Origin of the sequence: Mycobacterium gordonae, from assembly GCF_017086405.1 — a bacterium.
Lineage (GTDB): Bacteria > Actinomycetota > Actinomycetes > Mycobacteriales > Mycobacteriaceae > Mycobacterium > Mycobacterium gordonae_D.
In genome coordinates this window covers 2,475,877-2,706,562 of record NZ_CP070973.1, presented here as the reverse complement: position 1 = coordinate 2,706,562, position 230,686 = coordinate 2,475,877, and the positions used below count along the sequence as shown (strand labels likewise).

Sequence of the window (230,686 nt, the reverse complement as noted above, 5' to 3'; positions counted from 1 at the left end):
ACGGTCCGGGAACGCCTCGCCGAACGCCGAGAGCCCGGTTGGTCCGGGCATCGCCGCGGTGATGGCCACGATGTCACGCCGCTTGCGGCCGACGTCGATCAGTGCCTCGGTGAACGTCGACGTCCAACCAGGGCCCGCCACCTTGGTGGCCACCCCGGTGATCGGATCGATCGGCACCGTGGAGTGCATCTGCTCGGCCTTGTCGGCCTCGGCCGGGCCGTACCCCATCCCCTTGCGCGTGACAACGTGCACAATCACCGGCGCGCCGAAGCCGCGGGCGCTGCGCAGCGCCACCTCCACCGCCCGCTCGTCGTGACCGTCGACCGGACCGACGTACTTCAAGCCGAGATCGGTGAACAGAAGCTGGGGCGACAGGGAGTCTTTGATGCCCGCCTTGACGCTATGCATGAATTGGTAGGCAACCTCACCGACCACCGGCACCGCCTGAATCGCGTTCCGGCCCCGCTCCAGAAATCCTTCGTAGCCAGGTTGCAACCGCAGGGCCGCCAGGTGATTGGCCACACCGCCGATCGTCGGGGCGTAGCTACGCCCGTTGTCGTTGACGACGATGATCACCGGCCGCAGGGATCCGGCGATGTTGTTGAGCGCCTCCCAGCACATGCCGCCGGTGAGCGCACCGTCCCCGACCACCGCGACCACGCGCCGGTTGCGGTGCCCGGTCAACTCGAACGCCTTGGCCAGGCCGTCGGCGTACGAAAGCGCCGCGCTGGCGTGGCTGGATTCGACCCAGTCGTGCTCGCTCTCGGCGCGGGACGGATATCCCGACAGGCCGCCCTTCTTGCGCAACGTCTCGAAGTCATGGGCGCGACCGGTCAGCATCTTGTGCACGTAGGCCTGGTGACCGGTGTCAAAGATGATCGGGTCGTGCGGCGAATCGAACACCCGGTGCAGCGCGAGTGTCAGTTCGACGACACCGAGGTTGGGGCCAAGGTGTCCCCCGGTGGCAGCAACCTTATGGATCAGAAACTCGCGAATCTCTTGCGCGAAGTCGCGAAGTTGCTGTTGCGAGAGGTGCTGCAGATCGGCGGGTCCGCGGAGCTGTTCCAGCATCAGGCTATTCTACGCAGTGAGCGCAAGGGCAACAGTGTGAATGGCTCGGCTACGACGCGCCGAAGAGGTCGGCAAGAGTGTCGTGCAGTTCCGGATCCGCCAGGATGACGACTTCGTCGCCGGCCTGCAGTTCGGTGTCCCCACGCACCGGCACCAGGCCGGTGGTGCGCACCACGATGCTGACCCAGATGTCGCCGACCTGGTCACCAAGCCCCTCGACCGTGCACCCCTGCACAGCAGACCCGGAGGCAACGGTGAAACGGTGCACCCCGTGCGGTTCGTCCGCCAGCCGGACACCGATCTCCCACGGCTGCGTCTCAACGGTCCGCATCGGCAGGCGCAACAGCCTGGCAACTCCGGGCACCGAGCTGCCCTGCACCAGCACGGAGAATATGACGACGACGACAACGATGCCGTACAACCGTTCGGCCTCGGCAATATGGGCGGCACGCAGGAATTCGCCCAGGAGGATCGGCACCGCACCTTTGAGGCCGGCGAACAGGATGAAGCTGCGCTCGTTGCGCTCCAACTGCACGCGAGCCAGACACGCGCTCACCGCCAGCGGCCGGATCAGTGCGGTCAGGCCCACGCCCAGGGCCAGCCCGGGAATCCACACATCGGGGTGGGCAAGGACGCGCAGGTCCACGGTCAGCCCCAGCACGGTGAATGCGACGATCTCCGCCAGTCCCGCCAGGGCGGCGTGGAACCGCTTGATCTCCGGCTTGTACGGCGCGCGCGCGTCGCCGATCACGATGCCGGCGACGAACACCGCCAGATACCCCGATCCGTGTGCCAGCGTGGCAATGCCGTAGAGCATCAGCGCCGATGCCAGTGTGCGCAGCGGATAGAGGCCCTCGCTGGGCAGGGCCACGCGGCGCATGAAGACGAGCAGGATCCGGCCGCCGATTACACCGACCGCTCCCCCGACCGCCATCTGCAGCACGAATTGCGTTCCGACGCCGGTGAAGCCGGCGGCGCTGAGCCCACCGGCGGCGACCAGGCTCGCCATCAAGGAGATGCCGACCGGATCGTTGGCGCCCGACTCGCCCTCCAGAATGGTGCTGCTGCGACCGGAGATCTCGCGCTTGCCCAGCACGGAGAAAACAACGGCCGGATCAGTGGGCGCCACCGCGGTAGCCACCAGAACCGAGGCGTACCAATCGATTCCGCATACGTAGTGCAGTATCAGCGCCGCCCCGGCAGCGGTGAGGGCGGTGCCCAGGACGCCGACCGAGAGGATCGGTCCGGCCGCCGCACGAAACCGCGAAGGCCCGATATGCATGCCCCCGTCGAACAGCACCAACACCAGCGCGATCGTCAGTACCCGTTCCACCGTCCGTTCCGATGGTTGTTGCACCGCGGGAACCGCGTGCACCGCCACGGCGGCACCGACCAACACCAGAAGGGGCACCGGAACTTTCACCCGCTCGGTGAGCCGGTTCGCCAGTACTGCGATCAATCCGACAGCGCTGGAGAACAGGACGATCAAGGCGTAGCGGGCAGTCTCGTTCACCGGGGCCGCCTTTCAAGCGATCGATCGACAAGATATGCCGAACATTGCCGACCAGACTTCCCGGCTCACCGCGATGGAGTCTAGCCTGCCGCGCCGCGGCGACTACCGGGTCAGTAGGGCCACGCACTCCACGTGATGGGTCAGCGGGAAGGCATCGAACACCCTGATGTTCTCGACGGCATAACCGTGCCCCCGGTACAAGCCAATATCGCGGGCGAACGATGCTGCCTCACAACCGATATGGACCACCCGGGGCACGCCCGCCGCGGCCAGCAGATCGATGACCTCACGTCCGGCGCCGGTCCGCGGCGGATCCAGCACCGCAACGTCGGCGCGCCTGTCCTGCGCTGTCAGCGCCCGGCGCACCGAATCGGTGACGACCTCGACCTGCGGCAGATCGGCCAGCGCGGCACGCGCGGCCCCTGACGCCCCCCGCGCGGTGTCGACGGTCAGCACCCGCCCGGAATCACCCACTGCGCCGCCGAGCACCGCGGCAAAGACCCCGGCTCCGCCGTAGAGGTCCCAGGCCGTCGCACCGGAGGAGGGTTGCGCCCAGTCGGCGACCAACTCGCTGTACACGCGTGCCCCATCGCGATGCGACTGCCAGAACGCGGTCACCGGCACTCGCCAGCTGCGAGCGGCGACCCGTTGCAGGGCGTGATAGTCGCCTTCGATCACCTTCGCCACCGTGCGCTTACCTTGGCGCACCGTGCGCAGGACGTGGCGCTGGCCGTCGTCGTCCACGACCACGTGCACGTGGGCACCGGCGGGCCAATCGGGCCCGGCCAACCCGTTCAGCATCCCGCTAGGCAACTGTCCGCAGCGCAGGTCGGTGACCAGTTCCCCGCTGTGGTAGCGGTGGAACCCCGGGCGCCGGTCGGCTCCGACATCGAGCCGAACCCGCGTGCGCCAACCGGTCGAGCCGGCGTCGGAGAGCGTCTCGGCTGTCCCCGTCCAGCTGTGTCCCCCCAGCCGGTCCAACTGGTTGGCCACCACCTGCGCCTTGAGGGCGCGAGCGGCTCCGGGCACCACGAACGCCAGGTCGCAACATCCGGCGCCGTCCACACCGGCGATCGGGCACAACGAATCCGTGCGGTCCTTCGATGCCTCGAGTACCTCGACAACCTCTGCGTGCCAATACGATCCGCGATCCGCCGTCACCCGCACCCGCACCCGTTCTCCGGGTAGCGCGTAGCGGACGAAGACCACCCGGCCCTCGTGATGCGCAATGCAGCTCCCGCCGTTGGCGGGGGCCCCGGTGACCAGAGTCAGTTCCCCGCAGGCGGATTCGTCGTTCAATCGAAGATGCCCCGACGGGCGTCGCCCGGAGCCACGTGCGGCTGCAACGCCTTGACCCGTTCAGACGAAGTCAGCTGCCAGGGAACGGAAGTCACCATCACACCGGGCATGAACAACAGGCGTCCCTTGAGCCGCAGCGCACTCTGGTTGTGCAGCAACTGTTCCCACCAGCGTCCCACCACATACTCCGGGATGAACACCGTCACCACGGTGCGCGGCGATTCCTTACTGACGCGTTTGACGTAATCCAGCACCGGGCGGGTGACTTCCCGGTAGGGGGACGCGATCACCTTCAGCGGAACGCTGACGTCGCTTTCCTCCCACTCATGAACCAACTCGCGAGTTTCGGCGTCATCGACGCTCACCGTGACGGCCTCGAGCACGTCAGGCCGGGTCGCGCGGGCGTACGCCAGGGCGCGCAGGGTGGGCAGGTGCAACTTCGAGACCAGCACCAGCGCGTGGTTGCGGCTGGGCAACACAATCTCGTCACCGTGTTCGGCGGCCTGCTCGGCCAGTTCACGGCTGACGCCGTCGTAGTGCCGACGGATCAACTTCATCAACATGAACAGCAGCGCCATGGCGACGATCGCGATCCACGCGCCGGCCAGAAACTTGGTGACCATCACCACGAGCAGCACCGCACCGGTAGCGATGAAGCCGATGGTGTTGACGATCCGCGAACGCAGCATGCGCCGGCGCGCCGCGGGGTCGGTTTCGGTGCGCAGCAACCTGGTCCAGTGCCGCACCATGCCGATCTGACTCAGGGTGAACGAAATGAACACCCCGACGATGTAGAGCTGGATCAGCGCGCTCAGCTCGGCGCGGAACGCGACGATGGCCAGCAGCGCCGACACCGACAAGAACACGATGCCGTTGGAGAACGCCAAGCGGTCACCGCGGGTGTGCAGTTGCCGGGGCAGGTAGCTGTGCTGGGCCAACACCGAGCCCAGCACCGGGAAGCCGTTGAAGGCGGTGTTGGCGGCCAGCACCAGGATGAGCGCGGTCACCGCCGTGATCAGCACGAAGCCGATATGGAAGTTGCCGAATACGGTCTCGGCGAGCTGCGTGACCAGCGTCTTCTGGTAGTAACCGGCCGGGGCGCCGGATAGTTGCGTCGCCGGGTCGCTGACCAGTTGCACCCCGATCTTCTTGGCCAGCACGATGATGCCCATCAACAGGGTGACCGCGATGCCGCCCAGCATCATCAGCGTGGTGGCCGCGTTCTTCGACTTGGGCTTTTCGAATGCCGGCACCCCGTTGCTGATGGCTTCGACACCGGTGAGCGCGGCGCAGCCCGAGGAGAATGCCCGCGCCATCAGAAAGACCAGCGCGAAACCGGCGATTTTTCCGTGTTCGGAATGCATCTCGAAGCTGGCCGAGTCCGCCTTGAGCGGGTTGCCGAGCACGAAGATACGGAACAGACCCCAGCCGATCATGCCGGTCACTCCAATGATGAAGCCATAAGTCGGAATGGCGAACGCCAACCCGGACTCGCGAACCCCCCGCAGGTTCATCGCCGTCACCAACAGGATCGCGGCCACGCAGAACCACACCTTGTGGTGGGCCACGACCGGCACCGCCGAACCGATGTTGGACATCGCCGAAGCGGTCGAAACGGCAACGGTCAGAACATAATCCACCATCAGCGCGCTGGCCACCGTAAGACCGGCGGTAGGGCCGAGATTGGTGGTGACCACCTCGTAGTCGCCTCCGCCGGAGGGGTAGGCATGCACGTTCTGCCGGTAGCTGGCCACCACCACCAACATGACCGCGGCCACCGCCAGCCCGATCCACGGCGACAGCGCGTAGGCCGCCAGGCCGCCGATCGACAGCATCAGGAAGATCTCTTCGGGGGCGTAGGCCACCGAGGACAAGGCGTCGGAGGCGAACACCGGCAGAGCGATGCGCTTGGGCAGTAGCGTGTGGGCAAGCCGATCGCTGCGAAACGGCCGTCCGATCAGCAGACGGCGCGCAGCGGTTGAAAGTTTGGACACGAGAGCCAAGAGTAAGCCTACTGGGCTTTGGCGGTAGCGTTCCGTACGCGAGAATTCTCACGACCGAAATCGGCCCGCCAAATCAGGGTGCCGATCACAATGACGCGCAGGACACAACCGAAAGGACCTCTGAGTGAAGGTGGTTGTGATGGGGTGCGGCCGGGTCGGTTCCTCGGTGGCAGACGGGCTGTACCGAATCGGCCATGACGTGGCGGTCATCGACCGCGACAGCGCCGCATTCAACAGGCTCAGCCCCGAGTTCGACGGCGACCGGGTGCTCGGTCAGGGCTTCGACCGCGACGTGCTGCTGCGGGCCGGGATCGAAGGCGCCGACGCGTTCGCCGCGGTGTCCTCCGGCGACAACTCCAACATCATCTCGGCACGGCTGGCCCGGGAGACTTTCGGCGTACGGCGCGTGGTCGCGCGCATCTATGACGCCAAGCGCGCCGAGGTGTACGAACGCCTGGGCATCCCAACGATCGCCACGGTGCCCTGGACCACCGATCGTCTGCTCAACGCGCTGACCCAGGAGACCGAAACCGCCAAATGGCGAGATCCGACGGGCACCGTCGCCGTCGCTCAGGTGGTGCTGCACGAAGACTGGGTGGGACACCGTGCCACCGACCTGGAGCAGGCCACCGGTGCGCGCGTGGCGTTCCTGATCCGGTTCGGCACCGGCATCCTGCCCGAACCCAAGACCGTGCTGCAGGCCGGGGATCAGGTCTACGTCGCCGCCATTTCCGGCCGTGCCGCCGAAGCCGTTGCCATCGCGGCGCTGCCGCCGAGCGAGGACCTGGACAAATGAAGCGCGCTGAGAACGGCTGGGGCACAGGATCATGAAGGTAGCTGTCGCCGGCGCGGGCGCAGTCGGGCGCTCGGTCACCCGGGAACTCGTCGCGAACAAACACGACGTAACGCTGATCGAGCGCAACGCCGATCACCTCGACACCGACGCCATCCCCGCCGCGCACTGGCTGCTGGGCGATGCCTGCGAGTTGAGTCTGCTCGAACACATGCACCTGGAAGACTTCGACGTCGTGGTCGCCGCTACCGGCGACGACAAGGTGAACGTGGTGCTCAGCCTGCTGGCCAAGACCGAATTCGCGGTGCCGCGGGTGGTGGCCCGGGTCAATGACCCCCGCAACGAATGGCTGTTCACCGACGCGTGGGGCGTCGACGTCGCGGTGTCGACGCCCCGCATGCTGGCCTCGTTGATCGAGGAGGCCGTGGCCGTGGGCGACCTGGTGCGGCTGATGGAGTTCCGCAAGGGCCAGGCCAATCTGGTCGAGATCACCTTGCCCGACGACACCCCGTGGGGCGGCAAGCCGGTACGCAAACTGCAGTTGCCGCGCAACGTCTCGCTCGTGACCATTCTGCGGGGGTCGCGGGTGATCGTGCCGGAGGGCGACGAGCCGCTCGAAGGCGGCGACGAGTTGCTGTTCGTCGCAGTCACCGAGGCCGAAGAGGAACTGCGCAAACTGCTGTTGCCGACGAGCTGACCGGCAGGGCCGCGCCGGCGTCAGCTGACGTGGTCTCCGTCGACCTCGGCCACTGCCGGGCGCTCGGCCGCCGGTAGCGCCCGTAACACGGCCTTGATCGCGCCGTACGTCACCAGAGCGGCCAGCGCGGTCAGCGGCCAGCCCATGGCGATCCGGGTCACGCCCAGCCAGCCGGTCTTGCCGACCTCGTAGAGATGCCCCTGGACTGCGAAGCGCGCGACGAACACCACCGTCCAGCACAGCGTCGCGATGTCGAACGCATAGACCGCGCGGGGCACCGCGCGCCAGCCGTTGTCGCGGCCGCTGGCCCAGCTCCACAGGTAACCCACCACCGGACGGCGGATGACGATCGACACGGCGAACAGCACCGCCCAGAACAACGACATCCAGATACCCAGCAGGAAATATCCCTTGGACTGCCCGACCAGGTAAGCGATCAGCGCGCACACGGCGACACCGAAAAACCCGGACAGGGCCGGCTGTAACGAGTCCCGACGGACCAGCCGCCACAGCAGCACCAGGGCGGCCGCACCCAGTGCACTGCCGATCGCGGGCAGCAGGCCGGCGACGCTGGACGCGATCACAAACGTCACCACCGGCAACGAGGAGTAGATGAGACCGCTCACCCCACCGGCCTGCGCGAGCACGCGCTCGGCGCTGAAACGGTTATCCCGCACGGGAATTCGGCGCGCTGGTGGTGAAAGTAATCGTCACCGCTGAATTTCGTAGTGCGGGTTGTAGATGGCCTTGGTGCCGTTCTCCATCTTGCCCATCCGGCCCCGCACCCGCAGGGTGCGTCCGGATTCGATACCGGGGATGCGTCGCTGCCCCAGCCACACCAGCGTGACCGTGTCGCTGCCGTCGAACAATTCCGCGCGGACCCCTCCGGAGCATCCCTTGCCGTTCGTTTCGACGCTGCGCAGCGTGCCGACCATCGTGACCTCCTGGCCGCGCTGGCAATCGATGGCGCGCTGCGCGCCGGTACTGAGGACTTCGTCGGACAATTCTTCGACGTCGCGTTGTTCCGGGTCCTCCGTCAACCGACGGGTGAGCCGGCGTAGATACCCTTGGGCCCCCATGGCCACTCCTGACACTTCGACGTCGTTATGAAAGCTTTTGTATCAATTAAGCATTTCAGTATGCCAACGGTCACCGTAGACCTGTTGGTTCCCTGATGCCATACGGATGAAACCACTGATATTCGGGTGTTCCACACCACCGGGCACTATGAAGAGGTGGTTGTCGAGTTGCGCGGTGTCACGACGGTGTTAATGGCAGGTACCGGATCCGACGAAAACTACGTCTACCGGGCATTTTCGGCGCCGCTGCAGGCACTTGGTGCGGTGTTGGTCACACCCGCGCCCCAACCGCATCGATTGCTCGACGGTTATGTGGCCGCGCTGGACGACGCGGCGCGCGGCGGACCGATAGCGGTCGGTGGTGTGTCAATAGGTGCCGCCGTGGCCGTGACCTGGGCACTGGCCCACCCGGAGCGCACCGTCGCCGTCCTGGCGGCCCTACCGGCCTGGGCCGGGGATCCCGGCGCAGCGCCGGCGGCGCTGGCCGCGCGCTACACGGCCTCGCAGTTGCGCCGGGACGGCCTGGAGGCCACCACGGCACAGATGCGGGCGTCGAGCCCACCCTGGCTGGCCGACGAGCTGGCGCGGTCATGGGCGGTGCAGTGGCCGCTGCTGCCGGATGCCATGGAGGAGGCGGCGTCCTACGTCGCACCGAGCTGTGTCGAGCTGACACGGCTGGCCGCGCCGCTGGGCGTGGCGGCCGCGGTCGACGACCCGATCCACCCTCTGCAGGTCGGCGTCGACTGGGTGACCGCGGCGCCCCGGGCCGCCCTGCGCACCGTGACGCTGGACGAGTTCGGGGCGCACCCGGCCGCTCTGGGTGCGGCGTGCCTGGGCGCCCTGGGTGATGCGAGCTGATCTGCGCTCACTGTCGCCGAGCCTGCGGTGGCGGCAACGGGACTGCATGAACGGCGCGATTGGCGGCTTTTCGTAGGCCGTGAGCTCAGTCTCGATCGCTGACCCGCGCCGGTGCTAGGGCGCTAACCGCCAGTCGAGGTGCTGCGCAACTGCTGCATCGCCGACCCCTCGCTGCTGCGACGCGCGGCCGGCTGGTCCGAGGGTGGCGGCGCTTGGGTCTCGTCGGCGCCCTGTTGTGCGGCCGCGGCCGCGGCCTCGCGCAGCTGCTGCACCATCGGCTCCGGCAGCTGCACCGGCAGCGGGGTGCGTACCGGCAGCGGCGTGTCTCCTCGTCGAACGACCGTGTCCGCCAACGCCTCGCGAGCCTCGTCGGTCAGCGCTTCAACGGTCTCGTGCGGTCCGTTGACCACGCACCGGATCATCCAGCGATAGCCGTCGACGCCGATGAAGCGCACCGCGCCGGAAGCCGAGCCGATCACTTCGCGCCCCCACGGCCCGTCCTTGATGGACACCTTGGCCGAGTCCTTGCGCAGCGAATCGGCGAGTTCACTGGCCACCTCGCGCCACAGGCCCGCCGTCTTGGGGGCTGCATAGGCGGCGATGGTGAATCGCCCGTTGGGCGTGACGACCCACACCGCGCTGGGCACGCCGGTCTCGGTCAGCTCGACCTGCACCTGGCCCGCCGCCGGCATGGGAATGAGCACCGACCCCAGATCGAGCCGGGCCGTCTCGGCGTCCGCCGGGTCGTCGAAGTCCTCGATGTCGAACGGACCCTCGAGCGACTCGTCGTCGGCGGAGCCTTCCTCGATCGGCGGATCAGCCGGCCGCGGCTCCGAAGCGCTGTCGTCCTTGCGTGTGCGTCTACCGAATGCTGGCATCAGCGCCGCTCCTTCTCATCGCTTCATTTCCGGCGGTCACAGACTCGCGTGCCCGCCCGAGGAACCGTGGCCACCTTCGCCACGGGACGTTTCTGCCAGCCCTGCTTCGTCGAATGACGCAACCTCCACCAATTCGACCAATTCGACCCGCTGGATCACCAGCTGGGCAATGCGGTCGCCGCGATGCACCACGATCGCGGTGCTGGGGTCGAGGTTGATCAGCGCGACCTTGATTTCGCCACGATATCCCGCATCGATGGTCCCGGGACTGTTGACGATGGACAGCCCCACCCGGGACGCGAGCCCGGAACGGGGATGTATCAGACCGACCATGCCGAACGGCACCGCGACCGCTATCCCGGTACCCACGAGAGCGCGGTGACCGGGTGCCAGCTCGACGTCTTCGGCACTGAACAGGTCTACGCCCGCGTCACCGTCGTGGGCGCGGCTGGGCATCGGGAGGCCAGGGTCGAGACGGACGATGGCCAGACTGGTCGACACGGGGGCACAGACTACCCTTGACCGCGTGTCCGATACGCGCGTCGCGCCGCAAAGCGTGCGATATCGCGAGCGGCTGTGGGTGCCCTGGTGGTGGTGGCCACTTGCTTTCACGCTCGCCGCAATCATCGCGTTCGAGGTCAACCTGGCTGTACGCGCCCTACCCGGCTGGCTGCCATTCGCAGCGTTGTTCACCGTCGCGTCCGCCGTGTTGCTGTGGCTGGGCCGAGTCGAGGTTCGGGTCACTGCCGACGACGCCGGGGTCGAACTCTGGGCCGGTGATGCGCATCTGCCGGTCACCGTGGTCTCCCGGTCAGCGGAGATAGCGCGCAGCGCCAAATCGGCCGCGTTGGGCCGTCAGCTCGACCCGGCGGCCTACGTCGTGCACCGGGCCTGGATCGGCCCGATGGTGTTGCTGGTGCTCGATGATCCCGATGACCCGACGCCGTACTGGCTCGTGAGCTGCCGTCACCCCGAGCGGGTGCTATCGGCGCTGCGAAGCTGAGCGCAGCGCTCAGGCCGCGCAGTCGGTACAGATCATCACGCCGTTCTTCTCGCTGGCCAGCCGGCTGCGATGTTGCACCAGAAAGCAACTCGAGCAGGTGAATTCGTCTGCCTGCTTCGGAATCACGCGCACCGACAGTTCTTCACCCGAAAGATCGGCGCCAGGTAGTTCGAAAGACTCGGCAGACTCGGATTCGTCGACGTCGACCACGGCCGACGCCGCCTCGTTCCGTCGTGCTTTGAGCTCCTCCAGCGAGTCCTCCGAAACATCGTCAGTCTCGGTACGCCGCGGAGCGTCATAGTCGGTAGGCATCTTCTTCCCCGTCCTTATCCCCTCAGGGCCCTCATAAGCTCAAGGAACGCTTTGTACCAGCGTCGAACGCTTGCACCAAACTATTCGTGCCCGTATTGCGGGTGGATTGGATGTGATTTGCGTCACACCGATGGAATGGCCCAGCAATTGGCCTTAAACGGTGCGCTTACGGTGCCATTAGAGTGCATGTGTGGTTGCACACATCACCGAGGGTACCGCCTTCGACAAGCACGGTCGGCCCTTCCGGCGACGCAATCCTCGGCCCGCCATCATCGTCGTCATTTTCCTCGTGGTGGTGACCGGTGTGGTCTGGACGGTGGCACTCACCCGGCCGGCGGACGTCCGCGAGGTCGCGGTGTGCAACCCTCCCCCACCGGCCGCAGGATCCGACACGCCGGCCAAGCTCGGCGAACAGGTGTCGCGTACGGAAATGATCGACGTCGCTCCCGCCAAGCTCAGCGACACCAAGGTCCGGGTGCTCAACGCCAGCGGCCGCGGCGGCCAGGCCGGTGACATCGCCGGCGCGCTACAGGATTTGGGCTTTGCCCAACCGACGTCCGCCAACGACCCGATCTACGCCGGCACCAGGTTGAACTGCCAGGGACAGATTCGTTTCGGCACCGCGGGGCAAGCCACCGCGGCGGCGCTGTGGCTGGTGGCGCCGTGCACCGAGCTGTTCCATGACAGCCGTGGTGACGATTCCGTCGATCTCGCCCTGGGCACCGACTTCAACTCCCTGGCACACAGCGACGACATCGACGCCGTACTGGCGACCCTGCGTCCGGGGGCCACCGAGCCCGCGGATCACGCGCTGCTGGCGAAGATCCACGCCAACAGCTGCTGATCGTTCAGTCGATCGGATCCGAACCTCCGACGCGCTGCAGTGCTGCCAGCAACGCCTCGGCGATACCCGGCGCCGCGGCGACCACCAGGCCGGCCCCGTGCGCGCCCGGGGGCGGCAACACCACGCGCGCGCCGGCCTCCGCGGCGATCAACGCGCCCGCCGCGCAATCCCACACCTGCAGACCGTGCTCGTAGTACGCGTCCAGGTGGCCGGCCGCAACCATGCACAGATCCAGGGCCGCCGAACCGATCCGCCGCACGTCCCGTACCACCGGCAACATCTGTGCCACCAACTCGGCCTGGCGGACCCGGCGCGTCGGCGAGTATCCGAATCCGGTTCCCAGCAACGCCATTGACAACTCGTCCACGTCATTGCACCGCAGCTGGTGGGTTCGGTGCCCGTCGGTGACGTGCGCTCCCAGCCCGCTGGCCGCCGAATACACCCGGCCGGCAACGACATCGGCTACCGCACCGGCCACCGACACACCGTCGATCTGCGCGCCGACTGACACCGCGTAGGCGGGAATGCCGTAGACGAAGTTCACCGTCCCGTCGATGGGGTCGAGGACCCAGGTGACCGCGCCGGCGGCATCGGCGGCCGAATCGCGCGGCCCACCACCCTCCTCACCGAGGATGGGGTCGCCCGGCCGAAGCGCCGCCAGTCGGTCCCGCAGCAGCTGTTCGGTCTCGGTGTCGACCACCGTCACCGGATCGGTGGGGGTGGTCTTAGCGCGCACCGCTTCCGCACCGGCGCCACGTTCGGCGCTCGGGCCGAACACCTCGGCGCGCCGGCGCCGCACGAAGGCAGCCGCCTCAGTGGCGACCGTCACGGCCACCTCACGCAGCCGCGCGGGCTGCACACCGGGTTTGTCGGGGCGTGTCACCGATCTATCCGACCACAGGCGCCATCGGCTCGACGGACGCAACCCGCCTCATCCCGTTTGCGCTACCGGGTCGATAAGGTGGGCGAACCACAAAAGTCTCGCCGAGGAGATTTCGATGACCAGCACCGCCTCCGGAATTGACCCCGTCGGTTCCCCGTCGCAGCGCCGAGGCTTCGGAATCGATGTCGGCGGTAGCGGCATCAAGGGCGCGATCGTCGATCTGGATACCGGTCAATTGATCGGCGACCGGATCAAATTGCTGACACCACAGCCGGCCACCCCGGATGCCGTCGCCAAGACCATCGCCGAAGTGGTCAACGGATTCGGCTGGACCGGACCGCTCGGGGTCACCTACCCGGGTGTGGTCACGCACGGCATCGTGCAGACGGCGGCCAACGTGGACAAAGCCTGGATCGGGACCAACGCCCGCGACATCATCAGCGCCGAACTCTCCGGCCAGGAGGTCACCATCCTCAACGACGCCGACGCCGCGGGCCTGGCGGAGGAACGCTACGGCGCCGGCAAGGGCCATGAAGGGCTGGTCGTGCTGCTCACCTTCGGCACCGGCATCGGTTCGGCCCTCATTCACAACGGCAAACTGATTCCCAACACCGAGTTCGGTCACCTCGAGGTCGGCGGAAAGGAAGCCGAGGAGCGGGCGGCGTCGTCGGTGAAAGAACGGAACGGGTGGAGCTACGAAAAGTGGACAAAACAGGTGACCAGGGTGCTGGTCGCGATCGAGAACGCGATCTGGCCCGACCTGTTCATCGCCGGCGGCGGGATCAGCCGTAAGGCCGACAAGTGGGTGCACTTGCTGGAAAACCGCACCCCGGTCGTCCCGGCGACCCTGCAGAACGCGGCCGGCATCGTCGGAGCTGCCATGGCGTCAGTCGGCGACGTGACGCACTGAATTTTGTCCGCTCGGCCAGTACGAGGGCAGTGTGAAGTTACAATGGTCGTCGGCGGCCGCCCAAACCGATAGCGCGCGATACTCACGCTGATATCAAACGCCGACATTCGACATAACAGACACTTTCGGTCTTCCATGCCCAGACCCACCGGAAGTGCGTCCAACTGAAGGGGTGTACGTGGCACCGACCAAGGCAAGTGCGGCAACCGATGAACCGGTGAAGCGCACCGCCGCAAAGCCTCCCGCCAAGCGCACGGCGACCAAAGCCGTCAGTGGCTCCGCGCCGGCGAAGCGGGCCGCTAAAGCCGCCGGACCTGCGGCGGACGCCGCGCCCGGCGCGGCTCCGAGGAAGACTCGCGCCAAGGCCCCCGCCAAATCCGCGGCAACCGCACCCAAGGACGCCGACGGCGCATCATCCGACGACGTCACCCTCGTGGCCGGCGAAGAACTCGACACCGACCTCGACGTGGAGCCCGGCGACGACCTGGAGATCGATGCCGGCGATCTGAGCCTTGACGACCTGGACGAGGACGTGGCACCCGACGCCGTGGACGCCGACATCGACCCGGCCGAGGCCGAGGACGGTGAGCCGGTGACGAGCGCCGTCGTCACCGCTGCACCCGTCGAGGAAGACGAGGACATCGCCGAGCCCACCGAGAAGGACAAGGCCTCCGGTGATTTCGTCTGGGACGAAGACGAGTCCGAAGCGTTGCGCCAGGCCCGCAAGGACGCCGAACTCACCGCCTCTGCCGACTCGGTGCGCGCGTACCTCAAGCAGATCGGCAAGGTCGCGCTGCTCAACGCCGAGGAAGAAGTCGAGCTGGCCAAGCGCATCGAAGCCGGCCTGTACGCCACCCAGCTGATGGTCGAGCTGACGGATCGAGGCGAGAAGCTGCCCGCCGCCCAGCGCCGCGACATGCTGTGGATCTGCCGCGACGGCGACCGCGCGAAAAACCATCTGCTGGAAGCCAACCTGCGCCTGGTGGTGTCGTTGGCCAAGCGTTACACCGGCCGTGGCATGGCGTTCCTGGACCTCATCCAGGAGGGCAACCTCGGTCTGATCCGCGCGGTGGAGAAGTTCGACTACACCAAGGGCTACAAGTTCTCCACCTACGCGACCTGGTGGATCCGCCAGGCCATCACCCGCGCCATGGCCGACCAGGCCCGCACCATCCGTATCCCGGTGCACATGGTCGAGGTCATCAACAAGCTGGGCCGCATCCAACGCGAGCTGCTGCAGGATCTGGGCCGCGAGCCCACCCCTGAAGAACTCGCGAAGGAAATGGACATCACGCCGGAGAAGGTGCTGGAGATCCAGCAGTACGCCCGGGAGCCCATCTCGCTGGACCAGACCATCGGCGACGAAGGCGACAGCCAGTTGGGCGACTTCATCGAAGACAGCGAAGCTGTGGTGGCCGTGGACGCGGTTTCGTTCACACTGCTGCAGGACCAGCTGCAGTCGGTGCTCGACACTCTGTCCGAACGCGAGGCCGGCGTCGTGCGGCTGCGGTTTGGGCTCACCGACGGCCAGCCGCGCACCCTCGACGAGATCGGGCAGGTGTACGGCGTGACCCGTGAGCGGATCCGTCAGATCGAGTCCAAGACGATGTCCAAGCTGCGCCACCCCAGCCGTTCGCAGGTGCTGCGCGACTACCTGGACTAGGCGACACTCGGTGTTGTGGCTATGAGCAGCGGTTTTGCTGCTCATTTAAGAAATACTAGAAATGTACAGCGCTGCGAGTCAAGATATCAGCCGTGGCACGTCGCAAGCCTCCCGCGCTGGACCTAGCCTTGCTGCTCCCATCTTGGGAGTTGGCGTTGCGCGCCGAGCGTAAGTCACCGCAGACGATCAAGAGCTACGGCGACGGGGTGCGAGCCTTCCTCCGCTGGTGCGGGAACAACAACCACTCCCCCGCCCTAGACCGCGACCTCGTAAAGGGATTCGTCGCGGACTTGCTCGACGGCGGCGCCGAGCCAGCGACAGCCCGGGCACGTCAGCTCGGCATACGCCGGTTTTCGGCCTGGCTGGAAGAGGAGGGCGAACTCGACTCCGACCCGCTGCTGGGACTCAAAGCCCCGAAGCTCGACACCAAAGTCACCGAGTCACTCTCCGAGTCTGAGTTACGGCGCCTGATCAAGGCCTGCGCCGGCAAGGAGTTCCGGGACCGCCGCGACGAGGCCATCGTGCGCCTCATGGCAGAAACGGGCATGCGCGCAGGGGAACTCTGCGGCCTCACCGTCGCCGACGCGGACCTCAACCGCGGGCTCGTGACCGTGCGCCGCGGCAAAGGCGGCAAGGGCCGCGTCGCACCGTTCGGCGACCAGACCGCCCGCGCCATCGACCGCTACCTCCGCGCCCGCCGCACCCACCGTCTGGCGGATACCGACGCACTCTGGCTCGGCGATCGCGGGAAGAACCTTGAGTACTACGGTCTCCACGCCGCCCTGAAGTACCGCGCCCAGTTGGCCGGACTGGTCGGCTTCCACCCCCACCTCTTGCGACACACCGCCGCATCCCGCTGGCTGGCTGCCGGTGGATCTGAGGGTGGCCTCATGGCGGTGGCCGGTTGGTCCACCCGCGACATGATCGACCGCTACACCCGCGCCACCGCAGCCGAGCGCGCGGCCGCCGAAGCACGCGGACTCAATCTTGGGGAACTATGAGCACCCCTGGACAGGGCTACCAGATCACAGTCGTCGCGTCGTCTGGGAAGAAACTGGGCGTCTTCCGATATTCCGCGCCAACCTGGGAGCGGGTCCTGCCCCGCAGTGTCCGCGCGCGGGCCACCAGCGATTACTTCTTCGCCGGCGGTGCGATTTTCGATCCTGCGGCTGGCGAAATGTTGATCGAGGCACTGTTCGCCGATGCGATGAAGAACGCTGAAAAGGAGGCGCAGAAGCTTCCTCCGGCGCAGCGTGTCGCCGACGTCGACCAAGCCTACGAACGCTTGCATGCACCGAACGTGATACCGATCGGCCGCGCCAACATACCCGCGACGATCCTGTACACCATCTTCGAGGTGGTGCGCGCTGAACAGCAACATTCGGTCAAAATCGGCAACATCGAAGCGATCCAAACGCGTCTCGGCTCAAGAATTGTCGCACTCGAAACCCTGACCCCCGAGCAGCGACAACTCGCCGAAGGTGTGGTGTACAACCAAATTCGACAAACGTTGTACTAGAGTCAGCCACGCCAGTTCTTACTGGCCCCGATCCCGGACCAGGGTCTCACGTAGCCGGGACGTGCCCGCGGCCGCGGGGCGGTATTCAGAGCACTCTCCACGGGGAGTTGCTCACCTCAGCATTTCCCGAGGTAGAGAATGCCGCTTACTCCGTCCCAGAAATCCTTACGCGGACAAATCGCCGCCCACGAATCGTGGGCCCGTACTAGTGACCGCCCTGCGCGAACCGCTAACGCGCGCAAGGCAATGCTGGAGAAATTTGAGCGCCAAGTCGACCCCGATATGGAACTCGCCCCGGCAGAGCGGGCTCGACGCGCTGAGCACGCGCGTAAGGCTTACTTCGCTCGACTAGCTCTAAAAAGTGCACAAGCACGCAGACGCCGCTCGGGCGGTGCAGCGTGAGTGGGTCCCTCGAACGAGAAAGCCCCCCAGCGGCCAACCAGGGGGCGTCTCTCGACTCATCGAATGACATGCAGGCTAGCGGCAGCGCCGACGCCGATCCCTACGACAGCACGGACCCGAGCCCGCCGCGGGCATGGGCAGCGCCACTGGACTATTGCCAGCGGCCTGCGTCGCGCTTCCACAGGCGGAACATGGCCTCGGATCGTTCCGTACCGCTCGACTGTGGTTGCCGAGATCCGTTGGGGTGCAACTGCACTCAGCCGCCAATCCGCGGAAAGGTGCTCGATGGCTGGCGAGATGCCGCCCTGCACGTGCTGGCGGTGGGCCAGATACCACTGCTGCCCATCGAAGTCCGACGCGCACTCTGGCGCCGCGGCGGCCCAGACCGTGTCCTGGCCGAGAAACTGCATGAGGCCGTCGGCGGGGCACCCGCATGAACAGCCCAGCTGAAATCCTGGCGGTGTACGGCAAGGCGTTCGATGGGGATCCGGGGCCACCAGAGCCGCCCATCCACGACGAGGCACCTCTCAACGGGTCCCACCACGTGCCGGTGCTCGCCGACAAGCTCCTGACACGCTCGGGGCTCAAAGCGCTACCTGATCCCCAACCGCTCATCTCAGGCACACTCGACTTTGGAACGACTGCCCTGCTCTACGGATACCGCAGCAGCGCAAAGACATTCATAGCTCTGGACTGGGCAGCGAGCGTCGCAACCGGACGTAGCTGGCAAGGCCGCCCCACCGAGCGTCGCCGAGTCCTATACGTGGCCGGCGAAGGCGCGTTCGGATTCAAAGCCCGGGTGGATGCCTGGGAAGTGGCCTGGCAAACCACCATCGACGACCGCAGTCTTTCGCTGCTGCCCGTACCCGTCAATTTGACCCGACCTCTTGATGTCGCCAACCTCGGCGCACTCATCAGCTGGGGCGGCTACGACTTGATCGTCCTGGACACCCTGGCCCGATGCATGGTCGGTGCTGACGAAAACAGCGCCAAGGACTGCGGAATCATCGTCGACGCGATGACGCGGCTATTGGGCCAAACGCCCAATAGCCGCGGCGTCGTGCTCGGCGTCCACCACGCCGGAAAGGACAAAAAGACCCTCCGCGGCTCGTCAGCCTTCGAAGCCGGCGTCGACACCGTGTACTCGACCAGCAGAGACGGTGCAATCATCACCCTCGATCGGGAGAAGCGTAAAGACGGGCCCGAACACGACCGCCACGAACTCAAACTCGACCCCATAGCGGGCACCAAGAGCGTCGCGATTTCTATCCACCGGGGGGTGGATAAACCGGAGCGCGCAGACCGCCTTTTGTCCACCTTTGTCCACCACTTTTCACAAACCGGCGCCAGCAAAGCAGAACTCCGAAAAGTCGCGGACATGCCGGACACGACTTTCTTCCGTGCCCTCTCTGACCTGCTGAAACACGGCGATTTGATCAATGACGGCACGGAGAAACGCCCCTGGTATCGAGCGGCGGCCCGATGAATTTGTCCACCTTGTCCACCACTTATCCACCTGTCATGCGGATCTGTCCATCCACCCCACCCCCTCTTAAGGGGGTGGATGTGGTGGATGGCCAGCCCACAGCCACGCAGAACAAGCCAACGTGAGCAACGCCAGCTTCGCCGCCTACGTTCAGGTCGCTTGCCAATGCCGCAGGGGATTCATGTGTGCCTTCTGCCGCCGCTGGCTGACATCGGCCAAACTCATTAAGACCACCCGCAGCTCGACCCAAAGGGCTCGAAATACCCGCACGAAAGCTGCAGGTGCCGCGTGAGCGTGGCCGACCTCCTTGCGGAATTCTCCGCGGTGCCGCGCCTGCCGGGCGCCTTGTGCAGAGAGCAAACCCAGTTGTTCGACGAGGCAGTCGACGACCGCCAGACGCACCAGGCGGTCGCGCTATGCCGCCGCTGCCCCGCCCTCAGCCGCTGCGCAGCCTGGATCAACGGCCTGCCGGCTGGCGCCATCTCAGGCGTCGTCGCCGGCCAAGTCCACCGACCGGAACCCGATGGACCGAACGCTGAAGGCCACCGTCGCCGCGTCCTCACGGGCTCAATCACCGCTCGGGCCCTTGAGTTCATCAACGACTGCGACCAGGTCCAGGCAGCAGACCTGGCGGCGATCGGTATCGACGGTCCGACAGCCCACGTGTACCTGCGCCGCCTGAACAAAGCGGGACTCATCAACAAGACCGGCCGCGGCCGGTACACACGCGCCAGGGCCGAGCAGTGAGCCCCGCGCCACCCCCGTTTCCCCGACTCGCCTCGACAGGGCGACAGCGAGCGACACAGCCCCAACGCGCAGCGTTGCGTGCTCAGCCCTGCCCGACGCCCCCGGGGGCGGGTCGCCGCCAAAGGTGCGCGCGGCCCGGCCGACCTCCGCCCGGGGGTGGGTCTTTCCCCCCGATGGAATTCGAAAAAAATCTCTGGGCCCCCCGTGGCTCAATTCCCCAGTTGAGATGCCGTTTCGGCAGCTCCCATTTGGACAAATTGTGAACAAACACCACCGAGAAAGGAATCAAGATGACCGAGAACCCGAAACGAGCCAACGCCGGCGATTACCGTCGGGCCGCTCTCCTCACCATGTACCGACGACAGAGTAACCAGACCGGCCAGGTTGCCATTGTTGAGGAAGTCAACGAGGCCAACCGGTCCGTCCAGTTGCTGCGCGCGCTGCTCGTCTTACACAAGACATTCATCACCCGGTTCCGCACCTCCGACGGGATCAGCCTCCTTGCCGACTACTTCCACGGAATTGCCAACCTGGAGCCGGTCGACGCCCATTCGACCGACATGGTGCGGGCTGCGCAGATCATCGACCGCTACGGTCACGACGACTCCGAGGCAATCGCCCGGGCAATGAACACCGCGGCCGCTGAAGGCCGCGCCACCGAGACGATCCTTGCCCTGCTCGACCACTACGAGGTCGCGCTACCTGAACTCAGTGGCGCCGCCGGCATCGCGTTCATCGAGGCGAACGCCGCCGCGATGCGTGAGGAGGAATTCCGGCCTGACGATGATTCCGCCGACGACGGTAGCGGCGCGTGATGAGCGAGATTGCGACTAACTGCGTGTATCCTCATCACCAGCTCGGCATCACCGGACGCCGGGAGCCTCATGGGGAGGCCACCCCGGATACGAGTGTCGCCATGCGAGACCGAATTCCGCATGAGCAACAGGTGATCCTTTGAGCGCCATCCTTTTCCGCACCGCCGGGCTGGCATCCGGCACTGGGAGGACGGTTTTCGGCACGGTCGTGCCCTACGGCCAGGTCGCTGAGGTTTCCGACGGCGGCCGCTCGTACCGCGAGCGCTTTGAATTCGGCGCATTCTCGCGCTCGATCAGCGAGCGTGGCGGCAAGGTGAAGTTGTTCACCGGTCACGACATGCGAAGGCTCCCCGTCGGGCGAGCTGTCGACCTGACTGAGCACCGTGATGGGCTGCACGCCGCGTTCGAAATCGCGGCGACCCGCGACGGCGAGGACGCCCTCGAATTGGTCCGTTCGGGCACGGTCGATTCGTTCTCGGTGGGCTTCCGGGGTGTCCGGGAGCACCTGGACGGCGACGTTGTGGTGCGCACCGAGGCGGCGCTGATGGAGGTCAGCCTGGTCGGGCTCCCGGCCTATGCGGGTGCTTCCGTGGGCGGGGTGCGGTCACAACTTGTCATTCCGCGGGCTGTTGCCGCGGCCCATCTCTCACTCATGGATTGGTGAACCCCTCATGACCGACATCGACATCGACCGAATGAATCTTGCGCAGACCCGGCAAGCCGCGCAGGAACTGTTGGACTCCACGACCGGCGACCTGGCCGGTGCGGACGCCGAACGGTTCGAGGCATTACGTGCCCGTGCCGAGCAAATCCGCGCACAGGAGCAGCAGCGCGCGACTGCCACGCGGGACCTGGTTCAGCGCCTGGCGGCCGGCGAGCTGCGTACTGAGGCCGGAAGCACTCAGGCGTCCGAGGAGCAGCTCGACCGCCCGCCGGCGCTGGCTCAGCGCGACAACGCGATGCGCACCTTGGACCGCGTCGTGAAGGCCGACCGCTTAGCCGCCCGCGGCGCCGAGCTCGTCGAGGACCTGATGAGCGCCGGCCCGGTCATCTCGCAGACGTGGGCGCAGCGCTGGGCCATCGCCACTGGAAGCGAGCACTACGAGCGGGCATTCGCCAAGAAGCTCGCCGACCCCGACAACGGACAGCTCACGTGGACGGCCGAGGAGGCCGCCGCCTGGCGCGCTGTCGCGGCGGTTCAGGCCGAGCAACGGGCTATGTCGCTCAGCGACACCGCCGGCGGCTATTTGGTGCCGCTGACGTTGGATCCGGCCGTGTTGTTGACCTCTAACGGCAGCATCAACCCTCTGCGCCAGATCGCCCGGGTGGTGCAGACCGCCACCGACGCCTGGTCGGGTGTCACCAGCGCCGGCGTGACCGCGGAGTGGATCGCAGAGGGGTCCGAGGTCGCGGACGCAAGCCCCAGTCTGGGCAACCCGTCGATCCCGGTCCACAAGGGCGATGCGTTCGTACCGTTCAGCTTTGAGGTCGAGGGCGACGCCGTGAACTTCCTTAGCGAGTTATCGAAGCTGCTCGTCGACGGCGCCGAACAACTCAACGCGACCGCCTACACAACCGGCTCGGGAACAGGCCAGCCGACCGGTCTGATCACCAAGCTCGTCGCCTCATCCGGCACGGTCCAGCTAATCCTGCCGGGCGTCGCCGAAACCCTCGCGGCCGGCGACGTGTACAGCGTGCAGAACGCGCTGCCGCCGCGGTTCCAGCCGAACGCGCAGTGGTGCGCCAACCTGTCGATCATCAACACGCTGCGGCAGTTCGAAACAAGCAACGGTGCGCTGAAATTTCCCTCGCTGCAAGACGATCCGCCCCGCCTGCTGGGCCGCGCGATGAACGAGCTGTCCAACATGGACGGCACCATTAACGCCGCAGCCAGCGAGAACAATTACCCGCTCGTGTACGGCGACTTCACCGCTGGCATGGTCATCGTCGACCGAGTCGGTTCCACGCTCGAGCTGGTACCCCACCTGTTCGGAGCCAGTCGCCGACCGACCGGCCAGCGCGGCGCCCTGCTGTGGTTCCGCACCGGCTCAGACGTGGTCATCCCCAACGCATTCCGGTTGCTGTCGATCCCGACCGCTGCCTAGTCGGCCTGCTCTGTGGGTAGCTCCGCAAGAGCCAATAGCTCGGGCCGATCTTGGTGTTGCAACCAGATGAGGAAGCTCCTATCCACCACGCTAAGACGCCGGTTGGTCTCGTCGTAGTCCAAGATGACGGGCTTGATGGCCATCTTCCCGACCTGGAGCGACGCAACGGACTGAAGAGCCTGAGTTATGTTGCCGGCGTTGATCGGAGCAGCCGGGTGGCGTTCGTCGAGCACCGCCCGGAGGTGGCCGTATTTCAGACCTCGTTCGAGTTCGGTGACGTCAGCGGTGAGAACTGGCCAGAGCAGCCATTTGAACATCTCAAGCGTTGAGGTTTGGAACCCGAGTGCGAAATTGATGATGAAACCGGTGTAGCGCGCCGAGTGGGCGTCGACTGCCTCTTTAATCAGGCTCGATGCATTCGCATCTACAACCCGGTTTGTCTGCTGTGTGCCGATTACTCCGGCACGTTCGCAGGCAAGTCGACAGCTCTCTTGAACGACGTAGACATTACTGAAACAGCCGTCTAGCAGTTCGTTCTTGAAGCCCTCGGTGAAGGTGATGTTGAGAAGGCTCTCGCCGAACTCGACTACCTCGCGTAGCTCTTCCCGCGTCCACTGGTCGGCATCTATAGCCACAAGACGCCCCGTCAGGTCACCGTTGTGTTGAACGAGCCGATTTTGGTCACGCCAAACACCGACGATGACGAAACAGTAGTGAGAGTCTTCATGAAAGGCTTTGAGCGCTACCGCGAAGTCGCGTTGCGTCTCCTCGGGGAGATAGTGGAAGTCCTCAAGGACCACGAACTGCGGGCATTGAGCGTTTTCCAGTGCCGCAATGATGTCGTTGACGTCAGCCGGATCGAGCTCCATCGGCGTCGTCACGACGTCTGTTTTCTTGGTCCCGCCGACATCGGTGGACGCCTCGGCTGTGGCCTTGTTGCCGAAGAAGTTTAAGCCGCCGCCGAGCTTGGCGGTCACCTTCGCTTCGCCACTTACCGTCCTCGTTGTCGATCCCTCGACCACGTATCCCGCGGCCTTGAGGATCGCGCTATGCAGCTGGGCAAGTGTCCACCTGTTGCCGCAGGTCACCAGCACGTAGTCCTCCGTGCGGAGGTTGTACTTCCGCAGGCAGGTTTTGCCCTGCTTTGAAGAGCCGTAGATGACGATATGTTGGTCGCGCGCTAGGGCATCGACCAACGCTTGGTCGACGGAGTCCCGAACGATGTAGTTTCCGGGGAGTTCTCTGGACACTCCGAAGACGTCATCCAAGCGGGCCCACTCAGCCATGTCCCAAACCTTAGCGCTCCGCCTGGCGGGAGTTACGTTGCTCGTGGCAACCTCGTCCCCGTAGGGGCCGTTCGCGTCAACGTCGCCGTGACCCCCAACGGCCGGACCGCTGACCTGCCGGACCGGACATGAAGCCACCCACTCGCGCGTTAGTCGGGGAGCTTGAGCCGGTCGATCGCCTCGGTCCTCTTCCCGTCGGCGACCTGGACGTAGATTGCTGTCGTTTGCAGGTGGGCGTGGCGCAGCAGGGTTTGGGCGGTGCGCAGGTCTGCGCCGGCCGCGACAAGATTCGTTCCGTACCAGTGCCGTAGCGAGTGCGGCGTGCCGGGCACGTCGGCGCGGCGCATCGCGTCGCCGATGATGTCGGACACGCTCTTGTCGCGCAGGTGCTCACCGGGCCGGCGCCCGTTGGCGGGAAACCACCACCCACGTTTCGGCATCGTCATCGCCGCGGCCACCAGCAGGTTGTGCAGGGGGATGTTGTCGGTCCGCCCGCCCTTACCCGTCACCCGCAGCACGCGACCATCGATATCGACGTCCTCGCCCCGGACCTTGGCGATCTCATGCACCCGCAACCCGGCCAGCGCCGCCAACAGAATCTTTACCCGGGTCCGGTGATGCATCCTCATTTCCAGCAGGTCACGTTATCCGGGTCGGACACTGGGCGCGGTGACCCCTTCGGTGACTTCGGCCGGGGGAGGGTCTCGGTAGCGTGGTGCCCGCCCTGCTGGCCCGACCACCGATAGAAGCTGTGGATGGCGCCGAAGTAGGCGGCCTGCGACCCTCGCCGCAGCGCCGGGTTCGCGAGGAACCGCGACACGTCGACTGCCTGCATCTCGGTGCAGTCCTTGCCGGCGTGCCCTTCGAGCCGCCGCATAATGGCCACCCCGTCGCGCACGGTGTGTTCGGAGCGGCCGGCGCCACGCATATACAGCTCCCAACCTTCCAGCGGTGGCAGGCTGCCGTCGCCGTCATCGCCGCGGACCAGCCGCAGCGAAGTGCTCATCGTTGAGCGCCTTTGTTGTCGTGCACGAGGTGAAGTTTCCGAACAGGATCAACCTGCGCAGGTACCCCGAACTCAAGATCGAAGACGGCGATCAAGGCGGCAAGAAGATCGGCTGACCACGTGCGGGCGGGGTGTTGTTCGACGCGACGTATCAGCTCCTGGCGCAGGTAGCTGAGATCGGGCAGGGCGCTCACTGTAGCCGACCCAGCTCGTCGGCGGCCCGGACGAGAAGCTTGGCGGTCTCAAGGGCCTGCTCACCGGTCAGGGGAGCGCCGTCTGCCACGCCCCACAGGCTGATGTGGCGGGTGAAGGTGCCGTCGGTCTGTTGGCGGCCGTCGATCAGGACGCACACACCGGCAGGGCCTTCATAGGTGCGCCATGTCAGTGACCGCGAGTAACCTGCTCGCTGACCGTTTTCTGCCCACTCGTCGGCGACCGCGCCGGCCGGGATCGGAACGTAGGCATAGGCGCTGTCGATGTATTCGGGCGTGATGGTCATGGTTGGGCTACCTCTCGATCGAGAGCACCGGCCAATCCAAGGTAGTGGCGCGATTGCCGCTATGTGATGACCTGCGTTTTCGCAGCTCACGTACAGCGCTAACCGGCCCCTAGTGCGCGACTACCTGGACTAGGTGTCAGCCTCCGCCCAGCAGCGTCACCGTCACTCCCCGGGAGTACGGCGAGTCGCGCAGTTCGATTGCGGCGGGCAGCGTGCCGCTGGGCACGTCGAACGCACACTTCACTAGAACTGTCGTACCCGGACCCACCCGGACGAGGTCCCCGGGCGAGTCGAGGTTCACGACGTTCGCATATCTCTTGCCTGCGCGATCTCTGAGCGTCTGGTCCTGGCAGAAGACAGATCGCGGCCGATCCCCCAGGTTCTGGACTTTCAGGTTGACGACGGCGAAAACGCCCTGAGCGGTTCGGTGGCCGGTCGTCGGTACCCCGAGGCTGATCGTCGTCACGGTCAACGCCAACTCGCCGAGCCGGACTTCATCGTTGAGCGAGGGCGCCGAATCATGCCGCGCGCCGAAGCAACCCGAGGTCGCTACGGCAACCACGAGACACGCCACACCGGCCTTGCTGCGCACCCAAGCACAGCTACCAGCAGGTGCCGCGTGGGTAAAGCAGGTAAAGCGGGTGAAGCGACCAGCCACCGTCGTACGGTGTCGCTCATGCCAGCGAGCCGCCAGAACGTCCCGTCAGACTCCCCCTTCGAGTCGGTCGTCGGTTACTCCCGAGCGGTGCGCGTCGGGCCGATGGTCGCGGTCGCCGGCACCACCGGCCGCGGTCCCGACCTTGCCGCGCAGACCCGAGATGCGTTGAGTCGCATCGAGACTGCCCTGGAGCAGGCCGGTGCGACGCTGGCCGACGTCATTCGCACCCGCATCTACGTGACCGACATCTCCCGTTGGCGCGAAGTCGGTGACGTGCATGCCGAGGTCTTCGGAGAGATCCGTCCGGCCACCACCATGGTCGAGGTGTCGGCCCTGATCGCACCCGAACTGTTGGTGGAGATCGAAGCGGACGCCTACCTCGGGTCCTGAATCCCGGTCAGAGCCGGAAAGCTCCCGTCGGCGCCCGGCAGGTACGCCGCCGACCTGATGACCGCGTCCACCGGCAGCCGTCCGTACAAGTGCGGGAAGAGCATGGACTGCGGGTCGGTCGGCACTCCCGGCTCCCACCGGACGGGCGCGTCGAGCGCCGACGGGTCGATGTGCAACAGGATCATGTCGCGGCGGCCGTGGTAGAGCCGGTTGGCCGGCAGATGAACCTGCTCGACCGTCGACAAATGGACGAACGCCTCGACGTCCGGTCCGGCAGACTCGGGAGGAAACCAGCCCCGTTCCCGAGCTGCCTCCCATTCCTGCTCAGAGCACAAACGAACCAGTATCGGACCAATTTTCGACACGGTGATTATGGACCCCCATTTGTGGGCAAATATTCGTGAGAAACGACACACCTCATAACGGTCGGGGAACAAGGCGAAAACTCCGAACGTCTGACAGAGTGAAATTACCGCCAGAACGGAGGAGCCATGAACGCAACTCTGACCAGTCCCGAGCTCACTCGAGCAGACCGCTGCGATCGCTGCGGCGCTGCCGCCCGGGTCCGCGCCAAGCTGCCTTCGGGCGCTGAGCTCCTCTTCTGCCAGCACCACGCCAACAAGCACGAAGCCAAGCTAGCCGAGCTGGCGGCGGTGCTGGAGGTCAGCGGCCAGTAATTGCTGCAGAACTCGCCCGGCCCAATGTCGCGCGTGCGAGGTCTGATGGGCAATGCTGGACGGGTATGAGCGACCAGGTCCCAAAACCGTCCCGCCACCGCGTATGGCAAATCAGCCGTAGGACGCTGTCCAAGGCCTGGGACGATTCTATTTTCTCCGAATCGGCGGAAGCCGGTTTTTGGACCTGTCTCTCGACGCCGCCGCTGCTGCTGGGCATCTTGGGCTCGTTGGCCTGGGTGGCGCCGCTGTTCGGCGCCGACACGCTGTCGTCCATCATCAAGAGCACCTTGTCGACCGCGCGAAACTTCTTCTCTCCCAACGTGGTCAACGAGATCATCGAGCCCTCCATCCGCGACATCACCACCACGGCGGGCGGTGAGGTGGCGTCGTTGGGCTTCCTGATCTCGCTGTGGGCAGGCTCGTCGGCCATTTCGTCGTTCGTCGACGCCGTGGTCGAGGCCCACGACCAGACGCCCTTGCGTCACCCGGTGCGCCAGCGCTTCTTCGCCCTGTTCCTGTACATCCTGATGCTGGCGTTCGTGGTGATCACCGCGCCGGTCGCGGTGGTAGGTCCGCGCAAGGTGAGCGAGCACATCCCGCCGGGTCTGCAGAATCTGCTGCACTACGGCTACTACCCGGCGTTGATCCTCGGTCTGATGGCAGGGGTGACCGTGCTTTACCGGGTCGCACTGCCGGTCCCGCTGCCGACGCACCGGTTGATACCGGGCACCGTGCTGGCCTCGGTGGTGTTTCTGGTCGCCACCCTCGGCTTGCGCTTCTATCTTCGGTGGATCGGCAGCACCGGCTACACCTACGGTGCGCTGGCCACACCGATCGCTTTCCTGTTGTTCGCGTTCTTCGGCGGCTTCTCGATCATGATCGGCGCCGAACTCAATGCCGCCATCCAGGAGGAATGGCCGGCGCCGGCGACACATGCACACCGGCTACGCACCTGGCTGGTCCGTCGTACCGCCGCCCTATCGGGCTCATCCGATCCCGCGCCACCGCAGTCCAACACCGCCGCGATGGCGGCGCCTGACCCGGTGGAACCGAAGGCCTGAGTCAGCCTTTCTTAAGTCGTTCGTAGATCTGCTTGCAGTCCGGACACACGGGCGAGCCGGGCTTGGCGGCCCGGGTGACGGGAAATACTTCACCGCACAACGCGACAACGTGATTACCCATGACCGCGCTTTCGGCGATCTTGTCCTTCTTGACGTAGTGGAAGTACTTCGGCGTGTCGCTACCGGTCCCGTCGTCGGTGCGTTCGCGGGTGTCGGTGCGCTCGATCGTCTGGGTGTCCATCCGTCATATTCTGCCTCCTGACCTGCCGCCAGACACCGGGGAAACGGGAAACGGTTAGGTATGCAACAGTGGAGGTATGAAGCGGGGCCCGCAGTTCGACGGCTTCGACCACGAGGGCCGGCCGGTACTGATCACTGCCGCCGCACCGTCCTACGAGGTGCAGCACCGCGCCCGGGTACGCAAGTACTTGTCCATCATGGCTTTTCGGATACCGGCACTGCTGCTGGCCGCTCTCGCCTACGGCGCCTGGCACAACGGCCTGGTGTCGCTGCTGATCGTGGCGGCCTCCATACCGTTGCCGTGGATAGCCGTGCTGATCGCCAACGACCGACCACCGCGCAGCGCCGACGAGCCACGACGCTTCGACCACGCCCGGCAACGCACCCCGTTGTTTCCCACTGCCGAACGCCCGGCCCTGGAGCCGCGACCGCACGTCGCCCCGCGGCCCGACGCGCAGACAATCGACCCGGACGGTTCCGACTAACCGTCCCTTGGCGCCACTTCTCAGGACATTCTCAGGTCATCGCCGTATTTGTGCACGTCACGGGGTGTGAGATGACGAAGGGGTGGGAACTCAACCGGCGGGCTTCTCGTTAACCACATGACAAGACAAGCCAATCGGGAGGGCGTAATGGCCGAACTCACTACACGGGCCACCACAAGCCGGTTCGACGGCGATCTGGATGCTCAAAGCCCAGCTGCAGACTTGGTGCGCGTGTACCTGAACGGCATCGGCAAGACGGCGTTGCTCAACGCCGCCGACGAGGTCGAGTTGGCCAAGCGCATTGAGGCCGGGCTGTACGCCGAGCATCTGCTCGAAACCCGGAAGCGTCTCGGCGAGAACCGGAAACGTGATCTCGCCGCAGTGGTTCGCGATGGGCAGGCTGCGCGTCGTCACCTGCTGGAAGCCAACCTGCGGCTGGTCGTGTCGCTGGCCAAGCGCTACACGGGTCGAGGGATGCCGTTGCTGGATCTGATCCAGGAGGGCAACCTCGGTCTCATTCGGGCGATGGAAAAGTTCGATTACGCAAAGGGATTCAAGTTCTCCACCTACGCCACCTGGTGGATCCGGCAAGCGATCACCCGGGGCATGGCCGACCAGAGCCGCACCATCCGGCTTCCCGTCCATCTCGTCGAGCAGGTCAACAAGCTGGCGCGGATCAAGCGCGAGATGCATCAGAACCTGGGCCGGGAAGCCACCGACGAGGAACTGGCCGCCGAGTCCGGCATCCCGATCGAGAAAATCAACGACCTGCTCGAGCACAGCCGTGACCCGGTGAGCCTGGACATGCCGGTCGGCTCCGAGGAAGAAGCGCCCTTGGGCGACTTCATCGAAGACGCCGAGGCCATGTCGGCGGAGAACGCGGTGATCGCCGAACTGCTGCACACCGACATCCGCAGCGTGCTCGCCACGCTCGATGAACGCGAACATCAGGTGATCCGGCTGCGCTTCGGTCTGGACGACGGGCAGCCGCGCACGCTGGACCAGATCGGCAAGCTGTTCGGCCTGTCGCGTGAGCGGGTTCGCCAGATCGAGCGCGACGTGATGTGCAAGTTGCGCCACGGCGAGCGGGCTGACCGGCTGCGGTCTTACGCCAGCTGAGGTGTGACCCAAGCCATTTTGGCAAGCTTGGAGGACACGGTGTGCCCGCCGCGGATGCGCGGCGGGCATACTGCTGCGGTGGGGCGTTTTGGACGAACCACTCGCGCGGCTGGCGAAGTAGACTCGGCGGCAACGGAGGATGCTGAATGAACGACCTGGTCGATACCACCGAGATGTACCTGCGGACGATCTACGACCTCGAAGAAGAGGGCGTGACGCCGCTGCGTGCCCGTATTGCCGAACGGCTCGAGCAGAGTGGACCGACTGTCAGCCAGACCGTCTCCCGTATGGAACGCGACGGCTTGCTCCGCGTCGCGGGCGACCGGCACCTCGAACTCACCGACAAGGGTCGGGCGCTGGCCATTTCTGTGATGCGCAAGCACCGCCTCGCCGAGCGTCTGCTGGTCGACGTCATCGGGTTGCCTTGGGAGGAAGTGCACGCCGAGGCATGCCGGTGGGAGCACGTGATGAGCGAGGACGTCGAGCGCCGACTGGTCAAGGTGCTCAACAACCCGACAACGTCGCCGTTTGGAAACCCGATTCCCGGTCTGCTGGACCTCGGCGTCGGACCTGACTCGGGCGCCGACGAGGTCAACCTGGTCCGGTTGACGGAGCTGCCGCCCGGATCGACGGTCGCTGTCGTGGTCCGCCAGCTCACCGAGCACGTGCAGGGCGACATCGACCTGATCGCCCGGCTCAAGGACGCGGGCGTGGTGCCCAACGCGCGCGTCACCGTCGAGAACGGTCAGAGTGGCGGGGTCACCATCCTGATCCCCGGTCACGAGAACGTCACCTTGCCACACGAAATGGCACACGCAGTCAAGGTCGAGAAGGTCTGACCACATCCCGATCCCCCTCAGCCCGCACGTTGGCCGAAGGACTGTCGCGGCGGCAACCGCACCCCGAGTTGCTCGGCCAGTCGGTAACCCGTGCCGCCCAGTCTCCGAATGTCGTTGGGCCGCAAGCCTGATTGCAATGCCTGATCCAGCATGCGAGCCATCTTGTGCGACGCGTCGCAGCGCAACGCCGCTTCCAGCGACAGCCCCGCCAATGGCCCGTCGCCGCGCACGTAGGCGCTGAACGCCAGCAATACCAGGGCCTCCACCCGCCAGGGCTGCGGCAGCACGCGCGCCAGCAACGCCCACAGCGACTCAGCCGCGTCGGCGTCCTCCCCCACGGCGAGCGCATACAACGTGTCACGTACCTGGACGTCGGTTAGCGCGCAGCCCACCTCGGCCACATCGGAGTCCGACAACGACTCCCCGCCGTTCACCCGCGCAGCGGCCGCGATCGCGTTTTCCACATCGCGACGGCTGCAGGCGGCGGGATCGCTGCCGTGGGCGATCTCGCGCGCAAGTGCCGCCCGCTCGAGCGCCCCTGCCACTCCCGCGCTGCGCCGGGAGTCCAACGCGATCACCGCCTGCAGGTCGGCACGCCGGGAATAGAGGCGGCGGCCTTCCACGACCGCCGCGACCGCCAGCGGCGACGCCGAAGGGTCGTCGATCTCGCCGCCCGCGCAGCACCCGTCCACGCAATGCCAACGCCCGCCCGCGACGACCCGGTCCACCACATGCGCCGCATATCGCTCGACGCCGCGCCGCTCCAGTGCGTCGGTGAGCGCTTCGCACAACCGCCGGTGCTCCTCATTGCACCCCGGACAATTCGCACCCTCGGCGTCGACGATCACCACGATGGCCGCGGCCGGATCCGCCGCGGCAGCGAGCTCGGCCAGTTGGTCCACCCGCTCGCCGAGGTCGTCGGACAGGTCGGCCCGCAGCACCGCCCCCAGACCGCCGTCCTCAAGGGTCAGCAACACCAGCGATTTCTCCGGCACAAAGCCGAGGATGGCCGGCAGCGCGGCGATCAAAGTGGCGGGGCGGCTCAATTCAAAGCGTGATCGATGCGTAGTCATGGCGTCCACGGTGGCGATCGGCACCGTCACTTTGCGCTCGCGCAACGTGATTCAGCCGCCCGCTTGTGGAGAAAGTCGCGACTGTGGGCTCTATCGTCTACACATGACTTCGATGCGCGAGTACGACCTGGTCGTTATCGGATCCGGGCCCGGCGGCCAGAAGGCCGCGATCGCGGCAGCCAAGCTGGGCAAGTCGGTCGCGATCGTCGAGCGTGGCCGGATGGTCGGCGGCGTCTGCGTCAATACCGGCACCATCCCGTCGAAAACCCTGCGCGAGGCGGTCGTCTACCTGACCGGCATGAGCCAGCGCGAGCTCTACGGTGCGAGCTACCGCGTCAAAGACAAGATCACCCCAGCCGACCTGCTGGCCCGAACTCAGCACGTGATCAGCAAGCAGGTCGACGTGGTGCGCTCACAGCTGATGCGAAACCGGATCGACCTGGTGCTGGGACACGGTCGCTTCATCGACCCGCACACCGTCCTGGTGGAGGAAGACGCCCAGGGCGAGCGCGTGACGGTCAGCGGCGACTACATCGTCATCGCCACCGGCACCAAGCCGGCACGCCCGTCGGGCGTCGAGTTCGACGAGAGCCGGGTACTGGACTCCGACGGCATTCTCGATTTGCGGTCGTTGCCGACATCGATGGTGGTCGTCGGCGCCGGCGTGATCGGCATCGAGTACGCGTCGATGTTCGCGGCATTGGGCACCAAGGTCACCGTCGTGGAGAAGCGCGACACCATGCTCGACTTCTGCGACCCGGAGATCGTCGAGGCGCTCAAGTTCCACCTGCGCGACCTCGCGGTGACCTTCCGGTTCGGCGAGGAGGTCACCGCCGTCGACGTCGGCTCGTCAGGAACCGTGACGACCCTGGGCAGCGGCAAGCAGATTCCCGCGGAGACGGTGATGTACTCGGCCGGCCGCGAAGGCCAGACCGAGCACCTGGGCCTCGAGAATGCCGGTCTCGAATCCGACCATCGCGGAAGGATTTTCGTCGACGATCAATTCCGGACCAAGGTCGAGCACATTTACGCCGTCGGCGACGTGATCGGTTTCCCGGCGCTGGCCGCCACCTCGATGGACCAGGGCCGGCTGGCTGCCTACTACGCCTTCGGCGAACCCACCGAGGGCATCACCGAACTGCAGCCCATCGGTATCTACTCGATTCCCGAGGTGTCCTATGTCGGCAAGACCGAAGTGGAGCTGACCAAGGACTCGATCCCGTACGAGGTGGGCGTGTGCCGCTACCGCGAACTGGCCCGCGGCCAGATCGCCGGCGACAGCTACGGCATGCTCAAGCTGCTGGTTTCCACCACCGACCGCACCCTGCTGGGCGCCCACATCTTCGGCACCAGTGCCACCGAGATGGTGCACATCGGGCAGGCGGTCATGGGCTGCGGCGGCACCGTCGACTACCTGGTCGATGCGGTGTTCAACTACCCGACGTTCTCCGAGGCATACAAGGTGGCGGCGTTGGACGTGACCAACAAGATGCGCGCGCTGCACCAGTTCCGGCGCTGAAGACGAGCGCAGCGGGTCACCACCGGTGTCGCAACCTCAGCAGGTGTCGTCGTAGTCGGCCGGGGGGCTGTCACCGGGACCGCCGGCTTGCGCGCGGGCCAGGAGCTGCGCGGTGCGCTCATCGAAGGGCGCGGAGTACGAGATGTTCTCGGTGCAACCGCCGCCTTCGAACCCACCGACGACCCCGACGACCGTCGACCCGCTCATCCAGGGCGCGCCACTGGTTCCGTCGACGAGGCCCTGGCAAGGCAAGGACGGGAACCCGTCTTCGGTGACGCTGGTGGTGCCCTGACAGGCGACAGGCCGGCCGCCGACACCGGCGGGGTAACCGGTGACACTCACCCGGCTGCCGGCCGGCGGTGCGGTCCCCAGCGTCAGTGCCGCGCCGGCCCGGCCCTCCACCGATCCGGTGCCGCGTACCTTGGCGATCGCGTAATCCGCCTGCGGATCCCGGCTGGCGACCCACCGGGCGTCGAAGAACACCTCGTCGACGGTGAACGTGTCGGTGGTCGTCGCCTCACCTGCAAACCCGGGCACGAAGGTGGCGTCCAACTCACCGAGCAGACAGTGCGCTGCCGTCAGCACCAGGTCACCACCCGCCGAATGCACCACCGACCCGGTGCAGACGTGTAGGTTGCCGCCCTCCCGCGCCGTCCCGCGAAAGATCGCGCCGACCCGCGGATCCGGCGCCGGATTCTCCGGGTCGCTCAACCGCTGCACCGAGCTGCCCGGCCGCGGCGCGGACGAGCCGGCGACGGACCCATGATGGACCGGCCGGGCGCATGACGTCACCAACACCGCCAGGCTCACCAGCAGGCAGAGAATCGACGTCACGGCGCGCATCGGATTCCATCATGCCTGACCGGGCGTGCTGGCAAGCGAATAGAAAGTCAGCCCCGTGCGTTGACACCTGGTGCAGCAAAAGGCTCGGGTCACCGATACTGGAGAGCCCGATCGATTGAGGGAGACTGGACAGGGCACCCTAGAGAGACCTTGGAGAACCTGAGAGGAGGCAGCACCAATGTCCGATCACTACGACCCCGAAGAGGCACAGGAATACCAGCCAGGACAACCCAGCATGTACGAACTGGAGTTTCCGGCGCCTGTCTTGTCCACGTCCGACGGCCGGGGCCCGGTGTTGGTACACGCCCTGGAAGGCTTCTCCGACGCCGGTCACGCGATTCGGCTGGCGTCGCGGCACCTGAGAGCGGCGCTGGATACCGAACTGGTCGCGTCGTTCGCCATCGACGAACTGCTGGATTACCGCTCGCGCCGGCCACTGATGACGTTCAAGACCGATCACTTCACCCACTACGACGACCCAGATTTGAGCCTGTACGCGCTGCGCGACTCCGTCGGCACCCCGTTTCTCCTGCTGGCCGGCATGGAGCCGGACCTGAAGTGGGAGCGCTTCATCACCGCGGTGCGACTGCTCGCCGAACGGCTGGGAGTGCGCCAGACCATCGGTCTGGGCACGGTGCCGATGGCTGTTCCGCACACTCGGCCCGTCACCATGACCGCGCACTCGAACAACGCGGCCCTGATCGCGGAATTTCAACCGTGGATCTCCGAAATCCAGGTTCCCGGCAGCGCTTCGAACCTGCTGGAGTACCGCATGGCACAGCACGGTCATGAGGTCGTCGGATTCACCGTGCACGTCCCGCACTACCTGACCCAGACCGACTACCCGGCCGCCGCCCAGGCGCTACTCGAGCAGGTCGCCAAGACCGGATCGCTGGAGTTGCCGCTCACCGCACTTACCGATGCGGCCACCGAGATTCGGGCCAAGATCGACGAACAGGTTCAAGGCAGCGCGGAAGTGGCTCAAGTGGTGGCCGCACTCGAGCGCCAGTACGATGCGTTCATTGACGCTCAGGAAAACAGGTCCTTACTGACCAACGACGAGGACCTACCTAGCGGCGATGAGCTTGGCGCCGAATTCGAGCGGTTCCTGGCTCAGCAGGCTGAGAAGAAATTCGACGACGACGACAATCCGAAGTAACTGCTTCCGATACGCCTACCCGGCCCGACAACGAGGTTGCCGAACATGACCGAGCGGACGCGCAATCTCCGCCCGGTGCGCGAAGTGACATCCCCGTCGCTGCAGTTCCGCACCATTCACGGCTATAAGCGGGCCTTCCGGATCGCGGGATCCGGTCCAGCGATCCTGCTGATCCACGGCATCGGCGACAACTCGACCACCTGGACCGGCGTCCACGCCAAGCTGGCGCAGCGTTTCACCGTGATCGCTCCGGACCTGTTGGGCCACGGCAAATCCGACAAGCCTCGCGCCGACTACTCCGCCGCCGCCTACGCCAACGGAATGCGCGACCTGCTCAGCGTGCTGGACATCGAACGCGTGACCATCGTCGGTCATTCGCTCGGCGGCGGTGTCGCCATGCAATTCGCTTACCAGTTCCCGCATCTGGTCGACCGGCTGATCCTGGTGGGCGCCGGGGGTGTCACCAAGGACGTCAACATCGCGTTGCGGTTCGCGTCGCTGCCGATGGGCGCCGAGGCGTTGGCGCTGTTGCGGTTGCCGATGGTGCTGCCGGCCGTGCAGTTTCTGGGTCAGGTGGCGGGGCTCGCGCTCGGTTCGACGGCCATCGGCCGAGATCTGCCCAACATGCTGCGCATCCTGAACGACCTGCCGGAGCCGACGGCGTCCTCGGCGTTCACCCGCACCCTGCGGGCGGTCGTGGACTGGCGTGGCCAGATCGTCACCATGCTCGACCGATGTTATTTGACCGAAGCGATTCCGGTGCAGATCATCTGGGGCGAGAAGGACTCGGTGATTCCGGTCCGGCATGCCCACATGGCGCATGCCGCGATGCCCGGATCCAGACTCGAAATCTTCGAGAATTCCGCCCACTTCCCATTCCACGACGACCCGGCCAGGTTCCTCGACATCGTCCAACGCTTCATCGACACCACCGAGCCACCCGAATACGACCAGGCAGCCCTACGGGAGCTGCTGCGCAGTGGTGGCGGTGAGCGCACCGTGTCCGGACCCACCGACACCCGCGTCGCGGTTCTGAACGCCATGGGAGCCGACGAGCGCAGCGCCACCTGACCGGCCGTCGTATCGTCGGGCCATGAGCATCGACGTCACCGTCCTACGGGTGTTGACCGACGCTGACGGAAACTTCGGCAATCCGTTGGGTGTGGTCGACGCCAGCTTGGTCGACCCCGCCGATCGGCAGCGTGTCGCATCCGAATTGGGTTACAGCGAAACCGTCTTCGTCGATCCGCCCAATGCGGGCGCATCAACCGCGCAGGCGACCATCTACACCCCACGCACCGAGTTGCCCTTCGCCGGCCACCCGAGCGTCGGAGCGTCGTGGTGGTTGCTGCGGCGCGGAACGCCGATCAACACCCTGCATGTGCCCGCCGGCCTCGTCCGGGTGAGTTATGTCGACGACCTCACCGCGATCAGTGCGCCGGCGGAGTGGGCTCCGGAGTTCGCCATCCACGATATGGACTCACCAGAGGCGGTGCTGCAGGCCGATCCCGCCGATTTTCCCGACGACGTCGCACACTATCTCTGGGCGTGGTCCGACGAGGGGTCGGGGTCGATCCGCAGCCGGATGTTCGCGTCGAATTTGGGGGTGGCCGAAGACGAGGCGACCGGCTCTGCGGCGGTGCGGATCACCGAGTACCTCAGCCGCGATCTCGTAATCACGCAGGGGCTGGGATCGCTGATCTGGACCACCTGGAGCGCGGACGGTTGGGTGCGGGTCGCCGGGCGAGTTGTCGACGACGGTGCGCGGCAGGCGGGCTGACGTTCAGCTTTCCCGGTGGAGCACCGCGGCCACGTGATGCTGCTCGGGCTGCCCCACCGCGCCCATCCGCAGCGAGTAGGAGAGCTCGTCACCAGCGATCCGGAAGGAGCGGCTCAGTGCCGTCACTTCTTTGGCGGTCGGGGTCAGTGCTATCGCGCTGGTCGCCAACTCCAGTTCGACGACACCGTCGACAACCGTGTACGTGCCCAGTTCGATCTCAGCGATTCCGCTGGGATGAGCAAGGACGAACTCGATCTTCGCCGGCTCAGGCACGCGCAGGTAACCCAATTCGGCGTGCAGAGGTCTGCCGTCGGAGGCCGCCTTGGTCTTTTTCGCGTAGACCAGAAACGGCTTTCCCACGTGCGTGAAGGCGATTTCTTCGAAGTACTCGAACGGCTGGATGGTGGGGTACTCCCCCGCCCCCTTCCCGGACCAGGTGCCCAGCAACGGCGCCAGTGCTTCCAGGTCGGGATGTAGGTCTTTCGGCATGTAAGGAGCCTAGGGCTACGCTCAGCCCGGCGTCGACACGTTGCGGTGGGCGCGCAGGGCTTCGATCTCCCGCTCGAAGTCGTCGGCTGAGGAGAACGACCGGTACACCGAAGCGAACCGCAGGTACGCGACTTCGTCGAGGTCACGCAGCGGACCCAAGATGGCAAGACCGACCTCGTGGCTCGGTACCTCCGGGCCTGCGGCACGAACCGAATCCTCCACCTGTTGCGCCAGGAGGTTCAGCGCGTCGTCGTCTACCTGACGCCCCTGGCAGGCCCGGCGTACGCCACTGATCACCTTCTCCCGGCTGAAGGGCTCGGTGACGCCACTGCGCTTGACCACGGCCAGAACGGCGGTTTCGACGGTGGTGAATCTGCGCCCGCACTTAGGACACGAGCGGCGGCGGCGGATGGCCTGACCTTCGTCGGTCTCCCTCGAGTCGATCACCCGGGAATCGGGATGCCGGCAGAACGGGCAGTGCATAGCCGCTCCTTCGCCGCGCCTGACGTGGGGTACCGCAGAACCCCCACGAGAGTACCTGTGCGGCTCCTGGTGTGGCCAACGTTGGCGCTATTGGTCCCGAAGCCGACGATGACGGCCGAGGGACGTTGGCGCGGCGCGTTATTCACCCGCTACCGTGCGGTTCACCCGATCGGGGCGATCAACGTCTGGCCGGCGGACACCGCGTTGGAGTCCAACGCATTGAGATTGCGGATGCGTTCCACGACGTCATGAACCGGCGCGCCGGGTGCGACCCGCGTCGCCAGTTGCTGCAGCGACTCCCCTGGTTCCACGCGCACCACGGCGAGCGCCGCGGGCACCTGCGCCGCCGTGTCGGCCGGTTCGTCGTTCAGCACGCTGCCGAAGTTGGCCATCAGCCCGAGCCAGAGCGTGGTGACGCCGGCCAGCAGGGCCAGACCCATCGTCGTCAACGCGGAGACCGGACGGCGCCGGTGCGATGCCGTCGACATTGCGACGCCGGTGCCGAAGTAGCGCAGCGGCGCGCCGCCCGGACGCGCCGGACCAGGCCTGTTCGACCGGCTCTGCCCGGCACGGTAAGCAGGCGACTCGTCGATCGGCCTGTTGGCAGGCCTGGTCACCAGCCGCTGGGAGTTCCAGGTGCGCTGCGGGCCCGCGTAACTGATTGTCATGTCGGTTGCCTCCGGTCGACGAAATATCGCTCGTGTGTTCGACCCTAGTCGCTCAGGTGTTCGATTTCGAACACCTGAGCGACGCGTGTCGTACGAGCAAAACGGTAGACCTCACCACCGACAAGGCTTTGTCGGTGCAACCAGCTGGATGAATTCCGGATACCCGATCCGGCCGAAAGTTACACACTTGTGATTCCGCAGATCCGGGGTGGCGAGGCGGGCCGTCCCGGCACGGCGACACGCGTGTCGAACACATGTTTGATTCTTCGGTCGGGTCCGGTTACATTCAGTGGCATGAGCGACAGCAACGACCCCCCAGCGGACAACCGATTGCACGCCGTGGACGCGACGCTGACCGAGCGCCAGCGCACCATCCTCGAAGTCATCCGCGCTTCAGTCACCACTCGCGGTTATCCGCCGAGCATCCGGGAGATCGGTGACGCCGTCGGCCTGACGTCGACTTCCTCGGTGGCCCATCAGTTGCGGACCCTGGAGCGAAAAGGTTATCTGCGCCGCGACGCCAACCGGCCCCGGGCCGTCGACGTGCGCGCGGCCGATGACGCGGTGACACCGCCCACCACCGAGGTGGCCGGGTCGGACGCGTTGCCGCAACCCACCTACGTCCCGGTGTTGGGCCGCATCGCCGCAGGCGGTCCGATCCTGGCCGAGGAGGCCGTCGAGGACGTTTTCCCGTTACCGCGTGAACTGGTCGGCGAGGGAACGCTGTTCCTGCTCAAGGTCGTCGGCGACTCGATGGTGGAAGCCGCCATCTGCGACGGCGACTGGGTGGTGGTGCGTCAGCAGCACGTCGCGGATAACGGCGACATCGTCGCCGCCATGATCGACGGCGAGGCTACGGTCAAGACGTTCAAGCGGGCAGGCGGTCAGGTGTGGCTGATGCCGCACAATCCGGCATTCGATCCAATCCCCGGAAATGACGCGACCGTGCTCGGCAAGGTCGTCACCGTCATCCGCAAGGTATAGCGGCGCAGACCCTCAGTCGGCTCTGACGAACCCGTTAGCCTGCGCGACGGTCTCGCTGGCAAACCAGAGCTCAGCCAGCGTGTCGTGGTACAGCGCGCTGTTGGGCGTGTAGTACAGGCCGAACCGGGCGCTGGCTTTGATCGGGTAGCCATCGGGAGCGCGGTAGGGGTCGTCGTCCAATGGCAGGTGAATGGTGGGGCGTGACGCCGCACCGTCCGTCACCGGCACTGCGGCCTGCGGTGCCGCGGCGTAAGCCGCCTCCGCTGCAGCCGGCGCGTAGCCCGGGTCATCGGCGGCGGCATGCCGCCCCTTCCTCGGCCCGGGCGTCTCGGCTGCGCCCCGGGCCCCCACGTCGGGCACTTCGTCCTCCACGGGGCCTCCCCGGGGGTAGAAGATGTCGGGGAATTCCTGTTCTGGGGGGGCTTCGGGAACCGCGAAGTCCGGCGCCGCGGGACCCTGGGTTGCCGGCACCGACGACTCCACCGCGAAGTGCTCCGGCGAAACCGCTTCCGTAACCTCGGGCCCACCCTCGACGAGCTGGCCGAAGGCGCCGCGCGTCACGATGGGCGTCGGGGTGGTGTCCACCGCGTCGGGGTCTTCGAAACCTTCGAGTTCGTCGACCTCGTCATACTCCCCGAACTCGGAGTCCTCCTCGGCGCCCGCGGCGTAATCGTCGACGTATGCGCCCTCGTCGTGCTCGTCGTACTCGACCGCAGCCCCGCCCGCTCTGGACCAACTCACCCGTCCCGGGGAGCCGTACTCCGGCACCTCGTGATCTTCGGGGTGGTGCTCGACGGGTGGGAAGCGCTCGGAGCCATAATCGACGTCATCGTGCGTCCAGCGGCCGTCCGGGCCGGCACCGAACTCCTCGGCCACGTCGTGTCCGTGATTGTAGGCAGGCAGCTCGCGAGCGGCCCGACGGCGGCGCAGGCCGAACACCACCAACACGACCATCAGGACCAGCAGCAGCACCGGCACCACCGCCGCCAACCACCACCAATGGAAGGTGAACGTCTTGCCCGAGGGCGGTGAGGCGGACGTACTGGGTTGGTTCTGCCCCGACACCTGCAGGCCGGACAAGAGGGACGCAAGGTTGGCGGGATCGGTGGTGAAAGTGTTCTTCGCGCGATTCCACGAGACCTTGCCGCCGGTGAATTTCTGCGACACCACATCGCCGTCCACCGTCTGGTCGCCGACGGGCGCCCCGAGTTTGCCGGTGGCCCCCTTGAGTTTGTCCCACGCAGCTTTCATCGCCCCGCGCACGACGAACGCGCCGTGCTCGGGAGTCCAGAAGATCACCGGTTTGTCGGCCGCGGAGAAGGTGGCGATCCGGCTGGCGGGGGTGATACCGCCGTCAGCCTCGTTGGCGACCGGGAAGCCCAGGTCGCTGCTGACCGGACCGCCCAGCGACTCGTACTTCTGCAGGATCGGGCCCTCGACGGCATTGGCGCCGGTTGCCGGGCTGAAGAAGATCTTCCCGCCGTTGAACTCCTGAACGATGCCGTCGCCGCCGATCGGATTGGGGCCCCCTTTCTTGGCGCCCAGTGGACCGTTCGCGCCACCGGCGGCACGCCAGGCCATGTTGATGGCGGCCGTGGGGTCGATCGCGATCTGTAGGCCCTTGAGCTGGTCGGCCAGCGCCGGCGGGTTGGTGGCGAACTCCTTGGTCTTCCTGTTCCAGGACACCTCCCCGCCGGTGAACTTCTGAGTCGCGACCTCGCCGTCATAGGTTTCATCCCCGGTTGGAGCTCCCAACACCCCGCCCGAGCTGCCCAGCTTGTCCCACGCGGCGTTGAGCGCGCCGCGGACCACGAACGCGCCGTGATCGGGCGTCCAGAAGATCACCGGGTTGTCGCTGGCCGCGAAAGTGCTCACCCGACTGTCGGGTCCGGCGAGTCCAGGAACCTCGTTGATGGTCGGGAAACCGAGGTCGCTACCGGCCGGACCGCCCAGTGACTCGTATTTGTCCAGGATCGGGCCGAACATGTACTTGGCGCCGGTGGCCGGCGTGAAGTACATCTTGCCGCCGTCGAAGTCCAGGGCGAACCCGTCCCCGATGGGATAGACGTCGCCTTTTCTGGCGCCGAGCGTCGACGCGGCACCGCCGGCCTTGTCCCACGCGGCCATCATGGCCGCCTCGGCGTCGCCGATGGGCGACGCAGCCGCGGTGGGCGCCAGCAACGCCAGGGCCAACCCGGTGGCCAACGTGGCGGCCGTCAGGCCCGCCAGCGCACGTCCAACCAACTTGCTCAATTGACCCCTCTGCCCGTTCACCAAGCCTCCCAGCCGATGCCCTGCCCACCTGGCGAGCAGGCGGATTCACCGCCGTGGGCCGTTTCCCAGCCACGATGCGCATCGCTACCGGGCTCGCATAACTTTGCTCTAGCGAACGAGATATGCGAAGTCAAATCGTACATAGTGCGGAAACGGATACCGAGCCGATGTCGAATTGATGCCGCGCCGCGCTCGAGTCGCGAGAAACCGCGCTGCGCCAGGGACAGCCATTGGGTTACCGTGCCGGAGACAATATCCCGCCTGGCATGCCGGCCGACCCCGTGAGAGGAAAACCAGCGCGCATGGGCGTTTCCGGACTCGGCTGGGCCATCACCATCGTCCTGATCGCCGGGTTGATGCTGTTCGACTACGCCTTCCAGGTACGCAACACGCACGTGCCGACGCTACGTGAAGCCGCGATCTGGTCGACAACCTATATCGGGATTGCGGTGCTTTTCGGTATCGGCGTCGCCGTCGTGGGCAGCCCGCGTATGGCAATCGAATATTTCGCGGGCTACCTGAGCAACGAAGCCCTCTCAGTGGACAACCTTTTCGTATTTCTGGTCATCATCAGCAGTTTCGGAGTTCCGCGGGTGGCACAGCAGAAGGTGTTGCTATTCGGGATCGCGTTCGCGTTGGTCGCTCGGACCGTATTCATCATCTTGGGCGGCGCACTCATCAACAACTTCAACTCGGTCTTCTACCTGTTCGGCCTGGGGCTGCTGGTCATGGCCGGCAAGCTCGCCAAACCGGCGGAGGCAGAAGACCATACCGCCGACAACCTGATCATCCGGTTGGCCAACCGCTTCCTGCGGACGTCGAAGGAATACGACGGCGACGGGTTGTTCGTCGTCGAGGACGGTAGACGGGTCATGACCCCGCTGCTGTTGGTCATGGTCGCCGTCGGCGGCACCGACTTGTTGTTCGCATTCGATTCGGTCCCGGCAATGTTCGGTCTGACTCAGAACATTTACCTGGTTTTCGCCGCAACCGCGTTCTCGTTGCTGGGTCTTCGCCAGCTCTACTTCCTGATCGACAACCTGCTCGACCGACTGGTCTATCTGACCTACGGCCTGGCCGTGATCCTGGGCTTCATCGGCGTGAAGCTGATTCTGGAAGCGTTGCACGGCAACAACCTGTCGTTCATCAACCACGGCAAACCGGTTCCCGTAGTAGAGCTGAGCATCACGGTGTCGCTGTTGGTGATCGTCGCCGTCTTGGTCATAACGACGGTCGTGTCGTTGTTTTCGGCTCGCGGACGTAGGCAGAACGCCGTCAGCCGGGCCCGCCGGCACGCAGCGGAGTATCTGACCCATGCGCAGGATCCGGTACAACGCGCCAATGCCTATGCCGAACTACTGCAGGCTGAACACGAGATCGACACGCTGACAGCAAGATTCAACGGCAAGGTCAAGCAAGACGAGGAACTCGCGGCGCTACTGCAACGCGTCCACGATGCCCACCGCGAAGCGGGCTAGCCGTTACACGCCGAGTCCGCGGCCGATGATCTCTTTCATGATCTCGGTCGTGCCGCCGTAGATGGTCTGCACCCGGGCGTCGAGATAGGCACGGGCAACACTGTATTCACGCATATAGCCGTAACCGCCGTGCAATTGCAGGCAGCGGTCGACCAGGTGAACCTGCTTCTCGGTGGCGTACCACTTGGCCATGGCGGCCTGCTCGGCCGTCAGCTTTCCCTCAAGGTGCAGGGCAAGGAACTCATCGACCATGATGCGCACCACGGTGGCCTCGGTGGCCAATTCGGCCAGCAGGAACCGGCTGTTCTGGAAGCTGCCGATCGACTTGCCGAAAGCCTTGCGCTCCTTGGTGTATTGCAGCGTCTCTTCCAGCACGCTTTCCATCGCGGTGGCGGCCATGACGGCGATGTTGATCCGTTCCTGGGGCAGGTTCTGCATCAGGTAGATGAAGCCCATCCCCTCCTGACCGAGCAGGTTCTCCACCGGCACCTTGACGTCGGTGAACGACAGTTCGGCGGTGTCCTGGGCGTCCAATCCGATCTTGTCGAGGTGGCGGCCGCGTTCGAAGCCCTCCATGCCGCGCTCGACGACCAGCAGACTGAAGCCCTGCGCCCCCTTTTCCGGGTCGGTCTGCGCCACCACGATCACCAGATCGGAATTGATTCCGTTGGTAATGAACGTCTTTGAACCGTTGAGCACGTAGTGATCGCCCTCTTTGACCGCCCGGGTCTTGATGCCCTGCAGGTCACTGCCGGTACCCGGCTCGGTCATCGCGATCGCGGTGATCAACTCACCGGTGCAGAACTTGGGCAGCCAGCGCTGCTTCTGTTCGTCGGTGGCCAGGTGCAGCAGGTAGGGCGCGACGATGTCGTTGTGCAGACCGAACCCGATGCCGCTGTAGCGCCCACGGGTGGTCTCCTCGGTGACGATCGTGTTGTACCGGAAATCCGCGTTCCCACCGCCGCCGTACTCCTCCGGTACCGCCATGCCCAGGAAACCCTGTTTGCCGGCTTCGAGCCACACCCCGCGGTCGACGATGTGGGCCTTCTCCCATTCGTCGTGATACGGCGCGACGTGGCGATCAAGGAAGGCGCGGTAGGACTCCCGGAACAGGTCGTGCTCGGGTTCGAAAAGTGTGCGCTGGTACTTGACGGCGCTGCCCATGGGTGCGACCTCCGGCTGTCATAGGTGGAAGACTCTTACGCCCAACATATACCAACCGGGCGGTTGGTCGGTGGGCACGTCCGCCGCCTAGGCTTCCGACCCGAACTCACGCAGCGCAGCGGCCAGCGCCACCGGGACCCGCGCCTGAATTCGGGTGCCCTCGGCCTGGTGTTCGGCCTGGTGAACGCGCCCGTCGGAGTGCACCCGCGCCACCAGGTCGCCGCGGTCGTACGGGATGACGACATCCACGGCGGTGTCGGTCGGCACCGCAAGTTCGGCCATCCGCCGCCGCAGCGCGTCGATGCCGTCTCCGGTGCGGGCGGAGACGAACACCGCGCCGGGGAGTTCGTGCCGCAGTCTGGCCAACATCAGATCACCCGCGGCGTCGATCTTGTTCACCACCACCAATTCCGGCGGCGCCTCGGCCCCGTGGTCGGCGACCACGTCCGAGATCACCTGACGGACCGCGCTGATCTGGGCCAGCGGGTTGACGTCGGAGCCGTCGACGACGTGCACCAGCAGATCCGCGTCGACGACTTCTTCCAGGGTGGAGCGGAACGCCTCGACCAACTGGGTGGGCAGGTGCCGGACGAAACCGACTGTATCCGTCAGCACGAAAGGCCGTCCGTCGTCGAACTCGGTGCGCCGGGTGGTGGGTTCCAGCGTGGCGAACAACGCGTCCTGGACCAGCACCCCGGCCCCGGTCAGCGCGTTGAGCACGCTGGATTTGCCGGCGTTGGTGTACCCGACGATGGCGATCGACGGCATGTCAGCGTGCAGGCGCCGGCTGCGCTGAGTGTCGCGGACTTGCTTCATGGCCCTGATCTCGCGCCTGAGCTTGGACATGCGTTCGCGGATGCGGCGCCGGTCGGTCTCGATCTTCGTTTCACCCGGGCCACGAAGACCCACACCGCCGCCGCTGCCGCCGGCTCGACCACCGGCCTGCCGCGACATCGACTCACCCCAGCCGCGTAACCGCGGCAGCATGTACTCCATCTGCGCCAGCGAGACCTGCGCCTTGCCTTCCCGGCTGGTGGCGTGCTGGGCGAAGATGTCCAGGATCAGCGCGGTGCGGTCGATGACCTTGACCTTGACGGCCTTTTCCAGCGCGGTCAGCTGCGCCGGCGACAGTTCACCGTCGCAGATCACGGTATCGGCGCCGGTGGCCAGCACGACCTCGCGGAGCTCCTGGGCCTTGCCCGAGCCGATGTAGGTCGACGGGTCGGGGCGATCGCGGCGCTGGATCAGCCCTTCGAGCACCTCAGAGCCGGCCGTTTCAGCCAGCGCCGCCAGCTCGGCCAGGCTGGCCTGATTGTCGGCCGCGCTGCCCTCGGTCCAGACACCGACCAGAACCACGCGTTCCAGCCGCAGCTGGCGGTACTCCACCTCGGAGATGTCGGTGAGTTCCGTCGACAGCCCGACGACCCGGCGCAGCGCCGAACGGTCTTCAAGGGCAAGCTCGCCGGTGCTGGGTTCCGGTCCGGTGGGATCGGGAAATTCAGAATGTGAGTCAGAATTTTTCATAGGCAATGAGCAATGTTGCACGCCGAATGGGCGTCGTGCATCCGATTTAACGCTCTTGGGCGCGCCACCATTTCCCGCTCACCTCACCCTGCGCCACCAGTACGGACGGCCCGCGCAGGAAACTCGTCGCTTCGGTGATCGTGACGGTGACCTCACCACCGGGAACCCGCACAATCAGCACGCCGGTCTCGGCGCCGGTGGTCGCCAACGCTGCGACGGCGGCCGCCACCGTTCCGGTGCCGCAGGAGCGGGTCTCACCCACGCCGCGTTCGTGTACCCGCATGCCGACCGAGCCATCGACGGGGACGGTGAGCACCTCGACGTTGACGCCCTCGGGGAACTGTTTGGTGTCGAACTGCACCGGCGCCGCGACGTCCAGTGCCGCCAGGGCGTCGAGTGTGAGCTGCGGATCCACACACGCCAGGTGCGGGTTCCCGACGTCGACGGCCACGCCGGTGAACCGCCGGCCACCCACCACCGCGTGGCCGGTGCCCAGCTTGTTCGCCTTGCCCATGTCCACGGCGACTTCGGCCTCCGTCGCATCGGCGTGGTGCAGGGTGACCGGTCGCGGCCCGGCCAGCGATCCGACGACGAACTCATCGCGCGATTCCAGACCGCTGGCCCTCAGATAGTGCGCGAACACACGCACCCCGTTGCCGCACATCTGGGCGGTCGACCCGTCGGCGTTGCGATAGTCCATGTACCAGTCGGATTCGGCGACCCCGTCGGGCAGCCGGTCCAGAACTCCGGCGCCCCGCGCCGCGCCGGCGGTCGTGACCCGCAGGACACCGTCGGCGCCCAGGCCGCGGCGCCGGTCGCACAAGGCGGCGACCCTCGCAGAGGACAGGGCAGCCCGACAATCCAAGTCGGGCAAGAGCAGGAAGTCGTTCTGGGTGCCGTGGCCCTTGGCGAACTTCATGGGCGCCGCTCCTTGATGCCGACTCGATCCGGGCCGGCATCTTCGTCGCCGGCGCGCTTCACCAGATCAGATTACGTGCCGCCAGTTCCGCACCGCCTGATCGACGGCATCGGCAGCCGTCGGATCGATCCAGTGCACGCGGTGGTCGCGGCGAAACCAGGATCGTTGGCGCCGCACGTAGCGGCGGGTGCCGATGAAGGTCTGCTCCTGCGCCTCGCTCAGCAGTTGCGGCGTCCCGCCGGCATCCAGGGCCGCCAGCACCTGCGCATAACCCAGCGCCCGCGACGCGGTGACCCCGTCGCGCAGCCCGCGGTCCAGCAGCGTCCGTACCTCATCGACCAACCCTGCGCCGAACATCAGCTCGGTGCGCCGCGCCAGACGGTCATCGAGAACTGTTGTCTGGCAATCTAATCCGACGATAGCCGTTCCCCATCGGGGGGCACCGATGCGCGGTGCAGATGCCGCGAAGGGCTGCCCGGTGAGTTCGATCACCTCTAGCGCACGCACGGTACGCCGGCCGTCGGTGGGCAGGATGACGGCCGCCGCGGCCGGGTCGCATCGGGCAAGTTCGGCGTGCAGGCGGGCGCCGCCGATCTCGGCCAGCCGCTGCTCCCAGCGCGCCCGTACCGCCGGATCGGTCGCGGGGAACGTCCAGTTGTCCAGCAACGACTGGATGTAGAGCATGGAGCCGCCGACCACGACCGGCACTGCTCCCCTGCCCTGGATGGCTTCGATATCGGCGACCGCCGCCTGCTGATAGCGGGCCACGGTCGCGGTTTGGGTGACGTCGAGGACGTCGAGTTGATGGTGTGGAATACCACGGCGCCGGTCGACGGGCAGCTTGGCTGTGCCGATGTCCATGCCGCGATAGAGCTGCATCGCGTCGGCGTTGACGATTTCCGCCGCACCGCCGAGCCGTTCGACCACATCCAGCGCCAGCTCCGACTTGCCGGCGCCCGTCGGGCCGATGATCGCCAGCGGTCTCACGGCTGCCAGACGCCGGCGAAGTACCCGACCCCGTAGGGCGCGCCGCGGTAGAGCTCCTTGGCCGAGCGCGGCCCGGGCTCGACCAGCCCGGCCAGCACGCCGAAAGCGACCCTGCCGAGGATGCGCCGCGGCAGGCGACTCAGCGCCGCGACATCGCCGGCGGCCAGCGCGTCGTCAAGGAGTTGCTGAGCACCGGCGCCGCCGGGGTCGTAACCGCCGGGCGCCCTGGCGGTCAGGGTGTTGGCACCGTCGGCCACGATCAGCACACCGGTCGGGTCGGTCTGTGCGTCGATGTCGGCCCGCAACCGCCGACCGTGGGCCACGGCCATGACGGGGTCTGCGTCGGCTGCGTAGACACGGACTTCGGCGGAGCCGTCGGGTCGCGCCCGGCCACGCACCCAGGCCGCCATCAGCGCACACAAGGGCATGCCCCTGACAACGCCCGGCTCCGGCGACAGGCGGACCGGCACGTCGACGCCGAAGCCGGCGAAGGTGCCGACGCTGTCCCGAGTCACCACCGCGTCCACCCGATCGATTCCCACGGCGACCCACCGCCTCGGCAATACCGCTGCCGCGGCGACGACGGCTCCCGCGAGGTCGGCGACTTCGGCGCCGGCAGCTCCGGCGAGTTCCGGCACGAGCACCGGTGCGCACGGGACGATAGCGACGGCACTCAGCACGCCATCAAACTAACGCCTCCGCAACCCGGGGGTGTCCGGGGCCGCGGCGTCCGAGCCTCGCGTCAACCGTCGGCGGCAGTGATGACCGCAGCGCCCTTTTCCGGGCCGCCGGCCAGGTGAGCTTCTTCGGCGTCGGCTTCCATGTTGGCGGCCTCGCCGCGGGCCAGCGCCACCGTCGCGATGATCACCGACGCAGCGGCGATGGCCAGCACGATGGCTTCCGGGCCATCGGCCTCCAACGTCTCGCCGAGTACCAGGACTCCCAGAGTCGTCGCCACCACGGGCTTGGCGACGGTCATCGTGGGCAACGAGGCGGTCAGCGAACCAGCGCGGAAGGCCGACTGCTGGAAGATCATTCCGCATAGCATCACCACCAGCCACGGGAAGAACTCCGGGGCGCTCACGGCGGCCCAGAGACCGTGGTGGTGCAGGACGTCGACCACTCCCTTGGTCAGAACGGCGAACAACGCCAGCGACGAACCCGCCACCAACGCCAGCAGCGCCGCCGCCTGCGGTCGGCCGGACCACACCTTCGCGGCGACCACGCACGACACCAAGATCGGCCCCATGACGGCCGCGACGACTATCCAGGTGCTCAGCGGCGCCCGGTCATGGCCGGCGGTCGGATCACCGACGATGATCACCACCGCAAGAGACGCGGCCAGCAGGCTCGCCCACAACCACTGCGACCGGGTGATTTTGTGATGGGACAGCCGGGCATAGATCGGCAAAGCGAACAGCAGTGCCGTCACCTGCAGCGCCGTCACCAGCATCACCGATGCCCACACCAGCGCCATGGCCTGCAGGCTGTAATTGAGCACCGCGCACCCGCCGCCGGTCCACCATTTGGCATCGCGCAGCGACATGCCGAACAGCTTGAGGTGGCCAACCTCTTCGTCGGTGATCTCGTGAGCTGAGCGCTGGCGAATCACATCCCCGGTGGCCGATGCCAGCGCTGCGAACAACGCGATTATCGCGGCGATTCCGACCATTGACATGGCGACCCTCAATTCCCAACGTCACCACCGGCGTTCCCGCGATGTTCGCCGGCGGTTCATCGAATACTCTATGGCTCTGCCCATGCTCTGAACAGTGACAATGCTCCGCTCAGACTTTCCGACCGAGCTCAGATCCTCCCAGAACCAGCTATGCGGCAGCTGTGAAAGTCCGACCGGAGCGTCCTAGGTAACGGTACCCAACGGCGCCCGATCGCTATCAGGCGCAACTCAACAGGAACCGTTTTGTTACCCGCCACCGTCGGGGCGGCGATGTCAGGAAACAGCCAACCGACCTGCGGTTTCCACCGGGTGCGAGGGTTCCATCATGGCCGCCTCGTCCCGGGCCAGGGCCACGGTGGCGACGATCACCACGCTCACCGCGGCAACCAGGCTCAGTACCTGGCCCTCTCCGGCGTGCACCACCTCGCCCAGCACGGTCACTCCCAGCACCGACGCGATCACCGGCCGGGACACGGTGATCGTCGGCAGCGTCGCGGTGAGCGCCCCCCGCCGCAACGCCGATTGCTGCAGCATCAGCCCGATCGGCAGCACCACGATCCAGGCATACAGTTCGGGCGTGCGCGCGAGCTGCGCGAAGCCTGTGCCGAGTTCAGCCACCACACCCTTGGTCAACACGGTGAACACGGCCAGTGCCGCCGCCGAGCCCAGCGCCAACAGGATCGCCGAGAGCGTGCCCGAAGCCAGCCGCGCGCCCACCACACACAACAGCAGGCCCGGGACCATCACCGCGGCGACGACCACCCACATGTGCAGCGGGGCCCTGGCGTACCCGGCCGTGGGGTCACCGGCCAGGACGATGACCGCCACGGCGGCAGCCAGCAGGACCGCCCACATCCACTCCTTGGCCGTGCAGCGGTGGTGGGCCAGCCGGGCATCGATCGGCAACGCGAACAACAACGCGGCGGCTTGCAGCGACTGGACCAGCACCACCGACCCCATGGCGAGGGCCAGCGCCTGGAAGACGAAGCTGCCTAATGCCGCCAGGCTGCCCAACCACCACTGGACGTGGCGCAGCGACAGTTGGAACAACGTGAGATGCCCGACGTCTTCGTCGGTGACCTGTTGCGCCGAACGCTGCAGGACCACATAGCTGACACCGGCCAGCAGAGCCGCGCACAGTGCCAGCAACGTCGCATATTCGACCCCGTGATCGACGTTGTCCACTGCTGACCTCCCGCCGACAACCGGGGCTATATCTCCCGTTAGCGGTTCAATAATGACCGGTGTCCGCTGGATAAGAGGCACAACCGCAATTTCCGGCCGAAATGGCAGCCCGAAACACGGTATTCGCGCGCCGCCCGACGGCAAAGGACGCAACACAGCTAACGGAACGGCTCCAGCGCGGGGCGGATGCTGCATTATTGGTGCGTCCGGTTCGGCGAGGAATTACCGTCATGGTTGCTTAACCGCGCGATGCGGTAGTTAAGTCGACCGGGTGGGGTTACCGGTGCATTTGCCCGTTGTGTTGAGGAGTCGACGATGAGCTCCGCGCGAGGTTCGCGAGTGGGGACCCGATTCGGGCCCTACTTCCTCAAGCGGCAACTCGGCAGCGGCGGTATGGGTGAGGTGTACGAGGCGGTCGACACCATCAAGCAACGCGTCGTCGCGCTCAAGTTGCTCAGCGAGCGACTCAGCCACGACCCGGTGTTCCGGATGCGGATGCAGCGCGAAGCCCGCAACGCCGGCCGGTTGCAGGAACCGCACGTCGTGCCGATCCACGACTACGGCGAGATCGACGGACAGTTGTACCTGGACATGCGCCTGATCGAAGGCACTCACCTGGGCCTGTTACTGGCGCGGTTCGGTCCGGTGACGCCGCCGTGGGCGGTCGCTCTGGTGCATCAGGTGGCCGCGGCCTTGGACGCGGCTCACGCCGCCGGAGTGATGCATCGCGACGTCAAACCGGAGAACATCCTGATCACCCAGGACGACTTCGTCTACCTGGTGGATTTCGGGATCGCCAGCGCGGCCACCGACGAGAAACTGACTCAGATCGGCACGGCGGTCGGGACCTGGCGGTACATGGCTCCCGAACGGTTTTCCGACGCAGAGGTGGACCATCGCGCCGACATCTACTCACTGACGTGCGTGTTGCACGAGTGCCTGACGGGGACGCCGCCGTACCGGGCCGACAGCGCGGGAATGCTGATCACCGCACACCTGATGGCGCCCATTCCACGTCCCAGCCAGCTCCGCCCCGGTATTCCCACCGCGTTCGACGCGGTGATTGCGCGCGGCATCGCGAAACGGCCGGAGGAACGTTTTGCCAGCGCAGGCGAGCTGGCGGCGGCGGCGCACCAGGCGCTCAGCGCGCCGCACCAGGCGCAGGAGTTCCGCATCCTCAAGCGCAGCGAAGCATCCGGGCCGAGGCAAGACACCGGGGTCGAGGCGGCGACAGCGCATGTATCGCTGCCGCCTGCTCCCGAGCCCGGCCCGGATCCGGATTCGCTGACCGCGCAACGCGACGTGGACTTCTCCGAACGGTTCATCCTCCCGAAGGGCCTCAGCGCGTTGACTGCCCAAGTCGAGACGCCCGTACCTCCGGCTGAGCCGCCGCCCGTGCCGCCTGCCGAACCGGTGGTGGCGCCGCCACCTGCACCCGAGCCGCGGCCCGCCAGTCGGCGGACCTCGCCGTTGAGCGCGCGGCTGCGCAACCCTTGGGTGCTGATCGGAGCGATCGCCCTGGTGATTCTCCTGGTGCTGGCCGCGCAGGGAATCCGGCTGACGCTGCGCCCCACTCCCACCGCGGCGCCCAGGACCACCACCACCGTCGCGCCGACGCCGTCGGCCACCACACCAGCGACGGGGTCCGCCGACGCCATGGCGCGATTGCTCAGCCTGCTACCGCTGGGCTACGCCCCAGGGGCCTGCAAGCCGTTTCTGCCACCGAAAGATGCCCTGGCCAGGGTGATCTGCGACAAGAACATCGACCCGGGCGGCCCCAACCGTGCAGTCTTCACGGTGTTCGGAGAGACCGAGACGCTGCGTCAGTTCTTCGACGGACTCCTTCGCACCGACATCATGGTGAACTGCCCTGGCGAAGCCAAGTCACCGACCGATTGGCACCACCTCGACAGCCCCCAGGTCGGCGGGAGGGCATTCTGCGCCGTTCAGGACAGCAGTCCGTCGCTGGTGTGGACCAACGAGGCGCAATTGATGATTGCTCTTGTTCAGGGTGACCCGCAGGGTCCCGGCCTGGAAGAGCTCGAGGGCTGGTGGAAAAAGCACCGGTGAGAAGAAGGTGGCGGCGCACCGCCGGCCAAGCTGCTTGAATACTTGTTGGAAACCGGTCGGACACCGCGGTGATCCGCAGCAGAATCGCCGACCGGACGGGTGCCGCTTCGCGCGGCAGCTGCGCGGGGAGTCGACCGCGCTACTGGCAGAGGGTAGGTGACGATCGCAATGACGGGTGAGCAGCCCAGCAGCAACGACGCAGTAACAGCCGAGGCGGTATCGAGACCGGTTCCGGGACCACGGCCCGGGCCACGACCCGGTCCGCGGCCGGGTGTGGCTCCCCGCCCCGCGACCCACGCGTCGGCCCATCCGACGTCGACGTTGCCGCACAGCGATCCGCACCGATTCGGACGTGTCGACGACGACGGCACGGTGTGGCTTCTCAGCTCCGTCGGCGAGCGCGTCGTGGGCTCATGGCAGGCCGGCGACTCCGAAGCGGCGTTCGCGTACTTCGGCCGGCGGTATGACGATCTGAGCACCGAGATCGCCCTGATGGAGGAGCGGTTGGTGTCGGGCACCGGAGATCCGCGCAAGATCAACGCCACCGCGGGGTCGCTGCTCGAGTCACTGCCGTCCGCATGCGTGTTGGGCGACATCGACGCGTTGGCCGGCCGGCTGTCCGATATCCGGGCTCGAATCGACGTCTACGTCACCGCGCACCGCTCCCGGCGGATGGAGCACCGCGCGGCTCAGACCGCCCGCAAGGAGGCACTGGCCGCCGAGGCCGAGGACCTCGCCGCCAATTCGACGCAGTGGAAGTCCGCCGGCGACCGGATGCGGGCGATCCTCGACGAATGGAAGACGATCACCGGGCTGGACCGCAAAGTCGACGACGCGCTGTGGAAGCGCTACTCCGCGGCCCGGGAGATCTTCAACCGTCGGCGTGGATCGCACTTCGCCGAACTCGACCGGGAGCGTTCCGGTGTGCGGCAATCCAAGGAGCGGTTGTGCGCGCGGGCCGAGGCGCTGTCAGATTCCACGGACTGGACTGCTACCAGCGCGGAGTTTCGCAAGCTGCTCACCGAATGGAAGGCCGCGGGCCGCGCCAGCAAGGACGTCGACGACGCCCTGTGGCGCCGGTTCAAGGCCGCCCAGGACACGTTCTTCAGCGCCCGTAACGCCGTCACCGCGGAAAAGGACGCCGAGTTCCGGGCCAATGCGGCCGCCAAAGAGGCGCTGCTGGCCGAGGCCGAGAAGATCGACACCACCAATCACGACGCTGCTCGGGCCGCGTTGCGCGGCATCGCCGACAAGTGGGACGCGATCGGCAAGGTCCCCCGGGAGCGCTCGGCCGAGCTGGAGCGGCGACTGCGCGCCGTCGAGAAGAAAGTGCGCGACGCCGGCGAGTCGGACTGGGCAGACCCGCAGGCACAGGCCCGCGCAGAGCAGTTCCGCGCCCGCGCCGAGCAGTTCGAACAGCAGGCTGCGAAGGCGGCCGCGGCCGGCAAGACCAAGGAAGCCGACGAGGCCAGGGCCAACGCCGAACAGTGGCGGCAGTGGGCCGATGCCGCTGCCCGGGCGCTGACCCGCAAGTCCTAGAGGCTTTTCGAACCGGCCTCGTCTGGCCCGTCGGTCCCGTCGTTTTCTAGGCTGTCCAGCAGGGTCTTGGACTGATCTTGCGCAACGACGCGGCGGCGCTGCTCTTCGGCGGCCAGTTGCACCAGGGTGCGCTGCCACACCACTCGTGCCCAGTGGAAGGTCAGCAGAATCACGGTGACCCACGCGACGAACAGCCCGATGCCCGGCCCGGGGTGCCCCGCCGGCGCGGTCTGGCGAGACCAGACGGCCAACAGTCCGGTGCCGCTGGCCAGCATGGAACCGGCCAGCGCCACCCAGGCCACCGCCCAGCGCCGAGTCAGCAACGCCAGGATCGAGAAGCCGACGCTGAACACCAGTGCCAGCCAGGTGAAAACCTGCTGCGGCAGGCCGACGGCCGCGGATCCGGCGCCGTGGCTGTTGAACAACACATCCCAGCCGCGCACGCTGCCGGTGTGCGGCAGGATGAAAGAACCCAGCAGCACGAACACCAGGATGGCGACGACCAGAGCCCTGGCGCCCGGTTCGATCTCGCGCGCAACGCGGCGTTCAGCCGCCTCGATTTCAGACCGGTAGGCGTCGAATTCCGCCACGTGAACTATCTCCGTTCGATTACTGGCCGCAACCGGCCGGTTGGACCGGCGCGACGGCGGACACGCCCACGGTGGGCATACCCAGTCCTACGCCGCTCCCCGGCGAGATGTGCGCGTCTCCGGCGCGGGTGCGGCGGTGCGTCAGGATGCCGGCGTCGGCGATGAGATGGTGCGGCGCGGCGTCGGTGACCTCGGCGGTGACGACATCGCCGGGGCGGACCTTCAGGTCCCCCGCGGTGAAATGGACGAGCCGGCCGTCCCGAGCTCGGCCGGTCATCCGCGCGGTGCGGCTGTCCTTACGTCCTTCGCCGGTGGCGACCAGCAGTTCGACCGTCTGGCCCACCAGCGCGCGGTTGTGTTCCAGGGAAATCCGCTCCTGCAGTTCCACCAGTCGCTCATAGCGTTGCTGCACAACGGCTTTCGGTATCTGGTCGGGAAGGTCCGCGGCGGGTGTGCCGGGCCGCTGGGAGTACTGGAAGGTGAACGCGGCCGCGAAACGGGCCTCGGCCACCACGTCGAGCGTGGCGGCGAAGTCCTGTTCGGTCTCGCCGGGGAAGCCGACGATCAGATCGGTGGTGATGGCGGCGTGCGGCATGGCTGCCCGAACCCGTTCGATGATGCCGAGATAGCGTTCGGCGCGATAGGAGCGCCGCATTGCGCGCAGGATCCGGTCTGAGCCCGATTGCAGCGGCATGTGCAGCGCCGGGCACACGTTGGGCGTCTGTGCCATTGCCTCGATGACGTCGTCGGTGAACTCCGCCGGGTGCGGCGAGGTGAAACGAACGCGTTCGAGCCCTTCGATGTCGCCGCAGGCCCGCAGCAGTTCGGCGAAGGCACCGCGATTGCGTGGGATGGCCGGGTCGGCGAAGGAGACCCCATAAGCGTTGACGTTCTGGCCGAGCAGGGTGACTTCGAGCACCCCGGTATCCACCAGCGACCGGACCTCGGCCAGTATGTCAGCCGGGCTGCGGTCGACCTCTTTGCCCCGCAGCGAGGGCACGATGCAGAACGTGCAGCTGTTGTTGCAGCCCACCGAAATGGAAACCCAAGCGGCGTAGGCGGATTCGCGGGCACTGGGCAGTGACGACGGGAATGCCTGCAGCGCCTCGGCGATCTCCACCTGAGCTTCGTTGTTGTGCCGGGCCCGCTCCAGCAGGGTGGGCAGCGAGCCGATGTTGTGGGTGCCGAAGACAACGTCGACCCAGGGCGCCTTGCGCAGCACCGTGTCCCGGTCCTTCTGCGCCAGACACCCGCCGACCGCGATCTGCATGTCGGGATTGCTGCGCTTACGCGGCGCCAGGTGGCTGAGGTTGCCGTACAGCTTGTTGTCGGCGTTCTCGCGGACCGCGCAGGTATTGAAGACGATGATGTCGGCGTCGGAACCGTCCGCCGCACGCCGGTAACCGGCCGCTTCGAGCAGTCCGGCAAGCCGTTCGGAATCGTGGACGTTCATCTGGCAGCCGTAGGTGCGCACCTGGTAGGTGCGGCCCGAGTCGGCGGCAGCCGCGGCACCACCGGCCGTGCCCACGGCGCCCGCAGCACCGGCTCTTACCGTCGAAGTCACGGGGGCCATCGTACTGGCGAGCGGCGCCGGCCCTGGTTGTCGGCCATCGTCCGGCCATCGTCCGGCCATCGCCCGGCGGTCGCGGCGCCCGTCACGACGGCCCCGGCCGGCCCGGTCCTTCAGACCCGCCGGTGCTCCCGTTCGGCTGCCATCTCAGCCAGCACCACCTCGCATGCCACCGTCTGGCTGTACCCGCGGCGCGCCAACATGCCGATCAGCCGCCGAGTCAATCGGGTGTCGTCCTCGCTGAGCACCTCACGCCGCAGTCTGGCCCGCACCAGCTGCTCTGCTCGCGCGCGTTCGGCACCGGCACCGATGCCGGCCAGCACCGTGTCGATCACCTCGTTGTCCACGCCCTTGGTGTGCAACTCAGCGGCCAGCGCACGCTTGCTTTTTCCCGAGTTGGCCCGGCGGGACTGCACCCACTGCTCGGCGAAATCGGCGTCGTCGACCAGACCGACGCCGGCCAGCCGATCCAGTACCCGGTTACTGACGTCCTCGGAGTAACCTCGTTTGGCCAGCTGACCGGCTAATTCGGCCCTGGTCCGTGATCGCGCGGTGAGCAGGCGCAGGCACAGCGCCCGCGCCTGCTCATCGCGACGAGAGGACTCAGAAGTCGACGGGGGCGGGCAGGACGCTGTCATCGGTCACCACTGCACCAATGCCGAGCTTTTCCTTGATCTTCTTCTCGATCTCATTGGCGATGTCGCCGTTCTCGAGCAGGAAGTTGCGAGCATTCTCTTTGCCCTGACCGAGTTGCTCACCCTCGTAGGTGAACCAGGCACCGGACTTGCGGATGAAGCCCTGGTCGACACCCATGTCGATCAGCGAGCCTTCCCTACTGATGCCCCTGCCGTAGAGGATGTCGAACTCGGCCTGTTTGAACGGTGGCGAGACCTTGTTCTTGACCACTTTGACCCGGGTGCGGTTACCCACCGCATTGGTGCCGTCCTTGAGCGTCTCGATCCGCCGCACGTCCAGGCGCACCGACGCGTAGAACTTCAGAGCCTTGCCACCCGTGGTCGTCTCAGGTGAGCCGAACATCACGCCGATTTTGTCCCGGAGCTGGTTGATGAAGATCGCCGTGGTACCCGAATTGTTCAGCGCGCCGGTCATTTTCCGCAACGCCTGGCTCATCAGCCGGGCTTGCAGACCGACATGGCTGTCCCCCATCTCGCCCTCGAGTTCCGCCCGCGGCACCAGTGCCGCCACCGAGTCGATGACCACGATGTCCAGCGCACCCGAACGGATCAGCATGTCGGCGATCTCGAGCGCCTGCTCTCCGGTGTCCGGCTGGCTGACCAACAGCGAATCGGTGTCGACGCCCAGCTTTTTGGCGTAGTCGGGATCCAGCGCGTGCTCGGCGTCGATGAACGCCGCGACACCGCCGGCGGCCTGGGCGTTGGCCACCGCGTGCAGTGCGACGGTGGTCTTACCCGAGGACTCCGGGCCGTAGATCTCGATGACCCGGCCTCGGGGCAGGCCGCCGATGCCCAGGGCCACGTCCAGTGCGATGGATCCGGTCGGGATCACTGAAATGGGTTGGCGGACCTCGTCTCCGAGGCGCATCACCGAGCCTTTGCCGTAACTCTTCTCGATCTGGGCCATAGCCAGTTCGAGAGCCTTCTCGCGATCGGGGGCTTGAGCCATGGTGCCTCTCCTGTAGTCGGTGTTCGGTGACCGGTTTCGGTCGGTTGGCCGTGACACTAGAGAAGGCCACCGACAAGTTGAGATCTCCGAGTAATCACCACAGTAGCCGAACACCTGTTCGACCCAAGGTCAACACGCCGCGTCTGGCAGGATCACCTCGAAGAGCACATGAACATTGCTGCGGAACTGGCCGAAATTTCCACCTATGGCGGGTTTTTCGCCTTGACTGTGGGCGGAGATCCCGCCGGGTGGCATCCCGTCGTACAGTCTTACGCCGCCGGATACACGGACCTCATCGAGGCCACCGGCACCCGCTACGGCACCGCCGACCTGCGCATCGGCGCGTCCCTGGTGCAACTCGGCCACGCCGCACGGCTGTGGTCACCGGTGCTCGCCTGCGCGCTGGCGTACGGCGTCATCCCGGACCTAACCAACCTGCAACGCGCCGACGACGGCGCCGGACTCCGCATTCCCGAACCCACCGGACAGCCCATCACGGCCGCCTGCCCCGAACTGCTGTATCGCGTGGTGGTGACCGAACACCTGGAACCGTTCGCCACGGGCCTGCGCCTCAAGCTCGCGCCCGGCCTGCTCTCCGGCAATATCGCGTCGGCCCTGGTGGGAACGTCGCGGCAACTGCTGAGGGCACGGCCGGATCTCCGCGTACCGATCGAGCGGACCACCGCGGCGTTGCTGGACACCGGCGAGCTGGCCGGCACCGGCGCGATCACCAGCGTGAACCTCGATTTCCGGCGAAACAGCTGCTGCCTGTACTACCGCATCCCGGGCGGGGGCACATGCGCCGACTGCGGGCTGCGCTGACTTCGCGCCCCGCGGTGGCTCCTGCGTCAACGACGCACCAGCGGGAGTCACCACTGATCGCGTGGCACGTCGAAGTCGGCGCACAACGCCCGCCACACCTCGCGAGGCTCGATACCCTCCTCGATCGCCTGGGCAGCCGTGCGCCCACCCAGACCCGTCAGCACGTGGTCGACCAGCACGGAGGAGCCATACGCCGCACCGAAGCGCAGCACCACCCGCTCGTTGAACTCGGTCAGCCGCACGCCCGCCAACCTACCGGTCAGCGCGCGACCGCCAACGCCTCGTGACACACCTGTACCGGGTCCGCGACCCCGGCGACGCTCGCCGCGGCCTGCCGCGCGGCCGCGCGGTACCCCGGCGAGGACAGCACCTCGCCGACCTCGGCCGCCAGGGACTCTCCGGTCAACGGCCTGATCAGCCGACCACTGCCCTGCCGTACCACCCGATTGGCGATTTCCCACTGATCCCCTCCGCCAGGGACCACCACCAGCGGCACACCGGCCAGCAGCGTCTTGGCCACCATGCCGTGACCGCCGCCGCAGATCGCCACATCGGCATGCGTCAACAGCTCGTCCTGCCGTCCCAGCCCCACCGCGGCCCACGGCGGTACCTCCACCCCCTCACCGCCCAACCGCGACACCACCACCCGCGCTCCCGCGGGCAACGTCTCCCCCGGTCTCAGCGATTGCAGCGCGAGCTCGGCCAGTCCTACGGTGCCGGTGGTCGCCGTCGACGGGGCGACCACCACTACCGGTCCCGATCCGGGCGGAATCGGCAGCACCCGGTCAGTCGGCTCGAAGTGCAACGGCCCCACCACGACCGCTTCGGCCGGCCAATCCGGACGTGGGACCTCCAACGCGGGCAGGGTGGCGATCAGCCGCCGCAGCGGCCCCCGATCGCGCGCGGACAGGCCGATCTCCACCCGGACGGCGGACCGTTGTCGCAGGCCGGCCCGCACGGACCGTGCCGTCAGCGCGCGCATCACGGTGTCGCGCAGCCTGCCCCGCAGCCCGGTGCCGGGCGCCAGGCCGCTCCCGATCGGCGGTAACCCTTTCGACGGCAGATACAGCGGATGCGGGCAGAGCTCGACCCACGGGATCCCCAGCAGCTCGGCGGCCAGGCCGCCACCGGACGTGATGACGTCGGACACGATCAGATCCGGAGACAGTTCGCACAACGTCGGGGCGATGAGCACTGCCATCAGTGCGGCGCGACGGTGTATCCGGGCTCCCGCGTCGACATCCTCGTCCGTGGCCACCAGGCCGTCCAGCTCAATCGCCTCGATCCCCGCGGCGCGGGCGGTGTCCAGCCACTCCACCCCGGTCAACAGCGTGGGCGAATCTCCCGCCGCCGCAAAGCGTCGGCACAGCGCAATCGCGGGAAACGAGTGTCCGGGATCGGGTCCGGCGACCACGGCGACGCGCATCCGCTTCACCCTGCCATAGCTGAGCTCGCCTACGCTGGCGACTATGACTGAGCTGACTCAGAAGGGGCCCGGATCCGGAGCCGACACCACAGACAACAACATTCGCGCGGTCGAGAACTTCCTCAACGCCCTACAGAACGAGGACTTCGACACCGTCGACGAGTTGTTGCACGACAACCTCGTCTACGAGAACGTCGGGTTCTCCCGTATTCGCGGCGGCCGCAAGACAACCGCGCTGCTGAGCAAAATGCAGGGGCGCATCGGCTTCGAGGTGAAGATCCACCGCATCGCCGCCGACGGTTCCGCCGTCCTGACCGAGCGCACCGATGCGCTGATCCTGGGCCCGTTGCGGCTGCAGTTCTGGGTGTGCGGGACGTTTGAGCTGCATGACGGGCGAATCACGCTGTGGCGGGACTACTTCGACACCTTCGACATGCTGAAGGCGATGCTGCGCGGCCTGGCCGGCATGGTTGTTCCGTCGCTGCGCGCGACGCTGTAACCGCGCGGCGCCGCCGGGCAAACTTCCGCGCGGGCCGCTCGGCATCCGATTGCCAAAATGCGAATTAGTGTGCCGATTTACGAAACCGCCTGACCAGACGCGGTTAACATCCTTGTGCCGAGTCTCGAGGGTGAGCGGGCGACCCCGGACGGGCGTGACCTATTGGCCATGGCGTGTGGAGGTCTTAAATGTCGTTCGTTTTCGCGATGCCGGAGTACCTGGGGACGGCTGCCACGGACTTAGCAAGTCTGGGCTCGTCGGTCAGCGCGGCCAACGCCGCAGCCACCGGCCCCACGGTGTCGATGCTGGCCGCGGGCGCAGACGAGATCTCCGCGGCGGTTGCCGCGCTGTTCAACGGACACGCCCAGGCATACCAAGCACTGAGCGTGCAGGCGGAGGCGTTTCATCAGCAGTTTGTGCAAACCTTGGCGGCGGGCGCCAGCCAGTACACGGCCGCTGAGGCCGCCGCGGTATCGCCGCTGGGGCCACTGCTCGACCTCATCAACGCACCCTTCATCGCGGCGCTCGGCCGCCCGCTGATCGGTAACGGCGCCAACGGAGCACCGGGAACCGGAAAAGACGGCGGTGCCGGTGGGATCCTATGGGGCAACGGAGGTAACGGCGGATCCGGCATCGGCGGCGGCGGTCAAAAAGGCGGTAACGGCGGGGCAGCCGGGCTGTTCGGCAACGGTGGCCGCGGCGGCGACGGCGGCGCCGGAGGAGCTGCAGCCAACGGCGGGGCCGGCGGTAACGGCGGGGCGGCCGGACTGCTTGCGGGCACGGCCGGGGCCGGCGGCAATGGCGGCTACGCCATAAATTTGGCCGGCGGGAAGGGCGGGGCCGGCGGTGCCGGCGGCGCCGGCGGGCTCTTCACCGCCGGCGGGGCCGGCGGCATGGGCGGCGCGTCCGTTTTCGCCACCGGCGGCGCCGCCGGCAACGGCGGCGCGGGCGGGGCCGGCGGACTGTTCAGCGCCGGTGGCGCGGGCGGTGCCGGCGGCGCCAGCCTCAACGGCAATGGCGGTAGCGGCGGGGCTGGCGGTGCCGGCGGACTGTTCGGCCCAGGCGGCGGCCACGGCGGGACCGGCGGCACCTCCCTTGCCGCAGCCGGCACGGGCGGCCAGGGTGGCGCCGGCGGGACCGGCGGGCTGTTCGGCTACGGCGCGGACGGCGGGGACGGCGGCGCCGGTAAGGTCGGTGGTGGCGGCGGCGTGGGCGGCGCGGGCGGCACGGTCTTCGGCGCGGGCGGGGCCGGGGGCGCAGGCGGCGACGCCACCGCCGCCGCCGGGCAAGCCGGGGCGGGCGGTAACGGCGGCAGTGCGGGCCTGTTGTGGGGCCCCGGTGGCACCGGCGGCAGCGGCGGGCACGGCATCGGTGGCAACTCGTCCGGCGGCGCCGGCGGCGGCGGCGGCGCAGGCGGCCTGATCGGCAATGGCGGCGCCGGCGGCTCCGGTGGGTCGGGTACGTCGAGCGGTGGCCAAGGCGGAGCAGGGGGCAATGCCGGTGCGCTCTACGGCTCCGGCGGGACCGGCGGCAACGGCGGAGCGGGCGTCAACGGCGGCGTCGACGGCGGCAACGGCGGGGCCGGCGGCAAAGCTGGGCTGGTCGGCGACGGCGGCAACGGCGGTAACGGCGGCGACGGGCTAGTCGGCAAGGGCGGCAACGGCGGTATCGGTGGCAACGCGTTCCTGTGGGGCCAGGGCGGTAACGGCGGCAACGCCGGACAAAGCGCTGCGGGCAATGGAACTGCCGGGACCGGTGGCACCGGCGGGCTGCTGCTGGGGCTGAACGGTCTAAACGGCCTGTAGCAGCCCTTGGCGAGCGCCTGCCTAGATAGCCCTTGGCAACCCGCCGAGTTCGTCGAATGCCTGCGCCCAGCTCAGCAACTGATCCGTCGCGCCAGCCAGCTCGTCGCGGTAGCGCTGCTGTGTCAGGTTGGCTGCACCCTCGCCGCTCACTGAAGAGACCAACTGCGCTGCAGCAGTGACCATTTCGTTGTACTGCCGAACGCCCGCACCGAGCTGCGCGGTGTAGGCGTTGATGGTCGGCACCAGGTACTGGCGCGACGCTTCGGCACTGTGGGCGGCCCGTTCCATCGACACCACCTCGGCAGCGGTCGCCGCCATCGCTGCCGAGGTCCGCTTGGCCGCGGCGGTCAGGTCGGTGATCTCGTCGGGCGGCAGTATCGCGCCCCGCTCGATTACGCCCAGCAGGGAGAAGAACCCCCGCTCGGAGGCACCCAGGGCATACATCGCGGGCCGGGCGGCCGAACCGGGTGGCGGTAACCGACGCGGCGCGGTCGGCCTTTGCGCCGGCAGCGGCTCCGCCTTCAGCCAGTGGTAGCGGAAGAACAGCAGGGTCGCCGGGATCACCATGACGACGGCGACAGCGCCGGTGATCTGCAGCAACAGCGCGAACCAGCCCCACGCCGCCAGCACCGCGGTCACCAGCGCCCAGAACACGACTCCGGCGGTGAAGATCCAGGCCCACCGCAATGCGCGCCGCCGTCGGCGCAACTGACGCGCTCGTGGATCGCTGGCGGCGCTGACTTTGCGGGCAACCAGGTCGGTCAGGTCGGCGGCCGCGTCGAATCCACGCTGCAGCAACCCGCGCCACAGGCCCCGCTGCTTCGACCTGGCCCCCATCGGCTCGTCCCTTACTGTCCGAACGGCTTATCGGGCACGGCCCGGCCGGGCTCGGCGGCCGGCGTCGCCGGGGTGACATTGGGTGCGGCCGCGCCGCCGGCCGGCAAGGCTTCGCCACGCATCGACGCGCGAATCTGCTCCAGGCGGGAGTGCCCGGCCATCTGCACCCCGGCCTGCTCCACCTCGAGCATGCGGCCCTGCACCGAACTCTGCGCCAGTTCGGCCGAGCCGATCGCGTTGGCGTACCGCCGTTCGATCTTGTCGCGCACCTCGTCGAGGCTGGGGGTATTGCCGGGGGCGGCAAGGTCGCTCATCGACCGCAGCGACGCGCTGACCTGCTCTTGCATCTTGGCCTGCTCGAGCTGGCTGAGCAGCTTGGTGCGTTCGGCGATCTTCTGCTGCAACACCATCGCATTGCGTTCGACGGCCTTCTTGGCCTGCCCCGCAGCCTGTAGCGCCTGGTCGTGCAGCGTCTTGAGGTCCTCGACACTCTGCTCGGCGGTCACCAGCTGGGCCGCGAATGCTTCGGCGGCGTTGTTGTATTCGGTGGCCTTCGCCGCGTCCCCGTTAGCCACAGCCTGATCCGCCAGGGTGAGCGCCTGACGCACGTTGACCTGCAGCTTCTCGATGTCCGCAAGCTGGCGGTTGAGCCGCATCTCTAGCTGTCGCTGGTTGCCGATCACCTGCGCCGCCTGCTGGGTCAGCGCCTGATGGGTGCGCTGCGCCTCCTCGATGGCCTGTTGGATCTGCACTTTCGGGTCGGCGTGCTCGTCAATCTTGGAGTTGAACAGCGCCATGAGGTACTTCCACGCTTTGACGAACGGATTGGCCATCAGTTAGCTCCGCCTTCGCTTCTTCTTGTGTGCCGGATGGGCCGCAACGCTTACCCTGCCGCTCAATTTAGTGGGTCAACTCTCGTCGCCCCACCCATGGTGCATATCTCGTGGACGCGGGTCTACCCGCGGTACTCACGCTACGGCCAGCGAGGCCACCGGAGGGATGACGACCTTGATGCTGGTGTCGATCGAGGCGGCGCGGCTGGCGCGTTCTTCCCGGGCCATCCGCTCGCCCGCATCAATGAGCACCTGTGACAACGGAACCCGCAGAGCGTCGCAGATCGCGGTGAGCAGCTCGCTGGACGGCTCCTTGCGTCCGCGCTCGATCTCCGACAAGTACCCGAGGCTCACCCGCGCCGAATCGGACACCTCGCGCAGCGTCCGGCCCTGCGATGTCCGGGCCCCCCGCAGCACGTCGCCAACCACCTCGCGCACTAGTGACGTCATCGTGCTCCCCTTCGTCCGGTCATCCCCAAGAAATTCATGGGACTTCAGGTGAACGCAGGCCGTGGCCGCAATGGTTCCCTAGGCGGCACGTTTGGTTCGGCAAATTTCTCTGACCGTCGACGCGACGTAGTCGATGCCGGTGACGACGGTCAGCACAATCGCCAGCCCCATCACCACCACGGCCGCGGTGTGCAACACCCCGGACAGTGGCAGGACGAACAATCCGATCGCCACCGCCTGCACCACGGTCTTGAGCTTGCCGCCCCAGCTCGCCGGAATCACGCCGCGGTGGATCACCGCCAGCCGTAAGACGGTGATCGCCACTTCGCGGGTCATGATCAGCACCGTCACCCACCACGGGAGATCTCCGAGCATGGACAACCCGATCAGCGCAGCTCCGATCAGCGTCTTGTCCGCGATCGGGTCTACGAATGCGCCGAATTCCGTCGCCATGCCGTAATTGCGGGCGAGCAGACCGTCAAACCGGTCGGTGATGCACGCCGCCGCGAAAATAGCCCATGCCACCACCCGCGCCCAGGAGTGGTGACCGTCACCGTAAAACAGCGCATACAGGAAGATCGGCACCAAAAGCAACCGCAGCAACGTGAGCACGTTCGCCAGATTGGCGATGCGGGCTTGACCCGCTACTTGACCCGCCTGCGGTTGCCCCGACACGGCCTCAGAATAACGGCTGGCCAGCTCATCTGGTCACTGATGTCGATACTGTTTCCCCGTGACCGAAAGTCGACTGGAGTACCGGCCGGTGGTTCGGCGAGCGCGCACGTCCGACGTCCCCGCGATCAAGCAACTCGTGGACACCTATGCCGGGAAGATTCTGCTGGAGAAGAACCTCGTCACCCTCTATGAGTCCATTCAGGAATTCTGGGTGGCCGAGGACCCGCAGATCCCCGGCAGAGTGGTCGGCTGCGGCGCACTGCACGTGTTGTGGTCGGATCTGGGCGAGATCCGCACGGTCGCCGTCCACCCCGAGCTCACCGGCCACGGGGTGGGCCACGCCATCGTCAACCGGCTGCTCGAGGTGGCCCGGGAGCTGGAGCTCGAGCGCCTGTTCGTGTTGACGTTCGAGACCGAATTCTTCGGTAGGCACGGATTCACCGAGATCGAAGGCACTCCGGTAACCGCCGAGGTGTTCGAGGAGATGTGCCGTTCCTACGACATCGGCGTCGCCGAATTCTTGGATCTGAGCTACGTCAAACCCAACATCCTGGGCAACTCCCGGATGCTGCTGGTCTTGTAGGGGCGGACGAGCCTGGGTCTAATTCTCGTCCGCCTCGCCGCCGTCGGCACCACTGCCGCCCCGGATCAACGCCAGCGTCCCGGCCAGTTCCTCGGGCTTGATCAACACCTCGCGAGCCTTGGAGCCCTCGCTGGGCCCGACAATGCCCCGGGTCTCCATCAGGTCCATCAACCGGCCGGCCTTGGCAAAGCCGACACGCAGCTTGCGCTGCAGCATCGAGGTCGAACCGAACTGGCTGGACACCACCAATTCGACGGCCTGCAGCAGCACGTCCATGTCGTCGCCGATATCGGGGTCGACGTCGGTGCGCTCACCGTTGGGCTTGGCGGCGGTGACGCCTTCGGTGTACTCCGGCTCCGCCTGGTCCTTACAGGCGGCGACGACGGCCTGGATCTCCTCGTCGGTGATGTAGGCACCCTGCAGCCGGATCGGCTTGCTCGCACCCATCGGCAGGAACAGACCGTCTCCCATGCCGATCAGCTTCTCCGCCCCGGCCTGGTCAAGGATGACGCGGCTGTCGGTCAGCGATGACGTCGCAAACGCCAACCGGGACGGCACGTTGGTCTTGATCAGGCCGGTCACCACGTCGACCGACGGGCGCTGGGTGGCCAGCACCAGATGGATACCGGCCGCGCGCGCCTTCTGGGTGATCCGCACGATGGCGTCCTCGACGTCACGAGGCGCCGTCATCATCAGGTCGGCAAGTTCGTCCACGATCGCCAGGACGTACGGGTAGGGCCGGTACACCCGCTGGCTGCCCAGTGGGGCGGTGATCTCACCGGAGCGCACCTTGGCATTGAAGTCGTCGATATGGCGCACCCGCGAGGCCTGCATGTCCTGGTAGCGCTGTTCCATCTCCTCGACAAGCCAGGTCAGCGCTGCCGCCGCCTTCTTCGGCTGGGTGATGATCGGGGTGATCAGGTGCGGAATGCCTTCATACGGCGTCAGTTCCACCATCTTGGGGTCGATCAGGATCATCCTGACCTCTTCCGGAGTGGCCCTGGTCAACAGCGACACCAGCATCGAGTTGACGAAGCTCGACTTGCCCGAGCCGGTGGAGCCGGCCACCAGCAGGTGCGGCATCTTGGCCAGGTTGGCCGAGATGAAGTCGCCCTCAATGTCCTTGCCCAGCCCGATCACCAGCGGGTGATGGTCCCGACGGGTCGACGGCGCGGTGAGCACGTCGGCCAGTCGCACCATCTCCCGGTCGGTGTTGGGCACCTCGATGCCGACGGCGGACTTTCCGGGGATCGGGGCCAGCATCCGCACGCTTTCGGTGGCCACCGCGTAGGCGATGTTCTTCTGCAGCGCGGTGATCTTCTCCACCTTGACGCCTGGCCCCAGCTCGACCTCGTAGCGGGTGACCGTGGGGCCGCGGGTGCAACCGGTGACCGCGGCGTCGACCTTGAACTGGGTCAGCACTTCGCCGATGGCACCCGCCATGTGCGTGTTCGCCGCGCTTCGCTTCTTGGGCGGATCGCCGGCCACAAGCAGGTCGAGCGACGGCAGCGTGTAGGGCCCCTCGACGACCCGGTCCAGCACCTGGGTGTCGTGCTTCTCAACCTTGTCGGCTTTGGTGGCCGCCCTGCGGCGGGTCTTGGGCTCCGGAATGGTCGGTGTCTCATCGGCAATGGGCTCGGCGGCTTCCGACGCCGACGGCCAGGGCTTCGGTTCGTCCTCGGGACGCAGCGGGGCCTCGTCGAAGTAGCCGTCCGAGAAATCCTCGGCCGGGGCTACTTCGACGGTGTCCGCGTCGTCACCGGCGAAGTCCTCGTACTCGTCGTCTTCGTACTCCCGTTCAAACAGTCTGGTGCCGAACATGTTTCGCAGCGCGTCCGGCACCTCCCGGATGGTGATGCCGGCCAGCAGCAACACGCCGAACAGCGCGCAGATGAACAGCAGCGGCGCCGCGATCCACGCGGTCAAGCCGTCCGAGAGGGGCCCACCGATCGCGAAGCCGATGAAACCCGCTGCCCGCTTGCGCAATTCGGGATCCTCGGGCGAACCGGCCCACAGATGGCGCAGGCCCAGAAACGACAGCGCGATCAAGCTGGAGCCGAGGATCAGCCGTGGCCTCGCGTCGGGGTTGGGCTCGGTGCGCATCAGCACTATCGCCGCGGCGGCGGCCACCAAGGGAAGCAGGACGACCGCCGCGCCGACGAACATCCGCAAGCCCGCGTCCACCCACGCTCCCACCGGCCGGGCGGCGTCGAACCATGAACTGGCAGCGACGATCACGGCCACACCCAGCAATGCCAACGCGATTCCGTCGCGGCGGTGTCCGGGTTCGATGTGGCGGGCCTGGCCGATCGACCGCGCGGCACTCCCGGTCCCTCTGGCGGCCATCATCCAGCCGGCCCGCGCCGCCCGACCGCAGGCACGTCCAGTCAACACCAGCAGCGACTGATTGCGCCGTTTGGCAGACCGGCTCACCCGCTTGACGGGCTTGCTCGGACGCTTCTTGGGCGCGCGGGGCGACGCGCTCGATCGCCCACCTGCGGCACCGGTCCGCGAAGTGGCCCCTGGCCTGCTCGTTCGTGTTCCGGAGCGGGCTGTGGTCTTACTGGCCATGCCCGCAAGCGTAGTCGCATCAACAACATCCGCACCACCCGCCACACTGGTAACGGTCGGTCAATCGGCGCGTGGTCATCTTGTTACTTCACGGGCCCGGAGCATGCATTGTGGTGGGGTGTCGAAAGGTGAGCACCTCGACGGCCGGATCGGCGAGGCGACCGTAGTCCGATCGGTGTTCGACGCGATGGACGTGATGGCGTGTTGCTGGCAGGGCCCCGAATTGCGTCTGGTCGCCGCGAACGCCGCGTTCCGCTACGTTGCCGGCAGGGATGACGTGATCGGCCGCACCGTTTCCGAGGTGTTCCCGGAACTCGACGGTCAGCTGATGAACCCGGTGATCGAACGGGTGTATTCCAGCGGCCGGACGGAGGTCGGCCAGGAGTGGCGCGTGCACTGGGAGCATCCGGCGTCCAACCGCGTCGAGGAGCGATGGCTGAGCTTCGTCGTCACCCCACATCCCGACAACCCGCAGTGGGTGCTCGCCTACGCAAACGACGTCACCGAACAGGTGATGCAGCGCGAAGTCGAGGGGCGGCGGGCGGCGGAAGCCCAACGCCGCTACGAGGCGACCCGTGATGTGGTCGCGGAACTGCAGCGGGCCCTGTTGCCGGTCGAGCTTCCGGTGGTCCCGCATCTCGACATCGCCGCCCGCTACCTCACCGCCTCGCGCGACCAGACAGCCGGCGGTGACTGGTTTGACGCGCTACCCCTCGACGATGGCCGAATGGCACTCGTGGTCGGCGACGTGGTCGGGCACGGGGTGGCAGCGTCGGCGGCGATGGGACAGCTGCGGGCGGCACTGGAGCTCGCGCTGACGACGGCCGGGGACCTGGGTTCGGCCATCGCGCGGGTCGACGCGTTCGCGGCGCAGAAGCGACCGTTGCGGGCTGCCACGGTAGGCATCGTCGTCATCGATCCACGCACAGCGGATATGGAGTACTGCCTGTGCGGGCACCCACCGCCGGTCGTGGTCTGCGCCGACGGCACCACTCGGTTCCTGCACCAAAGTGGAAGTGCTCCACTGGGAGTCGGACATCACCACGGTGTCATGCACAGACCGCTGGTTGCCGGCGACGTGGTCCTGCTGTACTCCGACGGACTCATCGAGCGTCCCGGCAGAACCATGGCCGAAGGCTACGCCGAGGTGGCGCAAGTTGCGGCCGATGCGGTCGCCAACCGGGTGTTGCCCACCGGCGCGGCGAGTTCACCGGCGGCTCGCGCGTGTCAGTTGACCGTCGAATTGCTCACTCGCACTGGGTATGACGACGATGTGACGACGCTCGCGGTACAACTCGTCGCCGCACCCCCACCCGAGCTGAGCGTGTCGACGATCGCAGACGACAAGGGCGTCACCGAAGCGATCCACGGGATCCGCGGGTGGCTGGCCGACATCGACATCAGCGACGAGGCCACGCTCGCGGTAGAGCTGGCCGTCAACGAAGCGATCGCCAACGTCGCTCTGCACGCGTATGCCGACTGCGCACCCGGACCGTTGCGCATGACGGGAAAGCTGCAGCCCGCCGGGGTGGCCGAAGTGAGCATCGGCGACGACGGGCAGTGGCGGACTCCTGGAATCGGTGAGATCGGCCACGGACGCGGCCTGGCAATGATGGAACGGCTTCTCGATAAGGTCACGATTGATCATGACGGCGTCCCCCGGCCGACCGGCAAGGGTACCGTCGTGACATTGCGGCACAAGGTTTCTCGTCCTGCACTGGTTGCTTCCACCAGTCCCGGAAGCAGCTCGTTGCCGGTCGCGGCGCACTCCTACCGCGCCGAGTGCTACGACGAACCCGGCCGAGCCACTCTCACGGTGACGGGGGCGGTGGATGCCCTGACTGCCGACCAGTTCACCGCTGACCTCTCGGACGCCGCACAGGGCGGCACCGTCGGCCTGACCGTGCTCTTGGACGACGTCACGCTGCTGACGAGCAGAGGCGTGCGGGCGCTGTATATGATCCGCGACCAGCTGGCTGCCCATCAGCAGCCGCTCACACTGGTGGCGGCCTCGGGCAGTCCGGCGGCGGTGGTGCTCGATCTGGTGGGACTGGGCCGCACCACTGATCAGCAGTGAGGCGACAGCTCAAACCGGGGTGTGAGTAGGGTGACCCACAGTGCTCAAATCCCGCCCGTCAGAGTTGCCAGGAGGCCCCAGCATGCCCGTAGTCGTCGTCGCCACGCTGACCGTGAAGCCCGAATCGGTGGACACCGTGCGCGACATCCTCACCACTGCCGTCGAAGAGGTGCACGGCGAGCCCGGCTGCCAGCTGTATTCGCTGCACCAGTCCGGCGAGACTTTTGTCTTCGTTGAGCAATGGGCCGACGAAGAGGCGCTCAAGACCCACAGCACCGCGCCGGCGGTCGGCAAGATGTTCGGCGCCGTCGGCGAGCATCTGGCCGGGGCGCCCGACATCAAGATGCTGGCCCCGGTTCCCGCCGGCGACGCCGATAAAGGGCAAATCCGCGCCTGATGACCCGGCCGCTGGAAGGCAAGACGGTCTTCATCACCGGTGCCGCGCGTGGTCAAGGGCGCGCCTATGCCGTACGGCTGGCCGCCGACGGCGCGAATGTGATTGCCGTCGACCTGTGCGGACGGATCGACAGCGTCCCGTACCCGCTGGGCACCGCTGAAGACCTGGCGCAGACGGTCAAACTCGTGCACGACGCCGGCGGGCGGATCGTGGCCCGGCAGGGCGATGTCCGGGACCGCGATTCGCTGTCGACCGCTTTGCAGGCCGGCCTCGACGAATTCGGCCGGCTGGACATCGTGATCGCCAACGCCGGCATCGCCCCCATGCAGTCGGCCGACGCCTGGGGCGACGTCATCGACGTCAACCTCACCGGCGCCTACCACACGGTCGACGTCGCGACGCCGACCATGATCGAGCAGGGTGAGGGCGGTTCGATCGTGCTGATCAGTTCGGCTGCGGGGCTGGCCGGAGTCGGCAGTGCCGACGCCGGATCGATCGGCTACACCGCCGCCAAGCACGGGCTGGTCGGGCTGATGCGCCTCTACGCCAATTTGCTTGCACCGCATAATATCCGGGTGAACTCGGTACATCCTTCGGGCGTCGACACGCCAATGATCAACAACGAGTTCATCCGCCGGTGGCTGGCCGATCTGGTCGGCAAGTCCGGCCGGGCGCCCGGCATGAGCAACGCGCTGCCGGTGCAGATCCTGCAAGCCGAGGACATCGCCAACGCCGTGGCGTGGCTGGTGTCCGATCAGGCCCGCTACATCACCGGCGTCACGCTGCCGGTCGACGCGGGCTCGGTGAACAAGCGGTAGCCCATGGCCCGGAATTCCGCTGCCCGCACCGCCTTCGGACCGATGCTGCTGTCCGCGATCGAGCAGCACGAACCGCCGGCGCGCCGACTGGTGGACGACGACCTCGCCGAGCTTTTCCTGCCGGCGCCGCTGCGCTGGCTGGTCCACGCCACTGCCCCGGCAATTTTTCGGCGGGCGTTCATCGCCGCGTCCGAGCGAACTGGGCCGGGCTTGTGGGCGAATCTGGTTTGCCGCAAACGCTTTATCGGCGACAAGCTCGCCGCAGCCCTTGACGACATCGACGCGATGGTGATTCTGGGCGCGGGCCTGGACACCCGCGCCTACCGATTGACCCGCCAGATCCGCAGACCAGTCTTCGAGGTGGACCTACCGGTCAACATCGCCCGCAAGGCCAGGACGGTGCGCAGAGTGCTGGGCGAGCTTCCGCTCTCGGTTCGTCTGGTGGCGGTGGACTTCGAGCGCGACGACCTGTTGACCGCGCTGGCCGAGCACGGATACCGCACCGATTACCGGGTGTTCTTCATCTGGGAAGGTGTCACGCAGTACCTCACCGAGGACGCAGTGCGTGCCACGCTGGAGGGGCTGCGACCGACGGCAACCGGCAGCCGCATGGCGTTCAGCTACGTCCGGCGCGATTTCATCGATGGCACCGACAGGTACGGCTCCCCCACGTTGTACCGCTCGGTGCGCAAGCGACGTCAGTTGTGGCACTTCGGCATTGCCCCCGAAGAGGTATCGGTCTTCCTCGAAGAGTACGGGTGGCGGCTGGTGGAGCAGGTGGGTCCCGACGAACTCGTCGAGCGTTACGTCAAGCCAACCGGCCGCACCCTTCCTGCGTCGCAGATCGAATGGTCGGCGTACGCCGAGAAGATCTAGCGAGTGGACCGTGTTGCCGCCGAGTGTGAAATACCCACCGCCGCAACGGCGTGTCGCGTCGTGAGGTGGTTCACCCTGGCGGAGGGGTTCAGACCTCGAGAACAGTCGGCACGATCATCGGTTGGCGCCGATAGGTCTCGCCCACCCATTTGCCGACGGTGCGACGCACGCCCTGGGCGATCCGGATCGGATCGGTGACATTGTTGGCGGCCAACTGTTCCAGTTCCGCCTCGACCTTGCGCACCACGGGTTCCAGTGCCTTCGGGTCCTCCGAGAAGCCGCGGGAATGCAGGTGCGGCGTCACCACCGGCTTACCGGTACCCCGTTGCACCACCACGGTCACCGCGACGAAGCCCGAGGACAGGATGAGCCGCTCGCCCAGGGTGATTTCGCCGACGTCGCCGGTGATCAACCCGTCGACGAACATCTTGCCGACCGGCACCGCGCCGGCGATGCTGGCCTTGCCGGCGACCAAATCGACGCTGACGCCGTTCTCCGCCACCAGGATCGACTCTTCCGGCACGCCGGTGCTGGCGGCCAGCTTCGCGTTGGCCCGCAGGTGCCGCCAGGTACCGTGCACCGGCATCACGTGGCGCGGCCGCACCCCGTTGTACAGGAAGAGCAACTCACCGGCGTAAGCGTGTCCCGAAACATGCACCCGCGCTTGGGCGTTGGTGACGACCCGGGCTCCGATCTTGGCCAGTGCGTCGATGACGCCGTAGACCGCCTCCTCGTTGCCCGGGATCAGCGACGACGACAGCACGATGAGGTCACCGGCGGTCAGCGTGATGCTGCGGTGCTCGCCACGTGACATCCTAGACAACGCCGCCATCGGTTCGCCCTGAGTCCCGGTGGTGACCAATACAACTCGGTCGGCCGGCATCTCCTCGGCCGCCGCGATGTCGATCAGGTCCGAATCGGCCACCCGCAGGAAGCCCAATTCTCGGGCGATGCCCATGTTGCGCACCATCGACCGCCCGACGAAGGACACCCGCCGGCCCAACGCGACTGCGGCGTCGATGATCTGCTGTACGCGGTCGACATTGGAGGCGAAGCAGGCCACGATGACCCGCCCATCGGCGCCACGGATCAACCGATGCAGGGTCGGGCCGATTTCGCTCTCCGACGGACCGACCCCGGGGTGCTCGGCGTTGGTGGAGTCACACAGAAACAGATCCACACCGGCGTCGCCCAGCCGCGACATGCCGGGCAGGTCGGTGGGACGGCCGTCGAGCGGCAACTGGTCGAGTTTGATGTCGCCGGTGTGCAGGACGGTGCCGGCGCCGGTGTAGACGGCGATGGCCAACGCGTCAGGGATGGAGTGGTTGACAGCGAAATACTCGCACTCGAATACCCCGTGCCGACTGCTCTGGCCCTCCTTGACCTCGACGAACACCGGCTTGATCCGGTGCTCCCGGCACTTGGCGGCGACCAGGGCGAGGGTGAATTTGGAGCCGACGACCGGGATGTCGGGCCGCAACCGCAACAGGAACGGGATCGCGCCGATGTGGTCCTCGTGGGCGTGGGTGAGCACCAGCGCCTCGATGTCGTCCAACCGGTCCTCGATATGACGCAGATCGGGCAAAATCAGGTCGACACCGGGTTCGTCGTGGGTGGGAAACATCACGCCGCAGTCGATGATCAGCAGCCGGCCCAGATGCTCGAAAACCGTCATGTTGCGGCCGATTTCGCTGATCCCGCCGAGCGCGGTGACCCGCAGCCCGCCCGCGGTCAGCGGACCGGGCGGGGCGAGCTCCTCGTTCAACGTCACATCACCGAAGAACGGAGGCCGCGCGCATGTCGGCGGCCAGTGCGTCGAGTTGCTCCGGTGTGGCCGGAACCTGCGGCAACCGCGGGTCGCCCGCGTCGATGCCCTGCAGCCGCAGACCGGCCTTGGACAACGTGACCCCACCCAGGCGGCTCATCGCGTTGCACAGTGGCCCCACCGAGTGGTTGATCTTGCGGGCGGTCGCCACATCGCCGGAATTGAAAGCGGACAACAGCTCGCGCAGCTGCCCCGCCGCCAGGTGGGAGATCACGCTGATGAACCCGGTGGCGCCCATGGCGAGCCAGGGCAGGTTCAGTGCGTCGTCGCCGGAGTAGTAGGCCAGACCGGTTTCGGCAATGATCTGCCCCGCGCCGTGCAAATCGGCTTTCGCGTCCTTGACCCCGACGATGTTGGGATGTGCCGCCAGCGCGCGCAGGGTGTCGAATTCGATCGGCACCACCGACCGTGGCGGGATGTCGTAGAGCAGCACGGGCAGTTCGGTCGCATCGGCGACCGCGGTGAAGTGCGCCACCAGCCCGCGTTGCGGCGGCCGCGAGTAGTACGGGGTCACGACCAGCAGTCCATGGGCACCCTCGGCGGCGGCGGTCTTGGCCAACTTGATGCTGTGCGCGGTGTCGTAGGTGCCGGCGCCGGCGATGATCCGCGCCCGGTCCCCCACCGCCTCGAGGACGACCCGAAGCAGCTCGCGCTTCTCGTCGTCGCTGGTGGTCGGCGACTCCCCGGTGGTTCCCGAGACCACCAGACCGTCGCACCCCTGGTCCACCAGATGGGTGGCCACCCGGGCCGCGGCCGCGCCGTCCACGGCGCCGTCGGCGTCAAAGGGTGTCACCATCGCGGTCAGGAGGGTGCCCAGCCGCGCTGGGGCATCGAATCCGACGGTGCTCACGGTTCCCAAGGTTACCTGGCTGCGGCAAGCCTTCCAGCACCGCCGCGCAGCTCAGGCCTCCGTAGCCAGCGGGCTGGTCGCCACCTCGCTGCCGTCGGCCAACGTCGACACTTCGAAGTCGGCGAACACCGCGGGGGCGACGTCGACGAGCTGGCGCAGGCAGGCGATGGCCAGCCGCCGGATTTCGATGTCGGCGTGTTCGCTGGCCCGCATGGCGATGAAGTGCCGCCACGCCCGGTAGTTTCCGGTGACGACGATGCGGGTTTCGGTGGCATTGGGCAGCACCGCGCGGGCCGCCTGGCGGGCCTGCTTGCGACGGAGGACGGCGTTGGGTTGCTCGGCGAACTTCGCTTCCAGCTTGCCCAGCAGCTCGATGTAGGTGGCGCGGCTGGCATCCGCGGCGGCGGTCAGGATCTCGCGCAGCTCGGTGTCGTCCTCCATTCCCGGTGGCAGTACCACCTGGGAATCGTGCTCCGGCACGTAGCGCTGTGAGAGCTGCGAGTAGGAGAAATGGCGGTGCCGAATGAGCTCGTGTGTGCACGACCGAGAGATGCCGGTGATGTAGAACGACACGCTGGCGTGCTCGAGCACGGAGAAATGCCCGACGTCGATGATGTGCCCGATGTAGCCGGCGTTGGTCGCGGTGCGCGGATTGGGCTTGGACCAGCTCTGGTAGCAGGCCCGGCCGGCGAACTCGACCAGCGCGGAACCCCCCTCGGCGTCGGTGCTCCAGGGCACATCCGGGGGCGCCAGGAAGTCGGTCTTGGCGATCAGTTGCACGCGTAGCGGCGCAGTCTCGGCCACGGGGCACACCTTAACCGGTTGGCGAGCGAGACGCGCGGCGGTGCCGCCCCGCTGGCAACGTCGTCGCACGATCGGACCCTGCGGCCGCAATTTCCGGGTGGAGCAGTCAGGAGCCGCCAACGCCGGCGCAGGTGCAGGTATGACCAACGGCGAGCCGGGTTTTGAGCGGCGATGGTGAACCGAAGCAAGATCGATTCGGCGCGAACGGAAGTCGTGCTTACGGCGATCGACTGGTGGAGGACAACCGCAACCGAATTGAAAGAATCTGCCGACGTTTACGTACGTACGGTGGAACGCCCGGGTGGACAACCCTGGACGGGACAGACCGCTGAGGCTGCAGTCGTCCTGGCCTAGGAGGATCGTAAGGAAATCATTCGAGGTGCCGATGCAATCACAAGGACGGCGGACAGAGCTTAGCAAGGCTTGACCGAGTCCGTGATGCCCAAACTGACGAATGTGCGAGCCATGATCGACAACGTAGAACGTCAAGTTTTTCTGGTGAACAACGACTTATCGGTGTCATGGACTTGTCCAGCCGCAATGAGCGATGCGGCCGCGGAAAAGTACCAGGAGGCCACTCTCGGGTTTACCCGGCAGATCAGAAACGCCGCACCGGAATGGTGGGCCGCCGAACTGCAGGTCTCCAACCGAATGAACTGCGACGCCGATACACTAGGCTGCCCCACATTCAAAGAAGGCACTCGGACCTCGAAACCGAAATGTCTTATCGTGGACTGGACTTGGAAACAGGACCCCACGCCTTCCCCTCAACCGCCGATAACTCGTCAGCAAGCGACCGCTGGATTGCAAGATGTCGATCGACGCATTTGGGAGCATAACCATATCGAGAAACCTTGAATCGAGTCGCTGCCCTCGGATGACCCACGAAGAACCGACTTTCACACCGACACGGAATTGCTGAATTGCATCACTGCCACCAGTTCCCGGGCCATCTGCGCCAGCACCTCCTCGCCCTGCAGCTCAATTGCCGATTCGTTGTCTGCGACAGCGTCGTAGAACGCGAGCTGGTCCTGCGACAGCGGCGGCGTGCACTTACTGCCTCGATCACCCTCGGCAGCAACCTCTTTGGCCATCGCGATGAGTTCGGCGATCACCTCGGCCGAGGTGAGCTGCTGATTGGTGTACTTGCGCATCAACTCCGAAACCCGCTCAGAAAAGCCGCGCTGACGCACCAGATTGTTCTTGGTCGCTGCGCCCATCCCTTTGCTGAGCAGCGCGCGTAGCGCCTCGACGGCCAGGTGTGGGTTTTCCGACTCGTTGGGCCCGATTTCGAATTCCGGGGTGTCCCGCGGCTGAAGATTGTTTACGGGCGCGGGTCCCAGGATTTCGTCGGCGGTCTTGGTCCACGTGAACGAGTGGCAGCGTTGGTTCCAGCCGTCAATGAATGCGCTGATGGCCCTTATGAGTTCTTTGACGCCGGTGAAGGAACCGCGCCGGATCGCCTGGCGGGTGATGATCGAGAAGAACACCTCGGCCAGAACTCGGCCAGGAACCCGACGTCGGGGTGAAATGCAGTGTCACGCGCGGATTCTTGACCAGCCACGCGTTGATGTCGTCCTGTTTGTGGGCATGATAGTTGTCGCAGACCACCTGCAGTTTGCGGCGGGGCTAGGCCCGAGCGACGGTCTTGAGGAAGTCGACGAATTCGGTCCTGCCGTGACGCTCATAGCAGCGGTCGGTGGTTTTTCCGGTCGCGATCCCGAGGGCGGCGAACAACGTCGCGGTGCTTGCGCCGGTAGTCATGGGTCGCGTTCTCCGGCAGTCCGGGACGCAGCGGCAGAATCGGCTGGGTCCGGTGCTGCCTGAATCGGGGACCTTTCGTCCACACCCAACACAATCGCCGGCCGGCGGATTCAGATACAGCGCAATGGCGTCGCGCACCTCGGCTGCCAACTCGGGGTCGGTGGAGAACTTGAGCGTCTCACGGCGCCACGGCTTGACCCCTTAGCGCCGCCACACCCTGGCTACCGTGGCATCCCCGATGTTGAGGTGGCGAACCAGCAGGCGACTCGACCAGTGTGTGACCGCCAACGACTCCGGTGGCGGGTCCAACGTGGCGGCGAGGATCGCGGCGTGATCGACGGTCTCGGGTCACCCACTGCGCTCCCCATCATCGAGGCCACTGATCCCGTTGGCGGCGAACCGATCCCGCCACTTGATCACCGTAGGACGCGACACCCCAACTAGGCGAGCCGCGCGGAGGTCCCCGCAGCATCGGCGACTGCCAGAACGATATGGGCCCGCTCGACATATCCAGCAGGCGCAGCCGAGGACCGCGTCCAGGACTCCAACGTCGCACGATCTTCGGAACTGATCACCAGCGCAGATCACGGCACACCATCATTCCCCACCGTGACTGATTATTGACGCACGACACTAGTTGATGTCCGACAATCCCGGTCCAGGAGAACTCGGCCACGAATACCTGTCGAGAGAACGTACAACGCGATCGTCAGCACCCGAAACGGCTCGGGCGCAGGCAATGTCGTGCCCGGCAACCGAAACGGTGAACACCGGAGCCCCGATACGGCAAACACGGCCACCACCTCGGCGACATTCGGCGCGCAACCCGCCGAACCCTGCCTGCCGGCTATCGGTACGCGCGGTCGGGCAACCTGACCGACTCACAGCCGAACTTGCACCAACCCGCACGCGTCCCTCCGGAAACGTTGCAGTACAACCACACAAGCATCGACTTCGACTCCGACTCGCCAGGCCCGCGGTTCGTTCAGCGCCGTGCACAACGAGGACGAAATCCGATCAACACCACCCTCCAGCGCTCTCGCAAGCGCTACGATCCCCGCCGGTAGGGATTGCGGTCGGGACGCACAGCCTAGGAGCGATAGATGTCTTTTGTCATTGCAGTACCGGACATGGTGGCGCTGGCGGCAGCGGACCTTGCCGATGTGGGCTCGGCACTGACCGCGGCCAACGCGGCGGCCGCGATCCCGACAAATGGGCTGCTGGCCGCCGCTGCTGATGAGGTGTCGAAAGCAGTTGCGGCGGTATTTTCCGGCCAAGCCCGGGAGTATCAAGCGGTGAGCGCTCAGGTGGCAGCCTTCCATAGCCAGTTCGAGCAGCTGCTGAGGGAGGCCGGCACCGCGTATGCGGTCGCTGAGGCAGCAAATCTCTCGCCATTGCAGATCCTCAACCAGGTCCTGCTGAATGTCACCAATGCGCCCATCACCGCCTCGGGCCGCCCGCTGATCGGAAACGGCGCCAACGGTGCCCCGGGAACCGGGGAGCCAGGTGGCCCTGGGGGGTATCTGCTGGGTAATGGCGGCAATGGCGGCTCCGGCGCCCCCGGGCAGGCAGGGGGTGCCGGTGGGTCCGCCGGACTGTTCGGCAGCGGCGGAGCTGGGGGGGCCGGAGGTACCGGTGCATCGGGCGGCAAGGGCGGTACTGGTGGGTGGCTGTGGGGCAATGGCGGTATTGGAGGGGCCGGCGGGGCCGGCGGCGGGGCCGGCGGAACGGGTGGCAACGCGCTGTTCTTCGGCTTCGGCGGCAACGGCGGCCCTGGCGGGGTTGCAATCGGAACCGGGAATGGCGGGGCCGGCGGGGCCGGCGGCGGCGGCGGACGGCTCGTGGCCATCGGCGGGGCGGGCGGGGCCGGCGGCGCCGCCACCAGTGGAATCGGGGGAGTCGGCGGTGCCGGCGCTGTCGCAGATGGCCTGCTCTTTGGCCTCGGCGGGGCCGGTGGGCACGGAGGCGACGCATCCACGGGAACCGGCGGCGCCGGCGGCGCCGGCGGCGGCGCTGTCTCCGCCAGCTACATCGGGATCAACATGGGCATAGGCGGGGTAGGCGGGGCCGGCGGCGCCGGTGTTAGTGGGGGCGCCGGCGGGGCTGGCGGCATCGCCGCCTACGACGGCCTCGTTGGATTCTTCGTGCAGCTCGGCGGGGCCGGCGGCGATGGTGGCACAGCGACCACCGGAACCGCCGGAGCCGGCGGTGCTGGTGGCACCGCTTTTGCCTTCGACCTGTTCGGATTAGCCGTAGCCCATGCCGGTGCCGGCGGAGTCGGTGGGGCCGCCACCGGGCCTGGCGGCACTGGCGGGGCGGGCGGCAATGGTGGCTACGGCTTCGCGACCGTCGGCGTGGGCGTCGGCGGTGCGGGCGGAGGTGGCGGCGCATCGGTTCTCGGCAACGGTGGCGTTGGCGGCGCCGGCGACGATGGCGTGGGGCTTCTGGCCGGTATTGGCGGCATCGGCGGGCACGGCGGCGCGGCTCCGGCTGGTAGCGGGGGCGGCGGCGGCGCCGGCGGTGGCGGCTTCGGGTTCATCGGTGCGGGCGCGAACGGTGGCGACGCCGGCTCCGGAGTCACGATCAACAGTGGCAACGGAGCTAGCGGCGGCAGCGCCTCCGGCGCTCTCGCCGCCTTTGGCGGGGCCGGAGGCGCTGGTGGCCTGGGTACCGGCGGATTCGGCGGCAACGGCGGCAACGCAGAGAGTCTGCTCATTGCGTTGGGCGGTAACGCTGGGCACGCCGGCACTGGCGCCGGGGTCAATGGCGGCCAGGGCGGTAACGGCGGCAGCGCCTCCGGCGCTCTCGCAGCCTTCGGCGGGGCCGGAGCCTACGGCGGCCCAGGCACCAGCGGGTTCGGCGGTGGTGGCGGCGGCGGTGGCGATGCATCGAGTCTGTTCCTCGCAGTGGCCGGCGCCGGCGGCAATGGCGGCGCCGCCTCCACAGGATTCGGCGGAGGTGGGGGCAATGGCGGCGTCGGCGTCGCCTATAGCCCCTTGTTGACCGCCATCGGCATCGGCGGCGCCGGCGGGCACGGCGGTGCCGGTACTAGCGGTGGCGGCGGCGGTTTCGGCGGCGACGGCGTTTCCTACGGCATCGCCGCAATCGATGTAGCGTGGGCCGGCGACGGCGGTATGGGTGGCGCGGCTACCACCGGAACCGGTGGGGCCGGCGGCGGTGCCGGTTTGCCATTTAGTGTAAATCTCTTTGGTTTCGGCCTGTTTCACGGTGGAACGGGCGGAGACGGTGGCTCAGCCAGCGGGGTCGGCGGCACCGGCGGGGCTGGTGGCAACGGTGGCGCAGTCAGCACGATCTGGGGTTTGTACAGCGGTGGCGCCGGCGGGGACGGTGGGGCCGCAACCGGCGCCGGTGGTACCGGCGGCAACGGCGGCAACGGCGGCTCTGCGTCTGGGGCTGGGGTCGGCTTTGGCGGGGCCGGCGGGCACGGCGGCGCGGCTCCCACCGGTACCGGAGGCGACGGCGGTGCCGGCGCCGACGGAGGGGGCATCATCGGCTCGGGTGGCAACGGCGGTGACGCGGGTAGCGGCGTCGGCGCCGCCAAGGGCGGCAACGGCGGCAGCGCCAAAATAGTCAGCAACGGCATTTCCGCCCCGTCCGTATACGGCAACGGTGGCAACGGCGGCAACGGTGTCAACGGTGGGAGCGGCGGCAAAGGCGGGAGCGCCGGCTCGTTGGGCGGCACGCCGGGGAGAAACGGATCGCCGTAGCTGGATGTGCACTGAGCGGCGCGAAGATCACCATGGGTCCGGCGATGCCGCGGATTGCATCGTCGACGTGATGGCCGAGCGCTGCCTTATCGCGATGTGCTGCGCCGTCCGTTCGGGTCTCAGCCAAAGCGCAATCGCCGGCGTTGCGATACCTATTCGCCCATCACACACCCGGGGCGCCAAAGCCTCCATGTGTTCAATTACTCAGTTTGATCGCCGCCGGTTGCTGTCCGGCAGGTACCTGTACCTGACTGGCAGTCGCTCGATCGACGACCACATTTTCGCGCGCCTACATCGTCCCGTGAGGTCCAGTCGGTCTTGTTGTCACGCCGCATCACTGCTACTGGTTCTCGGGCTATCTGCGCCAGCACATCCTCGCCCGGCAGCTCCGCTGCCGACTCGTTCTCTGCGACAGCGTCGTGGAATGCGAGCTCGTCATGCGACAGCGGCGCCGTGAACTTCTTGGCGCCTTGGTTTCGAATTCCGGCGTCAGGTCGGACAGTGACGGCTTGTCCAGCCCCGCCGCCTCATAGAGGTCAATGATGTCGTGGCCTGCGGTCGACGCGTCGACCAGTCCCGAGAGCAGTCGCTTGACTTACTCGGGGATCGGCTTGCCCTCGGCCCGGCGCTGCCGGGCATCGGACTCGCCCATCACCACCCGGACCTTGCTCGTAGAACTTCACCGTCTGCCGCACCTGTCCCACCGTCTCATTGCCCGTGCATGACGACCAAACCAGCGCCAAATGGCTTGACAACGCGCGGAACTGATCACCAAACGTCGGTGGGCCGTGATGCCATCCGCGGATTCCAGGCGACGTTCGATTGACGCCGTCAACGAACTCCCCACAGACAGTCGCCTGATATCGTCTCATCCGCCGATCCACTCCAGCTGCTCCCGAACAACCTTCTCCAACGTTGCCGACTCTTCGAACGCCGCAAGCAATTCCGCCTTCAACCGCGCGATCTTCTCGTTGGTCGGTTCACCGCCATCCTCAACCGCGGCCGCTCCGACATACCGCCCAGGCGTCAGGGCGTAGCCGACGGCCCTGATCTCAGATAGCGGCACCGACTTACAGAACCCCGGAATATCCTCGTAAGTAATGCCTTTCGCCGCTGCCGACGACGACCCGCGCCAAGCGTGGTAGGTGTCACCGATCCGCACAACGTCGTCGTCACTGAGCGCTCGTTCAGCCCGGTCCACCAGGTAGCCCAGTCCGCGGGCATCGATGAACAGCACCTGACCAGATCGATCGACCGAACCCTGCTTGCCGACAGTCTTGTCCTTGGCAAAGAACCACAGGCACACCGGAATCCCCGTACTACGGAACAGCTGCGCCGGAAGCGCGATCATGCAAGAAACCAGGTCGGCTTCTACAATCTGTGCACGAATATGACCTTCTCCGTTGGAATTTGACGACATCGAACCGTTCGCCATCACCACTCCGGCCCTGCCTGCGGGCTTGAGCTTGGACAGAATGTGCTGAATCCACGCGTAGTTCGCGTTGTTGGCCGGCGGCACGCCGAACCGCCACCGCGGGTCTTCCACGTTGCGCGCCCAGTCCTTGATATTGAAGGGCGGATTCGCCATCACGTAGTCCATCTGCACATCGGCGTGCCGGTCGCGCACAAACGTATCGCCCCACCTGCTGCTCAGGCCATTGTGGTCGATGCCGTGGATGGCCAGGTTCATCTTGGCCATCCGCCAGGTTTGCTCGATGCTTTCCTGGCCATAGATGGCGATGTCTTTGGCGTCGCCGTGATGCTCGGCAATGAACTTCTCGGTCTGCACGAACATGCCGCCCGAGCCGCAGCACGGATCGTATACCCGGCCTGTCGCGGGTTCGAGTACCTCAACGATTACCTTGACCACGCTGGGTGGGGTGAAGAACTCGCCTCCCCGCTTGCCTTCGGCGCGTGCGAAATTGCCGAGGAAATATTCATAGACCTCCCCTATCAGGTCTCGGGCCTTATGCTCGCCCTGCCGGCTGAACCGTGCGCTGTCGAACAAGGCGATCAGTTCGGCGAGCCGGCGTTGGTCGACGTTGTCGCGGTTGTACAGCCGTGGCAGCGTGCCAACCAGCGTCGGGTTGACCTCCATCACCGCATCCATGGCCTCGTCGATGAGCCGACCGATGTTCTTGCCAGGTTCGACGTCAACGGCAGCCTTACCTTTGGCGTTCTGCGCCAGGAAATTCCATCGTGCTGTCGGCGGCAATACGAACACGTTGTGGCGATGGTAGTGCTCAGGACCATCGATCAGTTCCTCGATCTGGTCGTCGTTCGTGCCGGCGGCCGCCAGCTCGGCACGAATCGCGTCGCGACGCTCGTCGAACAAATCGGAGACGTATTTCAGGAACACCAAACCCAGAATCACGTCTTTGTACTGACTGGCCGGCAAGGACCCACGCAGCTTGTCTGCCGCCTTCCAGAGCGTGTCCTTGAGCTCCCTGATGGTCGACGGTGCTTGCGGCTCCTGCTTCTTCCGCGGCGGCATGCGTGCATCCTTCCTTTGCCTGCCCCAAAGAGCCTGGTGCGCTGTGAGCCTCCTCGACCTCGACCGCCCACGGCAGCCGCGCCGAGGTCGCTTTGGCGAGGAGTGAAACACTACTCAGCCGAGCCGATTCTGGTTGCGCTAACCCGTCGCCCCGTGTCGGGCAAGCCTCGGCGTTGTGCAGACTGGCCACCTGGTGCGCCGGTCCCCGGGGCAGCATCACCCCGGCCAGTCCACAGGGAATACGGGCAACCGAATTACCCGCCGCCGCCCAGGCCGCCGGAGCCGCCCAACTGCCCCTGGTTAGCGCCGCCGGCCAAACCGGAGTTGCCAACGCCGCCGGGGCCGCCCTGACCGTTGCCGCCGTTGCTGCCCACTCCGCCGGTGCCGCCGTTGCCGCCCTTGCCGCCAACCCCAGCGTTGCCGCCGGCCCCGCCATCGCCGGTGCCCGTGTTGTTACCGCCGGCAGGCGCGTTGAGCCTGCCGCCCATCTCGGTCGACGCTTTCAACCTCGCCCTCAACGGGCCGGCCGTGCAGCTGGCCGACATCCTGACCAACCCATCAATCTGGGCGCGATCAACCTCCCCGCGCTCGCCGTGCCACCCATCGCCGTGGGCGGGCTGGTCGGCCCCGGCCGGTGAGAGCACAATCAGCCCTTACACCAAGGGACTGGGTGGACGGCTTCGGTCAATCGTGACACCAAGGCGAATCGATGTGTCTTGCCGGCGCCGCGACCGCCTTGGCCGGCTCGCCCACGGCCGCAGACCCACCGCCGGATATCACCACCGATAGCAGCGCGTCACGCATCGCCGCCAGCTTCTCCGATTCGGATCGGAGTCGCTCGCACCGTTCACTTAGTGCCGCAACAGCTTTCGCAGATTCGGCGTTCAACCTTCGTACGTCCCGCACCGCAGCACCGAGCAATTCGTGCGGCCGGATCCGCTGGCGGCTACCCGTCACACCCTCGGCCATCTGTTGCAGCGTGGCCAGGATCCGCCGCTGTCGCAACGCCGCCCACAACACCGACGTGTGCACGCCGATCGGCCGCAGCACCACGAATTCGGTGCTCGCCAAGGCTGTTTCGGCGGGAAGACATGCGACGTTCCAGATCCGCGGGATTCTCGGATTCATCCGCGAGAACAAGACGCACGGCTCGGTCAACAGAAACTTGGTGCTCTTGATCGCCAGGGCATCGACCAGCGCGGGCCGCGTACCCGCATCGAATGCCGGGAGACTGTAATGGGCGACAGCGCCTTGAACCCCCCGCGGATCGATGGACGCCGTCGACCGCTCGGCCAGATCCGACAGCGCGGTGTCGTGATCCACCTGCTCGACAAGGGCCGTCATGAGGGCTTCGGCGACCGCGATGACGCGGGCGTTGGCGGCGAGCTTGTCGTCGAATGCACCGAGGAGCGCGCCGATCGGTCGCCGCCGCGAGGCGGATACGGCGTTGAACGGCACGCTGCGCAGGGTGCTCTGACTGAGCGACGGTTGACCTGATCCGGAGCGAAAACGGTTGAGCCCGCAACTCTTGAGGGCGTAGAACCAGTACCGGGTTTCATCAGGGTTCCGGGCCCGCCCGATCAGTGCATTGTCCGTGACCCATACGTCGCCCTCGCAGTAATGCACACTGCCGCAGTGAGAACCGACCCGGCCGATCACGATGAGCGGCCCGCGGGCGTTGCGCTGCGTGGTGTAGCCGATGACCCCGTTGGCGCCGTAGACGGGACGACGTCCCCCGCTCGCTCGGCTCGGCGGAGTGCTACCCGCGGCGAAGTCCAGGTGGTCGCCCAGCACGACCGTTTCCGTCACCAGCCCGCTCACCAGCCCGCCCGTCTGCAGCTGCGCCGCAATTCGTCGGCCAGGTCGCCCCGGCTCGACACACTGACTCCGGCTAGGCCCAACCACGTTGCCATCGAACGTAGTTCGCCGGCCAGGGCGGCGGCGACCCGGGCCCGCGGCCGGTCTGGCTCGGCGAACGCGCCCACCACCTGCAGTATGTCCGCGGCACGATCGGCCTTGAGGTCCACGCGCGCCACCAGTTCACCGTCCAGCAGGAACGGCCAGACGTAGTAGCCGTACTGTCTCTTGGCCGCGGGTGTGTAGATCTCGATGCGGTAGTGGAAGCCGAAAATCCGCTCGACCCGGGGACGGAAGAAGATCAGCGGGTCGAAGGGGCACAGCAGCGCCGTGCCGCGGTCAAGACGTGGCACGGTCTGGCCGGACCGCAGGTAGGCGGGAGCCGACCAGCCGTCGACCTCGACGCGCTCGATCTCGCCGGCCGAAACTAGTTCGGCGAGGGCCGGTTTGACCTGTTGCGCCGACAGCCGGAAGTAGTCGCGAAGGTCGGACTCGGTGCCCAGCCCCAAGGCGGTGGCCGCGCGCTGCGTCAATTCCCGGATCGCTTCGTCGTCACCGACGTCCCTGGTCAGCACCTCCGCGGGCAGCACCCGTTCCACCAGGTCGTAGTGCCTTGCAAACCCCACCCGGGTGGCCGTGGTGAGCACACCGGAGGCGAACAGCGCCTCACACACCCACTTCGTATCGCTGCGGTTCCACCAGGCGCCTTTCGCCCTGCGGGGTGCGGCCTCCAGGTGTGCCTCGATCTGCCCGGCAGTGCTGGGTCCGAGATCGCCGACGGCGGCGACGATGTCGTCGGCCAGTTGCGGATTGGCCTTGACGATGTGGGTGCCCCAGCGACCGTGCCGGTACTGGCGCATCCGCCAGCGCAGCAACGGCCAGTCGTCAATGGCCATCAGCGCGGCTTCGTGCACCCAGTACTCGGCCAGTAGGCGCGATTTCGTCGGACCCCAGGCGGCTCGGTCCAGAATCTCGCGGTCGTAGGGCCCCAGCCGGCTGAAGACCGGTGCGTAGTGAGCGCGCACCGCAACCGATACGGAATCCAGTTGCAAAACCTGGATGCGCGATATCAGCCGCCGCAGGTGGGCACGGGTGATGTCGACTTCGGGCTTGGCGGCGCTAAATCCTTGCGCCGCAACGGCGATCCGTCGGGCCTGAGCGGCGGTCAGCGTGGCGCTGCGGACGACCGGCACGGCGCCGAGAATACCGGCTCGTGCGCGTCTGGTGCGAGACCGCCGCGGGGTCAGCCGGTGCTGACTTTGCGGTCCGAGGGCGACGCGGCGCCGTTCGTTGCCGATTCCGCCGGGGCGTTGCGCTCTGTGTAGGCCGACTGGAGGGCGGCCGGTACCGGTTCGAGGTCGCGGTAGACGCTCATCAGCTGCTCCAGCACGTTGATTCGTTGCTGAGTCGCCTCGTCGACCGCGCGACGAGCCTGCTCGCGATAGTGATCGGCCTCCTGCGTCGCGTCGGCGAGGAGCTGGTCGCGTTCCCGCTGCGCTTCGCGCCAGGCTTCGTCGATGCCCGACTGGGTGTCCGCACGCATGTTGGACAACTCGGAGTCCTGCTTTGCTTTTGTTTCCTCGTACTCGGCTTGCAGCGCTTTCAACTGCTCAGCCATCTCCGCAAGCCGCTCTTTCGACTTCTGCTGTTCGGCTTCGACGTCGGCCTCGGCGGACGCGATCAGCGCCTCCGCCTCGGCGCGCGCCTCGGCCTGCATCTGGGAGACCTCATCGACAGCGCGGCGCAACATCTTGGCCATCCGCTGCTGCATGGCGTGCGACGAGGGTGAGGTGTCTGTGAGCAAGCCCACCTCCTTGCGCAGTGCGGCCACTTCGTCGCCGGCATCCCGCAGGCGCGCCCGCAGGTTCTCGACGTCGTCACGCAGCAACCGCTGCTTGGTGGTCAACACCTCGATGTGTGCATCCACCGCTGCTGGGTCGTAGCCCAGGAATTTGCGCGAAAACGTCTTCACGGGTTCGGTTACCACTGTCATTTCCCCCTTCTAGACATGCTTGATACCCGGTGAGACCGCCCCCAAGCCGAGTATGTCAGGTCAATCGGCGCGCAGACCTCGGCCGCTCACGGACGAACGTAGCTGTGAAACCGGTAGCGCAGCCCCGCGCGGCTGACCTGCCACTCCCCCGTTTCACCATGCCACGACTCGTCGAGCACCGGCGCCAGCGCGTCCTCGTCGTCGCGCGGCAGGTCGATATCGACTTCGGTGACCTCACACCTGCTGGCGTGCGGTAATGCCAGCGCATAGATCTGGCCGCCACCGATCACCCAGGAATCCGGGTCGCTCAGGGCTTTGTCCAACGAGTCGACCACCTCGGCGCCGTCAGCGGTGAAGCCGCTCTGGCTGAGCACGATGTTTCGCCGACCAGGCAGTGGCCGGAAATTCTCCGGCAGCGATTCCCAGGTGCGGCGGCCCATCACGACCGTGTGACCCATGGTGATCTTCTTGAAGTGGGCCAGATCCTCCGGCACTCGCCACGGTATGTCGCCGCCGCGCCCGATCACGCCAGAGGTCGACTGAGCCCAGATCAGGCCCACGTCTTCGTTGCCCGTCATACAGCTACAGGCGCCTTGATTGCCGGGTGCGGGTCGTAATTCTGTACGACGACATCCTCGTACGTGTAGTCGAAGATTGAATTTCTTGGGGCGAGAATCAGTTTCGGGTACGGACGGGGGTCGCGGGTGAGTTGCAGCTCGACCTGTTCGACGTGGTTGTCGTAGATGTGACAGTCGCCACCGGTCCAGACGAACTCACCGATGTCCAGCCCGGCCTGGGCAGCCATCATGTGCGTGAGCAACGCGTAGCTGGCGATGTTGAACGGCACTCCGAGGAACAGGTCGGCGCTGCGCTGATAGAGCTGGCAGCTCAGCCGGCCGTCGGCGACGTAAAACTGGAAGAACGCGTGGCAGGGCGGCAGCGCCATCCGCGGGATCTCGCCGACGTTCCAGGCCGAGACGATGATGCGCCGCGAGTCCGGATCGGTGCGCAGCAGATGCAGGGCGGCGCTGATCTGGTCGATGTGTTCACCGGTCGGGGTGGGCCAGGACCGCCACTGCACACCGTAGACCGGGCCCAGATCGCCTGTCTCGCTTGCCCATTCGTCCCAGATCGTGACCCCGTGCTCGTGCAGCCAGCTGACGTTGGAGTCGCCGCGCAGGAACCACAGGAGTTCGTAGACCACCGACTTCAGGTGCACCTTCTTGGTGGTGAGCAGCGGAAAACCGGACGACAGGTCGTAGCGGATCTGCCTGCCGAACAGGCTGCGCGTGCCGGTGCCGGTGCGGTCGGATTTGGCCGTGCCCGTTTCGAGCACCTGACGCAGTAGGTCTTCGTACGGCGTCGCAATCGGCACGGGGCCAGCTTAGCGGCGATCGCAAGCACGGCGCAGCCGGGCGCGGCGGGTCGCCGCCAGCAATCCCGCGGCGATCGCAAGCACGGCGCAGCCGGGCGCGGCGGGTCGCCGCCAGCAATCCCGCGGCGATCGCAAGCACGGCGCAGCCGGGCGCGGCGGGTCGCCGCCGATGGACACGCCGTGCTGGCCGCGGAGTAGAACAGGAAATATGCCGAAGATCACCGACACCGTCACCACACCCGACGGCAGCTGTCCCGTCACCCTGTTCACACCCGACGGCACCGGCCCCTGGCCCGGCGCGGTGATGTTCCCCGACGCCGGCGGCGTGCGGGACACTTTTGATCAGATGGCGGCCAAACTGGCCGGACTCGGTTACGCCGTGTTGCTTCCCGACGTGTACTACCGCGAGGGCGATTGGGCGCCGTTCGACATGGCTACGGCGTTCAGCGACCCCAACGAACGGGCCCGGATCATGTTCATGCTCGGCACCGTGACGCCGGACCGGATCACCCGCGACGCCACCGCATTGTTCGACTATCTGGCCGAACGCCCCGAGGTCCGCGGCGAGCGCTTCGGCGTGTGCGGCTATTGCATGGGCGGACGCATCTCGGTGCTGCTGGCCGGGCGCCTTCCGCAGCGGGTCGCGGCGGCGGCGTCCTTCCATGGCGGCGGCCTGGTGACCGACAACGAGCACAGCCCCCACCTGCTGGCCGACAAGATGAACGCCCTGGTGTACGTGGGCGGCGCCGAGAACGATCCGTCGTTTACCGCCGATCAGGCGGAGCAACTCGACAAGGCACTGACCGCAGCGGGCGTGCGGCACACGATCGAGTGGTATCAGGCCGGGCACGGGTTCGCGGTCCCGGACAACCCGCCGTACGACGCCGCCGCCGCCGAACGCCACTGGGCTGCCATGACGGAGACTTTCGCCGCGGCGCTTTGACTGGTCAGCCGAAAAAGCCTTGCAAGGCGCGGGCCAGCTCTGCGGGCCGCTCCTCCTGGACGTAGTGACCGGCACCGGGAATTCCGATCTCGGTCACGTTTCTGGCGGTCAGACGCAGACTGTTGGCGCTGAGCGCCGTTTCACCGCCGACCCGGAGACCGCCAGCGTTGGCATCGCGAGCGGGGCGCCCGCGCCTTGCCGATTGTGATCGGCGTCGACGTAGAGCGCCCGGTACTGGCCCAGGGCCGCGGTGAGGCGACCCGGCCGGGCATAGGAGTCCGCGTAACAGTCGACGGCGCCGGAGCGTTGCACCGTGGGGCTGCCGATGAAGCGGTCGAAGTACTCGTGTTCGCGGCCGCTGATGAGCAGTTCGGGGATCTGCGGCTGCATGAAGAACGGCAAATGCGGAAGTCCCGCTACTGGCAAGCGGAAATCGAGCAAGGGGTCGAACCCGAAGCCGGGGATGACTGCCCCGGACAGCACCAGGTGGCTGACTTCCTCGCGGTACCGACGCGCATACGCGTAGGCAGTCCACCCACCGGTATCGTGGCCGACCATCACCGTGCGGGTTACACCGAGTTCTTGGATGAGGGCGTGCATGTCATCGGCGAGGCTGTCGGCGTCGTAGGCAGGCCCGGTGGAGGAGTCGCCGACTCCCCTCAGATCCGGCGCGATGACGGTGTGCTGCGCAGCCAGCAGCGGCATCACCTGACGCCAGGTCCACCAGGTTTCCGGAAACCCGTGCAACAGCACCACCGTTGGCCCGTGCCCACCGATGACGTAGTGCACCCGTACCCCGTCGACCGTGGCGCTGCGATGACTGAAGCCGTCAAGCTTGGTGGTGCACGAAGCCGGCGTTGCGTCGTCCGACGCGCAACACACCAGGCTGAGAGCCAGCAGAACAACACCGAGGAGCTGACGCAGGTTCATCCACAGGGAATCGGCCGGCACGGGTCCCGCGAAACCCCGGCGCTCCGCTTCGGCCCGCGAGCAGCTCCCCTTCGACCGGCGAGCAGACGCGTAAACGAACCTTTTCCAGTGCTTTGGCGTCTGCTCGCGCTACTAGGTGGCCGGAAGATCGACCAACTCGCCCAGCCGGGAACGGTGCCGATAGGCGGTACCCAATGCCAACTGGTCACTCTTGGCGCGCTTGAGGAACAGGTGCGCGGGATATTCCCAGGTCATTCCGATGCCGCCGTGCAGTTGGACGCACTCCTCGGCGGCGTGCACCGCCGCCCCACTGCAATAGGCCTGCGCGAGCGAAGCCGCGATGGCCGCATCCGCATCGCCGCGGGCGCTGGTGTCGGCGGCGTAGCGGGCGGCGGAGGTGGCCGAACTGACCTCGAACCACACGTCGGACAGTCGATGCTTGACTGCCTGGTAGGAACCGATCGCGCGGCCGAACTGCTTGCGCTCCTTGACATATGCCAGGGTGGTGCCGAAGCACCACTGCGCCACCCCGAGCTGCTCGGAGGCCAACAATGCCGCGCCGGTCTGCAATGCCTCCGCCACCGCGTGCGCGCCGGCACCGACGGCCGTCGAAGCGGCCCCCGAGAACCGCACGTCCGCAAGGGGTCTGGTCATGTCCAGGGCCAGTCTCGGCGACACGTCGACCCCGGCGTCGTCACGCGACACGGTATGGAGCTCAAGCCCGTCCGATCCGGCGACGGGGACCACCAGCACGTCGGCCTCAGCAGCGCCCGCCACGCTGGTTACCTGTCCAGTCAAGCCGTTCGCGCCGTGAGCGATCCCGGTCACCGCATCCCAGGGCGCGGTGGACAGTGGAACCACCAATGCCGCCGTGACTGTGCCGGAGGCCAACGCCGCCACCGTCTCGGACTCACCCGCGCGCACCAGGGCGACCGTGGCGAGCACGGCACTGGACAGGAACGGCACCGGCGCCACGGCCCGCCCGATCTCCTCCATCACGACCGCGGCCTCGCGGGCGCTCGCGCCGGCCCCGCCGAGCGACTCCGGGATCAACAAACCAGCAACTCCCAATTCCCCGGCCAGCGTGCGCCATACCGCCGAAAAATCCTGCAGCGGTGCGTCATAGCACGTTGTCACCGATTCCAGTGGGCACCGGTCGGCGAACAGCTGCCGAACGCTGTCGCGCAGTGCGTCCTCGGTATCGGAATACAGCAGATCGCTCATCGGGGCAGGTCCTTCCACGCGACGGACTTGTCCACCCGATGCTCGCCGGGCAGACCCAGCACCCGTTCAGAAACGGTGTTGCGCAGAATCTCCGAGGTGCCGCCCTCGATCGAGTTGCCTCTGGCACGCAGGTATCGGTAGCCGGGCTCGCGGCCGATCAGGTCGACGGTCTCGGGCCTGCGCATGGTCCAGTCGTCATAGCGAAGTCCCGCCTCACCGTGCAGCTCGATCTCGAAGCCCGAAATCGCTTGCGCGATGCGGGCAAAGGCGATCTTCATGCCCGCCCCCTCCGGTCCGGGCTGACCGCTCACGGCCTGCTGGCGCACCCGCTCACCGGTGAGGCGCAGCACCTCCGCGTCCACCCACAGCCGCATCAACTCGTCGTGCATGGCCGGGTTGCGCAGTGCCGCATCGCTACGCCAGGCATTGGCGACCTTGCCGATGTGGCCACTCTCGCGCGGAGTGCCGGCGCGCGAACCAATCGCCACCCGCTCGTTGTTCAGCGTGGTGGTCGCCACCCGCCAACCGCCGCCCTCGGGACCCAGCCGGTTGGTGTCGGGCACCCGGACGTCGGTGAGGAATACCTCGTTGAACTCCGCTTCACCGGTGATCTGGCGCAACGGCCGGACCTCGACGCCTGGCTGCGTCATGTCACACAAAAAGTAGGTCAGCCCAGCGTGTTTGGGCACATCCGGGTTGGTGCGTGCCACCAGGATCGCCATCTGCGCGAGCTGAGCTTGCGATGTCCACACCTTCTGCCCGTTGACGATCCAGTCCCCGCTGCCCGAACCGTCTCGTACGGCCCGGGTGGCCGCGGCCGCCAGGTCTGATCCGGCACCGGGTTCGCTGAACAATTGGCAGTAGATCTGTTCGCCGGTGAACAAGGGACGCAGGAACTTTCGCTTTTGCTCGTCGGTCCCGAACGCCATGATCGTCGGCGCCGCCATGCCCATGCCGATGTAGTTCTTCACGGTGCCGCCGACGGGCGCGCCGGCAGCGGCCAACTGCCCGTTGACCCGTTCCTGCGCAGTCCGCGGAAGGTCCAGCCCCCCGAAACCGACCGGCAGATGCACCCACGCCAGACCCGCGTCGTACTGTGCGCCCAGAAAGTCCCGCGCCGGGGTGGTGGTCGGGTCGTGCTCCCTGAGCAGCGCCCGGACCAGCGCGTCCAACTCAGCCTCGGTGGTCACTGCCCGCCGCCGGATTGATAACCCTGCGCCGGTCCCAGCAGCAAGCCACCGTCGATCACCAGCGTCTCGCCGGTGATCCAGCTCGCCGCATCGGAAACCAGGAAAGCAACCGCGCCGGCCACATCGTCGGGCTCACCGATCCTGCCCAATGCGATCGATGCCGCCAGCGGGTCCTCGTGATCCTTCCACAGCGCTTCCGCGAGGCGGGTGCGAACCACACCGGGGGCAATCGCATTGACCCGGATGCGGGGTGAAAGTTCCAGTGCCAGTTGCTTGGTCACGTGTATCAAGGCGGCCTTGGTGGCGTTATACAGGCCCATGGCCGGCGACTGGTGCATGCCCCCGATGGAGGCGGTGTTGACGATCGCGCCGCCGTGCTCACCCATTCCCGACTTGACCACCAGCGATGTCCACAGCAGCGGTGCCCACAAGTTGACGTCGAAGATTTTGTTGAAGCGCGCGTGGTCCTGGTCGATCAGTGGGCCGTAGGCCGGGTTGGTGCCGGCGTTGTTGATCAGAATGTCCACCCGTCCGAACCGCTCGATGGTGAGGTCGACGCAGCGCCGCGCTGCGTCCTCGTCGACCGCGTGTGCGCCCACGCCGAGGGCGCGGTCACCCACCTGCGCCGCGGCCGCATCCGCGGCTTCCTGCTTACGAGCGGTCAACACCACGTTGGCGCCGGCGTCCGAAAGTTTCTGCGAGATCGCCAATCCGATGCCCCGCGAGGCGCCGGTGACGATGGCGGTGCGGCCGGTCAAATCCAAAGAGGTCATCTGTATCCGCCTTCTGTCGCGAGACCGCCGACTTTTTTCCTTAACGGGTTTGAATGTGTGCCCACGTGGTATGCGATTGAAATGTTAGCGAAACTGAATTTCCTCAAACCACTGGTGGTGGCCGGGGCTGTCGCTACAGCGATCGCCGCGGCGCCGATGGCCACGGCTGACGGTGTCGCGGCCGGGCCGGGCACTACCAGCACCGGAATCACCCACTTCATCCCGCTCGACCCGGGCGGCGGCGGCTGCGACGCCAACGGCAATTGCGGTTCCGGCGGCACCGACCAGGGACCCAACGGCGGTCCCGGCGGGCAAGGGTGCCTCCCGGGCGTCGGCTGTGGCAATGGTGGTCAATTCTGGGGTCCGGGCGGTGTTCCCGGCGGGGAGGGCTGCCTGCCGGGCGTCGGGTGCGGCTCGGGCCACGCCTGAGCCTGGCACGCCAAAGGGTCCAGGCCCGTTACCGGTCAGCGGTCCCGGAGCCCGGTGATCCAGGCCCGGGACTCGGCCGGGTCGATCACGTCGTCGAGTTCGAAAGTGGTGCCGGCGCGCAACGCTTTGCCGTGTTGATAGGCGGCCGCAACAAGCTTGTCGAATAACGCCTGGCGCTGCGCCTCGTCCGCGGCGGCGGCCAACTCTTTACTGAACCCCAGTCGCACAGCGCCTTCCAGGCCCATGCCACCGATTTCTCCGGTGGGCCATGCGACGGTGAACTGCGGCGCGCGGAACGATCCGCCGGCCATGGCCATCGCGCCCAGACCGTATCCCTTGCGCAAGATGATCATTCCGAACGGCACCGTGAGTTGGGCCCCCACGATGAACATCCGGCCGAACCGCCGTACCGCGGCGTCCTTCTCCGCTTCGGGCCCAACCATGAATCCGGGTGTGTCACACAGGGATACCACCGGCAGCCCAAATGACTGGCACAGAGTCAGGAAGTCACCGACCTTGTCGGCCGCCTCGGCGTCGATCGCGCCGCCGAGGTGGTGGCTACTGTTGGCAATCAAGCCGTATGCCACACCCTCGACGCGGACCAGCGCGGTGACAACGCCCACGCCGTAATCGGGACGCAGTTCCAGCACCGAACCGACATCCACCACGCTGTCGATCACCCGGTGCACATCGTAGGCGCGTAACCGGTTCTGCGGCACCACATGCCGGGCCATGCGTGGATCCGGAGCTGCCCAATCGGCAACCTCGCCCTGGAAATAGGCCAGATACTGTTTGGCCAGGGACACCGCGTGCGCCTCGTCGCGGGCCGCCAGGCTCACCACTCCGTTGCGGCGCTGTACCTCGATCGGCCCGATCGCCTCGGGCGGATAGACGCCGAGTCCGCCACCCTCGATCATCGCAGGGCCGCCCATGCCGATGTTGGCGTCCGGGGTCGCGATGATCACGTCGCAGACCCCGGCCAGGGCGGCGTTGCCGGCGAAGCACCGCCCGGAGACGATCGAAATGAGCGGGACCCGTCCGGACAGTCCGGCCAGCATGCGGAACGTCGGCACATCCAGACCCGCCATCCCCCCGACGTCCGTATCACCCGGCCGTCCACCGCCGCCCTCCGCGAAAAGCACCACGGGCAACCGCTTTCGGGCTGCCAGTTCGAAGATCCGGTCGGTCTTGGCGTGATTCCGCATGCCTTGCGTCCCGGCCAGCACGGTGTAGTCGTACGACACCACGACGGCAGCCGCCGCCGGATGCCCGAAGCGATCCGCACCGATCGTCGCCAGGCCGGCGACCAGGCCGTCGGCCGGGGTGTTGGCGATCAGGTCTTCTTCGGAGCGCCTGCTGCGCTGAGCGGCGATGGCCAGGGCACCGTACTCGACGAAGCTGTCCGGATCGACGAGGTCGGCGATGTTCTCTCGCGCAGTGCGACGACCCAGCTTATGCCGCTTGGCAACTGCGGCCGGACGCCCGTCATCGAGGGTCATCCGGTGCCGCTGACGGACCTCGTCGAGATCCTCTCGCGGACGGTCGAGGTCAAGGGCGGCCGAGATGGATCGGCCCGCGGACCCCGAACCGGTGCGGACGAACACCACCAGCGGATCCCCGGTGCCGACCACCTGACCGGGGGCGACCAGAGTGCGGATCGTGCGCAGTGCGTCCGGCGCGGCCACGACGTGCTGCATCTTCATGGCCTCCAGCACCACCACCTGCCCGTTGGCACCGACCTCCGCGCCGTCGGGCGCCACCTCGACCACAGTGCCGGCCAGTTGGGCACGCAGCACCTCCTCGCCCGGATAGAGCTCGACGGCCATGACGACCGGGTGCTGACGCTGATGGGTCGTCGCCGCGGCGGCCAACTCCGCAAATTTGCCGTCGAGGAAGGCCGTGGACACGGCACCACTTTGAAATTCCTTGTCGGACAACACCTCCCGCAGCACTGAAATGTTGGTCGCGATCCCCTCGATACCGAACTCGCCCAGGGCCGTATGCGCCTTGCGCGCTGCAGCGACGAATGACGCGCTCCGAACGTGGGTGATCACCTTGGCCAGCAGCGAATCGTATCTCGGGCTGGGCGCCAGGCCCGGTCTTCCGTAGGTGTCGACGCGCACGCCCGGACCCGTCGGCGGGGCGAAGACGGTCAGGGTGCCGGCGCTGGGCAGCACGCAGCCGTCGGTTCCGAACGTCTCCATGTTGACCCGGGTCTGAATCGCGATGCCCGCCCCCGCGGCGGGCTCACCGACGACTTCGGTTCCATCCGAGGCGATCCCGGCGGGTACCGGCAGTTCGTCGTACGCCGCGCCGTCGGCGATGTCCAGTTGGACGGCGACGAGGTCCACGCCGGTGACTGCCTCGGTGACGGTGTGCTCCACCTGGATACGCGGATTGATCTCCAGAAAGACGAAGTTGTCGCCGCTGACTAGGAATTCGACGGTGGCCACTCCGCGCAGCCCCACCCTCGCGCACAGCCGCACCGCCGCCTGGTGTAGTGCGCGCCGCAGGTCGTCGGAAAGATGCTGTGCCGGAGCGATTTCCACCAGCTTCTGGTAGCGCCGCTGGACGCTGCAATCCCGGTCGCCGAGCGCGAGGGCGCGGATCTGGTGGCCGGCAGGTGCGGCGACGATCTGTACTTCGATGTGTCGCGCATCGGTGAGCAACGCTTCGGCGAACAGGGCCGGGTCGCCGAAGCCGAGTCGCGCTTCGGCGGCGCATTGGCGATAAGCCTCGTCGATCTGGTCGACGCGCTCGATCCTGCGCATGCCGCGCCCACCGCCACCGGCCAACGCCTTGAGCATGATGGCGCCATCCTGAGCGGCGAAAAATGCGCGCACATCGTCGACGCTGCTCGGCCCGTCGGTGGCGGCCAGCACCGGCACCCCGGCGGCAACCGCTGCCGCACGCGCCGAAGACTTGTTGCCAACCAGCTCGAGGACTTCGGCGGACGGACCCACGAACACGTAGCCGGCGTCCGCGCAGGCGCGGGCGAATTCGGGGTTCTCGCTGAGGAACCCGTAGCCGGGGTGGATCACCGCCGCGCCGGACGTCTTCGCGGCAGCCAGAACGGCGGCGTGGTCGAGATAGGCGGCTACCCCGTTGCCCGGCAAAGCGATCGCCTCGTCGGACGCATGCACGTGGGGGCTGTCGGCGTCATCCTCGGCGTAGACCGAAACGGTCCGCAGCCCCAGTTCGGTTGCGGTGCGGACGATGCGGAGAGCGATCTCGCCCCGATTGGCGATCAAGACATCGCGCGGTGATGGCCGCATACGCCACAGCGTACGGTCCGGTTCAGAATGTATGCTGCCTGGGCAGCACGACCGGCTTGACGCCGTAACGAGGCCCCGGGTACCCACGGCCGCTGAAGATGGCCGCGACACTTCCCGGTGCGGGCGGCAGTTCCTGGGGCGCTTCTTCGCTGTCGGGCACCGCCCAGTAGGTGCCGTCCACAGCTGGGGCGGCAGACGGTACGGGCGCGGAGTTCGACCAACTTATGGGCACCGAGAGCTCACCGACCACATGTGCTCTGCCCAGCCCGGCGACGATCGGCGTCGGCTCGGCGAACCCCGGCTTCGCCGAGTGAGCAGCGGTGCCCGGCGCAGCGCCATGGTGGGCGGCCGCCGCGTGGCCTATCTCTTCTGCGTCGGCGTCGTCGTCCCCGCCACTGCCGATCTGACCCACCGAATAGTCCCAGTAGGTAGCCCTGTTGTGGTCGAACGTGCCGGCCCACCAGAGTTCGGACCGATCGAACGCCATGATCATGTCGAGCAACGGCGACCCGGTGGCCGCCGGCGCTTCGGCGGGGCCGGCGAGACTCAGCACCGCATCAGGGCCCTGACTGACGACGGTGCCCAGCGCCGCCTGCTGCGCCGAAGCCGAACCCGACGCGACGGCTTCGGCAATAGCGGCGGCCTGACTTGGGACGCCGGCCGGATTGATGATCTCCGATGGGCTGACCAGCGGGTCCAGCCGCCCCGCGGCCGCCGAGGATGCCGCATATCCGTACATGGCCGCGGCGTCGCGAGCCCACATCTCGCCGTAGCGTGCTTCGGTCACCGCAATGGCCTGGGTGTTCTGTCCGAGCAGATTCGTCTCGGTCAGTACGGCAAGCTGAGCTCTGTTAGCCACCACCTCTGCCGGGTGGACCGTCATCGCAAACGCCGTCTCGTAGGCGGCCACCGATGACATGGCCTGGGCCGCCGCGCACGCCGACGACTCGGCGGTGTAGGCCATCCAGGCCAGAAAGGATTGCGCCGCGGCGACCATCGACAGTGACGCGGAACTCATCCATGCGTCGGTGCTCAGCCTCGAGATGACGGCTTCGAACGAGGAGGCGGCCGAGCGCAGCTCGTCGGCAATTCCGTTCCAAGCGTCAGCGGCGGCCAGCATCGGGGCCGCGCCGGCGCCGGTGTACATGCATGCCGAATTGACCTCTGGCGGTAGCGCTCCAAAGTCCAACAACAAATCCCGTTTAGTCCTGCGGTCCACCGGGCCGACGGCACTAAGACGCCGATGACCCCCGGACCACATCGGCAACCAGTCGGGAGAATTTTACCTCGCGGTGAATTAAAGACCTCTCGCCAACTCGGCGTTCTCATAGAGACTTCCAATGAATCAAACAACAACGTGCTTGGGCATGACGATCGGTTTGAATCCGTAGCGCGGCCCGGCGAGGCCACCACCGCCCTTGGCCGCCAACGCCATACCGGGTGCACCGGGAACACCGCCGAGTGCACCGCCTTCTTCCGGTACCGACCAACCACTGCCGTCGGCGGCCGTCGCCCCGGCGGTGATGACCGGCGCGGCGGTGGACCAACTTGCCGGTACGGAAAGGCCGCCGACCAACGACGCCGCGCCCAACACCGGGCCGCCAGCCGCGCCGCCGATCGGAGCCACCGCGTTCGCCACCGCGGCGGCGCCGGCCGTACCGATCCCCGCAGCCGCTTCGGCTGTAGGCAGGGCGGTATCGAGCGTGTGCTGCAGGAAAATCGCCGTTGTGATCCCGGCGGTGGTAAACCATCCCGCCGTGTTCACGGCACCGTTGATGGTGTTCTGCACGAACGGGACGGCCAAGATATCGGTGATGTCCTGCACGACCGAATCCAGCGCCGCCGCATTCGCTGCCGCGGGAGACGCGAGGCCTGCGACGGCATCGGGAATGTTGCCGATCAGATAGTTCAGGCCCGACTGCCGCGCGGCAGCGAAGGCCTCTCCCACCGCCGCGGCCTGGTTGGCGATTCCGGCAGCGTTGGTGGCCGACGCCGGCGGCGCCAACGGGGTTAGCTTGCCCGCGGCCGCCGAAGCGGCCGCGTACCCGTACATGGCAAGGGCGTCTTGAGCCCACATTTCGCCGTAATGCGCCTCGGTGGCTGCGATGGCAGGGGTGTTCTGTCCCAGCACGTTGGTCGCGACCAGCGTGGCCAGCAGGGCTCTGTTCGCGGCGACCTCCCCCGGCGGCACGGTCATCGCGTAGGCCGCCTCGAACGCGGCCGCCGATGCGACGCCTTGGGAACCCGCCCGCGCCGCGGCTTCCGCGGCGTAGGTCAACCACGCCAGGAAGGGTTGGGCCGCGGCGGCCATGGACAGCGAGGCGGAACCCAGCCACTGCTCGGTGGTGAGTTCAGAGATTACCGACTCGAAGGTATCCGCTGTCGCACTGAGCTCAACCGCCAAACCGTTCCACGCCGCTGCGGCCGCCATCATCGGTGCTGCGCCGGCGCCGGTGTACATACGCGTGGAGTTGACTTCCGGAGGCACTGCGCCAAAGTCCATCATCGTCAATCCTTCCCGGCACTCAGACGTTCACCGGCCGGGCCATGACCATGGGCTTGACCCCGTAGCGCGGCGCCCCGAAACCGGTACTGCCCCGGCCCGTCGACACCATCCCCGGCATGCCAGGCAGCAGCGTCATACCCGGCGGCGACGAGGGCGCTGCGAGGTTCCAGCTCGAGGATTTCGGCGTGGCGCTGGATACCAGGGTGGCCGGTCCGGCCCAGGGCGACGGGGCCGACAGCCCACCGATCGGGGCGGCTGCGACCAACCCGGCCGCGACGGGCGCCTGCCCGGCTCCCAGCGCCGTAGCCCCCGCCAGACCCGCGGTGTCGGCTGCGCCCTCGACCGCACCCTCCTCGAATGGCACCAACAGGCCGCCGTTTGCCAAACCGACCAGATTCGACGCGGCCGAGGCCCAGTTACCGACCCCGATATTGACGATGTTTGCGATGTCGGCCAGTGGCGAGTCCGTCAACGCAGCGGGTAATGCTGCGGCTGCCGAATTGGCCGACTCGGTGGCGGAGTAGGTCTGCGCGCTGAACCCCAGCGTGTTGACGAACGTGTCGTACATCGCCCCGGCTTCGGCGCTGACCTGTTGATAGAGGGTGCCGTAGGCAGCGAAGAGAGCGGCCTGCAGCGCCGAAATCTCATCTGCCGCAGCGGGAATCACGCCAGAGGTGGTCGGGGCTGCGGCGGCCGCGTTCTGTGCGGCCTGCTGGGCTCCGACGGTCTGCAGTTTCCCCGCCGCGGCGGTCAGTTCTTCCGGCTGTGCGGTCAAGAAGGACATGAGTTGCTCCTCGTAGGTGAAGACGGCTGGGACCGTGGTGCTCGCCGATGTCCGCAACCCCGTCCGGTCGAACTGCGCCGATTCACGGCTTCGTAACATCGCCATATTCAGCGTGTCACCTTGTTGTGGTGGCGGTGCGAAAATCACCCGCGCGGCGCGGGATTCTTCCGGCGCATGCGGTGGCGCGTCAGCGCAGTGCGGAACCCCACTGAACCTGTTCGCGGAGCTTGGCTTTGAGCAGCTTCCCACCCGCATTGCGCGGCAACGGCGTCGTCACTACCGAGACGTACTGCGGCACTTTGTAATCCGCGAGTTGCTCGCTGCAGTGTTCGAGTACCGCCGGCACGTCGACCTGCTCCCCGACGAGCACTGCGCCGACCTTCTCCCCCATGACGTCGTCCGGCACCGCAAGCACACAGGCGTCGACGACATTCGGAGCGGCCAGCAACGCCGCTTCGACCTCGACGCTGGAGATGTTTTCACCGCCGCGGTTGATGATGTCCTTGAGCCGGTCGACGATGTGCACCCGTCCGGCGTCGTCGACGCGGACCACGTCGCCGGTGTGCAGCCAGCCGTCCACGATGGTGTTCGCAGTGGCTTCCGGCCGGTTCCAGTAGCCGGCGGTGATGTTGGCGCCCCTGCACACCAATTCGCCGACCAGCTGACCGTGTTGATTGGGGATGACGCCGAGGTCCACCGAGGGTGCCGCGTATCCGACCGAGTCGGCATGCTCGATGGCCTCGGCGTCGGGCAGCACGGTCATTAGCGATGCGGTCTCCGTCATGCCGTAGCCGTTGAACACCGTGGCTTGCGGGAACGCGTTCTTGACGACCCGGACGAGTGACGGCGCGATGGGTGCGCCGCCGTAACCGACCCAGCGCACCCCGGACACATCCGCGGCGGCGAAACCCTGTCGGCGTAGCAGCAACGCGTAGATCGCCGGAACGGTGACCATCACGGAGATACGCTCGGCGGTCAAGGTGGCCACCAAGGCGTCGAGGTCGAGAGCAGGCATGATCACGGCCGCCCCACCCAGCCGGGCGGCCGCCAGAAGCTGAGAATTGCAACCGGTCACATGGAACAAGGGCACCGAGATGAGCGTGCGCAGCTCCGTACCGATGTCACGAGGCTGATTAAGACACCGGATTCCGTTCTCGGTGTTGGTCACGAATGCTTCGTGGGTGGTGGGCACGCCCTTGGGATGCCCGGTGGTTCCTGACGTATAGAACAGCGCGGCAACGTCTTTCGGACCGAGTTGGTCGGTGACGTACGGCCGGCCGTCCGGCAGCGGGGTGTCGGCGGCGAGGTCGACATGCGCCCCGGCGTCGGCCAGCACGAAGTCGACTTCCGGTTGCGCCGAGCGCGTGTTGACGGCCACTGCAATGCCTCCGGCCATCACCGTGCCCCAGAAGGCGAGCACCCAGTCAATGCCCGCGGGATAGCGCACCGCCACCCGGTCACCGGCCCGCAGCCCGTCGGCGCGCAGGCCGCCGGCAACGCGCGACGCGCGGTCCCAGAGTTGGCGGTAGGTGAGCCGGTCCGCGCCCAGTTCGACCACCGCTTCGCTGTCCGGGTGAGCGGTGACCTGCTCGGCGAGCATGTCGAGCAGGGTGGCCGGGATGTCGTCGTAGTGAGGGACGCGGTGGTCGTCGACGTGGAGGCCGGTGCGCGGGAATGGGTTGCCACTGCGCGAAATCTGCACTACGTCAGGCATGCGCGTCCCCTACTACTGTTGTCTACCGACACACGGTAGGGGCTCCAGTCGCGTCAGGCCAGCGCGAACTCGGCGTAGCTGTCGACGTCGAAGGCATGCAACACCCGGCGCCGGTCAGCGGGCAGCAGTGGCTCGGCGGTGGACGCGTCGACGATCTGCGGCCGCACCACGTGGTAGGTCTGACCCTTGCACTTGATCGTCGCGGACCCGGCGGCACGCACGTTGCGCAGCCAGTCGACGTCCGACCCGTAAGGCAGGGGCACCACGAAGCCGTCGGGAATCGGGACGGCGACGACCGGGGTGGCGTAGTGCCTTCCCGATTTGCGGCCGATGTGGGAGATGGTGGACGCGTACCAGTAGCGGCGGCCGGCCAGGGGCATCATCGCCGGATTGAGCAGGTGCTTGTTGAAGTGTCGGACCGCGTCTCGAACCCGCGGTTTGGCGTAGGTGGTCATACTCATCGAGGCTGCCCGGGCGGGGACCCTCGGTACAGAGGCATTGGTCCATTACGGGTGAGGACTTCCGCCGGTGGCCACACCGGGCTGTCCTATCGTCGTAGCGGTGACCTTCGAGGAGCCTGCCGCGTTTTTCACCGTCGACGGCGATTCTTACCTGCCCGGACCGATGACGAGGGGACCGTGGGGCGCCGCGATGGGCGGCCAGATCGTCGGGGGGCTGTTGGGTTGGGGAATCGAGCAGTCCGGCTTGGACCCGGAATTTCAGCCCGCCCGGCTGACGGTGGACCTCTTGCGGCCCGCTCTGCAGGAGCCGGTGCAGATACGGACGTCGGTGCAGCGGGAAGGCCGGCGCATCAGACTCGTCGACGGCGCACTGGTGCAGAACGGACGCACGGTCGCGCGCGCCAGCGCGCTGTTCCTGCGGCGAGGTGAGCACCCCGACGGCGAGGTGTGGTCGGACTCGGTGCAGATGCCGCCGCTCCCATCGGATACTGCGGGCTTCCCCGCTGACATGCCGTTTCTCATCTGGGGCTACGGGGCCACGACGGAGGGCAGCCCCGGTATCGCGGCGGGTGAGTGGGAGCAGACGCACTCCCGCAAGTTCGCCTGGACCAGGCTGTTCCGGCCGATGGTGCGGGGATATCCCTTGACACCGTTTACCCGCCTGGCCTTCGTCGGTGACGTGACGAGCTCGCTGACCCATTGGGGCACCGGCGGGTTGCGCTATATCAATGCCGACTACACCGTCACCGCGAGCCGGCTGCCGGACGGGGAGTATGTGGGGCTGGCGGCCCAGAGTCATTACGGCTCAGCCGGAGTCGCGACCGGGAGCGCCACCTTGTTCGACCGGCATGGCCCGTTGGGCACCAGTTCGGCGCTGGCACTGGGCCAGCCTGCCGATGCGTTTCAGCCGTTGCACACCTGAGTGGACCTGGCTGTTCAGAACGGCCAGAGCGGGATGTCGAAACTCGCGATCGTGTTGCTTGGCAGGTGGATTCGCGGCATGGCCAACGCGGGAGTTGTCATGCTGCCCAACCCGATCGAGGGGATTGTGAACGACGGCGTGGTCAGCGGCGGCGTGCTGATCTGCGGCAACGTGAAACTGCCCAACCCGATCGAGGGGATTGTGAACGACGGCGTGGTCAGCGGCGGCGTGCTGACTTGCGGCAACGTGAAACTGCCCAACCCGATCGAGGGAATCGTGAACGAGGGCGTCGTGAGCGGCGGCGTGCTGATCTGCGGGAGGGTGAAGCCGCCGACGCCGATCGAGGGGATCGTGAACGGCACGGAGGTGGCCGCGGGGATGTTGACCTGCGGAAGCGTGAATCCTCCCACTCCGACGGGATCAATGGTGAACGCCGGGGTGGTGATCGGCGGTGTGGTGATCTGCGGGAGCGTGAAGCCGCCGGTGCTGATCGAATCGATCGTGAGCGCCGGAGTCGTGAATTCCGGAATGCTGATCCGCGGCAGGGTGAAGCCGGCGACGCCGATCGGGTCGATCGTCAGGGCCGGAATCATGATCGTGGGCGTGGCGATCTCCGGGAGGGTGAACGCCGCAACGCTGATGGGCGGGATGGTGATGCTGGGCGTGGCAAGGTCGGGGAGGCTGAACCCGTTGATCGTGAACGACGGGATCGTCACGCCGATACCGCCGATGGTGCCGGGACCGACGCGGGCGTAGGCAGGAAGTCCGCCGGTACCCGAATTCTGTTGGACTCCACCACCGATCTGAGGGTAGAGGCCGATGACGGTTGTTTGGAAATTGATGAGATTGTTGGGGATGAATATCACGAGATCGTTCGTGACGAACTCCGGCAACGTGATCGTCACGCTGCCGATGTTGATGTTGGGTGTCGTGAATGTGCCGGTGCCGATATGCCCGATCGGTATCGATGGGATGGTCAGGGCGGGCAGGTTGAATCCGCCCACCGCGGTGCCGGCGGGGATGGTGATCGGTGGGATGAGAACCGATGGAATGGACAGCGGGGGCAGGTCGAACGCGCCCAGCGTGATGCCGGCGGGGATGGTGATCCGCGGAATCGACAACGACGGGATACCCAGTTGCGGCAGGTCGAACGCCCCGACCGTGGTGCCCGCGCCGATCGTGATCGAGGGAATGGACAGCGACGGGATGGCTAGCGGCGGCAGGTCGAACGCTCCCACGCCGATATCCGCAGGAGTGGTGAACGCTGGAATCGATACCGGCGGCAGTGTGATCGGTGGCAGGCCGAACCCACCCACGGTGATCCCCGCCGGGGTGGTCGAGGCCGGAATCGTCAACGACGGCAGGGTGATCGGTGGCAGGCCGAACCCGCCCACGGTGATCCCCGCCGGGGTGGTCGAGGCCGGAATCGACAGCGAGGGCACCGTGATCGGTGGCAGATCGAAACCCCCCACCGTGATCCCCGCCGGGGTGGTCGAGGCCGGAATCGACAACGACGGGAAGGTGATCGGCGGCAGACCCGCCCCGGGCACCGAGATCGCCGGGATCTCCAAGGGCGGCAACAACAGATCCGGGGTGTTGATCGCAATGTGCAAGCTCCGCGGGGGTGCCCCAGTGTGGAACGCGCCGATGTTGAAATCGTTGGTGTTGAACAGGCCTTGGTTCATGTTCCCGGCGTTGAATGCGCCGGTGTTGTAGCTGCCGGTGTTGAAGCTGCCGGTGTTGGCTGAGCCCGGGTTGGCGATGCCGGTGTTGGCGTTGCCGGTATTAAGGATCCCGACATTGCCGATCCCCACGTCGAACACGCCCGAATTCCATGACCCGGCGTTGAACAGTCCCGTGTTCCCCACTCCGGTGTTGCCGATCCCGAAGTTCCCCGACCCCGAATTGAACAACCCCACATTGCCGGTACCCGAATTGAACAGACCGAGATTGCCGCTACCAGAATTCAACCCACCAACACTGAACGACTCCACCCCACCAGCAGCACCCACCGTGACATAAGTGCCCCCAAAGCCGACCTGCCGCACACCACTTAGGCCAAACCCCATGTTGTAACTACCGGTGTTACCCAACCCGACATTGTGCGCCCCGGCATTGCCCGCACCAACGTTGAAGTCACCCAGGTTCCCCACACCCACGTTGACACTGCCGATATTGCCCAACCCGACATTGCCGGCCCCCACATTGGCCAACACCCGGTCAAGTCCCCGGCTCAACGACTCCGGCGACATCGCGGTGTTCACATAGCCGGACACCACACTACCCAGACTCACCACCCCCGAGGCACCCGTATCACCCCCCAGCCCAACCACATTCGAGTTCAACCACCCCGACAACCCCGACCCGTAATTCCCGAAACCCGAATTACCCCCAGCACCAGAGTTGAAAAATCCCGACGACGGCGCACTGCTGGTATTGAAATACCCCGGCCCACCCGGGATCGCCACCTCAGCGATGACCGCACTCGGCACGTGAATACTCGGCACCGTCAACCCCGGAGTCCCAAACGCCCCCAACCCAATCGAGGGAATCGTAAACACCGGCGTCGTCAACGCCGGCGTCGCAATCTGCGGCAACTCAAACCCACCCAACCCGATCGGGTCAATCGACAGTGGTGCAGTCGTGATCGGCGGAGTGGTAATTGCCGGCAGGTTGAAGCCACCCAGGCCGACGGGATCGAGGATGATCGGCGGCGTCGTGATCGGCGGGATGCTGAGCTGCGGCAGCACAAATCCATCTGCCGCAATCGAATCGATGGTGATCGGCGGGGTCGTGATCGGCGGGGTGACAATCCGCGGCAGCGTGAACGCGCCCACCCGGATCGGGTCGATCGTGATCGGCGGCGTGCTGATCGGGGGCGTGACAATCTGCGGCAGCGTGAAGTCCGCCGCCCTGATCGGGTCGATCGTGATCGCTTGCGTCGTGAAGGCCGGGGTCTTGATCTCCGGCAGCGTGAACCCGCCGACGCTGATGGGCGGCACGGTGATGGGGGGCGTGGTCAGCGGGGGGAGGTTGAACCCGCCGATCGTCAGCGAGGGAATGTTGACCCCGATACCGCTGATGGTGGCCGGGCCCAGGATGATCCAGGCGGGGGGTCCGCCCGAGTTCGGACTGCTGCCCGGGGTGGTGACTCCCCCGCCGAACTGAGGCCAGACATTTGTGTTGCCCGTGGTCAGCCAGAACACGTTGTTGGGAATGAACAACACCAGTGGTATCGGTGCTGAGGCAGGCAGCGTGACGGAAATGTTCGAGAGGTTCAATGGCGGCGTTGTGAAGCTGCCGACGGGGATGCTGCCGATGGTGATCGAGGGGATGGTCAGCTGGGGCAGGTTGAACGCGCCCAGCGTGATGCCGCCCGGGATGGTGATGGGCGGAATAGCGAGCGAGGGGATCGTCAGCCGCGGTAAATCGAACGCCCCCAACTCGATACCCGGAAGCGCGATCGACGGAACGTCGATCGCCGGAATGCTCAACTGAGGCAGATCGAAGCCGCCGAGACTGATGCCCTCGGATATCGTCAGCGACGGGATGGAGATCGGCGGGATGCTCAGCGAAGGCAGGCCAAAAGCGCCGACCGCGATTCCCGGGGGTGTGGTGATCGCCGGAGTGGTGATCGACGGAATGGTCAGCCGGGGCAGATTGAAGGCGCCCACGTTGATGCCTGCGGGAACCGTGAACGACGGAATCGTCAACGGCGGCACCGTGATCGGCGGCAGATCGAAGCCGCTGACCATGATCCCGGCCGGAGTGGTCGAGGCAGGAATACCCAACGACGGCATGGTGATCGGCGGCAGACCGAACCCACTCACCATGATGCCCGACGGGGTGGTCGACGCCGGAATCGACAAAGACGGCACCGTGATTGGCGGCAGGCCGAAAGCAGGTACCGAGATCGACGGGATCTCCAGCGGCGGCAAGGTCAGATCCGGTGTAATGATCGGAACATGGAAGCTGCCCTGGCCGACGCCGGTCTGGAGCATCCCGGTGTTCCACGAGCCGGTGTTGAACAGCCCGTTGTTCATGTTCCCGAGGTTGAACGCCCCGGTATTGACATTGCCGCTGTTGAACCAACCCGTATTGGTGTTGCCCGGGTTGAATCCGCCGGTGTTCCATGAACCCGTGTTGAGGCTGCCGACGTTGAACGTCCCGGCGTTGAACAATCCGGTGTTACCCAGCCCCGAGTTGCCGATTCCGAAGTTGCCCTCACCGGAGTTGAAGAATCCGAGATTTCCGGTGCAGGAGTTGAACAACCCCACGTTGCCGCTGCCGGAATTCAGTCCACCGAGAACGAAGCCCGAGCTGCCGATACTGATGTACGTGTTGCCAAAACCGATCCGGTTGTCACCGGTCAGCCCGAAACCGAAATTGCGGTTGCCCGTGTTTCCGAAACCGATGTTGCGGTCACCGGCATTGCCGGCGCCGATGTTGAAACTACCCAGGTTCCCGAACCCGACGTTGGCAGAACCGACATTGCCGGCACCCACGTTGATCGCGTCAAGACCGGGGACGGCCGGCGCGGGTGCCGATTCGGTCAAGCCCGACAATCCGGCCAGATTCCGCAGCGGCTGGGTGAAAGGCGAAAGCGCGGAGATGATTTGGGATGCCCCGCCGTGGTAGCCGAACATCGCGGCCACGTCCTGGGCCCACATCAGTTCGTACTCGGTTTCGGTCGCGGCGATGCCATGTGCGTTCTGCCCGAACAGGTTTGACGCCACGAGGGACCGCAGCTGAGCGCGGTTGGCGGCGATGATGGCCGGGTCGACCGTGGCCGCCAGCGTCGCCTCGAAGACTGCCGCGGCCATTCTCGCTTGACTTGCCGCCTGCTCAGCCTGCGCGCCTGCCGCGCCCAGCCATCCCGCATAGTCGGTGGCCACTCTCGCCATAGCCATCGACGCCGGACCCTGCCATCCGCCACCGGCCAGCCCGGAAGTCACCGAGCCGAACGATGCCGCCGCCGAGGCCAGCTCCGCGGACAGTCCTTCCCAGGCCGCCGCCGCCTCCAGCAGCGGGACCGGCCCCGCGCCCGAAAGGAGCCGGGCGGAGTTGATCTCGGGGGGAATACGAAGAAGTTCATCTGGTCAACTCCTCAGAGCCCCTGCTTACCGGGGGTGCCCGGGCTGCCGGGTCCGCCGGAGCTGCCGTTCACGCCGAGCGGGGAACCGCCGAGCCCCCCACCGCCGCCGGAGCCACCGGAGGCGCCGCCGGAACCCGGGAAGTTGGTGCCGTTGCCGCCGCTGCCGCCATTGCCGGCATTACCGCCCTTACCCCCGGTGCCGCCGACCCCGATACCGGTTGCGTTGCCAGCGTTACCGCCTTCGTTACCGTTGCCGCCCTGGCCGCCGTTTCCTCCGGTCGAGCCGGCTCCGCCGGTGCCGCCGGTGCCGCCCGTACCACCGACGCCGCCGTCGCCGCCGTTGCCGACGCCGTCTGCGTTGCCGCCGGTGCCGGCCCGCTGACCGAGTCCACCGTTGCCGCCGTTTCCACCCTTGCCGTTTCCAACGCCGCCGTCGCCCCCGGTGCCACCCGTTCCTCCGGTGCCGCTTGCACCGCCGTTGCCGCCACCGGTCGCGTTGCCACCGCCGCCGGAACCACCACCCGTGCCGCCGTCGCCGCCGTCAGCGGCGTCACCGCCGAAGTTTCCAGTAGCCGAGCCGCCCTTGCCTCCGGTGCCACCGGTCCCACCGGCGCCGCCCACACCCGCGTTGCCTCCGCCGATGGCATTGCCGCCGACGCCTCCGTTTCCACCCATGCCGCCGGTGCCACCGTTGGTCGCGCCGAACTGGCCGGCGCTGTCGGTGCCGATGCCACCGGTGCCGCCCTGGCCTCCGACGCCGCCGGCGCCACCGGTGCCACCGTCGATCGCCACGCCTCCCTTGCCGCCAATACCGCCAACACCACCGGGGCCACTGGTCAGATTCGTCGCGTTGCCGCCGGTGCCGCCCTGACCGCCCGTGCCACCCACGCCGCCGTTTCCGCCACCGATCCCGCCGATACCCGCGCCGCCGGCGCCTCCGTTTCCGCCGTTTCCGCCGGTACCGGCCGGAACGAGCGGAATGGCGTTGTCAAAGCCAGCCGCTCCGATCCCGCCGTTGCCACCCCTGCCGCCCGTTCCGCCGGTTCCGTTGGCACCGGCGGAACCCAGCGTGCCGGCCCCGGTTCCAGCGGCCCCGCCGACACCCGCGGCGCCACCGGCGCCGCCGTCGCCAGCGTTACCGCCGGAGTAGTACACAACGTTGGAGCCCACAACGTCGGCGCCGAAGCTACCGCCGCCGTGCCCACCGACGCCGCCGTCACCGCCTCGACCGCCGACTCCGCCGTTGCCGTTCGCGCCGCCCGCACGGCTGCTGCCGCCGTTACCTCCGGTACCGCCGGTGCCGCCGGCGCCGGCCGGCATGCCGGGGTCTCCTTTTCCGAAGTTCGGAAATACGTATGAAGTCCCGGTCGCACCGTCGCCGCCGGTCCCGCCATTGCCACCGGTGCCGCCGTTGCCCGCGGCGCCACCGAAGAAGCCGCCGAGGTTGTTGCCACCGTTGCCACCGGCGCCGCCTTTGCCTCCCGACGTGCTGAAACTCGTCGTCTGGCCGCCCAGGCCACCGGTTCCACCGGAACCGCCGTTGCCGCCGGTTCCATTGGCGCCGTTGCTGCCGCCGGTGCCGCCGGTGCCGACGGCACCGCCGAAGCCGGCATCGCCACCGTCCCCACCTCGTCCGCCCGGGGTTCCCAGCACTCCCCCTGAAGCGTTGCCGGCATCCCCTCCTCTACCTCCAACGCCGCCATTGCCACCCTGGCCGCCGCTGCCGTTGGCTCCGGTGGCCAGGCTGTTGCCACCCGCGCCGCCGGTGCCGCCCTGACCGCCGTTCCCGCCGGCCTTGCCAGGCTGGTTGACTCCATCGTTCGAGCCGCTGCCTCCCGCGCCGCCGGTGCCGCCGTCGCCACCGCTACCTGCGGACCCGCCGCCGAAGCCCAGGACGTTGCTGCCGCCGGCCCCGCCGGCTCCGCCCTTACCGCCGTCCATGCCTCGGATCGTGTCGCCGACGCCGCCGGTGCCACCCTTGCCGCCGTTGCCGGCGATGCCGTTACCGCCGTTGCCGCCGCCGTTGCCGCCGGTCCCGGCGGCGCCGCCGACGCCGGAGTCGCCGCCGGCTCCGCCGTTGGCCCCGGGCAGCCCGGCCTGAACGGATCCGTCGCCGCCGTTGCCGCCCGTGCCACCGTTTCCGCCGTTGCCGCCCTTGCCGCCCAAGCCGTTGACGCCGCCGACGGTGGCGTTGCCGCCCGCGCCGCCGGTACCACCGGCGCCACCGAGACCGCCGTCGTATCCGGGCTGGTTGACGACGCCGCTCGGGCCGGTGCCGCCCGCACCGCCGTTACCGCCGATACCGCCCGCGCCGCCGCCTCCGCCGCCGAACCCGCCAACCGAGTCGCCCCCGCGGCCGCCGGTACCGCCGACGCCGCCGTTCGTGCCACCAAGCGGGTTCGTTGAGCCCGCGGCGCCGTTGCCACCGGTGCCGCCGGCGCCGCCCACACCGTTGAGCCCGTTGGCGCCGCCGGTGCCGCCGGTGCCCACCGCGCCGCCGGTGCCGGCTGCGCCGCCGTCACCGCCGTTGCCGCCGTTGGAGGCATTCTGGCCGGAGGTCGTACCCGCATTGCCGCCTGCGCCGCCGGCGCCGCCGTTACCGCCGCTGCCGCCGTTGCCGTTGATTCCCCCGACAGCGCTGTTGTTGCCGCCAGCACCCCCGGTGCCTCCGGCGCCGCCCGTCCCGCCGGTGAAGCCTGCCTGGTTGAGGCCGCCGTGGGCACCGCTGCCGCCGGTACCGCCCGAACCGCCGGTACCGCCGGCACCGCCCGAACCGCCGCCGAAGCCGCCGCTGTTGGCTCCGCCGACGCCGCCATCGCCGCCGGGGCCGCCGTTGGTGCCGCCAGAGGGGTTGGTGACGCCTGCTGCGCCCCTGCCGCCGGTGCCGCCGTTGCCGCCCGCGCCGTTGGCACCGCCGACAGCAAGGTTTTGACCGCCGGCGCCGCCCTTGCCGCCGTCGCCGCCGGTTCCGCCGGTGCCCCCGTTCTGGTTCAGCAAACCGGTGCTCCCGGCTCCACCGAGGCCACCGGTGCCGCCGGTACCGCCGGAGCCAGCGGTACCGCCGCCGAAGCCTCCGCTGTTGGCACCACCGGCACCACCGGCACCACCCTGGCCGCCGCTGCCACCCTTGGCCGGGCCGCTCACCGTCTGGCCGCCCGCACCGCCGATGCCGCCAGCCCCGCCAGTGCCGCCGGCGCCATTGAGGCCATTGCTGCCGCCCTTGCCGCCGGTGCCTGCTGCGCCGCCGGTACCGGCACTACCACCGTCGCCGCCGACGCCGCCGTTCGCACCGTTCTGCCCGACACCGGTGCCACCCGCGCCACCCTTGCCGCCGCTGCCGCCGCTGCCGCCGCTGCCGCCGTCGTTACCCGCCGATCCGGTGCCGCCGAAGCCACCCTGACCGCCTCTGCCACCCTTGCCGCCGTTGCCGCCGCTGCCGTTGACGCCGCCCGCGGTGGTGCTGCCGCCCTGTCCGCCCTGGCCGCCTTCGCCGCCCCCGCCACCGCCGCCGCCCATGCCGCCGATATTGCCGGGGACACCGTTGATGCCGGTGCCGCCAATGCTGCCGTTCCCGCCACCGCCGCCGTCGCCGCCGACGCCGGCGGTACCGACGGATCCGCCGCTGCCTCCTGAACCTGTGACACCTCCGGCGCCGGCGGCGCCGCCGACGCCGCCCGTGCCGCCCTTGCCGCCGGTACCGCTGAAGCCGACACCGTTGCCGCCGTCGCCGCCAGTGCCGCCCTTACCACCGGTGCCGCCGGTGCCGCCGTCGCCGTTAGTGCCGCCCACGCCGCTGCTGCCGCCGGAGCCACCCTTACCGCCGGCGCCGCCGGCGTGTCCCTGGTCGCCCTGGTTGCCGGCGCTGCCGGCGGTACCTAGGCCGCCGTCACCACCATTGCCGCCCTGTCCGCCCTTGCCGCCGCTGCCGAAGTTCCCGGTGCCGCCGCCGCTGCTGCCTCCGCTGCCGCTGGCGCCACCCGCCCCGGCGTCGCCGCCGGCGCCGCCCTGCCCGCCCTCGCCACCGTCGACTGCCAAGCCCAGTCCGGTGCCGCCCTGGCCACCCTGCCCACCCTCGCCGCCGTCGCCGCCGACGCCCCCGACGCCGTTGTTGCCGCCCGTGCCGCTGTTACCGCCCGCGGCGCCCTTGCCACCGGCGCCGCCGGCGTGTCCGAGGAAGCCTTTGCCGCCGGGGTCGCCGGTGGTCCCGATGTCGCCGTTACCGCCGGTGCCACCCGCACCGCCCTTGCCGCCCTTGCCGAAGTTCCCGACGCCGCCGCCGTTGCTGCCTCCGCTGCCGCTGGCGCCACCCGCCCCGGCGTTGCCGCCGGCGCCGCCGTCGCCGCCCTTACCGCCGTCGACGCCATAGCCGACGCCGGTGCCACCCTTGCCCCCGATACCGCCGTCGCCGCCGCTGCCGCCGGCGCCACCGGCTCCATTGGTGCCGCCGGCGACGGTGCTGCCACCCGCGCCGCCCTTGCCGCCGGCGCCACCGGCGAAGCCTGTTCCGCCACTGCCTCCGGCGTTGGGGCCGTTGCTGCCCACGTCACCGTTGCCACCGTTGCCGCCGGCACCGCCGGCACCACCGGGGCGTTTCCCCCCAACGCCGAGCAGACCGTTCGGAAATGGACCTGCATCAGCAAACGCTGGCGGATGCATCACGGCCGGCCTACGAAGATCAGATGAATTTAATTACGATAAACTGCAACGACGTCAATGTAAAGTGGCTTTACAAGCACCAGCTGGGTGGACAGTAAGGTGTCCCGATGACCAATAGTAAACAATAACTTCACCATTTTTGCGCTTTTCTACGGATCAACAAACGGGTGTCCCGCTTTTCCGCAATCGACGGCGCAGACGGGCCTCAGCACATGACTCACGCGCGCCAAGATGCCACGCGACAACGAGATACTAGGAACTCCAACGGATTTGCTGATTGTCGCGGAGACGGTTGTCGACGCCAGACCGGCCCGCGGGCATCCGGATTCGTTGCGCGGTGACGAGCCACCGCGCAACGACCCTCAGCGATCGAATCGTCGCGGAATTGGACCGATTGCAGTCGCGCCTCGACGTTGGGGACCTTGCCTCAACCGGAAGTCGACCCGGTCTCGCTCCTGCGACTCAGGCCATCAATGTCGCGGCGACCGTCGCGCCGAGGTTCCAGCATTGCTCCAGGTCTGCCTTAACGGGCTTGCCAGACACCACAACATCGTCTGCCGCTTTCACCCAGCCCAGACCGGCGGTGATGCCGTCCAAGGCCCGCTGCGCGCCCTCGCTGCCTTCGTTGCCATGAATGTAGACACCGAACGGTCTGCCGCGGCTGGCGTCGAGCAGTTGGTAGTACGACTCGTCGAAAGCGTGCTTGAGGGCGCCGCTGAGGTAACCGAGGTTGGCCGGCGTTCCCAGCAGATATCCGTCGGCTCCCAGCATCTCGACCGGTGAGACGGTGAGAGCTGGCCGTCGCATCACCTTCACACCCTCGATCTCGGGCGTGGTGGCCCCGGCCAACACGGCCTCGAACATCTCCTGGCAGTGCGGCGAGGGCGTGTGGTGAACGATCAGCAGCGTGCTCATCGTTGGGCCTCCAGCTGAACCGCCGTCTTCATTGCTTCCCGGGCCCGCCGGCGATCCCCCGCATAGTCGTAGGCACGCGCGAGCCGATACCAGTGCCGCCAGTCCTCGGGGTCGCCTTCGAGTTCGGTGCGCACGCTGTCGAACAACGCGTCAGCGGCGTCCCGTTCGATGCGGCCCGAGGCCCGCCGCGGCAACGCGCTGACGTCGAGTTCCATCCCGTCGTCGGCGATGAGGCGGGTGAGCTTCTGGTGGGCGAATCCGGCCCGCAGTGTCGCGATCATCGCCCACAGTCCGAGGAACGGCATGATCAGCAGCGCCAAACCGAGGCCCACCGCGGCGGGCCGACCCGACCCGACCAGCACCAGCGCGATGCGGCCGAGCAGCACGAAGTACACCAGCATGGCCACGCACAGGAAGGCGATCAGCAGCTGGATCCGCAACGTTCTCGTCATTGCAGGTTGAGCAGGGGCTCTATACCGATGGTCAATCCGGGTCGCTCCGCGATGCGACGCACCGCCAGCAACACGCCGGGTACGAAGGATGTGCGGTCGAGGCTGTCGTGACGGATGGTCAAAGTCTCCCCCTCGGTGCCGAACAGCACCTCCTGGTGGGCGACCAGTCCGGCCAGCCGAACCGCGTGCACAGGGATGCCGTCGACATCCGCGCCGCGCGCCCCGGGCAGGCTGGTACTGGTGGCATCGGGGTTGGGCGGCAAGCCCTTCCGCGCCTCGGCGATCAGCTTGGCGGTCCTGGTCGCGGTGCCCGAAGGAGCGTCGGCCTTGTGCGGGTGATGGAGCTCGATGACCTCGATCGAGTCGAAGAAGGGCGCGGCCTGCTTGGCGAAATGCATGGACAACACCGCACCGATGGCGAAGTTGGGCGCGATCAGCACAGCGGTTTCGGGGTTGGCCGCGAGCCAGGACTCGACCCGTCCGATGCGTTCACCGGTGAAACCGGTGGTGCCCACGACGGCATGAATCCCGTTGTCGATCAAGAACTTCAGATTATCCATCACCACGTCGGGATGAGTGAAGTCGATGACCACCTCGGTGCCGCCGTCGGTCAGCAGGCTCAGCGCGTCGCCGGCGTCGACCTCCGCGGACAGGGTCAGGTCCTCGGCGGCCTCGACCGCCCGCACCATCGTCGCCCCCACTTTTCCCTTAGCTCCCAGCACGCCTACCCGCATGGGGTGAAGCCTACTGGGCAGGGTTCTTTCCACAGTTGGGTGTTTGTCCACAGGTCGGGGTTTCACCGCGGCGCGGAGCCCTGGCGTCGCCGTAAAATTCGAACATGCGTACGATAACAGCGGCGGCGGAAGTGGTCGCCGCTTTCGACGCACTCGACGCCGCCGTCGCCGCGCTCGGCGAACTGCACCATCGGTTATCGGACCCCGTCGTGCGCTGCCGCGCGCTGGAACGGCTGGAAACCTCGCGCCGCTGCCAAGCCGTGATCAGCCACGACATCATCCACAGCCTCGCCAGCGAAGACCCTGCCGACATCGGCGGCCCCGCCCACCAGGTCATCGCCGACTGGTGCCGCATCAGCTACACCGAAGCCCGTCGGCGCATCCGCGACGCCGCCCAACTCGCGCCCCGCCCCACCCTCACCGGACAGCAGTTGCCCCCCGAACTGCCTGCCACCGCCGAGCAATGGCGCCAGGGCATGCTCGACGCCCAGCACCTGCGGGTGATACAGACCTTCGTCCGCGACCTGCCCACGGACACTCCCGTCGCCGTGCTCGAGCAGGCCGAACACCTACTGGCCCACCATGCCACCCAACTTCGCCCCGACCAACTCGACAAAGCCGCCAAACGCGCCGCCGTCCTGATCAACCCTGACGGAAAGTTCTCCGATCGCGACCGCGCCCGCCAGCGCAGCTTCACCTTCAAGCCCCAACGCGCCGACGGCATGAGCGAAGCCTCCCTCGTCGCCACCCCCGAACTGCGCGCCCTGATCGAGGCTTGGCTGGCCCACTTCGCCGCCCCTGGCATGTGCAACCCCGCCGATGAAAACCCCTGCCTCTCCGGCCAACCCCCCGAGGAGATCGCCACCACCGACACCCGAACCCCAGGCCAACGTCAACACGACGCCCTCCTCACCCTGTTGCGCGCCCACCTTGGCAATCCCATCCTCGGCCAGCACAACGGCCTGCCCGTCAGCGTCGTGGTCACCACCACTCTGCAAGAACTCACGACCGCCACCGGCACTGGCGTCACCGCCGGCGGCACCGTGATCCCCATGCGCGACCTCATCACCATGGCCGCCCGCGCCCACCACTACCTCGCGGTCTTCGACGGACACTCCAACCGGCCCCTTTACCTCGGGCGCGCCCGCCGCATCGCCTCCCCCGACCAACGCCTGGCTCTGTTCGCCGCCGAACGCGGCTGCACCTACCCCGGATGCGACGTAGCCGCCGACAAATGCGAAGTCCACCACCTCAACGAGTGGGCCAACGGCGGACCCACCGACATCACCAACCTCACCCTGGCCTGCCCAGGCAACCACAAACTGATCGGAAAGGGCTGGTCCACAACAAAGCTCGGCAATCACCGCACCGCATGGACCCCACCCCCACGATTCGATCGCGGCGGCCCCCGCACCAACAACTTCCACCACCCCGAACGTCTCCTCGCCGACAACGACGACGAACGGGCCGGACCCTAGGCATGCGGCAACACCCGGCACACTGGCGCCTCTCTAGGCTGAGATGGTCGAGACGTCGGTGCGAGAAAAGCGGAGGTGCACACGTGCGATCCAGCGATATCCGGATCCGCGAGGCCAAGCCGAGGGATTACGCCAGGGTCGCGGCGATGCACTACCCGGTGTGGCGGCAATCCTGGAAGGGAATCGTGGCCACGCATGTGCTGGATATGATCGGCACGCCGAAGACCTGGGTCGACACGTTCTATCCGACGACGCTCAAACGGGGCGGCTGGCAGATGTTGATGGCCGAGGCGCGCGGCAAGTTGCTGGGAATGACGCTGTTCGGGCCGGATCTGTCGAATCCCAAGCACATTCAGGTCGACGCGCTCTACATCCTCGACGACAGCCAACGGCACGGCATCGGCGGAATGTTACTGAACAAGGTGCTGCGCACCTATCCGGACAACGACATCATCCTGTGGTGCGCGGATAAGAATCAGAAGGCCCGCAACTTCTACGAAAAACACGGCTTCGAACTCGATGACCGCACCTACGTGTGGAAGCCGCTACCCGGCGTGACGGTGCCGCATGTGGGCTACCGCTTGTATCGTTCGGCGGCCGAGAATCCGCAGCAAGAGCAAGCCGCGGCCGTTGACACTCCGGCGAGCACCCCCGCCGTCGTGTCTCTGATCGCCCCACCGGTCACCGCGCCGAGCGCCGCACCGATCACCACGCCCATCCAGCCGCACCCCATCGACGTACCCCAGGCCCAACTCGACGACCTCCGCCACCGCCTCAGCACGGCCCGGTGGCCGGCCGAAATCGCCGAAGCAGACTGGGATTACGGCACCGAACAGACGTTCCTCAAGAGCGTCATCGATCACTGGTTACACCGCTACGACTGGCGGGCCACCGAAGCCGAGGTCAACGCCGCCGGTTCGTTTGTCACCCAGGCCGCAGGGCAACGAGTCCACTTCCTGCACGCCAGGTCAGAGCGCGAAGACGCCGTCCCGCTGGTCATCACCCACGGGTGGCCGGGCTCGGTGGTCGAATTCCTCGACGTCCTGCCGCTGCTGCGCAAGCGGTTTCACGTGGTCCTGGTCTCCATGCCGGGCTACGGCTTCTCCGGGCCGACCCGGGAGCGCGGCATCGACGTAGCCCGGGTCGCCGCGGCTGTCGCCGACGTGATGGCCCAGCTCGGTTACGACCGCTATCTGGCCCAGGGCGGCGACTGGGGCGCGCTGGTCACGCGCAATCTCGGCGAGCACTATCCGCAGCACGCCGTCGCGATTCACACCAACATGCTGTTCGCGCCGCCGGACCAGACAAACGCCGAGCTGTTGGCGAACGTCACCGAAACGGAGTGGGCGGCCATCGCGGCGGGTGTCGAACGCATCAAAGACGGCACCGCATACATGGAAATCCAGTCCACCCGGCCACATTCACTCGGCTTCGGCCTGGACGATTCGCCGCTGGGACTGGCCGGTTGGATACTCGAGAAATTCCACGCCTGGTGCGACATCAGGGAAGGCATGCCCATCAGCACCGACCGGCTCATCGACAACCTGATGTTCTACTGGCTCACCGGCACCGCCACCTCGGCGGCACGCCTGTATTGCGAATCCGCGCGGGCCGGCACCAGCCCGCTCAGCGACTGGACCGGCCGCGTCGATGTCCCGACCGGTTACGCCGTCTACCCGGGCGAGATGCTGCAAACTCCGCGCGCATGGGCGGCGGCGCGCTACAACCTGGTCCATTACGCCGTTCACGACCGCGGCGGCCATTTCGCCGCTTTCGAGCAACCCGAGTTGTTCGCCGCCGACCTGATCGCCTATGCCAATGTGCTCAGCGAGAAAGGCGTGTTCTAGCGATCGATCACGAGCCGGCCGCCATCGGAGCGCGAGACGCAGACCAGCATCTCGTCGTCGCCTTCGGCAGCGCGGCCACGCCGGTCTACTTGCCCGGCAAGCACTTTCACCTTGCAGGTGCCGCAGAAACCCTGCTGGCACGAGTAGGCCGTGGTCGGATCGTGGTCGAGCATGACCTCGAGCGCCGACCGATTCGCCGGGACGCTGAGCACCTGTCGCGAGCGCGCCAGCTCCAGCTCGAACGCAGATCCGTTCACGATCGGCGCCGGACTGAACCGCTCGTAATGCAATGGCGCAGCTGCATGCAGGTCGCGTGCCACCCGGACCGCTTCCAACATGCCGGCCGGTCCGCAGACGTACACCGCTGTCGTCGGCCCGGCGCCGGCCAGCAGGTCCGCCACCGCGGCGATTCGGCCGTGTTCGTCGTCGGCCCACACGGTGACCCGCTCAGGCGCTACCGCCAGCACCTCGTCCAACAACGGCATGTATTCCCGGCTACGACCGGCATAGATTGCCCGCCAATCGATTCCGCGCTGCTCCGCAACCCGGATCATCGGCAGGATGGGCGTCACCCCGATCCCGCCGATCACGAACAGCACCTCACGCTCCGACGCCCCCAGATAGAAGGCGTTGCGTGGACCCTCGAAAAGCAAGGTGTCACCGACGTCGAGGGCGTCGTGCATCTCGATTGACCCGCCGCCACCGTCGGCGATCCGGCGCACCGCGATGCGGTAGTCCGTACGGCGCCCGGGCGGTCCACACAGCGAGTACTGCCGCCGACGTCCCGAGGGCAACTGCACGTCGATGTGTCCCCCCGGCGTCCAGGACGGCAACAGTCCGCCCTCCGCGTCGGTCAATGTCAGTGCGACCACATCGGGTGCTACCAGTACCCGATCGGTGATCCTCGCGCGGTGCGTGCGCGACACGGGCGTCACCCGGGATGGTCGCCACCGCGATGCCGCGGCGAGACCACCCATCACCGTGCGCACACCCCACAGCACGGTGAAAAAGCGGTCATGATCGCGCCGTCCGTAGAGGTCGGCGGGCCTGCTCCTCCAAATGCTGTCCGGCACAGTCATTCCCCTACTGTTGCCGGATATCCAGGCGCGCCAGCAATCGAATGGCCGAAGGGCTGATGCGCCGCATCGCGTAGCCGACCCTTGACTCCGGGGCCACCGGCAGCACCGCCGGCCCGGTTCTGATGGACTTGACGATCGCCCTGGCGGTGGCTTCCGGGGTGTAGTTGCGCCGCCGGTAACTCGCGTCCGCTTTCGCTCGGGCCCGCTCCTGCTGCTGCGCCGACATGCCGGCATAGACGGTGCTTTTCGCGATATTGGTGTTCACGAAGCCGGGGCAGACGGCGGTGACGCTGATGCCTTCGTCGGCGAGGTCGGCGCGCAATGCCTCACTGAACCCGAGCACCGCGGCTTTCGTTGTGCTGTAGGCGACCATGGACTTCGACGGCAGGAACGCCGCGGCCGACGACAGGTTGATGATGGTTCCGCCTTCACCGCGCTCGACCATCTGAGCGCCGAAGGCCCTGCTGCCGGTGATGACGCCGCGGACGTTGACCGCCATGATGTCGTCCCAGTGCCGGGACGACGTCTCCAGAAACCGGCCCGCCATCCCGATGCCGGCGTTGTTCACCAGGATGTCCACCACGCCGTGATCGTTATACACCTGTGCCGCAAGGTCATTCATCAACTCTTCGTCGGTCACGTCAGCCTGGTACACGGCAGCCTGGGCCCCGGCCGCCCGGACGGCCTCCGCCGTTTCCTCGGCCGCACCGGGGTCGCGGTCCACGATCACCACCTTGGCCGCGCCGGTGCGGGCCAATTCCACCGCGGTCGCCCGGCCGATGCCGGAGCCCGCCCCGGTGACCAGCGCCAGTTTGCCGCCCACCTCGCGCGGGCCGGCACGCAACTCCGATTCCGCCAGGCCCCCCACGACCGCGTCGATCCACTCGCCGGTCAGCCGCGCGATCACGTCGGGGCGCGACGTCACCACCCAGTGCCCACCCTGGATCGGGACGACCCTGCCCGTCGGCGGAATCGCACCGACGTAACGCTGCAGCGCCGGCGTGATGAAGAGGTCCTTGCCGGGTATCAGTACTTGCACCGGGACGGCGGTCTGCGGAACCTGAGCGCCGGGTGACACCAACGGCGCGGGCAGGTTCTCCCGGTACAGGTTCAAACCGTTGACGTAGTCGCCGATCCCGCGCGGCGACTTGGTGCGTCGACTCAGGGTGCTCGACCGGCCGAAGCGTTCCAGGCCTTCGACGACTTTCACTCCGAGCCGGGACCGGAAGAACAACTCCGGCAGACGGGGACTCAAGAAGAACCCGACGTACACCGACGAACTGGCCTGCCGCGCCACGTTGCCGATCTCGCGCGGCGTGCGCGCCGAGCGCACGAACTGGCCGATGTGCCGCACGTGCGGACCCGAAATCGAAGTGAAGGAGGCGATCTTGGACACCACCGCGCCGTCGGTGACCGCCGACCACGCCTGCACCGACCCCCAGTCGTGCGCCAGCAGATGCACCTGCCCGACGCCCAGGCTGTCGATCACGGCACCGATGTCAGCGACCAATTGGTCCAGGTGGTATCCGGATCTGTCTGCCGGAGAGGACGATTCGCCGGCTCCGCGCACGTCGTAGGCGACGACGTTGTACCGCCCGCCGAGCAGTTCGGCCACCCCGTCCCAGATGTGGTGGTTGTCCGGGTACCCGTGGATGGCCAGCACCGTCGGACGCGCCGGGTCGACGTCGGCGTAGCGGTGGACGGACAGGGTCACACCGTCAGATGCGTTGAGAATAGCCATGTTTCAGTGCGACGCCCGGGCGGCGGGGGATACCGCGAGGTAGTCGACGGCGCGCTCCAGGCCGCCCAGCTGCGACGGATGGAAGCCCGGCCGATAATAGGAGCCGCCCACGCTGATCAACCGGCGCGGCCCGGGTACCAACCCGCGCCGCGCGGCGCGCAGGAAGTCCCGCCAGCGCGCCCTGGTCCCCGGCGGTACGCACGGGTCCACCGAGTACATGAAGCGCACCCCGCGGATCCACAACAAGGTCAGCACGGGCGTCACCGCCAGCTGGGCCCGGATCTGCCGCCAATACCCGACCCGCAGGTGCTTCATGGTGTCGAACGCCACCGCCTTGTGCTCGACCTCTTCGGCCCCGTGCCAGCGCAGCATGTCCAGCATCACCGGGTCAGTCCCGACGGCGTCCAGCGCCGGCGAGTCCAGAATCCACTCGCCCAGCACGGCCGTGTAATGCTCGATCGCCGAGATGAAGGCCACCTGCTCCAACAACCAGCTGTGGTATCGGCGCACGCTGCGATGCGGCTTCTCCCCGAGCAGCTTTCCGAACAGCCAACGCACTTGGTCGGTGAACGGCGTCAGGTCGATGCCCTGAGCGTCGAAGTGTGCCAGCACTCCGGAGTGCGCCTGCGAGTGCATCGCCTCCTGGCCGATGAATCCCTGCACGTCCAGGCGTAGTTGATCGTCCTTGATCAGGGGCAGCGTCTTCTTGAAGACATCGACGAAGAACTCTTCACCAGCCGGCAGCAGCAGGTGCAGCACGTTGAGAACGTGTGTGGCCATCGGTTCGCCCGGCACATAGTGAAACGGCAACTCTGCCCAGTCGAACTCGACATTGCGCGCTTCCAGTACCAGCCGCTCATGGTCGGCGGCAACCGACGGTCCCGCGTGCGGCCCCACCGCCCGATCGTCAACAGTGCTCATCACGGCCCCCTTGCCTCGAGTGGCAAGTGTACTGAAACGGGTCAGGTATGCGATACCCGCGGTACTACCTTTTCTCGGCCCGCTGCTTGAGGCGCTGCAACGTCAGCTCGATGTTCTTCGTGTTTTGGGCCTTGCGGTCGGCAACGCCGGTGATCACGCCGGCTACTTTGCGCAGCCAACCGGGCCGGCGGTCCCAGGTGCTCTCGGTCACCCGACAACCACCGTCGGCCGCGGCGATGTCGTACTGCCACCGCGCGATCGGAAGCGCCGCCGAGCGCACGTCGAATGCGAAGACCCGGCCGGGCTCGGCGTCGGTGACGGTGCATTTTGTCTTCCAGCGTTTGCTGCCATTCTCGTTGTGGCCGACGAACACCGCCCCCTCGGTGACGGCATCGCCCTCGAGAAGCTCCATTGCCACCGCCTCCTCGGCCAGCGCGGCCAGCGTCGGAAGGTCGGTGATCAGGCCGTACACCGTCTCGGGACTGGCCTCGATCTGAACTGTGGCTGTAGCCGAAGGTTCGCTCATCGGCCGATCATAGCCAGGCCGCCGGTTGCTAGATCGGTGCCGCCCCACGCAGATGCTCAAAGATCAGCGAGGTTTGAGTGCCTGCCACATCGGCATCGGCGTTGAGATTCTCGACCACGAAGGTGCGCAGATCCTGCGTGTCGCGGGCCGCGACATGAAGGATGAAATCGTCCGCGCCGGCCAGGAAATAGACGTCGACCACCTGCCGCTTGCTACGGATCTGCTCGATGAAACTGCGGATTCTGCGGCGCGCACCCGATTGCAGCTTGACCGAGATCATCGCCTGCAACGACAAACCCACCGCGACGGGGTCGATGTCGGCGTAGAAACCGCGGATCACGCCGAGTTCCACTAGGCGGCGCACCCGGCCGTGACACGTCGATGGCGCGATGCCCACCGCGTCGGCCAGCGCGTTGTTGGTGATGCGGGCATCGCCGTGCAGCAGGCTGAGGATCCGGCGGTCCACGCCGTCCAGGTCGGCCGGCCGAACATCCTTCGGCCCACCACCGGGGCGGTCCGCAACATCCGGTGGATTATCGGTCATATATGAACTTTATAGAACAATCGGCATCAAGATTGCGACAATCCCGAAGTTTCTTCACACTAGACGTCATGCGCATCGGCATTCCGACCGAGACTAAACACAACGAATTCCGGATTGCGATCACCCCGGCCGGAGTCGCCGAACTGACCCGCCACGGCCATGACGTCATGGTCCAGGCGGGTGCCGGGGAGGGCTCGGCGATCACCGACGCCGAGTTCAAGGCGGCCGGCGCCGTCCTAGCCGACACCGCGGCGCAGGTGTGGGCCGATGCCGAGTTGGTGCTGAAGGTCAAAGAACCGCTGCCGGCCGAGTACGGCCACCTGCGCCCGGGGTTGACCCTGTTCACCTACCTGCACCTGGCCGCCTCCCGATCCTGCACCGACGCTCTGCTGGCCTCCGGGGCCACCTCGATCGCGTACGAGACGGTCCAGACCGCCGACGGGTCGCTGCCGCTGCTGGCTCCGATGAGCGAGGTCGCCGGACGACTCTCCGCTCAGGTCGGGGCATACCACCTGATGCGGACCCAGGGCGGCCCTCCCAACCGGCGGGGCGCGCTGATGGGCGGGGTTCCCGGGGTCAAACCCGCCGACGTCGTGGTGATCGGCGGGGGCACCGCCGGCTACAACGCCGCCCGGGTCGCCAGCGGCATGGGGGCATCCGTCATGGTGCTCGACGTCAATCTGGCCAAGCTCCGGTTGCTCGACGCCGAATTCGCCGGCCGTATCGGCACCCGCCATTCGTCGGCCTACGAGCTCGAAGGCGCCGTCACCCGCGCCGACCTGGTGATCGGCGCGGTACTCGTCCCGGGCGCGAAAGCCCCCAGCCTGATACCGAATTCTCTTGTGGCACAGATGAAACCCGGAGCGGTGCTGGTCGACATCTCCATCGACCAAGGCGGCTGTTTCGAAGACTCCCGGCCGACCACCCACGACGAACCGACGTTCGCGGTGCACGACACGCTGTTCTACTGCGTGGCCAACATGCCCGCCGCAGTACCCAAGACGTCCACGTACGCGCTGACCATCGCCACCATGCCCTACGCGCTCAAGCTCGCCGACCAAGGTTGGCGTGCGGCCTGCCGCTCCGATCCCGCTCTGGCCAAGGGTCTTTCGACACATGCCGGCGCGCTGCTGGCCGACCACGTGGCCGAGGACCTGGGCTTGCCCTTCACCGACCCGACCGCCGTGCTGGCCGGTTAACGAACCCGACTAACGGATGTAGGGAGCCAGTGCGGTGACGATGTCAGCGGCCGGCGCACTGCGGGCCTGCCGGTAACCTTCGCCCGCCCACAGGTTCGTCCCGTGCGGATCCTCCATCTCGATCGCGGCTGCCCGGATCGGCTTGGTCATCTGGTTCACCTCCGGATAACCAAGTGGCGCAACGTGATCCAGCAGCCGAGTGAAGTTGTTGGCCAGGCCACGCGCGTAGCGGCCGGAGAACGCCCGGGTGACCACCGTGGAGTCGAACTCGGGGTTCTTCAGCGCGACCCGGTAGGCCGGGTGGGTGCCTGCCTCGTCGGCCAGCAGTAGCGCCGTGCCGACCTGAGCGGCCACCGCTCCCCTGCGCAACACCGCCGCGATCTGTTCGACGGTGCCCAGCCCGCCGGCCGCGATCAGCGGCACGTCGTGCGCGTGGCCGATCCGGTCCAGCAGCTGGTGCAGCGACTCCGATCCGGGCTCCATGTCCGGCGCGAACGTACCGCGGTGGCCGCCGGCCGCCGGCCCCTGGACCACCAGGTTGTCCGCACCAGCCGCGACGGCCACCCCGGCCTCGTAGGCCGACGTCACCGTGACCGACACCAGCAGGCCCTGTGCGCTCAACATCCGCACGACATCCGGCGGCGGGGCGCCGAAGGTGAACGACACCATCTCCGGGCGCACGTCGGCCACGACCTCGAGCTTGCGTTGCCAATCGTCGTCGTCGCCGTGCACCGGGTGGCCCACCTCGACGCGGTAATGGTCGGCAACCTCTTCGAGGTCTTCGGCGTAATACTCCAGTTGCACCCAGTCGGCGACGCTGGGCTGGGGCACGAAGAGGTTGACCCCGATCGGGCCGGTGGTCGCTTTCCGTGCCGCCGCGATGTCTTCGGCGAATTGCTCCGCGGTCAGGTAGCCGCCCGCGACGACGCCGAGCCCACCGGCGTTCGACACCGCGGCCGCCAGCGCGGGGGTGCCAGGGCCACCGGCCATCGGCGCACCCACGATGGGCGCGGCGATGTCCCAGAAACCCAAAACCATCGGGTTAACTTACCATCGCTCGAAGTTGTTGGGGCAGCGATCGTTTCGTACTGTACGGGCCGAGAACGGCCGCGCCGTAGCGCTTGGTGAGCAGGCGCCGGGCCACCGCATTGACCTCGTCCACCGTGACCTGCTCGATCTGTCGCAACGTGTGTTCGATGCTGCGATGGGCGCCATAGTTGAGTTCGCTGCGACCGATCCGGCTCATCCGGGAGCCGGAATCCTCTAGGCCCAGCACCAGCCCGCCGCGCAGCGACCCTTTGGCGATTCGGCACTCGTCCTCGGTGATGCCGTCGCGGGCCACCGACTCCAATACCGCGGTGGTGACCTTCATGACGTCGGCGAAGCGTTCGGGCAGACAGGCCGCATACACCGACAGCGCGCCGCTGTCGGCGAAGATGTCCAGCGACGAATAGACCGAGTACGCCAGCCCGCGCGCCTCCCGGATCTCCTGGAACAACCGGGAACTCAACCCACCGCCGAGCGCGGTGTGCAACACCGACAACGCCCAGCGGTGCTCCCAGCCGCGCCCGGGCGTGCGGACGCCCAGCGAGACGTGCGTCTGCTCGGCGTCGCGATTGCCCAGCACCAGACCGGGTTCGCCGGTCACTCGGCCCGACCCCTTGCGCGGCGCCAAGGGTCGGCGCCCGCGGACCAGGCGGGCCGCGAAATGCTGGCGGGCCAACGCGACGACCTCGTCGTGGTCGACGTTGCCGGCCACCGCCACGATCATCCGCTCCGGGGTGTAGCGGCGCAGATGAAACGAGTGCAGCTGGGACCGCGACATCTCCGTCACCGACCGCACGCTGCCGATCACCGGCCGGCCCACCGGGTGGTCGCCGAACAACGCCGTCATGAACATGTCGGCCAGCGCGTCCTCGGGGTCGTCGTCGCGCATCGCGATCTCCTCGAGGACCACGTCGCGTTCCAGTTCCACATCCTCGACTGCGCAGCGGCCGTTGAGCACCACGTCAGCGACCAGATCGACGGCCAGCGCCAGGTCGGAGTCCAGCACATGCGCGTAGTAGCAGGTGTGCTCCTTGGCGGTGAAGGCGTTGAGCTCGCCGCCGACGGCGTCCATCGACTGGGCGATGTCTACCGCCGAGCGGGTCGGGGTCGACTTGAACAGCAGATGCTCGAGGAAGTGCGCGGCGCCGGCCACCGTGGTGCCCTCGTCGCGAGAGCCCACCCCGACCCAGACCCCCACAGATGCCGAGCGCACCGCGGGTAGGTGTTCAGTAACGACCCGCAGTCCGCCCGGCAGAGTGGTGCGACGCACGCCTCCCTTTTCCGGGGGCCGTGCGCCCCCGGTGTCAGCTGCTGACCGTCGCGGCATCGGCGGGAGCCGCACCGACAGTCTCGGGAGCCGCAGCGGCGTCGTCGTCGTCCACCAGAACCAGCGAGATCTTGCCCCGCTTGTCGATGTCGGCGATCTCCACCCGCAGCTTGTCGCCGACGTTGACCACGTCCTCGACCTTCGCGATGCGCTTGCCCTTGCCCAGCTTGGAGATGTGCACCAGGCCGTCACGCCCGGGCAGCAACGACACGAACGCACCGAAATCGGTTGTCTTGACCACGGTTCCGAGGAACCGCTCCCCGACCGTCGGCAGCTGCGGGTTGGCGATGGCGTTGATCCGGTCGATCGCGGCCTGCGCGGACGGACCGTCGGTGGCCCCGACGAACACCGTGCCGTCATCCTCGATGGAGATCTGCGCACCGGTTTCCTCGGTGATCGCGTTGATGACCTTGCCCTTGGGCCCGATCACCTCGCCGATCTTGTCCACCGGGACTTTGATGGTGGTGACCCGGGGCGCGTACGGGCTCATCTCGTCGGGCCGGTCGATGGCCTCGGCCATGACCTCGAGAATGGTCAGCCGGGCATCCTTGGCCTGGGCGAGAGCACCCGCGAGCACCTTGGAGGGGATGCCGTCCAGCTTGGTGTCCAGCTGCAGCGCAGTGACGAAGTCCTTGGTACCGGCGCACTTGAAGTCCATGTCGCCGAACGCGTCCTCGGCACCGAGGATGTCGGTGAGCGTCACGTAGCGGGTCTCTCCATCGACGTCGTCGGACACCAGCCCCATCGCGATGCCGGCCACCGGGGCCTTGAGCGGCACCCCGGCGTTGAGCAGCGCGAGCGTGGACGCGCAGACCGATCCCATTGAGGTCGAACCGTTGGAACCGAGGGCCTCGGACACCTGGCGGATCGCGTACGGGAACTCCTCGACGCTGGGCAGCACCGGGATCAAAGCCCGCTCGGCCAGGGCGCCGTGGCCGATCTCGCGCCGCTTGGGCGACCCCACCCGGCCGGTCTCACCGGTGGAGAACGGCGGGAAGTTGTAGTGGTGCATGTAACGCTTGGACGTCTCGGGGCCGAGCGAGTCGATCTGCTGGGCCATCTTGACCATGTCCAGGGTGGTCACACCCAGGATCTGGGTCTCGCCGCGCTCGAACAGCGCGCTGCCGTGCGCCCGAGGCACCACGGAAACCTCGGCCGACAACGCGCGGATGTCGGTAATGCCACGACCGTCGATGCGGAAGTGGTCGGTGAGGATGCGCTGGCGCACCAGCTTCTTGGTCAGCGAGCGGAACGCGGCGCCGATCTCCTTCTCCCGGCCCTCGTAGGTGCCGGCAAGCCGCTCGACGACCTGCGACTTGATCTCGTCGGTGCGCTTGTCGCGCTCGGCCTTGCCGCCGATCGACAGCGCCTCGGTCAGCTCGTCGGTGGCCACCGAGGCGACCGAGTAGTAGACGTCGTCCTCGTAGTCGGGGAAGGTCGGGTATTCGCGCGTGTCTTTCGCGGCCGCGTCGGCCAGCTCCTGCTGGGCGGTGCACAGGGCGGCGATGAACGGCTTGGCGGCCTCGAGCCCTTCGGCGACCACGGTTTCGGTCGGCGCCTGGGCGCCGCCCTCGACCAGCTCGATGACCTTTTCGGTGGCTTCGGCCTCGACCATCATGATCGCGACGTCACCGTCAACCTTCCGGCCGGCGACCACCATGTCGAACACGGCCCGTTCGAGCTGCTCGACGGTGGGGAAAGCGACCCAGGTGCCGTCGATGAGGGCCACCCGGACGCCGCCGACCGGCCCGGAAAACGGCAGCCCGGAGATCTGGGTGGACGCCGACGCGGCATTGATCGCCAGCACGTCGTACAGGTCGTTGGGGTCCAGGCTCAGGATCGTCACCACGACCTGGATCTCGTTGCGCAAACCGTCGACGAACGACGGGCGCAGCGGCCGGTCGATCAGCCGGCAGGTCAGGATCGCGTCGGTGGAGGGACGGCCCTCCCGGCGGAAGAAGGAGCCGGGGATGCGGCCCGCGGCATACATCCGCTCCTCGACATCGATGGTCAGTGGGAAAAAGTCGAAATGTTCTTTCGGGTTCTTGCTGGCGGTGGTCGCCGACAGCAGCATGTTCTCGTCGTCGAGGTAGGCGACCACCGAGCCGGCGGCCTGCAGGGCCAGTCGACCCGTCTCGAAGCGGATGGTGCGGGTGCCGAAGCTCCCGTTGTCGATGGTGGCGGTGGACTCGAAGACGCCTTCTTCGATTTCAGTCGCAGACATAACGTCAGTGCGGCCTCTCTGGTTATTCAGCTGTTTCGCGGGTCGGTGCGGAGCAAACCAGGGAGCAGGGTCTGAATACGGCTACGGCCATCGATCGAAGCTGCCGACCTGCCCCAGATGCTGGGAGCCCGGCAGCCACTACCGAAGACCGCCCGATACAGAGCTGCTTCCCGTGACACGCATGGTGACTCGCAGGAACGGCGCGCGCGGACCGCGAACCGCACCAAGGTGCTCGGGCCGAACCGGCCCAGAACGCCCTCACTCTACACCGAGCTAACTCGCACGAGGGGCAAGACCCGGGGCGAAACCCACCGCCCGACGCGTCCGACCTCTAGTTCCGGGGTGCGCTACTGATGTCCTCGACGCACACGGCGAACCGCCGCTGGGAGTACGTGTAGCCCAGGCCGCTGGCGCACTGGTCCACCGAGACCGGCGGGTCGAGATCTTTGAGGATCTGGGTGGCCCGCTGGCGATTGGCCACCGAAGTGTCGTCGCAGTCGACGCGGAACGGATCGGCGATGTGGTGCGGATCCACGCTCATGCAGCCACCGATCACCCAGTCGATGTCCAGGCAAAGGGTGTTGTTCGATCCGCTGATCGAATTGTGTGTCGAGTACGACGAATCGACGTCACGGGGGCACTGGTCCCGGTCCTTCGCGACGGCGACGACCTTGAAGTTGGACGCCCGGCTACCGCACGGGGCCTTGGCGGCCTGCGGCTGGGCAGGCGTGCCACCCAGCTCGAGGCAGTCCCCCACTGTGAATTCGCTGAGGTCGGAGCCGCTTTTCCCCGCCGAACACCCGGTCACCGCGCCGATGAGGAGGGCCAGAACGACGGCCGCAGCGGCGCCTAACGCGCCTTGGGTCAGCGGCGCAGACCCAGCCGCTCGATCAGCGAACGGTACCGCTCCACGTCGACCTGGGTCAGGTACTTGACCAGCCGCTTGCGGCGGCCGACCAGCAGCAGCAAGCCGCGGCGGGAGTGGTGGTCGTGCTTGTGGACCTTGAGGTGCTCGGTGAGATCGGCGATGCGCTTGGTCAGCAGCGCGATCTGCGCCTCCGGTGATCCGGTGTCGGTCTCGTGCAGACCGTAAGACTTCAGAATTTCTTTCTTCTGCTCGGCAGTAAGCGCCACGAAAATATCTCCATCAATAGGTCCGCGATCAGGGATTCACAGCGCGGCCACCGCGAACCGCAGCACGCGCCGATGTCGTCGGGCAGTCTAGCAGGGGCGCGGGGCCGGTCGTTCTTGCCTAGGTGAGCAGGGCGCGGGTGCGCTCGGTGTCCCTGCCGATCTCCTCGACCAGGTCGTCGATCGAGTCGTACTTCTGCTGACCGCGGATGCGCGAGACGAAGTCCAGTGCCACATGCTGGCCGTACAGGTCGGCGGCGGTGTCCAAGACGAATGCCTCCACGGTCCGGGTGCGTCCGGAGAACGTCGGGTTGGTGCCGACGGACACCGCAGCCTGATAGCGCTCACCGGGAACGACGGTGCCGGTCACCGGCCCATGCCCGAGCACGGTGAACCAGGCGGCGTACACGCCGTCGGCGGGAATGGCCGAATACATCGGCGGCGCCACGTTCGCGGTGGGAAATCCCAGCTCGGCGCCGCGTCCGTAGCCCCGCACGACGACACCTTCGACGCGGTGCGGGCGGCCCAGCGCTTCGGTGGCCGCCAACACGTCGCCGGCGTCCACGCAGGACCTGATGTAGGTGGACGAAAACGTGACGGTCTCATTGCTGTGGTGTTCGGACAGCAGGGACATCGCCTCGACCGCGAACCCGAACCGGTCGCCGGCCTTCCGCAGGGTGTCGACGCTGCCGGCCGCCTTCTTGCCGAAAGTGAAGTTCTCCCCCACCACCACCTCCACCACGTGCAGGTGCTCCACCAGCAGCTCGTGAATGTAGCGCTCAGGAGTGAGCTTCATGAAGTCGGTGGTGAACGGCATCACCAGGAAGACGTTGATGCCCAGGTCTTCGACCAGTTCGGCGCGGCGGGTCAGCGTGGTCAGCTGGGCCGGGTGGCTGCCCGGATAGACGACCTCCATCGGGTGCGGATCGAACGTCATCAGCACCGACGGCACGCCGCGGGCACGGCTCGCCTTCACCGCGTGCGCGATCAGCTCGGCGTGCCCACGGTGCACGCCGTCGAAGACCCCTATGGTGAGCACACATCTGCCCCAGTCCGTGGGGATCTCGTCCTGACCGCGCCACCGCTGCACGACCGTAAGCCTACGGCGCGCGGTGGAACATTCGCACTCGTGTGTGTGCTGCACGGCTCAGCCCCGTCCAACCCTGCATTGTTGTTCTGGGCGGGCACCCCATTCGTACTTCGTCTCATACTGCTGCCGAGACTCTCCGGACCCGTGCCTAACCAGGTCCGGCCGCCCCGCTCGACATTCAGACTCGCCGAGCCATTGCTCCAAGGCGCACGGGCGGAGTCATCCCTGTTGGCCGTCAGTGCCGGAGGCGCCTTGGGAACCGTTGCCGCCCACCGAACCCACGGCACCCCCAGCACCGGTGAGAACGCCGCCGGACCCGCCCGCTCCACCGCTGCCTCCAACGCCCGCGGCTCCACCACCACCGCCGTCACCGCCGTCACCAACGATGCCTTGATACGCGCCAGGTCCGCCGGCGGCGCCACCCGCGGCTCCGTTGCCGCCCTGGCCACCGGCGCCGCCGTCACCGCCGCTGCCGCCGGCTCCGCCGGCCCCGCCGATCCCTGCCAGCAGCCCGGACGCGCCGCCCTGACCGCCGGCTCCGCCGGCGCCACCGACACCACCGTCGCCACCAGCGCCGCCGTCACCCCCATCACCGCCGTTGCCGGCGGCGGCACCACTGGCATTTGCACTTTCGTTGACCATGCCAACAGCGCCGGCACCGCCCATGCCGCCGGCACCACCGATGTCACCGGCGCCCCCGTGGCCACCAATCCCCCCCATGCCGCCGGCACCACCGTTGCCGACCAGCAGCCCCCCGCGACCCCCGTCACCGCCAGCACCGCCCGTTCCGCCGGCGCTGCCGAACGCTCCGCTACCACCCACGCCGCCTGGGCCGCCCATGCCACCCAGTGCGATACCAGCGCCAGCGGGTATGGACACACCTGCGCTACCGCCGGCACCGCCAGCACCGCCCGTTCCACCCAAGACTCCGCCCGGCGCCCCGTCACCCCCCGTTCCCCCATAGGCCAACGCGGCGCCGCCAGAGGCTTCGCCATCGTTGACAATCGCTGCGCCACCTCCGCCACCGGCACCGCCAGTGGCGCCTGCACCGGCTGAGCCCCCCGCACCGCCCGCACCGCCAGCCGCCTGGATGTAGTTCGAACCGCCACTTACACCCGTCGCTGTAGCTGAGCCGCCATTACCTCCGGCGCCGCCGTCAATCCCGGCACCACCAGCAGCACCCGAGGTCCCCGCACTACCCGCAATTTCAAAGTCGCCGCCGCCGTAGGTCAGCTGAGTGGTCGTCCCGTCTCTTCCCCCGGCAGCGGTGGTGCCGTTGGGGGTGGCATTGGTCCCGTCGGCCCCAGCCAACCCGGTCCCGCCCTGACCGCCACCACCACCACTGCCGAACCACACCGCACTGCCCCCATCCCCACCCCGACCAGCAACACCACCATTGACGCCCGCCACAGCAGCCCCACCGGTCCCCCCCACACCACCATTGCCATACAACCACCCGCCAGTACCACCACTACCCCCCGCCGCCCCCGCACCACCTCGCCCACCAGCCCCACCACTGCCCCACAACCCCGCACTGCCCCCCACACCACCAGCCACACCCGCAGCCGTACTCACCCCACCACTACCACCATTGCCATACAAAAGCCCCCCCGCACCACCAGGCTGCCCCACCCCATTAACCGTCCCCCCCGCCGCACCATCGCCCACCAACGGCCGCCCCAACAACGACTCAGTAGGCCCATTCACCGCACCCCACACCTGCTGCTCCAAGCTCTGCAACGCCGACACCCCAGCAGCCTCAGCACTGGCATAAGAACCAGCGCTAGCCGCCAGCGCCTCCACCAGCCGGCGATGAAACACCGCCACCTGCCTGCTCACCGCCTGATAAGCCAACCCATGCTCACTGAACACACCCGCCACCGCCGCAGACACCTCATCAGCACCCGCCGCCATCAGCTCCGTCGTCGAGGCCGCCACCGCCGAACTCGCTGTCGTCACCACCGACCCAACATCGGCCACCTCACCAACCGCAACACCCACCAGCTCCGGCACAACACGCAAATACGACACCACCGACTCCTTGATTGAAAGAACTTTCGGGTTTGGCGGGAATGTGTCCGGCAGTCGCGGGGTTCCCGTTGCACTGATTGGGCGCGCGCTAGTCGTCTACACCCGTGGGCCTAAAGGCGCGGGGAAGCCCGCGCGCATCTGTGCCGGCGCTTCCATAAGCTCCTGCGCGGCGTTTCGCTAATCACCAGGTCCCCAGTTGCGGCGCTGCCTAGCTCCGGCGCGGTCCCGCGTACAAGACATCAGCGCCTCCTCACGAACGCACGGGCTTGAGGCATGGGCCGAGCAATCTCGTTGGCGACCACACCGCCTGGGGCATTGTTGAGGCAATTCTCACTTACGAACTAATCATCAGTCAAGTTTCCTGAATAAATCCTCATAATCAATCGCTCCGCGAAGAAGGCCCCGGCCACCGACGTGCGTCACCGACTGGTCACCAAACCTCCGGTGCTACGTGTTCCAACAGACCAGATGAGCCGCAGCGACCGGTCTGATCGGACCGTCGGAGCCTTTCGTGCCGCAAGCTCCGACCACACCTCTGCACTCACCTGCCGCACCTGCGGGGTATGCGGGCGAGCCAGCCCGCGGCACTACCTGGACACCTGCCGGGGCCGTCGCTGCCACCGATGCCACCGCAGCCGCCGTTTTTCGCGGTCCCGCAGCCCTCGGACCAGTCGGCACCACCGACCGGGCTCGGCGCGGTGGAGCAGGCGCCGACATCGGCAATCACGCAAGCGGCCTAAACTTTCACATTGTGAAGGCTGACGACGAGCCTGGCGGTCTCACCGCGGTTGCCCAGGACTATTTGAAGGTCATTTGGACGGCCCAGGAATGGTCGCTGGAGAAGGTCAGCACCAAGATGCTGGCGGAGAAGATTGGCGTGTCAGCCAGTACAGCTTCAGAGTCCGTCCGCAAACTCGCCGAGCAGGGCCTGGTCAACCACGCCAAGTACGGTGCGGTGACCTTGACCGATGCCGGCCGGCGAGCGGCGCTGGCAATGGTGCGTCGCCACCGACTGATCGAGGCATTCCTGGTCAACGAGCTTGGCTATGGGTGGGACGAAGTGCACGATGAAGCGGAGATTCTCGAGCACGCGGTGTCGGATCGACTGGTAGCGCGTATCGACGCGAAGCTGGGCTTTCCGCGCCGCGATCCGCACGGCGATCCCATTCCGGCCCCTGATGGACAGGTGCCGACTCCCCCGGCACGTCAATTGTGGGACTGCCTCAACGGTGAGACCGGCTCCGTGGCCCGCATCTCTGATGCCGACCCAGAAATGCTGCGATATTTCGACAGTGTCGGAATCAGCCTGGATTCGCGGCTGCGGGTGGTCACCCGGCGGGAATTCGCCGGCACGATCACGGTAGCGATCGAATCGAAGGGGGACACGGTCACGAGCCTCGAACTAGGCAGGCCCGCCGCACGAGCGATTTGGGTGGTGGGTTAGCGCTCGCCCACGGCTGCTTCGAATGCCGTAAGCCGCCCGCGTCGCAGACCTAGCCCCCCCCCCCGGGGAACGCCGTGGCGTCTGCGGCTGTTGCCGTGCAGCCGCACGACCCAGTTAAGGCGAACCATTCAGCGTTGCCGGGATGCGCGAGGATGCCGGTGCCGGAGATTACGCGACCCACCTTGACTGAGGATAATTTCGCATGTGAGACTTTGTTCAGTCTATGCGTTGAGGTACCCGTCATGGTCAGCGAACAAACCGATGCCGGTGATTTCCGATCACGCATGTGCGCGACTTACCCAAAAGCTCGGGCCAACATCTCGCCGAAGTCCGCCAGCCCCACCATTCGAGCAGGCAATTGCGTCGCAGCGAAGACATCGCGGCCCGCTTTCGCTTCGGCCCGCGTCACGGCCGGGCTAGCGCGGGCTGCAGCAAATGTGCGGCGCCACCGAAAGAAATATTTCACCGCCGGAAGGAGACAAAGGTGTCACAACTTCGAGTAGCCCTGGGATTGCTCGACGCGGCGGCCGGGGATATGGCCCAGCTCGGCATGGCAATCGATGACGCCAATGCGTCTGCTCTGGCCTCTACCACCCGGATGGTCGCGGCCGGCGCCGATGAGGTGTCGACTGCGATCGCTGCACTATTCAGCGAACACGGGCAAGCCTACGAGGCGGTGAGCGCACGGGCAGCGGCGTTTCACCGTGAATTCATGCAAGCCCTCCACACCGGGGCAGGCTGGTATGCCGGCGCCGAAGCCACCAATGTGTCGCCGCTTCAGCTGATCGAGCAACAGGTGCTGGCAGCGGTCAACGCACCCAGCCAGGTGCTGACCGGCCGTCCGCTGATCGGCGACGGGGCCAATGCGGCCACGCCGGGCGGTAACGGTGGTGCTGGCGGCTGGCTTTACGGGAATGGGGGTGCCGGTGCGGCCGGGGGGGCCGGACAATCCGGGGGTCGCGGCGGGGATGCCGGGCTGATTGGCAATGGCGGTGCCGGCGGCCAAGGCGGACCCGGGCAATCGGGCGGGTCCGGCGGTAACGCGTGGCTCTGGGGCAACGGCGGTGCCGGCGGTGCCGGCGGTGCCGGCGCGCCCGGCGCGCCCGCTGTCAATCCCGCCCAGCACGTAGTTCTCCCCGCAGCTCCCCCCGGTGCCAACGGCGCACCTTCCACGGGTCAGGGCGGCCAACCCGGTGCGAACGGCATCGCCGTCGGGCAGCCGGGCGGCAACGGCGGGACCGGAGCCCAAGGTGACCTGAGCGGAGGCACAGGAGGCGGCGGAGGCGGCGCCGGCGGGGCTGGTGCGTCCGGCGCCCCCGGGGGTACCGGCGGCGCCGGAGGAAAAGCCACCGGCGGGGGCGGTGGGGGCGGCGGTGCCGGCGGCCCTGGCGGCGCGGGCGCCACCGGTGGCAACGGCGGCTCCGGCGGGGACGGCAACTTTCTCGGTTCCATCGGCGGCGGCGGTGGGGGCGGCGGCGGGATCGGGGGTGCAGGTGGCACTGGCAACTTCACCTCTGCGGGCGACCCCGGGGGTGGAATCGCCGGCGGTGCCGGCGGCGTCGTCCCGAAGGGCGGTGGCGCAGGCGGTGGCGTCGGCGGTGGAGCCGGCGGAGCCGGCCAGTTCGGTGTGCCCAGCCCCAATGGTGGCGGCGGCGGGGGGGCGGGTGGCCCGGGCGGGATAGGAGCCGACGGTGGCAACGGCGGCAACGGCGGCGCCGGGCACGGAAGCGGTGCGGGAACCATCGACGGCAGCCCTGGCTTCGGGGGCGAGGGGGGCGCCGGCGGCACCGGAGGTGACGGCAGCTCCGGGGGCGCCGGCCAACTCGGCGGTGCCGGTGGCGCCGGTGGTAACGGCGGGCTTCTCTTCGGCAACGGTGGCGAGGGCGGCCAGGGCGGTAACGGCGGCCACGGCGGTGTCGGCGCCATCGGCGGCAACGGCGGCAACGGCGGCAACGGCGGGCTCGGCAACGACGGCGCAGACGGCGGCGACGGCGGCGACGGCGGCAAAGGCGGCAAGGGTGGAGACGGCGGCGATGGCGGCAATGGAGGTCTGGGCGGCCGCGGGGGTGCCCGAGGCCTGTTCGGCCAGCCGGGCGTCCATGGCGCCGGTGGCTCGGGCGGAGTCGGCGGCGACGGTAGCGTTGGCGGCGCGGGCGGCGCCGCCGGTGCAGGGGGCACCGCTACCGGCGGGGGTAACAACGGCAACTCCGGCAATGACGGGTCACCCGGCGAGACGGGGGCAGTCGGCAACGCCGGGATCGCTGGCGCGGGCGGTTACTGACCCCGTCCCCCTCTTGCTCATCTGGCCTCGCTCATCTGGACTCGGCTTTACGCGAGCCGGCCAACGGGCGCACACCAAGACTGCGGTCTAGGCACCCCGAGCAGCGTTGCTTTCGATTGATTCGATGATTTCGGCAGCAGAATCCATGATGGCGTCGAGTTCGCACGTGCGGGCCGAGGCAATCAATTCGCAGGGGTGCCCCACTGGCGCAGCGAACTAGGTTCAAGGCCCCAGCCGCGGCCGCGGAGGTGGCAGAACCAGCGGACCCTGCGGGGGCGGGGGGCCAATCGGAGGGGGCGATGGCTCGCTCGACCTGCTGGTAGTGGTAGCTGTGGCCGAGGTCTGGGTCGACGGAGCGGTCGTCGTGTCGGGCGCCGACGCCTCGGTTGTTGGCACCAGGGTGGTGGCCGGCGAAGTCGAGGAGGGCGCTGCGACGGTCGCCGTCGGAATCAGCGCCGAGACCGACGGGGACGTTGGGACCGATGCGCGCGGCATTTCTGATTCCGTTGGGGTCAGCGAGAGATTCGTGGTTGCTGAGGGTTGAGGGGAGGTCCATAACGGTGTCCTACCACCGGGCACGCCATCCTGTCCGCCGCAAAGCACCACCAGGCCAAAGATGATGAACCCGATCGTCGCGGCGGCGAACGCGCCGAATCCCATCAACACCGCAGCGGTGCGATGCCAGCCCGTCAGCTCAGCCCACTGTTCGTCCTCGTCGTCGCGCCCGTGTCCTTGGCTGTAGCCGTAGTAGTCGGGTTCAGCGGCACTGTGGTGGCCGCTTTGGCCGTACGCCAACTCTGCCGCTTCCGTGCTTGCAGACACGTCCTCCCAGGCGCGGGCGCCCTCATTTCTCTGGGCTGACATCGCAGATCCTTCCATCGTGATGATGGCCGGGAACGCAGCAAGGATGGGCATCGCGATCGCCTAGCAGAAGCCACATCGACGCTGTCACTACGCCGAACCCTGCCGCAAAACTCCTGAACAGCATCTTCCAAGGCTCAGCCGGGCAATCCGTCGGCGCCGGTCGCGCCTACAGCGCCTGGCTGGCCAGCGGGTCCGGCCTGGCCGTTTACGAAGCCGGTCCCAGCGCCTCCACCAACGCCGCCGCTACCGCCGGACCCGCCGCCACCACCACTGCCGCCCGCACCAGGGGCGCCAGCAAGGCCGAACAGCCCGCCGGCGCCACCGGCTCCCCCGTTTCCGCCGGTGCCACCGTCTCCGCCCTGACCGCCGGAGCCACCGCTCCCGCCGTTACCCCCATGCCCCTGGAGATAGGACGTCTGCCCGCTCCCGCCGGTGCCCCCTTTGCCGCCGGCGCCGCCGTCCGCACCGATGCCGCCGAACCCGGCGTTGCCACCGTGCCCGCCAGCGCCCCCATTACCCACCAGCCACCCGCCGCGACCGCCGACGCCACCAGAGCCGCCGTTGCCGCCAGCGCCAGCTGCAGCGCCGACGCCCCCAGCACCGCCGAGCCCACCGGGACCGCCGGCGTTGCCGAAGGCAGTGCCGCCGGTACCGCCCGTCCCACCCGCCGCGCCGATGCCGCCGACGCCGCCGACACCACCCGCAGCGCCCACGACGCCAGACGCACCGACCCCGCCGGTGCCGCCGGTGCCGCCCTGGGCGCCGACACCACCAGCGCCACCGGTGCCACCCGTGCCGCCTCCGCCGGTGCCGCCGGTCCCGCCGGTGCCGCCGGTGCCGCCGGGTGCACCGAATCCGCCGCTGCCTCCCAGGCCGCCTTTACCCCCCGTTTGGCCTAGACCGCCGGAGCCCCCGGTGCCGCCGGCCTGACCCAGAGTGGTGGAACTGACGCCATCTTGGCCGTTCCCTCCGTTGCCTCCAACAGCTGTGCCGAAGGCACCATTTGCGCCAGGACCTGCTGCGGGCCCCTGCGGAAGAGGGGTCGGGTTGACGCCATGAGCCCCCGAGGCTCCCAGCCCGCCATTGCCGGCCGCCCCACCCTGGCCCCATACGCCGGCGGATCCGCCATGGCCGCCATTGCCACCAATTCCCCCAGGCACGATTGCGTTGCCGCCGTTGCCACCCGCCCCACCGGACCCGTAGAGAAATCCCCCGGCGCCGCCATTACCGCCGGCCGCCCCGGGTGCACCCACGCCGCCGAGACCACCATTGCCGAAGAGCCCCGCCGCGCCGCCGTTGCCGCCATTCGGGTGTGCGCCCCCACCTGACCCACCGTTGCCGCCGTTGCCGAATAGCAGCCCGCCCGGTCCGCCGTCCTGCCCTGTTCCTGGCGCGCCGTTGGTGCCGTCACCAATCAGGGGCCGCCCTATCAGAGCCTGCGATGGCGCGTTGATTGCGGCGAACACCTGTTCTTGGAGCGCCTGCAACGGTGAGGCACCGGCGGCCTCCGCCACAGCGTATGTGGTGGCACTGCCCGCGAGGGCTTGCATGAATCGGTTGTGAAAAGCCGCTGCTTGCGCGCTCATCGCTTGATAGGCCTGGCCGTGGTCGGCGAATATCGCCGCGATCGCGGCCGACACCTCGTCGGCACCGGCACTGAGCAGCCCCGTCGTGGAGACCTTGGCGGCAGCGTTCGCCGCGACGACCGCCTGTTCCACGTCGGTCAGGTCACCAACCGCTGCGTCGATCCAATCTGGTGTCACCAGCACATACGACATAGTCAGCCCCTTTCGATCGCGCCAACCGAGACTGCGCTGCCGCATGACTGCGCTGACGGCTACAACTGCGCACCTCGCCCGATTTTTGTGAGGTTAGTATCAGTTATGAACATTACTTCAGTCAACCAAATTGTGACAAACTCTTGCTTCCCGTTGCCGCAAGCAACCAACCCGACGCGACGCTGACGGCCGCCGGGGGCATCCCCCCTGCCCAGGTTGTGCGCCGCGACCGACCCGCCGACGTCGGCCAGCGATCCGGACGCACTCGAGACACCGCTGGTCCTGGGCTTCGAGACAGGAGGGCACACCCGCAGCGCGTCGAACTGCTACCGATGCAAATCGCGTGACCGCAACCAGGCCGATGATCGACTGGGGCAGGACATGGGCGTAGCAATTGGCGACTCACACCCTGTCGTCCCTTGGCGATGTGGTCACCTGGGCCTCGCTCTGCCCGCTCAGCTCGTCAACGACTTCGTTTCGCGCGCAGGATCTTCCACGCGGTACGCCACCAAATAGCCACTGCCACCGATCAAGTGCACGGCGTGCGGCACCGCATCAGGATCAATCCGGAAACTGGCTGCACAGAGACCGACCGACCACGAGAGCACCGCGCGGTCCCGCTGACCGAGTCCGGGCGGCGGGCGGCGCTGAACCTGCTACGACGGCGCCAGCGGGAAAGTGGCCGCATCTCTGACGCAGACCCGGAGGTGCTTCGTTATCTCGACACCCTCGGGATCAACCTCGACTCCCCGTTGCGGGTGCTGACGCGGTGCGAATTCGCCGGCATGATCTCCGTCGCGGTGTCATCGGGGGACGGCGCGGCGACCACCGTGGAGTTGGGCAGCCCTGCAGCGCGGGCGCTCTGGACGGTGGGATGAATCGTCCCGCTGACGAATCCGTCACCACGACGAAGGTGTTGCCGTGCAACTCGAGCCACAGCACGCCTGAAGTTACCAACGCCTCCGGGACGCGGTGTGCCGGTGTGAGGGCCTCGGGGTCGACGCCGGGTTCAGTTGGGATCACTTGTTTCCGCTCTATAGTGATGCCGACGGCGCCCACTTCGAATGTTGGACGATGCTCAGCGCCTGGGCCGAGCAGACCTCGCGAATTGAATTGGGCCCGTTGGTCAGTTGCAACTCCTACCGCAACCCGGAACCTCTTGCCGACATGGCGCGCACTTGTCGATCACATCTGCAGGGCCGGCTGATCCTGGGCGTCGGAGCCGGTTGGACGCGGCGGGACTACGACGAGTACGGCTTCGTGTTCGGCACTGCAGCAAGCCGTATCGACGATATCGCGGCGGCGTTGCCTCGCATCAAACGCCGGCTCGGATGGTGCATCCGGAACCGGTCGGCGACATTCCGTTGCTGATCGGCGGTCAAGGCGAGCGCAAGACACTGCGCCCGGTGGCCGAGCATGCCGACATCTGGCATAGCCTCACCACTCCGGAAGAATACGGGTTGAAGTCCGGTGTGCTGGCCGCACACTGCGAAGCGCTGGCGTGGGATCCCGGCCCCATCGAGCGCTCAGGGGCGATCTGGGGAGAGATCGTCACCGGCCGTGACCGCGGCGGACTCATCGCCCGCGGGCAGGCGCTAGCCGACCTCGGCGTCACGCTGCCGACGATCGGCTGCGACGGTCCAGATTACGATCTGACCGGTGCGGCAGCACTGTGCCGCTGGCGTGACACCCGCTGATATCAGCCGGTCAACAGCCCCTTGGCGATGTGGGTCACCTGGACCTCGTTGCTGCCCGCGTAGATCATCAGCGATTTTGCATCGCGCGCAAGCTGTTCTACGCGGTATTCCGCCATATAGCCGTTGCCACCGAACAATTGCACGGCATCCATCGCGACATCGGTGGCGGCCTCCGACGAGTACAGCTTGATCGCCGACGCCTCGGCCAGCGTCAGCGCCTTGCCGGTCCGTTGACGCTCGATGGTGTGAAAAACCATGTTCTGCACGTTCATTCGGGCGATCTCCATTTTCGCCAGCTTGAGCTGGATCAACTGGAACTGCCCGATGTTCTTGCCCCACAACGTGCGACTTTTCGCGTAGTCCACACACAGCCGGTGGCACTCGTTGATGATGCCCAGCGCCATCATGGCGATGCCGATCCGTTCAGCGGCAAAATTGGCGCGGGCACTTTCTCTGCCGTCACCGTCGCCGGGGTTCTCGCTCTCACCGAGCAACCGGTCCGGGCTCAGCCGCACGTTGTCGAAGAACAACTCACCCGTCGGCGAGGACATCATGCCCATCTTCTTGAACGGCTTGCCCTGGGTGAGTCCAGGCATGCCGGAATCGAGCACGAACACCAGCACCGGCCGGTTGCGCTTGTCCGCCTGGCCGTCGTCCAGCTTGGCGTAGACCACCAGCACGTCGGCGTACGGGCCGTTGGTGATGAATGTCTTCTGGCCGTTGAGGATGTAGTCCTGCCCGTCCCGCCTGACATAGGTCTTCATGCCACCGAACGCATCCGAGCCGGAGTCGGGTTCGGTGATGGCCCAAGCGGCGATCTTGTTGAGCGTCATCAGGTCCGGCAGCCAGCGTTCCTTTTGGGCCAGGGTGCCGCGGCTCATGATGGTCGCCGCGCCCAAGCCCAGGCTGACCGATGCGGTGCTCAGCAGCCCGATGCTGACCCGGGCGATTTCGGAGACCAGCACGGCCACCATCGACGCCTGCGCGGCCATTCCGCCGGATTCCTCCGCACCGTCCTGCTTTTCGTCTGTCCCCGCGCGGTCGCGGTCGAGCATCTTCTTCACCGACTCCGCGGCCAACGCGTCCAATCCGAATTGACTGAACAGTTTGCGCGCGATCGGATAAGGCGGCATCTCGCCGGTCTCCAGCGCGTCCAGGTTGGGCCGGATCTCCTTGTCGACGAACTGACGGACGGTGTCGCGCACCATCAGATCGGTTTCGGACCACTCGATCACGGCTCAGCGCTCGGCGCGCTGGTAGGCGGTGACGACGGCGGCGCCGCCCAGACCGATGTTGTGTTGCAGTGCGGCGTTGACGTTGTCCACCTGCCGTTTGTCTGCGGTCCCGCGCAGTTGCCAGGTGAGTTCGGAGCACTGCGCCAACCCGGTCGCGCCGAGCGGATGACCCTTGGAGATCAGCCCGCCCGACGGGTTGACCACCCAGCGTCCGCCGTAGGTGGTCTGGTTGTCGTCGATCAGCTTGGGCGCCTCGCCCTGCCCGCACAGACCCAGCGCCTCATACAGCAGCAACTCGTTGGCGGAGAAACAGTCGTGCAGTTCGACCACCTGGAAATCGTCGGGACCTAGCCCGGACTGCTGGTAAACCTGCTGGGCTGCTTGCACATTCATGTCGTAGCCGATGACGTTGCGGGCGCTGCCGTCGAAGGTGGAGGCGAAGTCGGTGGTCATGGACTGCCCGACGATCTCCACCGCCTGCCCGGCCAGGTCGTGCCTGGCGACGTAGTCCTCGCTGGCGAGCACCACCGCGGCCGAGCCGTCGGAGGTGGGCGAGCACTGCAGTTTGGTGAGCGGGTCGGAGATCATCTTCGCGGCCAGGATGTCATCGAGGGTGTACTCGTCCTGGAACTGGGCGTACGGGTTGTTCACCGAATGCTTGTGGTTCTTGTAGCCGATCTTGGCGAAATGTTCCGCGGTGGTGCCGTACTTCTTCATGTGCTCGCGGCCGGCCGCCCCGAACATCCACGGCGCCACCGGGAAGGCGAACTCGTCGATCTCGGCCAGCGCCTTGACGTGCCGGCCCAGCGGTGACTCCCGGTCGTTGGCACCCCCCTGCAGCGCGCCGGGCTGCATCTTCTCGAAACCCAACGCCAGCACACAGTCGGCCAGCCCACCCCGGATAGCCTGCGCGCCCAGGTACAGCGCGGTGGAGCCCGTCGAACAGTTGTTGTTGACATTGACGATCGGGATTCCAGTCATGCCGAGTTCGTAGAGGGCGCGCTGTCCGCAGGTGGAGTCGCCGGCCACGTACCCGACGTAACCGTGCTCGATCTCGGTGTAGTCGACCCCGGCGTCCTGCAGGGCGTTGGTGCCGGACTCCTTGGCCATCTGCGGGTAGTCCCAGCCTTCGCGGCGGCCTGGCTTCTCGAACTTCGTCATCCCGACTCCCACGACGAAGACCTTGTTGCGACTCTTAGCAGGCATCTTTGCCCCTCCACCTCGATTGACTCGCATCCCAGTGTGCAACTCGGCTTGGCGAGGCCGCAGACCGGGGCTGTCCGGGCGTCGAGCCTGTAAATCTGGAGGGCCCCCTCTCGCACTTTGGCTACAGATCTGCAGCCTCGGTGAAGGCGAACCGGACTGCATCGTCGCCGGGCGGGGCTCGATTGCCCGCCTCCTCCTCAGTCCGAACCGGACGGCATCGTCGCCGGGCGGGGCTCGATCGCCCGCCTCCTCCTCAGTCCGAACCGGACGGCATCGTCGCCGGGCGGGGCTCGATCGCCCGCCTCCTCCTCAGTCCGAACCGGACTGCATCGTCGCCGGGCGGGGCTCGATTGCCCGCCTCCTCCTCAGTCCGAACCGGACTGCATCGTCGCCGGGCGGGGCTCGATTGCCCGCCTCCTCCTCAGTCCGAACTGGACTGCATCGTCGCCGGGCGGATCACAACCACCGATTTGGTGCGGCGGCCCTCGTCGCGCAACAGCGCGATCACCCGGCCGTCGGCGGCGCCGGCCGCATAGACGCCGTCGATCCCGGCGGCGGTCAGGGCCCGGCCGTTGGCGGCGGCGTCGGCCTCCTCCGCGGTGAGGTCGCGGCGCGCGAACATCAACAGGCAGGCCTCGTCGAGGCTCAGCGACAAGCCCGGGTGCTCGGCCAGATCCTCAAGCGTCACCGCATGGCTCAGGTCGAAGTGGCCGACCCGGGTACGGCGCAACGCGGTCAGATGGCCGCCGACCCCCAGGGCATCGCCGAGATCGCGCGCCAGCGCACGGATGTAGGTGCCCGACGAGCAGTCGACCTCCACGTCGAGGTCGATCAAGCCCTCACCGCGTCGCGTCGCCCGCACCTCGAACCGTTCGATCCGCACCGGCCGGGCCTGCAGTTCGACGGCCTGGCCCTCGCGCGCCAGTTGGTAAGCGCGCCGGCCGCCGACCTTGATCGCGCTCACCGCCGACGGCACCTGGCTGATGTCACCGCGCAACGCGGTCAGCGCCGATTCGATCTCCTGATCGGTGACGTGGTCGGCCGCAACCGACTGCAGCGGTTCACCTTCCGCGTCATCGGTCGACGTAGCCTGGCCGAGCCGGACGGTGGCCGCGTAGGACTTCGACGTCGCGGTCAACAATCCGAGGATCTTCGTGGCACGCTCGATGCCCAGCACCAGCACGCCGGTGGCCATTGGATCCAGCGTTCCGGCATGGCCCACCCGGCGGGTGGCAAAGATCCGGCGACAGCGCCCGACGACGTCGTGACTGGTCATCCCGGCGGGTTTGTCGACGACAACGAGCCCGGCAACGGTCATAACACGATCGCGGTGAGCACCAGACCGCGCTCCACCGACCAGCGCCCGGTCAGCGACGTCAACGGCGGACCCGACAGAGCGGACGGATCGATCAGGATGCGGGAGACGAATCGCCCGTCGGCCGTGAACGTGATGTGCGCGTCCTCGAAGCCCAGCCAGCGCTTGGTCAGCGGGAACCACGCCTTGTACGTGGCTTCCTTGGCACAGAACAGGATCCGGTCCCAGTGCAGCCCGGACGGCAGCACCGCGGGAATCTCGGCGCGCTCGGCCGGCAGGCTGATCGCATCCAGCACGCCGTTGGGCAGGACATCGTGTGGCTCGGCGTCGATACCCACGGACCGGACCCGTCCGTCGCGTCCGACCACTGCGCCGCGGTAGCCGGTGCAATGGGTGAGGCTGCCCACGACGCCGTCAGGCCAGCACGGTTCGCCCTTGTCGCCCTTGAGGATCGGCACCGGAGACACGCCGATCTCGCCGAGCGCCACGCGGGCGCAGTGCCGCACGGTGATGAATTCGTTGCGGCGCTTGGCCACCGACCTGGCGATCAGCGGCTCCTCCTCGGGCAGCGGTGCGAGATCCGGCGGGTCCGAGTACAGCTCGGCATGGCCCAGCTCGTCGACCAAGGTGCCGGGCAGCAGCGACGACACCAGCGTGCGTGGGGTCATCGGGACTGCCGCTGCCGCAGGCGTTCCTGAAACTGGGCGTGCTGCGCCCTCATCTCAGGGGTGATGGTGAAGTGCCCGCCGAAGTCGTTGAGGTAGCCGGGCGCATACTGCGGATCGGGCAGCACCTGGCGCAGCCAGCTGTAGGGCTTACGGCGCCGCCATTCACGCGGGTATCCCACCGACACCTCTTCGAATCGCACATCGTCGTACCAGGTGGTGCGCGGGATGTGCAGGTGGCCGTAGACCGAGCAGATCGCGTTGTAGCGGGTGTGCCAATCGGCGGTCTTGGTGGTGCCGCACCACAGCGCGAACTCGGGGTAGAACAGCGCGTCGCAGGGGTCGCGCACCAGCGGGAAATGGTTGACCAGCACCGTCGGCTGCATCCAGTCGAGTTGTTCGAGGCGAGCCTTGGTCTTGCTGACCCGCTCGCGGCACCAGGCGTCGCGGGTGGCGTACGGCTCGCAGGACAGCAGGAACTCGTCGGTGCACACCACGTTGCGTTCCTTGGCGATGGCCAGGCCCTCGGCCTTCGTGGCCGCGCCGTTGGGCAGGAACGAATAGTCGTAGAGCAGGAACATCGGCACGATGGTGGCCGGGCCGCCCCGTTCGGTCCACACCGGGAACGGGTGCTCGGGGGTGACCACGCCCATCTCGTCGCACATGTTGACCAGGTAGTCGTAGCGGTTGCGGCCGAAGATCTGCAGCGGGTCCTTGTTGGTGGTCCACAGTTCGTGGTTGCCCGGCACCCAGATCACCTTTGCGAACCGCCGCCGCAGCAGATCCAGCGCCCAGCGGATCTCGTCGGTACGTTCGGCTACGTCCCCGCAGACGATCAGCCAGTCATCCGGCGACGACGGGTGCAGCGACTCGGTGACGGGCTTGTTTCCCAGGTGGCCGGTGTGCAGATCGGAGACAGCCCACAGCGTCGGCTGTCCGCCGCCCGTCGGCTCATGTCCTGCCACGATTAACCACCCTAGCGATCCGCAGTGGATTGCCCCGTTTCGCTTACGGCTGCCTAGCAGCGACTTGTACACTCCCGGCAAGAGGATCGCCGGGAGCAGGGGGTGTCGTGTTCGCCAAGGTGCGTCTGGCCGCAGCGTTGAGTGCGCTGGTCACAGCGGTGATCGTGGGCTTCGACTATGCTCCCCCGGTTCCCCGGGCCCACGGGCCGGTCGAGTTGCGCTCGACGGCTCAGCCGATGGAAACCACCATGAAGAGCCCGATCGTGGCGACGTCCGACCCGAGCCCGTTCGATCCCTGCACCGACATACCGTTCGACGCGGTGCAGCGGCTGGGCCTGGCCTTTACGCCTCCCGAGCCGTTGGAAGGCTTGCGCTGCCAGTATGACGCCGGCAACTACCAGTTGGCCGTGGAGCCCATCGTCTGGCGGACCTACGCCCAGACGCTGCCCGCCGACGCCGTCGAAACCACGATCCAGGGCCACCGCGCCGCTCAGTACTGGACCTTGAAGCCCACGTACCACAACAGCTTCTGGTACATCTCCTGCATGGTGACGTTCAAGACCAGCTACGGCGTCATCCAGCAGTCGCTGTTCTACTCGACCGTCTACTCCGAACCCGACGTGGACTGCCCGTCCACCAATCTGCAGCGGGCCAACGACCTCGCTCCGTTCTACAAGTTCTGACCCTGCCTACTCTGGCTGTGTGAGCATCACATCCCTTCGCCGTGAGCGACTCAAGCAGCGACAGCTGACCAGTGGGATCGGCCGCCGGGTCGCCCTCGGCGCGATCGGCGCCGCGTTCGGCCTGCCCCGGGCCACCACCCGCTACACCGTCGACCATGTCGAGATCCCGATGCGCGACGGTGTCCGGCTGGTGGCCGATCACTATGCGCCGCAGACGTCCAGGCCGTCCGGCACCGTACTGGTCCGGGGCCCCTACGGGCGCAAGCTGCCGTTCTCCCTACCCTTCGCCAAGCTCTATGCCTCGCGCGGTTATCACGTTGTGCTGCAGAGTGTTCGGGGCACCTTCGGATCGGCAGGCGAGTTCGAACCGATGGCCAACGAGGCTCAGGACGGCGCCGACACGGTGCAGTGGCTGTGTGAACAGCCGTGGTTCACCGGCCGCTTCGCCACCGTGGGCCTGTCTTATCTCGGATTCACTCAGTGGGCGCTGCTCAACGACCCGCCTCCGGAACTGGCCGCCGCGGTGATCGCGGCGGGACCGCACGACTTCAGGGAATCAACCTGGGGCACAGGCACATTCGCCGTCAACGACTTCCTGGGCTGGAGCGACATGGTGAGCCGCCAGGAGGATTCCCGCCGCGTCCGGCACGGCATCCGTCACCTCCGGGCGCCACGAAAGGTGGCGCGGGCCGTCGCGGCGGTCCCGTTCGGGGCGGCCGCGCGCGACCTGCTCGGCTCGGGTGCACCCTGGTTCGAATCGTGGGCCAAAGAACCCTCGCCGGACGACCCGTTCTGGGACCGGTTGCGCTGTCCCGACGCGCTGGACCGGGCGGAGGTTCCGGTGCTGCTGCTCGGGGGCTGGCAGGACGTTTTCATCGGCCAGACGACGGCGCAGTACCGCCAGCTTTCCCGGCGGGGCGTGAAGGTGGCCATGACGGTGGGTCCGTGGACGCACGACGAGATGATCACCAAGGCCCTGCCTCTCTCCACTCGACAAACGCTGGACTGGCTGGACTTTCACCTCGGCGACGCGCCAGAGCTCAGACGCCCGAGCCCGGTGCACGTCTTCGTTACCGGCGAGGGATGGCGTCACCTGCCTGACTGGCCGCCGGCCACCAGCGAGCAGGCGCTGTACCTGCAGCCCTACGGGCACCTGGGCGACACCCCGCCGGAAACCAAGACGCGGCCGGCGAACTTCCGCTACGACCCCGCCGACCCGACCCCTACGACCGGCGGCCCGCTGCTGTCTGCCAAGGGCGGCTACTGCGACGACACCGCGCTCGCCCAGCGCGACGACGTGCTCAGTTTCACCGGAGCCACCCTCACGCAGGATCTGTTCGTCTACGGCAATCCCGTGCTAGAACTGGCGCACAGTGCCGACAACCCGCATGTCGACCTGTTCGTCCGGGTCAGCGAAGTGGACGCCAAGGGCCGGTCCCGCAATGTGAGCGACGGGTATCGCCGCCTCGATGGCGGCTCGCGCAGCGTCAGGATCGAACTCGATCCGATCGCGCACCGGTTCGCCGCCGGATCGCGCATCCGGGTGCTCATTTCCGGAAGCTGGTCACCGCGCTATGCACGCAACCTCGGCACGGGAGAACCGGTGCTGACCGGACGCCAGCTCAAGGCGGCAACGCATTCGGTGCACTTCGGCGAGTCCCGGCTGTTGCTGCCGGCGGCGAGCTCAGGCGACGGCGGCGCGGACCCGGGTGATGATCGCGGCTAACTCCGCGTCGTCGTGCACCGGTTCCGCGAGCCGCGGTGTGGTGGGCAGTTGCACCCAGCTGGTGCAGCCCGCGTAGTCGGGGTGCGGGTCAGCCGCACCGGGTCGGCGAGCGGTATGGCCGATACCACCAGCACGGCGAGCCGATGCTTGGGCCGGAAGTCGAGCCGGTCGGCGCGGACCGATTCGGCGGTCCAGATGTGCAGATCTTCGATGTCGGGCAACCGCTCCGGTCGATTAACTGCAAGTGCGGCAACGACTTTCGCCGCGGCACGCACCGTAACGTGGTCATCGGTGCTGTCGTCGGCCGCGGCCGCGAGCAGGTCCTGATGCTCGGGGCGGACGCGCTGGGAGTGGCTGTGCGCCACCGTCGGGAACAACAGGAACTCGTTGGCGGCCACCTCGAAGCGCTTCTCGCCGATGCCGCCCTTGCGCAGCAGGACGGTCTGGCGCCCGTCGAGCAGCGCCCGTACGGCGGCACTCCACTCTTTGAGTGCCGCCGTCATCGCGAACTGGCCAGCCGGGCCACCACCTCCGGGCGACGCAGCGGCGGGACGGTCTTGGGCGGCAGACGGCGGGGCGGGAGGGCGTCGAGCAACCGGGCGGTCGACGCGGTGACCTCGGCGACGGCGGCTTCGAACGCGTCAGCGTTGGCCGCGGACGGGTGGGTGATACCACTGACCTTGCGGACGTACTGGCGCGCCGCGGCTGCGATCTCCTGGGCTGTGGCGGGCGGCTCCAGTCCGCGCAGTTCGGTGATGTTGCGGCACATGGTGTCCACGATAGGCGCGACACCGGCTTGGGCTGTCTGCGCCGAGCCTGCGTCCAGGCCCCGTCCTCCCGGCGTGTCTTCACCCTCGGCGCAGAATCGCTGCCATTCACGCAGCTTCGTTGCCAGCCGCGGGCTTGGCTACGGTAAGAACATGACCGACGAGATCCTGCTGATCGACACCGACGAGCGGGTGCGCACCCTGACGCTGAACCGTCCGCAGTCCCGCAATGCGCTCTCCGCGGCATTGCGGGACCAGTTCTTCGGCGCGCTCGCCGACGCCGAGACGGATGACGGCGTCGACGTCATCATCGTGACCGGCGCCGACCCGGTGTTCTGCGCCGGGCTGGATCTCAAGGAGTTGGGCGGGCAGACCGCTCTCCCCGATATTTCGCCCCGCTGGCCGGCCCTGACCAAGCCGGTCATCGGCGCCATCAACGGTGCCGCGGTCACCGGCGGACTCGAGTTGGCGCTGTACTGCGACATCCTGATCGCCTCCGAGCACGCGCGGTTCGCCGACACCCATGCCCGGGTGGGGCTGCTGCCCACCTGGGGTCTGAGCGTGCGGCTGCCGCAAAAGGTGGGCGTAGGCCTGGCCCGACGGATGAGCATGACCGGCGACTACCTTTCGGCCACCGACGCGCTGCGCGCCGGGCTGGTGACCGAGGTGGTGGCGCACGACCAGCTACTGCCCGCCGCCCGCGGAGTCGCGGCCTCCATCGTGGGCAACAACCAGGATGCGGTGCGGGCTCTGCTGGCCTCCTATCACCACATCGACGACGCCCAGATCGGCGGCGGCTTATGGTTGGAAGCCGCTGCGGCACGACAGTTCCGTACCAGCGGCGACGACATCGCCGCCAACCGCGAGGCCGTGCTGCAGCGCGGACGCTCGCAGGTGCGCTGACATCGAATTCTTTCGCGACGGGGGGTTGGCGGCCACAGTCGCCGCGGGGTGACCAGACAAGCACCGCCGCAATGAATCGCGGTCAGTGCCCTCAACGTGGCCAGCGTCATGGGCCCCGGTCCGGGCGCGCTGGGCCGGCGACCGTGGTCGGTAACCGTCGGCGGGCTGTTCGTCGCGGGTGGCCGGCCCGCCGGTGCTGGTCGGGTTGTGGTCGGGGGTGGGCGTGGGACGGCCCCGGGTTGACGACGACACCAGTTGACCGCGTAGCCGCCGGCCGATGAAGGTCCGCAGGGAGCGGTGATGAGCGCTAGCGCTGTTGATCGCTGAACTCCGCCGCGTCGGCCTCGGCTGCGGCGCTCGGTAGCCGGAAGCCGACCGCACTGTTCGCTGCGGCGGTGGGTGCCCGTGCGCGCTGATGTCGAGCGTCGAGCCACCGGCCGGCCTCGGTGAGGTTTTCCGCGTGCAGGCGGGGAAAGACGTGAATGGCTTTGTCCTGCAACGCCTTACGCGGGGTGTCCGGCAGCGTGTACACCTGGCTGCTCGCAGCAGGTGCGCAAGATGGCGGCCACGACATCACGGGAGTGCCGTTCGTCGAGGAGAAGACCGGCGCGTGTTTCAGTGTCGGTGGTGTGTCCACGCGTACTGCGCACTAGAGCCAGTGAAGCCGGTTGCGCCGGGCGCAAGAATCTGTGTGAAATCCGGCAAGTTTTTTCCGGTATGCAAGTCGGTTGGCGGCACTTAGCCTAATTCGCAACACATCTCGCGGCCGCAAGTCCTCGCGTGTCGTCACGTGCGCTGATGGAGGAGGTTGTCATGTCTTCGTTGGTGGTGGTGCCGCAGGTGGTGGCGGCGGCCTCGGAGCAGCTGGCGGGGATCAGTGCGGCGGTGGGTGCGGCCAACGCGGCAGCCGCGGCATCGACGACGACGGTGGCGGCGGCTGCCGGCGATGAAGTCTCGGCGGCGATCGCGGCCCTGTTTTCCGGACACGCCGGCCAGTACCAGGCGATCAGCGCCCAGGCGGCGACTTTTGGTGCCGAGTTCGCCGATGCGCTGGGCGCGGCCGGCGCCTGGTATGCCACCGCGGAGGCGGCTGCGGCCACTCCATTGCAGGCGTTGGCCGACGAGGTGTTGGCGGTGATCAATGCCCCGAGCATGCTGCTGTTGGGGCGCAAGTTGATCGGGGATGGGGCCAATGGGGCGGCGGGTACGGGTCAAGCCGGCGGGGATGGCGGGTTGCTGTGGGGTAACGGGGGCGCGGGGGGCTCGGGGGCGCCGGGGCAGGCCGGAGGTCGGGGTGGGGATGCGGGGCTACTCGGTGCCGGCGGGCCCGGTGGTGCGGGCGGGGCGGGCGTGGCCGGCGGCGCCGGGGGTGCCGGCGGTGCCGGGGGTGCGGGGGGCTGGTTGGCCGGTGTGGGTGGCGCCGGAGGTTTTGGGGGGGCAGGTGGGGCGAGTACCACGGGGGTGGGTGGTGCCGGCGGTATCGGGGGTGTCGGGGGTGTGGGGCGGGCGGCGGTGTTCGGGTTCGGCGGGGCCGGAGGGCTCGGTGGTATCGGCGGTGAGGGCGCGGCGGGTCTTGCGGGTGGGGGTGACGCTTTCGCGGGGGGTACGGGGGGGCAGGGCGGAGCCGGAGGAGCCGGGTGGGGATTGTTGTCGGTCGGCGGTACCGGTGGTTCCGGTGGTGTCGGCGGGCTCGGTGGCGTAGCAGGGACGGGTACGAACAGCACGGTGTTCACGGTGGCCGGCGGGGTCGGCGGGACCGGCGGAACCGGTGGTGAGGGCGGGTTCGGCGGCGCTGGTGGGGCCGGCGGAGTATTCGGGTCGGGACTGTTGGGCTGGTCGGGGTCGGCAGGGGTGGCCGGGGTGGGCGGCACCGGGGGGGCCGGCGGTGGTGGCGGTCTAGGTGGGGCCAGTCTGGCCGGTTTCAGCGCTGCCGGCACCGCCGGTGGCCCCGGTGGCGGGGCGGTCGGTTTTGCCGGCGGGGCAGGAGGCACCGGCGGGGCAGGCGGCTCGGGCGGCAGGGTGAGCACCATCACCGGATTCATCAATCCAAGTGCGGTGGCGGTCAACCCGGGCGGCAACGTCTATGTCACCAACCAAGGCGGCACGGTGTCGGTGATCAACCCGAGCACCAACGAAGTGACGAACTCCATCAGCGGCGTGGGCAGCTTTCCGACGGGTATGGCGGTCTACCCGGGCGGCGACATCTATGTCACCAACCAAAGCGGCACGGTGTCGGTGATCAACCCAAGCACCAACCAGGTGACCGCCACCATCGGCGGGTTCAGCAATCCACGCGGGGTGGCGGTCGACCCGGACGGCAACGTCTATGTCACCAACCTTGGGTCCGGCACGGTGTCGGTGATCGACCCGACCACCTACGCCGTGACCGACACCATCGGCGGGTTCACCAACCCACTCGGAGTGGCGGTCAACCCGGGCGGCAACGTCTATGTCACCAACCTTTCGTCCGGCACGGTGTCGATGATCAACCCGACCACCAACGAAGTGACCGCCATCACCGGGTTCAGCTTTCCGACCGGAGTGGCGGTCAACCCGGGCGGCAACATCTATGTCACCAGCCAAAGCCTCGACACGGTTTCGGTGATCAACCCGAGCACCAACGAAGTGATCGAACCTGTTATCGGGGTGGGCGACGCACCGTTCGGGGTCGCGGTCAGCCCAGCCAGCGGGTACGTGTTCGTCGCCAACACAAGAAGCGACACTGTGTCGGTGATCAACCCGGCCACCAACACCGTGACCGCCACCATCCCGGTAGGCGACGGCCCGTTCGCGGTGGCGGTCGACCCCGGCACCGGTGCGGTGTACGTCACCAACCTCGACAGCGACACGGTGTCGGTGATCAGCGGATAGTCGCCCCGGGATGTGTCCCGGCAAGCATCGCCACCCTGAATCACGGTGAGCGGCCCCCGAAGCCCGATCATGGAGTCAAGGGATCCTACCGTGAAGCGTCAACCACCAATACCGGAATTCACCCGTGACGGAATCCCGAGAGCTTGCGTTTGATCTGCCGGTTGTAGATGACCTGCAGCTGCTGCTGCATCTTGCCGAACGTGGCGCCGACGTCAGCTCCCTTGAGGCCGATGGATTCCAGGCCGGACGAGATGATCCGGTCGCCACCGGGCAGAAAGACGCGGGCGTAGTCCTGCGGACGGGTGTGCGGCAGCTGATCGAACGCCACCCGGGCACGCGGATTGTCGGCCAGGTACTGCTGCTGAGTCGGATCGTCGACGGCCGACTTCCGCACCGCGAGATAACCGGTGTGCTGACTGAAATAGGCAGTGTTGCGCGGACTGGTGAGGTACGCGATGAATTTGAGCGCGTTGAGCTTTCGTTCGTCGGACAGCTTCATCGGGATGGCCAGGCCGGCGCCGCCCGTCGGACATGCCGGCGCGCCGCCCGGACCGGTGGGCAGCGCGGCCACACCGAAATCGAACCGCGCCGCGGCGGTGATCCCGACCAGCGCCCCCGTCGAAGCCACGGTCGAAGCGAGGATGCCGGTGGCGAACTCGTTGGCGACGCTGTTGGCGACCGCCGCGTAGCGCTTACCGTGGATGGATTCACGCAGGAAGTTCCCCGCCGCGATGGTCGCCGGGTCGGTGAACTTCAGGGTCCATCCGTCGGAGTAGGCACCGCCGAACGCCCAATTCGGGCCTTCGAAGGTCCAGGAGATCGCCTCGGAACTGGCCCAGCCGTGGGCCAGGTTGCCGGCGTCGACCACCCGCTGCAGGCGCGGACCCCATTCGCCGAACTCCGGCCAGGAGGTCGGCCCGCGATCCGGCAGCCCGGCCCGATTCCAGACCGCCTTGTTGTAGTAGAACAGCGGTGTCGACCGCGCATACGGCAACGCGTAGTGGTGGCCGCCGAACTCGTAGTCGGCCAACAGCGAGTCCACGTAGTCCCCGGTGTCCACGCCCACTTCCCGGAACAGGTCGTCGAGCGGAGCCAGGACGCCACTGAGCGCAAAATGAAACCACCAAATGTCATCCAGCACAACTACATCGGGCACATCGGCGCCGATGAGCGAGGCGTTGAACTTCTGCGCGACCTCGTCGTAGTTCTTTCCGGCGTCGATCAACTTGACCTGCAGGCCGGGGAATTCCTGTTGGAAACGGCTGATCAGCTCGCGTTCCACCGCGGTGGACAGGCCAGGGTGGTTGGACCAGAACGTAATCGGGCCGTTGCCCGACTTGACCGGGCCGCCGCCGCCCATGCCGGCGCACCCGGCCGTCAGACCGGCCGCCGCTAGCGCCAGGAGTCCTCTGCGATTCAGCATCGTCACCCCTTCACCGCGCCCGAGGTCAGTCCCTTGATCATCTGCCGCTGCAGCACGATGAAAATGAGCAGAATCGGCAGCATCGCCAACAGCGTCACCGCCATCACCGGGCCCCAGTTGGTGACACCTTCGGCCTGCTGCAGGAAGGTCAGGCCGATCGGTAGCGGCGCCACCGACTCGTCGTCGGACATCAGAAACGGCCAGAGATATTCGTTCCATTCGTTGACCACCGTGATGAGGCCGAACGCCACCATGGTGGGTCCCGACATCGGCAGCACCACCTGAAGCAGCAGTTGCCACCAACGGGCCCCGTCCATCCGGGCCGCTTCGATCACCTCCGCGGGCAGAGACAGAAAGTGGTTGCGCATCAGGAAGGTCCCGAACGCGACCCCGGCCAGCGGCAGGATGATGCCGGGAAAGGTATTGCGCAGTCCCAGTTGAGAGATCAGCGCGTAGTTAGAGATCACGGTGATCTGGTTGGGCACCATCAGCGCGGCGATAATTGACAGGAACACCACGTTGCGGCCCGGGAACCGCACGAACACCAGGCCGAAGGCGCTCAGCACGCCCAGGACGAACTTCGCCGCCGCCAGCGCTGAGGTGATGATCACCGAGTTGCGCACGTAGGTCCAGAACGGAATCTGTTGCGTGGCAGTCCGGTAATTCTGCGGATTCCAGTGCGGCGGCCACCAGGTGGTCGGCTGCGAATACACGTCGGGCTGGTCTTTGAACGAGGTGAAGAACACAAACGTCAGCGGTCCGGCGATCAGGGCGACCACCACCAGCATCGCCGCGTAGCCGAGCAGCCGCGCCGGCCGCGCACGATCGGAACTCATTGGCGCTGCTCCCTGTCCATCACGCGTACCTGGTAGTAGGTGATGGCCAACAGCACCAGGAACATGATCGTGGCGACGGCGGCGCCGTAGCCGGCGCGAAAGTTCCGGAAGGTCTCCAGGTACACCTGGTACACCATGGTGGTGGTGCCGGTACCCTCCGGACCGCCGCGGGTCATGACGTTGATGACGTCGAACACCTGCAGCGAGCTGATCAGCACGGTGATCGACAGGAAGAACGTGGTGGGCCGCAGCTGCGGCAACGTGACCATGCGGAACGTGGTCCACCGGCCGGCACCGTCAATCTGCGCCGCTTCCAACAGGTCTCGCCGCACCCCCTGCAACGCCGCCAGGTAGATGACGAAGGTGTAGCCGAGGTTCTTCCAGACGTAGGTGACGACGATCATGACCATCGCCCAGTGCGCGTCCTGGTAGAAATCGGGCACCCCGACCCCGACGCGGCGCAGCAGGTCCTGGATCAGACCGAAGTGTGGGTCGAAGACGAACTGGGCGGCCAGCCCCACCGCCGCACCGGAGATCACGAACGGGGCGAAAACCGTGGAGCGCACGAAGTTTCGGCCGCGTAGTGGCTGATCGAGCAACATGGCCAGCGCCAGGCCCAACACCATCGAGCCGGCCACCGCGGCCACGGTGAACACCGTGGTGTTGAGCACGATCCGGGCGGTGTCCGAACGGGTGAACCACTCCACGTAATTGGACAGGCCGACGAACTCGGCGCGCGGATCGGAGATGTTCCAGTCGAAGAACGACAGCCGGATGTTGTCGGCCAGCGGCCGGTAGATGAACAACGCCAACAGCGCCACATTGGGGCCGACCAGCGCGATGAACAATGCGTAATCGCTCCACGGGCGCCGCCGGGTCGGTCGCGTCGTCCTCACCGGCGTGAGTGTAGCCGCGCGTACCCGCGCCGACATTGCCGTCACGGCCGTGCTTGAGTGGCCACCCACCACCACCCGGGCAATCTCGGCGCATATCAGCCGGTGCCGGGGACCGCCCACCGTCCGGACAGCGCGCGCCAGCCGCCGAAGATCAGCCGCAGCGCCATGAATGTGCTCAGTCCTGACCAGATTCCCACCAGTCCCCAACCGAAGACCAGCGACAACCAGATCAGCGGAAGAAAGCCCAGCAATGCGCCGGCAACCGTGGCGGTGCGCATGAACGCGGCGTCGCCGGCCCCGAGCAGTACCCCGTCCCACGCGAAAACGATTCCGGCAATGGGCAACTGGGCCACCATGAACCACCATGGCACCTCAATCGCGGCCAGTACCGACGGGTCGTCGGTGAACAGGTCCGGCAGCACCGACGAGCCCACCCCGAACGCGACCGCCAACACCCCCGCCGCCAGCAACGAGAACCACGTCACCCGCCACGCAACCCACTTGGCATGGGCGGCATCCCGGCCCCCAGCGCCGCACCCACCAGCGACTGCGCGGCAATGGCCAGCGAATCGAGCACCAGCGCGAGAAACGTCCACAGCTGCAACACAATCTGGTGGGCGGCCAGCGCGGCGGCGCCGAACCGCGCGGCCACCGCCGCGGCGGAGACATAACACACCTGAAAAGCCATGCTGCGCAGGATCAGATCCCGTCCCATCACCAATTGGGCCCGCAACGCAGCCCGGTCCACTCGCAGCGGCACCCGCTCGGCCAGCAGCGCGCCGCCGAACAGCAGCGCCGCCAGCCACTGCCCGATCACGTTGGCCACCGCCGACCCGGCCAGACCCAGCCGCGGCGCACCCAGCCAGCCGTACACCAGCACCGGGCACAGCAGCGCCGAGACGCCGAAACCCGCGACCACATAGCGCAGCGGCCGCACGGTGTCCTGCACGCCGCGCATCCAGCCGTTTCCGGCGAGCGAGACCAGCACAGCCGGCGCGCCCAGGATGGCGATCCGCAGCCACGGCAGGGCCGCGGCGGCGATGTGGTCATTCGACCCGATCACCGACACCACCGGTAGCGCCGTGGCCTGCACGACCACCACGATCGCCGCGCCCAGGCCCAACGCCAGCCACGTCGCCTGAACACCCTCGTGGACGGCCGCGGCGCGGTCCGCGGCGCCGAAGTAGCGGGCCGCGCGGGCCGTCGTGCCGTAGGACAGGAACGTCAACTGCGTGCTGACCAGACCGAGCACCAGGCTGCCGATCGCCAGTCCGGCCAGCGCCACCGCACCCAGCCGCCCGATGACCGCGGTGTCGAAAAGGAGGTACAGCGGCTCCGCGGCCAGCACACCCAGCGCAGGCAGGGCCAGTGCCGCGATCTGCCGGCCATCGGCGGCAGGTCTGCCAGGATCCGCGCCGCCCTGACGCAGGGCCGCTATTCGAGTGCCTCGCGCAGCGCCGCGACCACCTCATCGATCGAGCCGGTGGCCGAATAGCCGGCCGCCAACCGGTGTCCACCGCCCCCGAAACCCATCGCCACCGTGGCCAGGTCCAGGGACTTGGCACGCATCGACACCGACCAACGTCGCGGTTCGACTTCCTTGAACACCGCCGCCACCTCGGCCTGTTGCGTGGTGCGCACGATGTCGACGACGCTTTCGACTTCCTCCGAGCGAGAGCTGGCCCACTCGTGGTGGTCGACCACCGCGTACACCAGCCCCTGACCGGCCGCGGCCTCGGGCAGCAGTTGCGCGGTGGCCAGCACGCGCGACAGCATGGGCAACCAGGCGTAGGGGTGGCTGTCCATCAATGAGCGGCTGACGGCGGCGTTGTCTACCCCGAGGTCCACCAGCCGCGCGGCCAGCCGGAGCGCACGCGCGCTGGCCCAGCGGAACGATCCGGTGTCGGTGGTCAGCCCGGCGTAGATGCAGTGCGCCACGCCCCGGTCGATCGGTTTGCCCCACAGGTCGAGGATCTCGGCGATCATCATGGTGGTCGAATCCGCGGAGGTGTCCACGAAGTTCGCGGTGCCGAAAAATCCGTTGGACGCGTGATGGTCGATGACCAGCATCTGCTGGTCGGAACCGGCGAGATCTTGCAGTGACCCCAGCCGGTGCATGCTGGGCACGTCGACGGTGACCACCAGATCGACGTCGCGACGCACTTCCCGGGGCCCCACCAGCAGGTGGCACCCCGGAAGCGTGCTCAGCGACTGCGGCAGTTCCGCCGGCGCGGCGAAACTCACTTGCACGTGCTTGCCACACCGCTCGAGCACGGCGCCCAGGGCCAGCCCGGCGCCGATGGTGTCAGCGTCGGGATGCACGTGGCAGACCACCGCCACCGACTCCGCGGCCGACAGCAGTTCGACGGCGCCGGCTGCATCGACGCGCGCCCCGCCGAGGCGCGGCAGTCCGGTCAGCTCAATCTTCGGATCGATCTTGCGATTGATAATCGTCATCGGTGTCCTCAGCTTCGATGCCTCGAGCACTGCCAAGTCCCCCGGCGGCCGGCGCTTCGGCCGCCGACCCACTATCACGGTACGGGTCGGCCTCCCCCGCCGGTTTGGCACCCACCCGCACCCGCGCCAGATCGGCATCCGCGGCACGGGCACGGGCCAGCAACTCTTCCATCCGGTTGACCGTGTCCGACGTCGTGTCACGGGTGAAGGTCAAGGTCGGAGTGAAGCGCACTCCGGTGCCCGCTCCGACCTTGGTGCGCAGCACGCCCTTGGCCCGGTCCAGCGCCGCGGCGGCGCCAGGGTAGTCGGGCTCGTCGTCCAGCGTCGGGCCCATCACCGTGTAGTAGACCGTCGCGTCGTGCAGGTCGTTGGTGACCTTGGTGTCGACGATGGTCACCCCGGCCAGCCCGGGATCCTTGATCTCGTACTCGATCGCCGAGGCGACGATGGTGCTGATCCGTTTGGCCAGCCGGCGTGCCCGGGCGGGGTCAGCCATCGGCGGTCACGACCGTTCCTTCTGCACGAGCTCGAAGGACTCGATGATGTCGCCTTCCTTGATGTCCGCATAGCCCAGCGTCAGACCACACTCGAAGCCCTCGCGGACCTCGGTGACATCGTCCTTCTCCCGACGCAGCGAGTTAATCGAGAGGTTCTCGGTCACCACGATGTTGTCCCGCAACAGTCGGGCCTTGGCGTTGCGGCGCACCACCCCGGAGGTGATCATGCAGCCGGCGATGATGCCGACTTTCGAGGACCGGAAGATGGCGCGGATCTCCGCGCGACCCAGCTGGTTCTCCTCGTAGATCGGCTTGAGCATGCCGCGCAAAGCCTTCTCAATCTCGTCGATCGCCTGGTAGATGACCGAGTAGTAACGGATCTCGACGCCTTCGCGGTTGGCCAGCTCCGTCGCCTTACCTTCGGCACGCACGTTGAAGCCGATGATGATCGCATCCGAGGCCGACGCCAGGTTGACGTTGGTTTCGGTGATGCCACCGACACCGCGGTCGATGACGCGCAGCGCCACCTCGTCGTCCACCTCGATGCCCATCAGGGCCTCTTCCAGCGCCTCGACGGTACCGGCGTTGTCGCCCTTGAGGATCAGGTTCAGCTGGCTGGTTTCCTTCAGCGCCGAGTCCAGGTCCTCCAGGCTGATCCGCTTACGGCTGCGCGCGGCCAGGGCGTTGCGCTTGCGGGCGCTGCGCCGGTCGGCGATCTGGCGGGCGATGCGGTCCTCGTCGACGACCAGGAAGTTGTCACCGGCACCGGGCACCGACGTGAAGCCGATGACCTGCACCGGCCGGGACGGCAGCGCCTCCTCGACGTCCTCGCCGTGCTCGTCGACCATCCGGCGCACCCGGCCGTACGCGTCGCCGGCCACCACCGAGTCACCCACCCGCAGCGTGCCGCGCTGGATCAACACAGTGGCCACCGGACCGCGGCCGCGGTCCAGGTGCGCCTCGATCGCCACACCCTGAGCTTCCATGTCGGGGTTGGCTCGCAGGTCCAGGGCCGCGTCGGCGGTCAGCAGCACCGCCTCTTCGAGCGCCTCGATATTGGTGCCCTGCTTGGCCGAGATGTCCACGAACATCGTGTCGCCACCGAAATCCTCTGCCACCAAACCGTATTCGGTGAGCTGGCCGCGGATCTTGGCCGGGTCGGCACCCTCTTTGTCGATCTTGTTGACCGCCACCACGATCGGCACATCGGCGGCCTGCGCGTGGTTGATGGCCTCCACCGTCTGCGGCATCACGCCGTCGTCGGCGGCCACCACCAGGATGGCGATGTCGGTGGCCTTGGCACCGCGGGCACGCATGGCGGTGAACGCCTCGTGACCGGGGGTGTCGATGAAGGTGATCAGCCGCTCGCTGCCCTCGAAGTTGACACCGACCTGGTAGGCACCGATGTGCTGGGTGATGCCACCGGCCTCGCCCTCACGGACGCTGGCCTTACGGATGGTGTCCAACAGCCGGGTCTTGCCGTGGTCGACGTGACCCATGACGGTGACCACCGGCGGACGGGTCTGCAGATCGCCCTCGTCCCCGGAGTCTTCTCCGTAGGAGAGATCAAACGACTCCAGCAGCTCGCGGTCCTCGTCCTCGGGGCTGACGACCTGGACGTTGTAGTTCATCTCGCTGCCCAGCAGCTCGAGCGTCTCGTCGCCAACCGACTGGGTGGCGGTGACCATCTCGCCCAGATTGAACAGTGCCTGCACCAGCGCGGCCGGGTTGGCGTTGATCTTGTCGGCGAAGTCGCTCAGCGATGCGCCGCGGGCCAGCCGGATTGTCTCGCCGTTGCCGTGCGGCAACCGCACGCCACCGACGACCGGCGCCTGCATGTTCTCGTACTCGGCGCGTTTTGCCCGCTTGGACTTGCGGCCACGCCGCGGCGCGCCTCCGGGACGGCCGAACGCACCGGCCGCGCCACCGCGCTGACCGGGACGGCCGCCGCCGCCACCGCCACCGCCGCCAGCGCCGGGGCCACCGCCACCGGGGCGACCCCGGAAGCCGCCGCCACCGCCGGGCGCCGCGCCGACACCGCCGCCGCCACGGTAGTTACCACCGCCGCCTCCGCCGGGACCGCCGCTGCCACCAGGACGGGCTCCTCCTGGCCGGGGTGCGCCGGTACGCGGCGGACGCGGCCCACCGGAGGAGCCGCCGGGACGCGGCGGCATGCTGCTGGGCGAGGCTCCGCCCGGTCGCGGCGCGCCCGGCCGGGGTGCGCCGGGGCGCGGAGCCTGCGGATGCGGACGCGGAATCGGCCGGTCCACCGGCTGCGCCGAGGAGAACGGGTTGTTGCCGACGCGGGGGGTGCGCACGCCGGGCTTGGGCATCGGGCCCGGACGCGGTCCGGGCGTCGCGCCCGGTTGCGGGGCCTGCGGCGGGGCGGCTTGTCCCGGCGTGGGAGCCGCGGGGCCGGGCGTCGGCGGGGCCGGCGGTGCGGGCTTCGCTCTGGCCGCCGGGGCCGCCGGGGCCGGTGGGGCGGCCGGGGCTGCCGGTGTGGCCGGCGGCGCCGGCGGGGCCGGAGTGGCCGCGGCCGCCGGGCGACTCGGAGCGGCCGGCTTGGCCGGGGCACCGGTGGACGCGCCGTTGCCCACCGCCTTGTCCAGCGCACGGTCGAGTGCCGCACCGGTCGCCGACGGCACCGCCTTCTCGGCGGGCTTGGCGACGATCGGGGCACTGGCCGGGGGGGCTGATTGGGGGCTCTTCGCCGCACCGCCGCCGGCGGACTTGCCGCCACCGAACGACTCGCGGAGCCGCCGGGCCACGGGTGCTTCCACCGTGGATGATGCCGATTTGACGAATTCGCCCTGTTCGGTCAGCCGGGCGAGAACTTCCTTGCTGGTGACACCGAGTTCCTTAGCCAACTCGTGTACGCGGGCCTTACCTGCCACTACATCTCCTGTCTATGAGGCGACAGCAGGGGGCCGCGCCTCGGGTTTAGCTATGACGCATGGTCATCGGGACTTCACGGTGTGCTCATGTTCGTTGCTACCTGTTCTGTTGCGCGGTGGGACGAGCTCAGATGCTCGATCACCGCGGATGTGTCCGGTGAACCGGTGATGCGCAGCGCTCTGGTGAAAGCCCGCCGCCGAATCGCTTGTTGCAGGCACTGCGGACCGGGATGCAACCAGGCACCTCGCCCCGGCAGGCTTCCGGCTGGATCAACGATCACGGCGTGGTTGCCGTTCCCGGTTGACCGAGCCACCACTCGAAGCAGTTCGACGGCCAGCTCTCGCTTCCGGCATCCGACACACGTCCGCACCGGTCCGCTGGGGGTGCCCGGGCGTTGGCGCGTCGAGGCCGAAGGCTCGCGCTGGATCACGGCTCAGTCTAGCGTCACCCGACCAGTGGTCAGAACCACCCGCGCGGCGCGGGCGCCCGCGTCTGACGACAGCGTGATATTCGCATCAGTTCAGTACCGGACTCCTGCGGACCACCGGTGGCCATTGCGGAGCTGTTCTCGACGCATGGTCTGGCATTTCCGGCGATGAGCGCCCTGGCCGCGGCCTTTCACTCTGAGGTGATATCGAGGCTGCAGTCGAGCGCGGAGTCTTCATCAGCGCGGAAGCCGCCAACCTGTCGGCTCTGGGAAACGCGTTGTGGACCGCGATCTTCGGGTCACCGGCCATCGAGCCGGTCCCAGCCGCGGAGCATCCCGCCTGCAGCGGCAGACAGTCACTGCTGAGCCGCATCGAACTCGGTGCTGGGCTCGCCGGTTCAGCAGCTGTCTGCCAGCGGCTACCTGACACCGCTCTTCAGCGACGCGCCGCCGCGGCTCCTGAAGGCACTGCTGGGCGAAACGGTCCGCTACACCAGCTACGACGGGATGCGCGTCGTCGAGATCGTCCCGGCTCACCCGGCCGGCGAAGACGCCCTGCACGGGGGCGCATTCTTGCCGCCGATGATCCTCCACTGGCTCGCCTACTCCGTGATGGCCTACCGGACCGGCGCGACCTTCGAGGTGCCGATCTACCCGCTCATCCAGCAGGGTGGTGCGCGGCACCATGGCGCCCAAAGTGGCCGGCTACATCTCCGCGCAGATCCGACCGACGGCGCATCCCGCGTCAGCGTGCTCGGCTGAAACAAGATCTATCAGGCAAGGCCGGCGATCGTGCGCTGATCGACCCTCTGGTCAGCGGCGCCGATCAGCTTCGTCCTGGCCACCGGCGGGTTCCATGACTGGGTTCTGCTGAGCCCCGGCGGTCTGCGCTACTGGCCGCAGATCGAGCGACAACTCGGCATCTGAGCCGAACCGATGCCACCGAGTTCGGCAGCCGGCGCGAAGACGCCTCAGTGCTCGTGCGCCATCCCGTGGCTGGCGCCCTGTTCGGGCTGCCCCGGGGCGTCACCCCGGATGTCGATGCGCCAACCGGTGAGGCGGGCAGCCAGCCGGGCGTTCTGTCCTTCCTTGCCGATGGCCAGTGACAACTGGAAGTCGGGGACCACCACGCGGGCGGCCCGGGCGTTGGCGTCGATGACCGACACCGAGACCACCTTGGCCGGCGACAACGCGTTGGCCACGAACCGGGCCGGGTCCTCGTCGTAGTCGATGATGTCGATCTTCTCGCCGGACAGCTCGCTCATCACATTGCGGACCCGCTGCCCCATCGGCCCGATGCAGGCCCCTTTGGCGTTCAGGCCGGGCACCCGGGAGGCGACGGCGATCTTGGACCGGTGGCCGGCCTCGCGGGCCACAGCCACGATCTCCACCGAGCCGTCGGCGATCTCGGGCACTTCCAGGGAGAACAGCTTGCGGACCAGGTTCGGGTGGGTGCGCGAGAGCGTGATCAGCGGCTCACGCGACCCGCGACTGACACCGACGACGTAACAGCGCAGCCGGTTGCCGTGCTCGTAGCTCTCGCCGGGCACCTGTTCAGCGGCCGGGATCACGCCTTCGGACGCCTTGGCTTCGGTGCCCATCCGGACGACGACCAGGCCGCGGGCGTTGGCCCGGCTGTCACGCTGGATGACCCCGGCGACGATCTCGCCTTCGCGGGTGGAGAACTCGCCGAAGGTCCGCTCGTTCTCGGCGTCCCGGAAGCGTTGCAGCATGACCTGGCGTGCGGTAGTGGCCGCGATGCGGCCGAAGCCCTCGGGCGTGTCGTCCCACTCGCTGATCAGGTTGCCGTCTTCGTCCGTCTCGCGGGCGATGACGCGCACCACGCCGGTCTTGCGGTCGATCTCGATCCGGGCGTCGGACTGGTGCCCTTCGGTGTGCCGGTAGGCGGTGAGCAGCGCAGACTTGATCGTCTCGAGCAGCTCACTGACCGAAATGCCCCGGTCCACCTCGATCGCGTGGAGCGCGGCCATGTCGATGTTCATGCTCCGGCCTCCGTCCCCTCTGCCCGATCCAACAGCTCCAACTCCGCGTGTGGCGGCGGTGAAAACTCGACTTGGACCACCGCTTTGATGATGTCGGCCAGCGGGATCTCCCGCAGCGCCGGTTCGCGTCCGGCGCGGACCACCAGCGACAGCGTGCCGCCGGCCGCGCGGGCGACCCGGCCGGCCAGCTGTGATCCGTCGGACAGCGCCAGATCCACCTTGCGGCCCCGTGCCCGACGGAAATGCTTCTCGGTGGTCAACGGGCGCTCCACGCCGGGAGAGCTGACCTCGAGGACATAGGCGGCCGAACTGCCGTCGTTGCCGTCGTTGCCGTCCAGCGTGTCCAGCAAATCGGATGCGGTGCGGGACAGGGTCGCGACGGTGTCGAGGTCCAGGGCGGTGTCGCCGTCGGCGATCACGGTGATGCGCGGCGGGCGGATGCGGCTGTCGATGACCACGTCTTCAATCTCGTAACCGGCACGCGCGAATTCTCCGGCCAGTAGCTCGATCACCTGCGTCTGCGAAGGTAGCCCGGTGGTCACGGCGAGCTCCTCATCTTGAGTTGTCGGTCAATCGGCGTGCGCGCGGCTTTCACAGCGAACTCAGAGAGCCAGCTACCCACGATACGCCAGGATCGGCTACTGACGCCCGTTCAACAACGTCGCGATCCCAGGTCGGGTCCGGGTCGGCGTTCGACCGCGTCGTGGCTGGCGCTGCCGCGGTGCCCGGTGATGGCAGGATGTGGGGCGTGCCCAGAGCAGTACGCGTCATCAGCCGGCGGCGTGTGCTCGCCGGTGGTGCCGCTCTCGCTGCACTCGGGGTGGCGGCAACCGCCTGCGGCGAGTCGGCGCCCAAGTCCCCGGCCGTCGAGGAGCTTGTTGGCCCGTTGGATCAGGCGCGGCGCGACAGCGCGCTGGCCGCCGCGGCCGCCGGAGCGATCGGCAGTCCCCCGCAGATCGCGGCCGCGCTGACCGTGGTCGCTACCCAGCGCGCCGCGCACGCACGGGCGCTGTCCACCGAGATTGCCCGCGCGGCCGGCAAGCTAGTCTCCTCGACCAGCGAAACAAGCATCTCTAGTGCCACCCCCAGCCCGACCGAGCCGCAGGCTCCGCCGCCGCCTGCGCCGCCGGTCTCGGACGTGATCGACTCGCTGCGCAAGTCGGCGGACGACGCCAACCGCCTGGTGTCGACCTCGTCGGGCTACCGGGCCGGGTTGCTCGCCTCGATCGCCGCCTCGTGCACCGCATCCTGCGAGGTTGCCCTGGTGCCCGGAGGCCCGTCGATATGAGTCCCGGCGGTAAAGACGCCGATGTCGCGGCCCTCAGCGATGCGCTGGCGGTCGAGCACGGCACCATCTACGGCTACGGCATCGTCTCCGCGCTGTCCCCGCCCAGCGTCAACGACCTGGTGGTGGAGGCGCTCAATCAGCACCGCCAGCGTCGCGACGACGTCATCGCGATGCTGACTGCCCGCAAGGTCACCCCGGCACCGGCCGCGGCCGGTTATCAGCTGCCCTCGCCGGTGGGCAGCCCGGCGGATGCGGCGCGGCTGGCGGCACGGATGGAAAACGACGGGGCGACGGCGTGGCGGGCGGTGGTCGAGCACGCCGAGACCGCCGAGGATCGTGCGTTCGCCTCGACCGCACTGACCCAGAGCGCGGTGATGGCCGCGCGGTGGAACAAGGTGCTCGGCGGTTGGCCGATCAATTCGACGTTCCCGGGCGGCAACGAGTAGGTCTGGGGCGGGGCTTGATGGCGGCGACCCGCCGCGCCCGGCTATGCCGCGCTTGCGATCGCCGCGGGGCTTGATGGCGGCGACCCGCCGCGCCCGGCTATGCCGCGCTTGCGATCGCCGCGGGGCTTGATGGCGGCGACCCGCCGCGCCCGGCTATGCCGCGCTTGCGATCGCCGTCAGGCGCTGATGGCCGCCACCAGGTCCGTGGTGAGCGAGTCGCTGACAGCCAGCTCGCTGGTCTCCCCGCTGTACCGGTTGCGCAGCTCCACCCGGCCGTCCGCCCAGCCGCGGCCCACCACGACGATCCAGGGCACGCCGAGCAGCTCGGCGTCCTTGAACTTGACCCCCGGCGAGGCCTGGCGGTCGTCCAGCAGCACGTCCATCCCGATCTTGTCCAGGTCAGCGGCCAGCTTGGCGGCGCCCACCCGGGCGTCGGGATCCTTGTTGGCCATCACCAGATGCACCCCGAACGGGGAGATCGAGGCCGGCCAGCGCAGGCCGAGCGCGTCGTGGTGTTGCTCTGCGACGACGGCTACCAGCCGCGACACCCCGATACCGTAGGAGCCCATGGTCAGCCGCACCGGCTTGCCATCCTCGCCGAGCACGTCGGCGCTGAAGGCGTCGGTGTATTTGCGGCCGAGCTGGAAGATGTGGCCGATCTCGATGCCGCGGGCCATCACCAGCGGTCCAGCGCCGTCGGGAGACGGGTCGCCCTCGCGCACTTCGGCGGCCTCGATGGTGCCGTCCGCGGTGAAGTCCCGGCCCGCCACCAAACCCACCACGTGCCGGCCCGGCTCGTCGGCGCCGGTGATCCAACTGGTGCCGTCCACCACCCGCGGATCCACGAGATAACGAACGTCGTTGTCCCGCAATGCTTTCGGACCGATATAACCCTTGACCAGGAATGGGTACCTGGCGAAGTCGGCGTCACCGAGCAGGGCGTACTCGGCCGGTTCCAACGCCGCGCCGAGCCGCTTGTCGTCAACCTCGCGGTCACCGGGCACACCGATGGCCAGCAGCTCCCAGTCACCGCCGGGCTGGCGAACCTTCAGCAGCACGTTCTTCAGGGTGTCCGCGGCCGTGACGGTGCGGTCCAGAGCCTCGTTGGCCCAGGTGACCAAGGTGGCGATGGTCGGGGTGTCGCCGGTGTCGTGGACCTCGGCTGCGGGCAGGCCCTCGATGGGTTGTGCGTCGGGCCGGGCAGTGGTGACCGCTTCGACGTTGGCGGCGTAACCGGACTCCACGCACCGGACGAAGGTGTCCTCACCGACCGGGCTTTCGGCCAGGAATTCCTCGGAGGCGCTGCCGCCCATCGCACCCGACACCGCGGACACGATCACGTAGCGCACGCTGAGCCGCTCGAAGATGCGCTGGTACGCCTCGCGGTGCGCGTGGTAAGAGGCCTTGAGCCCGGCGGCGTCGAGGTCGAAGGAGTACGAGTCCTTCATGACGAACTCGCGCCCGCGCAGGATGCCGGCGCGGGGGCGTGCCTCGTCGCGGTATTTGTTCTGGATTTGGTACAGCGTCAGCGGAAAGTCTTTGTAGGAGCTGTACTCGCCCTTGACGGTCAGGGTGAACAGCTCCTCGTGGGTGGGCCCCAGCATGTAGTCGTTGCCGCGCCTGTCCTTGACCCGGAACACGCTGTCACCGTATTCGGTCCACCTGTTGGTGGTCTCGTAGGGCGCGCGCGGCAGCAGGGCGGGGAACAGGATCTCCTGGCCGCCGATCGCGTCCATTTCCTCGCGGACGACGCGTTCGATGTTGCGCAGAACTTTCAGGCCGAGCGGAAGCCAGCTGTACAAGCCGGGCGCGATGGGTCGGACGTATCCGGCGCGGATCAGCAGTTTGTGGCTGGCCACCTCTGCGTCGGCGGGGTCATCGCGCAGGGTACGCAGGAACAGCTCGGACATCCGGGTGATCACAGGCGGCAAGCCTACTTGGGGCCCGAGTGCGCCGGGCGTCACATCGGGCTCGGGCCGGGGCGCGAAGCGGTGCCCACCCAGGGCTCAGCGCATCATCGAGCCTGCAGAATTGCCGAGAAAGTGCGAGTAGAGCCCTGCAAATTCGCAGCCTCGACGGGACGCGGCAATCACGGGGACCTGCGCGCCCACCGGCTCAGCGCGAAACCACCACTAGCGAGTCACATGCGCCACACTGGCCCCTGGGAATTTTGGCACCGGCGCTGCCCACCTTGTAGCGACAGCTCGTTCTGTCGCGCAGAGGCGGGCAGCAAGACACCCGAATTTTCCAGAGACTGGTGGGGCTGGTGTGACGACTCGAACGGCCAGCCGGGTGCGTTACAGCTCCCCGGCGTCGATCGCTTCCTTGACCTCCTGGGCGTGGGCCACCTGCTCGGGCGTGTAGCCGATGAACAGGGCCGCGATGCCGACGATGACGGCCGCTCCGGCGATCCACAGCAGGCCGTAGGTGTAGCCGTGGTCGAGAGCCTGCAACTGCGCGTCGTTCATGAACTTCACCGGGCCGGTCGTGCCGCCCAGGAACAGCGTCCGAGAGGTGATCACGGCCTGGATGACGGCCAGCACCAACGGCCCACCCAGGCTCTGCAGCATCAGCGTCATCGCCGAGACCGGGCCGATCTGGTCGAAACCGACGCCGGCGATCGCGGCCAGTGTGAGCGGGACGACCACCATGCCGATGCCGATCCCGCCGATCACGATCGGCAGCACCAGGTTCGGGAAGTACGGCGCACCACGGTGCATGCACATCGATCCGTAGATCATCGCGCCCAGCAGCAGCCAGCCGCCGCCGATCGTCAGCACGCGCGGCGAGAACCGCGACACCAGCTGCGACGAGATCCCGAGGCCGATGCCCATGGCGATGACGAACGGGATGAAGCCGATGCCCGCGCCGAGCGCGCTGTAACCCAGGATGTCCTGCACGTACAGGCCGATGGATACCGTCAGGCTGAACATGACGCCGCCGGCCAGGAAGATCGCGGTGAACGTGACCAGTCGATTGCGGTCGCGGAACAGCTGGAACGGGATGACCGGGTTTTCGGCGCTGCGCTCGACGATCGCGAAGGCGATAGCCGCCACGATCGCCACCACACCGGAGCCGAGGGTGGTGATCGAGAGCCAGCCCTTCTCCGGGCCCACCGAGAAGGCGAACACAGCGGCGGTGCAGGCCAGCGTGGCCAACATGGCTCCGGCGGCGTCGAGCTTCATCCGCTCACGGTTGGTCTCGCGCAGCGCGGTCCGGGCTAGGTAGATCATCACCAAGCCGATCGGCACGTTGACCATGAACGCCAGCCGCCAGGAGTACTCGGTCAGCGCGCCGCCGACCACCAGCCCCATCACTGACCCGATCGCCGTCATGGCGGCGAAGACCGCCGTCGCGGCGTTACGCGCCGGGCCCTTCGGGAAGGTGGTCGCCACCAGCGCCAACCCGGTCGGCGAGGCGATCGCCGAACCCACGCCCTGCGAGAGCCGGGCGATGACGAGCGTCACCTCGTCCCAGGCCACCGCGCAGAGCACCGACGAGATGGTGAACAGCGCGACACCGACGATGAAGGTGCGCTTGCGCCCGATGGTGTCGCCGAGGCGACCGCCGAGCAGCATCAACCCACCGAAGGTCAGCACGTAGGCGGTGATCACCCAGCTCCGACCGGCGTCGGAAAGGCTGAGCTCGTTCTGAATCTTAGGAAGCGCGACGATGGCGACGGTGCTGTCCATGGTGGCCAACAACTGCATCCCGCCGATGGCGATCACCGCGGCGATAAACCGGTGTGACGGTAGCCACGTCGGGTAGTACCTGCTCATGCGCTGCAAAGGGGTCTCCACTGTTCGAGTGGGACGCTCCTGGGCCGAACGTTCCGAGCGTCCCTCAGTCCAAGGGTGGATTGCCCGCTCTGAGTCGTTGAGAGCCGTCATAGCGGGTTACCTTACAGTAATCTTAAGAATTGTTTAAACCCCGAACGCCGCGGAAGCCTGCGACGGGCCCGATAACAATGATCGCGGGAGGTCGAACACCCTCCGCTCGGACCTTCTCCGGCGTGTCTGAGAGGGTCGCCCGCAACGTCTGCTGCGCCGCTGTCGTTCCGTGTTGCACCACAATCACCGGAGTATCCGCAGGTCGACCGCCTTTCAGCAACGCGGCGACGAATAGTTCGATCCGTTCGACCGCCATCAGCAAAACGATGGTGCCCGACATTGCTGCCAAAGCGTCCCAATTCACTAACGATTCGGGATGATCGGGCGCCAAATGGCCGCTGACCACCACGAACTCGTGATTTGTCGCCCTGTGGGTGACCGGAACTCCGGCCAGAGCGGGCACAGCTATGGCACTCGTCACACCCGGCACCACGGTCACCGGAATTCCCGCTTCCGCGCACGCCAGGACTTCCTCATACCCCCGGGCGAACACGAACGGATCGCCCCCTTTGAGCCGCACCACGAACTTGCCGGCCCGGGCACGGTCGATCAGCACGTCATTGATCGCGTCCTGGGCCATCGCGCGGCCGTAGGGGATCTTGGCCGCATCGATCACCTCGACATGCGGCGACAACTCGGCCAGCAGTTCCGGCGGGGCAAGCCGGTCGGCGACCACCACATCGGCCTGGGCGAGCAGTCGGCGGCCACGGACGGTGATCAGTTCGGGATCACCCGGACCGCCGCCGACCAGCGCCACCCCGCCGCGCACGACGTCCTCGGAACTCCAGTCGGAGCTCTCTGCCGTGATGATGCCCTGCTGCAGTGCCTCCCGGATAGCGGACCGGATGGCGGCCGAACGGCGGTGTTCGCCGCCGGCCAGCACACCCACCGACAGTCCCGCGTAGGTGAAGGACGCCGGCGTGACCGCGGTTCCCTCGACGGCAATGTCGGCGCGAACGCAGAAGACGTGGCGCCGTTCGGCCTCGGCGACGATCGCCTCGTTCACCTGCGGGTCGTCGGTGGCCGCCAGCGCATACCAGGCGCCGTCGAGGTCGCCGTCGCGGTATTCGCGCAGCGACAGGGTGATCCCGTCCATCGCCTCGACTGCCGCGGTGGCGCCGCGGGAGATGACATGCACGTCGGCGCCGCTGGCGATGAGCAGCGGTAACCGGCGCTGAGCGACGCCTCCCCCGCCGACGATGACGACCTTTCGGCCGGTCAGTCTCAGTCCCACCAGATAGGGGCTCTCGGTCACCGCCCAAGCTTAATGTCGCGCTACGCCCGCGCCTTGCCCGCATGGGCGACGAAACGAGCCACCGCGGCGGGCGCCGCCGCCGGATGAGTATGCAGATACGAAGCGTGCACACCGCCGTGGACGGCGCCGTCGTGTTTGCGATCCACGCCCCCGCCCCGGTACACCCAGGCCGGCTGGTAGCTGTCTGCGAAGGTGACCGTGGTCCGATGGAATTCGTGCCCCACCACTCGCTGTCCGGCCGCGTACAGCGACGAGTCGGCAACGGCCACCGCGTCCCGGTAACCCAGGGTGAGTCGCTGGGTGAACTGCGCCGACCCGGCCAACACGCCGCACATCGGAAATCCGTCCAGATCGTCGGCCAGATAAATGAGGCCGGCGCACTCCGCATGCACGGGGGCGCCGGCGGCCGCCAGTGCGGCGATCTGACGCCGCACGACGTCATTGGCGGACAGCTCCGCGGTGAACTGTTCGGGGAATCCGCCGGGCAGCAGTACGGCGTCGGTCGCCTCGGGCAGGACGTCGCTGAGCGGATCGAACTCAACGACCTGCGCGCCGGCGGCCCGCAGCAACTCGGCGTGTTCGACGTACCCGAAGGTGAACGCTTTGCCTGCGGCCAGGGCGACCCGAACCCGACACCCGACGGGCCGGACGACGGTTGCCGGATCCCACGGCGGGGCGCCGACGCGGCTGCCGGCGGTCGCCACCACGCCGGCGAGATCGACGTGACGCGTCACCAGATCCGTCATCGCCTCGATCGCCTGCTGAGCATGCCGACCGTACTCCGCCGCGGTGACCAGGCCCAGATACCTTGTCGGAAGCTCCAATTTGGCGGTTCGCGGAATTGCGCCCAGCACCGGGACACCCGCCTGTTCACAGGCCTGCCGCAGCACCAGCTCGTGCCGGGCCGTGCCGATCCGGTTGAGGATCACACCGCAGATCCGGGTCTGCGGGTCGAAGGTGGAAAACCCGTGCAGCAGTGCGGCGATGCTGTGGCTCTGACCGCGCGCGTCGACCACCAGAATCACCGGCGCACCGAGCAGTCTCGCGACGTGCGCGGTCGATCCCGTCGCAGCACCGGTGACGTCGGGGCCGATCCGGCCGTCGAACAGGCCCATCACCCCTTCGACCACCGCGATGTCGGCACCGCGGGCACCGTGGCCGAACAGCGGGCCGATCAGCTTGTCCCCCACCATCACCGGGTCGAGGTTGCGGCCGGCCCGCCCGGCGGCCAGCGCGTGGTAGCCGGGGTCGATGAAGTCCGGGCCGACCTTGAACGGCGCCACCTGGTGGCCGGCCCGGCGCAGTGCTCCGATCAAACCCGTTGCCAGCGTGGTCTTTCCGCTGCCCGATGCGGGGGCGGCAATGACGACCGCGGGTGTCGAGGTCACCTGGCGCTCACCACTCGATGCCTTTCTGCCCCTTGCGGCCGGCGTCCATCGGATGCTTCACCTTGCCCATCTCGGTCACCAGGTCGGCGGCCTCGACGAGGCGAGGCGGGGCATCGCGGCCGGTGATCACCACATGCTGGTGACCGGGCCGTTCCCCCAGCGCTTCCACCACTTCCTCGACATCGAGCCAACCCCACTTCAGCGGGTAGGTGAACTCGTCGAGGACATAGAAGTCATGCCGTTGCTCTGCCAGCCGCCGCCGGATCTCGGCCCAGCCGTCGGCGGCCGCGGCGGCGTGGTCGACTTCGCTGCCGGCTTTGCGAGACTTGCGTATCCAGGACCAGCCCGAACCCATCTTGTGCCATTCGACCGCACCGCCCACACCAGTGCGCTCGTGCAGCTGGCCGAGCTCGCGAAATGCGGTTTCCTCGCCCACCTTCCACTTCGCGCTCTTGACGAACTGGAAGACCGCGACACTCATCCCGACATTCCAGGCCCGCAACGCCATCCCGAACGCAGCCGTCGACTTGCCCTTGCCGTCGCCGGTGTGCACCACAAGTACCGGTACGTTGCGCCGGGCCCGGGTGGTCAGGCCGTCCTCGGGGACGGCGATCGGCTTTCCTCGGGGCATATCAGGCCACGCTGCGCACGGCTCGGGTCAGGTGGTCGGCGTGCAGTTGCTCCAGCCGGATGGCGGGCGCGCCCAGTTGGCGGGCCAGCTGGGCGGCCAGTCCCAGCCGGACATAGGACGTCTCGCAGTCGACCACAACGGCCGCGGCGCCCTCTGCCACCAGCATGGAAGCGGCAATCCTGCTGCGGCCCAACGGATCCGGGCCAGCGGTCGCGCGGCCATCGGTGAGCACCACCACCAGCGGACGGCGGGCCCGGTCGCGCACTCTCTCCCGGATGACCAGTCCCCGGGCGGCCAGCAAACCCTCGGCCAGCGGAGTCCTGCCGCCCGTGTCGAAGCGGGCCAGTCGCCGCCCGGCGATGTGCGCCGACGACGTCGGCGGCAGCAGAATCCGGGCTTCGGCCTGGCGGAAGGTGATCACGGCGACCTTGTCGCGTCGCTGGTAGGCGTCACGCAGCAATGACATGGCGGCCCCGCTGACGGCGGCCATCCGGTCCCGGGCGGCCATCGAGCCGGAGGCGTCGACGACGAAGATCACCAGGTTGCCTTCGCGACCCTCCCGGACGGCCCGGCGCAGGTGGCCGGACTGCAAGCGCAGCGGCCCGGCCCGGTCGGCGCCTGCGGCCGCCGACAGCAGGGTGGCGAACAGATGCAGGCCGTGCGCGGCCGGGTCGGTGGGGTCGGCGGCGGCCACCACACTGCCGGCACTGTTGCGGGCTCGGGATCGTCGCCCCGGTGCGCCTTCGCCGACCCCGGGTACCGTCAACGCCCGGGTGCGAAAGACTTTCGACGGCGGCGCACTGGGTTTCGGTGACGGCGGGGCCGTCGTGCCATTCGAATTCCGTTCGGGGGCAGTATATTCCGTGGAAGCACCCCCGCCGGGCGGGTCGGGATCCGGGTCGGGTTCGGGTTCGCTCTGGGCCTGCTCACCCGCCCGGGCCAGCGCCTCGTCCAGTTGATCGCGCTCGATGCCGTGATCGTCGAACGGATCACGGCGGCGGCGATGCGGCAACGCCAGTTCGGCGGCCACCCGGATGTCCTGCTCCGCCACCGTCAGCGCGCCGCGCCAGGCCGCGTGGGCCGCCGCGGTGCGCGCTAGCACCAGGTCGGCTCGCATGCCGTCGACGTCGAACGCCGCGCACAACGCCGCAATCCGCCGTAACTCGTTGTCCGGCAACACCACATCGTCGACGATCGCGCGGGCGCCGGCGATCCGGCGGGCCAGCTCGGCGTCGGCATCGGCGTAGCTGAGCGCGAATCCGTCCGGGTCGGCTTCATAGGCCATCCGCTGCCGGATCACCTCCACCCGCACGTCGACGTCGCGCGAGGCCTGCACGTCGACCGTCAGGCCGAATCGGTCCAGCAGTTGGGGACGCAGCTCGCCCTCTTCGGGATTCATCGTTCCGATCAACACGAACCGGGCCTCGTGGGTGTGTGAGATGCCGTCTCGTTCGACATGCACCCGTCCCATCGCGGCGGCATCGAGCAGGATGTCGACCAGATGGTCGTGCAGCAGGTTCACCTCGTCGACGTAGAGGACGCCGCCGTGGGCGCGGGCCAGCAGGCCCGGGGAGAAGGCGTGCTCGCCGTCACGCAACACCCGCTGCAGATCCAGCGAACCGACGACCCGGTCTTCGGTGGCTCCCAACGGCATCTCCACCAGACCGCCGCCTTCGGCGTCGGTCGCGGCCGACAACAACCCGGCCAGCCCGCGCACGGCCGTCGACTTCGCGGTGCCCTTCTCGCCCCGGATCAGCGCGCCGCCGATCTCCGGCCGCACGGCGCACAGCAGCAACGCCAGACGCAACTGGTCGTGCCCGACGATCGCGCTGAACGGATAGGGCTTCACCGGGTACCAGCCGGGGAACCGGGTCGCAGCATCGGCACATGCGGAATGCCGTCGTCGAGAAAATCGTCGCCGTCGCGGACGAACCCGTGGCGGGCATACATCTCGGTCAGGTACTTCTGCGCGTCGATGCGGCAGGGGTAATCGCCCACTTCGGCCAGCGCCGCGCGCAGCAACCGGGTGGCGTGGCCGTGACCTCGAGCGCTGCGCTTGGTGCACACCCGGCCGATCCGGAACGCCTTCTCACCACCGGCGTGCTCCTCCATCAGCCGCAGGGTGCAGACCACCTCTCCGTCAGAGGATTCCAGCCAGAAGTGGCGGGTTTCGGCGAGCAGATCACGCCCGTCCAGCTCCGGGTAGGGGCAGGCCTGTTCCACCACGAACACCTCGACCCGCAGCTTGAGCAGCTCATAAAGGGTCCGCGCATCAAGGTCTTTGAACCAGGATCGCCGCAAGGCTTCGGTCATCGACGTCGCTCTCCCCCGTGCGCGCGAGGTGCTCCGACCCCATCGTTTCGCTGTGCATCGTCGCCGCCGCGAGTCATGCCGCCTCTAATCGCAGCGTCTTGTTGGTCCACGACCTCACCTCGTCGTAGAGGGCGGGTTCACGCGACAAGTCAGCTCCCAGTGACGGCACAATCTCTTTGAGAGTAGGTAACCACGACTGGTACCTGTTGGCGAAACAGCGTGCCAGCACCTCCATCATCGCCGGGACCGCGGTGGAAGCGCCCGGCGAGCCGCCGAGCAGCCCGGCGATGCTGCCGTCGGCGGCACCCACGATGGTGGTGCCGAACTCCAGGGCCCCGCCCCTGCCCCTGGCCCGACGGATCACCTGTACCCGTTGCCCGGCCACCGTCAGCTCCCAGTCTGAATCCCTTGCGCTGGGTGCGAATTCACGCAACGCTGCGACCCGGTCCGGTCCGGTCAGGCGCACCTGGCCGAGCAGGTAGCGCAGCAATGTCGCCTCCCGGACGCCGACGCCCAGCAACGACGGAAGATTGCCGGGCCGGACCGACCGGGGTAGATCGCTGAAGTGCCCGTGTTTCAAGAACTTCGGTGACCAGCCGGCGTAGGGCCCGAAGACCAGCCACGGCCGGCCATTGACGAGGCGCAGGTCCAGGTGCAGCGCACCCAGTGGCGGCGCTCCCGGCGACGGAACGCCGTACACCTTGGCACGGTGCGCGGCGGTGAGCCCGCGGTCGGCGGTGCGCAGGAAGCGGCCACCGATCGGGAACCCGGCGAAACCGCGGATCTCGGCGATCCCGGCCTTCTGTAACAGCGGCAATGTATCGCCCCCGGCCCCGACAAAGACGAATTTCGCTGTCAGCTGCCGCTTTTCACCGGTACGTCGGTTTCCGACGGTCAGCGTCCAGCCGCCGTCGCCGCGACGCGACAAGCCACGCACCTCGTGCCCGAACAACGCGGTGGCACCGGCTTTCACGCCGTAGCCGATGAGTTGTCGCGCCAAAGCGCCGAAATCGACGTCCGTGCCGTCGGCGGCCCAGTTGAGGGCAACCGGCTCGGCGAAGTCACGCCGGGCGGCCATGAACGGCAGCCGGCGCGCGAATTCGTCGGGATCCACGATCAGTTCGGTCGCGGCGAACAACGGGTTGCGCGCCAGCGCGTCACGGCGCCGCCGCAGGTACTCCACGCCGGCCGTCCCGTGCACGAAACTGACGTGCGGGACGGGGTTGAGAAAGCTCGGTACGTCGGCCAGGATGCCGTTGTCGGCCGCGTAGGCCCAAAACTGGCGGGTCACCTGGAACTGTTCGTTGACCAGCACCGCTTTGGTGATGTCGATCGATCCGTCCGGGCACTGGGGTGTGTAGTTCATTTCGCACAGCCCCGCGTGACCGGTGCCGGCGTTGTTCCAGGGGCTGCTGCTCTCGCCGCCGACCCCGTCCAGGCGCTCGATGACGGTGATCGACCAGTTCGGCTCCAGCCGGCGCAGCAACGCACCGAGGGTGGCACTCATGATTCCGGCACCCACCAGCACGACGTCGGTTCTGGCTAGCTGTGCCACGCCGATCGCTGATCCTTTCCTTCAGACTGCCGGTGCCAGGCTATCGCGACGGACGGGTGGGCAGCTGCGCGGCGAGCGCGGCATCGACGGCTTGGCCCGACCCAGCAGGCGACATTTAAGCTGGCCTCGTGACTGGCTGGGAGCCCGACGTCCTGCCCGGCTACTGGCAGCGAACCATCCCGCTCGGACCCGACCCGGACGGCGAGGGCGACATCGTCGCGACGCTGGTGCGCCGTGGCCCGCAAACAGCGGCCGGCCACGCGGTGTTGGCCGTGCACGGCTACACGGACTACTTTTTCCATACCGCGCTGGCCGACCATTTCGCCGACCGCGGCTTCACCTTCTATGCGCTGGACCTGCGCAAGTGCGGCCGCTCGCACCAACCGGACCAGACTCCCCACTTCACCACCAACCTGGCCCACTACGACGACGAACTCAACCGCGCGCTGGCCCTGATCCGCGAGCGGTCCGAGGTCAAGGTGGTCATGTACGGCCACTCGGCGGGTGGGCTGATCCTGGCGCTCTGGCTGGACCGGTTGCGGCGGCGAGGCGCGATCGCGCGGGCCGGTGTCACCGGCCTGGTACTCAACAGTCCGTTCCTCGATCTGCACGGCCCGGCCATCCTGCGGCTCGGCGTCACCTCGGCCACCATCGCGGCGCTGTCGCGGATGCGCAGCAAGGGCGTCGCCCGGGCCAGCGGCAGCGGCGGCTACGGGTCGAGCCTGCACCGTGACTACCACGGCGAGTTCGAGTACAACCTGCAGTGGAAACCATTGGGCGGCTTTCCGGTAACGTTCGGCTGGTTGCATGCGGTGCGGCGCGGCCAGGCCCGGCTGCATCGGGGGCTCGACGTCGGGGTGCCCAACCTGATACTGCGTTCGGACCACACCGTGCCCGAGAGCGCCGAACCGGCGGCCCTGCAACGCGGCGACGCGGTGCTCGACGTCAGCCAGATCGCCCGGTGGGCCGGCTGTATCGGCAACCGCACCAGCATCATTCCGGTGCCGGATGCCAAACACGATGTGTTTCTGTCGCTTTCCCAACCGCGTCAGCTAGCCTATCGCCATCTGGACCGCTGGCTGGACGAACATCTCAGCAGGCTCAACGACACCGACGCCTCGGTCCCCCCCGAGAACCGGTCGGGGAAAGGGTGACGCATCGATGGAGACCTACGACCTCGCGATCATCGGAACCGGTTCGGGCAACAGCATTCTCAACGAGCACTATGCGGCCAAGCGGGTGGCGATCTGCGAGCAGGGCATCTTCGGCGGCACTTGCCTGAACGTCGGGTGCCTCCCGACCAAGATGTTCGTCTACGCCGCCGAGGTGGCCAAGAGCATCCGGGGCGCGGCCCGGTACGGCGTCGACGCCCACGTCGACGGCGTGCGCTGGGCGGACATCGTTTCCCGGGTCTTCGGGCGTATCGATCCGATCGGGCCCAGCGGCGAAGACTACCGCCGGTCCGCCCCGAATATCGACGTGTACCGCAGTCACACCCGTTTCGGGCCGGTCGCGGCCGACGGGCGTTACCTGCTGCACACCGACGCCGGCGAAGAGTTCACCGCCGACCAGGTGGTGATCGCCGCGGGCTCTCGGCCGACGGTGCCGCCGGCGATCACCGCCGCCGGCGTCACATACCACACCAGCGACACCATCATGCGGATTCCCGATCTGCCCGAGCACCTGGTCATAGTCGGAAGTGGTTTCGTCGCAGCGGAATTCGCCCACGTGTTCGCCGCGCTGGGTTCGCGGGTGACCCTGGTGGTGCGGGGTAGCTGCCTGCTGCGTCACTGCGACGACACCATCTGCGAACGGTTCACCCGCATCGTGTCCGAGAAATGGGGACTGCACACTCACCGCAACGTCATCGGCGGGCACAACCGGGGGGCGGGGGTGTCGCTACAACTCGACGACGGGAGCACCCTGGATGCCGACGCGCTGCTGGTGGCGACCGGGCGGATCTCCAACGCCGACCTGCTCGACGCGGAGCAAGCCGGTATCGATGTCGCAGACGGTCGCGTCGTCGTCGACGAGTATCAACGCACCTCGGCCCGTGGGGTTTTCGCGCTCGGCGACGTGTCGTCGCCGTATCAGCTCAAGCACGTCGCCAACCACGAGGCGCGCGTCGTGCAGCACAACCTGCTGTGCGACTGGGAGGACACCGGGTCGATGGCCGTCACCGATCACCGCTTCGTGCCGGCGGCGGTGTTCACCGACCCTCAGTTGGCCGCCGTCGGGCTCACCGAAAACCAGGCGGTGGCTCAGGGATTCGATGTCTCGGTCAAGATCCAGGATTACGGCGACGTCGGCTACGGATGGGCCATGGAGGACACCACCGGGATCGTGAAGTTGATCGCCGAGCGCGGCACCGGCCGGCTGCTGGGCGCCCACATCATGGGCTACCAGGCATCGTCGATCATTCAGCCGCTGATCCAGGCGATGAGCTTCGGGCTGACCGCCCACCAGATGGCGCGCGGCCAGTACTGGATTCACCCCGCCTTGCCCGAGGTGGTGGAGAACGCGCTGCTGGGCCTGAGCTGACTCAGTCCCGCGCTCGCTGCTGGCACGCCGGGCACAGCCCGTGCAGCGTCAGGCCGGCCCGATCGGACAAGGCAAACGAGCTGCCCGCCATCGCGTGTTCGAGCGCCGAGCTGAGCTGGCGGGCGGGCACCTCGATGATCGCCCCGCACTGAGTGCACACGGCGTGGTGATGCGGCGCGGTCGCCATCCCGTAGGTGGTGACGCCGCCGTCGAGGGTCAACGCGTGCAGCACACCCTGGTCGACCAGGGTGGTCACCGTGCGGTAAATGGTCGCGAGGTCGGGCGGCTGGGTTCCCGGCGCGAGGCAGGTGGGCAACCGGTGCTGTATCTCGGCCACTGAGAGGTGCCCGTTGACGGGTTCCAGTACCGCCAACACCTGGATCCGCGAGGCCATCCGCCGCAGCCCGCGGGCGCGCAGCAGCTCGCCGATCCGTTCGGTGGCCGCCGGGTCCAGGCCCGCCGGTTCAGTCGTCACCCGACCAGTGTCGCGCTGCCGGCCCGGGATTGCCAGCGCGGACCTCCGGCGCGTCCGCGTTCTTGCGAGTCATGTGCAATAAGCTCCGTATCGAGGAGACGTGGGTGCCGCAGCGCGTGGGCTAGCTGGATCCGACGCCTCCGGTGCCGCCGCCGCCGCCCAAGCCGCCTGCGCCGCCGAGCGGGCCGACCGGACCGTCGCCCAAGGTGCCGTTGACGCCGCCGATACCGGTGCTCCCGGGCACGCCGCTCGATCCGGCGCCGCCGATGCCGCCCTGTCCGCCGGTGCCGCCGGCGCCGCCGGTGCCGCCCGGCTGGCCGCCGGTGCCGTCTCCGGCGTCGCCGCCGACGCCGCCCTGGCCGCCCCCACCTCCGGTGCCGCCGACGCCCGTGCTGTTGGATCCGCCGGTGCCGCCGACGCCGCCAGCGCCGCCCAGCCCACCGTTGTAGCCGGTACCGCCGCCGGCCGGGCCGTTCGCGCCCTGGCCGCCCGCGCCGCCCTGGCCGCCGACGCCGCCCGTGCCGGCGCTGTTGCCAGCGTGGATGGTGCGACCGCCGGTTCCGCCTTGACCTCCCTGACCACCGGTTCCCGCCGCGCCGGCGCTCCCAGCCGCGCCGGTGCCGCTGCCGGCCAGGCCGCCGGTGCCGCCGACGCCGCCGGTGCCGCCGGCACCGCCGTTTGCGGCGGTGTCCTGACCATCGTCGGCAAAGCCGGCGCCGCCCTGACCGCCCTGACCGCCTGTCCCGCCGCCTCCACCGGCACCGTTGATACCGCCAGCGGCGGCGCTTCCGCCCTGGCCGCCGGTGCCGCCGGCTCCACCGGTGCCCCCGATCTCGCCCGGTCGCAACTGCGCATTTCCAGTGCCGCCAACGCCGCCGACGCCGCCGTTCCCGCCTTTGCCGCCGAGGCCACCGTCTGCGCCGCCCGTCGCTGCCCCGCCGGACCCGCCGGTGCCGCCGGCCCCTCCGGTCCCGGCTACGGAGTCCCAATCGGCCGCGCCGCCGCCACCGCCGGTCCCGCCCACGCCGCCGTCACCCGCGACGTGGCCGGTGCCGCTCGCCGCGCCGCCCGCGGCGCCGGTACCCCCTGCACCGCCGGCCCCGCCGTGGGCTCCCTGGCGGCCCTGACCGCCCTGCCCGCCGGCGCCGCCGGCACCGCCATCGCCACCGTCGCCCACGGCTCCGGCGGACCCGCCGCCGCTGCCGGCGGCGCCGCCGGCACCCGCGGCTCCTCCGGTCCCGCCCTGGCCGCCGGCTCCTGCGGTGCCGCCCACCCCGGTTTGGCCGCCGCCCTTGCCGCCGGTTCCGCCAGTTCCACCGGTGCCGCCCTCACCTCCGGCGCCGTTGGTGCCACCCGCAACCGCCGCGCCGCCGGCACCACCCTGGCCACCCGCGCCACCGATGCCGCCCTTGCCTCCGGTGCCGCCACCGCTTCCGAAATTGAGCGAAAGGCCGGCACCGCCCTGGCCGCCCTGACCACCGGCACCACCGGCACCGGCTACTCCACCGACCTCGTCGGCGCCGCCGATACCACCGGTGCCACCAACACCACCGGCGCCGGCGCCGGAGCCGGTGTCCGCACCGCCCTGACCGCCGTGACCGCCCTGTCCGCCGGCGCCGACCGGGTCGCCAAATCGTGCGTTCAAGCCACCGGCGCCGCCGGTGCCGCCCTTACCGCCAGTCCCGGCCGCACCGCCTTGCACGCCGACGCCGCCCTGGCCACCCGTACCACCGGTGCCGCCGTCGACATGATCTCTGCCGCTTCCGCCGGCACCACCCTGGCCGCCGTTGCCGCCGTCACCGCCGAACAGCTCGTTGGTGCCGGCGCCGCCCTGGCCGCCCGCACCGCCGGTGCCGCCGGTGCGACTGCTCCCGGCAGCACCGTCGCCACCGCGACCACCCGTGCCGCCGTCACCGCCGTCACCGCCACCGGCGTAGGCGTTGGGGTTGGCGCCGGCCGCTCCTCCGGTACCGCCCTGGCCGCCGGTGCCGGCGCCACCCCGGGTGTCGGCGCCACCCTGCCCGCCGGTGCCACCCTTGCCGCCCGCGCCCGCGCCGCTGCCGAGGTTTTCCCCACCCTGGCCGCCCGTGCCGCCTCGGCCGCCCGTGCCGCCGCCGGCACCGGTGTCGACGCCGCCCTGACCACCGGTGCCGCCCTGTCCGCCGGCGCCACTGCGGTTCTCGCCCGCACCCCCTTGACCGCCGGTACCGCCCTGGCCGCCGGCGCCCGCGGTACCGACCGCACCGGTGCCGGTACCTGCCGTTCCGCCGACACCACCGGTGCCGCCGATACCACCGACACCGCCCCTGCCGCTGCCGTCTGCGGCGGTGCCCTGCCCGGCGGTGCCGCCCGTTCCGCCTTGACCGCCCGCACCACCACCGCCGTTGGTTCCGCCGGCGGCGGCGTTGCCGCCCTGACCACCGGCGCCTCCGACGCCGCCTTGGCCGCCCGTGGAGCCGAAGCCATTGCTCTTGCTGTTGTCCGCCCCGGTGCCGCCCTGACCACCGGTTCCGCCGGTGCCGCCCTGGCCGCCGGTACCGCTGCCGCTGAGATCGGCGCCGCCGGTGCCACCGGCCCCACCCGATCCCCCAGCTGCCGGGGCGGTACCCGTCGCGCCCTGCCCGCCCTGGCCGCCGGCGCCGCCATCGCCGCCCGCCATACCGGCGGTGACGTTGCTCGCCCCGGTGCCGCCGGCACCGCCATCCCCACCGGCACCGGCGCTGCCGACCGTACCGCCGGTGCCTCCGGTGCCCGCCGCGCCGCCGACACCGCCGGCCCCGCCGTCGCCGCCCCGGCCGCCGTCACCGCCGCCGGCACCGGTGTCAGCGATACCCGAGCCGCCGACACCACCATGACCGCCGGTCCCCCCGGCGCCGCCGCTGCCGTTGACACCAGTCGCGCCGCCGGCATTGCCGCCCCGACCGCCCACGCCGCCCTGACCGCCGGTGGCGCCATTCCGGCCGGTTCCGGCCTCGCCGTCTGCGCCGCTGCCGCCGGTGCCCCCGGCGCCGCCCGTGCCGCCGTCGCCTGCCGTCCCGCCGGCGGCGGCCACACCGCCCTGGCCGCCCTGGCCACCGTGGCCGCCGGCACCGGCGGTGCCGCTGTTGCCGGACAATCCGGCGCCGATGCCGGCCGCTCCGGCCTGGCCGCCTGCGCCACCGGTCCCGCCGGCCCCGCCGTCACCGGCGTCGTTGGTGCCGTCGTCGGCGTATCCGGCCCCGCCACTGCCGCCCTGGCCGCCCGCACCGCCGGACCCGCCGTCGCCGTTGAAGGCGCTGCCGTTGCCGCCCTGACCACCGGAGCCGCCGGCGCCGCCCCGGCCACCAGCAGAGCCGGCACCGCCGGGAGTCGAACCGCTGATGCCCGCGCCGCCCATTCCGCCAACGCCGCCGGCGCCGGCGTTACCGCCCGCGCCGTTGCCGCTCGCGTCGAGCCCGCCGGCACCTCCGGCGCCACCGGCACCACCGTTGCCGGCGCCGCCACCGATGTCAGCGGCACCCTGGCCGCCCTGGCCGCCGGCGCCGCCAGCACCAGCGGTGATCATCGTGTGGAAGTTCGTTCCGCCGACACCGCCGGTGCCACCCGTGCCGCCGTCCCCGCCGGCGCCGGCAATGCCGCCGGTGCCGCCGGTGCCGGCGATGCCGCCGGTGCCGCCACTGCCACCGCGACCGCCGTTGCCGCCGTTGTCAGCGCCGACACCGGTGTCCGGACGACCATTGGCGCCGGCACCGCCCTGGCCGCCGGTGCCGCCGGCACCACCGCTGCCGTTGGTGCCGCCGCCGCCTGCGTTGCCGCCCGCACCGCCGACGCCGCCGGCCCCACCGGTGAAGCCATTGCCGTTGCCATCTCGCCCGGCGACGCCGCCCTCACCGCCGCGACCACCCTGACCGCCGTCACCGGAAAGTCCGTTGCCGCCCGCCGCGCCCGTGCCGCTGCCGGCTGCGCCGCCCGCGCCCGCGTCACCGCCCCGGCCGCCGGTGCCGCCGATGCCGCCGTCGTTGCCTGAAAAGGTCGCGCCGGTGCCGCCCGTGCCTCCGGTGCCGCCGCTGCCGCCCCGACCGCCGTCGCCGTTGGCGCCGCCGGCACCCGCCGACCCGCCCTGCCCGCCCGCACCGCCGGCGCCGCCGGCCAGACCGGTTGCACCGGCGGCGGAGGCGTCATCGCCCCTTCCACCGTCACCGCCCTGTCCACCGGCACCGCCGACGCCAGCGCGGCCCGCGGTCCCGGCAGCGCCCGCCCCGGTGCCGGCCGCACCCCCGGCACCGGCGTCCCCGCCCTTGCCACCGGCACCACCGTCTTGACCGGCGGTACCGTCGCCGGCCTCGCCGTCAGCGCCGGCGCCACCACGGCCCCCATCACCACCCAGGCCGCCCGCGCCGTTCGTGCCACCAGCACCGGCCGACCCGCCCTGACCACCGTCGCCACCGGCACCACCGGCATACCCTGCCTGGCCGGCGACGCTGTTGGCGCCACCAGCCCCACCGTCACCGCCCTGACCCCCCGCACCGCCGGTGCCCGCACCACCCACGCTGCCCCCAGCACCCACGCCGGTTCCGGCCACCCCGCCGGCACCGGCGTCACCGCCCCTACCGCCGGCGCCGCCGGCCTGACCCACGGCGCCGACGTTCGCCTGACCGTCCGCGCCACGACCGCCGACTCCGCCATCGCCGCCCAGACCGCCGGCACCATTGGTCCCACCCAAACCGGCCGACCCGCCCTGGCCACCCACACCACCAGCGCCACCGGCAAACCCAACGCCACCCGCCACGGTGCTGTCAGCGCCCGCCCCGCCATCACCACCACGACCACCAGCACCTCCAGTGCCCGCATCACCCTCCGAGCCCAGATCGCCAGCACCGCCGCCAGCCAATCCACCAGCACCCGCGGCACCGCCAACACCGCCGGCACCACCGGCCTGACCAACACCGCTGCCACTTGCCAGACCATCACCGCCGGCGCCACCCGCACCACCGTTACCGCCGCGGCCGCCGTCACCACTGATGCCGCCGAAACCAGTCGTCCCGCCCTGGCCACCCGCACCACCGGCCCCACCTGCGTAACCCCCAGCACCCGCGACGGTGCTATCGCCGCCAGCACCACCATTACCGCCGTGCCCGCCGACACCGCCACTGCCAGCGGCAGCCCGGCCGCTGGAGCCAAACCCGCCAATACCGGCGGCTCCACCGTTACCCCCAGCCGCACCAGCCTGACCAACACTTCCCACACCCGCAACACCATCGGCGCCAGCACCGCCCGCGCCACCGTTACCCCCTCGACCGCCCACTCCGCTACTAGCAGAGACACCACCGGAAGCACCCCCCGCACCGCCTTGCCCCGCGGCACCACCATCACCACCGGTGTGACCCGTACCGACCAGGGCAGCACCGCCCATCCCGCCATCCCCACCGGCGCCGCCGGCGCCGCCCTTCCCCGCGGTCCCATCGACACCGCCGCTACCGACGGCGCCACCCACACCGCCATTACCACCGACGCCACCCTTACCACCAGCCGCAGCCCCACTACCCGCGTCGGCGACGCCCGTACCACCATTACCGCCGCGACCACCCGCACCACCGGCCCCACCACTGCCGTTGGTGCCGCCGCCGCCTGCGTTACCACCCGCACCGCCGACACCTCCAGCTCCGCCGTCGAAACCGTTGCCACCGCTACTGCCGCCGGTGCTGCCGACACCGCCGCTTCCGCCGTCTCCACCGTGCCCGCCATCGCCCGAGACACCGTTGCTGCCCGCCGCGCCCGTGCCGCTGCCGGCCGCACCGCCCGCGCCCGCGTCACCGCCCTTACCCCCAGTGCCGCCGTCCTGCCCGACGGAACTCGCACCCGCGGCGCCGTCAGCACCGCGGCCACCATTGCCGCCGTCACCGCCCAGTCCACCACCGCCATTGGTACCCCCTAGACCAGCTGACCCGCCCTGCCCGCCCGCACCGCCGGCGCCGCCGGCCAGACCGGTTGCACCGGCGGCGGAGGCGTCATCGCCCGTTCCACCGTCACCGCCCTGTCCACCGGCACCGCCGACGCCAGCGCGGCCCGCGGTCCCGGCAGCGCCCGCCCCGGTGCCGGCCGCACCCCCGGCACCGGCGTCCCCGCCCTTGCCACCGGCACCACCGTCTTGACCGGCGGTACCGTCGCCGGCCTCGCCGTCAGCGCCGGCGCCACCACGGCCCCCATCACCACCCAGGCCGCCCGCGCCGTTCGTGCCACCAGCACCGGCCGACCCGCCCTGACCACCGTCGCCACCGGCACCACCGGCATACCCTGCCTGGCCGGCGACGCTGTTGGCGCCACCAGCCCCACCGTCACCGCCCTGACCCCCCGCACCGCCGGTGCCCGCACCACCCACGCTGCCCCCAGCACCCACGCCGGTTCCGGCCACCCCGCCGGCACCGGCGTCACCGCCCCTACCGCCGGCGCCGCCGGCCTGACCCACGGCGCCGACGTTCGCCTGACCGTCCGCGCCACGACCGCCGACTCCGCCATCGCCGCCCAGACCGCCGGCACCATTGGTCCCACCCAAACCGGCCGACCCGCCCTGGCCACCCACACCACCAGCGCCACCGGCAAACCCAACGCCACCCGCCACGGTGCTGTCAGCGCCCGCCCCGCCATCACCACCACGACCACCAGCACCTCCAGTGCCCGCATCACCCTCCGAGCCCAGATCGCCAGCACCGCCGCCAGCCAATCCACCAGCACCCGCGGCACCGCCAACACCGCCGGCACCACCGGCCTGACCAACACCGCTGCCACTTGCCAGACCATCACCGCCGGCGCCACCCGCACCACCGTTACCGCCGCGGCCGCCGTCACCACTGATGCCGCCGAAACCAGTCGTCCCGCCCTGGCCACCCGCACCACCGGCCCCACCTGCGTAACCCCCAGCACCCGCGACGGTGCTATCGCCGCCAGCACCACCATTACCGCCGTGCCCGCCGACACCGCCACTGCCAGCGGCAGCCCGGCCGCTGGAGCCAAACCCGCCAATACCGGCGGCTCCACCGTTACCCCCAGCCGCACCAGCCTGACCAACACTTCCCACACCCGCAACACCATCGGCGCCAGCACCGCCCGCGCCACCGTTACCCCCTCGACCGCCCACTCCGCTACTAGCAGAGACACCACCGGAAGCACCCCCCGCACCGCCTTGCCCCGCGGCACCACCATCACCACCGGTGTGACCCGTACCGACCAGGGCAGCACCGCCCATCCCGCCATCCCCACCGGCGCCGCCGGCGCCGCCCTTCCCCGCGGTCCCATCGACACCGCCGCTACCGACGGCGCCACCCACACCGCCATTACCACCGACGCCACCCTTACCACCAGCCGCAGCCCCACTACCCGCGTCGGCGACGCCCGTACCACCATTACCGCCGCGACCACCCGCACCACCGGCCCCACCACTGCCGTTGGTGGCGCTGGCACCACCCGCGTTACCGCCATCGCCGCCATCGCCGCCAAGGCCACCGGAACCGCCGTTGTGGCCGCTGCCGTCAAAGACGTCACCGCCGTGGCTCGCGGCACCGCCGGCGCCGCCGTTGCCGCCATCGCCGGCGGTGCCGGTGCTGCCGAGGCCGGAACCTGCAGCGCCGCCGTTGCCGCCGTTGCCGCCGTTGCCGCCGAAGCGGCCGTTTTGGTTATTGAAGGCAGCGCCGCCGACGCCGCCGACCCCACCGGCTCCGCCAGCCCCTCCGTCACCATTGGTGCCGCCGGCCGCGGCCGCGCCGCCTTGGCCGCCGCCGCCAGCCGCGCCACCGTTGCCACCGCCACCGGCTACACCGATGGTGCCGGGTGCGGTGCCGCCCGCTCCTCCGGCGCCGCCTTCGCCTCCTCCGCCGCCGCGGCCGCCGGTACCTTGTGCGCCGGCAGTTCCACCAGCGCCGCCGAGGCCTCCGATGCCACCTGCACCACCCTTGCCGCCGTTGCGGCTGAAGCCATCGGTTCCCGGCGCGGAGTCACCTCCCGCACCGCCGGCGCCGGCAGCGCCACCGGCACCGCCTGCACCGGCAATACCTCCGTCCGGCCCGGCACCACCAACGCCGCCGGCGCCACCATTACCACCGCCGCCACCGATCCCTCCTTGGCCGTTACCACCACTGGTGGCGCCACCGACGCCGCCGGCGCCGCCAGCGCCACCACCGCCGCCTAGACCGGCAACACCGTCAGCTGCGACCGCGGCGCCACCCACACCGCCAGATCCACCAGTTCCACCGACGCCGCCAGTTCCGGCGGTGCCGTTCTCCCCAGCGCTGCCGCCTACCGCACCCGCACCGGCGCTACCGCCTTGTCCGCCGTTGCCCGCACTCCCGCCGACACCGGTGGTGCCGGCAGCACCTCCGGCGCCGCCGGCCCCGCCGTTGCCGCCACGACCACCGTTGCCCGCTTTTCCGCTCACAACCGAGGTACCAGTGCCGCCTATGCCGCCTTGACCGCCGACACCCCCGTCCCCACCATTTCCGTTGGCGCTGTTCGCGCTAGCAGCGTTGCCGCCCACGCCGCCCTGGCCGGCGTCACCACCGATGGCGCCGTTGCGACCGGTTCCGGCCATGCCGTCAGCACCGCTGCCGCCGTTGCCACCACCACCAGCGTGGCCGGCACTTCCCACAGACCCGCCGACACCTCCGGTACCGGCCGCACCGCCATCGCCGCCGCTACCACCATTGCCGCCGCGACCGCCAGCGCCAGCACCCGCGCCGACGTCGACAGTCCCCGAGCCACCGTTGCCAGCCTGGCCGCCCACACCACCTGTACCACCGTCGCCGTTGCTGGCGGTACCGCCGCCGGCATTACCGCCGACGCCACCATTGCCGGCCTCGCCACCGTTGCCGCCGTTGTGTCCAGTCCCGGCCAGGCCGTCGGCCCCCCTGCCGCCACTGCCAGCATTACCGGCGTCGCCCCCGTCACCGGCCGTGCCGCCGATACCACCGCTACCGGCTGCACCACCACTGCCTCCACTGCCGCCGCTGCCGCCGTCACCGCCGGCTCCCGCGCCGGCACCAGTGTCGAGGCGGCCCGAACCACCATCTCCGCCGTGACCGGCAGCACCGCCGGCGCCACCGCTGCCATTAACCGCGGTTGCACTCCCCGCGTTACCCCCTGCGCCACCATCGCCGCCGTTACCGCCGGTGCCACCGGTTTGGCCGGTACCGGCGGCAGCGCCGACACCGATGCCCCCGGCACCGCCGGACCCACCGTTGCCACCGTTGCCGCCGGTACCCGCGGTGCCCAGTCCGCTGCCCGCAGCCCCGCCATCACCACCGCGACCACCATTGCCGCCGATATTGCCGCCGGCACCGAGGCCGGACACGCCGGCATTACTTCCAGATCCGCCGGCACCGCCAGAGCCGCCGTCGCCGTTGATTCCGCCAACGCCGGCCGCGCCACCTTGTCCTCCCGTGCCCCCGGCACCACCGTTGACGCCGGCGCCGCCGAACCCGGTCGGCCCGAGCGCATCGCCGCCGTTAGCCGCGGCTCCACCCGCGCCGCCGGCGCCACCGCGCCCGCCGGTGCCCGCGGTCCCGGCGACCCCGCCTTGCCCGCCGCCACCGCCGATGCCGCCGCCTCCGCCAAAGCCGCCTGTGCCGGCAAAGCCGTCGGTGCCAATGGGGGAGGAACCCCCGGAGCCGCCAGCCCCGGCCGCGCCGCCGTTGCCGCCAGCGCCGGCAACACCGCCGGCCGCCCCGGCTCCCCCAGCGCCGCCCTGCCCGCCGTTGCCGCCGCGATTACCGTCCCCGCCCTGCCCATTAAATCCGGTCGCGATGCCGCCGCCCCCGGCCACACCCCCAGCACCGCCGTTGCCACCCTGCCCGGCGATGCCGCTCGAACTAGTGGCGGCGCCACCCGTTCCACCACCGCCGCCGTGCCCGCCACGGCCACCACCGCCGCCGGTGCCGTTGAAGCCCCCATCGCCGCCGACAGCGCCCAGGCCCCCCTCGCCGCCCTGCCCGCCATTGCCCCCGGCGCCGCCCACCCCGCCGGTGCCGGCCGCGCCGCCAGCTCCCCCGACGCCGCCAGCGCCACCTTGACCGCCCTCGGTCCCGACACCGAACTTGCCTGTGTTCGAGGTACCGAGACTGCCGTCGCCGCCGAGGCCGCCCACACCACCGGCTCCTCCGCTGCCATTTGTGCCACCCATACCCGAATTGCCGCCCGCACCGCCCGCACCTGCATCGCCGCCGCGGAACCCGGCACCACCGGCAACAGCATTGTCTGCCCCTGCGCCACCGTTGCCGCCGTTGCCACCGGTACCGCCGAGACCGGCATCCCCAGCCACACCCGCAGCACCCAGGCCGCCGCCGGCCATGCCGCCGGCACCTGCGTCACCACCGCTTCCGCCGGCGCCGCCGGCCTGACCAGCGCTGCTAACGCCTATGGCACCATCAGCGCCGTTACCCCCGGCACCGCCGTTACCACCGAGCCCACCGGCACCATTGGTACCACCGGTATCTGCACTACCACCAGTACCACCGGCACCTCCAGCGCCACCGTTGTACCCGGCGCCACCCGCGGCCGTGTTGCTGTCCCCAGCCCCACCATTACCGCCCCGGCCACCTGTCCCACCGACACCGGCATTTCCGGCACTCCCCGCAGCACCCGCACCGCCACCTGCAGCACCACCAGCACCGGCGTCGCCGCCAGCACCACCGGCACCGCCGGAACCGCCGTCGCTAACCACGCCCATGGCACCGTCAGCTCCAGCACCACCACCCCCGCCATGACCGCCGACACCGCCGCTTCCGTTGCTACCACCGGCTGCGGCCGAACCGCCGACACCACCCATGCCCCCAGCGCCGCCCTGGCCGCCGTGGAAGCCGCTACCACTGCCAGCCCGGCCGATAGCGCCTTGACCACCAGCGCCACCTTGACCACCAGTGCCGGCGGTGTGACCGGGTGTGGTGGTCGCACCTCCGGCGCCGCCTTGGCCACCTTGACCACCAGTTCCGGCCGCGCCCGCATCGGCGGGTATGTCGCTGCCAGCTCCAGCCGCACCGCCGACGCCGCCCGCCCCGCCGCGGCCGCCCGCGCCGCCGGCAGCAGCGTTGTTGGCGCCGTCGTCTGCGTACCCGGCACCACCGGCGCCACCTCTGCCACCAGTGCCGCCATCCCCGCCCAGGCCGTTGAAGCCGCCCGCGCCGGAATCGCCGCCCTGGCCGCCATCACCCGCGGCACCGCCGTGTCCACCGTCAGACCCGGCAACGCCGGGCGTGGTACTCGCAGCGCCGGCTCCCCCCTGACCACCGGTGCCGCCAGTGCCACCCTGACCGCCAGAGCCCTGGCCGGTTGCGTCGACGCCACCAGCACCACCGCCGCCGCCTCGACCACCGTGTCCGGCGCCCCCGCCCACGTCAGCCGCGCCCTGACCGCCCTGACCGCCGATGCCACCCGCACCGGCAGTTATCGAGGGCATGTTGTTGGTGCCGCCTACTCCACCGGTCCCGCCTTGACCGCCATCACCCCCGGCCCCGGCGGTTCCGCCGGTGCCGCCGGTGCCAGCCAATCCGCCCATTCCACCCGCGCCGCCGGCACCGCCTCGGCCGCCGTCGCCCGCGCCGCTACCGGTGTCCGTCCGTCCCGTCCCACCGACACCGCCTTGACCACCGCTACCACCAGACCCACCATTCCCATTAATCCCATTCGCTCCTGCATTACCACCCGCACCGCCAACACCCCCGGCGCCACCAGCAAAGCCGGCGTCACCCGTTGCAGCGCTGCCAGCACCGACCCCACCGTCGCCGCCACGCCCACCGGCACCGCCAGCCCCCGCGCTGCCCGCCGCACCGGCGATACCGGCACCGCCGCCGGCCAACCCCCCAGCGCCTGCAGCACCGCCGTCACCACCAGCACCGCCGGCCTGACCAGCCCCACCCACACCGGTGGCACCGTCGCCGCCGGAACCACCCGCGCCACCATTGCCACCCAGACCGCCCGAGCCGTTGATGCCGCCCACCCCGGCCGAGCCACCCTTACCGCCGTGCCCGCCGGCCCCGCCGCTGTATCCGCTGCCTCCGGCCGCGAGGTTCGCCGCACCCGCACCACCGTCTCCGCCCCGGCCGCCGTCACCGCCAACACCGGAAGTACCCGCGACACCGCCACCGGTGCCGAACCAGTTCGCGGCGCCACCGGCACCGCCCGCGCCGGCGCTGCCGCCATCGCCGCCCGTTCCGCCGGCGATGCCTAGACCCGAGCCTGCGCCCCCGCTAGCTCCGGCGCCACCCGCCCCGCCGGAGCCGCCGCTGGCTCCGGCTCCCGCCGCACCGAACAGCACGGCACGGTTCGCGCCGCCGGCCCCCCCGGCGCCACCGATGCCGCCGTTGCCACCGTTGGCCGAGACACCGTTTGCGACGTCGCCCGCAGCGCCCACACCACCTGCGCCTCCGGCACCACCGATGCCACCCAAACCGCCCTGGCCGAACAGCACCTGCATGTTGGCCCCCCCGGCCCCGCCGGCGCCGCCGGCCCCACCCGCCTGGCCTGTCGCGCCGGCCGCGCCCGCCCCGCCCGCGCCGCCGTTGCCGGCGCCGAAGCCACCGAAGATGCCGCTGGCTCCGCCAGCGCCGCCGTTGCCACCGGCTCCGCCCGCGACCACCGCTGCCCCACCCGCTCCACCGTTTCCACCCCGGCCGACCAGACCGGCGGATCCGCCCGCGCCGCCGTTGGCCCCAGGCGCCCCGGAGCCGCCGTTGCCTCCGCTGCCCCACAACCAGCCGCCGTCGCCACCCCGGCTGCCGGTGCCCGCTGCGCCGTCGGCGCCGTCGCCGATCAACGGACGCCCGGTCAACAGCTCGCTGGGCGCATTGATGACGTTCAGAGTGGCCTGCTCGATCTGTTGCAGCAGGTTTCCGTTCGTGGCCTCCGCGAAGGCATAGGAGCTGCCGCCGGACGCCAGTATCTGGGCGAAGCGCTCGGGGAACAGCTCCACCTCAACACTGACGGCGTGGTAATGATCAGCGTGCTCGGCGAACAGCGCCGCAATGGCGGCCGACACCTCGTCGGCGGCCGCGGGCAGCAGATTCACCGCGGGGGCCATCGCTTGGGCGTTCGCCACGCAGAGCGCCGAACCGATCCTCGTCACATCGTTCGCCGCCGCTGCCAATACCTCGGGTGCTGCAAACAGGTAGGACATGCCCCGGTCCTCTCAATTAGGTTGACTGCTGGCGAATCGAACATGCGGAGTATATGAACGCCCGACATTCCCTTGCAGCAATTCTGTAAAAAACCTAGCAATTCATAGACGGAACCGCAATGCGAATCTTTCTGCAGTCACACGGCGCCGACCCGATCATCGGCCACCCGCTGACCGTCATCACCACATGGCGTCCAAAACCCCACTTTTACAGGGCATTTATTCCAACGATCGGAGGTGCGCCGATGCTGCACCCGACGCTGAACGCCGCTTGGCGTGTTGCCACCGCCGCCCGATTATTGATCCGCACTGCGGCTACAGGTGACCGGGAATTTTCTGAAGAATATTCAGAAAGGTGTTGAATATTCTTCAATAAATTGACCGGTAGTGGTGCTCCCGCCACGCGCGTTAGGCTAATCCGCCGGAAACGGTCATAAACGGTCATAAATGCTGCTAATTTCTACCGCCGTCTGCACCTCGCAGCCGGGGCCGGGCCGGTCCCGTCACGGAGGCGCTGGGTACCTGGGGATAAGAAGGGCTGGGCATGGACTTTCCGATGTTGGCACCGGAGATCAACTCCGCGCTCATCTACGGAGGCGCGGGGTCCGGTCCGTGGTTCGCTGTCGCGGCGGGCTGGGATGGCCTGGCGGCTGAGCTCGGGTCGGCGGCCGCGTCGTTCGGGTCGACGACATCGGGTCTGGTGGGCGGCGCGTGGCAGGGGGCGGCCGCGTCGGCGATGCTTGCCGCCGCTGCCCCCTATGCCGGTTGGTTGCAGGCGGCGGCGGCAGGCGCCGAGGGCGCGGCAGCTCAGGTGCGGGCGGCCGCAGAAGCATTCGAATCGGCGCTCACCAGTGCCGTACCGCCGGCCGTGGTCGCAGCGAACCGCGCCGAGTTCATCTCGTTGGTGACGTCGAACTGGTTCGGCCTCAATGCGCCGGCGATCGCGGCCGCCGAAGCCGGCTACGAACAGATGTGGGCCCAGAACGTGGCCACCATGTTCGGCTACTACTCCGGCGCCTCGGCCGTGGCCGCCGCAATTCCGTCCTTCGCGGGACTGCCGTCACTGCTGGGCGACACCAGCACCCTGGTCATCAATTTCGGGTTGGCGGATGTGGGGCGGTTCAATGCTGGTTGGGGGAATGTGGGTGAGTTCAATGTGGGTGGGGGGAATTTGGGGAATTTCAATCTGGGTAGCGGCAGTATCGGGGATTCGAATGTGGGTGGGGGGAATCTGGGGAGTTTGAACTTCGGGTGGGGCAATCTGGGGTCGTCGAATCTGGGTGGGGGCAACCTGGGCAGTGTGAACTTCGGTAGCGGCAACCTGGGCAGCCTGAATATCGGCAGCGGGAATGCGGGAAGTTTGAATTTCGGGTTCGCCAATACCGGTGACGGCAATATCGGGTTGGCCAATACCGGTAGCGGCAACATCGGGATCGGGTTGACCGGGGACAACAAGTTCGGCTTCGGCGGGTGGAACTCCGGGGTCGCCAACACCGGGTTGTTCAACTCCGGTAGCGGCAACTCCGGGTTCCTCAACGCCGGCAGCGCCAACACCGGCTGGCTGAACTCCGGGGTCGGCAACTGGGGCTTTTCCAACTCCGGGTCCTACAACACCGGATGGGCCAATTCCGGTGTGGCCAACTCGGGTTGGTGGAACTCGGGCAGCTTCAACACCGGCGGCCACAACACCGGCAGCTACAACACCGGTTTCGCCAACCCCGGTGACTACAACACCGGCAGCTTCAACGTCGGCGACACCAACACCGGCGACTACAACCCCGGCAACATCAACACCGGATACGCCAACACCGGTGACCTCAACACCGGCGCCTTCATCTCCGGTAGCCGCAACAACGGCCTGTTCTGGCGCGGCGACAACCAGGGCCTGATCACCCTGAACTACTCGGTCATCGAGACGACAATGTATAAGAACACATTTTTCGCTTCGTATAACGCCCCTAATTTCTACGAACAACAATTGCAGGCTTACTACAATATGCCGTATACGGTGCAGACGACGTTGCATACGTTGTTCTCTGTCGGTGGGGAGCCTGGTTTCGGTAATGTGACGACGTCGGATTCGTCGGGCTTTTTCAACACCGGCGCCGGGAATTCCTCCGGGTTCGGTAATTACGGGTCGGGCAGTTCGGGATTGTTCAACATCGCCTCCGGCGCCAGCGGGTTGAGCTCGGGGGTGTTGAACATCGGCGGCCTGCTCTCGGGAGCGCTGAACACCGGGGTCGCCGTCTCGGGCCTCTATAACGCCGGCACCGGCGCCCTGGCGGTGGTCTCCGGCTTCGGCAACATCGGCTCCAACCTGTCCGGCATCGACATCTTCACCGCCCTGCCCCACAACATCGGCTTCGCCGACGTCGGCTTCTGGAACATCGGCAACGGCAACGTCGGTAACTTCAACTACGGCAACGGCAACCTGGGCAACTACAACGGCCTGGGCTTGTCCTTCCTGCCACCGTTCCTCAACCCGTTCTCCAGCAGCGGCAACACCGGGGACTTCCTCACCGGCGGCGGCAACATCGGCAACTGGGCCGTGGGCAGCGCCAACATCGGCCACCACAACGCAGGCAACGCCAACATCGGCTACCGCAACTACTTCGGCGACGCCAACATCGGCGCCTGGAACTTCTTCTCCAACGCCAACCAAGGCAGCTACAACATCTTGGCCACCGCCAACATCGGCGACCACAACTTCCTGAGCCTGGCCAACCTCGGCGACGCCAACCCCCTGGGCATCGCCAACTGGGGCTCGGGCAACTTCGGCCTGGCCAACCTGGGCAGCATCAACCTGGGCTGGGCCAACAACGGCAGCTACAACATCGGCGTGGCCAACACCGGCGACTACAACTTCGGCCTGGCCAACACCGGCACCGGCAACATCGGCATCGGCCTGACCGGCGACCACCAAATCGGCATCGGCGGCCTGAACTCCGGCACCAACAACACCGGCCTGTTCAACTCCGGCACCAACAACACCGGCCTGTTCAACGCCGGTGACGCCAACGTCGGCCTGCTCAACGCCGGCACCTCCAACCTCGGCCTGCTGCTGGCCGGCACCAGCAACGTCGGCCTGCTCAACGCCGGAGACGCCAACGTCGGCCTACTCAACGCCGGCACCTACAACTTCGGCCTACTCAACGCCGGCGACCACAACTACGGCATGGCCAACACCGGCACCGGCAACTGGGGCTGGGCCAACTCCGGACAGTACAACACCGGCTGGTACAACTCCGGACAAGCCAACAGCGGCTTCGCCAACTCCGGGGACTACAACACCGGCTGGAACAACTCCGGTGACCTCAACACCGGCTTCGGCAACGCCGGAAACTCCAACACCGGCGCCTACAACGTCGGCGACCTCAACACCGGCATCGCCAACCCCGGCGACCTCAACACCGGCGCCTTCAACACCGGCAGCTCCAACAACGGCTTCTTCAACACCGCCGACCACAACGGCACCGCCGGCTTTTCCGCCACCATCCCGCTACCCCAAACCATCCTCGGCGACACCGGCATCACCGTCTCCAACTCCATCACCTTGTTCACCATCCCCGCCGGCACCGGCTTCTTCAACACCACCACCTCCCCCTCCTCCGGCTTCCTCAACTACGGCTTCGGCGGCGCCGTCTCCGGCTTCGGCAACTCCGGCACCGCCACCTCCGGCATGCTCAACTTCACCGCCGACTCCGACGCATTCGCCTCCGGCCTGGGCAACGTCGGCAACGCCATCTCCGGGGTCTTCAACGCCGGAGACCTCTCCACCCTCAACCCCGCCAACCTCGACATCGTCTCGGGCATCGGCATGAGCGGCCACAACCTGGCCGGCCTGTTCGGCATCACCTACACCAGCCCCGCCAACCTAGGCTGGGGCAACCTCGGCGGCGGCAACGTCGGCAACGGCAACTGGGGCAACTTCAACTTCGGCCTGGGCAACCAAGGCTCCACCAACATCGGCAGCGGCAACCTAGGCAGCGCCAACATCGGCAACGCCAACTGGGGCTCGACCAACTTCGGCAGCGCCAACACCGGCAACAACAACTGGGGCCTGGCCAACCTCGGCGACTTCAACTTCGGCCTGGCCAACACCGGCAACAACAACATCGGCCTAGCCAACACCGGCAACAACAACATCGGCATCGGCCTGACCGGCGACAACCAAATCGGCTTCGGCGGCTTCAACTCCGGCACCAACAACACCGGCCTATTCAACTCCGGCACCAACAACACCGGCTTCTTCAACGCCGGCAACCACAACACCGGCAACTTCAACACCGGCGACTACAACACCGGCAACTACAACCCCGGCAACTACAACTTCGGCAACCACAACATCGGCACCTTCAACACCGGCCACCTCAACATCGGCAACTACAACACCGGCGCCCACAACATCGGCAACACCAACACCGGCGCCGACAACATCGGCAACACCAACACCGGCCTAGGCAACACCGGCAACCTCAACACCGGCGCCTTCATCGCCGGCAACCAAAACATCGGCCTGTTCTGGCGCGCCGACCACATCGGCATCAACTTCTCCCTCGACATCCCGATCCACACCAGCATCAATTACTTCTTCGGCGATCCCAACGTCCCCGACGAGTCTGCCGGCGCGTTCCTGGTCGACTACACCAACACCTACACCCTGCTGCAATTCTCCGGACTGGGAAACACCACCACCCACCCCAGCAGCGGCTTCGGCAACACCGGCGGCGGCAACAGCAGCGGCTTCTTCAACACCGGCTACGGAACCAGCGGCTTCCTCAACACCGCCGTCCTGGACCCCATCACCAACGGCTTCACCAGCGGCTGGCAAAACTACGGCCAAAACCTCGCCGGCATCCTCAACACCGGCACCTACATCACCGGCCTCTACAACACCGGCATCAACAACTTCCAAACCCCCGACCTCATCACCGGCCTGGCCAACACCGGCCAAGACCTCAGCGGCTACTTCAGCGGTGGGCTGAACTTCGGGTTGGCGGATGTGGGGCGGTTCAATGCTGGTTGGGGGAATGTTGGTGAGTTCAATGTGGGTGGGGGGAATTTGGGGAATTTCAATCTGGGTAGCGGCAGTATCGGGGATTCGAATGTGGGTGGGGGAATCTGGGGAGTTTGAACTTCGGGTGGGGCAATCTGGGGTCGTCGAATCTGGGTGGGGGCAACCTGGGCAGTGTGAACTTCGGTAGCGGCAACCTGGGCAGCCTGAATATCGGCAGCGGGAATGCGGGAAGTTTGAATTTCGGGTTCGCCAATACCGGTGACGGCAATATCGGGTTGGCCAATACCGGTAGCGGCAACATCGGGATCGGGTTGACCGGGGACAACAAGTTCGGCTTCGGCGGGTGGAACTCCGGGGTCGCCAACACCGGGTTGTTCAACTCCGGTAGCGGCAACTCCGGGTTCCTCAACGCCGGCAGCGCCAACACCGGCTGGCTGAACTCCGGGGTCGGCAACTGGGGCTTTTCCAACTCCGGGTCCTACAACACCGGATGGGCCAATTCCGGTGTGGCCAACTCGGGTTGGTGGAACTCGGGCAGCTTCAACACCGGCGGCCACAACACCGGCAGCTACAACACCGGTTTCGCCAACCCCGGTGACTACAACACCGGCAGCTTCAACGTCGGCGACACCAACACCGGCGACTACAACCCCGGCAACATCAACACCGGATACGCCAACACCGGTGACCTCAACACCGGCGCCTTCATCTCCGGTAGCCGCAACAACGGCCTGTTCTGGCGCGGCGACAACCAGGGCCTGATCACCCTGAGTTATTCCGTCACGGAAACCACCTCATACAAGAACACGTTCTTCGTGGCCTACAATGCGCCTAACTTCTATTACGCGCAGTTAGCCGCCTACCAGAACATGCCGTATACCGTGGAGACGACGTTGCATACGTTGTTCTCTGTCGGTGGGGAGCCTGGTTTCGGTAATGTGACGACGTCGGATTCGTCGGGCTTTTTCAACACCGGCGCCGGGAATTCCTCCGGGTTCGGTAATTACGGGTCGGGCAGTTCGGGATTGTTCAACATCGCCTCCGGCGCCAGCGGGTTGAGCTCGGGGGTGTTGAACATCGGGGGCCTGCTCTCGGGAGCGCTGAACACCGGGGTCGCCGTCTCGGGCCTCTATAACGCCGGCACCGGCGCCCTGGCGGTGGTCTCCGGCTTCGGCAACATCGGCTCCAACCTGTCCGGCATCGACATCTTCACCGCCCTGCCCCACAACATCGGCTTCGCCGACGTCGGCTTCTGGAACATCGGCAACGGCAACGTCGGTAACTTCAACTACGGCAACGGCAACCTGGGCAACTACAACGGCCTGGGCTTGTCCTTCCTGCCACCGTTCCTCAACCCGTTCTCCAGCAGCGGCAACACCGGGGACTTCCTCACCGGCGGCGGCAACATCGGCAACTGGGCCGTGGGCAGCGCCAACATCGGCCACCACAACGCAGGCAACGCCAACATCGGCTACCGCAACTACTTCGGCGACGCCAACATCGGCGCCTGGAACTTCTTCTCCAACGCCAACCAAGGCAGCTACAACATCTTGGCCACCGCCAACATCGGCGACCACAACTTCCTGAGCCTGGCCAACCTCGGCGACGCCAACCCCCTGGGCATCGCCAACTGGGGCTCGGGCAACTTCGGCCTGGCCAACCTGGGCAGCATCAACCTGGGCTGGGCCAACAACGGCAGCTACAACATCGGCGTGGCCAACACCGGCGACTACAACTTCGGCCTGGCCAACACCGGCACCGGCAACATCGGCATCGGCCTGACCGGCGACCACCAAATCGGCATCGGCGGCCTGAACTCCGGCACCAACAACACCGGCCTGTTCAACTCCGGCACCAACAACACCGGCCTGTTCAACGCCGGTGACGCCAACGTCGGCCTGCTCAACGCCGGCACCTCCAACCTCGGCCTGCTGCTGGCCGGCACCAGCAACGTCGGCCTGCTCAACGCCGGAGACGCCAACGTCGGCCTACTCAACGCCGGCACCTACAACTTCGGCCTACTCAACGCCGGCGACCACAACTACGGCATGGCCAACACCGGCACCGGCAACTGGGGCTGGGCCAACTCCGGACAGTACAACACCGGCTGGTACAACTCCGGACAAGCCAACAGCGGCTTCGCCAACTCCGGGGACTACAACACCGGCTGGAACAACTCCGGTGACCTCAACACCGGCTTCGGCAACGCCGGAAACTCCAACACCGGCGCCTACAACGTCGGCGACCTCAACACCGGCATCGCCAACCCCGGCGACCTCAACACCGGCGCCTTCAACACCGGCAGCTCCAACAACGGCTTCTTCAACACCGCCGACCACAACGGCACCGCCGGCTTTTCCGCCACCATCCCGCTACCCCAAACCATCCTCGGCGACACCGGCATCACCGTCTCCAACTCCATCACCTTGTTCACCATCCCCGCCGGCACCGGCTTCTTCAACACCACCACCTCCCCCTCCTCCGGCTTCTTCAACTACGGCTTCGGCGGCGGCAACTCCGGCTTCGGCAACTCCGGCACCGCCACCTCCGGCATGCTCAACTTCACCGCCGACTCCGACGCATTCGCCTCCGGCCTGGGCAACGTCGGCAACGCCATCTCCGGGGTCTTCAACGCCGGAGACCTCTCCACCCTCAACCCCGCCAACCTCGACATCGTCTCGGGCATCGGCATGAGCGGCCACAACCTGGCCGGCCTGTTCGGCATCACCTACACCAGCCCCGCCAACCTAGGCTGGGGCAACCTCGGCGGCGGCAACGTCGGCAACGGCAACTGGGGCAACTTCAACTTCGGCCTGGGCAACCAAGGCTCCACCAACATCGGCAGCGGCAACCTAGGCAGCGCCAACATCGGCAACGCCAACTGGGGCTCGACCAACTTCGGCAGCGCCAACACCGGCAACAACAACTGGGGCCTGGCCAACCTCGGCGACTTCAACTTCGGCCTGGCCAACACCGGCAACAACAACATCGGCCTAGCCAACACCGGCAACAACAACATCGGCATCGGCCTGACCGGCGACAACCAAATCGGCTTCGGCGGCTTCAACTCCGGCACCAACAACACCGGCCTATTCAACTCCGGCACCAACAACACCGGCTTCTTCAACGCCGGCAACCACAACACCGGCAACTTCAACACCGGCGACTACAACACCGGCAACTACAACCCCGGCAACTACAACTTCGGCAACCACAACATCGGCACCTTCAACACCGGCCACCTCAACATCGGCAACTACAACACCGGCGCCCACAACATCGGCAACACCAACACCGGCGCCGACAACATCGGCAACACCAACACCGGCCTAGGCAACACCGGCAACCTCAACACCGGCGCCTTCATCGCCGGCAACCAAAACATCGGCCTGTTCTGGCGCGCCGACCACATCGGCATCAACTTCTCCCTCGACATCCCCCTGCGGACGAGCATCAGCTGGTTCTCGGGTAACCCGTATGTCCAAGACGAGCTGGCATCGGCGTTCCTGGTCGACTACACCAACACCTACACCCTGCTGCAATTCTCCGGACTGGGAAACACCACCACCCACCCCAGCAGCGGCTTCGGCAACACCGGCGGCGGCAACAGCAGCGGCTTCTTCAACACCGGCTACGGAACCAGCGGCTTCCTCAACACCGCCGTCCTGGACCCCATCACCAACGGCTTCACCAGCGGCTGGCAAAACTACGGCCAAAACCTCGCCGGCATCCTCAACACCGGCACCTACATCACCGGCCTCTACAACACCGGCATCAACAACTTCCAAACCCCCGACCTCATCACCGGCCTGCTCAACACCGGCGCCAACCTCACCGGCTTCTTCCACCAGCTGTTCTGACGCAAAACAGCTGGCACACGGCAGTTCTCGAACGGAGAGTAGGACTGGTCGCCATGGACCCCCTGACCCACGATGCATGAGCTGTCGCTGTGTCAGGCGATCGCGACGGTGGCCGAGAAACCGGAACGGAGGTCGCCTGAAATACCCCGATCCACAGTTCGTGACAATTTGTCTGTCGAATACAGCCACATTTGCATTGCGACAAGCGACACACTTCAACGCCCCTGCGGACGGCTCACCAAAACTCAGCCGTTGCACCCGTGTGAGCTGCACCGCTTTGCCGCGGAAGTCACTTGTGCGCAGCTGATTTCGTTGTTTACACTTAGCTAGTGTAGTCATATGACTACACTGTTTGGAATTGTTCACCCCTGCCCAAGAGGAGAGTCATGAAGTCAACGGCGTTGGCCAGCAACAAGAATTTCAAAAATGGGACCAAGAGGCCGGCACTCGGCACCAAAAGGCGTGCCGCCAAGATTATCGCTGCCGGCTCGCTCGCACTAGCGGCGGGAATGACGACAGGTGTGGGCACGGCAAATGCCGAAAGCGTTCAGACGGAGGCTTCCTACCCGAGCCGCAGTGCATGCCAGGCGGCCGGACCTGGCGTTATGGCCTCCACCCCTGGTAACTGGGACAACTTCTGGTGTGTACCGGATCCCGCAGTTGCGGGCAGCTGGCGACTCGTGATCAGCAGCGGTAACTGATTACCCATTCCCAATGCTGCGAACGGCTGGCGGTACACGTGCTGCCAGCCGTTCCACAGCACGGATTCACCAGGCTGACCAATTCAATCGACAAGCGGCGAAATCATCGCCGGCGCGGCTGGTATCGCCACTTAACGAATATGTGCCCCGGTAATCCGTCCCCTCATCCCAAACCCGAGACAAAGTACCGCAATACCGTCAAACCCTGCCCTGAAACAGCTCCGCCGGGGACATTGCGTCGCGGCATGACCAGAGAAATTGTCGGACCCTGTGGCTCGCGGAATTTCAGGCGACCCTGACCTTCTGTTGGACGTTGGGGCGCGATGGGGAGGGCATGCCAGACGCCGAGTGGGACACGGCCGCGCGCTCGGTTTGTCCGAGCCCGTCACCCGGGTGCTCGACCCGTGGGCCGGCCGGTCCTGCGCCGTGCCGGACTCGGCGATCGGCGATGAGGTCACGGCTGCGCTGGCGGCTGCGGCCGGACCAGACGCGCGCGCTGCCCGACAGCACGGGCTGGCAGTTGCGGGTGACCAACGAACGGCTCAACAGCTGACTTCGTGCCACACTGGCCCTCGTGCCCGGTTCCATCTGCGACGTGCTACCCAGCGCAGCCGCGCTGCTCGGCGTACCGGACGCGGTGGACGCACTGGGTTTGACGGAGTCCGTCGGGACGTCGACCGAGTCTTGGTCGTGCTGGTCGATGGGCTGGGCTGGCATCTGCTGCCCGACCTGGTCGACGACGCCCCACTGCTCGCCTCGGTACTGGCCGGCGACACGGGACGGGTGCGCGAGCTGACGTGCACGTTTCCGTCTACGACGCCGACGAGCCTGGTGTCACTCGGCACCGGCGCCCCGCCCGGACAGCACGGCATCCTCGGCTTCACCCTCAACATCCCGGGCACCGATCGGATACTCAACCACATTCGGTGGCGGGACGAGCCGCCGGTCGACCAATGGCAGCCTCTCCCAACGTGGTTCGACCGGCTGACGCGGGCAGGGGCCAAGGCCCGCGCCGTGCTGCCGGAATGGTTCATCGGCAGCGGCCTGACCGAAGCCGCCTACCACGGCGCCCTGTTCCTGCCGTTGCACGGCGACGACGACTATGCACAGCGGCTGAACGACGAACTGCGCGCGGCACCCGGTCTGGTCTACGGCTACACCGCCGAGCTGGACACCATGGCGCACGTCTTCGGCGTCCGGTCGGTCCAGTGGCACGAAGCCGCTACCCGGGTCGACGCATTACTGACCAGGCTGGTCGAGTCGTTGCCCGCCAACGCGGTGCTGCTGGTGACCGCCGACCACGGAGGTCTCAACGTCGATTTGGACGCGCGCATCGACATGGACACCGACCCGCGGCTGACCGCCGGAGTACGGGTGGTCGCCGGCGAACCGCGGGTGCGCTACCTGCATACCGAGCCCGGCGCCACCGCCGATGTGGCAGCCACCTGGGCCGAACGACTCGCCGGCCACGCGGACGTCTACACCCGCGAACAGGCCGTTGCGACCGGACTGTTCGGGCCGGTCAGGCGCGCACATCTGCCTCGGATCGGCGACGTCGTGGTCGTCTGCACTGACGGGTCGGCCGTGTTGGCGACCGGCCACGAACCGCCGGAATCCGCACGGCTGATCGGGTTTCACGGCGCGGCGACTGCCTCCGAAATGGCGATCCCCCTGATCGAATTGCTCTAATCAAACTCAAATCTCTTTAGCGCGATTCACCTTTCCCCGGCGCGATAGGTTCGACATCATGGGAACAGTCGTCTCTGCGCTGAGCATGTCCCAGTGCGGGTGAGATAGCCATGGACTACGGCCAGCTGCCGCCGGAAATCCACTCGGCGCGAATGCATTCCGGCCCCGGAGCGGATTCGCTGCTGGCTGCCGCCGCCGCGTGGAGCAATGTCGCCGACGGCCTCGACGAAACCGCGGACGGATTCCGTTGTGTGACCGCGAAAGTGAACTGCGGATGGCAGGGCGCGGCGGCAATCGCCATGACCCAGGCCGCGACTCCGTACTTGGGCTGGCTCACCGCCGCCGCCGCGAAGGGTAGGCAGACCGCCGAACACGCGCAGGCGGCCGCGACAGCGTATGAAGAAGCCCGCGCGGCGATGGTGCCCCCGCCGGTGATCGCGGCCAATCGATCCCGCCGGGCGTCGCTGGCCGGCACCAATGCGCTGAGCCAGGACACCCAGACGATCGCGTCCATGGACGCCCAGTACGAGCAGATGTGGGCCCGCGATGTCGAGGCGATGTACACCTACGCCGAAACAGCTGCCGACGCGGCGCGGGTGACGCCCTTCACCTCGGGTCCGCTGGCCGTAGACCTACCAGTGCTCGCTCAGCAGGGCGCAATCGGCGACCCCGATATGATTTCGGCTGGATCGCAACTGATTTCCGCCATTCCGCAAGTACTGCAGTCGCTGTCGGCATCGCCGTTGACATCGTTCGGCACCGCCCTAGCGGCGGTCTCGTCCTCACTGCTGAAACTGAGTCGGCTTTCCGTGCCGGTCAAATTCCCGATGCACCTACTGAACTTTCTCGGTAAGGGCCCGGCCACTTTCGGTGTCCGCACCCCCGCGGTCCGCCCGACGGCGATGTGGGGCAAGGGGATGTCCATCGGCCGCCTTTCGGTGCCACCGGCCTGGGGCACCGCGGAGCCGCCCAAGCCGGCCGTCGTCGACCTCTACTGCTCGACCCGGCGGATGAGAACGATCGGGGGGCTGGCGGTCAACGGCAGCCTAGTCTATTCCTAGCCCACCGAGCCGCTTCGGCCACCGCCGGTCGCTTGGTCATCTGGCTTCTCGACCGGTCGCGGCCGACGCCAAGCCAGGACCGGCCTCGGGAATGACGTCGTGAGCAGTGAGCGCCGCGTCGCACTTGTCGCATGACAGTCGGACATGCGCTTCGCCGCCGCAGTCGCGGTGGCGGTAGTACACCGGTGGGCCATCGGGTGCCATGTACCGGTCACCCCAATCACGCAGCGCCAGCAGAACCGGGTAGAGGGCAAGACCTTTGTCCGTCAGCCGGTAACCCGCGTGGGTTCGGCTATTGCCCTCCCGGTATGGCTCGCGCCGCAGGATCTCCTCTGCGACGAGGCGGTCGAGCCGGTCAGCGAGCCGACCTCGAGGGATGCCGAGCGTCGTCAGAAAGTCCTCGAACCGCGTGGTGCCCGCGAACGCCTGCTTCACCAGCAGAAACGTCCACCGGTCGCCGAGGACGACGAGCGGCCGGGTAATCGAGCAGGGCATATCGGCGAGGTCCTCATACCGCATGGCTGCACAGTATCAGTTTAAAACTTTGCGTTGTAGGCGGCATTCTTTTTTGATACTTTGCCTGAATATCATTTCGATATCCAGATGGAGGGGTTCATGCGCGCGGTACAGGTGATCGAAGAACGCGGGCCCGCGTCCGTCGTGCTCGCCGATGTCGAGGAACCCGATGGCGACCTGGTGGTCCAGGTCCGCGCCGCCGGAGTGTCGTTCCCAGACTTGCTGATGACCCGCGGCAAATATCAAGTGCGCCAGAAGCTTCCATTCACCCTGGGATGGGAAGCGGCCGGTGACGTCATCAAAGCGCCGCCCGGTGGCGAGTTCAGCGTTGGCGACCGGGTGATGACGTTGACATTCGGGGCACACGCCGAAAGGGTTGCCGCCGTGGCCGAAACGACCTTTCGATTGCCCGATTCCTTGGATTACCGTCGAGGCGCGGCGCTTCCGTTGAACTACCTCACCGCCTTAGCCGCCGTGCAGCGGCGCGGAGCGTTACAGCCCGGAGAGACGGTGCTGGTGCACGGTGCGGCCGGCGGGGTCGGCAGCGCGTGCATCCAGATCGCCAAGGCACTCGGCGGCCGGGTGATCGGCTGCGTTTCGACCGACGAGAAGGCCCGTGTCGCAACATCTCTGGGAGCAGACGCGGTGCTGGTAGGTGAGGACTGGTCCGCCGGATTGGAGACTCCGGTGGCGATGATCGTCGACCCGGTGGGCGGCGAGAAACGCTTTCGGGACAGCCTGCGCTCGCTGGCTCCGGAGGGCCGAATCGTGGTCGTGGGATTCGCCGCCGGCCAAATACCGACCGTGTCGGTCAACCGGCTGCTCATGCGCAACGTCGATGTGCGGGGCTGCTCATTCGGCGTGCTCGCCGTCGACTCCGTGGTGCGGGCGGCGGCCCTGGCTCAACTGGAGGATCTGGCCACCCGCGGGGCGATCAGTCCCCTCATCGGCGCCGTCTACGCTTTCGACGAGGTCGTCCGGGCCCTGCAGGACCTCGCCGAGCGCCGTTGCACCGGCAAAGTGATCGTCGACCTGAACTGATCTGAGCCCGCGGTTCTCGCGCCGGGCAGCATCCTGGGCGGGGGCCGGTCCGGGCAATGTGGCCGCCACCGGGTCGGTGGCGGTGCCACCGGGCAAGACCCCGCCACGGGTTCAGACCCAGCGTCGTGATGCACCCACCGCCAGCCGGCTGAACGGCTATAGCGGCGTCACGTACGCCGAGCTGATGCCGCCGTCCACCAGGAAGGTCGACGCGGTGATGAAGGAGGCGTCGTCACTGGCCAAAAATGCGACAGCCGCAGCGATTTCGTCGGGATCGGCGAACCGGCCCAGCGGCACGTGAACTAGTCGCCGGGCGGCCCGCTCCGGGTCCTTGGCGAACAGCTCCTGCAGCAGCGGCGTGTTCACCGGACCCGGACACAGCGCGTTGACGCGGATGCCCTGGCGGGCGAACTGCACGCCGAGTTCCCGCGACATGGCCAGCACGCCGCCCTTGGAGGCGGTGTAGGAAATCTGCGACGTCGCCGAGCCCATCACCGCGACGAACGACGCGGTGTTGATGATCGACCCCTTGCCGGCGGGCGCCATATGGCGCACCGCGGCACGGCAGCACAGGTATACCGATTTCAGGTTGACGTCCTGCACGTGCTGCCACGCCGCCAGTTCGGTGCTCTCGATCAGGTCGTCCTCCGGCGGCGAGATACCCGCGTTGTTGAACGCGATGTCGATCGATCCACAGGCGTGCGCGGCGCCGTCGAACAGTCTGTTCACCGACTCCTCGTCGGAAACATCCACTGCCACATACAGTCCGGAGAGTTCTTCGGCGGCGGCACCACCGGCGTCGGAATCGATGTCGCCGATGACGATGGTCGCACCCTCGGCGTGCATGCGGCGCGCGGCGGCCAGGCCGATACCGCTGCCGCCGCCGGTGATGACTGCCACCCGGCCCGCCAGCCGCCGACTCAGGTCGATCACTGCTCCTCCTTGATGGCGATGAACACGTTTTTCGTCTCGGTGAAATGCAGCGGGGCATCCGGTCCCAGTTCACGGCCCACCCCGGATTGTTTGAAACCGCCGAACGGGGTGCTGTAGCGCACCGAGGAATGCGAATTCACCGACAGGTTGCCGGATTCCACCGCGCGCGACACGCGCAGGGCGCGGGACAGGTCGTCGGTCCAGATCGAACCCGACAGACCGTACTCGGTGTCATTGGCCAGTCTGATGGCATCATGCTCGTCGTCGAACGGCAAGACGGTGACCACCGGCCCAAAAATCTCTTCGGTGACACTGCGGTCGGTGCGCTGCGGGGTGAGAACCGTCGGCGGGAACCAGAATCCGGGACCGGTCGGCGCCGTACCGCGAAACGCGACGGGGGCATTCGGCGGAACGTAGGAGGCCACCTTGTTCCAGTGCGGGCGCGACACCAGCGGACCCATCTCGGTCGCCTCGGCTGTGGGGTCGCCGACCACCACGGCATGTACGGCCGGTTCGAGCAGTTCCATGAAACGGTCATAGACATTGCGCTGCACCAAGATTCGGCTGCGCGCGCAGCAGTCCTGACCGGCGTTGTCGAACACCCCGCCCGGCGCCGTCGCCGCGGCGAGTTCTAGATCGCAGTCCGCGAACACGATGTTGGCGCTCTTGCCGCCCAACTCCAGCGTCACCCGCTTGACGTGTGCCGCCGCACCGGCCATCACCTTCTTGCCCACCGCGGTCGATCCAGTGAACACGACCTTGCGGACTTGCGGGTGGGTGACCAACCGCTCGCCCACCACCGAGCCCTGACCCGGCAGCACCTGCAGCAGATCGGCGTCCAGTCCCGCCTCGGCGGCGAGCTCGCCGAGCCGCAGCGTGCTCAGCGGCGTCCACTCGGCGGGTTTGACCAGAACGGCGTTGCCCGCGGCCAGCGCCGGTGCGATGCCCCACATTGCGATCACCATCGGAAAATTCCACGGCGTGATCACTGCTACCACACCCATCGGCTCGTGGAAGGTGACATCGATGCCGCCGGCGACCGGAATCTGCTTGCCGGACAGCCGTTCCGGGGCGGCGGCATAGTACTGCAACACGTCGCGGACGTTGCCGGCCTCCCAGCGCGCCGAGCCGATGGGGTGCCCGGAGTTGGCCACTTCCAATACGGCCAGTTCCTCCAGGTGCGCGTCGACGGTGGCCGCGAACGTGCGCAGTGCGGCGCCACGTTCGGCCGGGGCCAGCCGCGCCCAGCGCCGCTGCGCGGCAGCCGCTCGCCCCACCGCGTCGTCGACGGCGGTGACGTCGGCGTGCTCGACCGAGCGCAGCACCTCTTCGGTGGCCGGGTTGACCAGCTGGGTGGCGGTCATGTCGCGGCGTACGACCGGGCGGCGTCCAGCAATGCCCTGAACAATCGCAGGTCGTCCAGCGACTTCTCCGGATGCCATTGCACCGCAAGGGCAAAGGCGTCACCGGGCAGCTCGACCGCCTCGACCACCCCGTCGGCGTCCCAGGCGCCGACGACCAGCCCGTCCCCCACCTTGTCGATGGCCTGATGGTGGTAGCAGGGCACGTCGGCGGTCTCGCCCAGCAACGCCGCCGCCCTCGTCCCCGGCACCGTGCGCACCGGAAGTCTGCTGAACACGCCGTTGCCGGCACGGTGACCCGAGTGACCGATCACCTCGGGCAGGTGTTGGTGCAGGGTGCCGCCGAACGCGACGTTGAGCAGTTGGGCGCCGCGACAGATGCCCAGCACCGGCAGCCGCCGGTCCAGCGCCGCAGTCAACAATGCGAACTCCCAGGCGTCCCGGTTGCTGCGCGGTTCGTCGGTGGTGGGGTGCGGATGCTGGCCGTAGGCCGCCGGGTCCAGGTCGTACCCCCCAGTGATCACCAGGGCGTCCAGGCTGTCCAAGAGGCGGTTCACCGTGTCGGCGTGCACCTGTTGCGGTGGCAACAGCACCGGTATGCCACCGGCCAGCGTCACGCCCTCGAAGTAGTCGGCCGGCAGGTATGCAGCGGGGATGTCCCAGACCCCGGTCCGCACCTGCTCGAGATACATCGAAAGGCCGACCACGGGGCCGGCGCCGGCGGGCCTAGAGCCGTTCAAAACCACGAATCCTCTCCCAGTCGGTGACCGCGGCGTTGAACGCCTGCAGTTCCACGCGCGCGTTGTTCAGGTAGTGCGCGACCACGTCGTCGCCGAAGGCCTCGCGTGCCAGCGCCGATTCCCCGAACAGCGCGGCGGCCTCGCCCAGTGTGGTGGGCAGCCGCTCGACATCCTGTGCTTGGTAGGCGTTGCCGGCGTACGGCTCACCGAGCTCGAGACCCTGATCGATACCGTACAGCCCGCCCGCGATCAGCGCGGCTACCGCGAGGTACTGGTTGACGTCGCCGCCGGGCACGCGGCATTCCACCCGGATGCTGCTTGCGTGTCCGACCACCCGCAGCGCGCAGGTGCGGTTGTCCAGCCCCCAGGCCACCGCCGTCGGCGCGAAGCTGCCGTCGGCGAATCGCTTGTAGGAATTGATGTTCGGCGCGAAGAACAAGGTGAGCTCGCGCACGGTGGCCAGTAGGCCGGCGACGAAGCTGCGAAACGACGCCGACATTCCGCCGTTTCCGTCGGCGAACGTAGCACTGCCGTCCGTGCCGCGCAGCGACAGGTGGATGTGACAGCTATTGCCTTCGCGTTCATCGTATTTCGCCATGAACGTCAAGCTCTTGGCGTGTTGGTCGGCGATCTCCTTGGCGCCGTTCTTGTAGATGGCGTGGTTGTCGCAGGTGACCAGGGCCTCGTCGTAGCGGAAGCCGATCTCCTGCTGGCCGTTGTTGCATTCGCCTTTGATGGCCTCGACCCGCAGGCCCGCGCCCTGCATGCCCAGCCGGATATCGCGCAGCAGCGGTTCCATACGCGACGAGGCCATGATCGCGTAGTCGATGTTGTAGTCGCTGGCCGGTGTGAGGTCGCGGTAACCGCCGGCCCACGCCTGCCGGTAGGACTGGTCGAACACGATGAACTCCAGCTCGGTGGCCACGTCGGCGACCAGTTCGCGCCGCGCCAGCCGGTCGAGCTGGCGGCGCAGGATCGCGCGCGGCGAGACGGCCACCGGACTGCCGTCGGCCCACGACAGATCCGCGATCACCAGCGCCGTGCCGGGCAGCCACGGCACCAGCCGTAACGTGGTCAGGTCCGGCCTCATCACCATGTCGCCGTAGCCGGTCTCCCAACTCGACATGGCGTAGCCGGGCACGGTGTTCAGGTCGACGTCGACGGCCACCAGATAACTGCAGCACTCGGCACCGTGCGCGGCCACCTCGTCGGCGAAGAATCGGCCGGCCACTCGTTTGCCGACCAGCCGACCCTGCATATCGGTGAACGCGACGATAACCGTGTCCACGTCACCGGTGCCAACCAGCTGCGCGAGCTCGGCCAACGATAGGCGCGACGAATCGTATTGCGGCACGTGATCAGACCCCCCACGCCCTACCAGGCGCTGGTACGCAGCACGATCTCGGTGGCCAACTGCGCTGTTGACTCCTGGGCATTGCGGCGGCCGGCCAGATCCACCACGCGGTAATCGGAGAAGACCAGCCGTTGACTGTCGCGCGCCGCGTCTCGCGCGGCCGGCGAACTGACCAACATCGTGGTGCCGATCTCGACCGGCGGACAGTGGCCGTCGCGGACCCTCCCGTCGGCGCCGGCCACGGCCGGATGTCCGCGATCGATGACGACCAGGCCGGCGAACCGACCCAATTTGGTGGCCGCCAATTCCCATGCGAGTTCGGCCCCGTCGCGGTCGCCGACCACCACCGCCCAACCGACCCCCAGAGCGTCGAGGAGGCCGATCACCGACTTGGCGGTCAATCGAGGGTCCGCGGCGATGACGACGGTTCTCAGCGAGGCTGTGTGCAGACGTTCGCAGATCGCGTCGTAGGCCGCCACCGCGCGTTGCTCGGCACCGAGGATCACCACCACCACGCCGTTCTCCGGGCCGGCAACTCCCACGTGGGCAGAGAACCCGTCGAGTGTGGTCATCATCCTGGACACCCCGCCAAAACTACGCCCAATGGCCACGGTTCACACGCCGGGAAGCAGAGCCGTCAGTTGCCGGAGAAGGAAGTTGGCGACCTCGAGGGCAAGATTGCCGACATAGAGTGCCCGCGGCAGGTAACCGATGTCCAACAGACCGGCGTTGTAGACGCCGAGGTTGGCGAAACCGGACAGGGTGGTGCCGATGTTCAGCAGTCCCGAATTGGCGGCGCCGAACGCCACCAGGCCGGACAGGGCCGAGCCCAGGTTGAGCGTTCCGGAGTTGCCCAGACCTGCCAGGAGCCAGCCGGAGTTGCCGGCCCCCGGGGTCACCGCGCCCGAGTTCCCGGCGCCGAACGTGAGCAGGCCCGAGTTGCCCAGACCAGAGGCCAGGTAACCGGAGTCGCCGGCATAGATGTTGAACAGACCCGAACTGCCCGCACCCGGGTTGAAGGTACCCGAGTTGCCGGCGCCGGCGTTGTAGTTCCCGGACGTGCCGAAGCCGAAGTTCTGGTTTCCGGAGCTGCCGGTGCCGGGATTGTTGATACCCGACGTGCCCGCGCCGACGTTGCCGGTGCCCGCGTTGCCCGCACCCGGGTTGCTGGTGCCCGAACTGCCGGCGCCGATGTTGGTGCCCCCCGAGCTGCCGAAACCGATGTTGCCGGTGCCGGCGTTGCCGCCGCCGACGTTGCCGCTGCCCGAGCTGCCGGCGGTGCCGTTGTTGTTGTTGCCGGAGCTGCCGGCGCTGCCGGCGTTGTCGGTGCCCGAGTCCCCACCGCTGCCGGAGTTGCCCGACCCGGAGCTGCCGGACGCGGCGATATTCCCGGTTCCCGAACTGCCGAAGCTGATCACGTTGTTGTTGGCGCCCGAGCTGCCCGCGCTGCCGTTGTTGCCCGAGCCCGAATTACCGGCGCTGCCGTTGTTACCGGTGCCCGAATTCCCCGCGGTGCCATTGTTGTTCGAACCGGAACTGCCGCCGGCCGCGTTGTTGCCGGAACCCGAGGTGCCGGCGCCGCCGTTGTTTCCGGTGCCCGACTGCCCGCCACTGCCGTTGTTGTTGAAGCCGGAGTTGCCGGCGGTGCCGTTGTTGCCTCTGCCTGAACTGCCCCCGGCCGCCGCGTTGTTGAGTCCCGAGCTCCCGAAGGTGGCGCCGGTGTTGCTGGTACCCGAGTTGCCGCCGCCACCTTGGTTGTTCAGCCCCGAGTTGCCGGCGCTACCGGAGTTGCCGGAGCCGGAGTTGCCGCCGCTACCGGAGTTGCTGGTACCCGAATTGCCTCCTGCGGCAATGTTGTTGGCGCCCGAGCTGCCGAAGGTGACGCCGGTGTTGTTGGTGCCCGAGTTGCCGCCGCCGCCGGAGTTGTTGAAGCCGGAGTTTCCGGCACTGCCGGAGTTGCCGTTGCCGGAGTTACCGGCGCTGCCGCTATTGCCGACGCCCGAGTTGCCGCCCGCGCCGCCGTTCGCCTGCCCCGAGCTGCCGAGGGAGCCGCTGTTGTTGGTGCCGGAATTTCCGGCGCCGCCGCTGTTGCCCGTCCCCGATTGTCCAGCGCTGCCGCTGTTGCTGAAGCCGGAGTTTCCGCCGCTGCCGAAGTTGTTCTCGCCGGAGCTGCCGTTGCTGCCGGAGTTGCCGGAGCCGGCGTTGCCGCCTCCGGCGCCGCTGTTGTTGATGCCCGAGTTGCCGCCGCCGGCGCCATCATTGTTGGTACCGGAGTTGCCCCCATTCGCTCCGCTGTGGTCTGAGCCCGAGTTGCCGCCGCCGGCGCCATCGTTGTTGGTGCCGGAGTTGCCGCCACCTGCGCCGTCGTGGTCCGTACCCGAGTTGCCCCCACCGACGCCGTTGTGACTGCTGCCGGAGTTACCGAAGCCCGCGCCAACGTTGTCCCTGCCGGAGTTTCCGCCGGAGATGCCGCTGTTGTTGAACCCTGAGTTACCCCCCAAGCCGGCATTGCCGCTACCCGATGAGCCGGTCGAATTGTTGGTACCCGACGAACCGAGGAGGTTACCCGTGCCGGAAGCCCCCACCGGGGCACCGTTTCCGGTGTTGTCGTTGCCGACATTCCAGTTGCCCGAGTTGTTGTTGCCGGTGTTGGTGTTACCCGAGTTGTCATTGCCGGTGTTGGTGTTGCCGCTGTTTCTGTCACCGGTGTTGGTGCTGCCGCTGTTGTCATTGCCGGTGTTGGTGTTGCCGCGGTTGCCGTTGCCGGTGTTGGTGTTACCCGCGTTGTTGTTGCCGGTGTTGGTGTTGCCGCTGTTGCCGTTGCCGGTGTTGGTGGTGCCGGCGTTGTTGTTGCCGGTGTTGGTGTTGCCGCTGTTGCCGTTGCCCGTGTTGGTGTTGCCGGCATTGTTGGTGCCGGTGTTGGTCCTGCCGGAGTTACCGTCACCGGTGTTGGTGAAGCCGGCGTTGTTGGTGCCGGTGTTCGTGTTGCCCGAGTTGAAGTCGAATCTGTTGGTATTGCCCGAGTTTCCGTTGCCCGTGTCGGTGAAGCCGGAGTTGAAGTTTCCGGTGTTGGTGTTGCCGGAGTTACCGGTACCGGTGTTCGTATTGCCAGAGTTGCGGTCGCCGGTGTTGGTGAACCCGGCATTGAAGTCGCCGGTGTTGGTGTTGCCGGAGTTACCGGTACCGGTGTTGGTGTTGCCAGAGTTCCGGTGACCGGTGTTGGTGTTCCCGGAGTTGTAGCTGCCGGTGTTGGTGTCGCCCGAGTTGTAGCCGTCCGGCGAGCTGGGGTTGGAGTAGGTGTTGGTGTTGCCGGAGTTGAGGTTCCCGGTGTTGGTGTTGCCCGAGTTCTGGTTGCCGGTGTTGGTGTTGCCGGAGTTGAGGTTGCCGGTGTTGGTGTTGCCCGAGTTCTGGTTGCCGGTGTTGGTGTTGCCGGAGTTGAGGTTGCCGGTGTTGGTGTTGCCGGAGTTGTAATTGCCGGTGTTGGTGTTCCCGGAGTTGTAGCTGCCGGTATTGGTGTCGCCCGAGTTGTAGCCGTCGGGGCGGCTGGCGTCGCCGAACGTGTTGGTGTTGCCGGAGTTGAGGTTGCCGGTGTTGGTGTTGCCCGAGTTCTGGTTGCCGGTGTTGGTGTTGCCGGAGTTGAGGTTGCCGGTGTTGGTGTTGCCGGAGTTTAAGTTGCCGGTGTTGGTGTTGCCCGAGTTCTGGTTGCCGGTGTTGGTGTTGCCCGAGTTCTGGTCACCAGTGTTGGTGTTGCCGGAGTTGTAATTACCGGTGTTGGTGCCGCCCGAATTGTAGTTACCCGTGTTGGTGCCGCCGGAGTTGTAGTTGCCGGTGTTCGTCCCACCGGCATTGTAATTACCCGTATTGGTGCCACCGGAATTGTAATTGCCGGTGTTCGTCCCACCGGAGTTGTAGTAACCCGCGTTGGTGCCACCGGAGTTGTAGTCACCGGTGTTCGTGCCACCGGCGTTGAAGTTGCCGGTATTCGTGCCACCGGCGTTGTAGCTGCCGTAGTTGGTGCCGCCGGCATTGAAGCTGCCGGTGTTGGTGCCGCCGGAGTTGTAGTTTCCGGTGTTGGTGCCGCCCGAGTTGTAGTTACCGGTGTTGGTGCCGCCGGCGTTGTAGTCGCCCGTGTTGGTGCCGCCGGAGTTGTAATTACCGGTGTTGGTCCCGCCTGAGTTGTACCGCCCGGTGTTCGTGCTGCCCGAGTTGTAGTTTCCGGTGTTGGTGCTGCCCGAGTTGTACAACCCGGTGTTCGTGCTGCCCGAGTTGAACAGACCTGTGTTCGTGCTGCCGGCGTTGAAAAATCCCGTGTTGTTGCTTCCGGAATTCCACAGGCCGGTGTTCAGGTTCCCCGCGTTCCAGAATCCGGTGTTGTAGTTGCCGGAGTTCATCGCGAAGGTGTTGCCGTTGCCGCCGTTCCACCAGCCGAAGTTTCCGCTGCCGGCGTTGCCGAAGCCGATGTTGTAGTTGCCCGAGTTGCCGAAACCGATGTTGCCGCTGCCCGAGTTTCCGAATCCGATATTGAAGTTTCCGGAGTTGCCCAGGCCCAGGTTGAACCATCCCGAGTTCAGGCGGCCGATACCCACCTGGTTGTCTCCGGTGAGCCCGAAGCCGATGTTGTTGTTTCCGGTGTTACCGAAGCCGACGTTGTTGGTCCCGGTGTTTCCCCAACCCTGGTTGTTGGTCCCGTTGTTCCCACCGCCCTGATTGCCGCTACCGGTATTGCCCATGCCGGGGTTGCCGTTGCCGACGTTGCCGCTCCCGGCATTGCCGTTGCCCCGGTTTCCCTCGCCGATATTGCCGCTGCCGAAGTTGCCGCCGCCGGTGTTGTTACTGCCGGCGTTACCGCTGCCGGCGTTGTTGCTGCCGGTGTTGCCGCTGCCGCCGTTGGCGTTGCCGATGTTGCCGTTGCCGGCATTGTTGCTGCCCTGGTTGCCGCTGCCCAGATTGTTGTCGCCGGTGCCCAACCCGATACCGCGGTTGCCGCTGCCCGTGTTGCCGTTGCCGATGTTGCCGTTGCCGGCATTGCTGCTGCCCTGGTTGCCGCTGCCCAGATTGTTGTCGCCGGTGCCCAACCCCACACCGCGGTTGCCGCTGCCGGCGTTGCCGCTGCCGATGTTGCCGCTGCCGGTGTTGTTGCTGCCGATGTCTCCGTGACCGACGTTGTTGTTGCCCTGGTTGCCGGAACCCTGGTTGTTGCTGCCCTTGTTGCCGAAGCCGGCATTGCCGTTGCCCAGGTTGCCGTTTCCGGTGTTGTTGTCGCCGCGGTTGCCCAGGCCGGTGTTGGCGTTGCCGAAGTTGCCGTTGCCGAGGTTGTCGTTGCCGCGGTTGCCGTTGCCCTGGTTGTTGTTGCCGGTGTTGCCGAACCCGGAATTGGTGTTGCCCTTGTTGCCGGCGCCGGTGTTGTTGTCGCCCGCGTTGCCCAACCCGGCGTTGCCGTTGCCCAGGTTGCCGTCGCCGGTGTTGGCGTTGCCGGCGTTACCCTGGCCGACGTTGTTGGAGCCCTTGTTCCCGCTACCGGGGTTCAAATCACCCAGGTTGCCCGAACCGCCGTTGGCCCCGCCCTTGTTGCCGTCACCGGCGTTGGTGTTGCCCAGGTTGCCCTTGCCAAAGTTGTTGTCGCCCTTGTTGGCATCCCCGGTATTGCCGCTACCCAGGTTGCCGTGACCGCGATTGTCGTTGCCCTCGTTACCGTTTCCGGCGTTGGTGTTGCCCAGGTTGCCGTCGCCCGGATTCGTGTTGCCGCGGTTGCCGTTGCCGATGTTGGCGTCACCGAAGTTGCCGCCGCCCTGGTTGTCGCGACCATTGTTGCCGTCGCCGGCGTTTCCGGTGCCGAGGTTGCCGTCGCCGGAGTTTCCGCCGACCAGGGCGTTACCGCTGTTGTTGCCGTCCCCGTCATTCGAGTTGCCGGTGTTGCCGTTGCCGGCGTTGCCGTTGCCGGTGTTGCCGCTGCCGCGGTTGAAGCTGCCACGGTTGCCATCGCCTTCGTTGCCCAGGCCCCGGTTTCCGTCGCCCTGGTTGGTGCTGCCGGTGTTGCCGTCGCCCGCGTTGTTTCCACCGATGTTGCCGTCGCCGGGGTTGAAGCTGCCCTGATTGCCGTTGCCGACGTTGGTACCGCCGGTGTTGCCGCTGCCTGGGTTATTACTGCCGCGGTTACCGTTGCCGATATTCCCGTTGCCCCGGTTTCCGTTGCCCTCGTTGAAGTTTCCGGTATTGCCGCTGCCGGCATTGTTGTCGCCGATGTTGCCGCTGCCGCCGTTGCCGCTGCCCTGGTTGCCACTGCCGAGGTTGTTCGAACCCATGTTGCCGCTGCCGCCGTTGCCGCCGCCCCTGTTGCCGCTGCCGATGTTATCGTTGCCGATGTTGCCGTTGCCGCTGTTGCCGGTGCCCTGGTTGCCGATCCCGGCAGCCAGCGGGGCGGCGGCAGCGAGTCTGGGAGCCGCGACCGGGTCGGCGGCGGCTCCTCCCGGTGCGGCAACGGCGGTTGTCTCAGCGGCGTTGCTGTCCGCCGCGGCACTCGCCGCCGCCGGCGCTTTTCCTCCGATCCCCAGCAGGCCGGTGACCCGGCCGGCCAGGTCTTGCAGCGAACTTTGCCAGGGCACCAGCTGGGCGACGGCGGCCGAAATCCGCGAATAGTAATCCGACATTGCCGCGACGTCCTGGGCCCACATTTGCTCGTAGGCGGCCTCGGCGGCCGCGATGGCCGGGGCGTTCTGCCCGAACAGATTCGAGAAAACCAGTGACAACAATTGGCTTCGATGGGCGACCAATGCGGCGGGATGTACCGTCGCGGCCCTGGCCGCCTCGAAAGCTCCGGCAGCGAATCGCGCCTGTCCGGCGACCTCCTCGGCCCCGGACGCCGCCGCGTTGAGCCACCCGACGTAGGGGGCGGCGGCGCCCGCCATCGCCGTCGCCGCGGGACCCTGCCAGGTGCCACCGGCCAGCCCCGACGTCACCAAGTCAAAACAAGTTGCGGCCGAATACAATTCGGCAGCCAAACCATCCCAGGCCGTCGCGGCCGCCAGCATCGGGCCCGGGCCCGCTCCGGTGAAGATACGCGCGGAGTTGATCTCCGGCGGGAAGGCGAAGAAGCTCATGCCGCGACCCGGGAGCGGCTGGACGCACACGCTGCCTCACTTGCCCAGGTATGCGCCGGTCCCACCATTTCACCTCCAGGATTTATCCGATCAGTCAAGCTACAACAAACCACGCTTCGCATTTCTGAAATTCGTAGAATGAACCTCTAAATTAAGCGGAGCGATAGGGCGCTTTTGAATTCAAGCGGCATGAAAAGGCAATTTGAGCTGTTGCGAACCGATCTACGGTCTCAACTCGCTACGGAGATACGGTCGCCGCGGCGCCGAACCGGTGAGCAGACCCAGCACCGCGTCGATGTCGAGGTGCGCATCCAGCAGATCGGCGCTCATGTCCAGTTGGGCGTCCCGGCGAGCGGAGACGTTCACGTCGTCGGCGACGATGAACCTATCCCGGCCGGCCGCTCCCGCGACAGTGGTGAGGAATGCCCGGCGGAAAGCGTCGTTGTCGAGCAGGCCGTGCCAATGGGTGCCGAAGACCGCTCCGCGCCGTACTCCCGCGGCCTCGGCACCGACCTCGAACCACGGCGTCTCCGTGCACCGGGTCAGCCGTCCGTAATGAATCTCGTAGCCGGATAACGGTTCTCGCCAGCGCCGTAATGTCTTGGTCCTGGCGAATTCGATGTCGGCGTCCAGGAGCCCCAATCCATCCACTGCCCCGGCCCGCGACTCCACCGCGTCGTCGATACTGCGGCACAACATTTGGAAGCCGCCGCAGATTCCCAACACCGGCTTGCCCGCCGCAGCGTGCTCGACGATCATCACGGCCAGACCGCGTTCCCGCAGCCACGACAGATCGGCCACGGTGGCTTTGCTGCCCGGAATGACGATCAGGTCGGCGTCGGCGACGTCGGCCGGATCGGTGACCCAGCGCACCACCACACCGGGTTCACACGCCAGCGCCTCGACGTCGGTCGAATTCGAGATACGCGGCAGGCGAAGGGCTGCCACCTTCAACCACTGCTGACCACGGGGCAATTCCGGCGTGCCGACCGACCGGTGCGCCACCACCGAGAGGGAATCCTCGGCGTCCAGCCACATCTGCTCGGAATAGGGCAGCACTCCATAGGTGGGTCGACCGGTCAGGTCCGCCAGCTGCGTCAACCCCGGTTCCAAAAGCGAGCGATCACCCCGGAACTTGTTCACTATGAAACCCGCAATCAGCGCCTGATCGTCACGATCGAGGACCGCGACCGTCCCGAACAGATGTGCCAGCACCCCACCCCGGTCGATGTCGCCGACCAGCACGACCGGCAACTCGGCGGCTCGGGCCAGGCCCATGTTGGCGATATCGGTTGAGCGCAAATTGATTTCGGCCGGGGACCCAGCGCCCTCGCAGATCACGGCGTCGAATTCGGCACGCAGGGCTGACAATTCGTCGAGAACGACACCGGCAACGTGATCTCGATGCCGGAAGTAACTTGCGGCGCCGACGTAACCGGTGGCCTGTCCGCGGATGACCAGCTGCGAGGTGCCATCGCTGCCTGGTTTGAGCAGCACCGGATTGAACCGCACGCTGGGTTCCAGGCCCGCCGCGCGGGCCTGGATCGCCTGGGCGCGACCGATCTCGCCGCCTTCAACGGTGACAGCGGAATTGTTCGACATATTCTGGGCTTTGAACGGCGCGACCCGAACTCCCTTGCGCGCCAGCAGCCGGCACAGCCCGGCGACCACCATGGATTTGCCGGCGTCCGAGCTGGTGCCCGCAACCAGCAGGGCCCCACTCACCGTTGTGCTGTGAGCAGTCGCACAAGCACCCTTTTCCGCCGATGAGAAGGGCCTTTTGCGTCTGCTCGCACCACCGAGCTCACGGCAGGGTGAGGATTTCCGCGCCGGTGTCGGTGACCAGCAGGGTGTGCTCGAACTGGGCGGTCCACTTGCGGTCCCTGGTGACGACGGTCCAGCCGTCGTCCCAGATCTCGTAATCCAGCGCACCCAGGTTGATCATCGGCTCGATGGTGAACGTCATCCCGGGCTGGATGACCGTCTCCACGGCGGGCTGGTCGTAATGCAACACCACCAGCCCGTTGTGGAACGTGGTGCCGATGCCGTGGCCGGTGAAGTCGCGAACCACGTTGTAGCCGAACCGGTTTGCGTACGACTCGATGACCCGGCCGACCACCGACAACTGCCGTCCGGGCTTGACGGCCTTGATCGCGCGCATGGTCGCTTCGTGGGTCCGCTCAACGAGCAGCCGGTGCTCTTCGGACACGTCGCCGGCCAGAAAGGTCGCGTTGGTGTCGCCATGCACTCCGTTGATGAAGGCGGTGACGTCGATGTTGACGATGTCGCCGTCCTCGATCACGGTCGAGTCCGGGATGCCGTGACAGATCACCTCGTTGAGCGAGGTGCAGCACGACTTGGGGAAACTCTTGTAGCCCAGCGTCGACGGGTAGGCGCCGTTGTCCACCATGTACTCGTGCGCGATGCGGTCGAGTTGATCGGTGGTGACCCCGGGTGCGACGGCCTTGCCCGCCTCTTGCAGCGCGCGGGCCGCGATCTGGCCCGCCACCCGCATCTTTTCGATGACCTCGGGTTCTTGCACCCACGGCTCGGTGCCCTCTTTGGCGGTGGGTTTGCCGACGTATTCCGGGCGCGCGATCCACTTGGGCACCGGCAGCGTCGGGGAGAGCACGCCGGGAGACAGCGCAGTTCGAACAGGCATGGCAGCTAGCTTAACGATGCTGGGCTGTTGCTGCCGCCGACCACCTGCGGCGAGGCCACGCCGGAGCACTGCCGGGGTGCGGCCGGGCTCGTCACCGCGCGGTCGGTGTTCTCGCTGACCCGGCGGCGTCAGAACCGGGGCCGGCGTAGCAATGTCCGGCGCGGCCCGCGGATGGTCACCGAACCGAACACCAGCTGACCGGTCAACACGACGTGCGGATTGCCGTCCGCCGGCGGGTCTTTGCGCCGGTCCGAGGCGCTGCCCACATACGCCTCGACGTTGTCGATCGAGGCGCTGGCGCCTTCGGGCAACCACAGGTTCAACGAGCCGAACTTCATGTCGATCTCGATGACAACGACCGGCCCGGCGAATCGGGCCTTGGTCAGATCAAGATCGATCGAGCCCAGTCGCCGCACCAACGAAAGCCGGGTCGGCACGGTCCACTCGCCATGGCGCTTCAGCGAGCCCGCCCAGCCCCGCAGTTCCACCCGGTCGGTGGCGGAGGTGACGATCGCGCCCGGCCCGGGCAGGTCGCCGAGGAGTCGGTCCAGTTCTTCACGAGTACGCGCATACGAGACCTGCCGCGAGCGCTGTTCGAACTCGTCGATGTCGATCAGCCCGAGTGCGAGCGCATTCTGCAGCCGGCGCATGGTGCCGTTGCGGTCGGCATCCGATACCCGCATCGCCGCCATGTCACCGCCGGGCTCGGTCATGGCGCCGCCTGGATGCTCACCCTTCGAAACTTACCGCTGTGGTGGGCCGCACACCGGGTCAGGCCAGGTAGCCCGGCGGCAACGAGTCGAACATCACCTTGGTCATCCGGACGGCGTATTCCGAGCTGCCGCCCCCGACAATCAGGGCGGCGAATGCCAGGTCACCACGGTACCCGGCGAACCAGGAATGCGAACCACCAGCGAACTCGGCTTCTCCGGTTTTGCCGTAGATCTCCCCGCAGCCTGCGATCTCCTTGGCCGTACCGTTGGTGACGACCAATCGCATCATCGGGCGCAGCGCCTCCACCATCTTCGGGCTGATCGGAGTGTTGTCGCCGGCGACCATGGTCGGCCGGCCCGCGATCAACTGCGGCACCGGGGTCTTGCCGGCCGCGACGGTGGCCGCCACCAGGGCCATGCCGAACGGGCTGGCCAGCACCCGGCCCTGGCCGAATCCGTCCTCGGTGCGTTCGGTCAGGTCGACGGTCGGGGGCACCGACCCGGTCACCGTGGTGATGCCTTCGACCTGGTAGTCCAGCCCGATGCCGTACCTGCTGGCAGCCTGGGTCAGCCCGCGCGGCGGCAGCTTGGCGCTCAGTTCGGCGAACGTCGTGTTGCAGGAGCTGGCGAAGGCACGCGACATCGGCACCACACCCAGGTCGAAGCCGCCGTAGTTCGGAATTGTCCGGTGGCCGATGTCGATGTGCCCCGGGCAGCCGACCATCGTGTTGGGAGTCGCCATGTCACGATCGACGGCGGCGCCGGCGGTGACCATCTTGAAGGTAGACCCGGGTGGGTACAGGCCGGTGGTAGCCAGCAGGCCCTCGGCGTTGGCTCCCGCGTTCTGTCCGATCGCCAGGATCTCCCCGGTCGACGGCTTGATCACGACCAGCATCGCTTTGCCGCCGCGGGTGTCCACCGCATGCTGAGCGGCGTCTTGCACGGCGCGGTCCAGCGTGATGGACACCGACGGCGCCGGCGAGCCCTCGACCTCGTGCAGCACCGCGACGTCGACGCCGTTCTGGTTGGTGCTGACGATCCGCCAGCCGGCCTGGCCGTCGAGCTGATCGACGACCGCCTTCTTGACCTCGGCCATGACCGCCGGCGCGAAGCGCGGATCGGTCGGCAGCAGCTCGGGATGCGGGGTGATCACCACGCCGGGCAACTGGCCGATCGCCGGAAAAACCCGGTTGCTGTCATCGGGCAGCAGCGTCGCCAGATCGACGGGCTGGGTTGCCGAGCTGGCCATCTCGGCCAGCAGCTGCGGATCGTTGAGCGTGTCATTGAACGGATGCAGTGCGTCGATGACGGCATGGGCGGTCCCGATCAGGTCGGCTCCGGCCTTGGTGGCGTCCAGCGAATAGTTGTAGATGTAACCGGGCGCCAGTACGTCGGACCCGCCGAGTTCGTTCACCGAGGCGCGCCGGGGCGGGTCGGCGCGCAGCGCGAACGTCTGGTGCTCACCCAGTTTCGGGTGCAGCCCGGTGGTGGCCCAGCGGACCTGCCAGTGCCCCTCGTCGCGGGCCATCTTCAACTGTCCGTCGTAGGTCCAGGTGCGGTTCTTGGGCAGGTGCCAAGTGAAGCGGTACACGACGGTGCCGGTGTCCTCGGCGTACTTCGAGCTCAGTACCTGCGCGTCCAGGTGCACGGCCTGCAGACCTGCCCAGGCCGCGTTAAGCGCCTCGCGCGCTTCGTTGGGATTGTCGCTGAGCTGGGCAGCGGTCGCGGTGTCCCCGACAGACAACGCCGAGAGGAACTTCTCAGCGGCCGGACCCGGCCCTTCCGGCTTGGGTGTGCAGCCGGGCAACACGACCAGGGCCACCAGCAGCCCCGCGACGGATGTTGCCAATGTTGTTCGTGAGCCTAACGTGGTTCGTGAGCCTAATGTGACCATCGGTACTGATGTTATGGAAAGCGGCGGTCACGTCGACGCAGACACACCGAGACCGGACCGTTATGGGCGCGCGGCGCGCCTCAATCGAGCAGCACCGTGGCGAACGTGCCGACCTCTTTGAACCCGACGCGGGCATACGCCGCCCGGGCCACCGTGTTGAAGTCGTTGACGTACAGGCTGGCGATGCGCCCGCTGCCGACGATCACGGCGGCCAGGGTGGCGGTGCCGGTGGTGCCCAAGCCCCGGCCCCGGCACTCGGGATGAACCCAGACCCCCTGGATCTGCCCGACCGACGGCGACTGCGAACCTACCTCCGCCTTGAAAATGACCTGCCCGTGCTCAAAGCGGGCCCAGGCCCGCCCGGCCGCGATCAGGCCGGCCACCCGGCGCCGGTAACCACGCCCCCCGTCACCCATCCGCGGATCCACCCCGACTTCGCCGATGAACATGTCGACGGCGGCCACCAGGTAGGCGTCGAGTTCTTCGGGCCGGACCTGGCGCACCTCGGTGTCCAGGGTGCAGTTGGGATGATTGCTCAGCGCCATCAGCGGCTGGCAATCCCGCACATCGCGAGCCGGGCCCCACGCCGACTCGAGCCGCCGCCACATGGGCAGCACCAGGTCGGCCCGGCCGACCAGTGATGAGCACCGGCGAGCGGTGCTCTTGGCCTCGTCGGCGAATGCGTTGAGGTCGATCAGATTGCCGCGCAACGGGATGAGGTTGGCGCCGGCGAAACACAGCGACTCCTCCGGGGCGCGCCGGGTCCACAGTTCTCCCCCGATGGAATTGGGTTCGACGCCGTAGTCGGCCACCCGCGCGGCGACCATGCAGGATTCGACCGGATTGTCACCCAACACCCGCCAGACGGCGGCGGCGTCGCGCACCACTGAAACCCGTCTCTCGCCGACGAGGCGCAAGATGGGCGGAGCCGACATCTCATAACTCTCTGTGATGCGTACTGAGGGCCACCAAAAACCTACGCGAAACCTATGTGCTTGGCCCCTATCAGCTTACGGTCACAATAGGCGAACCGCTCGCCGCCGTCCCGGGATCGTTCTCGGTTTCCAGACCCATCTGCTCGGCAAGCCGCATCGCCTCTTCGATCAGCGTTTCCACGATCTGCGCTTCGGGCACGGTCTTGATGACTTCGCCCTTGACGAAGATCTGGCCCTTGCCATTGCCGGACGCCACTCCGAGGTCGGCTTCGCGGGCCTCGCCGGGCCCGTTGACCACACAGCCCATCACCGCCACCCGCAGCGGCACCTCCAGACCGTCCAGGCCGGCGCTGACCTCGTTAGCCAGGGTGTAGACGTCGACCTGGGCCCGCCCACACGACGGACACGAGACGATCTCGAGCTTCCGTGGCCGCAGGTTCAGCGATTCCAGGATCTGGCTGCCGACCTTGACTTCCTCGACCGGCGGCGCCGACAAGGACACCCGGATGGTGTCACCGATGCCGCGCGACAGCAGCGCACCGAAGGCCACCGCGGACTTGATGGTGCCCTGAAACGCCGGGCCGGCCTCGGTGACACCCAGATGCAGCGGGTAGTCACACTGGGCGGCCAGCTGCTCGTACGCGGCGACCATCACCACCGGGTCGTTGTGCTTGACGCTGATCTTGATGTTGCCGAAGCCGTGTTCCTCGAACAGCGAGGCCTCCCACAGCGCCGACTCCACCAGCGCCTCGGGAGTGGCCTTGCCGTACTTGGCCATGAACCGCTTGTCCAGCGAGCCCGCGTTGACACCGATGCGGATCGGGATGCCCGCGGCCCCGGCGGCCTTGGCGACTTCGCCGACCCGGCCGTCGAACTCCTTGATGTTGCCCGGGTTCACCCGCACCGCCGCACACCCGGCATCGATGGCGGCGAAGATGTACTTCGGCTGGAAGTGAATGTCGGCGATGACCGGGATCTGGCTGTGCCGGGCGATCTCGGCCAGTGCGTCGGCGTCCTCCTGACGCGGACAGGCCACCCGGACGATGTCACAACCCGCCGCGGTCAATTCCGCGATCTGTTGCAGGGTCGAGTTGACGTCGTGAGTCTTGGTGGTGCACATCGACTGCACCGAGATCGGGTAGTCGCTGCCGACGCCGACGTCGCGGACCATGAGCTGACGTGTGGCACGCCGGGGGGCGAGCGTGGGCACCGGGGGTTGCGGCATGCCCAGGCCAATGGTCACGTTGTTCGCCTTCTCTCTGTTACTGGAAGAGCCTGATCGGGTTGACCAGGTCAGCGGTAACGGTCAACAACATGTAGCCGACCACGAAGATCAGCACCACATAAGTCGCCGGCATGAGCTTGAGATAGTTCACCGGCGCGGCGGCCACCTTGCCACGGGCCGTGCGGATCGAGTTGCGGATCTTCTCGAACAACGCCACCGCGATGTGGCCGCCATCGAATGGCAGCAGCGGCAGCAAATTGATGGCACCCAGCACCAGGTTCAGCTGAGCCAGGAAGAACCAGAAGGCCACCCACAGCCCGTGGTCGACGGTGTCGCCGCCGACGATGCTGGCACCGACCACGCTCATCGGGGTCTGCGGGTCACGTTGTCCGCCGCCGATCGCATGGAACAGCGCGCCGACCTTGGTCGGAATGGCCGCCAGTGACTTGCCGACCTCGACGGTCAACTGCCCGGCGAAGGCGACGGTGGCCGGCGCGGCCGACAGCACGTTGTAGCGGGTGGGCTCGTTGCGGGGGGCTCCGACACCGATGGCGCCGACGTTGGCCGGTTCGAGTTGGTTGCCCTGTCCGCTGGGGACGTAGCGGCGGGTGCTCTCCACCGTGACGTTGGTGGTGACGGTCCTGCCGTCCCGCTCGACGACGATCGGCACGGTGCCGTGCAGCTTGCGCACCGCGGCGGCCATGTCCTCGAATGTGTTCACCGGGGTGTCGCCGACCTTGACGACGACGTCGCCGGGACGCAGCCCCGCCAGCGCAGCCGGGCCGGGGCCGTCACACTTGTCGAGCTTGCCCTGGCTGATTTCCTGTGCGACGCAGCCGGTTTCGCCGACGATGGCCTTGTCGGACGGATGCAGGTTGGGCAGGCCCCAGATCACCGCGATGGCGTAGATGAGGACGAGGCAGATGACGAAGTTCATACCCGGACCCGCGAACAGCACCGCGACCCGCTTCCAGGTGGCCTGCTTGTACATCGCACGGTCCTGCTCGTCGGGGGCGAGCTCCTCGACCGGAGTCATGCCGGCGATGTCACAGAAGCCGCCCGCCGGGATGGCTTTCAACCCGTATTGCGTTTCGCCACGCCGGGTGGACCACAACGTCGGGCCGAAGCCCACGAAGTAGCGTCGCACCTTCATGCCGGTGGCGCGGGCGGCCCACATGTGACCGCACTCGTGCAGGGCGACCGAGATGAGGATGGCGAGTGCGAACAGCACAATGCCGATAACGAACATCATCAGTCTCCTACGACCTTTCTCACGCCATGCCCGAGAACATTGACCGGCGCTGGTGTCGCCATCGCCTGTCGAGCCCGCTCGCGGGCCCAGCGCTGCGCCTCGAGTACGTCATCCACGGTAGCGGGTGACGCGGCCCATTGGTCGGCAGCGTGCAGCACTTCGGCGATGGTGGCGACGATGGCGGGAAACCGGATCCGTCCGGAAAGAAACGCCTCGGCCGCTTCTTCGTTGGCCGCGTTGTAAACGGCTGTCATGCAGCCTCCGGTTCCCCCGGCCTGGCGCGCCAACTCGACGGCCGGGAAGACAACATCGTCCAGGGGTTCGAATTCCCACCTGGAAGCGGTGGAGAAGTCGCAGCAGGCAGCCGCTCCGGGTACCCGGTGCGGCCAGCCCAGCGCCAGCGAAATGGGCAGCTTCATGTCCGGCGGACTGGCCTGGGCGATTGTCGAGCCGTCGGCGAAGGTCACCATCGAATGGACAATCGATTGCGGGTGGACGACGACCTCGATGCGGTCGTAGGGAATGCCGAACAACAGGTGAGTTTCGATGAGTTCGAGCCCTTTGTTGACCAGCGACG

The 230,686-nt window shown here is 67.7% G+C and carries 184 protein-coding genes and 8 pseudogenes (2 of these 192 running past the window's edge); 67 read left to right on the top strand and 125 right to left on the bottom strand.

What is annotated here, in order from left to right; translation table 11 throughout:
• The 4 genes from dxs to JX552_RS11610 form a co-directional block, all read right to left on the bottom strand.
• A protein-coding gene (gene dxs / locus JX552_RS11625; protein WP_205877558.1) for a 1-deoxy-D-xylulose-5-phosphate synthase crosses the window boundary here: on the bottom strand, window positions 1–1,071 show its 5' portion. The gene continues 846 nt to the left of window position 1, outside the view; only the first 1,071 of its 1,917 coding nucleotides appear in the window; its start codon is at window positions 1,069–1,071; the stop codon falls past the left edge of the window.
• Between the two features lie 49 nt (window positions 1,072–1,120).
• Window positions 1,121–2,584, bottom strand: coding sequence for a cation:proton antiporter domain-containing protein (locus JX552_RS11620; RefSeq protein WP_205877557.1), 1,464 nt, complete (start codon window positions 2,582–2,584; stop codon window positions 1,121–1,123).
• Between the two features lie 102 nt (window positions 2,585–2,686).
• Complete coding sequence (locus tag JX552_RS11615) at window positions 2,687–3,883, bottom strand: class I SAM-dependent RNA methyltransferase (protein WP_205877556.1); 1,197 nt, start codon at window positions 3,881–3,883, stop codon at window positions 2,687–2,689.
• A complete protein-coding gene (locus JX552_RS11610; RefSeq protein ID WP_205877555.1) occupies window positions 3,880–5,877 on the bottom strand; it encodes an APC family permease in 1,998 nt (665 codons plus the stop codon). Before JX552_RS11610 ends, JX552_RS11615 begins: the two co-directional genes overlap by 4 nt.
• Before the next feature lie 133 nt (window positions 5,878–6,010).
• On the opposite strand from JX552_RS11610, the gene JX552_RS11605 reads away from it, so the two are divergent.
• Together JX552_RS11605 and JX552_RS11600 are read left to right on the top strand one after the other, a co-directional pair.
• Window positions 6,011–6,682: a potassium channel family protein gene (locus tag JX552_RS11605; protein ID WP_205877554.1), complete on the top strand. Its 672-nt coding sequence runs from the start codon at window positions 6,011–6,013 to the stop codon at window positions 6,680–6,682.
• 31 nt (window positions 6,683–6,713) lie between these two features.
• The gene (locus tag JX552_RS11600; RefSeq protein WP_205877553.1) at window positions 6,714–7,376 is read left to right on the top strand and encodes a potassium channel family protein; all 663 of its coding nucleotides are present in this window, start codon (window positions 6,714–6,716) and stop codon (window positions 7,374–7,376) included.
• 20 nt (window positions 7,377–7,396) lie between these two features.
• Here JX552_RS11600 and JX552_RS11595 read toward each other — a convergent pair whose 3' ends face one another.
• Together JX552_RS11595 and JX552_RS11590 are read right to left on the bottom strand one after the other, a co-directional pair.
• Window positions 7,397–8,053, bottom strand: a complete 657-nt coding sequence (locus JX552_RS11595) for a DUF3159 domain-containing protein (RefSeq protein WP_205877552.1) — start codon at window positions 8,051–8,053, stop codon at window positions 7,397–7,399.
• A gap of 33 nt (window positions 8,054–8,086) precedes the next feature.
• Complete coding sequence (locus JX552_RS11590; RefSeq protein WP_205877551.1) at window positions 8,087–8,455, bottom strand: OB-fold nucleic acid binding domain-containing protein; 369 nt, start codon at window positions 8,453–8,455, stop codon at window positions 8,087–8,089.
• A gap of 156 nt (window positions 8,456–8,611) precedes the next feature.
• Here JX552_RS11590 and JX552_RS11585 point away from each other — a divergent pair, with 156 nt between their 5' ends.
• Window positions 8,612–9,313 carry an alpha/beta hydrolase gene (locus tag JX552_RS11585; RefSeq protein WP_205878380.1) on the top strand — a complete coding sequence of 234 codons (702 nt, stop codon included), beginning with the start codon at window positions 8,612–8,614 and terminating at the stop codon, window positions 9,311–9,313.
• 122 nt (window positions 9,314–9,435) lie between these two features.
• On the opposite strand, the gene JX552_RS11580 is transcribed toward JX552_RS11585, so the two are convergent.
• Together JX552_RS11580 and dut are read right to left on the bottom strand one after the other, a co-directional pair.
• Entirely contained in the window at window positions 9,436–10,191 is a 756-nt protein-coding gene (locus JX552_RS11580; protein ID WP_205877550.1) for a DUF3710 domain-containing protein, read from the bottom strand.
• Window positions 10,192–10,227: 36 nt separating this feature from the next.
• Window positions 10,228–10,692 (bottom strand): dUTP diphosphatase, encoded by a 465-nt coding sequence (dut, locus tag JX552_RS11575; RefSeq protein ID WP_205877549.1) that lies wholly within the window; start codon window positions 10,690–10,692, stop codon window positions 10,228–10,230.
• A 25-nt stretch (window positions 10,693–10,717) separates the two neighbouring features.
• On the opposite strand from dut, the gene JX552_RS11570 reads away from it, so the two are divergent.
• The gene (locus tag JX552_RS11570; RefSeq protein WP_205877548.1) at window positions 10,718–11,194 is read left to right on the top strand and encodes a DUF3093 domain-containing protein; all 477 of its coding nucleotides are present in this window, start codon (window positions 10,718–10,720) and stop codon (window positions 11,192–11,194) included.
• Between the two features lie 9 nt (window positions 11,195–11,203).
• Here JX552_RS11570 and JX552_RS11565 read toward each other — a convergent pair whose 3' ends face one another.
• The gene (locus JX552_RS11565) at window positions 11,204–11,506 is read right to left on the bottom strand and encodes a DUF4193 domain-containing protein (RefSeq protein ID WP_003919098.1); all 303 of its coding nucleotides are present in this window, start codon (window positions 11,504–11,506) and stop codon (window positions 11,204–11,206) included.
• Between the two features lie 190 nt (window positions 11,507–11,696).
• On the opposite strand from JX552_RS11565, the gene cei reads away from it, so the two are divergent.
• Entirely contained in the window at window positions 11,697–12,350 is a 654-nt protein-coding gene (gene cei, locus JX552_RS11560) for an envelope integrity protein Cei (protein WP_205877547.1), read from the top strand.
• 4 nt (window positions 12,351–12,354) lie between these two features.
• Here cei and JX552_RS11555 read toward each other — a convergent pair whose 3' ends face one another.
• Complete coding sequence (locus JX552_RS11555; RefSeq protein ID WP_205877546.1) at window positions 12,355–13,233, bottom strand: inositol monophosphatase family protein; 879 nt, start codon at window positions 13,231–13,233, stop codon at window positions 12,355–12,357.
• A 115-nt stretch (window positions 13,234–13,348) separates the two neighbouring features.
• Between JX552_RS11555 and ppgK the strand changes: the two genes are divergently transcribed.
• The 10 genes from ppgK to JX552_RS11505 all read left to right on the top strand — a co-directional run bounded on the left by ppgK (window position 13,349) and on the right by JX552_RS11505 (window position 22,880).
• A complete protein-coding gene (ppgK, locus tag JX552_RS11550) occupies window positions 13,349–14,143 on the top strand; it encodes a polyphosphate--glucose phosphotransferase (RefSeq protein ID WP_205877545.1) in 795 nt (264 codons plus the stop codon).
• A 178-nt stretch (window positions 14,144–14,321) separates the two neighbouring features.
• Window positions 14,322–15,806, top strand: coding sequence for an RNA polymerase sigma factor (locus tag JX552_RS11545; RefSeq protein ID WP_205877544.1), 1,485 nt, complete (start codon window positions 14,322–14,324; stop codon window positions 15,804–15,806).
• A 92-nt stretch (window positions 15,807–15,898) separates the two neighbouring features.
• Complete coding sequence (locus tag JX552_RS11540) at window positions 15,899–16,807, top strand: tyrosine-type recombinase/integrase (protein WP_241011008.1); 909 nt, start codon at window positions 15,899–15,901, stop codon at window positions 16,805–16,807.
• 176 nt (window positions 16,808–16,983) lie between these two features.
• Window positions 16,984–17,325 carry a hypothetical protein gene (locus JX552_RS11535; RefSeq protein ID WP_205877543.1) on the top strand — a complete coding sequence of 114 codons (342 nt, stop codon included), beginning with the start codon at window positions 16,984–16,986 and terminating at the stop codon, window positions 17,323–17,325.
• 680 nt (window positions 17,326–18,005) lie between these two features.
• Window positions 18,006–18,164, top strand: a complete 159-nt coding sequence (locus JX552_RS32250; RefSeq protein ID WP_241011007.1) for a hypothetical protein — start codon at window positions 18,006–18,008, stop codon at window positions 18,162–18,164.
• Window positions 18,161–19,213, top strand: coding sequence for an AAA family ATPase (locus JX552_RS11525; RefSeq protein ID WP_205877541.1), 1,053 nt, complete (start codon window positions 18,161–18,163; stop codon window positions 19,211–19,213). The genes JX552_RS32250 and JX552_RS11525 overlap by 4 nt, the downstream gene beginning before the upstream one ends.
• 288 nt (window positions 19,214–19,501) lie before the next feature.
• Window positions 19,502–19,960, top strand: a complete 459-nt coding sequence (locus tag JX552_RS11520; RefSeq protein ID WP_205877540.1) for a WhiB family transcriptional regulator — start codon at window positions 19,502–19,504, stop codon at window positions 19,958–19,960.
• Between the two features lie 290 nt (window positions 19,961–20,250).
• Window positions 20,251–20,775 (top strand): hypothetical protein, encoded by a 525-nt coding sequence (locus JX552_RS11515; RefSeq protein WP_205877539.1) that lies wholly within the window; start codon window positions 20,251–20,253, stop codon window positions 20,773–20,775.
• A 139-nt stretch (window positions 20,776–20,914) separates the two neighbouring features.
• Window positions 20,915–21,439, top strand: coding sequence for an HK97 family phage prohead protease (locus JX552_RS11510; RefSeq protein ID WP_205877538.1), 525 nt, complete (start codon window positions 20,915–20,917; stop codon window positions 21,437–21,439).
• 7 nt (window positions 21,440–21,446) lie between these two features.
• The gene (locus tag JX552_RS11505) at window positions 21,447–22,880 is read left to right on the top strand and encodes a phage major capsid protein (RefSeq protein WP_205877537.1); all 1,434 of its coding nucleotides are present in this window, start codon (window positions 21,447–21,449) and stop codon (window positions 22,878–22,880) included.
• Here the strand turns inward: JX552_RS11505 and JX552_RS11500 are convergent.
• From JX552_RS11500 to JX552_RS11480, 5 genes are all read right to left on the bottom strand, one after another.
• Window positions 22,877–24,166: an ATP-binding protein gene (locus JX552_RS11500; RefSeq protein WP_205877536.1), complete on the bottom strand. Its 1,290-nt coding sequence runs from the start codon at window positions 24,164–24,166 to the stop codon at window positions 22,877–22,879. The genes JX552_RS11505 and JX552_RS11500 overlap by 4 nt on opposite strands.
• Window positions 24,167–24,315: 149 nt before the next feature.
• The gene (locus JX552_RS11495) at window positions 24,316–24,795 is read right to left on the bottom strand and encodes a tyrosine-type recombinase/integrase (protein ID WP_241011006.1); all 480 of its coding nucleotides are present in this window, start codon (window positions 24,793–24,795) and stop codon (window positions 24,316–24,318) included.
• Entirely contained in the window at window positions 24,792–25,172 is a 381-nt protein-coding gene (locus JX552_RS11490; RefSeq protein WP_205877535.1) for a site-specific integrase, read from the bottom strand. The genes JX552_RS11495 and JX552_RS11490 overlap by 4 nt, the downstream gene beginning before the upstream one ends.
• Before the next feature lie 190 nt (window positions 25,173–25,362).
• The gene (locus JX552_RS11485; RefSeq protein WP_205877534.1) at window positions 25,363–25,671 is read right to left on the bottom strand and encodes a hypothetical protein; all 309 of its coding nucleotides are present in this window, start codon (window positions 25,669–25,671) and stop codon (window positions 25,363–25,365) included.
• Between the two features lie 136 nt (window positions 25,672–25,807).
• On the bottom strand, window positions 25,808–26,263 hold the full coding sequence (locus JX552_RS11480) for a DUF4352 domain-containing protein (RefSeq protein ID WP_205877533.1): 456 nt from the start codon (window positions 26,261–26,263) through the stop codon (window positions 25,808–25,810).
• 84 nt (window positions 26,264–26,347) lie between these two features.
• On the opposite strand from JX552_RS11480, the gene JX552_RS11475 reads away from it, so the two are divergent.
• Window positions 26,348–26,719 carry a RidA family protein gene (locus JX552_RS11475; protein ID WP_205877532.1) on the top strand — a complete coding sequence of 124 codons (372 nt, stop codon included), beginning with the start codon at window positions 26,348–26,350 and terminating at the stop codon, window positions 26,717–26,719.
• Here JX552_RS11475 and JX552_RS11470 read toward each other — a convergent pair.
• Complete coding sequence (locus JX552_RS11470; RefSeq protein ID WP_431195944.1) at window positions 26,704–27,084, bottom strand: DUF952 domain-containing protein; 381 nt, start codon at window positions 27,082–27,084, stop codon at window positions 26,704–26,706. The two genes, JX552_RS11475 and JX552_RS11470, sit on opposite strands and share 16 nt — an antisense overlap.
• Window positions 27,085–27,210: 126 nt before the next feature.
• On the opposite strand from JX552_RS11470, the gene JX552_RS11465 reads away from it, so the two are divergent.
• Window positions 27,211–27,396 (top strand): DUF7455 domain-containing protein, encoded by a 186-nt coding sequence (locus tag JX552_RS11465; protein ID WP_055578419.1) that lies wholly within the window; start codon window positions 27,211–27,213, stop codon window positions 27,394–27,396.
• A gap of 65 nt (window positions 27,397–27,461) precedes the next feature.
• Window positions 27,462–28,457, top strand: a complete 996-nt coding sequence (locus tag JX552_RS11460; protein ID WP_205877531.1) for a YihY/virulence factor BrkB family protein — start codon at window positions 27,462–27,464, stop codon at window positions 28,455–28,457.
• 1 nt (window position 28,458) lies between these two features.
• On the opposite strand, the gene JX552_RS11455 is transcribed toward JX552_RS11460, so the two are convergent.
• On the bottom strand, window positions 28,459–28,698 hold the full coding sequence (locus tag JX552_RS11455) for a DUF3039 domain-containing protein (protein ID WP_205877530.1): 240 nt from the start codon (window positions 28,696–28,698) through the stop codon (window positions 28,459–28,461).
• Window positions 28,699–28,774: 76 nt separating this feature from the next.
• Between JX552_RS11455 and JX552_RS11450 the strand changes: the two genes are divergently transcribed.
• The 3 genes from JX552_RS11450 to JX552_RS11440 all read left to right on the top strand — a co-directional run bounded on the left by JX552_RS11450 (window position 28,775) and on the right by JX552_RS11440 (window position 31,140).
• Window positions 28,775–29,182, top strand: coding sequence for a DUF3099 domain-containing protein (locus JX552_RS11450; RefSeq protein WP_205877529.1), 408 nt, complete (start codon window positions 28,775–28,777; stop codon window positions 29,180–29,182).
• A 147-nt stretch (window positions 29,183–29,329) separates the two neighbouring features.
• Entirely contained in the window at window positions 29,330–30,301 is a 972-nt protein-coding gene (gene sigB, locus JX552_RS11445; RefSeq protein WP_065134405.1) for a sigma-70 family RNA polymerase sigma factor SigB, read from the top strand.
• 146 nt (window positions 30,302–30,447) lie between these two features.
• A complete protein-coding gene (locus JX552_RS11440) occupies window positions 30,448–31,140 on the top strand; it encodes an iron-dependent transcriptional repressor DtxR (protein WP_205877528.1) in 693 nt (230 codons plus the stop codon).
• 17 nt (window positions 31,141–31,157) lie between these two features.
• Here the strand turns inward: JX552_RS11440 and JX552_RS11435 are convergent, their stop codons facing one another.
• Complete coding sequence (locus JX552_RS11435) at window positions 31,158–32,213, bottom strand: DUF4192 domain-containing protein (RefSeq protein ID WP_205877527.1); 1,056 nt, start codon at window positions 32,211–32,213, stop codon at window positions 31,158–31,160.
• Between the two features lie 112 nt (window positions 32,214–32,325).
• On the opposite strand from JX552_RS11435, the gene sthA reads away from it, so the two are divergent.
• On the top strand, window positions 32,326–33,732 hold the full coding sequence (gene sthA / locus JX552_RS11430; RefSeq protein WP_205878376.1) for a Si-specific NAD(P)(+) transhydrogenase: 1,407 nt from the start codon (window positions 32,326–32,328) through the stop codon (window positions 33,730–33,732).
• A 36-nt stretch (window positions 33,733–33,768) separates the two neighbouring features.
• Here the strand turns inward: sthA and JX552_RS11425 are convergent, their stop codons facing one another.
• Window positions 33,769–34,575: a trypsin-like serine peptidase gene (locus JX552_RS11425; protein WP_205877526.1), complete on the bottom strand. Its 807-nt coding sequence runs from the start codon at window positions 34,573–34,575 to the stop codon at window positions 33,769–33,771.
• Between the two features lie 178 nt (window positions 34,576–34,753).
• Here JX552_RS11425 and JX552_RS11420 point away from each other — a divergent pair, with 178 nt between their 5' ends.
• From JX552_RS11420 to JX552_RS11410, 3 genes are read left to right on the top strand one after another with little or no spacing between them, the layout of a single operon-like run.
• Window positions 34,754–35,734: a proteasome assembly chaperone family protein gene (locus JX552_RS11420; protein WP_205877525.1), complete on the top strand. Its 981-nt coding sequence runs from the start codon at window positions 34,754–34,756 to the stop codon at window positions 35,732–35,734.
• A 45-nt stretch (window positions 35,735–35,779) separates the two neighbouring features.
• Window positions 35,780–36,805 carry an alpha/beta fold hydrolase gene (locus JX552_RS11415; RefSeq protein ID WP_205877524.1) on the top strand — a complete coding sequence of 342 codons (1,026 nt, stop codon included), beginning with the start codon at window positions 35,780–35,782 and terminating at the stop codon, window positions 36,803–36,805.
• A gap of 22 nt (window positions 36,806–36,827) precedes the next feature.
• The gene (locus tag JX552_RS11410; protein ID WP_205877523.1) at window positions 36,828–37,514 is read left to right on the top strand and encodes a PhzF family phenazine biosynthesis protein; all 687 of its coding nucleotides are present in this window, start codon (window positions 36,828–36,830) and stop codon (window positions 37,512–37,514) included.
• A 3-nt stretch (window positions 37,515–37,517) separates the two neighbouring features.
• Here the strand turns inward: JX552_RS11410 and JX552_RS11405 are convergent, their stop codons facing one another.
• From JX552_RS11405 to JX552_RS11395, 3 genes are all read right to left on the bottom strand, one after another.
• Complete coding sequence (locus tag JX552_RS11405) at window positions 37,518–38,003, bottom strand: peroxynitrite isomerase (protein WP_205877522.1); 486 nt, start codon at window positions 38,001–38,003, stop codon at window positions 37,518–37,520.
• Between the two features lie 21 nt (window positions 38,004–38,024).
• Window positions 38,025–38,486 (bottom strand): transcriptional regulator NrdR, encoded by a 462-nt coding sequence (gene nrdR, locus JX552_RS11400; RefSeq protein ID WP_205877521.1) that lies wholly within the window; start codon window positions 38,484–38,486, stop codon window positions 38,025–38,027.
• 161 nt (window positions 38,487–38,647) lie between these two features.
• Window positions 38,648–39,154, bottom strand: coding sequence for a LysM peptidoglycan-binding domain-containing protein (locus JX552_RS11395; RefSeq protein ID WP_205877520.1), 507 nt, complete (start codon window positions 39,152–39,154; stop codon window positions 38,648–38,650).
• Window positions 39,155–39,448: 294 nt separating this feature from the next.
• On the opposite strand from JX552_RS11395, the gene lexA reads away from it, so the two are divergent.
• Window positions 39,449–40,138, top strand: coding sequence for a transcriptional repressor LexA (gene lexA, locus JX552_RS11390; RefSeq protein WP_205877519.1), 690 nt, complete (start codon window positions 39,449–39,451; stop codon window positions 40,136–40,138).
• A gap of 12 nt (window positions 40,139–40,150) precedes the next feature.
• On the opposite strand, the gene JX552_RS11385 is transcribed toward lexA, so the two are convergent.
• Complete coding sequence (locus JX552_RS11385) at window positions 40,151–42,412, bottom strand: LGFP repeat-containing protein (RefSeq protein WP_205877518.1); 2,262 nt, start codon at window positions 42,410–42,412, stop codon at window positions 40,151–40,153.
• A gap of 302 nt (window positions 42,413–42,714) precedes the next feature.
• Here JX552_RS11385 and JX552_RS11380 point away from each other — a divergent pair, with 302 nt between their 5' ends.
• Window positions 42,715–43,890, top strand: a complete 1,176-nt coding sequence (locus JX552_RS11380) for a TerC/Alx family metal homeostasis membrane protein (RefSeq protein ID WP_205877517.1) — start codon at window positions 42,715–42,717, stop codon at window positions 43,888–43,890.
• Between the two features lie 3 nt (window positions 43,891–43,893).
• Here the strand turns inward: JX552_RS11380 and JX552_RS11375 are convergent, their stop codons facing one another.
• From JX552_RS11375 to JX552_RS11345, 7 genes are all read right to left on the bottom strand, one after another.
• Window positions 43,894–45,054, bottom strand: a complete 1,161-nt coding sequence (locus tag JX552_RS11375; RefSeq protein ID WP_205877516.1) for an acyl-CoA dehydrogenase family protein — start codon at window positions 45,052–45,054, stop codon at window positions 43,894–43,896.
• Between the two features lie 87 nt (window positions 45,055–45,141).
• Window positions 45,142–46,578, bottom strand: coding sequence for a GTPase HflX (gene hflX / locus JX552_RS11370; protein ID WP_205877515.1), 1,437 nt, complete (start codon window positions 46,576–46,578; stop codon window positions 45,142–45,144).
• A 46-nt stretch (window positions 46,579–46,624) separates the two neighbouring features.
• A complete protein-coding gene (gene dapF / locus JX552_RS11365; RefSeq protein WP_205877514.1) occupies window positions 46,625–47,497 on the bottom strand; it encodes a diaminopimelate epimerase in 873 nt (290 codons plus the stop codon).
• A gap of 66 nt (window positions 47,498–47,563) precedes the next feature.
• Window positions 47,564–48,484 (bottom strand): tRNA (adenosine(37)-N6)-dimethylallyltransferase MiaA, encoded by a 921-nt coding sequence (gene miaA / locus JX552_RS11360; protein WP_205877513.1) that lies wholly within the window; start codon window positions 48,482–48,484, stop codon window positions 47,564–47,566.
• The gene (locus JX552_RS11355; protein ID WP_205877512.1) at window positions 48,481–49,164 is read right to left on the bottom strand and encodes a class III extradiol ring-cleavage dioxygenase family protein; all 684 of its coding nucleotides are present in this window, start codon (window positions 49,162–49,164) and stop codon (window positions 48,481–48,483) included. Before JX552_RS11355 ends, miaA begins: the two co-directional genes overlap by 4 nt.
• Before the next feature lie 62 nt (window positions 49,165–49,226).
• Entirely contained in the window at window positions 49,227–50,162 is a 936-nt protein-coding gene (locus tag JX552_RS11350; RefSeq protein WP_205877511.1) for a DMT family transporter, read from the bottom strand.
• A 273-nt stretch (window positions 50,163–50,435) separates the two neighbouring features.
• Complete coding sequence (locus tag JX552_RS11345; RefSeq protein ID WP_241011005.1) at window positions 50,436–51,347, bottom strand: DMT family transporter; 912 nt, start codon at window positions 51,345–51,347, stop codon at window positions 50,436–50,438.
• A gap of 315 nt (window positions 51,348–51,662) precedes the next feature.
• Between JX552_RS11345 and JX552_RS11340 the strand changes: the two genes are divergently transcribed.
• Window positions 51,663–53,417 carry a serine/threonine-protein kinase gene (locus tag JX552_RS11340; protein WP_205877509.1) on the top strand — a complete coding sequence of 585 codons (1,755 nt, stop codon included), beginning with the start codon at window positions 51,663–51,665 and terminating at the stop codon, window positions 53,415–53,417.
• A 168-nt stretch (window positions 53,418–53,585) separates the two neighbouring features.
• Window positions 53,586–54,956, top strand: coding sequence for a DUF349 domain-containing protein (locus JX552_RS11335; RefSeq protein ID WP_205878375.1), 1,371 nt, complete (start codon window positions 53,586–53,588; stop codon window positions 54,954–54,956).
• Here JX552_RS11335 and JX552_RS11330 read toward each other — a convergent pair.
• The 4 genes from JX552_RS11330 to recA form a co-directional block, all read right to left on the bottom strand.
• Window positions 54,953–55,555 carry an Rv2732c family membrane protein gene (locus tag JX552_RS11330; RefSeq protein ID WP_205878374.1) on the bottom strand — a complete coding sequence of 201 codons (603 nt, stop codon included), beginning with the start codon at window positions 55,553–55,555 and terminating at the stop codon, window positions 54,953–54,955. The genes JX552_RS11335 and JX552_RS11330 overlap by 4 nt on opposite strands.
• Before the next feature lie 10 nt (window positions 55,556–55,565).
• Window positions 55,566–57,110 (bottom strand): tRNA (N6-isopentenyl adenosine(37)-C2)-methylthiotransferase MiaB, encoded by a 1,545-nt coding sequence (gene miaB / locus JX552_RS11325; RefSeq protein WP_431195943.1) that lies wholly within the window; start codon window positions 57,108–57,110, stop codon window positions 55,566–55,568.
• Window positions 57,111–57,229: 119 nt separating this feature from the next.
• Window positions 57,230–57,754 (bottom strand): recombination regulator RecX, encoded by a 525-nt coding sequence (gene recX / locus JX552_RS11320; protein WP_205877507.1) that lies wholly within the window; start codon window positions 57,752–57,754, stop codon window positions 57,230–57,232.
• Complete coding sequence (gene recA, locus JX552_RS11315; RefSeq protein WP_205877506.1) at window positions 57,720–58,760, bottom strand: recombinase RecA; 1,041 nt, start codon at window positions 58,758–58,760, stop codon at window positions 57,720–57,722. The genes recX and recA overlap by 35 nt, the downstream gene beginning before the upstream one ends.
• 168 nt (window positions 58,761–58,928) lie before the next feature.
• On the opposite strand from recA, the gene JX552_RS11310 reads away from it, so the two are divergent.
• Window positions 58,929–59,582 carry a (2Fe-2S)-binding protein gene (locus JX552_RS11310; protein ID WP_205877505.1) on the top strand — a complete coding sequence of 218 codons (654 nt, stop codon included), beginning with the start codon at window positions 58,929–58,931 and terminating at the stop codon, window positions 59,580–59,582.
• 47 nt (window positions 59,583–59,629) lie between these two features.
• Here JX552_RS11310 and JX552_RS11305 read toward each other — a convergent pair whose 3' ends face one another.
• Together JX552_RS11305 and JX552_RS11300 are read right to left on the bottom strand one after the other, a co-directional pair.
• On the bottom strand, window positions 59,630–59,824 hold the full coding sequence (locus tag JX552_RS11305; protein WP_055578395.1) for a DUF3046 domain-containing protein: 195 nt from the start codon (window positions 59,822–59,824) through the stop codon (window positions 59,630–59,632).
• Between the two features lie 17 nt (window positions 59,825–59,841).
• Window positions 59,842–61,008: a glycosyltransferase gene (locus tag JX552_RS11300; protein WP_205877504.1), complete on the bottom strand. Its 1,167-nt coding sequence runs from the start codon at window positions 61,006–61,008 to the stop codon at window positions 59,842–59,844.
• Window positions 61,009–61,051: 43 nt separating this feature from the next.
• Between JX552_RS11300 and JX552_RS11295 the strand changes: the two genes are divergently transcribed.
• Together JX552_RS11295 and JX552_RS11290 are read left to right on the top strand one after the other, a co-directional pair.
• On the top strand, window positions 61,052–61,507 hold the full coding sequence (locus JX552_RS11295) for a limonene-1,2-epoxide hydrolase (RefSeq protein ID WP_205877503.1): 456 nt from the start codon (window positions 61,052–61,054) through the stop codon (window positions 61,505–61,507).
• Between the two features lie 188 nt (window positions 61,508–61,695).
• Window positions 61,696–63,312 carry a PE family protein gene (locus tag JX552_RS11290; protein WP_205877502.1) on the top strand — a complete coding sequence of 539 codons (1,617 nt, stop codon included), beginning with the start codon at window positions 61,696–61,698 and terminating at the stop codon, window positions 63,310–63,312.
• 21 nt (window positions 63,313–63,333) lie between these two features.
• Here JX552_RS11290 and pspM read toward each other — a convergent pair whose 3' ends face one another.
• The 4 genes from pspM to pgsA all read right to left on the bottom strand — a co-directional run bounded on the left by pspM (window position 63,334) and on the right by pgsA (window position 66,107).
• Window positions 63,334–64,149: a phage shock envelope stress response protein PspM gene (pspM, locus tag JX552_RS11285; RefSeq protein ID WP_205877501.1), complete on the bottom strand. Its 816-nt coding sequence runs from the start codon at window positions 64,147–64,149 to the stop codon at window positions 63,334–63,336.
• An 11-nt stretch (window positions 64,150–64,160) separates the two neighbouring features.
• The gene (pspA, locus tag JX552_RS11280; RefSeq protein ID WP_205877500.1) at window positions 64,161–64,982 is read right to left on the bottom strand and encodes a phage shock protein PspA; all 822 of its coding nucleotides are present in this window, start codon (window positions 64,980–64,982) and stop codon (window positions 64,161–64,163) included.
• A 135-nt stretch (window positions 64,983–65,117) separates the two neighbouring features.
• Entirely contained in the window at window positions 65,118–65,432 is a 315-nt protein-coding gene (gene clgR / locus JX552_RS11275; protein ID WP_205877499.1) for a transcriptional regulator ClgR, read from the bottom strand.
• Window positions 65,433–65,510: 78 nt separating this feature from the next.
• Window positions 65,511–66,107: a CDP-diacylglycerol--glycerol-3-phosphate 3-phosphatidyltransferase gene (pgsA, locus tag JX552_RS11270; protein ID WP_205877498.1), complete on the bottom strand. Its 597-nt coding sequence runs from the start codon at window positions 66,105–66,107 to the stop codon at window positions 65,511–65,513.
• Between the two features lie 58 nt (window positions 66,108–66,165).
• Between pgsA and JX552_RS11265 the strand changes: the two genes are divergently transcribed.
• Complete coding sequence (locus tag JX552_RS11265; protein ID WP_205877497.1) at window positions 66,166–66,690, top strand: amino-acid N-acetyltransferase; 525 nt, start codon at window positions 66,166–66,168, stop codon at window positions 66,688–66,690.
• Between the two features lie 18 nt (window positions 66,691–66,708).
• Here the strand turns inward: JX552_RS11265 and JX552_RS11260 are convergent, their stop codons facing one another.
• Entirely contained in the window at window positions 66,709–69,261 is a 2,553-nt protein-coding gene (locus JX552_RS11260) for a DNA translocase FtsK (RefSeq protein ID WP_205877496.1), read from the bottom strand.
• Between the two features lie 118 nt (window positions 69,262–69,379).
• Here JX552_RS11260 and JX552_RS11255 point away from each other — a divergent pair, with 118 nt between their 5' ends.
• The 4 genes from JX552_RS11255 to JX552_RS11240 all read left to right on the top strand — a co-directional run bounded on the left by JX552_RS11255 (window position 69,380) and on the right by JX552_RS11240 (window position 73,429).
• Window positions 69,380–71,338, top strand: coding sequence for a SpoIIE family protein phosphatase (locus JX552_RS11255; RefSeq protein ID WP_205877495.1), 1,959 nt, complete (start codon window positions 69,380–69,382; stop codon window positions 71,336–71,338).
• Window positions 71,339–71,420: 82 nt separating this feature from the next.
• A complete protein-coding gene (locus JX552_RS11250; RefSeq protein ID WP_205877494.1) occupies window positions 71,421–71,735 on the top strand; it encodes a putative quinol monooxygenase in 315 nt (104 codons plus the stop codon).
• Window positions 71,732–72,553 carry a mycofactocin-coupled SDR family oxidoreductase gene (locus tag JX552_RS11245; RefSeq protein WP_205878373.1) on the top strand — a complete coding sequence of 274 codons (822 nt, stop codon included), beginning with the start codon at window positions 71,732–71,734 and terminating at the stop codon, window positions 72,551–72,553. The genes JX552_RS11250 and JX552_RS11245 overlap by 4 nt, the downstream gene beginning before the upstream one ends.
• Window positions 72,554–72,556: 3 nt before the next feature.
• The gene (locus tag JX552_RS11240; protein WP_205877493.1) at window positions 72,557–73,429 is read left to right on the top strand and encodes an SAM-dependent methyltransferase; all 873 of its coding nucleotides are present in this window, start codon (window positions 72,557–72,559) and stop codon (window positions 73,427–73,429) included.
• 88 nt (window positions 73,430–73,517) lie between these two features.
• Here JX552_RS11240 and JX552_RS11235 read toward each other — a convergent pair whose 3' ends face one another.
• Genes JX552_RS11235 through thyX form a run of 3 tightly spaced genes read right to left on the bottom strand, consistent with a single transcriptional unit; the run spans window position 73,518 to window position 76,908 of the window.
• Window positions 73,518–75,194: a ribonuclease J gene (locus JX552_RS11235; RefSeq protein WP_205878372.1), complete on the bottom strand. Its 1,677-nt coding sequence runs from the start codon at window positions 75,192–75,194 to the stop codon at window positions 73,518–73,520.
• A gap of 7 nt (window positions 75,195–75,201) precedes the next feature.
• Window positions 75,202–76,104, bottom strand: a complete 903-nt coding sequence (gene dapA, locus JX552_RS11230; protein WP_205877492.1) for a 4-hydroxy-tetrahydrodipicolinate synthase — start codon at window positions 76,102–76,104, stop codon at window positions 75,202–75,204.
• A gap of 51 nt (window positions 76,105–76,155) precedes the next feature.
• Window positions 76,156–76,908: an FAD-dependent thymidylate synthase gene (gene thyX / locus JX552_RS11225; protein ID WP_205877491.1), complete on the bottom strand. Its 753-nt coding sequence runs from the start codon at window positions 76,906–76,908 to the stop codon at window positions 76,156–76,158.
• A 465-nt stretch (window positions 76,909–77,373) separates the two neighbouring features.
• Between thyX and JX552_RS11220 the strand changes: the two genes are divergently transcribed.
• The gene (locus JX552_RS11220; RefSeq protein ID WP_205877490.1) at window positions 77,374–77,766 is read left to right on the top strand and encodes a hypothetical protein; all 393 of its coding nucleotides are present in this window, start codon (window positions 77,374–77,376) and stop codon (window positions 77,764–77,766) included.
• A 65-nt stretch (window positions 77,767–77,831) separates the two neighbouring features.
• Here the strand turns inward: JX552_RS11220 and JX552_RS32245 are convergent.
• Together JX552_RS32245 and JX552_RS11215 are read right to left on the bottom strand one after the other, a co-directional pair.
• Window positions 77,832–78,212, bottom strand: a pseudogene (locus tag JX552_RS32245) (type I restriction enzyme endonuclease domain-containing protein); the annotation flags it as partial.
• Window positions 78,211–79,250, bottom strand: a pseudogene (locus JX552_RS11215) (IS630 family transposase); the annotation flags it as partial. The pseudogenes JX552_RS32245 and JX552_RS11215, both read right to left, overlap by 2 nt.
• A gap of 525 nt (window positions 79,251–79,775) precedes the next feature.
• On the opposite strand from JX552_RS11215, the gene JX552_RS11210 reads away from it, so the two are divergent.
• On the top strand, window positions 79,776–82,400 hold the full coding sequence (locus JX552_RS11210; protein ID WP_205877489.1) for a PE family protein: 2,625 nt from the start codon (window positions 79,776–79,778) through the stop codon (window positions 82,398–82,400).
• 200 nt (window positions 82,401–82,600) lie between these two features.
• On the opposite strand, the gene JX552_RS32240 is transcribed toward JX552_RS11210, so the two are convergent.
• The 8 genes from JX552_RS32240 to JX552_RS11170 form a co-directional block, all read right to left on the bottom strand.
• Window positions 82,601–82,846, bottom strand: coding sequence for a type I restriction enzyme endonuclease domain-containing protein (locus JX552_RS32240; RefSeq protein ID WP_241011122.1), 246 nt, complete (start codon window positions 82,844–82,846; stop codon window positions 82,601–82,603).
• 422 nt (window positions 82,847–83,268) lie between these two features.
• Window positions 83,269–84,894 carry a class I SAM-dependent DNA methyltransferase gene (locus tag JX552_RS11200; protein WP_205877488.1) on the bottom strand — a complete coding sequence of 542 codons (1,626 nt, stop codon included), beginning with the start codon at window positions 84,892–84,894 and terminating at the stop codon, window positions 83,269–83,271.
• 254 nt (window positions 84,895–85,148) lie between these two features.
• Window positions 85,149–85,400 carry a hypothetical protein gene (locus tag JX552_RS11195; protein WP_205877487.1) on the bottom strand — a complete coding sequence of 84 codons (252 nt, stop codon included), beginning with the start codon at window positions 85,398–85,400 and terminating at the stop codon, window positions 85,149–85,151.
• Window positions 85,401–85,578: 178 nt separating this feature from the next.
• Window positions 85,579–86,703 carry a restriction endonuclease subunit S gene (locus tag JX552_RS11190; protein ID WP_241011003.1) on the bottom strand — a complete coding sequence of 375 codons (1,125 nt, stop codon included), beginning with the start codon at window positions 86,701–86,703 and terminating at the stop codon, window positions 85,579–85,581.
• An 8-nt stretch (window positions 86,704–86,711) separates the two neighbouring features.
• Window positions 86,712–87,944, bottom strand: coding sequence for a winged helix-turn-helix domain-containing protein (locus JX552_RS11185; RefSeq protein ID WP_205877486.1), 1,233 nt, complete (start codon window positions 87,942–87,944; stop codon window positions 86,712–86,714).
• A gap of 50 nt (window positions 87,945–87,994) precedes the next feature.
• Complete coding sequence (locus tag JX552_RS11180) at window positions 87,995–88,738, bottom strand: DivIVA domain-containing protein (RefSeq protein WP_205878370.1); 744 nt, start codon at window positions 88,736–88,738, stop codon at window positions 87,995–87,997.
• Between the two features lie 92 nt (window positions 88,739–88,830).
• Window positions 88,831–89,322, bottom strand: a complete 492-nt coding sequence (locus JX552_RS11175; RefSeq protein WP_205877485.1) for a dihydrofolate reductase — start codon at window positions 89,320–89,322, stop codon at window positions 88,831–88,833.
• The gene (locus tag JX552_RS11170) at window positions 89,319–90,119 is read right to left on the bottom strand and encodes a thymidylate synthase (RefSeq protein WP_205877484.1); all 801 of its coding nucleotides are present in this window, start codon (window positions 90,117–90,119) and stop codon (window positions 89,319–89,321) included. The genes JX552_RS11175 and JX552_RS11170 overlap by 4 nt, the downstream gene beginning before the upstream one ends.
• Before the next feature lie 208 nt (window positions 90,120–90,327).
• Here JX552_RS11170 and JX552_RS11165 point away from each other — a divergent pair, with 208 nt between their 5' ends.
• Entirely contained in the window at window positions 90,328–91,062 is a 735-nt protein-coding gene (locus JX552_RS11165; protein WP_205877483.1) for a dienelactone hydrolase family protein, read from the top strand.
• Between the two features lie 108 nt (window positions 91,063–91,170).
• Here JX552_RS11165 and JX552_RS11160 read toward each other — a convergent pair whose 3' ends face one another.
• The 4 genes from JX552_RS11160 to JX552_RS11145 form a co-directional block, all read right to left on the bottom strand.
• The gene (locus JX552_RS11160; protein ID WP_205877482.1) at window positions 91,171–92,013 is read right to left on the bottom strand and encodes an alpha/beta fold hydrolase; all 843 of its coding nucleotides are present in this window, start codon (window positions 92,011–92,013) and stop codon (window positions 91,171–91,173) included.
• A gap of 111 nt (window positions 92,014–92,124) precedes the next feature.
• Window positions 92,125–93,216 carry an acyl-CoA dehydrogenase family protein gene (locus JX552_RS11155; protein WP_205877481.1) on the bottom strand — a complete coding sequence of 364 codons (1,092 nt, stop codon included), beginning with the start codon at window positions 93,214–93,216 and terminating at the stop codon, window positions 92,125–92,127.
• Window positions 93,213–94,406, bottom strand: a complete 1,194-nt coding sequence (locus JX552_RS11150; RefSeq protein ID WP_205877480.1) for an acyl-CoA dehydrogenase family protein — start codon at window positions 94,404–94,406, stop codon at window positions 93,213–93,215. Before JX552_RS11150 ends, JX552_RS11155 begins: the two co-directional genes overlap by 4 nt.
• Entirely contained in the window at window positions 94,403–95,179 is a 777-nt protein-coding gene (locus JX552_RS11145; RefSeq protein ID WP_205877479.1) for an SDR family oxidoreductase, read from the bottom strand. Before JX552_RS11145 ends, JX552_RS11150 begins: the two co-directional genes overlap by 4 nt.
• 81 nt (window positions 95,180–95,260) lie before the next feature.
• Between JX552_RS11145 and JX552_RS11140 the strand changes: the two genes are divergently transcribed.
• Window positions 95,261–95,608 (top strand): PE-PGRS family protein, encoded by a 348-nt coding sequence (locus tag JX552_RS11140; RefSeq protein ID WP_205877478.1) that lies wholly within the window; start codon window positions 95,261–95,263, stop codon window positions 95,606–95,608.
• Window positions 95,609–95,643: 35 nt separating this feature from the next.
• Here JX552_RS11140 and JX552_RS11135 read toward each other — a convergent pair whose 3' ends face one another.
• The 6 genes from JX552_RS11135 to JX552_RS11110 all read right to left on the bottom strand — a co-directional run bounded on the left by JX552_RS11135 (window position 95,644) and on the right by JX552_RS11110 (window position 104,348).
• Window positions 95,644–98,883 carry an acetyl-CoA carboxylase family protein gene (locus JX552_RS11135; protein ID WP_205877477.1) on the bottom strand — a complete coding sequence of 1,080 codons (3,240 nt, stop codon included), beginning with the start codon at window positions 98,881–98,883 and terminating at the stop codon, window positions 95,644–95,646.
• Window positions 98,884–98,905: 22 nt separating this feature from the next.
• Window positions 98,906–100,072 (bottom strand): PPE family protein, encoded by a 1,167-nt coding sequence (locus tag JX552_RS11130; protein WP_205877476.1) that lies wholly within the window; start codon window positions 100,070–100,072, stop codon window positions 98,906–98,908.
• Window positions 100,073–100,228: 156 nt separating this feature from the next.
• Window positions 100,229–101,386: a PPE family protein gene (locus JX552_RS11125; protein WP_205877475.1), complete on the bottom strand. Its 1,158-nt coding sequence runs from the start codon at window positions 101,384–101,386 to the stop codon at window positions 100,229–100,231.
• A gap of 22 nt (window positions 101,387–101,408) precedes the next feature.
• Complete coding sequence (locus JX552_RS11120; RefSeq protein WP_205878369.1) at window positions 101,409–102,173, bottom strand: PPE family protein, SVP subgroup; 765 nt, start codon at window positions 102,171–102,173, stop codon at window positions 101,409–101,411.
• 187 nt (window positions 102,174–102,360) lie between these two features.
• A complete protein-coding gene (locus tag JX552_RS11115) occupies window positions 102,361–103,887 on the bottom strand; it encodes a class I adenylate-forming enzyme family protein (protein WP_205877474.1) in 1,527 nt (508 codons plus the stop codon).
• 53 nt (window positions 103,888–103,940) lie between these two features.
• Window positions 103,941–104,348 carry a nitroreductase family deazaflavin-dependent oxidoreductase gene (locus JX552_RS11110; RefSeq protein WP_205877473.1) on the bottom strand — a complete coding sequence of 136 codons (408 nt, stop codon included), beginning with the start codon at window positions 104,346–104,348 and terminating at the stop codon, window positions 103,941–103,943.
• A gap of 100 nt (window positions 104,349–104,448) precedes the next feature.
• On the opposite strand from JX552_RS11110, the gene JX552_RS11105 reads away from it, so the two are divergent.
• Complete coding sequence (locus JX552_RS11105) at window positions 104,449–105,270, top strand: thioesterase family protein (RefSeq protein ID WP_205877472.1); 822 nt, start codon at window positions 104,449–104,451, stop codon at window positions 105,268–105,270.
• A 14-nt stretch (window positions 105,271–105,284) separates the two neighbouring features.
• On the opposite strand, the gene JX552_RS32235 is transcribed toward JX552_RS11105, so the two are convergent.
• The 5 genes from JX552_RS32235 to dapB form a co-directional block, all read right to left on the bottom strand.
• On the bottom strand, window positions 105,285–110,351 hold the full coding sequence (locus tag JX552_RS32235; protein ID WP_241011121.1) for a PPE domain-containing protein: 5,067 nt from the start codon (window positions 110,349–110,351) through the stop codon (window positions 105,285–105,287).
• 26 nt (window positions 110,352–110,377) lie between these two features.
• Window positions 110,378–114,154, bottom strand: a complete 3,777-nt coding sequence (locus tag JX552_RS11090) for a hypothetical protein (RefSeq protein ID WP_431195980.1) — start codon at window positions 114,152–114,154, stop codon at window positions 110,378–110,380.
• Window positions 114,155–115,483: 1,329 nt separating this feature from the next.
• A complete protein-coding gene (locus JX552_RS11085; protein WP_205877470.1) occupies window positions 115,484–115,936 on the bottom strand; it encodes a flavodoxin family protein in 453 nt (150 codons plus the stop codon).
• Window positions 115,933–116,388 carry a hypothetical protein gene (locus JX552_RS11080; RefSeq protein WP_205877469.1) on the bottom strand — a complete coding sequence of 152 codons (456 nt, stop codon included), beginning with the start codon at window positions 116,386–116,388 and terminating at the stop codon, window positions 115,933–115,935. Before JX552_RS11080 ends, JX552_RS11085 begins: the two co-directional genes overlap by 4 nt.
• Window positions 116,385–117,122, bottom strand: coding sequence for a 4-hydroxy-tetrahydrodipicolinate reductase (dapB, locus tag JX552_RS11075; RefSeq protein WP_205877468.1), 738 nt, complete (start codon window positions 117,120–117,122; stop codon window positions 116,385–116,387). The genes JX552_RS11080 and dapB overlap by 4 nt, the downstream gene beginning before the upstream one ends.
• Before the next feature lie 104 nt (window positions 117,123–117,226).
• Between dapB and JX552_RS11070 the strand changes: the two genes are divergently transcribed.
• Window positions 117,227–118,600, top strand: coding sequence for an HNH endonuclease signature motif containing protein (locus JX552_RS11070; protein ID WP_205877467.1), 1,374 nt, complete (start codon window positions 117,227–117,229; stop codon window positions 118,598–118,600).
• 83 nt (window positions 118,601–118,683) lie between these two features.
• Window positions 118,684–120,447, top strand: coding sequence for an alpha/beta fold hydrolase (locus tag JX552_RS11065; protein WP_205877465.1), 1,764 nt, complete (start codon window positions 118,684–118,686; stop codon window positions 120,445–120,447).
• Here the strand turns inward: JX552_RS11065 and JX552_RS11060 are convergent.
• The 5 genes from JX552_RS11060 to aldR all read right to left on the bottom strand — a co-directional run bounded on the left by JX552_RS11060 (window position 120,444) and on the right by aldR (window position 125,258).
• Window positions 120,444–121,526, bottom strand: coding sequence for a PDR/VanB family oxidoreductase (locus JX552_RS11060; RefSeq protein ID WP_205877463.1), 1,083 nt, complete (start codon window positions 121,524–121,526; stop codon window positions 120,444–120,446). The genes JX552_RS11065 and JX552_RS11060 overlap by 4 nt on opposite strands.
• A gap of 4 nt (window positions 121,527–121,530) precedes the next feature.
• Window positions 121,531–123,267, bottom strand: coding sequence for an SDR family oxidoreductase (locus JX552_RS11055; protein WP_205877462.1), 1,737 nt, complete (start codon window positions 123,265–123,267; stop codon window positions 121,531–121,533).
• Window positions 123,268–123,270: 3 nt separating this feature from the next.
• Complete coding sequence (locus JX552_RS11050) at window positions 123,271–124,188, bottom strand: metal-dependent hydrolase (protein WP_205877460.1); 918 nt, start codon at window positions 124,186–124,188, stop codon at window positions 123,271–123,273.
• A gap of 64 nt (window positions 124,189–124,252) precedes the next feature.
• Complete coding sequence (locus JX552_RS11045; RefSeq protein ID WP_205877458.1) at window positions 124,253–124,714, bottom strand: SRPBCC family protein; 462 nt, start codon at window positions 124,712–124,714, stop codon at window positions 124,253–124,255.
• 28 nt (window positions 124,715–124,742) lie between these two features.
• Window positions 124,743–125,258: an HTH-type transcriptional regulator AldR gene (gene aldR, locus JX552_RS11040; RefSeq protein ID WP_205877456.1), complete on the bottom strand. Its 516-nt coding sequence runs from the start codon at window positions 125,256–125,258 to the stop codon at window positions 124,743–124,745.
• A gap of 68 nt (window positions 125,259–125,326) precedes the next feature.
• Here aldR and ald point away from each other — a divergent pair, with 68 nt between their 5' ends.
• A complete protein-coding gene (ald, locus tag JX552_RS11035) occupies window positions 125,327–126,457 on the top strand; it encodes an alanine dehydrogenase (protein WP_205877455.1) in 1,131 nt (376 codons plus the stop codon).
• Window positions 126,458–126,466: 9 nt separating this feature from the next.
• Here ald and JX552_RS11030 read toward each other — a convergent pair whose 3' ends face one another.
• From JX552_RS11030 to JX552_RS33300, 7 genes are all read right to left on the bottom strand, one after another.
• Window positions 126,467–127,495: a nitronate monooxygenase gene (locus JX552_RS11030; RefSeq protein ID WP_205877453.1), complete on the bottom strand. Its 1,029-nt coding sequence runs from the start codon at window positions 127,493–127,495 to the stop codon at window positions 126,467–126,469.
• Window positions 127,496–127,499: 4 nt separating this feature from the next.
• Window positions 127,500–128,831 carry a M16 family metallopeptidase gene (locus JX552_RS11025; protein ID WP_205877451.1) on the bottom strand — a complete coding sequence of 444 codons (1,332 nt, stop codon included), beginning with the start codon at window positions 128,829–128,831 and terminating at the stop codon, window positions 127,500–127,502.
• Window positions 128,809–131,055, bottom strand: coding sequence for a polyribonucleotide nucleotidyltransferase (locus JX552_RS11020; RefSeq protein WP_205877450.1), 2,247 nt, complete (start codon window positions 131,053–131,055; stop codon window positions 128,809–128,811). Before JX552_RS11020 ends, JX552_RS11025 begins: the two co-directional genes overlap by 23 nt.
• Before the next feature lie 331 nt (window positions 131,056–131,386).
• Window positions 131,387–131,923, bottom strand: a complete 537-nt coding sequence (lppU, locus tag JX552_RS11015; protein WP_431195979.1) for an LppU family putative lipoprotein — start codon at window positions 131,921–131,923, stop codon at window positions 131,387–131,389.
• Complete coding sequence (rpsO, locus tag JX552_RS11010) at window positions 131,920–132,189, bottom strand: 30S ribosomal protein S15 (RefSeq protein ID WP_036354818.1); 270 nt, start codon at window positions 132,187–132,189, stop codon at window positions 131,920–131,922. The genes lppU and rpsO overlap by 4 nt, the downstream gene beginning before the upstream one ends.
• A 118-nt stretch (window positions 132,190–132,307) precedes the next feature.
• Complete coding sequence (locus JX552_RS11005; protein ID WP_205877448.1) at window positions 132,308–133,276, bottom strand: bifunctional riboflavin kinase/FAD synthetase; 969 nt, start codon at window positions 133,274–133,276, stop codon at window positions 132,308–132,310.
• Window positions 133,277–133,495: 219 nt separating this feature from the next.
• Entirely contained in the window at window positions 133,496–135,307 is a 1,812-nt protein-coding gene (locus tag JX552_RS33300; RefSeq protein ID WP_205877446.1) for a PE family protein, read from the bottom strand.
• 751 nt (window positions 135,308–136,058) lie between these two features.
• On the opposite strand from JX552_RS33300, the gene mntR reads away from it, so the two are divergent.
• The 3 genes from mntR (at window position 136,059) to JX552_RS10985 (ending at window position 139,576) form a co-directional block, all read left to right on the top strand.
• The gene (gene mntR / locus JX552_RS10995) at window positions 136,059–136,751 is read left to right on the top strand and encodes a manganese-binding transcriptional regulator MntR (RefSeq protein WP_205877444.1); all 693 of its coding nucleotides are present in this window, start codon (window positions 136,059–136,061) and stop codon (window positions 136,749–136,751) included.
• Between the two features lie 535 nt (window positions 136,752–137,286).
• The gene (locus JX552_RS33295; protein ID WP_431195978.1) at window positions 137,287–139,032 is read left to right on the top strand and encodes a PE family protein; all 1,746 of its coding nucleotides are present in this window, start codon (window positions 137,287–137,289) and stop codon (window positions 139,030–139,032) included.
• 331 nt (window positions 139,033–139,363) lie between these two features.
• Entirely contained in the window at window positions 139,364–139,576 is a 213-nt protein-coding gene (locus JX552_RS10985) for a hypothetical protein (RefSeq protein WP_205877441.1), read from the top strand.
• A 454-nt stretch (window positions 139,577–140,030) separates the two neighbouring features.
• Here the strand turns inward: JX552_RS10985 and JX552_RS33290 are convergent, their stop codons facing one another.
• Window positions 140,031–141,674: a PE family protein gene (locus JX552_RS33290; protein WP_205877439.1), complete on the bottom strand. Its 1,644-nt coding sequence runs from the start codon at window positions 141,672–141,674 to the stop codon at window positions 140,031–140,033.
• Between the two features lie 540 nt (window positions 141,675–142,214).
• On the opposite strand from JX552_RS33290, the pseudogene JX552_RS10975 reads away from it, so the two are divergent.
• Window positions 142,215–142,552 (top strand): annotated as a pseudogene (locus JX552_RS10975) (FeoA family protein); the annotation flags it as partial.
• Between the two features lie 16 nt (window positions 142,553–142,568).
• Window positions 142,569–143,371: pseudogene (locus JX552_RS10970) on the top strand (LLM class F420-dependent oxidoreductase).
• A gap of 2 nt (window positions 143,372–143,373) precedes the next feature.
• Here the strand turns inward: JX552_RS10970 and JX552_RS10965 are convergent.
• From JX552_RS10965 to JX552_RS10945, 5 genes are all read right to left on the bottom strand, one after another.
• Window positions 143,374–144,606: an acyl-CoA dehydrogenase family protein gene (locus JX552_RS10965; RefSeq protein WP_205877437.1), complete on the bottom strand. Its 1,233-nt coding sequence runs from the start codon at window positions 144,604–144,606 to the stop codon at window positions 143,374–143,376.
• Between the two features lie 3 nt (window positions 144,607–144,609).
• The gene (locus tag JX552_RS10960) at window positions 144,610–145,812 is read right to left on the bottom strand and encodes a lipid-transfer protein (protein ID WP_205877435.1); all 1,203 of its coding nucleotides are present in this window, start codon (window positions 145,810–145,812) and stop codon (window positions 144,610–144,612) included.
• A gap of 421 nt (window positions 145,813–146,233) precedes the next feature.
• Complete coding sequence (gene truB, locus JX552_RS10955; RefSeq protein ID WP_205877434.1) at window positions 146,234–147,130, bottom strand: tRNA pseudouridine(55) synthase TruB; 897 nt, start codon at window positions 147,128–147,130, stop codon at window positions 146,234–146,236.
• The gene (gene pptT / locus JX552_RS10950) at window positions 147,127–147,795 is read right to left on the bottom strand and encodes a 4'-phosphopantetheinyl transferase PptT (RefSeq protein ID WP_205877433.1); all 669 of its coding nucleotides are present in this window, start codon (window positions 147,793–147,795) and stop codon (window positions 147,127–147,129) included. The genes truB and pptT overlap by 4 nt, the downstream gene beginning before the upstream one ends.
• Window positions 147,792–148,757 (bottom strand): metallophosphoesterase family protein, encoded by a 966-nt coding sequence (locus tag JX552_RS10945; RefSeq protein WP_205877432.1) that lies wholly within the window; start codon window positions 148,755–148,757, stop codon window positions 147,792–147,794. Before JX552_RS10945 ends, pptT begins: the two co-directional genes overlap by 4 nt.
• A 107-nt stretch (window positions 148,758–148,864) precedes the next feature.
• Here JX552_RS10945 and JX552_RS10940 point away from each other — a divergent pair, with 107 nt between their 5' ends.
• Together JX552_RS10940 and JX552_RS10935 are read left to right on the top strand one after the other, a co-directional pair.
• Entirely contained in the window at window positions 148,865–149,440 is a 576-nt protein-coding gene (locus JX552_RS10940) for a DUF3558 domain-containing protein (protein ID WP_205877431.1), read from the top strand.
• A gap of 19 nt (window positions 149,441–149,459) precedes the next feature.
• Window positions 149,460–151,166, top strand: a complete 1,707-nt coding sequence (locus JX552_RS10935; RefSeq protein ID WP_241011002.1) for a CocE/NonD family hydrolase — start codon at window positions 149,460–149,462, stop codon at window positions 151,164–151,166.
• Here JX552_RS10935 and JX552_RS10930 read toward each other — a convergent pair.
• Together JX552_RS10930 and JX552_RS10925 are read right to left on the bottom strand one after the other, a co-directional pair.
• A pseudogene (locus JX552_RS10930) lies at window positions 151,125–151,669 on the bottom strand (DUF1802 family protein). The gene JX552_RS10935 and the pseudogene JX552_RS10930 overlap by 42 nt on opposite strands.
• Window positions 151,666–151,935: a DUF2277 domain-containing protein gene (locus JX552_RS10925; RefSeq protein WP_205877430.1), complete on the bottom strand. Its 270-nt coding sequence runs from the start codon at window positions 151,933–151,935 to the stop codon at window positions 151,666–151,668. The pseudogene JX552_RS10930 and the gene JX552_RS10925 overlap by 4 nt, the downstream one beginning before the upstream one ends.
• A gap of 151 nt (window positions 151,936–152,086) precedes the next feature.
• Here JX552_RS10925 and JX552_RS10920 point away from each other — a divergent pair, with 151 nt between their 5' ends.
• Window positions 152,087–152,836 (top strand): enoyl-CoA hydratase, encoded by a 750-nt coding sequence (locus JX552_RS10920; protein ID WP_205877429.1) that lies wholly within the window; start codon window positions 152,087–152,089, stop codon window positions 152,834–152,836.
• A 307-nt stretch (window positions 152,837–153,143) separates the two neighbouring features.
• On the opposite strand, the gene JX552_RS10915 is transcribed toward JX552_RS10920, so the two are convergent.
• On the bottom strand, window positions 153,144–153,368 hold the full coding sequence (locus JX552_RS10915; RefSeq protein ID WP_205877428.1) for a hypothetical protein: 225 nt from the start codon (window positions 153,366–153,368) through the stop codon (window positions 153,144–153,146).
• Between JX552_RS10915 and JX552_RS33285 the strand changes: the two genes are divergently transcribed.
• A complete protein-coding gene (locus tag JX552_RS33285) occupies window positions 153,361–153,489 on the top strand; it encodes a hypothetical protein (RefSeq protein ID WP_277396062.1) in 129 nt (42 codons plus the stop codon). The two genes, JX552_RS10915 and JX552_RS33285, sit on opposite strands and share 8 nt — an antisense overlap.
• Before the next feature lie 160 nt (window positions 153,490–153,649).
• Window positions 153,650–155,707, top strand: coding sequence for a PE-PGRS family protein (locus tag JX552_RS10910; RefSeq protein WP_205877427.1), 2,058 nt, complete (start codon window positions 153,650–153,652; stop codon window positions 155,705–155,707).
• A gap of 118 nt (window positions 155,708–155,825) precedes the next feature.
• Here JX552_RS10910 and JX552_RS10905 read toward each other — a convergent pair whose 3' ends face one another.
• From JX552_RS10905 to JX552_RS10870, 8 genes and pseudogenes are all read right to left on the bottom strand, one after another.
• A complete protein-coding gene (locus tag JX552_RS10905) occupies window positions 155,826–157,136 on the bottom strand; it encodes an ABC transporter substrate-binding protein (protein WP_205877421.1) in 1,311 nt (436 codons plus the stop codon).
• A complete protein-coding gene (locus JX552_RS10900) occupies window positions 157,133–157,966 on the bottom strand; it encodes a carbohydrate ABC transporter permease (protein ID WP_205877419.1) in 834 nt (277 codons plus the stop codon). Before JX552_RS10900 ends, JX552_RS10905 begins: the two co-directional genes overlap by 4 nt.
• A complete protein-coding gene (locus JX552_RS10895) occupies window positions 157,963–158,862 on the bottom strand; it encodes a carbohydrate ABC transporter permease (protein ID WP_241011001.1) in 900 nt (299 codons plus the stop codon). The genes JX552_RS10900 and JX552_RS10895 overlap by 4 nt, the downstream gene beginning before the upstream one ends.
• 95 nt (window positions 158,863–158,957) lie before the next feature.
• A pseudogene (locus JX552_RS10890) lies at window positions 158,958–160,291 on the bottom strand (MATE family efflux transporter).
• 5 nt (window positions 160,292–160,296) lie between these two features.
• Window positions 160,297–161,319 carry a DHH family phosphoesterase gene (locus tag JX552_RS10885; RefSeq protein WP_205877417.1) on the bottom strand — a complete coding sequence of 341 codons (1,023 nt, stop codon included), beginning with the start codon at window positions 161,317–161,319 and terminating at the stop codon, window positions 160,297–160,299.
• On the bottom strand, window positions 161,282–161,815 hold the full coding sequence (gene rbfA, locus JX552_RS10880) for a 30S ribosome-binding factor RbfA (protein ID WP_205877416.1): 534 nt from the start codon (window positions 161,813–161,815) through the stop codon (window positions 161,282–161,284). The genes JX552_RS10885 and rbfA overlap by 38 nt, the downstream gene beginning before the upstream one ends.
• A 6-nt stretch (window positions 161,816–161,821) precedes the next feature.
• Entirely contained in the window at window positions 161,822–164,710 is a 2,889-nt protein-coding gene (gene infB, locus JX552_RS10875; protein WP_205877414.1) for a translation initiation factor IF-2, read from the bottom strand.
• A 74-nt stretch (window positions 164,711–164,784) separates the two neighbouring features.
• On the bottom strand, window positions 164,785–165,024 hold the full coding sequence (locus tag JX552_RS10870) for a YlxR family protein (RefSeq protein ID WP_431195942.1): 240 nt from the start codon (window positions 165,022–165,024) through the stop codon (window positions 164,785–164,787).
• A 234-nt stretch (window positions 165,025–165,258) separates the two neighbouring features.
• Here JX552_RS10870 and JX552_RS34090 point away from each other — a divergent pair, with 234 nt between their 5' ends.
• Together JX552_RS34090 and JX552_RS10860 are read left to right on the top strand one after the other, a co-directional pair.
• On the top strand, window positions 165,259–165,504 hold the full coding sequence (locus JX552_RS34090; RefSeq protein WP_205877410.1) for a PE family protein: 246 nt from the start codon (window positions 165,259–165,261) through the stop codon (window positions 165,502–165,504).
• A gap of 15 nt (window positions 165,505–165,519) precedes the next feature.
• Complete coding sequence (locus JX552_RS10860) at window positions 165,520–165,900, top strand: hypothetical protein (RefSeq protein ID WP_205877408.1); 381 nt, start codon at window positions 165,520–165,522, stop codon at window positions 165,898–165,900.
• Window positions 165,901–166,109: 209 nt separating this feature from the next.
• Here JX552_RS10860 and nusA read toward each other — a convergent pair whose 3' ends face one another.
• Window positions 166,110–167,141, bottom strand: a complete 1,032-nt coding sequence (gene nusA, locus JX552_RS10855) for a transcription termination factor NusA (protein WP_205877406.1) — start codon at window positions 167,139–167,141, stop codon at window positions 166,110–166,112.
• Complete coding sequence (gene rimP / locus JX552_RS10850; RefSeq protein WP_205877405.1) at window positions 167,138–167,683, bottom strand: ribosome maturation factor RimP; 546 nt, start codon at window positions 167,681–167,683, stop codon at window positions 167,138–167,140. The genes nusA and rimP overlap by 4 nt, the downstream gene beginning before the upstream one ends.
• Before the next feature lie 206 nt (window positions 167,684–167,889).
• On the opposite strand from rimP, the gene JX552_RS10845 reads away from it, so the two are divergent.
• A complete protein-coding gene (locus JX552_RS10845; protein WP_241011000.1) occupies window positions 167,890–168,429 on the top strand; it encodes a hypothetical protein in 540 nt (179 codons plus the stop codon).
• Entirely contained in the window at window positions 168,426–168,875 is a 450-nt protein-coding gene (locus JX552_RS10840) for a ferritin-like domain-containing protein (protein WP_205877403.1), read from the top strand. Before JX552_RS10845 ends, JX552_RS10840 begins: the two co-directional genes overlap by 4 nt.
• Window positions 168,876–169,051: 176 nt before the next feature.
• On the opposite strand, the gene JX552_RS10830 is transcribed toward JX552_RS10840, so the two are convergent.
• The 8 genes from JX552_RS10830 to mqo form a co-directional block, all read right to left on the bottom strand.
• The gene (locus JX552_RS10830; RefSeq protein ID WP_205877401.1) at window positions 169,052–170,797 is read right to left on the bottom strand and encodes a proline--tRNA ligase; all 1,746 of its coding nucleotides are present in this window, start codon (window positions 170,795–170,797) and stop codon (window positions 169,052–169,054) included.
• A 375-nt stretch (window positions 170,798–171,172) separates the two neighbouring features.
• Entirely contained in the window at window positions 171,173–172,765 is a 1,593-nt protein-coding gene (locus JX552_RS10825) for an MFS transporter (protein ID WP_205877399.1), read from the bottom strand.
• Window positions 172,766–172,787: 22 nt separating this feature from the next.
• Window positions 172,788–174,020, bottom strand: a complete 1,233-nt coding sequence (cobA, locus tag JX552_RS10820; protein WP_205877397.1) for a uroporphyrinogen-III C-methyltransferase — start codon at window positions 174,018–174,020, stop codon at window positions 172,788–172,790.
• A 20-nt stretch (window positions 174,021–174,040) separates the two neighbouring features.
• Window positions 174,041–175,408: a cobyrinic acid a,c-diamide synthase CobB gene (locus tag JX552_RS10815; protein WP_205877396.1), complete on the bottom strand. Its 1,368-nt coding sequence runs from the start codon at window positions 175,406–175,408 to the stop codon at window positions 174,041–174,043.
• Window positions 175,409–175,415: 7 nt separating this feature from the next.
• Entirely contained in the window at window positions 175,416–176,039 is a 624-nt protein-coding gene (cobO, locus tag JX552_RS10810; protein ID WP_205877394.1) for a cob(I)yrinic acid a,c-diamide adenosyltransferase, read from the bottom strand.
• A 1-nt stretch (window position 176,040) separates the two neighbouring features.
• Window positions 176,041–177,888 (bottom strand): magnesium chelatase subunit D family protein, encoded by a 1,848-nt coding sequence (locus JX552_RS10805; RefSeq protein ID WP_205877392.1) that lies wholly within the window; start codon window positions 177,886–177,888, stop codon window positions 176,041–176,043.
• Entirely contained in the window at window positions 177,885–178,352 is a 468-nt protein-coding gene (locus JX552_RS10800) for a GNAT family N-acetyltransferase (RefSeq protein WP_205877390.1), read from the bottom strand. Before JX552_RS10800 ends, JX552_RS10805 begins: the two co-directional genes overlap by 4 nt.
• A 73-nt stretch (window positions 178,353–178,425) precedes the next feature.
• A complete protein-coding gene (mqo, locus tag JX552_RS10795) occupies window positions 178,426–179,907 on the bottom strand; it encodes a malate dehydrogenase (quinone) (RefSeq protein WP_205877388.1) in 1,482 nt (493 codons plus the stop codon).
• Between the two features lie 128 nt (window positions 179,908–180,035).
• Here mqo and JX552_RS10790 point away from each other — a divergent pair, with 128 nt between their 5' ends.
• Window positions 180,036–181,061, top strand: a complete 1,026-nt coding sequence (locus JX552_RS10790; protein ID WP_205877386.1) for an alpha/beta hydrolase — start codon at window positions 180,036–180,038, stop codon at window positions 181,059–181,061.
• Between the two features lie 7 nt (window positions 181,062–181,068).
• Window positions 181,069–182,448 (top strand): mycothione reductase, encoded by a 1,380-nt coding sequence (gene mtr / locus JX552_RS10785; RefSeq protein WP_205877384.1) that lies wholly within the window; start codon window positions 181,069–181,071, stop codon window positions 182,446–182,448.
• Between the two features lies 1 nt (window position 182,449).
• On the opposite strand, the gene JX552_RS10780 is transcribed toward mtr, so the two are convergent.
• Both JX552_RS10780 and JX552_RS10775 read right to left on the bottom strand, forming a co-directional pair.
• Complete coding sequence (locus JX552_RS10780) at window positions 182,450–182,923, bottom strand: Fur family transcriptional regulator (protein WP_205877382.1); 474 nt, start codon at window positions 182,921–182,923, stop codon at window positions 182,450–182,452.
• 121 nt (window positions 182,924–183,044) lie between these two features.
• Window positions 183,045–196,058 carry a PE family protein gene (locus JX552_RS10775; protein WP_205877380.1) on the bottom strand — a complete coding sequence of 4,338 codons (13,014 nt, stop codon included), beginning with the start codon at window positions 196,056–196,058 and terminating at the stop codon, window positions 183,045–183,047.
• A gap of 119 nt (window positions 196,059–196,177) precedes the next feature.
• On the opposite strand from JX552_RS10775, the gene JX552_RS10770 reads away from it, so the two are divergent.
• From JX552_RS10770 to JX552_RS10750, 5 genes and pseudogenes are all read left to right on the top strand, one after another.
• On the top strand, window positions 196,178–196,420 hold the full coding sequence (locus JX552_RS10770) for a hypothetical protein (RefSeq protein ID WP_205877378.1): 243 nt from the start codon (window positions 196,178–196,180) through the stop codon (window positions 196,418–196,420).
• A gap of 182 nt (window positions 196,421–196,602) precedes the next feature.
• Complete coding sequence (locus JX552_RS10765) at window positions 196,603–201,192, top strand: PPE family protein (RefSeq protein WP_205877376.1); 4,590 nt, start codon at window positions 196,603–196,605, stop codon at window positions 201,190–201,192.
• Window positions 201,193–201,221: 29 nt separating this feature from the next.
• A pseudogene (locus JX552_RS10760) lies at window positions 201,222–204,935 on the top strand (beta strand repeat-containing protein); the annotation flags it as partial.
• A gap of 1,275 nt (window positions 204,936–206,210) precedes the next feature.
• Window positions 206,211–207,325: pseudogene (locus JX552_RS10755) on the top strand (alkaline phosphatase family protein).
• A gap of 110 nt (window positions 207,326–207,435) precedes the next feature.
• Entirely contained in the window at window positions 207,436–208,386 is a 951-nt protein-coding gene (locus JX552_RS10750) for a PPE family protein (protein WP_205877367.1), read from the top strand.
• Between the two features lie 36 nt (window positions 208,387–208,422).
• Here the strand turns inward: JX552_RS10750 and JX552_RS10745 are convergent, their stop codons facing one another.
• Complete coding sequence (locus JX552_RS10745; protein ID WP_205877365.1) at window positions 208,423–208,905, bottom strand: winged helix-turn-helix transcriptional regulator; 483 nt, start codon at window positions 208,903–208,905, stop codon at window positions 208,423–208,425.
• A gap of 84 nt (window positions 208,906–208,989) precedes the next feature.
• On the opposite strand from JX552_RS10745, the gene JX552_RS10740 reads away from it, so the two are divergent.
• Window positions 208,990–209,943: an NADPH:quinone oxidoreductase family protein gene (locus tag JX552_RS10740; RefSeq protein WP_205877363.1), complete on the top strand. Its 954-nt coding sequence runs from the start codon at window positions 208,990–208,992 to the stop codon at window positions 209,941–209,943.
• Between the two features lie 156 nt (window positions 209,944–210,099).
• Here the strand turns inward: JX552_RS10740 and JX552_RS10735 are convergent, their stop codons facing one another.
• From JX552_RS10735 to dxr, 14 genes are all read right to left on the bottom strand, one after another.
• The gene (locus JX552_RS10735) at window positions 210,100–210,876 is read right to left on the bottom strand and encodes a 3-oxoacyl-ACP reductase (protein ID WP_205877361.1); all 777 of its coding nucleotides are present in this window, start codon (window positions 210,874–210,876) and stop codon (window positions 210,100–210,102) included.
• Entirely contained in the window at window positions 210,873–212,240 is a 1,368-nt protein-coding gene (locus JX552_RS10730; protein ID WP_205877359.1) for an aldehyde dehydrogenase family protein, read from the bottom strand. Before JX552_RS10730 ends, JX552_RS10735 begins: the two co-directional genes overlap by 4 nt.
• On the bottom strand, window positions 212,237–212,983 hold the full coding sequence (locus tag JX552_RS10725) for a gamma-glutamyl-gamma-aminobutyrate hydrolase family protein (RefSeq protein ID WP_277396060.1): 747 nt from the start codon (window positions 212,981–212,983) through the stop codon (window positions 212,237–212,239). The genes JX552_RS10730 and JX552_RS10725 overlap by 4 nt, the downstream gene beginning before the upstream one ends.
• Entirely contained in the window at window positions 212,964–214,331 is a 1,368-nt protein-coding gene (locus JX552_RS10720; protein WP_205877357.1) for a glutamine synthetase family protein, read from the bottom strand. The genes JX552_RS10725 and JX552_RS10720 overlap by 20 nt, the downstream gene beginning before the upstream one ends.
• 20 nt (window positions 214,332–214,351) lie before the next feature.
• Window positions 214,352–214,906, bottom strand: a complete 555-nt coding sequence (locus JX552_RS10715; RefSeq protein ID WP_205878363.1) for an alpha/beta hydrolase — start codon at window positions 214,904–214,906, stop codon at window positions 214,352–214,354.
• A gap of 39 nt (window positions 214,907–214,945) precedes the next feature.
• Window positions 214,946–221,428 carry a PPE family protein gene (locus JX552_RS10710; RefSeq protein WP_205877355.1) on the bottom strand — a complete coding sequence of 2,161 codons (6,483 nt, stop codon included), beginning with the start codon at window positions 221,426–221,428 and terminating at the stop codon, window positions 214,946–214,948.
• A gap of 222 nt (window positions 221,429–221,650) precedes the next feature.
• Window positions 221,651–223,153, bottom strand: coding sequence for a cobyric acid synthase (locus tag JX552_RS10705; protein WP_205877347.1), 1,503 nt, complete (start codon window positions 223,151–223,153; stop codon window positions 221,651–221,653).
• Window positions 223,154–223,232: 79 nt separating this feature from the next.
• Entirely contained in the window at window positions 223,233–224,090 is an 858-nt protein-coding gene (map, locus tag JX552_RS10700) for a type I methionyl aminopeptidase (protein WP_205877345.1), read from the bottom strand.
• A 128-nt stretch (window positions 224,091–224,218) separates the two neighbouring features.
• A complete protein-coding gene (locus JX552_RS10695; RefSeq protein WP_205877344.1) occupies window positions 224,219–224,803 on the bottom strand; it encodes a DUF1707 SHOCT-like domain-containing protein in 585 nt (194 codons plus the stop codon).
• Between the two features lie 58 nt (window positions 224,804–224,861).
• On the bottom strand, window positions 224,862–226,697 hold the full coding sequence (locus JX552_RS10690; protein WP_205877342.1) for a penicillin-binding transpeptidase domain-containing protein: 1,836 nt from the start codon (window positions 226,695–226,697) through the stop codon (window positions 224,862–224,864).
• Window positions 226,698–226,777: 80 nt separating this feature from the next.
• Window positions 226,778–227,632, bottom strand: coding sequence for a GNAT family N-acetyltransferase (locus JX552_RS10685; protein ID WP_205877340.1), 855 nt, complete (start codon window positions 227,630–227,632; stop codon window positions 226,778–226,780).
• 70 nt (window positions 227,633–227,702) lie between these two features.
• A complete protein-coding gene (gene ispG, locus JX552_RS10680; RefSeq protein WP_205877338.1) occupies window positions 227,703–228,875 on the bottom strand; it encodes a flavodoxin-dependent (E)-4-hydroxy-3-methylbut-2-enyl-diphosphate synthase in 1,173 nt (390 codons plus the stop codon).
• A gap of 19 nt (window positions 228,876–228,894) precedes the next feature.
• Complete coding sequence (locus JX552_RS10675; protein WP_205877336.1) at window positions 228,895–230,109, bottom strand: M50 family metallopeptidase; 1,215 nt, start codon at window positions 230,107–230,109, stop codon at window positions 228,895–228,897.
• Window positions 230,109–230,686, bottom strand: partial view of a 1-deoxy-D-xylulose-5-phosphate reductoisomerase gene (gene dxr, locus JX552_RS10670; protein ID WP_205877334.1) — the end only. 652 nt of this gene lie beyond the right edge of the window; 578 of the gene's 1,230 nt are visible here — the last part of the coding sequence; its start codon lies off the right edge, out of view — the gene reads right to left on this strand; its stop codon occupies window positions 230,109–230,111. The genes JX552_RS10675 and dxr overlap by 1 nt, the downstream gene beginning before the upstream one ends.

Excerpts from the sequence above, each read along its gene's own strand:
- JX552_RS11600 (WP_205877553.1), top strand. The coding sequence starts at position 6,714 with ATGAAGGTAGCTGTCGCCGGCGCGGGCGCAGTCGGGCGCTCGGTCACC.
- JX552_RS11590 (WP_205877551.1), bottom strand. The coding sequence starts at position 8,455 with ATGGGGGCCCAAGGGTATCTACGCCGGCTCACCCGTCGGTTGACGGAG.
- JX552_RS11580 (WP_205877550.1), bottom strand. The coding sequence starts at position 10,191 with ATGCCAGCATTCGGTAGACGCACACGCAAGGACGACAGCGCTTCGGAG.
- JX552_RS11565 (WP_003919098.1), bottom strand. The coding sequence starts at position 11,506 with ATGCCTACCGACTATGACGCTCCGCGGCGTACCGAGACTGACGATGTT.
- ppgK (WP_205877545.1), top strand. The coding sequence starts at position 13,349 with ATGACCAGCACCGCCTCCGGAATTGACCCCGTCGGTTCCCCGTCGCAG.
- JX552_RS11535 (WP_205877543.1), top strand. The coding sequence starts at position 16,984 with ATGTTGATCGAGGCACTGTTCGCCGATGCGATGAAGAACGCTGAAAAG.
- JX552_RS11525 (WP_205877541.1), top strand. The coding sequence starts at position 18,161 with ATGAACAGCCCAGCTGAAATCCTGGCGGTGTACGGCAAGGCGTTCGAT.
- JX552_RS11515 (WP_205877539.1), top strand. The coding sequence starts at position 20,251 with ATGACCGAGAACCCGAAACGAGCCAACGCCGGCGATTACCGTCGGGCC.
- JX552_RS11505 (WP_205877537.1), top strand. The coding sequence starts at position 21,447 with ATGACCGACATCGACATCGACCGAATGAATCTTGCGCAGACCCGGCAA.
- JX552_RS11500 (WP_205877536.1), bottom strand. The coding sequence starts at position 24,166 with ATGGCTGAGTGGGCCCGCTTGGATGACGTCTTCGGAGTGTCCAGAGAA.
- JX552_RS11495 (WP_241011006.1), bottom strand. The coding sequence starts at position 24,795 with ATGAGGATGCATCACCGGACCCGGGTAAAGATTCTGTTGGCGGCGCTG.
- JX552_RS11490 (WP_205877535.1), bottom strand. The coding sequence starts at position 25,172 with ATGAGCACTTCGCTGCGGCTGGTCCGCGGCGATGACGGCGACGGCAGC.
- JX552_RS11485 (WP_205877534.1), bottom strand. The coding sequence starts at position 25,671 with ATGACCATCACGCCCGAATACATCGACAGCGCCTATGCCTACGTTCCG.
- JX552_RS11475 (WP_205877532.1), top strand. The coding sequence starts at position 26,348 with ATGCCAGCGAGCCGCCAGAACGTCCCGTCAGACTCCCCCTTCGAGTCG.
- JX552_RS11465 (WP_055578419.1), top strand. The coding sequence starts at position 27,211 with ATGAACGCAACTCTGACCAGTCCCGAGCTCACTCGAGCAGACCGCTGC.
- JX552_RS11460 (WP_205877531.1), top strand. The coding sequence starts at position 27,462 with ATGAGCGACCAGGTCCCAAAACCGTCCCGCCACCGCGTATGGCAAATC.
- JX552_RS11455 (WP_205877530.1), bottom strand. The coding sequence starts at position 28,698 with ATGGACACCCAGACGATCGAGCGCACCGACACCCGCGAACGCACCGAC.
- JX552_RS11450 (WP_205877529.1), top strand. The coding sequence starts at position 28,775 with ATGAAGCGGGGCCCGCAGTTCGACGGCTTCGACCACGAGGGCCGGCCG.
- sigB (WP_065134405.1), top strand. The coding sequence starts at position 29,330 with ATGGCCGAACTCACTACACGGGCCACCACAAGCCGGTTCGACGGCGAT.
- JX552_RS11440 (WP_205877528.1), top strand. The coding sequence starts at position 30,448 with ATGAACGACCTGGTCGATACCACCGAGATGTACCTGCGGACGATCTAC.
- JX552_RS11435 (WP_205877527.1), bottom strand. The coding sequence starts at position 32,213 with ATGACTACGCATCGATCACGCTTTGAATTGAGCCGCCCCGCCACTTTG.
- sthA (WP_205878376.1), top strand. The coding sequence starts at position 32,326 with ATGCGCGAGTACGACCTGGTCGTTATCGGATCCGGGCCCGGCGGCCAG.
- JX552_RS11425 (WP_205877526.1), bottom strand. The coding sequence starts at position 34,575 with ATGCGCGCCGTGACGTCGATTCTCTGCCTGCTGGTGAGCCTGGCGGTG.
- JX552_RS11420 (WP_205877525.1), top strand. The coding sequence starts at position 34,754 with ATGTCCGATCACTACGACCCCGAAGAGGCACAGGAATACCAGCCAGGA.
- JX552_RS11415 (WP_205877524.1), top strand. The coding sequence starts at position 35,780 with ATGACCGAGCGGACGCGCAATCTCCGCCCGGTGCGCGAAGTGACATCC.
- JX552_RS11410 (WP_205877523.1), top strand. The coding sequence starts at position 36,828 with ATGAGCATCGACGTCACCGTCCTACGGGTGTTGACCGACGCTGACGGA.
- JX552_RS11405 (WP_205877522.1), bottom strand. The coding sequence starts at position 38,003 with ATGCCGAAAGACCTACATCCCGACCTGGAAGCACTGGCGCCGTTGCTG.
- nrdR (WP_205877521.1), bottom strand. The coding sequence starts at position 38,486 with ATGCACTGCCCGTTCTGCCGGCATCCCGATTCCCGGGTGATCGACTCG.
- JX552_RS11395 (WP_205877520.1), bottom strand. The coding sequence starts at position 39,154 with ATGACAATCAGTTACGCGGGCCCGCAGCGCACCTGGAACTCCCAGCGG.
- lexA (WP_205877519.1), top strand. The coding sequence starts at position 39,449 with ATGAGCGACAGCAACGACCCCCCAGCGGACAACCGATTGCACGCCGTG.
- JX552_RS11380 (WP_205877517.1), top strand. The coding sequence starts at position 42,715 with ATGGGCGTTTCCGGACTCGGCTGGGCCATCACCATCGTCCTGATCGCC.
- JX552_RS11375 (WP_205877516.1), bottom strand. The coding sequence starts at position 45,054 with ATGGGCAGCGCCGTCAAGTACCAGCGCACACTTTTCGAACCCGAGCAC.
- hflX (WP_205877515.1), bottom strand. The coding sequence starts at position 46,578 with ATGAAAAATTCTGACTCACATTCTGAATTTCCCGATCCCACCGGACCG.
- dapF (WP_205877514.1), bottom strand. The coding sequence starts at position 47,497 with ATGAAGTTCGCCAAGGGCCACGGCACCCAGAACGACTTCCTGCTCTTG.
- JX552_RS11350 (WP_205877511.1), bottom strand. The coding sequence starts at position 50,162 with ATGTCAATGGTCGGAATCGCCGCGATAATCGCGTTGTTCGCAGCGCTG.
- JX552_RS11340 (WP_205877509.1), top strand. The coding sequence starts at position 51,663 with ATGAGCTCCGCGCGAGGTTCGCGAGTGGGGACCCGATTCGGGCCCTAC.
- JX552_RS11335 (WP_205878375.1), top strand. The coding sequence starts at position 53,586 with ATGACGGGTGAGCAGCCCAGCAGCAACGACGCAGTAACAGCCGAGGCG.
- recX (WP_205877507.1), bottom strand. The coding sequence starts at position 57,754 with ATGACAGCGTCCTGCCCGCCCCCGTCGACTTCTGAGTCCTCTCGTCGC.
- recA (WP_205877506.1), bottom strand. The coding sequence starts at position 58,760 with ATGGCTCAAGCCCCCGATCGCGAGAAGGCTCTCGAACTGGCTATGGCC.
- JX552_RS11310 (WP_205877505.1), top strand. The coding sequence starts at position 58,929 with ATGAACATTGCTGCGGAACTGGCCGAAATTTCCACCTATGGCGGGTTT.
- JX552_RS11300 (WP_205877504.1), bottom strand. The coding sequence starts at position 61,008 with ATGCGCGTCGCCGTGGTCGCCGGACCCGATCCCGGACACTCGTTTCCC.
- JX552_RS11295 (WP_205877503.1), top strand. The coding sequence starts at position 61,052 with ATGACTGAGCTGACTCAGAAGGGGCCCGGATCCGGAGCCGACACCACA.
- JX552_RS11290 (WP_205877502.1), top strand. The coding sequence starts at position 61,696 with ATGTCGTTCGTTTTCGCGATGCCGGAGTACCTGGGGACGGCTGCCACG.
- pspM (WP_205877501.1), bottom strand. The coding sequence starts at position 64,149 with ATGGGGGCCAGGTCGAAGCAGCGGGGCCTGTGGCGCGGGTTGCTGCAG.
- pspA (WP_205877500.1), bottom strand. The coding sequence starts at position 64,982 with ATGGCCAATCCGTTCGTCAAAGCGTGGAAGTACCTCATGGCGCTGTTC.
- clgR (WP_205877499.1), bottom strand. The coding sequence starts at position 65,432 with ATGACGTCACTAGTGCGCGAGGTGGTTGGCGACGTGCTGCGGGGGGCC.
- JX552_RS11260 (WP_205877496.1), bottom strand. The coding sequence starts at position 69,261 with ATGGCCAGTAAGACCACAGCCCGCTCCGGAACACGAACGAGCAGGCCA.
- JX552_RS11250 (WP_205877494.1), top strand. The coding sequence starts at position 71,421 with ATGCCCGTAGTCGTCGTCGCCACGCTGACCGTGAAGCCCGAATCGGTG.
- JX552_RS11240 (WP_205877493.1), top strand. The coding sequence starts at position 72,557 with ATGGCCCGGAATTCCGCTGCCCGCACCGCCTTCGGACCGATGCTGCTG.
- JX552_RS11220 (WP_205877490.1), top strand. The coding sequence starts at position 77,374 with ATGATCGACAACGTAGAACGTCAAGTTTTTCTGGTGAACAACGACTTA.
- JX552_RS11210 (WP_205877489.1), top strand. The coding sequence starts at position 79,776 with ATGTCTTTTGTCATTGCAGTACCGGACATGGTGGCGCTGGCGGCAGCG.
- JX552_RS11200 (WP_205877488.1), bottom strand. The coding sequence starts at position 84,894 with ATGCCGCCGCGGAAGAAGCAGGAGCCGCAAGCACCGTCGACCATCAGG.
- JX552_RS11175 (WP_205877485.1), bottom strand. The coding sequence starts at position 89,322 with ATGACGGGCAACGAAGACGTGGGCCTGATCTGGGCTCAGTCGACCTCT.
- JX552_RS11165 (WP_205877483.1), top strand. The coding sequence starts at position 90,328 with ATGCCGAAGATCACCGACACCGTCACCACACCCGACGGCAGCTGTCCC.
- JX552_RS11155 (WP_205877481.1), bottom strand. The coding sequence starts at position 93,216 with ATGAGCGATCTGCTGTATTCCGATACCGAGGACGCACTGCGCGACAGC.
- JX552_RS11145 (WP_205877479.1), bottom strand. The coding sequence starts at position 95,179 with ATGACCTCTTTGGATTTGACCGGCCGCACCGCCATCGTCACCGGCGCC.
- JX552_RS11140 (WP_205877478.1), top strand. The coding sequence starts at position 95,261 with ATGTTAGCGAAACTGAATTTCCTCAAACCACTGGTGGTGGCCGGGGCT.
- JX552_RS11135 (WP_205877477.1), bottom strand. The coding sequence starts at position 98,883 with ATGCGGCCATCACCGCGCGATGTCTTGATCGCCAATCGGGGCGAGATC.
- JX552_RS11125 (WP_205877475.1), bottom strand. The coding sequence starts at position 101,386 with ATGGACTTTGGCGCAGTGCCTCCGGAAGTCAACTCCACGCGTATGTAC.
- JX552_RS11120 (WP_205878369.1), bottom strand. The coding sequence starts at position 102,173 with ATGTCCTTCTTGACCGCACAGCCGGAAGAACTGACCGCCGCGGCGGGG.
- JX552_RS11115 (WP_205877474.1), bottom strand. The coding sequence starts at position 103,887 with ATGCCTGACGTAGTGCAGATTTCGCGCAGTGGCAACCCATTCCCGCGC.
- JX552_RS11110 (WP_205877473.1), bottom strand. The coding sequence starts at position 104,348 with ATGAGTATGACCACCTACGCCAAACCGCGGGTTCGAGACGCGGTCCGA.
- JX552_RS11085 (WP_205877470.1), bottom strand. The coding sequence starts at position 115,936 with ATGAGCACGCTGCTGATCGTTCACCACACGCCCTCGCCGCACTGCCAG.
- JX552_RS11080 (WP_205877469.1), bottom strand. The coding sequence starts at position 116,388 with ATGACGAGAACGTTGCGGATCCAGCTGCTGATCGCCTTCCTGTGCGTG.
- dapB (WP_205877468.1), bottom strand. The coding sequence starts at position 117,122 with ATGCGGGTAGGCGTGCTGGGAGCTAAGGGAAAAGTGGGGGCGACGATG.
- JX552_RS11070 (WP_205877467.1), top strand. The coding sequence starts at position 117,227 with ATGCGTACGATAACAGCGGCGGCGGAAGTGGTCGCCGCTTTCGACGCA.
- JX552_RS11060 (WP_205877463.1), bottom strand. The coding sequence starts at position 121,526 with ATGACTGTGCCGGACAGCATTTGGAGGAGCAGGCCCGCCGACCTCTAC.
- JX552_RS11055 (WP_205877462.1), bottom strand. The coding sequence starts at position 123,267 with ATGGCTATTCTCAACGCATCTGACGGTGTGACCCTGTCCGTCCACCGC.
- JX552_RS11050 (WP_205877460.1), bottom strand. The coding sequence starts at position 124,188 with ATGAGCACTGTTGACGATCGGGCGGTGGGGCCGCACGCGGGACCGTCG.
- JX552_RS11045 (WP_205877458.1), bottom strand. The coding sequence starts at position 124,714 with ATGAGCGAACCTTCGGCTACAGCCACAGTTCAGATCGAGGCCAGTCCC.
- aldR (WP_205877456.1), bottom strand. The coding sequence starts at position 125,258 with ATGACCGATAATCCACCGGATGTTGCGGACCGCCCCGGTGGTGGGCCG.
- ald (WP_205877455.1), top strand. The coding sequence starts at position 125,327 with ATGCGCATCGGCATTCCGACCGAGACTAAACACAACGAATTCCGGATT.
- JX552_RS11030 (WP_205877453.1), bottom strand. The coding sequence starts at position 127,495 with ATGGTTTTGGGTTTCTGGGACATCGCCGCGCCCATCGTGGGTGCGCCG.
- JX552_RS11025 (WP_205877451.1), bottom strand. The coding sequence starts at position 128,831 with ATGCCGCGACGGTCAGCAGCTGACACCGGGGGCGCACGGCCCCCGGAA.
- JX552_RS11020 (WP_205877450.1), bottom strand. The coding sequence starts at position 131,055 with ATGTCTGCGACTGAAATCGAAGAAGGCGTCTTCGAGTCCACCGCCACC.
- JX552_RS33295 (WP_431195978.1), top strand. The coding sequence starts at position 137,287 with ATGGCCCAGCTCGGCATGGCAATCGATGACGCCAATGCGTCTGCTCTG.
- JX552_RS33290 (WP_205877439.1), bottom strand. The coding sequence starts at position 141,674 with ATGTCGTATGTGCTGGTGACACCAGATTGGATCGACGCAGCGGTTGGT.
- JX552_RS10960 (WP_205877435.1), bottom strand. The coding sequence starts at position 145,812 with ATGCCTGCTAAGAGTCGCAACAAGGTCTTCGTCGTGGGAGTCGGGATG.
- truB (WP_205877434.1), bottom strand. The coding sequence starts at position 147,130 with ATGACCGTTGCCGGGCTCGTTGTCGTCGACAAACCCGCCGGGATGACC.
- pptT (WP_205877433.1), bottom strand. The coding sequence starts at position 147,795 with ATGACCCCACGCACGCTGGTGTCGTCGCTGCTGCCCGGCACCTTGGTC.
- JX552_RS10925 (WP_205877430.1), bottom strand. The coding sequence starts at position 151,935 with ATGTGCCGCAACATCACCGAACTGCGCGGACTGGAGCCGCCCGCCACA.
- JX552_RS10920 (WP_205877429.1), top strand. The coding sequence starts at position 152,087 with ATGACCGACGAGATCCTGCTGATCGACACCGACGAGCGGGTGCGCACC.
- JX552_RS10910 (WP_205877427.1), top strand. The coding sequence starts at position 153,650 with ATGTCTTCGTTGGTGGTGGTGCCGCAGGTGGTGGCGGCGGCCTCGGAG.
- JX552_RS10900 (WP_205877419.1), bottom strand. The coding sequence starts at position 157,966 with ATGAGTTCCGATCGTGCGCGGCCGGCGCGGCTGCTCGGCTACGCGGCG.
- JX552_RS10885 (WP_205877417.1), bottom strand. The coding sequence starts at position 161,319 with ATGACGATTATCAATCGCAAGATCGATCCGAAGATTGAGCTGACCGGA.
- rbfA (WP_205877416.1), bottom strand. The coding sequence starts at position 161,815 with ATGGCTGACCCCGCCCGGGCACGCCGGCTGGCCAAACGGATCAGCACC.
- nusA (WP_205877406.1), bottom strand. The coding sequence starts at position 167,141 with ATGAACATCGACATGGCCGCGCTCCACGCGATCGAGGTGGACCGGGGC.
- JX552_RS10840 (WP_205877403.1), top strand. The coding sequence starts at position 168,426 with ATGAGTCCCGGCGGTAAAGACGCCGATGTCGCGGCCCTCAGCGATGCG.
- JX552_RS10825 (WP_205877399.1), bottom strand. The coding sequence starts at position 172,765 with ATGACGGCTCTCAACGACTCAGAGCGGGCAATCCACCCTTGGACTGAG.
- cobO (WP_205877394.1), bottom strand. The coding sequence starts at position 176,039 with ATGCCCCGAGGAAAGCCGATCGCCGTCCCCGAGGACGGCCTGACCACC.
- JX552_RS10800 (WP_205877390.1), bottom strand. The coding sequence starts at position 178,352 with ATGACCGAAGCCTTGCGGCGATCCTGGTTCAAAGACCTTGATGCGCGG.
- mtr (WP_205877384.1), top strand. The coding sequence starts at position 181,069 with ATGGAGACCTACGACCTCGCGATCATCGGAACCGGTTCGGGCAACAGC.
- JX552_RS10775 (WP_205877380.1), bottom strand. The coding sequence starts at position 196,058 with ATGTCCTACCTGTTTGCAGCACCCGAGGTATTGGCAGCGGCGGCGAAC.
- JX552_RS10770 (WP_205877378.1), top strand. The coding sequence starts at position 196,178 with ATGCGAATCTTTCTGCAGTCACACGGCGCCGACCCGATCATCGGCCAC.
- JX552_RS10765 (WP_205877376.1), top strand. The coding sequence starts at position 196,603 with ATGGACTTTCCGATGTTGGCACCGGAGATCAACTCCGCGCTCATCTAC.
- JX552_RS10750 (WP_205877367.1), top strand. The coding sequence starts at position 207,436 with ATGGACTACGGCCAGCTGCCGCCGGAAATCCACTCGGCGCGAATGCAT.
- JX552_RS10745 (WP_205877365.1), bottom strand. The coding sequence starts at position 208,905 with ATGCGGTATGAGGACCTCGCCGATATGCCCTGCTCGATTACCCGGCCG.
- JX552_RS10740 (WP_205877363.1), top strand. The coding sequence starts at position 208,990 with ATGGAGGGGTTCATGCGCGCGGTACAGGTGATCGAAGAACGCGGGCCC.
- JX552_RS10730 (WP_205877359.1), bottom strand. The coding sequence starts at position 212,240 with ATGACCGCCACCCAGCTGGTCAACCCGGCCACCGAAGAGGTGCTGCGC.
- JX552_RS10715 (WP_205878363.1), bottom strand. The coding sequence starts at position 214,906 with ATGATGACCACACTCGACGGGTTCTCTGCCCACGTGGGAGTTGCCGGC.
- JX552_RS10710 (WP_205877355.1), bottom strand. The coding sequence starts at position 221,428 with ATGAGCTTCTTCGCCTTCCCGCCGGAGATCAACTCCGCGCGTATCTTC.
- map (WP_205877345.1), bottom strand. The coding sequence starts at position 224,090 with ATGCCTGTTCGAACTGCGCTGTCTCCCGGCGTGCTCTCCCCGACGCTG.
- JX552_RS10695 (WP_205877344.1), bottom strand. The coding sequence starts at position 224,803 with ATGACCGAGCCCGGCGGTGACATGGCGGCGATGCGGGTATCGGATGCC.
- JX552_RS10690 (WP_205877342.1), bottom strand. The coding sequence starts at position 226,697 with ATGGTCACATTAGGCTCACGAACCACGTTAGGCTCACGAACAACATTG.
- JX552_RS10685 (WP_205877340.1), bottom strand. The coding sequence starts at position 227,632 with ATGTCGGCTCCGCCCATCTTGCGCCTCGTCGGCGAGAGACGGGTTTCA.
- JX552_RS10675 (WP_205877336.1), bottom strand. The coding sequence starts at position 230,109 with ATGATGTTCGTTATCGGCATTGTGCTGTTCGCACTCGCCATCCTCATC.